Source organism: Okeania sp. SIO1H4, from assembly GCF_010672695.1.
Classification (GTDB): domain Bacteria; phylum Cyanobacteriota; class Cyanobacteriia; order Cyanobacteriales; family Microcoleaceae; genus Okeania; species Okeania hirsuta.
In genome coordinates, this window is record NZ_JAAHGB010000006.1 from 1 (window position 1) to 199,626 (window position 199,626).

A 199,626-nucleotide genomic window follows, 5' to 3' on the forward strand; every position below is an offset into this window, starting at 1 on the left:
TGAGTCGATACAAGGACTTGGAGTTGGATTTAGACTTACTCTTACTCATATCTGCTGAGTGTAGTTTCGTGTACCATCTTGACTTCTTTATTTTTACCCTAAACATCATCTTTTGTGCAACAAAGCCGATTATAATTATAACACTACGTTATATATAGTGTTTCGATCAGAAAAATGCGTAACTCCTGATAAATTAAAGATTCAGTAAAGTTACACATAAATAGTTGACCTTGAGGAAATATTTATGGTATTAAAGAGATTTTTTATGAAAATTATGTAAAGTTGAGCAGGATTTATGCGTGTTTTTTAAAGATTCAGTGAAGTTATGAATAAACCCTTGCTATTTTACTATTTTATTTATAAAATTGAGATAAGAATGTTTTTATAGTCTAGTCAAGCACAAGTATTGAACTTACTGAAAATCAAGTAATTTTATTTGCAAGTGATGGTGATTATTTGCACAAACTAGCCTGATTGGAGAGAAAGAAGGACTATACCGAAAAAAATCTGGTTTTTATGGTATCAGGGGTTTTCACAAGCACCATTGCTTGTTAGTGGTACTTAGACATTTTCTGGCAGAAAAACGGCTTGAAAGTCAGCCTAAACAAGGGAATTACGTCAATGCCCTAAAAATGGCTAAAACCCTTGGTAATAAAGAATTTATACCTTTTTGACGTAAAAACCTCTACCTGTCCATATTTGAGCCTATTTTCCGCTACTATTTTGTGTAAGTCCCATTAGAAAGTGTTATGAATCTTGGAAACAGTATAACCCTGAGTGGGAGGTTATTTTTCTAGAGGAAAACAATTCAAAAGACCATATCACTTTTTCTGTACCGGAAGAAAAATTATGCCAATTCCCTAAAACTAAACAATCTGACCTAGTTAGACTTGAATTACTCTCAAAATATGGAGGGGTTTGGGCTGACGCAACTAGCCTCTGCCGAGTCCCGCTAGACAAATGGTTAGGAGACTATACTCAAGCTGGCTTTTTTGCCTTTATTTACAAAATAAGAGGATACGGATGGATTTTTAATTGGTTTTTCGCTGTAGAAAAGTCTAATCCTATCATTGTAAAAATTAATCAAAAGTTAACTTCTTTTTATCGTGATCATGAGTTTTACCATAGTGGTACAACAATAGAGTTGTCGCTAAATAAAGAGAAAAAATAACTCTAACCTAGACAGAGCAATAATTCTAAGTATTTTTGATATCTCATAGCTACAATCCTTACATAACAAGGCTTTTGGGATTTTTTAAAATTATAAAGCGACAAGTCTAATAGCGAAAAAAAGACTTAAGTTTTTGCAGTTATTTTTTAATAGGAAATATAAAACAACTAGATTTTGGTCTTCATGGATTGTCAGGAAAAATTTTAAAGTTTATCCCTATTTTATTTTTCACTTCATATTTGCTAATTTAATAAATTCAGATCGAGAACTTTTGGAACTATATAAAAAAATGATGAAAAATAACCTTCAACTTAGAGAAAAAGAACAAGACTCTCAAGAGCAAGACAGATTTGGACTAATTATGTTCTGTATTTCCCTGATCTTTCTTGTGTTTGCCTATGGAGTAGCTGTTGGTAAATATAGGGTTTTCCCCTATAAAGTCATTAATAAAGTAACTTCTGTTGCGGAAAAAGGTCTCAAACAATTTCGTGAAGATACCAAAATTGAGCTACCTTGGTATTTAAAGCGTTTGGATAGTCCATACCCACAAGCAATTCTTAATACCAACAAGGCTTACCCAGGTTTAAATTTACTCACCGGTTTTTCAGACAAAAACACCAAACTATTAATACAGATCCTTGACATGGATGGCAATATACTCCATGAATGGGATGCTGACTGGAAAAGAATCCTGCCTAATCTTGAATACCTTCCCGAACGAAAGATTCCTAAATCCAGACCAGGCACGACAATTCATGGAATAGTCATGATGGAAAATGGAGATATTGTGTTCAACTTTTCCGAACTTGGTCTAGTTCGTTTAGATGTAAATGGAGATGTAGTATGGTCGCTACCTTACTCAACTCACCACTCTGTTCACTTACATGATGACGGAAATCTTTGGGTTTCAGGGCAAAAGTTTCATGAAAAAGATGACGTTGAAGCGATTTCTCGTTTTCCGAATCGTAAACCTCCTATTTGGGAATATACAATTATAGAAGTATCCCCAGATGGTAAAATCTTAAATGAGTGGTCAATTCCAGAAATCCTGCGCCAAAACGGTTATTTAGGACTGCTTAACCTAGGAACCCTCAAGAACTGGGAAACAATAGTAGGAGGTGATGCTGATGTACTCCATGCCAATGATGTCAAGCCATTTCCGTCCGATCTTGAGGAAGGTTTCTTTAAGCGTGGGGATATTATGGTCTCTCCAAGAAATATCAATACAGTCTTTGTTTTCAATAAAGAAACTGAAAAGATTAAGTTTGTTAGCACAGGTTTGTTTGTCAGACAACACGATCCCGATTTTATTGACGGTAACACTTTTTCAGTCTTTGATAACAATAACAGTGCGCCAAAATCAGCAAATCCTCAAAGTCGTATCTTGCTTATATCAGCTCCAGAAAATGAAGTGGAGGTCTTTTTTGAAGGTACTAAAGATACGCCTTTTTTTACAGAAGTCTGTGGCAAAAACCAGTGGCTACCCAACGGGAATGTTCTGATTACAGACTGTGTAAATGGTAGAGCATTTGAGGTCAACCGTGAAGGAGAAATTGTCTGGCAATATTATAACTATGTTAATGAAGGAATGGTAGGAATAGTTTCGGAAGTGCAGCGCCTGCCCCTCAAATATGAACAAATTTTTCGCAAGGACAAATAAGCTAAAATCATTTCAAGTAGTTTTTAACAAGTAGAAACCCTAACTCAATTTGGATATAAAAAAAATGAAACAGGTATTGACATTTGTAGAGTTATTTCTGGCCTCCCTATTTCTTGTTCTCACGATCTCCCACCCTGCCATGGCCTATGTGGGACCAGGAGCTGGTCTCGCCGCCATTGGTGCTTTTTTTGCCCTTGTTGCAGGTATTATTGCAGCTTTGTTTGGCTTTTTGTGGTATCCCATTAAGCGACTTCTACGGAAACGTAAGCAATCTAAAGAAGAAGAAAATGATCGTCAAAAAGAGGAGGCACAATGAGCCACTGGATAGGTGCTACTTTATTTGTTGTTGGTTTCCTCATATTAGTCCAAAGTTTCCAGCTAGTTGAAAAGAGTAAAAAGACAACTGCCATGGGGGGTCGTTCTTTGGATATAATTCGTTCTTCTCAGCTCAGTGAAGAGGAAAAAGAATCCTTACTACAAAAAAATGCTAAAGATTTGTTTGGATTATTTTTTATTCTTGCTTTTGGTGGAATAGTATCTGTTATCCTACCTCTTGGACTACTATGGTTAGCTGAAAAGTTGGGTTGGCTATCTCTAGATGCTGTATTTAAAACCCTTCTTTCGCCAGTCTTTTTGATTCTCAGCACTATCCTAGCTGTAGTAGTGTTGTTTGTTAAACCTTCTCAGACCCAAAAAACTTGGCAACAATCTAATGGTGAAGCATCAAGTCAGGTTCAAGCTAGTAATTTTTCTGGACTTGATCGAGCATTGTACTATCTGGCATTTAATACTTCTACTGCTCAGATAGCATTGGCAGATATGGAAGATTCCATGTTTGCCAAAGAACTATCCTCTTGTCGCATTGAGCGACCAGTTTTTATCACTGCACTTCCGCGAGCAGGAACAACTTTATTGCTTGAATGTTTTGATAGTACGCCAGAGTTTGCGACTCATTGTTATCGGGATATGCCATTTGTATTAATTCCTTGCCTATGGGATCGTTTCTCAAAATCTTTTCAGAAGAATATTGAGTCCCAAGAAAGGGCACATGGTGATGGGATGCAAGTCACCCCAGATAGTCCAGAAGCATTAGAAGAAGTAGTATGGAAAACATTCTGGAAGCGACATTATCACAAAGATCGTATTATTCCTTGGGAGAATGAAACAGATCGAGAATTTGAGGATTTTTTCCGCAGTCATATGCGTAAGATTATCATGCTGCGCAAGCAAGTAGATGCAGATGGGGTGCGTTATGTTTCAAAAAATAACCTCAATATTGCCCGAACAAAGCTGCTGAATCAACTATTTCCTGATTCAATTATGATAATTCCTTTCAGAGATCCATTCAATCATACTGCCTCGTTATTAAAGCAGCATCGTAACTTTCTTCGTATTCATCAAGAAGATAGCTTTGCCTCAGACTATATGCGAGCAATTGGTCACTATGATTTTGGAAAAAATCTCTGTCCTGTTGACTTCGATAGTTGGTTTGAGAAAAGGGAGTCGAAAGAGGCTGATTCTCTTGCTTTTTGGTTAGAGTATTGGGTTGCTAGTTACAGACATCTTTTAGCACAGAGAAGTAATTTTCTGAATTTTCTTAACTACGATGCTTTCTGTGAAAATCCTGAACATGGGTTGAGGATATTAGCGGAGGTCGTAGATAGTTCTCATCCAGAAACATTAATGGCATCAGCAACTAGTATACACCATCCACGACCCAAGGATATTGATACCAGTATGGTATCTAGTTCGCTCTTAGAAGAAGTAAATCTTATTTACGAACAGTTGAAAGAGAAATCTCTGAACTAGAACTTGATATCTAGACTTGATATACACCCTATTCCATGTAAGTTTGGTACAGCGATTCTAGTAGATTTGCTCAACAAGAATGAAAACTTAATTCCATACTTCAAAAACTATTTAAAAAGCTAGTGCCACTGTACCTCATAAACCTGGAATGTGCTGTAAATAATTACGAGGTTGCTGAATTAGGCTATGAATTTGTGACAGTAGAATCTTGAGTGCCTTTACTGGTTTTCCCATGCTTAAGAAGCTCTGTAATAGCTACACAGATAAAATTCCATGATAATTGAAATTATTTAGGGGTCACGATCATTTTACCATTTCCACACTTTCTTGATATACTGTTTACAAATCAGCTATTAGATTATGTGTCTAACCAGAATAGCTCTCTGTTGACTATTTCTTGAAGTTCAGTAATATCTTCTCGAAAAACCTCATTGAGAGACTTTCTTAAGGTAAGAGGTAAAGATGGAATTGCCCCACTATTCCATTTCTTCAAAGTTTTAATCAGTTTCTGATACACAGAGTTAGGTAATACTTTCTTTAAAAAAGACTTCAGTGGATTAGATGTAGATAAAAATTGATGAATTAACTTATTTTTTGGCAAATATCCTTGATTCTTTTGCCGTTCAATATTAGGGACAAAAGAATCATCTACCCCTAGATATTGATAGACTTCTTTGATAACTTCTAGGGGGTTTTGGCGAAAATCATCATAAAAAAGAATTTTGAGTTGCTCGGGTTCAAAATAATTTAAGTATCGTTTAATCTGTTGCGAATACATTCCTACTTTGGTATAGTGCCAATCCCAACCCCAGTTATTACTTATTCTTTCTGCTTCTCGTTCAAGAGCTTCTTCTAAAGATAAAGGTTCCAATAAATGTCGAATATTCATCACATAATGTGAATAAAGACGATCTACAGGATGACGCAACATAACTATCATTTTAACATCAGGAATATACTTTTTGATATTTTCTGGTGCTTTAGGAAAATAGAGATAGCGTACAGATGCTTCTCCGATCGCCATCTCATTAGAAACTTTATCAAATAGAGTTTGATAGCTTTCCCAATCTGTAATTGTATTTTGGTACAAACGTTTCAGCAAAACTTCAGGAGATTCTGGCCCTGAATAGGGAGGTAATTTTGCTCCTTCAAACACAAAAAAATTAGGTTCTTTAGGATTGGACATAAACACCTGGGGATGCTGCTTCAGATAATTCCATAGAGAGCTAGTCCCTGATTTTGCAGCACCTAGAAGGATAAAGTTGGGAAGTGTCATTAAACTTAACCTACACAATTGAACTCTTGATTATTAAACCTTTTAATTGGTCTTAATGTCTATAATTACTCTGCTCGAGCTACAAACACCCTTTTAAATAATACTATTTAATCATTAAGTTTAGCCTAAGTTTTATACCCCAAACCAGCGAGAGTATCTCCTGCAAATTCTTCCCACAGGGCAACGTCTTCTGCTGAAAGTCGAGTCTGCCATTCTCTAATAGAACCTTGGCGAATATGTTTACCTTCTCCTTTATTTTCTACTTTACTAATATCTTTTGCATCAATAATATTATCAATTAAAGCTCGATCGTAGTCTAAACCAATAAAATAAAAAATTTTGCTCAGTTCTTCTTGCAGATTCGGTGCGGAGGTTTTCATAACGAACTGAGTAGATGCGATCGCTTATTTCTAGGTCTGCTTTAGCTTTTTCTCTTGTCTCAATTGCTTTTTTCCATATTTTAGCGACAGTTATTGTACTTTGTTTTGCCCAACGTGTAGTTTTTGCTCTTCCTTGGTAAGAAACACAAACATCTCGCCCATCTCTAATAATCTCTATGCTTTTAGCTTCTGGAAACTGCCGTAAAATGACATCAATATAACGTAAATTTTGTGGTTTTTTTTCTAGCAAAATCTGCTTTTCAGAACCTCCATTATTTTCAAAAAAGCGATCGAACATTAATTGGTTTAAAGTTCTAACTTTTATTAAGTCATCTTCCGAACCTGAGCCAACTTTTGCTATTAATTGTTCTAGCTCCGCATAACTGACTAGATTATAAAGCCCAATGTTTTCTTGACATTTTTGATATATCTTATACTTGTTTAAAATACCTTGCCATAAATCTTCTGAATTAAATCCAAATAACAAAGGCTTCAAACCATAAGACATTAGTATCCATTTGGCTGAATTCAATCTTTTTTTGAACTTCTGATTTTTTAAATAAGTAAAGTTGTTGTAAGTTATAGAATAAGCATGACTTTCATTTGGAACTGTTAGAACATCAGAATGACTACCAATCATTCTCTTCAACCAACTTGTACCAGAACGAGGACAACCTACTACAAATAATTTACGGTATACCATAGTAACTTAGTTCTGATTACTAATGTTTAGGAATTACATCTTAATAATTATACTACACAAATTATAAATCAGATATGAGAATTTGACCATTTCTTAAAAGTCTAGAATATAGTGCTGATCATATTATATTGATAATATATTTTTTTCTTTCTTCCTTCCCTGTTCCCTATTCTCTAAAATCAGACAATATTTCGCAATTAAAATAAGATTGCTATATCTATTTAAAATGACTATAATAATTATCAATAATTACAAAAATTATCAACGGATATAAAGAAACTATTATGAATTTTTTTGATAAATTAATAACCAGTATAGAACAGAATCAAACTTTACTTTATCTGGAGTTAGACCCAGACTTAGAAAGTTTGCCTAAGGAGACAGATCGTCAAAATATTCCCAACAAATATTTATTTGATAATCCTCCAGAAAAAGACAATCAAGAATTAATTCAATATTGGTGGGAGTGGCTCCATTTTTTAATAACTCAAACCCAAAAATATGTATGTGCTTATAAATTTTCTTTAGGCTATTATCAATCTTTGGGCATACCAGGTTTAGAACTACTTCAGCAAACCATAAAAACTATTCCTGCTGAAATTCCAATTATTTTAGATGCGAAACACGGCGACCTCAATACAAGTACAGTATTTGCTAGGACTATTTTTCAAGATTTACAAGTAGATGCTTGTACAATTTCACCTTACACTGGTCTTGATTTAGTTGCACCTTTTTTACTTTATCCAGGCAAAACAGTATTCCTACTTTGTGCTACAGCAAATTCTTCTGCAGCAGTGTTACAAGAATACCCAAATCAAGGGCAACCTCTTTATCTCAAATTAGTAGAAGAAGCTCAAAGATGGGCAACTCCCGAACAGCTAGGTTTAGAAGTAGGAGTAATGCCAGATATTCTAGCTAGAATCAGAAAAATTGCTCCCGAAAGATTAATACTAATTCAGGGAGATATAGCGGAAGAAAATGATATTGCTAATCCTGAAGAATTAGCTCAACTTTTAGCTGCTGGTTTGAATATTAATGGTGAAGGATTATTATTACCAATCCCACCAAAATTATTTGGTACAGCAAATCCTAATCAAGAAATTGAAACCTTAAGAAATAGGATTAATGAACAACGTCTACAGGTAGTTGAAGGTAGTCCTACCTGTGAATTGTGGTTGCCAGATGTTTGTTTTTTAAAGCATGAACCACACCGGGATTTAATCTTACAACTTTACGATATTGGATGTATTATTTTTGGCGACCATGTACAAGCATCGGGGGCGACTTTTCCTTATTATATAGACTTACGAAAAATCATTTCTATTCCTCAAATATTCCATAAAATTGTCACTGCTTATGCAGAAATTCTCAAAGATTTAGAATTTGATAGAATTGCAGGTATTCCTTATGGTTCATTGCCCACTGCCACAGGTTTAGCTTTGCGTCTAGAACGTCCGATGATATTTCCTCGGAAAGAGGTAAAAGCTCATGGTACTGGTCGATTAATTGAAGGGCATTTTCAATCAGGGGAAAAAATTGTTGTTGTGGATGATATTATGATTAGCGGTAATAGTGTAATGGAGGGAGTAGATAAACTTAAATCAGTGGGATTGCAAGTAGAAGATATTGTTGTTTTTATTGACCATGAACGGGGAGTAAAAGATAAGTTACAAGAAAATGGATATAGGAGTTATTCAGTATTGACTTTGACAGAAATTGCTCAAACTTTATATGAGTCTAGTAAGATTAATTCTGAGCAATTTTATATCCTGAAAAATCATCATTAAAATATAGGAAATATTTTAGATAATTACAATGAAAAAGTTTTTTTTGACAATATTTATTAGTAGTTTTTTATCTGTCTTTAATCTACAAATTAAACCGGCTATAGCTAATAGAATTACCAATGCTGATTATGAAAACTTAAAAATTGGCATGACCTATCAAGAAGTCAAACAAATCTTGGGAAGAGAAGGTGAAATTTATACAAAATATAATAGTCCGACAATTGACGAATTTGGCGTAGCGTATCGCTGGTTAAATAATGATAATACAGGTATAGTTGCCATATTTAATTCAGAGAATAAACTGATTAAATTATCTGCTCAAAATTTGAACGCGACTAACTTTGGAGTTAATCGAGAACCTCCTGTAGTTACCAGTACAGATTTTGAAAATATTAAAGTTGGGATGACTTATGATGAAGTGAGAGAAATTATTGGTAGTGAAGGAATAAAACAACCAACAAGAGATAATCCTTTAACTAATTCTAATACTGTTACATATAATTGGGTGAATCCTGATGGTACAAGCATGAGTATAATTTTTGATTCTAATCAGAAAGTGGTTACTATTCGGACTAAAAATATGAATACTTATAATTTTGGTAATCCTTTCTGGAATCAACCCAAACCAGTTTATTCAATTACGCGACAAAAATATGAAAAATTGCAGCTAGGAATGACATACCGAGAAATAAGAAATATTCTTGGAGCAGAGGGAGAAATAGACCCCGAATTTGACTCAGAAGCTTTTGTACAATCAAGAGAAGCAAGAGAAATGCAAATTAATAATACTCTTGGTAGACAACAAGAAGTTACATCAGATGAATCACAAGCAGAAAATCAAATTAAGGGTGCTTATGAATGGAAAAATCCTGATGATACAGGCATAAAAATAGTCTTTAATATGCAAGACCAAGCAGTTGCTATATATACTTCTGGTTTAGATGTAGGACTTCCTTACAAATAGACACGGGGACGCGGAGACACGGAGACACCGGGATGGAGGCTTTTAATTTATTATTAAAAGTGGACTTTTCACCGAAAAATTATTGTGGTTTAAAGCCTCCCCTTTTAAGGGGATAATAAAGAAAATTTTTCCTTTGAGTCAATCCTCTTCTTTTAAAGGAGAGGTAATTATTAATTATTAATTTTTGAACAGATTTATATAGCGTTTTCAAATGAGATGTCAAACAAGAGCTAGTTATTTACTAACAGTAAAAAGTTCGGCAAACCTTCTTACCTGTTGCCTGTTGCCTGTTGCCTGTTGCCTAAAAGCAACCATGTTTTTTACGCAACTCAAATGAAATTACTATATATGTATGAAAATCAAGAATGGCTCGGTTTAATGATTGGAAATACCCGGTTACACTGGGGGTATTTTGTGGGTGCAATACTTCAGAAAACCTGGGATATAGACCGGATTCACAAATGGGAAATTGAGGAAAATATTAATGTGGAAATAGTAGTCAGAAAACTACTAAAAAATACATTAGAAACTCAGAATATAAAGTTAAATCATCAGATGCCTTTATTAATAGCATCAGTAGTTCCTCAACAAACAGTACTTTGGGAAACTTATCCTTGGTCTGATATGATTACTTTAGAAAAACTCCCACTACAAGGACTTTATCCTACTTTGGGAATAGATAGAGCTTTAGCAGTTTTGGGTGCAGGCACAAAGTTAGGTTGGCCTGTGCTAGTCATAGATGCTGGTACTGCAATTACTTTTACTGGTGCTGATGTCCAAAAAAAAATAGTGGGGGGGTCTATTTTACCAGGGTTAAGGTTGCAATTATCATCTTTGATAGCAGGAACAGCTATGTTACCTTTGGTCGATATACCGATAGAGTTACCTCCACGGTGGGCAAAAGAAACAGCAACAGCCATTCAAAGTGGGATAATATATACAGTATTAGCAGGTATAAAAGATTATATCGTCGCCTGGCGAGAAGAATTTCCTGAAGGACAAATAGTGCTGACAGGAGGCGATCGCATCTTATTATTAACTCATTTGACAAAACTTTTTCCTGAGTTAGGTGCAACTATCATTGATGCACCGGAAGTAATTTTTTGGGGTATAGCAAAAATTTGGCATCAAATATACTAACTTAAGATCTGAATAAGATCTGAAAATGTGGCGTTGCTGAAGAGCGTGTATGATATTAATCTTAATTACTTAGGAGTCAACCCACCCCTAACCTCTTCCAGGAGGGGAAGTTACCGAGTCAGGAGGGAACAAAGAAGAAGAAACAGGAGTAGAAGGAGAAAGTTTTTTGCTCGCCCTCTTATCCGGAGATGATATCTATCATACCTCAAATCAGCAACGCCGAAAATGTAAAAATAAATATAAGTAATTTGCTGAATAATACTATGTCTGAATAATTAAGTATAATAAAAATGTTCTATTGAAGCGATGTTGAAGGAATATCCCAAATTTCTGCTCCGTTTCCAGTGTTCGACCTTGAACTTACACCTACGACTTACCACCTAAGAAATTTATTATAACTAATTATTCAGACATAATATAACAGCTTATTGTAAAATAATTTATCAGGTAATATTGCCCTTACTTTCTCAATAGCAGGAGAATATTTTAGTCCACTTATCAAATCAAAGGAATAAACAAAAGATGACAAGTTCGGAAACCCTTGATTCTCAGTTAAACATCAAAGCCGATAATTATAAATCTCCACCATCGATCCCTGGTATCTTATCATTTTTGAGAATACTTGAATATCTATCTTTTGCAACTACTATTGGCTCAGGAATTAGTGTTTATTTCTTTCGAGAGCTGATTCAATTGCCGATAGTTTTAGTAGTTTCTATTGCTTTGTTTATTTTTTTGTATCTCCTAAATCGGCAATTACAAATCAACTACACTAAAACAATCAAGGATTCTGATTTACTAAAAAAAGCAACCTTATACGGTAATGTTTTACAACTAGAAAATTCTCCAGAAAATATTCAGATAACTCAAGAAGTAGAAAAAGCTTTACGTTATACTCAAGAGTTAATAGACGATTACAAAAAGACCAGGCAAAAAGCTAGAAATATCTACTATATTTTGCAGTTAGGCACAATAGTTTTTTCGGGAGTTACCCCCATTTTAGTCCTTGTTGATAAATTAGAAACTGGTCAGGCTTGGTTAAAATGGTTACCTGTAATTTGTCCAGCGATCGCTTCTATAGTTGCTAGTGTTGTAACTTCATTTCCTTTCCAAGAAAATTGGATTTCTGCTAATCGAGTTGTGGAACTCTTAGAAGCAGAACAGGAGAAATTTATCTTAGGTGCAAATGTATCTTATAGAATTTATGATGTAGAAGATACAACTGAACGTGGCAAAAAAGCTAGAAATTCTATAGCTAATTTTATTACCAAGGTAAATACTATTCATCTCAAACAAGTAGAAGGACAGGAATCACCACAACAAGAAGATAAAAAGGAAGAAAAAAACAACTTATCTGCTGAACAACCAAAATCCTTGTCAAAGAATACCTGAAAAATATAGTTTTGAGAATTAAGGGAGGAAACAAAAACCTCCCTGAAAAATAGCAACTAAATTTATATTAATGAATATGTTATTAAATAGACCTTCTATATTTACCAGTTTAACTATTTGTTTATTAATGTCAGTCAGCGCTTGTGCAAATAATCCCTCAAGTAAAGAGCTAGAAAAAGTTTTTGCAGCAGACCCCAAGTTAAAAAATAACCCTCCTTTTAACCAATTAATTCAAATCCCTACTCAAAACACCCAGCAACCCGAACAACCAACACAAATTCCGGCTGATTTTCCCTCAGAAATCTCTCCATATCCCAACTCCCAATTAATTGAAAAATCCGAACAAGAGCAAAAAACAGTTTGGAGTAGTTCAGACCCTACTAACGTAGTCCAAAATTTCTATCAAAAAGAATTTCGAGACAAAAATTGGGAAATTATTAGCGAACCTACCGAAGAGGGTAGTGGATCTCTGGTGGCAGAAAAAAATGATTTGCAGGTAGAGGTATCCCTCAAACCTAGCCAAACTCCAGGAATAGCAACAGAATATGAGATAGACTATCAATCCAAGAATGAAGAAACTGCCAATATACCCTCGCCTCCACCCGTCCCAGTTTCTCCATCAACTATCCAGCTAGAAACTCAGCCATCTCCCAATTTCACAGCATCACCCCAAGCATTACCTATTCCTGAGCCATCTCCAACTGCATCATTACCGACACCTTTGCCCACTCCTGGAGTAGCCGCGTTACCGACTCCTACAACATTTCCTCCCAATAGCATCCCTCCAGTGCCGCTCCCCACTTCTACAGAGTCCCCTGTCTTAAAAAAAGCTCTCAGAGATGTGCCTTCAGGATTACGTCAATATGTCGCAGATTTGTCCAAACTGGGAGTATTTCAGCAGCCACAACCCCAAAATCAAGATAATCCAGATACTACTACTCTTTTAGTCGATCCTCAGAATATTGTCACTAGGCGGGAATATGTTCGGTGGTTGGTAAATACTAATAATAAGATTTTTACTAATAATTCTGCTAAACAAATCCGATTAGCACTGCTCAATGAAACACCAATTTTTGAAGATGTCCCGAAAACTGACCCAGACTTTGCGGTAATTCAAGGTTTGGCAGAAGCTGGTTTAATTCCTAGTCCTTTGTCTGGAGATACTAATGTCGTTAAATTTCGTCCAAATGATTTTTTAACCCGTGAGGATTTGATTCTTTGGAAAGTACCTCTAGATTTTCGCAAGGCATTGCCAGAGGCAACAATAGAAAAAGTTAAAGAAGCTTGGGATTTTCAAGATGCTTCTAGGATTGACCCTGCTGCTTTGAGAGCTGTATTGGCAGATGCTCAGAATGATTTTTCTAATATTAGGCGGGTTTTTGGTTATACGAAATTATTTAGGCCAGATAAAACAGTGAGTAGGGCTGAAGCTGCTGCTGTTTTATGGTATTTTGGAGATGCAAAAGAAGGGATATCGGCTCAGATGGCTTTACCACAAAGCCACAATCTTCAGTAGTCAAGATGGCCAAACTGTTTAGCGAAAATTTTTTTTTCATACCCCTTGACATTTATTTAGGAATTCGTTAACTTAGTAAGAGTGAAAAGAAACAAACAAGCCCCCATCGTCTAGAGGCCTAGGACACCTCCCTTTCACGGAGGCGACAGGGATTCGAATTCCCTTGGGGGTATAATAAATTAAGGATAGCAGAAATATTAATTCTGTTATTTTTTGTTTTTTTGGGGAAAATAGTCATAGTCAAGGTCAATATTAGGCGAAGAAGGAAGAAGAAGAAATCTGGCGTTCCCTGAGTTTTAAACTTTTGATATATCCTAACCTTTCCTTAGATTGCTATATCAGTTAGCGTTTTCTATCAGAAGCTATCAGTACCTCCTGCAATAGGGAGGCAAGAAGATGTATAATTTTCTTCTTTATCCCCTTATACCCCACATTCCGCACGACAAACATACTACAGTACCTTTTTCCACGAAGATGGTGGAACACAGATTCTAATATTAAGAATTATAGTCAATAGTTAATGTAGTATGTATTTATACTTAAACCTTGCTCGTAATGCCTATCATGTAAAAATCTGAGCAATAAATACCTGACACTACAAGCTAGACCTGCGGAATGTCGGTTATACCAAATTCAAAAAAGGTAGTTACATCTTAACTGGAGTTTAGACTAATTACAGCGGGCCGAACACTTGCCGAGGGAGAAGAGTGAGATAGTTGAACCTAGGCTGAAACTATTTCTGTATCAGCATTGCAACAACTTTTAAGTTAATTATCCAGAGCTTTTGCTATGGGTTAATTGTCCCATGGCAAGACTTTTTGAAGAGTTTGAATAACCTACTCCTCACCCAAACTCCCTCAAAAATACAAATCATAAAAAGCATCGAGAAAATTCACATCCCTGATATTACCCAAGGGTAGTGAGTTCCAAGTCTTCATTGCTTCTGGGTAGATTATTTGAAGATTCCAAAATTTAGTCTAAACTCCAGTCTTAATCTATATTTTTGGCCTTAAATAGAAAATTTTCTCACTTTTATAATTCAAATAATCACTTATTAAACAGTAAGGACTCGTGTAAAAATAACCATTACAGTTTTTTTGATGGAAGCTGTATTTCACAATTTATCCCAGATAAAATTTGTACAACTTATTCTTACATGGCTCCTAAGTTAAATTGATAGTAATTAAAAAATAAGTTATCATCTTCAATTAACTAAAAAAAATATGACATTTTGTCATAGATAAATATTATATAAAAGTAGTTGTAATGTCTGAAATGTAGTGCTATTATCTCCTCGTTAATTTACTGAAATTTAGGCATTAATAATATGATATTCAAAAACTTGAAAGCTATAGGAATTGGTTGTTGTGCGACTTTAGCTATACTATTTGTTGGTAATGAGCAAGCTAAGGCAGCAACAATTACTTATGATTCTGAAATATATGATAATTCCAATCCCAACACTTGTACTTCTCCATTGAGTGCGGGTAAATGTTTCATGGAAAATGGATTTAATGTAGCAGCATTTTCAGCACAGGAAATAGGCAGTCCATCAGCTTATTTTAGTGATACTTCACATTTTCATGCTCGCCAGAATTATGAAGCTCAACATTTTACTAATGAATTCGGACTTTTAGGTTCATTTATCACTTTAAAAAATGGTGGCATCTTCTCTTTAAAAAGTTTAGATTATCAATTGCGGAAGAATGAAAATGCAATTACTGGTTATACAACAGATGATACTAAAATCTTAATTTCCACAACATTTGACCCAACAATGCAAGTTGCCGGTCAATTTACAGAATATTCCATTGGTAACGATATATCCTTGCCTTTTGAAACTCTATCAATAGATGGTTTTGAAAATATTACTCAAATTTATATTGCTAGTTCTGGTGATGTAAATTTTGATAATATAATGTTAACTCCTGTTCCCGAACCTACTTCAATATTAGGTTTATTAGCTTTCGCGGCATTCGGCGCTACTTCTATGTTTAAGCACCAAGATAATTGAAGAAGTTTGTAGGTTGTAGGTTGTAGGTTCAATCTTAAATTGGAGTTGATATAAAATCCGGTATCATCGGCATTATTAAGTATTAAAGAATGGTTTTCCGACCGTTTCCCCCTACTAACGATGCTGGTAGTAAAGGAAATTATATCATTCCAGTTAAACATTAATCTCTCTTTACTCTTTCCTCTTCCCTGCTGTCCAGAATAGGTTTTGTGCCTCATTAAGTTGGAAATTGCTGTAATATGATACCTCAATAAACTTGTCTTCACCGCAGATGAGGTGTAGGGTTTTCAACAAGAGTTGTTCCACAATAGTGCTATGGAAAAATCTACTTCCTAATACTTAAAATTAAAAACGCCAGGGCAGGTTAGCGACGATAATATTAATGATTAGATGGTCTATTTTTTTGCGATCGAATAATCCAGAAACTAATGGATAGAGCAATAATAGCAAATCCTAATCCGATTAAATCTTCTCCTGTTTTTTTATCAAGATCAAAGATAATAATTTTCCTAGCTACAGCAATTAAAGAAGTAGCAATTACTAACTCTACTTGAAAGACGTGCTTGCGGAGATAAGCTGTAACATTTTCTAAAATTTCTAGGGCAATTAAAATATTTAAAAATAGTCCAAATATTTCAAATAATGTATCTTTAAACAAAGGATAAGATGTAAAAAAAAGTTGTTTAGAGATAACAACTATTACGTCAAAGACAGCAAAAATAATTACAGCTATCAATGCTAAAGATAGAATTTTAGATACTATGACCTCTATACTTTCAACTAATCCTAGAAAAATATCATCTTTTTCAGGAAGAAAAATATTCTTGAGAGTTTTAAGGAAATTCTTCATTTTTATATTTAGTTATACTATTTGAATCAATATTCTACTCTCTATTCCCTATGCCTGATAATTACAGTTTTGTAACATTCTTTAATCTAATTGGTATTAGGGACTTGAGTTCGGATTCGGAAACTGAGAGAATGTTATTTTTTGTTTTTAACTTTTTGAGTGTGCAACAGTCTATTTTCCTTCTGTTGTTTCAATGTCATTAACATTGTTTTGACTAGCAGCAATAATCAAAGAACTTACTCCAACAAAAGCTATTATTCCCACCAAGGTAGCGATTGATAAATTTTTGATTAAAGGAGATAATTCGGAGGTATTAGGTACTCCTGAATCTTGTTCTGGTAAACGATCGGAATTGGATAGCATATTTTAACTCTAGATTTTAGTTTTGCCTAATTAGAATAAGATTATATCAAGTTGGTAATTAGTTATAGCAATCTTATTTGAGTTGTGAGATATTGTAGATTTTTAGGGAACAGGGAACAGGGAACAGGGAACAGGGAATGGGAAACACAGAAGCAATAAAATTTTCACATCTGATATCAAATCCGTTTAATTGGACATAAAAAAATTCTTCAACCGTCATAACTACGCTCATCTTTGTGATTCTCTCTCCTCCTGACTCGGTCCTTCTGACTCCTGACTCCTCCTTATATCATGTCCGGTAGCATGGGTATTGTATAGCAAAGGTAGGCAACAGCTCATCTGGCAACAGCTCATCTGGCAACAAGCAGGAAGGCAATTGAGCAAGAAAAAAACTTAAATTTCCTGTAGATATCCACGCTAACTTTTACACAAACGATACCAACGGACATGATATTACTTAACTAATCTATAACTGTTTAACCGGATTTGATATGATTTCTGATTGCTATACATAGCAGTCGAAGGAAAGGGTACGGACAGATCAAAAGCTTAAAACTCAGACAATGCCAGATTACTCCTTCTTTCTTCTGCTATAAAAAAATCGGCATTGCTAAGGGGCGGTATGAATATAAGTGGGGTGGGTATCCTGCCAAGGAGTGAAAATATCAGGAACGGAAAAATATCAGGAACGGGAAAATATCAGGAACAGGCAAGATGCCCATTCTACAAAACTATTAAAATCCCAAGCGCATTTATGCAACGCCAAAAAACTATATCTTCCTCTCCTAGAAAAATTGAGCTACTATAGCACTACGGATTTAGGTTAGGACACTACTAAACCCTAAAACTTAGTCCGAGATTACTTTTGTACGGGTGAACGGCCTAAAGCTTGCGCATAACTATCGTTAACGCCCCTACTGACTTTTGACTTCTAACTTGCGCGTAGCGCTATATCGCCACTTTCGCTATCCCCTATTCCGTAGTTTTGAGAGTAATGGGTAAAGAGATAGAAACTGCAGTACCTTGATTTTTTCCAGCACTTTCTAGAGTAATATTACCTCCCATCAATTCCATCAAACTACGAGAAATTGATAATCCCAAACCACAACCACTATATGCACGAGTAGTCGAACCATCTACCATTGCAAAAGATTGAAATAGTTTATACTGTTCGCTTGGTTCTACCCCAATTCCTGTATCTTTAATAGTTACTACAACAATGGGTACTTGATCTATATCATAAGTATTAATACTTGGTTTAATCTGAACATCAATAGTAATACTACCAGTTTCAGTAAATTTAATTGCATTATCAAGAATATTTAAGAATACTTGCTTTAGCTTTTTGGGGTCAGCTTCTACAAATATGGATTTAGAGAGATTAGATTTATAGAGTTGCAGATTTTTTTGTTGAATTATAGATTGCTGAGAATCAATTATTTCATTTAAACAATCATACAAATTTACTAAATTTTTATTGACCGGAAGTTTGCCTTCCTTAATTTGCACCAAATCTAAAAGTTCATTAATTAAATTCAGTAAATGAATAGCAGATTTATCAGCTTGATGTAATAATTCAGTTTCTTCTTCTTGGCTATCACAAAAGCCATCAAGGATTAATTTTATAGAACAAATAATACTATTAAGTGGAGTCCTCAGTTCATGGGAAATATTTTTCATAAATTCATCCTTGAACTGGTCTGCCTCTTGTAAAGCTGTATTTTTGTTCTCTAATTCAACAAATGATTTTTTTAACTGTTCCGTCATTTGATTAAATCCTTGAGCTAATATTGCTAGTTCTTCAATGGGGACTTCTTTTACTCTTTGTTCCCATTTTCCAATAGATATAGAAGTTGCTGCTTGCTTTAAATTTTTGACTGGTTTAATAATCAATTCACAACTGAATAAACCAAAAATAATTGCTATTATTAATGCGATGAAACATAGAGCAATAGTAATTCGAGTATTGCCATGAATACGTTCTGTAAAATCTGCTTCGGGAATTACTACCAAAATCAACCAATCTAAACCATATTGATCGTTAAAAGGTACGACTTGTAAAAATTGTTGTTGACCATCAATATCAAAGTTAAGTAATAAATTGCTTTGGATTTGATTGAGATCCTCAAACCTGTCTTTCAGGTGTTTACTTGCAGAATTAACTAAAATATCGTTACTGTTGGAAGCATCTATTAATTTTAAATCCCCATTGTCTTGAATAAAAGGTTCAGAAGTGGCGGAACTAGTGATTAATTGTCCATAACGATTTAAAATGAAAGCTTCCCCAGATTTACTAATCTTCAAGCGTTTGAGAAAGTCATGCAGTTCAGAGAAGGTGAGAGTAGCAGTGACCAAGGCGATCGCATTATCATCATTATCAATTACTGGTTGAGTCGCCATAATTTCTACTCTTTGATCAATGAGCGATCTAAACATCTCACCCCAACCTGCTTTACCTGTAGCGATACCATCTTGATACCATGGTCGTATATGGGGGTCGTACTCCGGAACTACTTTTGTGAGATTAGTCCGCACCCCTTGAGCGTTGGTAGCATATTCCTGAAGTTCTCCTTTTGTCGATTCGTCTGTAATGATGATATTAAATCTATTATTATCTTGGCGACTGACTGCGATCATTGTTCCTGATGTAGATGTAATACCAATGACACCAATGGAATCAAAAGACTGAATTTGTTGCCATAAATGACGCTCCACATCATTAATTTCTTGAATATTAAGTTGATTAAGACGAATAGCATTTACATTTAGTTGATTAACCAAATGGGGAGTCTCTAAAAAAATATTCAGTTTCTGCTGAATACGAGCTGTAATTTCGTTTTGTAACTGATTAGCTAGGTCGTTGATAGCGCGCTTACCATTGGTAAATGAAAGATATCCCACTAATCCTACTGTTGCTATAATTTGCAGCACAAATGGGACAATGACTACGACTCGTAGGGGGAGTTTTGGTGGGGATTGATAAAACAGAGGGTTTAATGGTAACTTTGGCATGGTAGCGATCGCTAATTTTTTCCTACTTACATTTCAATTATACAGATATAATTTGCTCAAGTTTTTGATTATTTTTGATTCCAGATTGTAATTCCTTGCCAGTTCGTAGGTGTGCCCTCTGATAAAAAATTATTCACTCGTTGTAAATAAATTTCTGTGACTTTATCATTTGGATTTACTGTTAATACTTTTTGGAAATATTTCTTTGCCATGGTAAATTCTTGTTGTTGATAATGTAAAACTCCTTGAGCAAAATTTGACTTAACCTGTCTTTTTAAGTTTAGCAAAGATTCGGTTTCTCCATCCATAACTTCATAAATTTTAATGGGATGATTCCGCCCTTTCACCTGGACTCGATCTAAAAATCTAATTTGATATTGATTTGCATCTACTAAATTATTAAATACTGCTTCACTAATAATGATAGAAACGCCATAAAATTTTGTTAATCCTTCTAAACGAGCAGCTAAGTTTACATTATCTGAAAAAGCATCACCTTGGATTCTTGCTTGTTCTCCCACCATACCTACCATCATTTGTCCAAAGTGAATGCCGATGCCAATTGAAATAGGTTTATAACTCTGATTTTTCCTAATAATATTGTATTCTACAACTTCTTTTATTTTGGCAATACCTGCCTTGACAGCATCATCTGCTCCATTAGGAAATACAGCCATCATTCCATCTCCTAAATATTTTACTATAAATCCATAATTATCTCTAACTTTTGGACTGACACGCCCTAAATATGAATTAACAAAGTTAAAGTTTTCTTGGGGTGTCATTGTTTCTGAAAGAGCGGTAAAAGACCGAATATCAGAAAACATTACTGCCATTTCTTTACTTACATGATTGCCTAATTCTACATCAATTATAGAGTCTTTTTTGAGGAATTTCATAAACTCGTCAGGCACAAAACGACTATAAGAACTGTTGATTTGAGATAGTCTCAAATGAGTTTTAAGTCTGGCAATTAGTTCATTTTTAGAAATAGGTTTAGTCAGATAATCATTAGCACCTACATTCAATCCTTCTACTAAATCGTAAACTTGATTTTTAGCAGTCAACATCAGAATTGGTAACTCACTAGGTAAGAAATTTTGTCGCAATTTTTGTGTAACTTCATAGCCAGTCATTTTTGGCATCATTACATCTAATAAAATTAGATCTGGCTGACAACCTTGTTCAATTATTTTCAAAGCTTCTATACCATTCATTGCTTGAACTATGGCATAATTTTGGAGGGATAAAATATTGACGAGTACCTGTAAGTTTACTGGTTCATCATCGACAATCATAATTTGAAATCTTTGGACGGTTTCTAGTGGTTTGATTGTATTATTTTTTGACTCTTCTTGAATAAGAATCTCTTCTTCTTTTTGTTCAGTTATAGCTATATTATTAGCATCTGTAAATCTTGATATATTGGAATTGTTACTAATAGCAATTTCTGTAGATATTGGCAGAGTAAAAGTAAATTGAGAACCTATTTCAATTTGAGATTTCACCCAAATTTTTCCTCCGTGCAATTCCACCAGTTTTTTAGTAACTGCTAAACCTAAACCAGTACCTCCATATTGACGAGCTGTGGAACCATCATCTTGTTCAAATGATTCAAATATTCTGTATAGTTTATCTTCTGCAATACCAATACCAGTATCAGAAATAGTAATTGCTAATTGTTGGTTTTTGAGAATTGGATGCTGACTATTGAACTGGGAATTTTCTTGTTGATTAATAATCTCTACCGATATCTCTACTTTCCCAGTATCTGTAAATTTAATCCCATTACCAATCAGGTTATATAAAATTTGATGCAGGCGATTTTCATCAGCATAAACTGGAGGTAAATCAACAGGAATAGAATTAACTAATTCTAAAGTTTTAGTACCTATTAAAGATTGACAAAGAGTAACAACTACTTCTGTTATTTCTCTGATTCCTACAGGTTTTAACTGCAACTCCAGATTTTGATGTTTCAGTTTAGCAAAATCAAGAATATCATTGACTAAATCTGTAAGTCGATGACCACTTTGAGCAATCATTAATAAATTTTTTTGCTGTATTTCCGATAATTCTCCTGTTGCTCCATCTAACATTGATTCAGCAATTCCAATCATTCCATTCAGAGGAGTACGAAGTTCGTGAGAAGTATTTGCTAAAAATTCATCTTTAAGTTTATCTAATCTTTGTAAGTCATCATTTTTCGCTTGTAGAGTAGTAAATGATTCTTGTAATTGTACAGCCATTGTATTAAATGAATGGGCTAATTCTCCTAGTTCATCAGAGTGTTTAATATCTACTTTTTGTTGCCAATTTCCTTGAGTAAAATCCCTAGCTGCTTTATTTAAGCTGATAATTGGTTGAATCACCCATCTAGAAGTTAAAATTCCACCAAGTATTGCTAATCCTAAAGCTGCTAACCATAATAAAATTGTATTGCGTCTTTGAATATTAATTTCTTCCATAAAATCTGCTTCTGGAACTACTACTACAATAATCCAGTCAATACCTAAACCATATTTTACAGGTTTGATTTCTAGGAAGTGACGTTGATTATTAAACTTAAAACTTAGCTGTTGACTTTGATTGATTTTAGTCAGGCCAAAGAAGGTTTTCTGTAAGTATTGAGCTGAAGCTTGAATTACAGGTACATTGCTTTCTAAAGCTGGCAGTCGTTGTAAATTTTGTTCATTACCTGGAGTCATAAATAGCTCTTCTGAAATGGATGTAGCCACTATTAATCCAGAACGTTCGACAATAAATACTTTTCCGGATTTACCTATCTTTAGCTTAGTTAAAAATTGACTGATTTTATCAAGAGTTAAATCTACACTAAGTACACCTTTACGAATACCTTTTTCATCATAATAAGGTAATCCATTAGAAATGCCAAAATTATCTCCATCTATCCAAGGATAAATTTTAGTCCAGGTAGGATTTCCCGCTTCGATAACAGCTTGATACCAAGGTCTATTCCTCGGATCGTATGGAAAACTTTCAATTCGTGGTTGGATAATATTTCCCTGTCGATCAAGAGTATATTGTTCTAGATTTCCTGCTGTTAAATAATCGCTAATTCCTAATTGTAAACTTTGATCCTCTAATCTAATTAACCATACTACTTCTCCTTCGGTAGAGCCAAAACTAATACTACTAATATTTGGAAATAGTTGCATTTGTTTAAATAAATATTGTTGCCAATCCCAGAGTTTTTCTGCATCTAAATTATTGATACGAATAGCATCTCTATTAACTTGATTAATTAAAGGAGGAATTTTTAGATAGCTTTCTAAATGTTCATCAACACGGGTTGTCACTCCATTGAGTAACTGACTAGCAACATTATTGACCGCCTTTTGTCCATTGCGTAACGAGAGCCATCCGGTCAAACCTACAGCAAACATAATTTGCAGCACAATAGGTAATACAAAAACTTTACGTAGAGAAGCTTTTCGATATTTATTCTTATTTGAACTATCTAAATATTGAGTAGGCATAAGTAAATTAATTATGGTATTACTATGATTTTTAAATTGTCGAAAAAAAATTAAAATACTATACTTACCATAGCAAATTTTAAATTAATTTGATACATTTATGGATGATTTAATTGAATTGCCTTTAATCATTTTGAAGAAGGAAGAACCAAGAAGCAAGAAGCAAGAATAAAAAAGTAGATGGGGTGGGTTTGTAGACAGGAAGTGGCAGGTCGTTAACTATGCCCAACCAATTGTAGACACCGCAAGTGACGGTGGGGTATTAAACCCATAAAGAAAAAGATAAATATGAATTTATAACTCTAGTTATAGCTTCTTCCATTTTCCATCTTCCCTATTCCTTAAAGTTTAATATTTATCTTGAATTTCAGTATGATTCGCTTCCAGCAAGTAAGTACAGTGTTGAGAGATTTAATCAAGTTAAAAAATTAAATATCAAGGTTGTTTATGCCCCTAAAACTAATCATGGAATTTAATTTTTGACTTTTGGCTTGGTAAATGGGTATGATGAAATTATTAGTTGTTGGTAAAAAAGAGGAAAAATGCGAATACTGATTATGGGTGGGACTCGATTTATTGGAGTCTATTTAACTAAAATTCTAGTTGAACAAGGACATGAAGTGGTACTATTTAACCGTGGTAATAAACCAAGTCCAGTTCCAGAAGTTAAAGAAATTCATGGCGATCGCACGGATGCTACTCAACTCAAAGAAAAATTAGCGCCAGAAAAATTTGATGCTATTTTTGACAATAACGGACGAAAATTAACTGATACAAAACCTTTAGCTGAAATCTTCAAAGACCAGGTACAACATTTCATTTATATGAGTTCTGCGGGGGTTTATTTAAAGTCTGACCAAATGCCTCATATTGAGGGAGATGCTGTAGATCCAAAAAGCCGTCATTTAGGAAAATATGAAACAGAAACAGAATTAACAAATCAAGGTTTACCCTGGACTTCAATTCGTCCTACTTATATTTATGGACCACAAAACTATAACGATCTAGAAGCATGGTTTTTTGACAGAATTGTACGCGATCGCCCGATTCCTATTCCGGGAAATGGACTCCACATTACTCAATTAGGTCATGTCAAAGATTTGGCAATGGCAATGGCAAATGTATTAGGAAATAATCAAGCAATTGGTCAAATTTATAATGTTTCTGGAGAGCGTTATGTCACTTTTGATGGTTTAGCTCGCGCTTGTGCTGAAGCTGCTGGAAAATCTCCTGATTCTATTAAGTTAGTACATTACGACCCGAAGCAATTTGACTTTGGAAAAAAGAAAGCTTTTCCATTACGAGTTCAACATTTTTTTGCCAGTGTAAATAAGGTGATGCGGGAATTAAATTGGCAGCCAAAGTTTGATTTAGTTTCTGGGTTAAAAGATTCATTTGAAAATGATTTTATCGCCTCCGGTCGTGACAAAGTAGAGGTAGATTTTTCAGTTGATGATGAAATTTTGAAGGTGTAATATCATGTCCGGTTGAATAGTTATAAATAACAAGGTAGGAGTCAAGAGTCAGGAGAGAAGAGGGGAAAAAGAAAGTATAAAAAGGAAAAAGTTTTTTTATCACTAATTATCCGGACATAATATAATGTCAAATTTGGTAGTATCGGTATAAAAAAGTATAGAAACCGGGTTTATTAAATGCCCCACCATACTAACATCTACTTCCCATAAACCCGGTTTCTTATAATACTCTAAGCGCAAGTAGATTTTGATATAAGTTTGAGGTAGTCAGCAGTGGGAGATTTGTAGTAACAAAACAATTTTGTACGTTAAGACTAAAATTTTTACTCGGAAAGTATCTGAGAAATAAGATTTTGGATGTATAGTGCTACGTGCAAGTCAGAAATTAGAATTGAGAAGTTATCCATGACAACTGATAACTGAAATGACTGAGTTATATCATGTCCGGTAGCATCGGTCTTGTATAGCAAAGGTAAGGAAGAAGGAAGAAGGAAGAAGGAAGAAGAAAGAGGGAAGAGGAAAGAAGGCTACCCTCGCAAGAAAAAACCATCATTTCCTGTAGATATTCACCCTTGGGTTTACACAAACGATATAAACGGACATGATATTACGGAAAAATTAAGGTATAAAGCTTCTTCATTCATGGAGAAAAAGCGATCGTTAGCGTAGCTTCCCGTAGGGTGGGATGGCGAGGTTTCCCGCTCTTAGAGATCTGCTGCCTCTTGCAGAGGAGCTTTCCTATCGGAATGCTGCGCAAACGCTAGCGCTAACGCCATATCCAATCGACCAAGAGAAGAACAAAATCCTTTGAGTCAATCCTCTTCTTTCTAAGAAGAGGTAATTATTAATTATTAATTGTTGAAGGAGCAGCTAACATTTTAAGAAAAATAGTGACACAGCTAGGTCTGGACTTAGCCAAGGTGGATAGGAAAGTGTTGAAACTGCCACTCTTTAACTAAAAAATATTGGTGCGACTCGTTAGCTTAAAAGCTAGCTTTTTATAATCCAAGGTGTTTTAACCCCTGGAGAATTCAATTGCATAACCTTATCTCAGTCTAGAAGTATTTTTGTTAAGATAGCAAAACAAGATCTAAATTGATTTTGTCTATTGAATTATGTCCCAAGACTTTTCTTTTCAAAGTCTGTGCGGTTATTCCTTTAAAGGTCTTGACCTCGCAGGTGCAGACTTTTCACACTCAGATATTCAAGGAACGGATTTCAGCAACGCCCTTTTGTGTGATGCCAACTTTAGTCATGCTAACGCTGGAGTGCAACTTCATTATCGCCTAGGTTTAGTTATCATATCGCTACTTTTATCTGCAATTTCTGGATTGACTGCTGTACTAACGGCTGTCTTTACTGGTTATTTACTCTTTCCTTACTCTATTAGTTCAGACAATTTTTTAGCTTCTGTAATTGTCCTATTGATATTTGTCCTTTTTTTAATTATCGCTATCCGTAAAGGATTACAGGCAGCTTTTGGAACTGTATTGATAGCAGGATCTTTACTTGGGACAATAATGGGAACTATGACGGGGACTGTAGCAGGTGTGGCAGCAGGAGCAGTGACAGCGACTTTGACTGTCGCAATTGTAGCGGTAATGACTGCTGTTTTAACCACAGTTTTGGCTATGGCAGGAACTATAGCAGGTCTAGTAGCAGGAGTAGTGGCGATCGCTGTTAATCTAGCAGGGGCCAGAGTAGGGGCGACGATTGGTACCAATGCGGCTACCTTTGATGCGGATATCATCAGGCGCTAGGAAATTGAAATAGTCTTGGATTTGCATTATTGCTTATTAAAAAATTACGGCATAATCTCAAAAAATTGACAATGCTTAGGTCGAAATAGCTGAAAGTCTCTTTGAACCAAAGTCAAGACTTTCGTGATTTCCAAACATTCTGCTGCAAGGTACTGATAACTGATAACTGATAACTGAATAAAACCATCCTGATTTTTCCCTAATTTCTCCTTGTAAAATTTCCTCAGAATTAGTTGCTAAATCTGGGGAAGCAGCAAATAAACCAATTAAAGGTTCGGTTTCTAAGTTCTTATTTTGATTGCTAAATTCTAGATCGGGTTGGGATTGATAATTAGCAGATTTTGTTTGCTCTTTCATTTGAGCTATGATTTTTTCCATTAGCCATATTTTCTCATCTAAGGATAAGTTATTAATGGCATTTTCTAGCTGAAGCAATTTAGATGAAACCATTATGATTTTTGTGATTATAGAAAATAAATTACATCATACGGTTATAATTATAACACAATACGCTTTCCTTTCTCTGCAAAAGAATAGCGATCGCCTGAATATCTTCCGAACAAGCGATCGCTGATTCCTGATACTTTCGGGCAGGCAGAATACTCACCCTACTTAATTATTGGTGCATAAAAGGTTCATGGTTGTCATTGCGAGGCGATAATATTAGAGAGTTAACCTCAATCTGAAAGAGTCAAGCTAGCCGTAGGCGAAGCCTTCTCGCAGAGTAGCAATCTCGTAGATCCCTGAGATTGCTTCCTTCCACTCCGTTCCAGTCGCAATGACTTGGGTATAGTAATTATCGGGATTTGATATTAGAGCTAGAAAATCCAGAGGAGCTACCATTCTCGTAGTTATGCACAATTGACTGATGATGGTTTGACGGAATGGCATCCGGCTTTTCTAGAATTGGCCACAACGTTAGAGGAATGTGCCAAACGGTATCGGGACTTTTGTAAGCGGTACACTCCTAAAAAGAAAAAAACAACTCCCCGCCGTAATTGGGGGAATTGCTTTCTGGACAAAATGACTAAGGGTTTTCAGGCCAAACCAAAGGGTAGGGAAGGGGTTCCTGGACAACTGAAGTTAGACCTAGAGGGGTATCAGGAGGTGTACCAGGTAGACCCGTTGGGAAGTTGGTTTGGCTCAAAGGCTGCTCATACATTCATTACAGCAAATGGGGCTGCGATGATGGTTTAACGAGTTGGGTGATGCTAACATCAGCATGTGCTATCCTTTTAGATCAATCATTATTTATTTTTTTTATCTACCTCCAATTTCAATTTATCGTCTTTAATTTTCCACTTCCATTCATATTTACTAACATCATCCTCTATACTCTCCCAACATTGATCCACTATCCTCCCCAACCAATAAAGACCTTTTCGTTGATCTCCTTCTACCCAACCATCTGTCTCAATTTCGATTGTGTCCTTATCCTGGTCTATCTCTAATCTCTCATAACATGCAGTAAGTTGCGATTCAACTATACATTTTTCCCAATGGATAGCCACTTCTTCCCGATCAGCATAAGCTGGGAGAGCAGTAGTCAACAGTAACAAACAAGTAGCCAAAACAGTAACAACTAACTTTTTCATCTTCAATAAATCTTCTTTTACTAAACCGAAGCATAGCTTATTTTTTTTTTTTTTGTCAATGGCTTTACTGTACCAATGAGTAAGTCTCAATCTAAGTCCAAGTCCATCTAAAGTCTAAGTCCAAATCTCAGTACCGGGATCTAATGGATTTGGTAAAACCCATTGTTCAGCAGTATTCAGCTCCAGAATATAGTCCTGGGATTCTGGTTCATAAGGTTCTCCATTAATATAATAATTAATAAACCTCCTCCCGATGCTCTGGAAAAACTAACCTTTCGTGGTACATTCAAGGAACCTTCGCCAGAACTCTTAATCTCGCGATCGCTAATCTGTTGTTCGCTCAACAAATTGATAATGGATAATGATGAAAATTTTAAACTTTGAGTAACAAGCAAACTTTCTGAATCCAAAAAGCTTTGGTAGGGTGCGTTAATGAAATGTAACGCACCACCTATTATGTCTTTGGTGCGTTACGCTGACGCTAACACACCCTACTGGACTAGGGATTTATATTTTTTCACACCGTCTCCGCCGCCGTAGTCTGCACTGCAGGTTGCGGCTGGAACTGGAACATAGAATAAACCACATTCCGACGAATATCCGTCATCATATCCAAAAACAACTCATAACCCTCACTCTTATACTCAATCAACGGATCTTTCTGACCATAACCCCGCAAACCAACCGACTCCCGCAACGCATCCATCTGCTGCAAATGCTCCCGCCACAAAGTATCAATTTGCTGCAAAATAAAGAAACGTTCCGCATCCCGCATCAAACCACCACGAATCTGATTCACCTGCGCTTCCTTAATATCATAAGCATTCCTCACCTGCTCGTGCATAAAAGTCTTAATATCATCCATCGACAAATCAAATAACTGTTCCGGAGTTAAATCTGCCAACAGATACACAAACTCCTTCACCTTACTTACCAACTTATCTAACTCCCACTCTTCCGAAGGCAACTCAGGATTAATATACGCTTCCACAATATCATCCATAGTTTGCTCCGCATACTTAATCACCTGTTCCTTCAAATCCCTACCTTCCAATACCCGTCGGCGTTCCGCATAAATTGCCCGACGTTGATTATTCATCACCTCATCATACTCAAACACCTGCTTCCGCATATCATAATAATATGTTTCCACCTTCTTCTGGGCGCCTTCCAACGAACGAGTCAACAACCCAGATTCAATTGGCATATCTTCCTCAACCCCAAACGCTTGCATCATTCCAGCAACACGATCGCCACCAAAAATCCGTAATAAGTTATCGTCCAAACTCAAGAAAAATCTCGTCGAACCAGGGTCTCCTTGTCGTCCCGCTCTACCCCGCAACTGATTATCAATACGCCTTGACTCGTGACGCTCAGTACCAATAACGTGCAACCCACCCAGACTGATCACATTATCATGTTCCTTATCTGTATAGCCTTCATATTCTTTGCGAATCAAATTGTACACTTCCCGTAACTTTTGAATTACCGGGTCTTGAGTAGGAGCTTTTTCCGCAGCTACTGCCACTTTATCTTCCACCACCAACTCAGGTAGCGCTCTCTCTCCCCACTCTTGCACCGCAAAACTTACTGTCTCCTTCAACATCTTTTCAGTTTGTGGCGACAACTTAACTGGAAAAATTTCAGGCGATACTTTCCAGGTTTTCACCTTCTTCTGTTCGCCAAAACCTTTAGCTGAATTTTGCTTTTTAGCTCCTTGTACCCGCATCATACTCATACCATCGTCTTCTTCCGGTTTAACAACCCTCGGCATCAGATACTCCCGTAATTTCAACCTTGCCATATACTCAGCATTTCCGCCCAAAATAATATCAGTACCCCGGCCTGCCATATTAGTAGCAATAGTAACTGTACCCTTACCCCCTGCTTGCGCCACAATTTCTGACTCTCGCTCCACATTTTCTGGTTTAGCATTCAGCAGTTGGTGGGGAATTTTCAGTTGAGCAAGTAACCTAGAAAGTAACTCTGATTTTTCCACACTGGTTGTACCGACCAAAACTGGGCGACCTGCTGTGTGCATTTCCGCACATTCATTAGCGATCGCTTGCCATTTCCCTTTCTCTGTTTTATAAACCACATCTGATAAATCTGCTCTACCAGTTGGTCTATTAGTCGGAACAATAGTCACTTGTAGATTATAAATCTTCTCAAATTCCGTTTCCTCTGTTTTTGCCGTTCCCGTCATCCCCGATAATTTGGGATAAAGTAAGAAGAAATTTTGATAAGTAATAGTTGCCAATGTTTGAGTTTCTGGCTGAATATCCACCCTTTCTTTCGCCTCGATCGCCTGATGCAAACCATCACTCCAACGTCGTCCAGGCATTACCCTACCAGTAAATTCATCAACAATAACTACTTCTTCATCACGAACAATATAGTTAACATCTTTGATAAATAATTCTTTTGCCTTCAAAGCATTAAATATAAAATGTGCCCAAGGATCTTCCGGGTTATATAAATCTTGTACTCCCAATAACTCTTCTGCTTGAGCAAAACCCTCATCGCTCAATAACACATTACGAGCTTTTTCATCTACTTCATAATGTTCTTTTTCTTTATCCAAAGCTGCTGCAATTTCTGCTGCTTTAATATATTTTTCACTCGGTCTTTCTACCTGCCCAGAAATAATCAGAGGAGTCCGTGCTTCATCTACTAATACAGAGTCAACTTCGTCAATAGTGCAAAAATTAAATGGACGTTGTACTACCTCATCCATGCTAGTTGCCATATTATCGCGCAAGTAGTCAAATCCGACTTCACTGTTAGTAGCATAAGTAATATCGCAGGCATAATTTTTTTTCCGTTCTTCTGGATTCATTCCCTGTTGAATTAACCCTACGGTTAAACCCAGAAACCTATGCACTTGTCCCATCCATTCCGCATCCCGTCTAGCTAAGTAGTCGTTAACCGTAATTACATGGACACCTTTACCTGCGAGGCCATTTAAGTATGCTGGTAGGGTAGCTACAAGGGTTTTACCCTCTCCTGTTTTCATTTCTGCGATTTGGCCTTGATGTAAAATAATGCCCCCCAAAAGTTGGACATCAAAGTGTCGCATACCTAGCACTCGCTTTCCTGCTTCTCGGACTACAGCAAAAGCTTCCGGTAGAATTTCTTCTAATATTTCTTTTTCTTCGTCCTTAGACGTTGCTTTTTCTAGAGCTTGTCTAAATTCTCCTGTTTTTGCCCTTAGCTGTTCATCTGAAAGTTGTTGAATATCTTCTTCGAGAATATTAATCTCTGTCACCCAAGGTTGAAATTTCTTGAGTTTGCGTGCGTTGGGGTCTCCGAGAAGTTTTTTGAACATAGTTGTTATTTAAGTTAAATTCCATTGATTAATTGCCAAAATGGTTATTTAGATACCATTTTTTATGAATTTTGTCAATATACCTCTGATCTGAGTTTAGTCAGTTTAGAACTATTTGGTTGTTAAAAAATAGGTATCAATTATTTTATCAAAAATTCACTGGTCTAAAACCATGGCCAATTGGGGATAGGTGTTACAATCACAAAAACTAGGGGTGTCGGTAAGCTTTGTTCACCGACACCCCAACATTACTTAAGGCGATAATTAGCAGGAGTATGAGTATTGAGACTCAAAATATTCAGGTAATTTCCCCGCCACTTGTCTATTCTCAGTGTATTATATTTGAAGTACAGAATGTAGATTCTGAGTCAGAGTCATGGCACAAGACAATTCTACTCGAATCAAGTTTTGAGGAGTTTGGGAATACTGGAAAACTTAAAGGATCTGGTACACCCTCTTTAAGACAAACCGAACTAGCAGAGTGAATTTATTGTTTAGAGGAATCTTTTTTCATCTCAATTGCGAGACTTACTCTTATCTTGTATATGAGAATAATCGCTTAAATTTCTTCGCCTTTAGCTTTCTTTTTTTCTTTGAATTTTTCCATATTTCCGGTCCTGGTCCTAATACTTCTTTCTGTGGTGTATCTTCTAAGAAGCTCCTTTGACTTATTAATTCTAAAGCTAGACTAGCATAAGAAATGCCATTTAGTAACAACGGTTTATCAGTGTCTGGATAATATGAATAACGCATAAATGCACGAATCGCCTTATTTCTCAACTCTTCTTCTTCAATAAAGCAGATGATAGGAACAAGCTCAGAATATTTAATGACTGTCCATGTCTTGTAAGAGTTCAAAGACATCATCCATCCAATAGGATTTGTTATTGCCGATCCAAGACCACCGTAGTATTCCAACTCCATATCCATTTTACTAGACATATTTTGACTAGCCTTTATCTCTCCTTCTGATTTACCTTCCCCTTCACTTCCAGCACCGAAGAGATTTAGGCTAGATGCAAAGGAAGATTTAAAGGATGCAAATTGTTGGGAATTAGAATCAATCTTTGAATTTACCTCACTTTGCGCACATATCTTACCCCCGAGCGTAAATTTCAATGGCACAAAGTAACCATATTCGTTCAAAAGATAATTTAATTCTACAAAGCTATAGAACTCATCATCTCCTGTTAAAGCGTCCTTAACCTTCTTATAAAACTTAGAGTTAAATTTAATATTTTCCCAGTCTACAGATAGAATCACTTTTGGTATTGTATACTCTGCAAGAAGGTAGGTCTTACTTTTTGCACTTAGTTCGCTCTCTCCAGAAAATTCACCTTCTAAATCTGAATCTAAACCACCAAATAAACTGAGTTCTTGATTACTACTTCCCTCTGAAACAAATTTTCCTACTTGATGAGCTACAAATTTTGTTTTGGCATCTACTGTGAAGAATCCCTTTTTTCTGGGTACGATCCAATTAGGATGATAAGTTTTTTCAGGTTTAGGAAAAGGTTTAGTTTCAGGTTTAGGAGGAGGAGTACTTTCCTCATCAGGAATATCATGCTCCCAATAAATAGCTTCCTTGAATGCTTTTGATATAACCCAATCTTCATCCTGAGACTGAATTTTGCTAACAGTAAGAGCCTTTTTTAATTGCAATCTTCTGTATAAATCTACCTTCTGATCGTCAATTAAATCTTGGAAAAAATGTTTAATTACTCCAGGTGTAATTTGTTCAACTGATTGAGCTGCTGCCAATTGAAATTGAGTTGCTGTAGGTTGAATAACTTCTGCAAGTACTTGTTGAAGAAATTTAATAATTTCTCCTGGTAGTGCAGCTGTTGCAGGTTGGATAAGTTCAAGTAATTTTTGAAGGAATTGAATAATTTGCTCTGGTGTAATTGGTCCTGGATCTGGTGTTGTATCTTTGTCTTGGTCTGTATTTGTTGCTAGTGCTGCCATAGAGTCAGATGGAGGTGAATTTAATTTAGTCTGATCGTCTTGTGTCATTTTAGATTTTTCTCCTTAATAATTCTGTCGATACAAATATGATGAATTTAGTTCAATTAATACTAATCATCAAATGAATTACGTCTCAAAAGTCAAATTGGCGAGTTATTGTGCAGAACTTTGCAAATCACATATATCTGTGATATCTTCGCCTTCTTTGAGTACATAGAAAAACATATGGATAGAGCCATTGGTGATCAAATTTAATTTGTCCCTATCCTCTATTATGTTACTGATAATTGTAGATTGTTGCTGTGAATTAGAATTTCTGAGCCTGACCGGAGAAAGTCCTGGACGATATTTATAATTATCTTTTTCATAGCCATAAATAGGCCATGTGACAATATTAACCAAGTGGTTTCTTAGAACATTGCTATTTATCTGGTTATCCAAGTACTGAAAATCTCTAACTCTAATAGGATCTCCTTCATATTGGTATTTATCGACTGTGACTTCTAATTTTTCCTGGCTTTCCTCATCACCTTTATTAACAGCATAGAGTCTATTGACTATGCTGTTTTCTGTTGTAAATATTTTAAAACCATATCCACAAGGACCGTTCGATCTAATAGTAAATGAAATATACGAACCTTCGTATAAGAAGACCACGTAATCAAAGTACCATGTATTTTCTCCTTCCTGGTCAAGTTTAACTAGGATAGGCTGTTTGTCTGTACCACATTCATTGGCACTTAGCTCCTCATTCAAAGAAACCTTTACTTCTAAGTCGCGATCTTCAAAGAAATCGTATTTAGTGCCTTTTAGTAATTTTTCATCACTCATTGTACCTATTCTCCTTTTTTGAATTCCTTAAACGATAACTGATACCAATTACATAAATTGGGATCTCTTGTGCGACTAAGTATTACTTCAGCTTCACTAAAATTACCACCCATGCCTGTATGAATAATTACACAAGAGTGGTCAAAATTATAGGTAAAAGCTTGTCTTTATATATATCTCAAACAGATAATATTCTTTATTTTTATAGATGTCAATATCCTACATTCCTTACTGCAAAATGTAGTATCTAGGGACACTTCAATAATTTAATAATTAATAGATAACTCTTCTATAATAGGAGAATTGTCTGTTTTTTTTCTCCATGAACGTAGAGGCTTTATAACTTAAATATTTAGGTAAAACTTTTGAATATTTATATTTATTAATCTTATAACAAAAAAGATATATAATGTTAGATAGATTTGCCTTGAGGTAGTTTTTTTTATTGTTTTTAAACTTATCTTCCTACTACTTCCATTAGTTTTAAATTTTGACTTAAATGTTATCAAAATAACTGGGTCTAAAACCATACCTTGATTGGCGAAATGTTTTTGGAGGGTTGCTCAAAATTCCTCTTACAAAAACAATTTCTAACTTCTAACTTTTGACTTTTGACTTTATTCAGGCCATTCTGCATTTAGAGTCCGAAAGTCAAATTTTGCAGCGCTAGGATGACAAGAAACACAACCCTTGATATTCACATTTTGAGGAAATTCTACTCTGGGATGAAGCGCTTTGAAATAACGAGAACTAGAAATTCTGTAAGGTATTCTTTCCTCTTGCTGTGATTTGACACGAGAAGATACTTGTAGGTAATTCCAAATAAGTTGACGAGGTGGATCTATAAGAGTAGGGAGTTGTATACCGTAATGTTGATAATCCTCTAGAATTACTTTCCAACTTTCTGTGGGAAGGACTTGAGGTGGTACTGGAATATGACAAGTAGTACAATTGTCTAAATATAATGACAGTCCTAATTGGTGACGTTTGGGAACCACATCAACATTACTCATTAGTTGAGGCTCAATTTGTGAAATAGTTGTTGCAGTAGAAATTTTTGCCATAACCAAACCACAACTTGCACTCCATAAAAATATCAGTAGTAAAAGTAAAAAAAGAAATGGTCGTCGTCTACCTTTATTTCTGAGATTAGATATTGGCATTAATATAATTTCTGTGCTAGTATTTCATTATTTTTTGCTACTTTAACTAGCTATCAGCCATTAGGCTAAAAAGGTAGTACATAGATAATGTTATCTAAAAGCTTGGGTTGTTCATTCCCTGTCCATTCCGGAATGCTCCGCTTTCCGCGCAAAGCTGACCGCTGAACTGCTGAGGTGTTAAACGCTTTCTAAAGAATTGGAATTGTCATACCTTCTTTTGCTACCAACCCATTGGGAAATACTGACTGGAGAGCAACTTGAATTTCATCCAATAAATTATCATGATGAGAAGGGTCATGTTGAAACATAACTATTTGTTTGACTCCTGCTTTTTTTGCTATTTCCACACCTACTTCCCAAGTAGAATGTCCCCAACCAATTTTAGGAGATTCAGGATTATAGTATTCTTCGTTTGTGTAAGTAGCATCATAAATCAGCAAATCAGCTTTACGAGCTAGATGAAGTACATTTTCATCAAAACGATCTTCATAATGTTCTGTATCTGGACAATAAACTACACTTTTACCCTGCCAACAAACTCGATATCCAATAGCAAAATTTGGATGATTTAGAGGAGCTGTTTCAATCTCAATATCATCATCAATTTTAATTACATCTCCAGTGCTAAAGTCATAAAACTTCATCTCAGAACCCATAACCTGTAAAGGAATAGGAAAGTTAGGATTTACCATTTGATCGGATAAACATTCCTTAATTGTAGTCCCGTCAGGTGCGATTGCCCCATGTATGTGAAACTTATTGACAGGCATAAATGCAGGAACAAAAAATGGAAATCCTTGAATATGGTCCCAGTGAGTATGACTAAAGAACATATATGCTTCCACTGGCATTTGCTTCATTAGGTTTAAACCCAATACTCTTAAACCTGTGCCTCCATCAAAAATCAAACGTTTTTCCCCTAAGCGCATTTCTACACAGGAGGTATTACCACCATAGCGAACTGTACTACTACCAGGGGTAGGTATACTACCTCGTACACCCCAGAATTCAACTACAAACTTAGTTTGCAAGGAGGCTGACTGAGTATCTATCTCCTCAGATTGTGATATTGGGGCTGACGGCTCTGAAGACTGCATATTTCTGTGTTTCAGACTTGCGGTTAATACGAATCTGTTAAGAATTTCTTAACTGTCAATTGAGATTATTCTAGCAAAATCAGGTACTAATAATTGCTAGTATATCTTTAAAAAGATAATTTAGTTTAGTATAGAAAGCTATACTTTAAATCTAAAAATTTTTATTGTTTAGTTTGAAAGAGCTTATAGTTAAGTCTTGATATATCTTAGGCTTTAGTAAAACCTCTGTATAACTAAACTATTTTAAATAGCGAGTTAGTAAATAAATATTTATTCAAAAAATTATAACTTTTCAATTTGGAGAACTAGGGGTTTATAAGTCAGTTAATTTTGATAATTTAACCAAAAACAAATATAAGCATTCAGCGGTCAGCTATGAGCTATTGATTTTGAGTCCCCGTAAAAGCAACCTTTGAAATTGAGAAATAATAAAATTTACTGTCAAACTCTCCTGACTAAACCTTAGAACTAATTATTCATTACTAATTGCTGTTAACGTAGTCCTGACCCAGGGAATAACTGACTGCTAATAGCTGTTTACGCAGCATTCCGCAGGAAATGCTTACAAACAAATACTAAAAACCTGTCGAAACGTTATAATTGTTTTTCCCTGTTGTTGTCCCTTAGGTAAAAATCTGATAAATTTATACTTTAAGAAAATCACAAACTCTTATCAAAATCATCAGTGTGAAGTCAAAATAATTGTTATGAAATATGAGGAATTGTCAATTCCAAAATAGGAAAAATTAGATTTGGTTCAACTTAAAGACAAAGTATTAACATCAGGGTCATTTCATTCTAGATTTTGACAATGAATTTATTGATTTTCAGACAGCGAAGATACATTTCCTAAACCTGTAACGTGGTTTAGTCAATACATAAAATGGCACAGTGTTAGAATGAAACAGCGCTGGTATTAACATGGCTTTCCGTTCATGTTTCAGTCTCTAGGCTCAAACATATTCTTAGAGTATAAAAAATGGCACAGGATATAGCAAACTATTATACTATAAACTAGGAGAAAGATCAACTAGCAACATTGATGCACGATCTTGCTAAATATTTTTCTCCCCTATTATTACAAATTTCTAAGTCAGAGGGTTTAGAAATAGATTTAGTATCAGAAGTCTCTTCTCATTTGCTTCATGCTAATGTAAGTGAATTGTGGCAAAAAAAGAGTTTGGTATCAAGGATCAGGAGATTTTAGCATCATTGAAGAAGGAGACAGGAGACAGGAGACAGGAGACAGGAGGAAAATTACATGGGGATAGTCAACGAAGGGCCGCTCCGCGTCTACGCTCCCCCAAGTAATGCGTGAATACCCCCGTTGACGGTGGGGTATTAAAGCCACAAAGAAAATGATAACTAATTATACATGAGGAGAGCCAGCTATGAATCAGCTAAGTTGCATAATTTTCCTCGCAGATACTTTAGAACCAGGTAAAGGTGACAATGCAGAGTCACAGCATTTGAGACAACTTAGTAAGGAAAATCTCTTCCAAGCAGTTTGGTTAATCTGCGATTATACTATAAAGCACTTGCTAGGGACTAATTGTTTGATTCACCCAAAAATTATATTAACAAGAAATTGGTTCCTGAAAAAGGCCAAAAAACCCGAGGATGAACAAAAAATGAAGCAGCAATAAAATCAATCAGATTATGACTAATACAAAGGCTAAAAATTAGTCAACAGAAATATCCAATACAATAAATATATATAAGGAAAAGGAAACAGATAATTTAATGTCAAATTACCCCCATATTCAGTCCTTGTCAACCGAATTAAGTCAGACAAATTCAGAATCCGATGGAACCTTAGAATTGACATCGACAATAGTTAACGCAGCATTAGACCGTAAAGGAGATAACATTGTTGTGATTAAAGTATCAGAAGTATCTTATTTAGCAGACTACTTCGTAATTATCACAGGTTACTCTAATGTTCAAGTCAGAGCTATATCTCAGGCGATCGCCCAAAAGGTAGAACAAGATAGAGAACTTTATCCTCTAGGAGTAGAAGGCCAAAACGAAAGTTCTTGGATATTAATGGATTATGGTGATGTCATAGTCCACATATTGAAGCCCGAAGAACGAGAATTCTACAATTTAGAAGCATTTTGGAGTCATGCAGAAAAAGTAGATACTTTATCATTGCTCAATTAGGATCAGGCTGTCAATATGAACTACCTCTTTACTGGCATAAAATATAAGTGAGGAAAAATTGATTTATGACTAGACAGATAATATCTAGCTCTCCAGTTCCCCTAGAACAACAACCAGTCAACGAATATGAAGAACTCAAAAATTCCTGGTTGTTTTGTTGGGTAACATTAGAAAGACTTCAGTATATAAAGAAGTTAGTCTGGGTTTGGCTCTGGAGTTGGTTAGTATCAGGCCCAGTAGCAGCAGCAAGTTTTTTTCCAGAGAAATATCCGATCGAGTTTTTACTGAGTGGGTCAGCAGGTGCAAGCTTTATTCTAATTTTGGTATTATTGCGACTTTATTTAGGTTGGAATTATATACGATCACGTCTTGCTAGTACTACTGTTTTTTATGAAGAGTCTGGTTGGTATGATGGGCAAACATGGCTGAAAACACAAGAAGAAATTACAAAAGATAAGTTAATAGTTAACTATCAAGTTCAGCCACTTATCAAAAGATTACACAAAACTTTTTATAGTTTGCTATTAATAATTTGTCTCGGTGGAATAATCTGGGTTTCGATCTAAAATTAACCCAAAATAGTTACAAAAAATCATAGTAATTTTGATTTAGGTAGTCAAGTAATTACAGTTATTTTTACCTGACTCATTCTCAGATTATATGCTTAACTATTTTTCTAAAATATCTGCTACATTACACTATTCTATACAATAATCTCATACGGAATTGTACTTAAATAGTTTATATTTAGAAACTATTTGTAAACAAAAGATTAAGTAGGGTATGTGACGGCACGCTTACCACTGATGGAATAATGCTCGGTTTTACACCTCACGCACCGGGTGCTGTGGGATGGTGCGTTAGTTTCACGTAACGCACCCTACGTGATTTAATATTCATTTAACAAAGACTCTCTTCAGACGATTATCTTAGCTGACATGACTAAAAATACTCGTACTTTTAAGGAAGAAATATTGATGAGCATAACTTAGTTTAGTATAAGAGAATCAGTTGAGACTTATTAAGATTAAATTGATAGATAGTCTTCAAAAATACAGTTAAATTAATGTACTTGATGAATACTCAACTTGCCCAAAACAATAAATAAAAATGACAAGGGGAAAAAGAACACAAACTTCGCAACTAGAAGTCAGACTACTCCGAGAAGGTATCCTTGAATCAATTCACCAAGTTCAGGCCACTGTGTGCGACCATAGAGGTCGGGTTTTGTCCGTGGCCGGAGGTGCAGATACTGCCACATTTGTCCGTTCAGCTCTCAAACCATTTCAAGCTTTAGCAGTTACTACTACAGGCACCCTAGAACGTTATGACTTAACTGACTTAGACTTGGCCATTATCTGTAGTTCCCATCAAGGTACAATAGAGCAAGCAAGACAGGTATTTAACGTTTTATGGCGTTGTGATATTGACCCATCAAAACTCCAATGTCCAACTCCTGCCAATAAAAATAGTCCTTTGCAATATAACTGTTCTGGTAAGCATGCAGGTATGCTGGCTGTTTGTCAGCAAAGAAATTGGCCGATGGAGTCTTACCTGCAAATGAAGCATCCAGTTCAACAGTTGATTATTAGCAAAGTAGCTGAGTTACTGGCAATGCCCGCAGCAGAATTTATTGGCGCTCGTGATGACTGTGGTGCTCCAACTTATCTCCTGCAACTGAGTCAAATGGCAACTTTATACGCTAAACTGGCTTCAGGTGATAGTTTGGATCTAGAACGAATTGTCAGGGCGATGACCTATCATCCAGAAATGGTAGGGGGAGAAGGAAGTTTTGATACAGAGTTGATGCGCTTGACGGCAGGAGAAATTGTTAGTAAGTCTGGGGCCGAAGGAGTGCAATGTATTGGTCGGGTAGGTGAAGGGATGGGTTTGGCCATTAAAGTTAATGATGGTGCTAAACGAGCGAAATATGCAGTGGCTATTCATTTGTTAACTCAGATGGGTTGGATCAGTCCAACTATTGCTGAGACTCTAGGGGAAAACTATATGTCTCTCAGTAATGTCAAGCGTTTGGAAGTAATTGGAGAAATGTGTATGGTATAGTTCAACAATTAATAATTAATAATTAATAATTAATAATTAATTATTACCTCTCCTTGAAAACGGATTGGATTGACTAATAATGAAAATTTTTTCTTGTTTCTCCTTTATGAGGAGAGGCTTTAAACCTTAATTATTTGGTGATTGGACAGCCCTGAAAAAAATTTTGAAAATATTTTGAGTAAGGGGTTGCAATTTTGATGAGGTTATGGTTATATTAATAAAAGACGACGCGGGATAGAGCAGTCTGGTAGCTCGTCGGGCTCAAGTTATAAGGTAAGACAAACAAAACAAGCACATATAGACGCCGCTAGTCACTAAGCTTGAAGTTATACCTTGTAAGGGGCGGCATACGAAGAAATTTGTATGTGATTACTTGTCAAATTCGGGGAAACCGTTAGCGGGGTAATCCCGAGCCAAGCTCCGAATTAAAGGAGAAGGTGTAGAGACTGGTTGGCAAGTACCCTAGCAGTTCTAGTTTGATAGAAGCTGAGGGTAAAGGGACAGTCCAGACTACAAACTAATTCTGATAGTTTCAGAATTAAGGCAGTGAAAGCTGTGGTGGTAAGCATAACCCGAAGGTCGGTGGTTCAAATCCGCCTCCCGCCATAAAAATAAATAATCTAAAAGAAAGTCTGGTAAATCTTAAAATTTATCAGGCTTTTTTGATTTTCGGTCTCAATACTTTTCCTCAGGAGTCAGGAGTCAGGAGTCAGGAGTCAGGAGTCAGGAGTCAGGAGGGAAGAAAGAAGGAAAAGGAATAGGAAGAGGAGGAAAAGGAGAAAGTTTTTTGGTCGTGTCAGGGGAACGGAGTTCTATGGCGCTCTTATCCAGACATGATATAAAAGGCAAAAAGCAATATAAATGCAGTTTCAACCTACTAAAGAAGTTGGGTTTATGAAGAACAGACCATAGCGTTGCATATTTGAGGGATGAAAGGGTGTGGGGAGTGTGGAGGACGTTATATATTTGCCCATTGGAATTATAGTAGCTCGTCTAGACTAAGAATTATGGGTAAAAACTCAACCCTCGATCCTCCCTTACCAAGGAGGGGAATAACTCATAAGGGTAGGTTGTTTAACCCACATTTTCAAGCAAAACTTGCTAATAGTTTGAGAAAAAGAGGAAGTAAAAGATGGGTTACCTTTTTTTGCAAAGATTCATTCCTTAGTCCAGCAATGCTTATACCATACAGCAGTTTTCATTTCGGTAGACCACAGTAGGGGTGTTAACGTAGTTGTGCGCTAGCTAATGGCCATTAGCCCCTACAGGTTTTTGGTCCCTACAGGTTTTTGATTATGGCGATGTGGTTCATCAATCAATAACAGCGTTGTAAGTATAGCGATTTCCAAAAAGCGTGAGGTACAAAATTTTAGGTTTTACAACAGGGAAGAAAGATAAAAGTTTACCTAACTCAACCTAGCACCTACTCAAAAAGTTCAATATAGCAAAATTTTATGAATTTGGTAGAAAATGATAAATTGGAAATATTTTAGATTAATTATCGGTACTGTATTTTTCTTGATTTTGCCTCCATCTCTAGTAACAGAGAAAATAGAGAAAGTACAGATATATTCAAAAGCAGTTGCAGAAGAGACTAAAAAATATAGCGATCGCCTGACTCAAGAAAACCTACAAACTCAAGCACAGGAACTTGATAAGAAAGCTAAACAAAAACTTGAAAATGGGGAATTAAAAACGGCCTTAGAAACTTTGCAGCAACTCCTAGATATTCATACTCAACAGGGCGTTCGCGATAGCGGAACGGAGTTCTATCGCCTTAATATCAGCAGCACCCTCTACAGTATGGCCAGCATCGATCGACAACTGCAGCAGTATCAGAAAGCTTTAGAAAATTATCAGCAAGCTTTGGAAATTCGTCAACAGTTAGGCGATACAGAGCAAATTGCTGTCATCCTACATAATATTGGTACAGTTTATTCTCACCTAAGTCAATATCCCCAAGCATTAGCATCATTCAATAAAGCACTGAAAATGCGTAGGCAACTGCGCGATACTACTGCTATTAGTAGCACTTTAAATAAAATAGGTGTTATCTACGATCGCCAAGGTAAATATCCAAAAGCTATAGAGTTTTATGAAGAAGCTTTAGAAATGGCTAAAAAGGAAAAGGATAATGTCAATCTTACTGCAATTTTAAGTAATCTTGGCTTAGTTAATTCAAGGTTAGGTCGCTATAAACAAGCTATAGATTTTTATCAGAAAGTTTTACAGAATAATCCCCAAAACAAAGCTAAGGTTTTAACATATATTGGAGCAATTTATCGCCACTTAGAAGAGTTTTCTAAGGCTTTAAAGTTTTATCAACAAGCTTTAGAAGTTTATGAAGAAAATCAAGACCGTTTAAATATAGCAATAACTATAGATAATATAGGTGTAATTTATCGAGAACAGGAAAAATATTCCCAAGCATTAGAATCCCATCAACAAGCATTAGTTATTTGGGAAGAGTTAGGCGATCGGGAAGGTAAATCTGCCTCTGTTCATAATATTGGTATAGTGTATCGAGAGTCCGGTCAGTATTCTGAATCTCTAGAATTTTTGACTCATACTTTAATTCTCGATCGACAACTTGAAAACCAAAATAGAGAAAGAATTACCCTTGCTGATATAGGAAAATTATTAGCAAAAAATGATCGACCAGAATTAGCAATAATATTTTATAAACAATCAATTAATATTACAGAAAAAATCCGCAAAGATTTACAGGTTTTACCAGTAGAGGAACAAAAGGATTATTTAGACGGTACTGTTACTGACATTTATCGGGATTTAGCTGATTTATTGCTCGAGCAAAAAAGAGCCATAGAATCGCATCAAATTCTTGATTTGTTGAAAGTACAAGAAGTATTTGAGTATATGGGAGGTATCAAAGCTGATGATAAATCCAATGAAGTTATTATGCTTAAACTGGAAAATATTTTTATAGAAAAATATACTAATTTCTTAGATAACATAGGCACAACTGACGAGAAAAATCAGAATATTTCATTAGAAAAATTAGTTGCTATTCACGATTTCATTCGTAGTGATGAAATAACAGAGGTTAGCTCAGAAATAAAGAAGCAATCTAAGAGTCAAAAACTTACCCCTGAAATGTTAGTTTTGTTACAGTCTGAACTAAAAGAACATAACAAAGAAAATGCAGTAGTCTTATATCCCTTAATTTTAGAAGATCGCCTGGAATTAATTTTAGTTACTGCTAATTCTCCCCCAGTTCATCATACAGTGTTAGTTAATCAGGAAGAATTTGAACGAGTGCTTTTGACATTTAAAGTAGGATTAATTGATAGACGAAAAGTTAATAATATCTTTGATTCTAGAGTTGCTAAAGCTGGATTAAAACTTTATAATTGGTTAATTAAGCCAATAGAAAATGACCTAAAAATTAATAGAGTTAAAACTATTATTTATGCACCAGATGGGAAGCTCCGTTATATTCCTTTAGCAGCTTTATATGATGGAGAAAAATGGCTGACAGAGAGGTTTAAAATCAATCATATTACTGCTGCAAGTATTATGGATTTAACTCCAAGGAGAAATAGAAATATCCGAATTTTGGCAGGTGCTTTAACTGAAGGAAATTATAACTTTGCAATTGGCAAAAGACAGTTTGAGTTTGAAGGTTTGCCTTTTGCAAAAGTAGAGGTAGAAAAGCTAGCTAGTATATTTCCTCAAACCAAGAAATTATTAGGAGATGATTTTACTAAACAATTTATGGAATTAAGGATGGGTAGTCATAGCTTAATACATTTTGCTACTCATTCTGCTTTTGTTAATGGCAGTCCAGAAGATTCTTTTATATTATATGGAGATGGGGAACTAGCTAGTTTACGAGAAGTAGAAAAGTGGAATTTATATGGTGTAGAATTAGTGGTTTTGAGCGCTTGTGAAACTGGTAAAGGAAAACTACTAGGAGATGGTTCAGAAATTCTAGGTTTTGGTTATCAAATGCAAGTTGCGGGTGCGGCAGCAAGTTTAGCAACTTTATGGCAAGTAGATGATCGGGGTACTTCTGAATTTATGAATGATTTTTATACAGCTTTAAAGAGTGGTAAAAATCAGGCTGGGTCTATACAAAAAGCACAAATTGCGATGATTAAAAGTGAGTTTAATCATCCTTATTATTGGGCACCATTTATTTTAATTGGTAATGGTTTTTGAAGTAAGCATAAGGTTGAAGTATTATCAGTTATATCATGTCTGGATAATCAGTGATAAAAAAACTTTATTCCTTCTAACCTTTTGTTTCCTTCTGCCTTCTGACTTCTGCCTTTTTTATTATCGATAGGTTGGGTAGAACAATAGTTTTAGCGGAGCTTATCAGTTAGGATAAAACCAACATTGTTAATGTTAGCAACCTAAAGTGAATTATATCAAATTGGCTGTCATACAGGCAAGTTTCGTAGAGAAACCCGGTTTCTGGGTAAATTCTGGTTTATTTAATCAACTATATTTACGAACACTTCTTGCCTACTTTCTGCTTCAACGCCAGTCAGGAGGATAAAGACTATCAACATTAGGCATTTCATCAATCTTTTGTAGCAAATCTCCTAATTTTGGATATTTTTTCTCTATAGGTAAGATGTCTATGTTTAATTTACTTACATCTTCCTGAGCTGCTAATTTTTCGACAAATTTAAAAATAGGATAAATGGCAATATCCGCAGCAGATAATCGATTGCCTGCCAACCAATTTTTATCTGCTAAAACCTCATCATTGAGTATGGTAAATTCTGCTTTTAATTTCTGGAAATTTTCAACAACTTCCTTCTCTTTTTCTGCTAAACCTCCAAAGAAAATTGGAGGGATAAGCTGAAGTAAAGAAGGCACAATTACATTTTCAACTTCACATACCTGTTGCCAAATTATTGCTTTCTCTTGGCTAGTATTGCCAAAAAGTTGCCACTCAGGATAGAGAGAATCTAAATATACTAAAATTGCTATAGATTCACGCACAAATAATTCCCCATGTTTTAGTAATGGCACTTTACCACGAGGATTTAAAGCTAGATAATCGGGTTGTTTATGTTCTCCTGTTGATGGGTCTAAATAATGAGAGACATAATCAACATTATGAATTACTAAGGCCAGGTGTACTCGCCAAGCAAAAAGACTACCTTGAAAGCAAAAAAGTTCTATTGTTGGATTCATTTTCTTGAATATTATTCCTCATTTTAACGAAGTCAGAAGTTGTTTTTGTAACGGAGATTTGAGCAAGTCTCCAAAAACATTTTGCCAATCAAGGCGGGGTTTTTAGACCCAATTATTTTGATAAAGAATAAATTATGGCAAAAATTTAGCCTAGTATAACCAAATTAACTCGAACATATCCTTTAATTGAGATAATGTCAAGAGCCAGTATTTATAAATTAGCGATATTCCGCAGAAAAGAGGGAGTAGGTAGTAGGCAGTAGGGGAAATAATTGATAATTTCTGTGTGAATGATGACGAGCGCGTTCAAGGGAAAACTAAAAGTAATATCATGTCCGGTTGAACAGTTATAAATAACGACGGAGGAGTCAGAACTCAGGAGTCAGTAGAAAAAACGAATTTTGTACCTTACCAGTATAGGAATTGCTATATCAAATTAAACTTTAACCCAAATCTTTTCCTACGATTTAAGTATTTAATACCAAATTCAAAAAAGGTAGTTACATCTTAGTTTGTGATTTATTCCTACAATAAAAAAATATGGCGTTGCTGAATAGCGTGTATGATATTAACCTTAATTACTTAGGAGTCAGGAGTCAGGAGTCAGGAGTCAGGAGGGAAGAAAGAAGAAGAAAGAGGAATAGAAGGAGAGGCGTTGCATATTTGTAGGATGAATTGTATGCTTGGACAAAAAAGAAGTATTAAGGATGAAATTTACCTGTTTAAAAAATATTCATCCCTTGATTCAGCAACGCCAAAAATATAAATCCCATAAATTCTAACAATTCAACCTTTTTTCCTCTTTAATATTTCTGTTTTTCTTTCCCTCCATACCTATTCCCTATTCCCTGTTCCCTGTGCCGTGACTGTAGCAATATTTTATGAAATTGGTGTCAGGAGTTAGAGCAAAACTACAGACAAGTATTTTATTATAATTAATTGAATCACCACAATCAAAAATACAGTCAACTATCTAGATTGAAAATTTTTTACACTATACCAATAAACAACACTTAACCTAAACATAAACAAAACTTAAATTAGAACCTATAAAATCCCATTACGGTTATGAGTCTAATTAATTTCAAGGGTTTCTAGTTTATGCCAAATCCAATCCGCTTTGCCACCTTCAACGCATCTCTAAACCGCAACGAAGAAGGTCAATTAATCACAGATATTTCTACAGAACAAAACGAACAAGGAAAGACAGTAGCAAAAATTATTCAAAGAGTCAATCCTGATGTTTTATTAGTTAATGAATTTGACTTTGACTCAGAAGGAACTGCTGCCCAATTATTCCGAGATAACTATTTAGAAGTAAGTCAAAATGGAGTAAATCCTGTAGAATATCCTTTCGTATATTTTGATCCTTCTAATACAGGTATTTCTTCTGGTTTTGACCTAGATAATAATGAGGAAATAGTCACAACACCGGGTGAATTTGGTTATGGGAATGATGCTTTTGGTTTTGGCAATTTTCCCGGTCAATTCGGAATGGTTTTATATTCAAAATATCCTATTGTTGAAGAGGAAGTAAGAACTTTTCAAAACTTTCTCTGGAAAGATATGCCAGGTGCATTATTACCGGATAATCTGGATACACCGGAACCTAATGATTGGTATTCGGAGGAAGAATTAGAGGTATTTCGTCTTTCTTCTAAGAGTCATTGGGATGTGCCGATAAATGTGAATGGGGAAATAATTCATGTTTTAGTTAGTCATCCTACTCCACCAGTTTTTGATGGGGAGGAAGATAGAAATGGCAGAAGAAATCACGATGAAATTCGGTTTTGGGCAGATTATGTTACTCCTGGAGAAGGAGATTATATTTATGATGATGCCGGAAATTTTGGTGGTTTAGCAGCTGGTAATTCTTTTGTTATTATGGGAGACCAAAATGCTGACCCAGTTGATGGAGATAGTTTCAATAATGCTATTAATCAATTATTAGAAAATCCTCTGGTGAATACTTCAGTAACTCCTGGTAGTAATGGGGGAATTGATGCTACAAACCGTCAAGGGGAAGAAAGTGCAAATCATGGAGGCAACCCTGCTTTTGATACGGCAGATTTTAATGATGCGCCTGGTACTTCTGGAAATTTACGAGTTGATTATGTTTTGCCTTCAATAGACCAAGAAATAGTTGATGCTGCTGTTTTTTGGCCGGAGGAAAATGACTCTTTATTTGACTTAGTGGGAGACTTTCCTTTTCCTAGTTCAGACCATCGTTTGGTTTGGGCAGATGTGACTAATGAAAATCGTAAAACTGTCACAAATATTGAGTTTATTGGGGGGGTAGAATTTGAGACTGGGTTGGATTTTCAAGGTACAGAAGTAGGTGGTATTTCTGGTATTAGTTATGATAAAGGTTCGGGAATTTATTATGCTATTTCTGATGACCGGAGTCAGAATAATGATGCCCGTTTTTATACTGTTGATATTGATTGGAGTGATGGGAGTCTTGATGATGGAGATGTTGAATTTATAGATTTTACTACTCTATTAAATAATAATGGAGTACCATTTCCTGAAAATGGTGTTGACCCGGAAGGAATTGCTTTTAATGGTGAGAATTTATTCATATCTTCGGAAGGAAATGTTAATGAGGGTATCGACCCATTTGTTAATCAATTTTCTTTAGGAGGAGAACAATTAAATGAGTTGACAATTCCAGATAAATTTTTACCTAATAATGATGGTACTCAAGGCATCAGAAATAATCAGGCATTTGAGAGTTTAACAATTACTCCTGACAAACGTTTTCTCTACACAGCAACAGAAAGTGCTTTAGTACAAGATGGCGAACGTCCTACTCTGGAAAATGACAGTGCTTCTCGGATTATTAAATATGATTTAGAAACCGGGGAAGCTATTAAAGAATTTCTCTATTTTGTTGACCCTATTCCTGTTGCTCCAGACCCAGAAGATGGTTTTGCTGATAATGGCTTAGTTGAATTACTTGCCCTTGATAATAGCGATACTTTATTAGCTTTGGAAAGGTCTTTTGCTGTTGGAGTTGGTAATAATATCCGTCTCTACGAAGTTCAGTTACAAAATACAACTAATATCCAAGATTTTGACGGTTTAATTAATCCAGATGACCCCGATGGAGCGTTATTTGATGTTGATGCTGTAGCAGAAAAACGACTATTACTAGATTTTGCAGATTTAGGCATTACTTTAGATAATGATGAGGGGATGACATTCGGACCTGTTTTGCCAGATGGGTCTCAATCTTTAGTGGTAGTTAGTGATAATAATTTTAATGATGTAACTCCTCAAGTTACTCAATTTTTAGGTTTCTCCCTAGATATTGATAGTATTCCTGCTGTTTCTCCTACTGTTGAAACTCCAGACACGAACAGAATTGAAACAGGTATTGATTCAGATGATCCAGCAATTTATGTTCATCCTAATAACCCCAACCAAAGTTTAGTTATTAGTACATTAAAAGATGCTGGTTTAGAAGTTTACGATTTAAACGGTGAAGTTTTACAAGAAATTTCTCCTGATACTCCTGGGGATATTCGTTATAACAATGTCGATATTGTTTATAACTTCCAAATAGGAGATAAAACGGTTGACTTGGCAGTAGCAACTGACCGAGAAAATGATACTTTAGCAATTTGGAGTATTGACCCTCAAACTCGTCAACTTACTAATATTACTGCTGCTAATCTTAGCGACCCCGCAGCTTCAATTTTTGGCATAGATGATGGGGAACAAACAGCTTATGGTTTAGCAACTTATACTAATCCTAATACTGGGGAAACTTACGCTTATGTTAGTCAGCGAGATGGCGACCAAATTGCTCAATTAGAGTTAACAAGTAACGAAGATGGAACGGTAAGTGCCACAGAAGTTCGTCGTCTAGATGTACCTATTCCAGAAGGTGGAGAACTGGATGATGCTCAAGTTGAAGGAATGGTAGTAGACCAAGAATTAGGATTCCTTTATGCTGGTCAAGAAAACTTCGGAATTTGGAAATTTGATGCAGAAGTTGATGGTAGTAATGAAAGAACTTTAGTTGATGAAGTTGGTGAAAATATTGAAGCGGATGTAGAAGGTTTAACTATTTATTATGCTGAGAATGGTAATGGTTATTTACTAGCTTCTAGTCAGGGAGATAATACTTTTGCTGTTTATGAACGGGAAGGAGATAATGAATATATTGGTAACTTCTTTGTAGGAGATTTTGCCAATATTGATGGAGCGGAAGAATCTGATGGTGCAGATGTAATTAACGTACCTTTAGGTAACAATTTCCCCAACGGTTTATTAGTAATTCAAGACGGAGCAAATGAACCAGAAGCAGTTCTACAAGATCCAGAAGATGGAGAAATTCAAAACTTCAATACCAACTTTAAATTTATCCCCTGGGAAAATGTTGCTAATGCTTTTGAAGAACCTCTGGAAATTGACAGTTTCAGTTATAACCCTCGGCAAATAAATGTCAATATCCCGACAGTAAGTATTAACGTTGAACCGGAAACTGTTAGTGAAAACGCAGGTCAATATACCCTAACTTTCAATTTAAGTGAAGCTGCTCCAGCAGGAGGTTTACAGGTAATTTGGTCAGAAACAGATGCTGATGATGCTTTTGGCGATATTGAATTTCCTCCTGAGTTAACCAATGCTTCTAACCTAGAACAACTCCAAGCAGCAGGGGATGAACTCTCACGTTCCGCTATTACTGTTGACGAAGGGGCAACTACGGCAACAGTTACCTGGACAACTATTCCGGATGAGGAGTCGGAAGGAGAAGAAACTACAACTATTGAGTTGATAGAAACAGAAGACTATGTAGTTGATGCAGAAAACCAAGTTGCTCAAGTCACTATTGTTGATGCAGTTGCTCAAGAAATTTTTGGTACTCCAGAAGATGAACCTCTCAACGGCAACTTTGGAGATGATACCATCACAGGTCTAGCAGGAGATGACACTCTTGTTGGTGGTGGTGGTGACGACTCAATTATTGGCAGTCGTGGTAATGATTCCCTCTATGGTCAGGATGGCGATGATGTTTTAGAAGGTCGTCTTGGTTTTGACCATCTCTTTGGAGGGGATGGGGACGATGAGATGAATGGTGGTCAAGGACGCGATCGCCTCAATGGTGGAAGTGGAAACGACACTCTATCTGGTGGTGCTAGTATTGACCGTTTTATCTTTGCCACAAATCAGGAATTTGATGCTGATGATATTGGTGTGGATGAAATTACTGATTTTGTTGTCGGTCAAGATAAAATTCTGTTGGATCGAACTACATTTACTGCCATTAACAGTATCGCAACAGAATTTACCACTGTTACCAGTAATAATGCTGCTGCAACTTCTGAAGCAGTTATTGTTTACAACAGTAATAATGGTGCTTTATTCTACAACCCTAATGGTAATGCTGGTGGTTTTGGTGATGGCGCTCAGTTCGCCACTTTGAGTAATGGAGCATTGCTTGAAGTTGAAGACTTTATTATTAGAGGGTAATATACCCCCCTGCTGCCTTTGAAAGGGGGGAGAAGTAGGGTATCTTAGCGGAGTGTAACGCACCGAAATATTAAGGATAGGCAGTGCATTACATTTCATTAATACGCCCTACTGGAGTTATGTTATAGTATTTGCTTGTAGGAGTTTGGTTTTCAAATCTCATTTGGGTTTGGGGACTGAATGCCTACAATTTTTTTTTCACGAATTATTTCTGATATAGAATCTGGTGTGCGATTCGTCATTGCGACGATAGGAAAAAATCTCAAGGTTTTAGGAGATTGCTTCCTTCCACGGAGTGACCGTCGCAATGACTTGGATATACTAATTATCTGAATTTTATATGATGACTATATGAAAACTTCTATTTTATAACTGATGAAAATTAAACGTTTAGAAATTAATTGTTTTAGAGGAATAAAGAATTTAACTATTGATTTTGTTACTACAGAACCTACTGTATTTATTGGAATTAATGGAGTAGGGAAATCTAGTATTTTAGATTGTATAGCAATTCTCTTTTCTTGGCTTTTATCTAGAATTCAGTATGAACCAAAAAGGACAATACAGGATTTAGCTTTAGATGATTTTATAGATAAATCAAAAGGAAGACGTTTTAGCGAAGAGGATATTAAAAATGGATATGAAACAACTGACTGTGAAATTATCTTTTCAATTGATGGTTTAGAAAATCAAATAGGTTTAGCTCAAAACAACGGTGGAGGTTGGGGAATATCTATAAAATCACCATCAATAGTAGATGATATTCGTACTAAATTGAAAAATAATTCTCAACTTGATATTCCTCTAATTGTTTACTATCCTGTTAATCGTTCTGTACTTAGTGTACCTTTAGAAATTGAAGTTGAAGACTACTCTTTCAAACAAGTTGATGGTTATGAACAAGCACTTGATGGAATACAAATTAATTTTGATAGCTTTTTCAAATGGTTTAGAGTAATAGAAGAAACCGAAAATGAAGAACTTCGAGATGATATAAAATATCGCGATCGCCAACTTGAAGCAGTCAGAAAATCTATCTATTCTATATTAGGAAAAAATGACTTTTCTGATATTAGAGTCCGTCGCAAACCTTACCCAAGAATGACAATAAAAAAACAAGACCAAGAACTTGATATTCAACAACTATCTGATGGAGAAAAAAGCTTATTAACATTAGTAGGTGACTTAGCCAGACGTTTAGCAATAGCTAATCCAAGTTTAGGCGATCCCTTAAAAGCAAATAGTGTGGTATTAATAGATGAAATTGAACAACATTTACATCCTGCTTGGCAGCGTGAAGTAATTCCTAAACTAACAGAAACATTTCCTAACTGTCAATTTATTATTACTACTCATTCCCCACAAGTTATCAGTCAAATCAAACCGAATAGCGTTTATATTTTAGAAAAAATAGATGATAATATTGTTGTCAAACATCCTTCTAGTTCGTTCGGTAGAGATAGTAATCGTATTTTAGAAGACTTGATGAAAGTTTCCGAACGTCCACAACAAATCAAGGAAAAATTGATGGAATTATTTCGATTAATAGATAGTGGAAATCTTGAGTCAGCTAGACAACTACGGCTAGAAATTGAGAAAGAAATAGGTACTGATGAACCAGAATTTGTCAGAGCAGATATATTGATGCGTCGGCGGGAGATTTTGAATAAGTGAAGTATATAAAAAAGGGTGATGAACCTGAAGATTTAGCAAAATTTAAAGCGTCTGCCAATGAAGATTGGCAACCTACTTATAATGATTTAAGGAGCAAAGAAAAAACTAATATTCATCAAAAATTACTTGAGGAACAGGGTTATATTTGTTGTTACTGTGGCATGGAAATTGATAAGGAAAATAGTCATATAGAACACCTCAAACCCCGTAGCATTTTTTCAGAAGAGCAGCTAAATTATAATAATTTATTAGCATCGTGCCAACGTGAAAGAGAAAAAAAAGAACCTCCCCATTGTGGTGTCAAAAAAGCAGATTGGTATGAAGAAAAGTTGATGGTTTCCCCTTTAGAACCTAACTGTGGTGATTTTTTTCGCTATACTGGTTCTGGAGAAATTTTACCCACTAATGTTTTAGATAAAAAAGAAAAAGAAATTGCTCTGAAAACAATTGATAAATTAGGATTAGATATTGATAAGTTGAATGCAATGCGTAAAGCAGCAATTGATGGTATATTAGAAGTTGTAGAAAATCTTGAAAAATCAGAATTCAAGGAATTACTAGATAGTTTTGATAAATTGGATAATCAAGGTAAGTACATCCCTTTTTGTCCAGTAATTACTTACATTATTCAAGAATATTTTCTTGGAGAAAAATGAACTGAAATTTTAAGAATTTAGGGCATCTTGAAAGAAGTGATCGCTCCAGTTTTACAAGACTTTTCAGATTGATAAACCATTATACCTCCAATATGATTTGGGAGTTGTTTGATATAGCGCTGTGCGCAGGCAACAGGAGGAATAAATTGCTGATAATATAAGACTTTTAGCTATTGGACAGTTCCTGTCATTTGTAAATATTGTATCGCAGGAAAGCGGGGAGTAGGGGAGATGGGGAGTGCCAAGTATTCCTCTTTGCTGTAAACATTACGGGAGTAGCAGTTATTCCTCTTCTCTCTTTCTTCTTCCTTCTCGGCCATGTTTGTTACGAGAACAGTGGGAGCATCTTGCTCCCGTGCCAGATATTCCTCTTTGCTGTAAACATTACGGGAGCAGCAGTTATTACTTCTTCCTTTTTCCTTCTTCCTTCTTCCTTCTTACTTCTTCCCTCTTCCTTCTTCCTTCTGCTATATAATCTAAACAATTCCCACTATTTAACTTGCAAAAATGACAACTGAATCTCAACAACTTAATTCTAATTCTTTTCTAATTTCTCCAGCTATTCCTGAGAATTTTTCGGCAAAAAATTCTCCTTTGAAATTAGGAATTCTCGCCTCTGGGAATGGTAGTAATTTTGAGGCTATTATGGAGGCAATAAATAATCAAAAATTAAATGCTCAAGTTCAGGTAATGATTTATAATAATCCTGGAGCAAAGGTTAAAACAAGAGCAGAAAAATGGGGCGTGCCGACAATATTATTAAATCATCGAGAATACAAAAATAGAGAAAAATTTGACGGCAAAATTGTTGAAACTCTACAAGAATATGATGTAGAGTGGGTAATTATGGCGGGTTGGATGCGAATTGTTACTAAGGTTTTAATAGATGCTTTTCCTAATCAAGTTATCAATATTCATCCCAGTTTATTACCTAGTTTTCGAGGTATTAAAGCTATCGAACAAGCATTAGAAGCTGGAGTAAAAATAACTGGTTGTACGGTACATTTAGTAGATGTAGAAGTAGATAATGGTCCAATTTTAATGCAGGCGGCTGTACCAATTTTGCCTGACGATACACCAGAAACTTTGCACGAAAGAGTTCAAATACAAGAACATCAAATTATTGTGGGAGCTATTACTCTTGCTGCATCAACTTAGAAGGCAGAGGGCAGGAGGCAGAGGGCAGGAGGCAGGAGGGAAATAAAGCTTCAAAAGGAAGGCAGAGGGCAGAAGGCAGAACAATGTTTTTCCCACTATTCCCTGACAGGAGTGCGGTACCAAATGCGTCTGTCGCACCTCGCGGGGTCGCGCCGCTATTCCCTGTTCCCTGTTCCCTGTTCCCTATTCCCTGGTTAAAAATTCTGCATCTAGTTCTGGAAGGGAGGGATTAATTCTAATACCAGAAGCAATTTCAAAACCTGCCGGTGTGGTAAGTCGAGGTTCAATTAAACAATACCAATGTACTTGTGGTTCTTCTGCTTTATAACGAGCAGCAGTGTTAATTACATAATTATAATCTGGGTCGTTTAATTTTTCTGATAATTTGGTGAGAATATTTTTGAGAATTAATGCAAAATCTGATTTTTCTTGGTCTGAAATACTACCAAAATCACCTTGATGTTCTTTTGGCATAATCCAGATTTCAAAAGGTGCTTTAGCAGCAAAGGGAATAAAAGCTAAAAAAGATGAATTTTCCTCAATTACTCGCGTTTTATTTTGTTTTTCAAATGCTAATATATCACAGTATAAACAGCTCCCAAATTCATCATAATATCTTTGAGCTTCCTCTTCTTGCCAACGTCGATGTTGGGGAACAATGCTAGTAGCAATAATTTGAGAATGGGGATGACGTAAAGAAGCTCCTGCTCTTTTACCATGATTTCTAAATATAATGACCATCATACTTTCATCTATTTCCATAAGTTCGATGTAACGTTGATGGTAAGTATCAATTATAATCTCTACTTCTTGGATAGACATTGTAGGAATATCTTTGCTATGGTCGGCATTTTCAATAATTACTTCATGTCTACCATAACCAGGCATGGTCAGATAAATTCCTTCTAATTTTCGATCGGTATTTCCTTCAGGAGTTAAAGCGGGAAATTTATTAGGAATAACGCGCACTTGCCAGTTAGTATTTTCTGGGTTTTGTTTCTCTAATAAAATACCTCCTAGACGCTCTTCATTACCAGTACAAAAAGGGCAGTCTGGAGAGTGACTTTCTACTTTTTCCTGTACTATATTTTCTTGTTGAAAATCCTGGGGACGTTTGCCTCGGTTTGGCGCATAAATAACCCATTCTCTTGTGGTTTTGTTGAGCCGAATATGACTTTTGTTCATATTATTTAGCAATCTTATTTGAGTTATGAGATATTATAGATTTTAGGGAACAGGGAACAGGGAACAGGGAACAGGGAATAACGAATACCAAAGCAATAAAATTATCACAAATGATTTAGGACTGCTATTTTTATAGACGGAGTGGTCGGTCGTTGACTATTCATAAGCAATTTTCCCTTCTTCCTCCCCCCTTTCAAAGGGGGGCAAGGGGGGATGCCTTCTGCCTTCTGCCTTCATTTTTCTGGTAAATTTAGCTGAGAGTAAAATTCTCTAGAATATTTAGCTTGTTGCCAGTTATTAGCAGATTTAATCTGTAATGGATTCAACCCTTTTACTTTTTGTAGGTTGGTATCTTGTAGATTAGCATCGTGAAAGTTTGCTCCTTGTAAATTTGCTTCTTGTAAGTTTGCTCCTTTCAAATTTGCACTTTGAAAGTTAGCGTTTTTCAGATAACAACCTTGCAGATTTGCTCCTTTTAAATTTGCTTCTTGTAAGTCAACACCTTGAAGATTTCCTAGTATATAAGCTCCCTCCAAATTCGCTTTTTGTAAATTTGCTTCTAAGAGATTAACTCCCTCCATATCGGCATTTTTTAGATTTGCTGAACTAAAATTTGCTTTTTGAAGTTGAGTTAAAAGAAAGAAAGTATCTTGAAGATTTGCTCCCCAGAGAAAAGCTCCTTGTAATTGAGTTAATTCAAATTTACCTCCTCGAAGGTTGGCTTCTAAAAGTTTTGCTCCTTGAAGATTTGCTTCTTTAAAATCTACATCTACTAAATTAACTTGGTCTAAATTGGTTTTAGGTAAAGATAAACCTTTTAAACAAACACCTCCTTTTACAAGTTCTTCTAGCGCTTTGATTCTAGCATAGCTAATTTGTAATCCTTGGGCAGAGTCAATTACCTGCCAAGCTTGATAATGGGATTTCTTTTTTCCCCACCTAATGTAAATAACTAATGCTGTGACAATGCTAATATTTTCAATAGTTCCTAGAATTTGCGAGTCTTCAAGGGATTCTAGAAAAACTTTACCCCACTGTGTTTTTTGTTCTATGGTGTTTTCAATATAAATAATTCCTAAAATTAAGAAAATAACAGTGAGTAAAATAGTAGCAATTTCTAATAAACTATAGATAAATCTCAGCGTACTTCTGAGTAATCTTGCGAATTTCCGCTGATTGCTTAGTGAGGATAAATATTTTTTGATCGAAAGCATATTTGCAGGACTATAACTAGGGTTTTATTAGGATCAAATAAATACATTTGAGGCACTTATAATCATGGTATTTTCGTTATATAAACAATAATATCTTATTCAGACAGTACATTGTCAAGAGCTGAGTTGAAGAAGGAAGAAGCCAGAAGGAAGAAGTAGATTGGGACTCAAACTCCAACCAATTGTAGACGGTGTATTAAACCCATAAAGAAAAAGATAATGATTTATCAAAATTGTCTTATACCAATTGGATTGAGAAAATTTACAAAAAAGTAGGTATGGGGAATAGGTGAGAGAGAAAAAAGGTCTGAAAAAAATGGAATAAAAAAGATTTAATTTTGACAATTGCTGCCTGGTTTAATTTAGTAAATATAGCAGTCGAAGGAAAGGGCGCAGGTATATCAAAAGCTTAAAACTCAGACAACGCAAGATTGTTCCTTCTCTCCTAGATAACTAATCGCCTAGATAACTAAACCTTTCTTTTTTCTGCTATACATTATTTATAGACTAACTACAGGATAAAATGGTGAAAATCTAGTATTTTTCAACAAATTCATAGATTTAATATCATGTCCGGTTGAATACTTATAAATAAATTAGTAGGGAGTAGGTAGTAGGGAGAAAAAAGAGATTTGCTCTGCAAGTGAAAGGATAGTTTTTTTCATAACTAATTATCAGGACATGATATAAATTTGGGATTTTATAGTTTGGCTTCACAGTCGATAGCTAAAATATTTCCGATACAATTCACATAGAGGCATGACTAAATTACCTTGAAACTTTACTAATCCCATACTGCGTAATTTGAATCCTTCTTTTGTGCCTATAGGTATAGGGTAATTTATCGTAATAATTTGTTTAATTACTGTTAATAATTCTGGATTTTCTTCAAGATTATTTAAGTGGCGGCGTAGGTGGTCACAATAGGGACTTTCTTCTGTCGGAGCGACCTGTAATAGCTTTTCTAAAGTCATTCTTCCCCGGGCAATTTGATAGAGAGCTTGACGTACTAAATAAGGATGTCCTCCTACCATTGCCATTAATTCTTTTATCTGTTCTGAAGACCATTCTAGATGATGTAATTTGACTAAATTTTCTACTTCTTCCCAGTTGAGTTCTCGTAACTCTATGGGCAAACCTACATTAAAAGGTGACTGATTAATATTTAGAGGAATATATACTTCTTTTGAATGTACAATTACTAACCTTAGTTTTTGCCAAACTGCTTCATTTTTACCACGTTCATGCCAAGTCCTGAGCAAAGCAAAAAAGGAAGTAGCAATTTCTGGATGTTGAAAAACTTGGTCTACTTCATCTAACCCTAAAACTAAAGGAGTTGAAATTTCTGATAGTAGATATCTTTGAAAATAATTTGTACATTTATTTTTACTTCCTAATACTCCTTGCCAATATTCAGACAGTTTTTCTTCTAGATTCAATTCATCAGTAATACTGGCACAAAACCATTTTAAAAATAAATCAAGATTAGTCAAAAATTCCTCATCTGCTGACTGAAAATTTAAACAAGCTTTGCAATATCCTTGCTGTTCAGCATAATTCAAAATTCTACTCATTAAAGAAGTTTTTCCCATCTGTCTAGGTGCTTTAACTCGAATCAAAGCTCCCGGATTCATAATAGTTTCATAACACTCTGACTCTATGGGCGATCGCTCTACATAAAAGGGAGAATTAAGTGCTACTTGACCAGAAGGAGTATCCAATAATAACTCTTTTTCCTTCGTCTTTTTTTGTTGTTCAGAAGTCAAGTGATTAGATTTTTCTTTCTCCCTTCTTCCTTCTTCCTTCTTCCTTCTTCCTTCTTCCTCCTTCCTTCTTTCTTCTTCAACTTGTGAATTACCTGGTAGTGTCACACCAAAATTAATAGGTGGCGAGATAATCATTGTTTTTGCTTTTTCCTGCTGAATCCTTAATTCAGTTAATTCTAATCTAACTTTCTGGAGAGACTTCTCTAAATCTTCTAGAGTCAATTTATCTCCTGATAATTGTTGATTAATTATTCCTAAAAAATCGCATTCAAAAATTTCTTTCACTATTTGATTATCGCGCATTTCTTGCATGAAATTAACAGCTACTAAGTTTAATAAACCTCCCACATCTCTTTGCAGCTTTTCTAAGTATCCATCTGGTTCATCTCCCTGGAGTAAAACCAGAATAAAACTTTGGCATAAATTCTTAATTTCATCTACAGGAGGTAAAGGAATTAACAAACAACTAATATCTTCAGGAAAATTTGTAACATATTTTGTTTGATTGATTTTTTTAAATTCACTTCTCAACTTAGATATTTTACGATTCACCCAACCCAAATTTTTTCGTTTTTGCTCAGAATGAAATGGTGAATATTGAAGTATTGTCGGAAAAGAACCTCCAATCTGATTTCTATATTCAATAGCAATTTTTTCTTGTGCCTTTAATAGCGACATACTAACAGTTTTGTAAAGCTCACAATTCACAGAAGTGCTATTTTGCTGAAGGCGGTCTACAAAAAAATCTAGACAACTTTGAAAAATACTAAAATCGCAATTTTTATGCTGACAAATCAAACCAATAGTTATCTTTAATAAAATCCAATTTAATATTCCAGAAATCGGTTCAATATTACCCTGTAATGCTCGTAAAGCTACAGCAGCATCCGAGTAACGCTGTTTCCAATTAACCCTAACCATTTTTGTTAGAAAATTAGCTAACTTTTCACTGATATTAGGAACTAATTTTTGCAAGTCTATCTCACCTAGTTCATCTTGGATAAAATTCCTGGGTGTAACTCCTGTCAAAGCTTGAATTGCAGTAATACCCACAGCATAAATATCACTAGCAAATTGTGGTCTTCCTTGTGCTTGTTCCACAGGCATATAACCAGGAGTACCTACTGCAATTGTACTACTAGATTTTCCCTGAGAATTAACTACAATATTACTTACTTCTTTAACTGCACCAAAGTCAATTAACATTAATTTTTGGTCGCGGTCTCGCCGCATAATATTCCCTGGTTTAATATCTCGATGAATTACCTCATCTTGATGTACAAAAGCTAAAACTTCTAAAATTTCTGACAAAAAATTTAGCACTTTAGCTTCATTCCAAGGCTGACTCATTTCTGTGCTTAAATCGTGACCTATTATCAGTTCTTGAACTAGATAAAAATCTTGATTATGCTCAAAATAAGCATACAAAGTAGGAATTTTATCGTATCTACTAAGTCGGTTAAGAATTTGACCTTCTTGCTCGAATAATCTTTGGACTTGTTGATGTTTAATTGTTGGTTTTAGCCGTTTAACAACACGCTGAGGTTTGGGATTTGCTGGTATATCTATATCTTCAGCAATATAAGTTTCTCCAAACCCACCCCCACAACCTAATTGTTCTACAATTTTGTAATGTTGCCTGAGAGTTTGACCAATTAAAGAATTATTTTCAGACATTTTTAGTTCACAATCTTGAAGGAAATTACTTCATCATTTACTATCTTATCATTAGCTCAAAGAGAGAAAATATATTCTGTAATATCATTTTTAAATTTAATGCTATTCATCAATTTAGAGACTGTTTGTTAAAGGAATATTAAATCCAGACGTAGTGCAGCGACACAGCTAAAAATTTAGGCCTTTATAGAACGAAGTGTTAGTGTAGTTCATCCGCAGGATAAACTCAACAAAGCTTTATAACATTACTTTTGAGAAATGGCATTATATCAAATCCGGTTAAACAGCCATAGAATGGTTAAGTTAGGAGTCCTCAGGAGTCAGGAGACAGGAGTCAGGAGGAGAAAGAATTACAAAGATGAGGGTAGTTATGACGATTGAAGATTTTTTTTATGTCCAATTAAACGGATTTGATATTAGTTATAATATAGCAGTTCCCAAGAAACGTGAGGTACAATTAAGTACGGGATCGCTAATCATAAAATCAACCCCATTACTGATGAAAGCTTGTTCTATCAACTGCGTACAAAATCAGTATAAAATCTTATGATTGTCCGGGCGTTTATATACTAAATCTAAATCTATTTTATGATTACCAATATTTTCAGATAAAATGGATAAAAAAGAAAACGAGTTACCAATAATTAAGCCAACAATTAAGGTGAGAAAGGAATTTCAAGAAAAACAAAAGAATTTGATCAGTAAAAACGCTATATAATCAATGTTTTCCCAGAAAAAGAATCAAAAAGAAAATGATTTACCAACAATTAACAATTAAGGTAAAAAAAGAAGCTCAAAAAAAACGGATGAATATGAAGAATTTTCTGGAAATTATCGGTAAAATTGCTATATTTGTGGTGATTTTACCAATTTTATTGCCTATATATGTATTCTACACTATATTAATTGTATTCTTTTTAATTCCATTTTTGATTTTTTATAGTATAATGCTGATTAAATCATATCATAAAAGATAGCATCTTTGAAAAAAGAATCTTACGAATAATAAGGGCAATTAAAATACTAGGACTTACAAATGAACGCTATTGGTAGGGTATGCTAGCGGTAGCCTAACTGAGCAACACCCTACATCTATTGTCAGTGCCTAAGTCCTGATACTTTATCATTTTCTTTGTGGGTTTAATACCCCACCGTCTACACGGTGTTCAAAATTACTTGGGGGAGCGAATCCCCATGTAATTTTTCTCCTGTCTCCTGTCTCCTGTCTCCTGTCTCCTTCTTCAAAGGAGATGTCTCTTGGACTAAAAAGATAAATTCAGACCTCAAAACTGCTATTAAAGCCATTCATTTGACTTCAGCGATAAAACACGCCCTAACTTCTGATCGAGAAATTTTCTGTTTCTAACAATGGAGTATTTATCAAAGTTGCAAATTGACCGCCACTGCCAAAACCAGGTGTGTCACCATCAGGGTTATAGAACAAATTACCATTATTCTCATTGTAAACAATAACAGCATCAGCAGTTACCGCATCCCCATCGCTAGCAACGGTAACAAATTCACTGTCAATGCTAAAACCTTCTCCCGGTTCACTGTTGATAGCAGTGAAAGTTCCAAGGTCTAACAGAATAATATCTCCCTGGGTAGTGGAGAAGTCGGTAATTGTGTCTACACCCATATCGTTAGAATCAAATGGTTGATTTGTGTTAAAGATAAAGCGGTCGATACCACCGCCTCCTGTGAGTACATCGTTTCCTGCTCCACCATTGAGGCGATCGCGACCAATACCTCCTTCTAAAGTATCTTCCCCTGGGCCACCCAACAAAATATCGTTACCGGGGCGACCTATTAACAGGTCATTGCCAGACTTACCAAATACTTTATCATTACCACGACCAGCATTGAGATTATCGTTACCACCACGACCATCAATCACATCATCCCCACCAGAACTAGCAATATTATCACTTTCTTCAGTACCCACTAACCTGTCATCGCTTCTGGTTGGAGATAAACCTAAGTCAAGAGCAAAAGCAAAGAATTGAGTTTCTTGAGCAGGGTCGAAATCGTTATCGCTAACTACAATTAAAGATTGACGACCATCGGGTAAAACGGGACCTAGAGCTAAACCTTCAAAATCATCCAGACCATCAAAATTAGTATCAATGTCGTTAAAATCTACCAGCAGTTCTTTCTCTGCAACGACAATATCTTGACCGACCAAACTATCGAAGTCACTGACATCGGTAGCATTTTGAGCTGATGCTAGATAAAGTTTGTTTTGGTTTAAACCATTGTCATCAAAATATCTTTCTAAAGCTAAGAAAGTTCCTGAATTATCTAATGCTACTAACTCTGCAAGACTGTTAGTACGGTCTACGCTATCAGGAGTGCCAGCAGGAGCATTAGCATTATCAGTTTCGTAAACAAATTCAGCGGTTGGTTCCCCTGTAGCTAGATCGTATTGAATAATTCTTGCTAAACTGGTTTGGTCGATACCAGCAGCAGGTCCGTCTTGGAAGAGAGCATTTTCTATTCCGGTATAGAGGAAGCGCTCTTGAGGATCGATAGTTAAACTTTCAAAAGCTAAATTATTCCGAATACCACTGCTGTTATCGGCGGTAGGCAGGAATTTTTGAGGTATTTCTAGTTCGTTTAATTGTTCTCCTGTTAAAGCAAATTCATTAACAAAAGGATTGACTAATTCTTCTGTATTGCCTTCCGAAGAAATGAATACAGTTCCTTCACTGGTTAAAACAATACCTTCGGGGTCTAGACTTTCTTCCTCAAAAACATCTTCGTTTTCATCCAACAGAGTAGTTACTTCTGCAACGCTAACATCTAGACCATTACCACCATTGAGATTAATGTCTAAGGTGTAGTAACGACCAGGGTTAACATTGCTGCGGTCATCAGAAATAGCGTAATAAACTCCGTTGTCAGCGTCATAAGTTAAACCAGAAAACCCACCTACTTCCGTGCTTTCAAAATCGAAGGCAGCAGGAATACTACTTTCACCAATAAATTCAATACTTCTGACTTCTGCACGTTCTGCTTCTGGGTTGAAAATTGGTTCTGGATCTGGTAACCCATTTATTCCTAGTCGTGGATCTAGGTCAAGAGGTTCGTCTAGTTGAACTAAGATAATTTCATTATTATCTAATTCTGGGGGTCGTCCTGTAGCAAAATCGCCGAAAGGATAGTTATTGTCTACAGAAACTAGAATTGTTTCCTCGTCAAATACTAATACATCCTCAATACTGGTAATAGGAAGAGTAAAGTTATTGCTGCCATTGCCATCAAGGTCATTAGGATCGTCAATATCTAACAAGTCAACTAATTCAGTTTTGGAGACGAAACCATTCTCATCTACTTGGGAAATATCAATGAGAAAGAGTTTCTTGAAGAAAGCTTCATCCGCTTGAAAATCGTCCCTTTCAATGGCAATAAACTGAGTATCATTGACAGGAGTTAAATCTCCAAGTTGGAAAGTTGGAGTATCGCCAGGATCATCTAGAGGATATAATCCTACTATTTCGTCGCCGTAAGTTCCAGTCTCAATATCGTATTCATAAATTCGTAGAGAATTTTCTGGGTCGCCATCTACTGGCGCTTCTAAAATTGGATAAAGTGTAGTTCCGTCTGGACTGTAACCAATACCCTCAAAACCGCGAGAACCTCGTAAATTTGCTAGAGCATCCCCTGCTTCTACATCAGGATTTTGAGGTGCTCTTACTTCATCAGCGAAAAAGCGATCTAACACTTCCTCAATAGTTTCTGGGAAGTCACCAATTAAACCATCTACACCTAAATTGATTAAGTCCTCTACTTCTTGTGTCGGAGTTTGTACAGTACCATCTGGGTTTAAAGTAAGATAGCGTTCCTCATCCCGTAGAGTATATACATTAACTAGCAATTCTGCATCATGTGCAAAATCAATTAGAGGAAAAACTTCCCCTGTTAACTGGGTCCTAATTTCAGCGTTACCATCTTCGTCACCATCGACAGGTTCATCCAAACCTTCCGGCAGTAAAATGGTATTTTTCCAAGGGTTAACAGCTTCAGCGTAGGTTGCCATGAACTCATAAAATTCAGGCAATTTTAACAGATCGCCGTATCCTGTTTCTTCATTCAGCTCGATAATATCAACCAAGTCGCCGTAAACTTCACGAGCATCATCCTCAGTAAAATCAGGATCGCTAAAGTTGTTAATTAGATCGTAAGGGAAGGAAAATCCTGGATTAAAGTTTTCTGTCGCTGCTCCAGTAAGTTGATGCAGAGGAACGTCAATTCCTGCATCTGGCATTATTTCCTGATCTAAACTAATTAGAGGTGCAATTTCAAAAGTTTGAATAATGTTTTGTTCTGGATCTGTAAAATCTTCTGCCACCAAAACATCTACTGTAGCTTCTTCTATATTCAAACCAATGCTATCGAAGTAGCTATTATGTTTGAGTTCGTGAACAATACCAACTTGCTCACCTGTTTCTGCTGTAAAATCCTCAACTAACTGAATTACTTCAGCCATCGTGGGAATTTCAAACAAGTCATCAAACTCATCGCTACGTTCCTCCCGAGGTTGTCGAGCGCGTAGGGTTTTGATTTCTTCTAGGGTAAAGTCTTCTGCAAATAAACCTTCATATTCAACTCCGTCAATAGTTTTAGTCGTTTCGCGAGCTGCAAAATCAGGGTTCTCATCAAGAATATCCAGAATATTTGTAGTGTTATTGAGCAATGGTTCGTGACGAACGATGGGTACTCCATCTGAGGTCATCACATAGTCCGTTTCAATAAAATCTGCACCCTGTTCTAAAGCTAAACGGAAACCTTCTAAAGTATGTTCTGGTCGAGGACCGCTAGCGCCACGATGACCGATATTAATAGGGATTTGCCCGTTAAGAGTATTTAGTCGAGGAATATTAGGAGTGGCAATAGGAGCTTCTAATAAAACTCCATTACTATCAAAGTGTAATAGATAGGGACCGTATTCGTCTCCTACCCACAAATCGCCGTTTTCATCAATAACTAATGCTTCGGTATCAAAATCTGTACCTGTTAAAGGTCTTTCAGGATCGTTTTCGTTAAGAATTTCAAAAGGTACTAGATTGTTAGGATCGCGAAGGGTGATAAAATCTTCTAGCTCAACACTACCGTCACCCCCTTCAATACCAGTAAAATTGGGATTAACTTTGTAGATTCTAGCTAGAGTATCAGAATTGCCACCAAAAAGACTATCTACTATGAACCAGTAGCTATTAGTGTCAGCAAACTGTACCCCACTCCATCCACCTACAGGTTGACCAGGAAAAGGCCCAGTACGAGTGGTGTCTACATCTGCGCCTGATTCTGGTCCATCAGCAAATGTATCAGCGGGTAAAGATGCAAATCCTATGAGAGTTTGTACCATCTAGACTAACTATCTCCAGATAAAAATAATTGGTTGTTTATTATGGAAAAAGCAGTTAGCTTTCACTCCTTCTTACATAAGTTCTTACCTGGAGATGGTTAAGTCAAAGTAAATAAAGATTTAAGTTTAAATTAAATTTGAATAATTGCTAAGTTAAGAAAGATACTCAAATTTGAAGAAGTAGTCAGTAGGAGCAAGAATGTGGTTAATGAGTATTCTCATCCTATAAACCCCATTAGCACCGAGAGTGACAGTGGGGTATTATATCAAATCCGGTAGCATCGGTATAATTAGATAGTTAATCTAGGAGTCAGGAGTCAGGAGGGAAGAGAATGCGCGAAACATTTGCTCTTGGATGAAGATGAAAATTTTTTTTATACCGAACCCGAGCGGATTTGATATTAAACCCATAAGGGAAAATATAAAAAAGTAATTTTCTGAGGTACTAAAATTGCTGGATAAAATGAGCTATAACAGGGTTTTTAGTAATAAAAAATAGGGCGTTGCACAATCAGGAATGATGAAATCCAAAAGTAGATATTTTTGGATAATTCTTTCCTCAATATATGTACAGTTTCAAATCTATTATCATTCTTTAATGTGCAACCCCAAAAATAGAATGGATTCGTGAGGGTTATGATGATGCTATGGATTTATATCATAGACTTGTCGCTTTATCACTTAAAAAAATCCCAAAAACTTTGTTCTGTAAGGATTGTAGCTATTGGCAACCAAAAAGTATGGGAATTATTGCTCTGCCTAGGTTGGAACGATTTTTTCCCTCTATTTAGCGACAACTCTAATAAATAGCATTTGAAGGTTTGATTAAGACATTTTCAAATTCTCATACCTTTGTCAAACTATGAATTTTCCTTTTTACTATAAAATATCATCAAGAAAATTATGTTTTTTATTCCTGCTGCAATATTTATGAACGATCGCCGTTACTTTTTAAAATTTCTAGGTCTGGGTTTATTGACAACTCAACTCGCTGCGATAAATAAGCGATCGCTCCGGGTTGCCTCACCAATATCCCCCCAACCTATCCTCAAACCACCCCGCCTTCAAATTGGTGACACTGTAGCAGTAGTTAGTCCTGCCACCATGATTGATAAACATCAACTCAAATACGTCAATTTGGTTTTAGGGCAACAAAAATTAAAAGTAAAAGTTGCCACCCACGTTCTCGATAGATATGGATATTTAGCAGGTAAAGATATAGACCGCGCTGCGGATATTAATGCTATGTTTGCGGATGACGAGGTCAAAGCATTGGTAACAACCACAGGTGGTTGGGGTAGTAGTCGCATTTTGCCATTATTAGACTATAACTTAATTCGGAAAAATCCTAAAATTATCATTGGTTACAGTGATATTACTGCTCTGTTATTGGCGATATATGCTCGCAGTGGTCTGGTGACATTTCACGGTCCCTTTGGTACATCTCCCTGGAATAAATTTTCTGTTGGTTATCTCAAAGGCATCCTGTTTGAAGGAAAAGCGATGACCTTGCAACCTCCCACGAATATTGTGGAAACTATTACAGGTGGAAAAGCACGGGGGCAACTGGTGGGGGGGAACTTGTCTGTGTTAACAGCGATGGTGGGGTCTAATTTTTTGCCAGACTGGCGAGGGAAAATTTTGTTTGTGGAGGAGATAAGAGAGGATGTTTATCGGGTAGACCGGATGTTGACTCATTTAAGTTTAGCTGGCATTTTGCAGCAGTTGGAGGGTTTTGTTTTTGCGCAATGTACTAGATGTCTGGATGAGGAAGATGATTTTCCCACGTTAACTTTATGGCAGGTTTTGTTAGATCATATTCGACCTTTGGAAATTCCTGCTTGGTATGGCACAATGATCGGTCATATTCGGGATAAATTTACAGTTCCATTAGGAGTAGAGGTGGAGATAGATAGCGATCGAGGTACAATTAAAATGTTAGAAACTGCTGTGGTTTAGGGTAAATAAATGCTTGAAAACTTTTATAGGAGTCAGGAGGGAAGAGAATTTCTTGGGACTTAGGCAGAAACAGAGTTTATCGAAAAAATTTAGTGATTGAAAACAATTAGGGCAATAAACCCGGTTTCTTGTTTTCGTGCATCAGTCCTATTTATAACGGAAAAAGACGATCGCTCATAGTAGATTTGCTTTTATTAGCGATCGCCTTCTGCATTTGAAAATTATACATTTCCATTGGCTTTGTTGCACAAAAGATGATGTTTAGGGTAAAAATAAAGAAGTCAAGATGGTACACGAAACTACACTCAGCAGATATGAGTAAGAGTAAGTCTAAATCCAACTCCAAGTCCTTGTATCGACTCANACAATCACAAAAAAGGTGAGATGAAATAGGCATATCTTTACCTGAAAATAATTTTGCTGGAAGGATCGATCACAACAAGATATACCCAAAACAGTTTGGGTAGCTACCATAGAAGTAGAAACCAAAGGTTTAACTGGTCCTAGAACTATTGCGATCGTCATCAATCATAGTTATATATCTCAAGGGACTGAAATTGATGATTTAATCACACATAAACAATATAAAAGTGTGACCGGAGAATGGATGGATACTTACAACCTTTTGTGAGAGAAACTATATTGAAAAGTTTGATCGGGAAGCTCAGGGATGGTTGGGTTGAAAAGAAGATCAACTCACAGCTCAAACCAGTATGATGCGTCATTTGATCTGAGTGTTTGTTGCCTATACTTTCATTGTTTACCAACAATTAATGGCAGGCTTGAGAAAGGGTGATTCTCGCCAAGCTGTGACAAATTTTACAGAGACATTAGAAGTATTTGTGAGTGGTGTTTCCTACAAATTTTTTTGCTGGTGACAACAGAATCAAGAAATATTTTGCTCAACATCAAGCTGACTTGGGGGTAATCTGGGGGTAGACTCAGGTATAACTCGCTCTAATTATAGAATAGAGCTAAATCTATTTTACTTTTTTACAAAAGTCCAGGTAACGCTGCGCGACATGTTTGCGGAGCATGACAAACGGAAAAAGCGGAGCTTCCCGAAGGGTGGGATGGCGATCTTCGGAGCGGGTCTGTAAGAACGGGTCTCCTCGCCATATCCAATCGACCAAGAGAAAAGAAAAAATTTTCCTTTTAGTCAATCCTCTTCTTTTCAAAGAGAGGTAATTGTTAATTATTAATTATTAATTATTAATTATTAATTGTTGAAGACCTAATAAATGATATTGAAACTATTCATTCTGTACGTTGCTAATCCGACAGCTTCCCTACCTGACTCCTAAGAAATAAACTAGCTATTTGTAGCTAAGATTTATAAAATTCGTATTATTATCTAAAAGTCTAGGATATTTCAAAATTCAAATAAAATTGTTATAGTGGTTGCAAATTTCATCTGATTTATGAACTAATTCAAGAAAGAATAAGGTTTTAGTTATCTAGAAAAATCTGCCAATAGCACAGTCAAGACATCCGGAGCTTCAATATTGTAGAAAATAAGAAGCGACTAGTGCAGGATGGCGGAAATAACTGACCAGTTAAAAAATCCTAAAAGCCTTACCAATCAATACTTTTGACTTTTGACTTTTGACTTTTGACTTCCGCGTAGCGGCACTAGAATAGTCAACCCATCTTTAATTCAAGCATTTAAAGCATTTTAACTGTATTCTTGTAAGTATCTTTTGCTAGCATTATTCAATCAATAAAACATTATGCTTAAAGATTTATTATAACTGAATATCCACAGTAAATTCAAGAAGTCAGGAACCAGAAGTGTGTTTGCGCAGCATTCAGACCGAAAGTCAGAAGTTAAAATTAGTGGGAGATTGTTACTTACCACTAATTTTCAACCGCTAAAATAAAATTTATAGCGGGGGTTGCGTTACCCTATTTATCCGTCTAGAAATAGAGATATTATTACCGAAATTATCACGGGGAAAAACTTCTGACTTGGTGACTTCCTATTTCTGACTTTCCGTTTGTCATGCTGCACAAACGAGGGCAGGGATAATGTTAGTATTTTAATAAACTATTAACTGGTGATATAATCATACTGAATTAACAAAAATTAGAGATTTAATCAGAAATAAATTATGAGCAAAACTCCCCGAATAAACATTCCTTTAGCAGTCAGAAAATATGTATTCGAGCGCGACCGCTACCATTGTAAAAGTTGTGGTAAAACTACTAGAGAAACACAACTTACTATAGACCATATTATCCCCCTAGCTAGTGGTGGTAGTAATGATATTAGTAACCTACAAACCCTCTGTAGTAAATGTAATCAAAAAAAGAAACATAACTTTGACCCACGATTCCAACGGAACTTCAGTAACTAAAGCCAAAAAAAATTATTCCATCCCCGAAAAATCTCAATTTTTGAGTAAAATTGAACCGGATTAAATCAGGATAAATATATGGTAAATTCAAAAAGAATTAACTTTCTTAAAAGTAAGTTGTACTCTCTAATAAGTAGAATGTCTGATATAGACCTAGAAAGAGGTTGGGAATATTTACAAACACTTTATTATGATAGCTTCATGCTACAAGCTATTCAACAATCTAAAACAACTCATAAACCAGGAGATATATTAACCAAAGAAGAAGCCATACAAATATTGTATTTTGACCGAGAAGATAGTCAAACTAAAAATAACCAATAATAATAAATTAAGATATAGAAAAAACCATATTATTGTGAACCTAGAAGTGCGTTATGCTCGGTCTTTTGTCCAAGACCTAAAAACTTTAGAAACTGCTGCCTACAAAAAAATATATGATTTTGTTTTTCTCAAATTCAGTCAAATAAATTACTTACAAGAACTACCAGAATTAAGACAACTTGGAACCAGTGCTATTTTCTACAGATTTACTGTGGACAAATACCTGATTGGTATAGAAGTAACAGGTCAAATTCTTAAATTTATCCGTATTTTACCAAAGCCACAAATTTAATATTCTAAACTATAGATACCAGACTAAAAAAAACAAAAAATACAGTAATTTTTATGGACTCAAAAGCACTCTGGCAACGCTATATTAACTGGCTTTATTACCATGAAGGATTAAAATTTTATGTTGATATAAGTCGCATTAAATTTGACGATTCTTTTCTAGAAACAATCAAGCCAAAATTTGAAAAAGCTTTCCAAGATATAGAGCAATTAGAAAAAGGTGCGATCGCCAACCCAGACGAAAACCGGATGGTTGGCCACTACTGGCTGAGATCCCCAGAACTTGCGCCCACCCCCGAAATCAAACAAGAAATTGTCCAAACTATCGAACAGATAGAGACTTTTGCCAAGAAAGTCCATAGTGGAGAAATCAAACCTCCCAATGCCCCCAAATTTACAGATATTCTGTCCATTGGTATCGGTGGTTCAGCTCTCGGTCCTCAATTTGTGGCCGAAGCCCTTAGTCCAAATGACCCACCAATGCAAATACATTTCATCGACAATACCGATCCTGCAGGTATCGACCGCGTACTCTACAAACTCAAAGACCGCCTCAAAAGTACCCTAGTCATAGTCATCTCCAAGTCAGGGGGTACGCCAGAACCTCGCAACGGTATGATGGAAGTCAAAGCAGCTTATGATGCTCAAAATCTAGACTTTGCTCCCCACGCCGTCGCAACTACCACCCCCGATAGTAAACTAGGTAAAATTGCCAAATCTGAAGGATGGCTAAATATTACCCCCATGGCAGACTGGGTAGGGGGACGTACTTCTGAATTATCCTCCGTTGGTTTACTACCAGCAGCATTGCAAGGAATTGATATCCAGGCCATGCTAGACGGGGCAAAAGAAATGGACATAGCCACTCGCAAACATGATATTAAAGGCAACCCCTCCGCTTTATTAGCTTTGAGTTGGTATGCCGTAGGTAACGGACGAGGGGAAAAAGATATGGTAGTTCTCCCCTACAAAGACAGTCTGCTAATGTTCAGCCGTTATTTACAGCAGTTGGTCATGGAATCTTTAGGCAAAGAAAAAGACCTAGATGGTAATATAGTCAACCAAGGTATTGCAGTTTATGGTAATAAAGGTTCCACAGACCAACACGCTTATGTACAACAGTTGCGTGATGGTGTACCTAATTTCTTTCTTACCTTTATCGAAGTTCTAGAAGACCGTCAAGGTATTTCTCCCGAAGTAGAACCTGGAGTAACTTCTGGTGACTACTTATCTGGTTTTCTACAAGGTACTAGACAAGCACTTTATGAAAATCAGCGAGATTCTATTACAGTTACAATACCCAAAGTTAATCCTAAAAATGTAGGGGCCTTAATTGCTCTTTATGAGAGAGCTGTTAGTTTTTATGGCTCTCTAGTTAATATTAATGCCTATCACCAACCAGGAGTAGAAGCAGGTAAAAAAGCTGCGGCCACAGTGCTAGAGTTACAACAACAGGTAGTAAATGTCCTCAAGCAAGAGGTTTCTCCCCTATCTTTAGAAGAAATTGCCCAAAAAGTAGGTGCTGATGACAAAATAGAAATCATCTATAAGATTTTGCGCCATTTGGCAGCTAACCAACAGAATATTGTTTTTCATGGAAATCTTGGGCAACCAGTTAATTTAGCTGTAAGCTATCAGTAGTATTAAGTATTATAGGTATTAATTTGGCCTAGAGCATTCGGGTTGGTTATTGGACTCATCCAGATTGTGCAGCAACAGATATAGTTTTTACTCATGGACCAGAGAATATAGTAACTCAAGGACTATGGGGCCCGGAAATAGCCTGTAAAGTAAGTTTGTGGGTGCTTTCTGACCTAAGATAATAAGTTGCGTTGGACAGCAACCCACATAATTATAATCTTGGGAAGTCTACGCGTACATCCAGGTTCAGCACCATGAGAATGTCACTAGGAGATAACTTCACAAGCATAAAAATTTAGTTACTAATAGTCTAGGTATTTCCCTACTCCCAATGTTAATTTACTTCCCTATTCCCATTAAACAATGCCCTTAACAATTCTCGTAGTTGATGATGATTTGGGAACTCGTTTATGTGTTGGTGATTACATAGAGATTTCTGGTTACTCGGTAGTCAAAGCTGAAAATGGTCAACAAGCTTTGGATTTATTAGAGAAATCTCGGCCACACCTGATGATTACTGATATTGCTATGCCAGAAATAAATGGTTATGACCTGGTACGACAAGTTCGATCGCGTCCCATTTTTCGTTTATTGCCTGTGATTTTTTTAACTGCCCATACAAGTACAGAAGAACGAGTAAAAGGCTATAATTTGGGGTGTGATATTTACTTACCAAAACCTTTTGAATTACCAGAGTTAGGAGCAATAGTTCGGTCTTTGTTGGAGCGGTCTGCTCTTATTGCCCAAATTTCACCCATATTTAACCAATATTCTCAGACAGAAAAGCTATCTAAATCACATTATTCAGAAGCAGTATCTCAGTCAGTTATTGCCAATTCTAAGATTAGTTTGACTGAGCGAGAACAACAAGTTTTGAGTCTTTTAGTTAATGGTCTTTCTAATGTTCAGATTGGCGACCGCCTACATTTAAGCCATAGAACTATTGAAAAATATGTCAGCAGTTTATTTAGAAAAACCAATACTAATAATCGAGCTGAATTAGTTCGTTTTACTATGGAAAATTACTTGACTAATTAGGGTTTGCTGAAAAAGTATTTCAGTAGAAGTAGGAGACAGGAGACAGGAAAAATGGTAATTAAGAGGAGGTAGAAGTAAGAATTGTAAGAATGATTTTTATGCCCAACTATGCGCCTAAAATACCCTCCATGCATGAGTATGAAGAGCTGATTTCCAGGCATTTTTTTCAACCTAAAACAGCTAAAACCTTTATATATAAATGCTTTTAGATTTAATCAGCAGATCAATAATTAATTTTAAATTTAGTTAGTTTGAGTTGATTTTTTGCCAAAAATTTAGACTAATTCAGCATTCATAGACCGCTATTTTTTTTGATTAATAATATACTCTAAAAGTCCCTCACAAGCATCTAAAAGTATTTCAATCACATGGTCAAATCCATCCTGACCACCATAATAGGGATCGGGAACTTCCTGCACATCAAAATACCTACAAAAGCCACACATTAATTTGACTTTATCCTGATACTTACCAGCAGTATCTAAGCGCAGTACATCCCGATAATTATCCTTATCCATTGTTAAGATTAAGTCAAAATTATCAAAATCTTCTACTTGAAATTTACGAGCTGCACCTTTAAGGGTAATTCCTCGCATCTTAGCTGCATAAGTCATCCTAGAATCAGGTGGACTACCTATATGATAGCCTCCTGTACCAGCAGAATCACAAACTATACGACCGCTCAAATTAGCTTTTTCTATCAGATGATTCATAATATTTTCTGCTGATGGAGAACGGCAGATATTACCAAGACAAACAAATAATAATTTATATTCCATAAATTAATCAAAAATAGGTAATCTTGAAGAAGGAAAAAGGAAAAAGCAAGAAGGAAGAAGGAAGAGGATAAGAAAGTTTTTTATCGCTAATATCAAGCCTCATTAATTAATCATAAAAATTCATCTAAATGATTGAAATAATTACTTTAGCAGTAGTCTTCTGAAAGAAAAAATTTTGTTTCAAGCCTCCCTTTTTAAGAGTATAAAAAGCGGTCGTTAGCGCAGCTTCCCGAAGGGTGGCATGGGGAGGAGACCCGCTCTTGCAGAGCCGCTCCGCTAACGCCATATCCAATCGACCAAGAGAAAGAGAATATTCCTTATGTTTTAAATAAGGTTTTCCTACGGAATGCTGCGCAAACAGCTAGAGATACTGAAGTCCGAAGTTCCTCCGGAGGAGACTAACTGAAATGACAATTTTATAAATATGATTAAGACTAGGATACAGGTTAGTTATTAGTCTACGATACATTGGTTCTTAACTTAAACCTGCCCTAGCTATTAAGACTTAAATTATCAAAATAATTGGGTCGCGTAACCCCGCCTTTTAAGGCAAAATGTTTTTGTAGGCTTGCTCAAATACCCGTTACAAAAACAACTTCTGATTTCTGACTTCTGACTTCTGACTTCTGACTTTATGAAAGTCCAGGTATATTTAAACCACCTGTCAAATCTTCCATGCGCTCGCGCATAGTAGCAGTAGACTTACTATAAGCGTCTTGCATTGCTACTGTCACCAATTCAGAAATTACTTCTGCCCCTTCTCCTAGTGCATCAGGTGAAATTTCTACTCGCCGTGGTTCTTGGTTTCCACTCAAAAAAACCTTGACTAAACCACCACCTGCTACCCCTTCAACCTCTAATTTATCGAGATCTTCTTGAAGTTGTTTAGCTCCTTCTTGAACCTGTTGAGCTTTTTTAAAAGCCTCTGTTAGTTCTTTCATTTTACCTAACCCGAAGTTAAAGCCTTTTCCTGATTGTGACATAATTATTACTCTTCTATGGTAAGTCTTATTTGTTATTTGTTTGTTGCCATTAAATTATTAGGTCTCTAATAATTTATGCAGCACATATTTTAATTCTTCTAGATTCTCAATATATTTATACAGAATCTAGTTAGATTTTGTGCTTTAGTAGGAGCGGATAAAAATGCGCACCTACCTTAATATATAATATCATGGCATCTTTACATAAAAATCATAACACTGCAATATATTTTTAGTACCTAATTAAATTAATAATTTGACGAACCTGCTATTTCCAGACCTAATTTATTCAAGATTTCCCAATACCATAAATTGGCAATAATATTAGTTAAAAGCTGTTTGTAGACCATAGAATGCCTAAAATATAGTAATTAATTCAGAAGGTGGGGAATCTGAAAACTATGCCAATTTTAGTGACTATTACTAATAGAAACCTGATAGTAATTTACTTGTAGTTATAAATCTGAATAATTAACAGAAAAACTCTGTATCTAAAGTTGATTTATCCATTTTATGTACCTAATTTGTACTTAACTAGACTGTTTAACTAGCAAGAAGCACAAGTTTAGTATACTGGTATTAGAAAGTTGCTGCCCCTAGTTACTTTATCCATTTTGTGTACCTAATTTGTACTTGACTAGATTGTTTAACTAGCAAGAAGCACCCGTTTAGTATACTGACATTAGAAAGTTAGTGCTCCTGAAAAATCTCCGATCATTTTTACCTCTGGTTTTAATAAAAAAGACCATTGCTTTTCCACCTGTTCTTGAACATGATATATCAATTGGAAAATATCGTTAGCTGTAGCTCCCCCACAATTAAGAATAAAGTTTGCATGACGGTGAGCTACCTGGGCCATACCTATTTGATAACCCTTAAGACCAGTTTGTTCAATTAACCAACCAGCAGCTTGTGGCCCAGGATTGCGAAAAACACTACCACAACTAGGTAAATGATAAGGTTGGCTAGTCTTACGCTTGTTAAAATTTTCAGAAGTGATAGCTGTCACTAAAGCAGGATTTTCCCCTGGTTGTAACTGAAAAGTAGCTTTAGCCACCAAAATAGACTTACCTTGTAGCCTAGAATGGCGATAGCTGTATTCCAAATCTTGAGGAGACAGAATTTCTATCCGACCATCAGGCAACATAACATGGGCATTAACTAATATATCAGCTATACATTTTCCTTGTGCCCCAGCATTCATTACCACAGCACCACCAACAGTACCAGGGATACCGACAACCCACTCCAAACCTTGCCAACCCATTCTAGCTGCCTTCCAAGCAATGCGTGGTAATGATTCACCAGCACCTACAGTGAGAAGACCTGTTTCCTGTTCAAAGTTAATGTAACGGAGGTTACGACTACTAATAACTAATCCTGGTAAACCACTATCACTCACTAACATATTGGAACCTCCTCCTAGCAAAGTAATTGGTAGTCCTTCAGAGTGAGCAAACTGAAAACTTGCTTGTAATTGATCTAATTTTTTTGGTGTGACATACCATTCAGCAGGTCCTCCAACTCGGAAAGAAGTCAGAGGAGCTAAAGGAACATTAGACCTAATTACACAATCTGTTCCCAGTAGTGGAATAGGTTTATATTGTGGCTTTTGAGCTGAACTAGCTATGTTATAAGGGAGAGTCATTGTCATAACTAATACTTGAATTATCGTAATTTTAAAGATATTGTTTAAGAGTTAGCTAACTCAACTGAATGTTCCTCTATATAAGCTGTTTCAATAGATACAACCTGATAGTGAGGTTTTTGATAATATGCCATAACCTCTGGAATAATTTTATTGAGGTTGCCAGCACCGAGAAATATTGCCAAATCTCCTGGTCTTAAGACTTCATTTAAAAATTTACTTACTGATTCTAAAGATGGTTGATAATAAACCTGTTGATGATAACCAGAAATTGCTTCCGCTACTTGTTGGCCAGTAATTTTACCCAATGGCGATTCTCCTGCACTGTAGATATCAGTAACAATTACCATATCAGCATCATTAAATGATTTAGCAAACTCTGAAACAAAAGCTTGAGTACGACTATGACGATGAGGTTGGAATATAGCAACAACTCTTTGGATCGGCGATGAGTTATTTTGTTTTGTCAAAGATAAACTTGTTGTAGATATGTGAGATTTTGTAGTCACTTTTTGACTGTTTTTTCGTAAGCGAGCTGCAGCTAAAGTTGCGCTAACTTCACTAGGATGATGAGCATAGTCATCAATAAATACAATACCATTGCACTCTCCGCGATTTTCAAATCGACGATGAGCGCCTTCAAATTTAGCGATCGCCATAGCAATAGCAGGAAATTCTAAACCTAGTAACCTGCCTACTGCTACAGCAGCTAAAGCATTACTTAAGTTATGTTTACCCAATAACCCCAACTGTAACTCTCCCAGAATTTGGCCCCGCTCCCAAACACGAGCTAAGGTAACATGAGATTGATAATCTACACAATCGACTGTATAATCTGCATTACTATCTGAGTCAAGGCTATAGCTAATAGTTGGCTGGAGGAAGTTTTTCACTGTAGAACAGTCTATACAACCTACCAAAGTTTGACAATTTTCTTTAAATACTTTAAAAGTCTCAACCACCTGATCTAAACTTTCATAATGATCTGGATGGTCTAATTCGATATTTGTTACTACACCAATGTGTGCAGATAATTTAATCAGAGAGCCATCTGATTCATCTGCTTCTGCGACTAGATAAGGACTGTTACCTAAACGAGCATTACCTTCCCAAGCATCTACTTCTCCACCAATAACAATAGTGGGGTCTAAACCAGTTTCTAGAAGCATAAATCCGATGAGACTGCTAGTTGTAGTTTTGCCATGAGTTCCTGCTACAGCGATGCTTTGATATTCTTGAATTAGAGCTGCTAATAGATCCGAGCGATGTAAAATGGGACATCCTAGTGAAATTGCAGCTTTATACTCAGAGTTAGTTTGATTAATTGCTGTTGAACAAATTACTTGTGGCAGCTCCGAAATTTCTTGGTTATCCTCCATTCTACCATTGCGCTTTTCCCTCTTTAATGCTTCTGCATTTAGACGGAGATCGATGGGAGGTAAATTTAAGTTTAAGTCGTTTGACGGAGATAAATTTTTCTCTTGAGAAATTTGTTGAAATAGTTCTAAATTTTTAGCATCTTGATCCCAAAATATATGGGTTCCTATTGCTTGCAAACGCTTTGTTATATGGCTTGATTTTAGATCCGATCCATAAGTTGGTAAATTGCGTTTGGCTAAAATGTAAGCCAAAGCTGACATTCCGATGCCTCCAATACCAATAAAATGAAACGGCCTACCACTGAAATCTACATATATAGACATTAATTACTCCTTATACACCACACTGTGCCCATAACACGCGATATCATACCAGGATTTTTTTTTTTTAGATAGAGTCTAGCAGTAATTTACCAAAAATACTGGTTAGTTTAGTTAATCAGCTCTATTACTTGCAATGAGTTTGTTTTCTATCAAATCTTTACCCACTGGCCAGTCTTTTTCCGGATATACCTCGAAAAATTAATCAAGGATAAATTATCAGGATTTTTTACAAAAGAATAAGTATTTATAGAACCTAACTAGACAAAATCAATTATGAATTATCATTCACAGTTTAGATTGCTATTCAAGCATTAGTTGTTAGTCAGTAACTTGTTGTCCAATAACTAATGGGTTGCTAATTCTGACTTACTTAAATTGAGCAAACAAAATTTGTTATGAATAACTTACTATAAAACTATTTAACAAAAGTTTTTTATTCGCTTCTATATCTTCTTACTACTTAAACTGTCCCAGGATTGATTAGTGGAGCAGAAAAATTTTTCTACTTCAATGTAGACTTTTGACTTTTATAATTTTGACTTTTGACAAAAAATCCTCACAAGTTCTATACCCCATCCACATAGGTTCCTTTATACAACAAGCTGTGAACAAAAACTTAAATTTAATGCCATAGCTAACTCGATTAATGGCAGGGATCGTAATTAACCTACAAAAAAATTACCAAATTACCATTTTGCTGTATGATAATGGTCAAGATTAATTTTCTTTTAAGCTCTCCTTATCTAAAATTCATATCACTTCTGAAAAAGTTAGGGATCTGAGATGAAGGTAAGGTAGAGTTTAAGCCTGAAATCAATATCTGGAACTACCAAAAAGCACCCAGTGGGGCAGCACGGGGCTTGGCTCAATTAAATAGCAGTCAGCAGTCAGCAGTCAGCAGTCAGCAGTCAGCATTAGGAGTTTTTTTTATGCCCTAGTCGAGGATTTCAACCCCGACTCAACCATCCGGCGCATTATTTGCCGGAGTATAAACCCAAGGTCAAAAAGCTGATAGCTGTTTGCGGAGCATTCCGGTACGGAAAATGCTGAAGCGCTGATAGCTAGTTAACACTGAAACTGGATTAATTCAGTATTTAAAACTGTCAAAAACTTTAATTATACATGATTATTGCTGTTGTTAGGAGGTAAAAAGTGATTAGAGTTGCTATAAATGGTTTTGGACGGATTGGACGAAATTTTTTACGTTGCTGGCTCACTCGTACAGATAGCCAACTTGATGTTATTGCTATCAATGATACTTCCGACCCCAAAACCAATGCTCATCTACTAAAGTACGATTCAATGTTGGGCACATTAAAGGGTGTGGATATTAGTACGGATGAAAATTCCATCACAGTTAATGGTAAAACAATTAAGTGTGTATCTGACCGTAATCCTTTAAATTTACCATGGGCAGACTGGAATATCGATCTAATTATAGAGGCTACAGGTGTATTTGTGACTGAGGAAGGAGCCTCAAAGCATTTACAAGCTGGAGCAAAAAAGGTTTTAATTACTGCTCCTGGTAAGGGTGGAAAAGTTGGTACTTTCGTGGTAGGTGTTAACCATCAAGATTATGAGCATGATGATTATGATATTGTCAGCAATGCTAGTTGTACAACCAACTGTCTAGCTCCAGTGGTCAAAGTGATAAATGACAATTTTGGCATTATTAAAGGTACAATGACCACAACTCATAGTTACACTGGCGACCAACGTATTTTGGATGCTAGTCACAGAGATGTACGGCGGGCTAGAGCAGCGGCTGTAAATATTGTGCCAACTTCTACAGGTGCAGCTAAAGCAGTGGCTCTGGTAATTCCAGAAATGAAAGGTAAGTTAAATGGTATTGCTATGCGGGTACCTACTCCTAACGTTTCTGTAGTAGACCTTGTAGCTCAAGTTGAGAAAAATACTTTTACTGAACAAGTTAACGAAGTTATACAAGAAGCTGCTAATGGACCAATGAAGGGTATCATTGAATACTGCGATTTGCCTTTGGTTTCTTGTGATTTTCGTGGTCATGATTCATCTTCTATTGTAGATGCTAGTCTGACAATGGTTATGGATGGCGATATGGTGAAAGTTATTGCTTGGTATGATAATGAATGGGGTTATAGTCAGCGTGTTGTAGACTTGGCTGAAGTTGTCGCACAGAAGTGGCCTGCTTAGTGTGTCTGAGTTTTCACTCTCTGGCAATTGAATTAAAAACCCAAGATAAATAATTTTTTCAAAAATGTTGAAATGCTTGGCTAAGTGTAAGTTGCTCGTTTGGGTAAATTCCTTGGCTATCTATTAATAAGATGTCGGTGTCGTCTGTGGTTGTACCTACTATGGCTGCACCGACTCCAATTTTTTTGACTAATTCTTGGCCACAAATTGGAGGTAAGCATAATACTAGCTCGAAATCTTCTCCTCCATAGAGTGCCCACTTTAATGCTTGTTCGGGTGAGACAAGTTTAGTTAAAGAAGAAGGAATGGGAATTTGATTGCGATCGATCTTAGCTCCGACCTGAGATGCTTGACACATCTGAACGATCGCATCTGCTAGCCCATCACTACTGTCCATTCCTCCTACTAAGACCGAGTTTTGGTTCTTCTCTACACTATTAGAACTATTTAAAGATAAGCAATTCCATAAATTTGTTAAAAGATCGAGCCTTGGTCGAGGACGTTGATGATCTAAAATTAGGGAAGAACGTTCTGCTTCTGTGAGAAATTCACCTAGTTCTGGATGCAGTAATAATTCTAACCCTGCTTTTGATGCTCCATGTACTCCAGTAACAACGATCGCATTTTGGGGTTGGCAATTTGAACGAAGAATAGTCTGTGAAGGTTCAATTTGTCCGAAAGCAGTAATTGAGATAGTACGGATAGGCGATCGCACAATATCTCCACCGACTATAGGAGTATTATATGGTTGTAGACATTCAGAAATTCCTTGGTAAAGTTTTTCAACCCAAGTAACGGGAGTATCGCCAGTGAGACCGAGTGCGATCGTAATACCAATAGGGAATGCACCCATTGCTGCGAGGTCGGATAAGTTGGCAGCAGCGCTACGCCAACCGACATCTTCAGGGGAAGTGGTGCGATCGCTAAAATGTACTCCATCAACGAGTGTATCTGTTGTAACTACTAATGATTTGTGGGGTTGAATTGGCACAATAGCAGCATCATCCCCAACAACTTCTGTGGGGCAAAAACGGTGTAATACCTTTAAAAGTCCTTGTTCACTAATATCTTTAACTGTGGTCATGACAATCTATACTATACTGCAGTTATATTTAGAATTCAAACCTACATATCTAATTACTTTTGAAAGTCTAAAATTTCTCAATTATTTGTTTTTATATCATGCTTGGATAATTACTGATCGAAAAATACTTTGTTTTTAGCTATAGGAGAATATGTATTCAGTAATTATCTGCAAACTTACTCTTTAAATCATCAGTATCATCAGTATCTGTAGTTAATTTACAAGTTTTACCTAAATCAAGGTTGTCAAGAATAAAGAGAGGATCTAAGTCTATTTCTCCAGAATTGAGAAATAGTAAAATAAAGTGTATTAAATCTATAGTTATTTATCTAAATTTCTAGAAACTAAAAGTTAGATTAAACAATAAGTTTTGCTCCCTCTATCTGAAAATAGATTTCAGATAGCAATTTTGAATTATTAGCTTCTATTGCCTTTTCCCAGAATATTTTGTAAGTAACATAAAAAGGCTTTATATCAGCTACTTATATACTTTCAATCATGTGCATAATTTTGATAGTAATTATACACTATATTCTTCAAAAAATATAATCATTCAAAAGTTTTTTTTCTCGATGAAAAATCAATATTACTTTGATATATTTGTGCTTTTTTTGTTAGAATATGAATTATTAAGGAGATTGATTAGTTTGAAAAATAGCTGAATTTAAACTGATTTTTGTAACTCACTAAAAAGAATGATTGATAAAAATTAAAAAACAACATTAATTTTTGTGTCAAAAAATCAAGATAAATCAATAAAAAGAATGACTATTGACAAAAAACAAAGATAAATATTAGCAAAAAAACAGTGTTGTAAGTTACATTTTTTTTAGTATAAATAATAAATGATAGTTTATAGTACAAACTAAAAGATGACTTCTTAATATTACTTTAATAAGTTTCCCGATCTAATGAAACCTAGAATAATAGTCTGTGGCTTGGGTCGTACCGGCTACAAAGTATTCCGTTTATTAAGACAGCAGGGTGCAACAGTTGTAGGTATAAGCGATCGCCCACTCCGTGGAGAGGGTACAGAGATTATTGTCGGCAACTTTCGTTCAGCATCTACCTTATTAGCAGCAGGCATTCAAAGCGCTCATACTCTGGTTTTAGCAGGGAAAGATGAGTCTGTTAATTTGGCCGTCTTAATGTTAGCAAGAATTCTCAATCCGAAAATTCGGATTATCAATCGCCTATTTAATACAAGTTTGGGCGATCGCTTAGACCACACTCTAACCGATCATACAACAATGAGTGTGTCAGCTTTAGCAGCTCCAGTGTTTGCTTTTGCAGCTTTAGGAAATCATGCTATTGGCCAGTTACACATATACAATCAGACCTGGCCAATGCGAGAAGAATTAATCGGCCATAATCATCCTTGGAAAGGTCGTAAACTGAGTTCTTTGTGGGACGACCGCTCTCTAATGTTGATCTACTATATACCAGTGGCAGATCCAATAGATTTAGTCTCTGCTGTAGTAGAAGAGCGGGAGTTACAGGTAGGAGATCGTCTGATTCTTTCTAGCAAACCAAAGCTGCGAACTCGCAGACAAAATTTAGTTTATTACTTATTCAAAATATTTGGCAGACTCAGGCAATTTCAGCGACACAGTAAATCAGCAGTAATTCTCAACTTGGCTCTTTTAGTAACTGTGTTATTCTGCACTATTACTTATATTAGTATAAATCTGAATAACAGCTTTGTTGATTCTCTCTATTTTACAGTTGGGATGATTACGGGAGCAGGGGGAAATGAAAAAATAGCCGAACAAGCACCAGGCAGTATCAAAATATTTACTTCGATAATGATGCTTGTGGGAACGGCGATCGTTGGTATTTGTTATGCGCTCCTGAATGATTTTGTATTAGGTACTCGCTTCCAAGAGTATTGGGATGCTGCCCGCATACCACTAAAACAACATTACATTATTTGTGGGTTTGGTGGCATTGGTTTACATATTGCCGAGCAACTGATTGGTAGTGGGTATGAAGTAGTAGTGGTAGAGCGTAACCCTAGCTGTAGATTTCTCAGTACTGCCAGGTCTATGAAAATTCCTGTAATTGAGGGAGATGCAAGTTTATCTACGACTCTAGAAGTTGCCAATATTGAAAAAGCTGAAGCACTTTTAGCTGTAACTGGTAATGATATTGTTAATTTAGAAATTGCTCTGAGTGCCAAGGGACTTGTTCCTAAAATCACAGTTGTGGTGAGAAGTCAAGACCCGCACTTAGCTCTAATGGTGCAACAGGTTTTTGAGTTTGAGTCTGTACTTAGTCCCACAGAATTAGCTTCCCCTGCTTTTGCAGCAGCAGCTATCGGCGGTAGAATTCTTGGTAATGGGATTACAACAGATAGTTTGTGGGTAGCGTTAGCCACTTTAATTACACCGGGACATCCTTTTTGTGGAAAAATTGTTCAACAAGCAGCTAGCAGTGCTGATTTTGTACCTTTGTATATAGAAAGCAACGGTAAAGAAATTCATGGTTGGGAATTGCTAAATGCGACTCTGAATTCTGGTGATGTTTTGTACTTAACGATGCCAGCTAATAGATTAGACCAACTCTGGAGAGATGCACCTATACAACTAATAAGTAATGCTGTTAAATAGTTTAATTCTCCACCGAATAGATTGGGAGGTTTGCAAATATGTCATTTTTATTCTCCTGGGTTTTAACTCAGGAGTTTTCAACTTTTCGTAATTAATTAAGTGGGTAGGAAAAATTATAGCGCTGTGCGCAGGCAACAGCTCCGGAAAGCAACAGCTCCGGAGCCGTACTGGGTTAGTCGTTCTCCAAAAGAATTCTACGATCTGTTAGTCCAACATCAGGTGACTGTCCTGAATCAAACTCCATCTGCATTCACTCAACTAATTGAAGTCGATCAAGACTATAGTGTTGATGCTCTCAAACTACGATATGTCATCTTCGGGGGGGAAGTTCTACAGATAAAAACTCTTGTCCCCTGGTTTGAGCGGCATGGCGATCGATTCCCTCAGTTAATCAATATGTATGGTATCACGGAGACAACAGTCCATGTAACATACAAAATCTTAAGCACAGACAACATAGAACAGGTCAGTAGTCCAATTGGAAAAGCTTTAGGCGATCTGAAAATTTATATCCTTGATCGTGATTTACAACCAGTACCCATAGGAGTAACAGGAGAACTACATATTGGTGGTGCAGGTTTAGCACGAGGATATCTAAACAGACCAGAATTAACAGCAGAAAGATTCATACCTAACCCTTTCGATCTTCACAACTCTAAACTATATAAGACAGGAGACTTAGGTAGATATTTACCCGATGGCAATATAGAATTTATCGGTCGCATCGACAACCAGGTAAAAGTGCGAGGATACCGTATTGAAACAGGAGAAATAGAATCGACTCTCACTCAACATCCCAGTGTTAAACAAGCAGTAGTATTAGCAACAGAAGATAACTCTGGTAATAAAAGTCTAGTCGCTTATCTAGTGCTAGAAAGTGAAACTCCAGAAGGATCGCAGACAGAAGCAATAGGAAAATTGAAACAGTATCTGAAACAGCGGTTGCCGCAGTATATGATACCAAGCGGGTTTGTAGTGTTGCCGCAACTGCCACTGACTCCTAACGGTAAGGTAGATCGTAAGGCATTACCTATACCGGATAATATCAGTAGTGTATCAACGGAGTATGTTGCTCCTGAAACAGAGACACAGAAAGCATTAGCAGAGATTTGGCAAGAAGTGTTGGGAATAGAACAGGTGGGAATGCATGATAACTTCTTTGACCTCGGTGGTCATTCTCTGTTAGCAGTGCGTCTCATGGCTGAGATTGAGAAAGAATTTGGCCAAAATATATCTTTAGCAGCCCTTTTCCAAGGTCCTACCCTAGAAAAATTAGCCATTCTACTGCGCCAAAGCGGGGACGCGGGGACGCCTATAAGAGAAATTCAACCCAAAATTTCGCTCACTCAAAAAACTGATACTCACTCTTGGTCTCCCTTAGTTGCTATTCAACCCCAAGGAAACCACCCACCGTTCTTCTGTATGCCTGGTTCCGGTGGCAATGTGGTCTACTTCCACCAACTTGCCCGTCATCTGGGAAACGAGCAACCCTTTTACGCTTTGCAACCTCCATCCTTAGATGGGGTATCAGAACCCTTTAGTAGTCTTGAAGAGGTAGCTGCCTACTACCTCCAAGCCATCCAAACCCTTCAACCCTCTAGTCCGTACTTCCTCGGCGGTCATTCCTTTGGGGGTCTAGTTACTTTTGAAATGGCACAACAGCTACAACAGAAGGGAGAAACAGTCGCCCTACTCGCCCTATTTGACTTTCCCGCCCCACTTCAAGGTACCACCCCAAAACAGCTAGATTGGGATGATACCCGATGGTTGTCCAATATTGCCCATATGCTAGAAATTTTATCTGGGAAAAATTTCGACATTTCTTATGAAACCCTCAAACCTTTAACTCCTGAAGCACAATTAAACTATCTCAAACGGCAGATGGAAATCGTCAGTTTATTGCCACCTAACTCAGGAATTGAACGAGTGCGTGGGATTGTCCAAACTATTAAAGCTGAGGAATTGGCTTTTATGAGTTATCTCCCACAAAGAAGCTATCAAGGTGCGATTACCCTGTTCCGTACAAGTAAAGTTGATCGGGATGAATTGGGAATGCTTGGTGACATTCCCACAGATACAACTTGGGGATGGAACCAGTTTTCTAGTCAACCTGTAGAGGTTCATGTGGTTCCTGGAAATCATATTACCATGTTGAGTGAACCTCACGTAATGGTATTAGCTGAAAAACTTAAATTTTGTCTAGCTAAAGCATGGAAAACTGAATTATAAGGGATTTATCAAAGCAAGATTTATTGATTACCGTTGCTGATTATGGGTATGATTATGCCGTTCTGAGAAACCTATGATTATCTATAGATAGCCATTTGGTATCTTTGCAAAGTGGCAACAGTTGTCATTGCGACCGAAGGGAAGCAATCTCATGGTCAAACGAGATTGTTTCCTTCCACTCCGTTCCAGTCGCAATGACGAATGCAGTGACTAATTACCCGGATTTTATATAGCGCTGTGCGCAGGCAACAGGCAACAGGAGGAATAAAAGACCGATAGTATAATATCATGTCCGGTAGCATCGGTCTTGTATAGCAAAGGTAAGGAAGAAGGAAGAAGGAAGAAGAAAGAGGGAAGAGGGAAGAAGGCTACCCTCGCAAGAAAAAACCATCATTTCCTGTAGATATTCACCCTTGGGTTTACACAAACGATATAAACGGACATGATATAAGACTTTTAGCTATTGGACAGTTCTTGTAATTTGTAAATATGCCAGCGCACATTGCTATAATAATGCAATTAAGGGGATTTGATATAAACAGGACTTACGCAAACAGGGAAATTATACACCATTTGTAGGGATTAACGGCCGTTAATCCCTACAAATTTAGTTAATCTGGTAAGAAGACAAATTGATATTATTAGGACTTATATCATGTCCGGATAATCAGTTATAAAAAAAACTTTCTCCCTTCTAACCTTTTCTTTCCCTCTGCCTTCTGCCTTCTGCCTCCTGCCTCTTCAATCACATATTTGCTTCAGTAAATCATAAAATGGCTGCCAATTATCCTCTACTGTAATGGATTCCCATACTGATTCAATTATAGGTCGAATTAAACTTTGTTGAGGATTATATTGCTTCAACCTTTCTGCCATTGCTTTTAATTCATCATTAGAATAAGTCTGTAATAAATGATAATAATATTGTCGCCACGACTCCATTAATTCTGATTGTTCAAAATCAGCAAAAATTTGATTAACATCATCACGCCAATCTGGAGAAAATTCTTTTCTCAATCCTAAAAAGAAATCGTGATAGCCAACCTGAGAACTTTCCAGCAGTTTAATAGTTAGCTGAAGTAACTTTTCTGCATCTGTTTCTGGCAAATGTTCAAACCCTAACCTATTAATCATTAATCGCCTATATTCAAGCAGATAAACATCATCAAACTCATCTAAACTCGCCCTCATATTTTCTCGGTCAATAACTGCAGCTAATGCGTCTTGAAGTAAGTGTAAATTTGACTTACAAACTAACGGTTGATGACTGTAACGATAAAGACCAGAATAATCAAAATAAGCTGCTGTAAATTTGGGGTCATAAGTGGGAATAAAAGCATAAGGACCATAATCAAAACTTTCCCCAGTAATTGACATATTATCAGTATTTAATACACCATGACAAAATCCCGCAGCCATCCATTGAGCCACTAATTTCGCAACTCTTTTTACTAATTCTGAGTAGAATAAAGAATAGTGATCGCTCTGTTCTTTTAATTCAGAATAATAATAATCAATTACATGATCTAATAGCTTTTTAGTTAAGTCGGGACGTTTGAAATAATACAACCTTTCAAAGGTACCAAACCGGACATGAGAACTACTAAAACGTACCATCACCGATGAACGAGTAGGAGAAGGTTCATCTCCACGCCATAACCCCTCCCCAGTTTCAATCAAACTCAAACATCGAGAAGTACGAACCCCATGACGATGTAACATTTCGGCGGCTAATACCTCTCTGACCCCACCTTTTAGAGTCAGTCTGCCATCCGCACTGCGAGAATAAGGTGTTCTACCGGAACCCTTTGTGCCAAAATCATATAATTCACCATTTACCCCACGCACTTGACCATAAAGAAAACCCCTACCATCTCCTAAATAAGGATTATATTCACCAAATTGATAACCGTGATAACGTAGAGCTAAAAAAGGTCCGACACAATGAAATTTACCAAAAGCTTCAATAAAATGCTCATCCTTAACATCTTCAGGAGTTAGTCCTATTTTAGGGAGCAATTTATCATTACGAAACCGCAAAATATGTTGGGGAAATTCAGCAGCAAGTACTTCATCATAATAGTCACCACCTAAAGCTTGGATGGCAGGTTCATAGTTGAGCGAAAGGAGAGGATTAGACATTGTTTTCTAAGTCAAAAGTAATATCATAAGTTAAATCCAGGAGATTATGAGTTAAACATTTTTTTATTATTTTTCAATACATTCACTTCTGCTCAAATCTATTCTGTAATTAAAATTGTACAAACATGATTATATTATATGAAGGAAATGACAAGATGGAAGAAGGCTATCTTCTCAGAGGCTGTTTGTAAAGAATTATGAAGTGTTTTTGGCCTTTGTTAATCTTTTAACTATTGTGCTATTGTGGGGGTTCGAGGGAGCTATAAGTCCCGCGTTATGGCTTCCCAGTTCTAAGCTCTGTATCAAAAAGACAAAACTTGAGAACTTATGCAAATAAGCGATGTGTATTAAACTGATGCCTACAAGAGCAGTTTGTTAAACGTCACCGTACGAAAAAAACTGTAGAAAATTGCAGTTGTTAAATTCTTGATATTGGATTAACCAATATAGGCTGTACGGCACAGCTCACTATTCCCTCGGCAGTAAAGCACTCTGGGAATTTCTTTCTGATAATTTGAAGACTACCATTGATATCCGCATTAATCACTTTACCAGTTCCACTTCTAAACAAACCACGTTTGACTCGTTTTCCCACATAATTTTCCTGCTGACATGGCAATTCTAGGTCAAGTGCAGAAGTAATACTAGTGTAACTTTCTTCTGTATCCATAACTTTGATACCAGCTAGTTGACATTTATAAGTTATCTGTTGAATTAGCTTTGAGTGGGGTATTTGGGTAAAGTTTTGATTGTTTTTTTTACCGATGTTTGCACCCTGTTTCCAGTTATCATTTTGGCCGATGACTACAATACCAATTCTGTTAGTGACTAAATAATTCACCACTAATTTACTGGTGTTATGCAGATAATTCTCGACAAAACGATTTCGGCGGTAGGTTAACGCTTCAATCTTACGGCTAGTTTTTCTGTTGCCTTTGAGATGACTTTGGTACTTAGCTTTACGCTTATTATATAGTTGATTGACGCTTTTTAGTGGCTTCCCGTTAATCAGCATAGGTTTAACACCGGGCTTGTTTGTAGATAGAGCTACTAATCTGTCAATCCCTAAGTCTATTCCGGCTACATATGTTGAGTGTATTTGTGGCTGAAGAGTTTTTTCATACAGTACTTCAATTATATAGCAGCTCGTAGCAGGTACTATCCTGACTTCGATTACAGTTTCCACAACTACAGGTATTTTGATTTCACTCATGGATAAGTGACAAATACCATCTTTTAGAGGGGCTTTATAGACTGATTCCTTTGAATATATAACTACATTTCTACCTTGAGTTTTATTCTTATACTTTGGTATTTTGGGTTTACCTAAAAACTTCCCTGGATGTTTTGACCATTCTTTGATTGCCTGAAAATAACCACGCCAAGTGGCAACCAAGCATTTGATTATTTGTTTTGATACTTTAGTTGGTAATGATCTATAGGCATCACTCTCTTTGGTTGCATGGTATAGTTTGGTTAAATCCAGACTATGACCAGTAGAGAAAAAATGCTGACGACAGTAATAATTAGCCAAATTATACAAGTTTTTTGACTTAAAGGCTAACTCATCACACACTCGCCAAAAGTTATGTGTTCGGTTAATAATATGTCTGTCAACAAGTCGCATTCATGCAGAATTATTTCATTTTTTTAGTTACCTGTTTAATATTAACACACATTTGTTACAAATACCAACTATTTTATACAATTTTCATTCAACAGTTAATCACCCCGATCCTAATTCCCCCAGTTTTCAATATTCAGTTATATCAAATCCGTTTAATTCGGTATAAAAAAATGTTCCATCTTCAACCATTACCAAATATTTCTCGATAATTCCCCTCCACCGGAGGGGTTAGGGGTGGGTCCCCACACTCCCCACCATAATAATCTAATTACACCGATGCTACCGGATTTGATATTATATCATGCCCGAAGGCAATCGTTTGTGTAAACCCAAGGGTGAGTATATACAGGAAATTTAAGTTTTTTTTTCTTGCTATTAAACCTTCCTGTCTGTTTCCCGTTCCTTACCTTTGCTATACAATACCGATGCTACCGGACATGATATTACTTGTTTGTTGTCTGATAAAAATGTTTATGGCTTCTTTACCACCAGTTCTAGAGCGATTAAATAACTCTCCAACCTCGGAATTAATTCTTGGGTTGCAATATAAAGCTAAAATTGATTCTGTACATCCTCTCTGTGCCAGGACTAATTTTGAACAACTTGATTCCTGTTTTTTAGGAGTGAGTCTTGAGAATAGTAATTTTCAACCAGCAAAGGTTAAGGCCATGGTTGAATGGATTTCCCGGAGGTTTTCCCATTGTCTAGTCTTGGTGGGAGACAGCATTCACCGTATCAATATAGAACTGAAGCGATCGCTAGACCAAGAAACTGCACTGGTTGAAGCTTTAGAAATTGGTCGTGCTTTCGTTCGGGAACAGGAACATATTTTTAAGGCATTTGGAGAGCAGACTAAATTTACCTTCGAGACTTGCAGTCAAATTCAGACCTGGGATGATTATGCACACTTTCACCAATATCTCCAGATATATTTTAAAAGCAATGCTAAATTCCGCTCGTCAGTTGAAGCATTTAGTCGCAACTATCAGATTAGGCGATATTCAAACCAGAGCGATACCTTGCTCGAGCAGCGCATTCGCCGATCCTGTGACTACTTCTTAGAGGAATTTGCTATTTTCGCCTGTCTTCAAAAGCGTGGGTTTTCGGTCATGGTATACCCAGGAACATTCAGCACCCTAACTGAGATTGTCAACGGAGATTATCCAGATATTTTGGAAGAGATTAAGCAATTAATAATAGTATCTCTCCATTTTAAGAAGCGCTAACTATGCATAAGTAGGGTTTGCTGAAAAAGTCTTATGGGTAAGGCAAGGAGACAGGAGACAGGAGTCAACCCACCCCTAACCCCTCCCCTCCTGGGAGGGGAAGTCAGGATAAATGGGAATTAATAGAGGAGGTTGGAGGAGGAATTGTCCCTTGATTTTTCCGCCTTTGTCTGCTCAAAATGCTAACTTTTTGAGCTTGAGCAACCGACAAGCTTGCACTTTTTTCGCTCCAAAAAGTCTAAATCCTTTATCTGTAAATACTTTGAGGGTTAATCAGCAAGCCCTAAGTAGCCACTTAACTTTGATATAATCCTGAAAATCTATCTTGTAGTCTAGCGAGGAACCAGTACTATGACCAATTCAGAACGACCAGAAAATGCTCTCACAAGGACGCCAATGCCACTCTGGCTGCATCTCTGGGGGCGAGTAAACAGATGGGGGGAACGCCTGCTTGGCACTTTTTGGCTATTTCGATATTTTAGCTCTCCTTTCCCCGGCGTACTTGCCCATCATTTTGGCCCAAATCTTTTCCAAGACCACGGAAATGCCTTTCGCCAAGCAACTGTCGATAGAGGAGAATCAGCATCAAACTATTTTCGCACTTCAGGTATTAGTGCTTGTGCTGAGGCAAACGGGGGCATTTGCTCTTTCCGATTTAATGGACAGATTGCCATTTACCAAAACACGAATGTTCCCCTCACGAGAGACCAGGTTCTAGCACCATCTACAGACCCGGTCAGTGGGCTATTCGGTGATTTTGTCGGCACTCTGCCAAACGACCATCCCCTTCGCCCAGGGAAGCGAGCTGCAGTGGAGAGATCCCTTGGCAATCTAAATTTCATCGCCAAGCTTGAGCCAACTGTGAGAAAACACGCTGTGGACTACCTCAAAAGTGTGGCGAGTCAAGAAATGCCTCTCGACGACTTTGCACTTTTCCTTGTCGCCCATGTAGACAGCTTCGTTCCCGGAATACTTGACCTGACTCAAACGCCCCTGACAACTTATTTGGCATCAACAGAGTATGGTCGAGTGACGCGGGACTTCATAGATATTGCCTCGGAGGCGATCGGTAAGGTCAACCCTGCGGCTATGAGCGACTTTGAAACCATTATTCCGTTTGTTCGCCAGCTTCTGACAGACAACTTTGAAGCCTTGGAAGCAGCTCCTGACTCGAACCTGATCCGGCGGCACTTTGCTCTCTGGGAGCGATCGCTAACAATCCCAGAAATTGAGAATCTCGACCCCGCCAAGTTGAAGGAACTCGGTGCTATCATCGTGGCAACTTACGAAACTACTGCCTTGAGTATGTTGTGGCTCCTTGCTTTTTTGGAAACCTCGCCCGATATTAAAGCAAGCGTTGTTACCGAGGCTCGTTCTGGTGGTAATGAGGAAAAACTATCCTTCATCAATAAAGTTGTACTAGAGGCATTACGCTTAGGTGGTAGCAACCCCACAGCATTATGGCGTCGCACGACTACCCCTTTTGTTCTTCAGCATCAGGGGCGTTCGGTCACAGTTCCGCAGGGCACTATGATGTGGCTCGATCGTCAGCAGGCGAACTCCGATCCGTCGATATTCCCTAATCCGAACCTATTCGACCCAACAAATATAGATGCCATCTTAAAATCTAATCGCGAAAACCTCAATTCGGTACTTGCACGCGATCGCTATGAGATCAATTCCTTCAGCATGACCAACTCTCAGGGAAACCCTCGCAAGTGCCCTGGAAGAATCTTCTCGGTACAGATGCAGTCTATTCTGTTATCGGAGCTTTACAGTCGCTACGAAGTTTCAGCTCAAGGCATTGACCTACAGTTAAAGCACTATAAGACTATGCCCCGACCTGCACAACCAGGAACAATTGTCATCGAACCTCTAGCTGAATAAAGTTTGATATAAAATCAGGTTGAACACTTATTAGACTTGTCGCTTTATAACTATAAAAAACTGCTAAACCCTTATCATGTAAGGATTTTAGCAATTTCCAGTGCAAAACGTATGGAATTACTACTGTGTCTTAATTTGAGCGATTTTTTCTATCTATTTAGCGACAACTCTATTATATAAGCGGATTTGATCTCATCCAAAAATTTCAATAACTATAACGTTACAGTTTAGGATATGATCCCTCATTAGTGAAAAAATCAGAAAACATTACCGCGATTAACCCGGTTTCTGCTTATATAACTGGATTCTATATCATATCAAATCCGGTAGCATTAGTATAATTCAGTAGTGAGGAATAATAAGTCGAAATTCTAGGAATGAGCAACATTTTTTCCCTACTGACGATAGGAATTATATTACTCCGAAGCCAACGGATTTGATCTCATCCAAAAATTTCAATAACTATAACGTTACAGTTTAGGGTATGATCCCTCATTAGTGAAAAAATCAGAAAACATTACCGTGGTAAACCAGGTTTCTGCCTAATATAAAATCAGGTTGAACACTTATTATATAACCGGATTCTATATGAGAGGATTTGGATTTACTTGTTGGACAAGTAGCTTCAAGTCCTCTCTCGCTATTACAGATATGCAATCGCTATAGATATAAGGCAGAATTAAGCTTTTGTTTCAAATAAAGCAATGCGCAGTCGATCTGCTGTATCTTCCATTTCGGCAACCGACTCTAGACTAACAACCACCTTGCTGTCAACGCCTAAAATTTCTGCCGCTTTAGCCACCGCCGCTTTTTCTTTTTCATGGTAGAACCCATCAGCTCGACTCATTTTGATCGCTTGGTACAATAGGGAGTGGCGAAAATTAAGTGGAAAATTAAATTTTATTTGACTCAATAGCTCTTCAAGGTTAGCATTTTTCCAATCGAATTTGCGGAGGATTTCAATATACTCTTGAAATGCTTCCGAGTCTACTGCCACCATTTCCTGTTCGTCAATATACCACTGAAATTCTGCTTCTGCCAGTTGTCCATCCGCTCCAGCGATCGCCAATAACGCGCAACCACAATTGACTCCTACCTCAAAATCAATTAAAGATTGAGCGGCGATGCCATATTTATGTTGAGCATATTTGCTCAGTGCGACAGTTTTTCCACTGCTCATATTTTCCTCCTTTTATTCTTGGTTTTGAGCAGTTCTAATTTTATATCATTACGTCTTGTTTAGGACAATAAATTTGGGTTGTCATGGAACAGGGAATAGGGAACAGAAAAATGTCCGCCGTTGGTGAAGCGCGTGTATGATATTAATCTTAATTATTTAGGAGTCAGGAGTCAGGAGGAGAGAGAATTACAAAGATGAGCGTAGTTATGACGATTGAAGAATTTTTTTATGTCCAATAAAACGGATTTGATATGATGCACAACCAGATTAACAAAGGCAAAAAAACTTCATAATTCTTTACCGAATAATTAAGGTTTAAAGCCTCTCCTTTAAAGGAGAAAAAAGCGGTCGTTAGCGGAGCTTCCCGAAGGGTGAGATGGCGATCTTCGGAGCGGGTCTGTAAGAACGGGTTTCCTCGCCATATCCAATCGACCAAGAGAAGACAAATTTTTCCTTTGAGTCAATCCTCTTCTTTTTAAGGAGAGGTAATTATTAATTATTAATTATTAATTATTAATTGTTGAAAAACAGCCTCTCAGGAATTTTCATCTCTATATTATTAGACATCTCCAGAAATTAACGAAGTCAGAAGTCAGAAGTCAGAAGTTATTTTTGTAACGAGGATTTGAGCTCCGCTCCAAAAATATTTCGCCTTAAAAGGCGGGGTGGCGCGACCCAATTATTTTGATAAATAAACCTTTTAATTAGAGCAGGCTAAGGATACGAAAAATTCACCCTAAAAAATCCTTTTTCGTGCCTTTTTCGTAAAAATATCTTACCTGTTGCCTGTTGCCTGTTGCCTGTTGCCTACTCCTACAAAAAATCTATATATTTTTCGCAGAGGTCTATTATTGAAGATACTGTAATAGTTGATGATTTGCTCGAAATTATTGCCAATATATTTTCCTTCTTCCTAATTCCTTATTCAGAATTTCTTAGCTGTTTGTGCAACTGGATCAAATTCAAACCTTTCAGAAGATTTTGTTTCACCATAAATATTAAAAGTAAATGTAGGTTCATCTCCGATTACTTCTATATTATGAATAGCATTAGAAGTGAAACTAATTAAGTCTCCTGGTTGTAATATTTTTTCTCCAACTCTTTCAATTTTATATTTATTTTCTGGGTCAGGATTACGTTTCCAAAAAGTATTTTTTTCCTGGCCTTTTAATACTGCTACTATTCCCCAGGTACCATGATTATGAATTGTTGAAATTGTACCTGGCATGAACTTTACTGTTTGTACTGTTAAGGGAAATCCTAACTCATCGTATAATAAAATAACCGAAGTTCCTGTTTTTTCGCAAGGTTCTGGTTCTTGACTTTGCAGCCAGTATGAATTAGTAATAAATTGTCTAACTAAAAGTCGAATTTTCTGTAGAGAACTCGCTTCATCTGTGGCATCTTTTAGAGTATCTTCTAGTTCTGTTAAGAATCTATACAATCGATAATTTTCTCTTAATAATTTCCATTCATTCACAGTTTCACAAGGTTGACATTGACCGTCTTCAGTCAAAAACCAATCTCGGTTTTTCATCTTGTTTCTCCTCTGGTATTGCTGATACTTTAGTTAACTATAAGTTGTGAGAATTTACTAAAAATACTTATATATTATATAGCTACAGTTAATACTAGAATTGTAAGAAAATATGAAATTTTCTCTAGTAAGTTGAATTTTACGTTCGTAGAAGAAAAATTGAGATTTTACTGTGATAGATTTTACAAATTTTCTAAATAAATTGTTTAAATTTATAACTGGCGATCGCGAAGTATTATGTAGATGCACCAGCATATTTCATATCAGTGAGGTACTTCTGTTGCGGGCAAGATGCCCGCACTACAAAGACTTTATCATTAATATTTGTACCTCATATACTTACAATCTGCTGTAAGTAAATAAAATTTCAACCCTTGCTAGAAACTTTTGAGTGAGGATAATTTTAATACAGTTCTAATTTACCTATTTCTTGCACTTCTCCAGAAAGAGATTGGCGTACTGATACTGTTAAATTAGCTTTACAATGAGGACAATTTAGTGTTTGACTACTTTCTACCCACTCATAATCATTATCAGTGGGTGGAAGTATAAAAGAAAAAGATAGGGATGGCAGTTTAAATTTCTTCTTGCAGTTTGGGCGTTTTCTAGCAGTATTTTTATTTTTTTGTCGCCATTTTATTTTTTTTTAGTGAGGGAACAAGGAATAGGAAATAAAATAGACTTTTGTGTTTGAGTAGTTAATCTAAAAATAATTTTTTCTGCCTATTTAAGCTGACAATCAAATATATAATTAATTTGGCTTGAATACTTAGAAAATTTTGTTTGAGTAGTTCAATCTAAGCTATTAATTCTATACGTTGTCCTACCGACAGCTTTCCTACCTGACTCCTAATTAACTATCTAATTATACCAATGCTACCAGATTTGATCTTATAGCAGTCGAAGGAAAGGAAGCGGACAGATCGACAACTTAAAACTTAGACAACGTCATTTCAGTTATCAGTTATCAGTTATCAGTACCTCTCGCTGTTTGCGCAGCATGACCTAGGAAAGCAAGAGGCTTGAAATACAGAATTATCTTTTTTTTTATCACCTTAAAAGGGGAGGCTTTAGACCACAATTTTTCGGTAAGATTTTTCTTTCTTCCTTCTTCCTTCTTCCTTCTGCTATGTTGCAGAAAATTTTGACAAAAAATAGTAGGGATATTGTATGCAACATCCCTACTGTAAACTAACTAAAAGTAATAGTTTGAAACCAAGCTAAAAGCTAAAAGCTAATTGCTGATAGCTATATTATTTGAAGATACCGGAAACTGATAATACTTCAGACTCAGGCATCTTGGGGAATAATGGTCCTTTTGCAAAGAGTTGAGGATTAGCTTTAGCAAAAGTGTATGATTGACGAACCTGACTATTTACTGCCACTGTCTTCGCATCGTACATCCGAGTTGCCATTTTAGGATATAAACCAATACCAATAATCAAAACCAAGAAACAAGCAGCGATCGCTACTTCTCGTGGTCTGGCATCAGTATAGATGGCATTGGCAGGTAACACACAGTTAGTACCGTAACAAACTGCTTCATCTAAAACTTCATTTTCATAAGGAGTATCTTTGAGGATACAAGCAGGTGCTTTACCAGTGCTGTAGAACATTTGACGCAACATGGAAAGCAGATAAATAGGTGTCAAAATCAAACCAACTGCTGCGAGAAAAACTGTTACAGTGCGGAAAGTCGAACTATAAACGTCGCTGCTAGTCACTCCGACGAATACCATCAGTTCGCTAGCAAACCCACTCATTCCAGGAAGTGCTAAGGATGCCATGGCACTAACTGTAAATAGAGCAAATACTTTTGGCATCACTTGACCTAGACCACCCATTTCTTCCAACTTCAGAGTGTGGAGGCGATCGTAAGTTATACCCGCGAGGAAGAATAACACCGCAGCAATTAAACCGTGGGAAATCATCTGTAGTAAAGCACCACTCACACCCAAGTCAGTGAAGGAAGCAATACCTAACAAAACAAACCCCATGTGAGCTACAGATGAATAAGCCAAACGGCGCTTCATATTAGACTGTCCGAAAGAATTCAACCCGCCGTAAACAATATTAACAACACCCAAAATTGCCAGAATAGGAGCAAAGTAAACATGAGCATCAGAGAGCATTTCTAAGTTGAGGCGAATTAATCCATATCCACCCATTTTGAGCAATACACCTGCCAGAACCATTGATACAGGTGAAGAAGCTTCGCCGTGAGCATCAGGTAGCCATGTATGTAGAGGGAAAATGGCCAATTTGACTCCAAAAGCGATTAATAATCCTGCGTAAAGTAGAAGCTCTAAGGTCAGTGGATAATCTTTCAGACCTAGTTCCACCATGTCGAAGGTAATATTGCCGCCACCGTATAGGGCCATTCCTAAGGCTGCCACTAGAATAAATATGGAAGCTGCTGCTGTGTAGAGCAAGAATTTTGTTGCAGCGTAGCGACGCTTTTGGCCACCCCAGATGGAAATGAGCAGGTAGACAGGAACTAGCTCTAGTTCCCACATAATAAACAGTAACATCATGTCTTGGGCTACGAATACTCCTATCTGGGCGGAGTATAGCAGCAGCATTAGAAAGTAAAAAAGACGTGGTTTGTAGTCTACTTGCCACGCCGAGAATATTGAGAGTGTTGTTACCAGGCCAGCTAAAAGTACCAGTGGCATAGATAAACCGTCTACTGATACTGCCCAACTTAGACCTATCTGAGGGAGCCAGGCATATTTTTCTACGAGTTGAAAAGCTGAGTCGCTGGCATTGTAGCTATTCCAGAAGGCGTAGCACATCAGTGCAAAATCTATAATTCCTACACCAAGGGCGTACCATCTCATGGTTTTTCCGTTTTTATCGGGGATGACGGGAATGAGTAGGGCGGCCAGAAGTGGCAGTAGGACGATTGTGGTCAGCCAGGGAAATTGAGTTGCCATAACAGTGAGAACAAATACTTACCTTTGGTCAATTCTATATTACTAAACTTTGTAAACCTTTGTAAATAAATATTGAAAAAAATATTAATATTTATATCTAATCACAACATAAGTTTAACTTATGATTGAAGCAGGAGTCAGGAGTCAGGAGTCAGGAGTCAGGATTTTAGGAGTAGTTAGGAGTCAGGATTTTAGGAGTAGTTAGGAGCAGAAATAAATTAAGGTATAAGAAGGGAAAAAAAAGAAAGTTTTTTGTTTGCGTCAGCACGCGCGGAGTTTGCTCGTGTTATTGAGCGGATATAATATAAAGTTTTGATAGTGATATAGAACACTTATTCAGGTAATACAATCTGAATAATAGACATCTCCAAAAATACAAAATAAAATCAATTACCGTACATAAATTATCAGTTCTTTCCCCCTATCCCCTGTTCCCTGTTCCCTGTTCCCTGTTCCCTGTTCCCTCCTATTAATAATTTTGATGTCAGGATTTTCTACTAAAAAACTACTATCAACCGCATTACTTGTGGATTTTGTGGCGATCGCTGCTGTTATCTTCCGGGCAATACTACTGGATAAAGGACCATATCGATATTTTGATGAGGGGTCTTTGATTAATTGGTTATCGGGTATTCAGTTATTAATTATTGCTGGAATTAACTGGAAAATTTATCGTTTAAGAATTGGCAGAAAAGAGGTATCTCAGTCTGGAAAGAATTATCAAATACTTTGGCAGTTTTTGACTTTTGGTTTTGTGTTTTGCGCTGTGGATGAACTAATTCAAATCCATGAAAGGTTAGATAAATTTATTCATTGGATCTTTCAAATTCAGGAAACTGCTTTGACTGATAGTATTGACGATTTAATTATTGTGATTTACGGGATTATTGGGTTGTTGGTAATTTACTATTTTCGTCAGGAGTTTTATCAATATCGAGAGGCTTTTAGTTATTTTAAGATTGCTTTGATTTTAGCTTGTTGTTCCATTGCACTTGATTTTTTGACTCAAGGTCAAGAAACATCAAATTTGTTGAATGAAACTCAAGAAATGCAAAGGGAATGGCTCAGGAGTATAGAGGAAATATTTAAAGTTTTTGCTGAAGTATTTTTGATTGCTACTTTTTATAAATGTTTGAGAATTGCTAAAAGATTGAAGAAGGTGGTAGGTGTTAAATCTTAGGTCTGAAGTTAAATATTGCTTGCTGGTGATTTAACAAAGGTATTCTCAAATTAATTGGTTGGATGAACAACCTAACATAGTTCAATAACTAACAATTACTTGTCCTTAACACTATAGGTTTTAGGTTGTAGATGTTATACCAAATATCAAAAGTATTGCTACATATCCTTGAGACTAGGGAGTAGGGAGTAGGGTTCAAAAACATAAGATATTTTGGCTTAATGCCAATAATCATTACAAAAATTATTGAACCACTATTATTACTTAATAACTGAAGTCCCATCGGGAGTATAGCATTATTTTTGGGAATTGGTGTTAGGTTTTAGGTGTTAGGTTTTAGGTCTGAAGTTAAATCTTGCTTGCTGGGGATACAACAAAGGTATTCTCAAATTAATTTGTTGTATGAACAGCCTCAAATAGTTCAATAATTAACAATTACCTCTTCTTAAAACTATAGGATTAACTAAAAGATTTTTTTTCTTTTTTATGCTTGCTACAATAAAGTTTTATATACAGCACATTCCACTTTGGTGAGGTACACCTATCACGGGCAAGATGTCCGCACTTGAATTCATTCAATTGTTAATCTCTGTACTTCATATACTTGGAATCTGCTGTAAAATCTATATAGTTATCGCACTCTCTACTTCCATTCAATGCAGAGATAAAATGCCGGAATTTCCCCAGATAATTCCCACTCTAATCCTTCCTTTTTCATTTATTCCTCTTTTCTTATGACTCCTGACTTATACGATAACTAATATGTACTCAAAAAAATAGATATTTCAAGAGTGTCATTTCAGTTATCAGTTATCAGTTATACCAAATCTCACGCATTATTGCTACATATCCTTGAGAGTAGGGAGTAGGGAGTAGGGTTAAAAGAGATAAGATATCTTGGTTTAATGCCGATAATCTTTATAAACATTACTAAACGATTATTATTACTTAATAACTGAAGTTCATCGGAAGTATAGCATTAATGCATGGAAATTGGTATTATCAGTTATCAGTTAGCCTCCTATGGTCGAAACTTAGTTAACAGTACCTCTGCAATAAGGAGGCTTGAAATATGGAATATTCTCTTTTTTTTATCCCCTTAAAAGGGGAGACTTTAGACCACAATTTTTCGGTAAAAACTATCCGCATTTAGTTAACTAGCTATCAGCTATTAGCTATTAGCCTAAAATTTGTTAATGGTATCTGTTTGCGGAGCATTCCGGACCGAAACGCTTTTTAAGGAGTTAATAATAAACTTCCATCCGCCGGAAAATTTTCTGGATTTTTTTGATTAAAGCGCCAATATTGCTGATAATTGTTCAAAAAATTTTGCCCTAAAATTCCATCAACTTCTAATAATTTCAATACAGGGGAAGATAAAATCACTGTTTCTAAATTTGTGAGTTGATAATTTCCCATTTTCACTTTAGCTAAAGAGGCATATTCTGCCATTTCTATTCCACAAAAACCTTGCACTCGAATTTCCTGTCTCTCAGCAGCAGAAATATTTAACTGATTAGCTAATTTTTGAGAAATAAAAATACTTTCTGCCCCCGTATCTAACATAAAAATAAACGGACCTTTGCCATTAATTTCTACCTCAGCTAACACCACACCTAACTTCGCTTTAAGTGGAATAGCATCATCAATATTTGTAGTAGGTATTGGAGTAGGAGGCAATAATTTTAATTCTTGAGTTTGAGGATGAATTTCTACATCAAAATTACTCAAAATATCCATTCCTAAAACTCCTGATAATCCATCTGGCATGATAGTAGTAGTAAATTCTAAAACTGTTAACCCTTCTACTTTGACATTATCAATTTTTAACACGGGTAAACGATGCAAATTAGCTTTCATCTCTGGGCATTCATCTCCCGCTACTGCATAGGTTAAAAGTTCTTGCGGTACTGGTTTTCCCGTTAAACCTAATTCTTTTACAGTTTCTGTGGCAATAATGGAAGTAGAAGCACCAGTATCTAATAAGAAATTACCCGATCTTTTTCCCAGAGTTGCTGTTAAAGTAAAAGCTTTTCCTCCTGTTAAAAATTGAAAAGGGATAGTTGCTTTACCTGTGACTTTTGGGCGGGGTAAATTTAAACCTTCTAATTCTACAATAGCTCCAATTTTTCTGTATTTATAAATAGTATTTTCGACAATTTCAGGACTTACACAAAGTTCTCTATTGTCTCCTATATTTTGTTTAGGTATGTTGCCATATACCCTATTGTATTTCTGATTGGCTATAGCTAAATTTTGCGAAAAAATAATAGGTTTTGATATAACTAAATGGTGGATAAAAATTGGGCAACTAATAGAGCTGAAAATAATAGCTATAATACTCCAAAATTTGTTCATAATTGTTAATTAGGGCTTGCTGATTAAATCTAAAAGCATTGATATATAAAGACAAGTACCTTTTTGGGGTCGAATTGCAGTGCCCCTGTTTCAGTCTAAAACGCTCAAAAAGCTAGTATTTTGGACGATTATGGCAGAACAATCTTGGGACAATTCTTACCGAAGAATTAATAATTAAATAATTAAATAATTCAGGTTTAAAACCTCCCCTTTCAAGGGGAAAAAAATCAATTTTTTCCTTTTATTCAATCCTCTTCCTTTTAGGGAGAGGTAATTATCAATTATCCATTATCCATTATCAATTATTGAACCCCTACCTCCTCGCTCATTCCCCGTTCTTCCTGTCTCCTGTCTCCTGTCTCCTGTCTCCTGTCTCCTACCCCTACCCCTACCCCTACTCAAAGACTAGTGAAGCGCAAACCCTAATTAATCTGGCGATCGCTTTCTAAAGTATCTAACAAGGTCTTGAGTATGAGATAAGTTGAAGTTGCTCCTGGGTCTTGATGACCGATGCTGCGATCGCCCAAATAACTTGCTCTTCCTTTCTTGGCTAACATCGGAATCGTATTTTTCATTCCCTGTTCAGCAGCATCTACAGCTTGTTTCAAGCTCTCCACTAAACTACAACCATTTTCCGCTGCTTCTGTAAAAGTATCTGCTGCAGGTGACAAAGCATCTAACATGGTTTTGTCTCCCAAGTTAGCTTTACCTCGCTGCACTACTCCCTCAACTGCTGCTACCAATATTTTAGCCATATCTTCTGTTGTTATTTCCGACTTCCCCGCTACTACAGCACTTATTCGCAAAAATAAAGTGCCATATAGAGGTCCGCTAGCACCACCTATAGAAGAGATTAAAGTCATACTCACAGTTTTCAAAATACTGCCGATATCTTTATTAGCAACAGTGGGTAGTTGAGTTACGACTTTCTGAAAGCCACGATTCATATTAATGCCATGGTCAGCGTCACCAATAATGGCATCTAATTCTGTGAGATAATTTTTATTTTCTTGTAATACTGTTGCTACTGCTTGTAGCCATTGGATAATTTGCTCTTTGTTTACCATAGTTAAGAAAAAGTTTTGACAAGGTATAAGTTTATCTTAAATCTATGAGTCCAGACATATCAAGAAAACTCTCAACAATTAATAATTAGGGTTTGCGCTTCACTAGTCTTTTAGTAGGGGTAGGAGACAGCTATACTGGAGACAGGAGAAACGGGGAATGATATAGAATTCGGTTATATAGTATATGTTGATCAGGACTTACGCAAAGACACTATATATAGCGTATAGCAAGTAGAGTGATCGCTATTTAAATTTTAATGCGATCCCCCTAAATTTTCTAACCAAAACTCAACTTTTAACAAGTTAAATAAGTGTGATTTTGATTGAAGGATATTTCAGTTCAGAGAATAGATACTTAGATAATAATTGATGCTTAAGCTTATAAATAGTTCGACCAATAATAGTTGCCAATTTCTTCAAATAATTCCAAGCTAACATAGCACAAGCAATATGATTTCTTTGGATTTGATTCAAAGGACATTGACAACGCTCCAGTCCTGTTAATTGTTTAATTCTGGAGTGAAATTCTTCTATTTTCCATCGAGTTTGGATTTCAAACTCTACGTCATCATTACAGGATTGATTCAGGTCGTTAGTAGCAATATATTCTGTTCTATTTGTGGAAACAGTAACCCAGAATAATTTGACTTTTTTATCTCTAGGGAAACCTTTAACTTTAATAATTTTTCCTGATACTAATTCCCACTCATTCCATGTTAAATATTCCAGGTTTTGATATTTTTTTATACCTCCGGTATCGTCTACTAAACGATTCCTTTTTAACGGACAATAGTAAATTTTACCTAAATTATCTACTAAGGCCATAAGTCTTTGGGTTGCATACCAGCTATCCATTAATACTGTTTTTACTGGTATTTTCTTCTTTTTTACTACATCAACCATCATTTATTCTACATGATCTATTTTACTCTTTTCATCACTCTCTGGAGCATATATACGATAATCTATAATCCAGAATCGAACTAGATTGAGGATTAAAATATAGGCAGTTAACTATTCCTATTCCACGTTGGCGTAGCCTTGCGGAGCGCAAACTACCCTATGTTCATTACCGCTATACTGACGTCGAACAAGTTCAATACGCACGGGAATATTTTTTATTGATAACTGTATCATCAAAAATTAAATAACCATCTTCAGTAGTTATAATTTTCTCCTGCACATTTTGCCACAAAATTTCTGCTCCTAAATCAAGATTTTTTTTCAGGACGGTTAATTTGATCATGGCTAACTTCTTCGAGATGGTCAGCAAGATTTGTCAGAGTATAATTTTTCTGGCTACTTATTAAATACTGACAATATTTTAAATAATTAAAATTCATCTTAAATATATTGATAAATAATTATTGGGCACACTAAATTAGTATACCCAATAATATCAAGTTACTTGAGTTAAGCTTTTTAAATTTTTAGATTTTTTTCAAGCGATCGCTAAATAGATCAACCTTTAGTGATAACGCTATATGCAGTTTATTTGCATAATTACTGACTATATATAGTGTCTTTGTGTAAGTCCTGATTATGATACTTGTTTTGAGGCGATCGCTTAACCTATTATAGCGTTAGCGGAGCTTTGCGTCAGCAATCGCTCTACTTACTATACGCTATATATAGTGTCTTTGCGTAAGTCCTGTTGATAATTTCTTAAATTACTTCAAGCCTTTAATCTCCCCCACTCCCCTACTCCCCCACTCCCTCACTTCCCCACTCCCCCACTCCCTCACTTCCCCACTCCCAACTATAAAATAACTAGCCCTAGTTGACCAACAATATACTCTTTCACCGACTTCGCTCCATCTAATTGCAACACATCACGAGCGATCGCTTCTACCTGAGACCCATTTAACTGAGAAATCACTTTCTTGACCGTAGATATTGCTGGTGGAGCTACACTCAACTCATCCACTCCCAACCCTAACAAAATCGGTACTGCTAATGGACTCGATGCCAACTGACCACAAACACTCACCGAAATGCTAGCCTGATGGGCAGCAATGACAGTTTGCTGAATCATCCGCAATACCGCAGGTTCAAAACCATCGGCAAGATGAGCAACTTTTGAGTTAGTGCGGTCAGCCGCCATTACATATTGACTTAAATCATTTGTACCAATACTGAAAAAATCTACTTCCTGCGCCAACTGGTCAGCCATCATCGCTGCTGCTGGTACTTCTATCATAATTCCCACTTTTATATTCCCCACACCAGGAAAAGAGGGAAGTTCTAGAAGTGAGTGCTCAACTTCTGTCAAAATCTCCCTAGCCGCGCGTACTTCTTGCACAGATGTCACCATTGGGAACATCACCTTAATATTATGTCCGTGACTTACCCGCAAAATTGCCCGTAACTGACTCCTCAAAATTTCTGGATTATCTAAACTTTCTCGAATACCACGGCATCCCAAAACAGGATTTGCTTCTGACTCCTGCTTAATATAGGGAAGTACTTTGTCGCCACCAATATCTAGGGTGCGGATAGTGAGAGGGCGAGTTCCCAGAATTTCAGCGATCGCCCGATAAGTTTCATATTCTTCTGCTTCTGTTGGCGCTGTGTTGCGTTCGAGATAAAGAAATTCAGTCCGCAATAAACCCACTCCTTCGGCACCTCGCTCCAGAGCCAATTTTGTATCTGCTACCCCCAGAATATTTGCCATCAAGGGAATTTTTTTGCCATCTTGAGTAATTGCCTCTTGGGGCTGTTGAAATGTACTGGAAGTGTGCGCTTGTTTTGCTTGTAACTCCTGCAACTGTGCCTGATTCGGTTCGAGCCAAATTTCACCTGTTTCCCCATCTAAGGCAATTTGAGACCCTGGGGTTAATGACAATAACTGACTGCCTACTCCCACCACCATCGGAATACCCAACATATTTGCAATCAGCGTACTATGGGCGGTAACACTGCCAGCGCTAGTACAGATACCCAAGACTAAATTTGGTTGCAGTTGGGTTGCTTGGGAGGGGGTTAAGTCTGGAGCTACCAAAATACCAGGTTTTGACAAATTTAGAGTTCTTCTACTCCTACCTGTCAGTAGTTGTAGCACTCGTCCTCCCACATCCTTGATATCTATGGCACGCGCTTGCAAGTAGGGGTCTTCTAATTTTTGGTAAGTGGCTATCATTTCCTCAATAGCTGTTTTCCATGCTACTGCTGCACAGCGATTTTGTGCAAAAATGAGCTGATGTACTTGCTCTAACAGGGTGGGGTCTTCTATATATAATTGGTGTGCTTGAAAAATATCGGTTTGATTATTATCACTTTTATTTTGGTCAGATAGACTGTCAATTATTCTCTGAATTTCCTGTTTAGCAGTTTGCAACATTAACTGTAGGTATTGCCACTCTGCCTCGGAATTTTCTACAGGATAGTCTTCAACTTCTTCTAGAATTTCTGCTCGATCATGCACTACATTTCCAATGGCAATTCCTGGAGATGCTGGAGTTCCTACTAATTTATTATTTGCATCTGCTTTGGTTAATATTCTTGGTGTTTTCTTGACTATTACTTCGGCTTCATCGAAATTGTTTGTTATTAATTCTTGTATTTCTTTTAAAGCATCAACAGCTTTATTGCCCGTGGCTTCTATTTCTATTTCATCCCCTTTTTTTACTGCTAATTTCATAACTTGATTAATGCTTTTAGCATTGACTATATGACTATTTTTAGTCAAATTTTGCAGAGTAATTTTAGCAGAAAAATTATTAGCTATGACTACTAACTTAGCAGCAGGTCGAGCATGAATCCCCTGGGAATTTTTGACCGTAATTTTGATTTTTTCTGACGGTGTTTCGTCATCTTTATTTTGAGTATTTTCAATATTTATTGGGATAGCTTCATCAACATTAAGCTGAGAACTTTTAGTCATTAAAGCTCCATTTGCTTCAGCTATTACCTGTTGAATATTGGCTCCCAAAGAAGCTTGAATTATTGCAGCGATCGCTCCCTCTATCAAAGGTGCAGGACAGATTTTAATATGATTTTTTTGGGCTGGGGGGAGTAATTCTATGGCCATTTCAGCACTCATTATGGCACTGCCTAAGTCCATGAATATTACAACTCCTGCATCAGTATAAACAGATTCTATAGCCTCTTGTACTTTCAGAACATCAGTGCCAAAAGGATTTTCTGGGTCATCTATTCCGGCAGCGATCGCTATTGGTACTCGTTCTTGGGTCATTTGTTTTGCTAGTTCTGCCACAGCTTCGGCTAATTTTGCACTGTGGGATACAAGTACAATTCCTACCTTACTTTCTGAAGAAACTGTCATTTTGTTTCAATTTCTGATATTACTACTTGAGATACTAATATTACCAATTGATAGTTGACAATTGACAATGGCTTTGTTGCATGAAAGTAGCGTTCTTAACATCCATTCCGCAGCTATATCGCTGTGTTTGGCGATTATTGATGTTCTATTTATCAAAATAACATGGGTCGCGCAACCCCGCCTTGACTGGCGCAATATTTTTGGAGAGTTGCTCAAATTCCCTTTACAAAAATAACTTCTGACTTCTGACTTCTGACTTCTGACTTCGTTAACTATTGTCCAATAGTTATGACTCTACAGAGAAAGCGATCGCTGTGTTTCGGGATGATTGATGTTCTATTCATCTATTGTCCAATAGTTATGACTCTACAGAGAAAGCGATCGCTGTGTTTCGGGATGATTGATGTTCTATTCATCTATTGTCCAATAGTTATGACTCTACAGAGAAAGCGATCGCTGTATTTGGGGATGATTGATGTTCTATTTATCTATTGTCCAATAGTTATGACTCTACAGAGAAAGCGATCGCTGTATTTGGGGATGATTGATGTTCTATTTATCTATTGTCCAATAGTTATGACTCTGCTGATTAAACCTCAAAGCTTTTACAGGTAAAAGTTTCAGCCTTTTTATGTCAAACATTGATGTTCTATTTATCTATTGTCCAATAGTTACAGCAGTTTCCGCACTAATTATCCGGACATGATATAAGGGCGCCATTCGGAGCTTTGCGTTAGCAAATGCCATTCGCCCCTACTGTGGTCTACTCAAATGAAAACCGCTGTAAATATTTGGGCAGAACAATCTTGGGACAATTCTTACTCCTACCTCTTCGCTTATTCCCACTTCTCCTGACTCGGTCCTTCCCCTCCTGGGAGGGGGAGGGGCGAGGGGTGGGTTGTCTCCTACCCCAGCAAAAAGATTTTCCATACGCAAACCCTAAATACCCCATCGTAATGCCGGAGTTTTCACAGGCGCATCCCAGAATTTAATAAACTCATCATCCAATTTCAACAAAGTAATAGAACAACCTTGCATTTCTAGGGAAGTAATATAAGGTCCGATAAAATTACGGACAATGTGTAGTCCTTTTTGTTCGCAAATTTCTACTAATTTACGATAAATAATATATAACTCAGAAATAGGAGTACCACCCATACTATTAACAAAAGCCAGGATGCGATCGCCAGACTCAAATGGTTGGTCCCTCGACTCCACTTCCTGCCATTCTCCTTTATCCTCATCCCACTCCCGTAGTATCCGACTATAACCTACATCTTCAATAATAGATACAGCCAACATTTCCGCAATTTCATCGGCAGATTTCATAGACATTCGTTCTCGCCCTGGCTCCCCATGAATGCCAATACCAAATTCAATTTCGTTATTACCTAACTCAAAAGTGGGGCTACCTTTACCAGGTGTTGTACATGATGTCAATGCCATTCCCATACTGCGTCCGTTAAGATTGATTTTCCGGCAAAGGTTTGCTATTTGCTTCAAGTCATAACCAGCTTCAGCAGCAGCACCACATATTTTTTCTGCTAACACTGTGGTCCCGACACCTCGCCGCCCTTGAGTAAAGAGACTATCTTTAACGGCGACATCATCATCTATTAATATATTCAAGACTCGGATATTTTCTGAGAAAGCAAGTTCAGCTGCCATCTCGAAATTCATCACATCGCCACTATAATTTTTGACAATATTGAGAACACCTGCACCTGAGTTGACGACTTTAGCAGCTTCTAACATTTGGTCGGGAGTGGGAGAGGTAAAAATTTCACCAGGACAAGCAGCGTCTAACATTCCCATCCCCACAAAACCTCCGTGCATTGGTTCGTGACCGCTCCCACCACCGGAGATGATGGCAACTTTATTTTTTATCAGTGCATCAGCGCGGTAGATAAAGTGGGGATCGAAGTTGACTTTAATTAGATCGGGGTGGGCGATCGCCATACCTTGAAGGCTTTCCCGAACTAGATCGTTGGGGTTATTAATCAATTTTTTCATGGAACTTTTCTCAATTGGTTATTGTACTTATATTATCAGGACTTACGCACCAAGCGACATATCTAGTAGGGGGGAATGGCATTTGCCCTCTACAGATAGCGTTTTATCTAATAATTTGCGTAAGTCCTGATTATAAAAATATCTGGTTGGGTAATTGACTGCATTAGTTCCAACATAATTATGCACTTGCATAAGTCCCGATCTGTAATATTATCCTAATAACTTTGGTATTAGTTTTTTGGCCGTTGGTGAAAAGAGGTATTATATTATGTCCGGATAAGAGCGCGATAGAACTCCGTTCCGTCTACGTGGCAAAAAAACTTTCTCCTTCTACTCGGGGTTTCTTCTTCTTTATTCCCTCCTGACTCTTGAGTTCTGACTCCTGACTCCTGACTCCTAAAGAATTAAGATTAATATCATACACGCGCTTTACCAACGCTGTTTTTTGTTAATATTTTATAGATAAATGGATGCAATTATTATCGTCGAACATAATCCAGACTGGAAATTTATGTTTCAGCAAGAAGCTACACACATTCGTGAAGTTTTAGGAGAATCTCTTATTCATCGTATCGAACATTTTGGCAGCACAGCAGTACCAGGTTTAGCAGCAAAACCTATTATTGATTTATTGATTGAAGTATCTTCACTTGAGGAACCAAAACAAATAGCTATTCCTCAGTTAAAACTCTTGGGATATGAATATTGGTTTGATAATTCCGATCCAGAGCGGATGTTTTTTGTCAAAGGTCTACCACCTAACAGTCCACGCACTCATCATGTTCATATCGTCGAAGCAGACAGTATATTATGGGAGTGTTTAATATTTCGAGACTATCTTTGTCAGCATCCAGATGAAGCAGCACGCTATGCAAAATTAAAACGTAATCTTGCTCAACGCTTTTCGATCGCTCGAAAAGCATACACAACAGGAAAAACGGATTATATTAAGTCTGTCATGGAAAAAGCACGACTTCAGTAATAAAAATTTTCACATATAGAGAGCGATCGCTTAACAAATTCAATCTTTATATATCCAGAGATTATACTCAAAATTATTGAAAAATGTAATGAACATAACAGAATTACCACAAAAATATAATGTGCCTAAACATTGCGAAATCTTAATGCCAAATCCTGTAGACATTGGCTAGGGTAGTTTCAACCCACCCACTTAACCTACCTTCTTCTGTTTAACAGTCATGCTACAAGAACTAGCAATTGAAACTCGTGGCCTTACCAAACAATTTGATCGCCATATAGCAGTCAACGACCTCCATTTACAAGTAGCTACTGGGGAAGTTTATGGACTGATTGGACCTAATGGGGCAGGCAAAACCACCCTATTAAGAATGTTAGCTACTGCCGAAGAACCCACAATAGGGGAAATATATATCAGTGGAGAACGCCTACTGCGTGACCATACCAACCCCACCCTGAAACAACGCCTCGGTTTTTTGCCAGACGACTTTCCGGTATATGACGACCTAACTTTGTGGGATTATCTTGACTATTTTGCCAGACTTTACAATTTGCGGGAACCTTACCGTTCACGCCGACTTTTTACTGTCTTGGAATTGGTCGAATTGGTGAATAAACGGAATAGTATGATTTCTACTCTATCCCGGGGTATGAAACAACGTCTGAGTTTAGGCAGAACTATTATTCACGAACCCCTGCTACTATTATTAGATGAACCTGTTTCTGGTTTAGACCCCATTGCCAGAATGCAGTTTCGGGAAATTATCAAAGCATTGCAAGAAGCAGGCATGACAATAGTCATTTCTTCCCATGTTCTCAGTGACTTGGCAGACCTTTGCTCTTCTATAGGAATAATGGAATTAGGTTATTTGGTAGAAAGTGCTTCTCTCAAAGAACTTTATCAACGTCTTAGTACTCAGCAAATCTCGATTTCTGTTATGAGTGGGTTATCAGACTTGATTGCGGAAATTAAAAATTCTCCCTGGGTGGAAGCTTGGGAAGTTTTGCCAGATAGTCAGCAAGTACAAGTTCAATTTTCCGGAACTCCCGAAGATGCTGCTAGTTTGTTGCGATCGCTCATTCTTGCTAATATCCCAGTCACAAATTTCCATTGTACTCAAGAAGACCTAGAAGAAATTTTTCTCAAACTCGGACATCAGCAAGCAAATTAAGACTTACCCAGGAAGAACCCAGAAACCCGGTTTCTACGGTAAACCATTATTTTTAACAATAGACATTTAGGAGAAACCGGGTTTCTTTGAGTAAATCCTGTTAATTTCAAAATTTTTGGAGTTATAACTTATGTTATCTAAACCATTCGTCAATTTATTCAATTGGAACCCTCAATTATTCCGAGAAATAAAAGGTCGTCTCAAAACCAGAAATGTAGTGATCGCCATCTCTTTATCTCTCCTGTGCCAATTCATAGTAATGACGTATTATCTACGAAGACTTCCACAAGAATACGGTAGATATGTTACCAGTGATAGTCAATATTGTGTCGAAGTAGGAAAATATTGTACAGATATTGAGTGGTCTAGTTGGTGGTTAGATATCTTCAACAATTTGAGTTTGATTTTGCTTCCTTTAATGTTAATTGGCGGTGTCTATATGTTAGTAGGATATCTAGCAAAAGAACAACGTCTTGGTACTCTCAATTTTATTCGTCTTAGTCCTAAATCTAGTCAGAAAATTTTGCTCGGCAAACTATTAGGAGTGCCAATTTTAATTTACCTAGCAGTAGTTATTTTCTTGCCTCTACATTTGTGGGCAAATATATCGTCTGGTTTGTCTTTATCTTGGTTTTTTGTATTTTATGGAGTTTTAATAATAGTTTGTTGTTTTTTCTACAATACCTCACTACTTTTTGCGTTTTTAGTAGGTTGTCAAGCTTGGTTAGCTGCTGCCATAACAGGCATATTTTTCTATCTTCTAATAGCTGCTATTGATGAAGGGTATAGTGATGAGATTAACGCCCTTATTGGTACTCATGAAAGAAATGTTCTACTAATAAGAATTGGTGTGATAATTACTTTAAGAATTGGTCATATGATTATTTCAGCTCTAATTTTGGGAAGCTACTGGAGTTGGCAAGCTGTAAATCGTCGTTACAGAAATCCTAATGCTACAGCTATTAATAAAAAACAAAGCTATTGCTTAATGGGATGTTTCCAAGTCTATCTAATGCTATGTTTCTTACTACACAATATTGACTATAAATCAACTGACGTTTTACAAGAATCGCTGGCTTTATTCTGTACTCTTAATTTGTTGTGGTTTTTATTAGTAATTGCTATGTTGTCACCTCAACGACAAAGTGTAGAAGATTGGGCAAGATATAGACATGAACAAGTTAATAATGATCAAACTGCAATTGTCAAAGGATTATCTATTAGCTTAAAACAAGATTTAATTTGGAGTGAAAAAAGTCCAGCTTTAGTAGCAATAGGAATTAATCTAGTTATTACTGCTGTAATTTGGATTGCCTGGATTTTATTTTGGCAGCAAAATAACACGATCAAACTATCAGCTATTTTGATATTAATTTTGAGCTTTAGCTTAATCTTAATTTATGCAGCGGTCGCTCAATTTATATTGCTAACAAAAGTCAAAAAGCCTACTATTTGGGCTACAGGAATAGTAAGTGGTTTTATTTTTCTACAACCTTTGGCACTAACGTTAATGTCAATTAACCCTGATATTTATCCTGATTTGTGGTTGTTCTCTGCTTTTCCTTCGTTTGCTCTCAACAATTCTTTAGCTATTACACCAATTTTAATAGCAATTATTGGTCAGTGGACTGTCTTAATATCAGTAACTTTACTACTAATCCGAAAAATCAAAAAATTAGGTGCATCTGATTATCAGAAATTACTAATAGGTCAAAAAGATTGAAGAATTCACCAGACAAAATTTCTTACAGTCAGAAAATTTCTTAGAGTCATAAAAATTATTAGGAACTCAATAACTGAATAATATTGAAGTCTGTTTAAGGTAGGCATTCAGCTATTAGCAGTCAGCTCCTAGCTTTAATGAATGAAGCAAGAGTTCTTTTAACTTCTACTACATTTTCAACCATATATTTGAGTTGTCAACTCATATAATTTATGGGCATAAATTATAGATGTATCTTAGAAGCTGATTGCTGATAGCTGACTGCTGAATGCTTACTGTTTAAGTAATTAATAACGACTTAGAAAAAAAATTAATCTGAGGCCGATTCCATTATCAAAACACATAGAAAGTAAAATACACTTTTTCCTGGGAAGCAATTTTTCTGAAACTCGGACATCAGCAAGCAAATTAATTTTATAATCTTTGGAGTTATAACTTATGTTATCTAAACCATTAGACAATTTATTCAATTGGAATCCTCAATTATTCCGAGAAATTAAAGGTCGCCTCAAAACTAGAAATGTAGCGATCGCCATCTCAGCATCTCTCCTCTGCCAATTCATAGTAATGATGTTTTTCCTAGAAAGACTTCCACAAACTTATGGTACAGATGTTGCTCGCCATAATCCATATTGTGTCGAAGTAGGACGATATTGTACAGGTATTGATTGGTCTAATTGGTGGGTAGATATCTTCAGCACTTTGAATATAATTTTGCTGACTTTAATGTTAACTGGTGGTGTCTATATGTTATTAGCAGACCTAGCAAAAGAACAACGTCTTGGTACTCTCAATTTTATTCGTCTTAGTCCTCAATCTAGTCAGAAAATTTTGCTCGGCAAACTATTAGGAGTACCAATTTTAATTTACCTAGCAGGAGCTATTTTTTTACCTCTACATTTGTGGGCAAATATATCATCTGGTTTACCTTTATCTTGGTTTTTTGTATTTTATGGAATTTTAATAAAAGTTTGTTGTTTTTTCTACAATACGTCAATACTTTTTGTGTTTTTAGGAGTTACTCAAGCTTGGTTAGCTGCTGCCATAACAGCCATATTTTTGTACCCTTTTCTAACCATTATTCAACCATATACTTATGATTATGCAGTTCGTGCCCATTTTCCTGATTTTCTACTAAGAACTGGTGCGATGATTATATCAGGTGTAATTTTGGGAAGCTATTGGATTTGGCAAGCTGTAAATCGGCGTTACAGAAATCCTAATCGTACAGTTATTAGCAAAAAACAAAGTTATTGGTTAATGGGATGTTCCCAAGTCTATCTGCTACTGTTTTTGTTAGCGATAGGTATTACTGACGATTTACACAATTCACCGGTTTTATTCTGTACTCTTAATTTGTTTTGGTTTTTATTAGTAATTGCTATGTTGTCACCTCAACGACAGAGCATACAAGATTGGGCAAGATATAGACATCAACAAGTCAATAATGATGAAACTACAATTATCAAAGGATCGGCTATTAGTTTAAAAGAAGATTTAATTTGGAGTGAAAAAAGTCCACCTTTAGTAGCAATGGGAATTAATGTAGTTATTACTGCTGTAATTTTGATTTCCTGGATTTTATTTTGGCAAGATAATACGATTAAACTACCAGTTATTTTGACCTTAATTTTGAGCTTAAATTTAATCTTAATTTATGCAGCGATCGCTCAATTTATATTGCTAATGAAAATCAAAAATCCTGCTATTTGGGCAATAGGGATACTAGGTGGTTTGATTTTTTTACAACCTTTGGCACTAATTTTGTTAATGTCAATTACACCCGAGGGTTCCCCTGATTTGTGGTTATTCTCTACTTTCCCTTGGTTTTCTATTGGCGAAGGTTTTTTAGCTATCACACCAATGTTAATAGCAATTATTAGTCAGTGGAGCGTCTTAATATTAGTAACTTTCCTACTAACTAGAAAAATTCAAACATTAGGTGCATCCGATTCTCAGAAATTATTGACAGGTCAAAAAAATTGAAGAATTCACCATGGAAAATTTCTTATTGGAGTGATAAATTATGTTATCTAAACCATTAAACAATTTATTTAACTGGAATCCTCAATTATTCCGAGAAATAAAAGGTCGCCTCAAAGTAAAAAATGTAGCGATCGCCATCTCAGCATCTCTCCTGTGTCAATTCATAGTAATGATGTTTTTTCTAGGAAAACTTCCACAAGAATACGGTAAAGGTGTTGTTCTCTATAACCGATATTGTGTAAGAGTAGAAGTAGAAAAAAATATATATTGTACTGCTATTGACTGGTCATATTGGTGGCTAGATATATTCAAAGCTTTAAGTTGGATATTTTTGGCTGTAATATTAATTGGCGGTGTTTATATGTTAGTAGCGGACCTGGCCAAAGAAAAACGTCTTGGTACTCTCAATTTTATTCGCCTTAGTCCTCAATCTATCCAGAAAATTTTGCTTGGCAAACTATTAGGAGTACCAATTTTAATTTACCTAGCAATCGCTATTTCTTTGCCTTTACATTTGTGGGCTAATATTTCATCTGGTTTGTCTTTATCTTGGTTATTTGGATTTTATGGAGTTTTAATTACAGTTTGTTATTTTCTCTACAATGCCTCACTACTTTTGGCCTTTTTAGGAGTTACTCAAGCTTGGTTAATTGCAACAATAACCGGAGTATTTTTGTTTCCTATTATCAGTATAATTCAATCATATACTGATGAGTCTTACGCTCTTATTGGTACTGATGGAATAAGAGATTTACTAATAGTAAGTGCCATAATTATTTTAGGTATTGGTGGCTAGATATATTCAAAGCTTTAAGTTGGATATTTTTGGCTGTAATATTAATTGGCGGTGTCTATATGTTAGTAGCGGACCTGGCCAAAGAAAAACGTCTTGGTACTCTCAATTTTATTCGCCTTAGTCCTCAATCTAGCCAGAAAATTTTGCTTGGCAAACTATTAGGAGTACCAATTTTAATTTACCTAGCATTAGTTTTGGGAAGCTACTGGATTTGGAAAGCTGTAAATCGTCGTTACCGAAATCCTAATGCCACAATTATTAGTAAAGAACAAAGCTATTGGTTAATGGGATGTTTCCATTTTTATCTACTGCCATTGTTCTTATTAATAAATATTGGCAATGATGAAAAATCAAGCTACATTTTATGAAATTCACTGATTTTCTTCTGCACTATTAACTTATTCTGGTTTTTGTTAGTCATTGCTTTGTTATCACCTCAAAGACAAAGTGTGCAAGATTGGGCAAGATACAGACATCAACAAATTAATAATGATGAAACTACAATTGTTAAAGGTGTAGCTATTAGTTTAAAACAAGAGTTAATTTGGGGTGAAAAAAGTCCAGCTTTAGTGGCGATCGGAATTAACCTAGTTATTACTGGTTTAATTTGGAGTTCATGGATTTTACTTTGGCATGACAATGAAATTAAATTACGAGCTATTTTAACTTTAATTATGAGCCTAAATTTAATTTTAATTTATGCAGCGATCGTTCAACTTGTATTGTTGATGAAAGTCAAAAAACCTGCTATTTGCGCAGTAGGAATATTAGGTAGTTTAATTTATTTGCCACCTATTGCTTTATTATTACTGTCAATTTCACCTGATAATCACTCAAATTTATGGCTATTTTCAACTTTTCCTTGGCTCTCCATTGACTTAAATTATCCAGCGATCGCATCAATGTTAATTGCAATTATTGGTCAGTGGAGTGTCTTGACATTAGTAACTTTACAACTGACCAAAAAAATCAGAAAATTAGGTACATCTAATTCTCAAAAATTACTGACTTAAATATTTAGCTTTGCGGAAGTCAACAGTTCAAAAAATAGTAAAAGTAATACGGCTTCACGGAAATCAAAAGTCGTAGGGGCGAATGGTATTCACCCTCACTATATGTAGAGTCTCTGCGTAAGTCCTGCTTTATTTGATTGGAGTAATTAATTATGCCATCTAAACCATTAGTCAATTTATTGAATTGGAACCCGCAGTTATTCAGAGAAATTAAAGGTCGCCTCAAAGTAAAAAATGTAGCGATCGCCGAGAGTGCCACTGAATTGAAACACTGAGGATAACTTCTGGCTTTTACCTGACTCTAGCAATAGAATAGATAAATTCAAAAAACTCCAACGTTATAGTTTTGGAGCTATTTTTTCTATTATACAATAGTTTTGAAATTTCTGAGACACCCACAAAAGCGATCGCCGAGAGTGCCACTGAATTGAAGCACTGAGGATAACTTCTGGCTTTTACCTGACTCTAGCAATAGAATAGATAACAGGACTTACGCAAATTCTTAGACAATACGCTATCTGTAGGGGGGCGAATGCCATTCGCCCCTACTAGATACGGCGCTTGGTGCGTAAGTCCTGGATAAATTCAAAAAACTCCAACGTTATAGTTTTGGAGCTATTTTTTCTATTGTACAATAGTTTTGAGATTTCTGAGGCACCCACAAAAGCGATCGCCGAGAGTGCCACTCAATTGAAACACTGAGGATAATTTCTGGCTTTTACCTGACTCTGGCAATAGAATAGCTCAATTAAAAAAAACTCCAACGTTGTAGTTTTGGAGCTATTTTTTCTATTGTACAATAGTTTTGAGATTTCTGAGGCACCCACAAAAGCGATCGCCGAGAGTGCCACTCAATTGAAACACTGAGGATAATTTCTGGCTTTTACCTGACTCTGGCAATAGAATAGCTCAATTAAAAAAAACTCCAACGTTGTAGTTTTGGAGCTATTTTTTCTATTGTACAATAGTTTTGAGATTTTTGAGCCACCCACAAAAGCGATCGCCTCAGTATTTCAATAATTTGAATATTTTGTCAAAATTAATTATTGTGCAAATAAATTATTAGCTTGTTCTTGAACTTTATCTTCAAACTCAGGTTGAGTAATGACACCATTTTTCAAGTCTTCAAAAAGAGTTGATAAAATCTGGTCTTGCTCCTGTAATTTGAGTTTAAATGTAGCATCAAAATCAGCTTCAGTAATTGTACCTTCTTTCAAGTCTTGACTCATATCTCTCAGAAAAGACCTTTGTTTTTTCTTCAGGGAACGAAACACCCAAGGTGGAATAAATTCTGATTGAGATTCTTGCCATATTCCACGTTGATTTATCTGAGCATCCGCTTCTGCTAATAACAACATTATTGCAGTGTCTCTTGGACATTCGCTAATATAATCATAATAAATTCGACTCAAGCCTTCCTGGACTAAAATGTATTGTACAAAAGTACCATCTAATAAATAAACTTCACCAAAACAACGTGGCGATCGCCCTGGTCGTTTTTCTTCTCCAGTAACTTTAACTTTGACTTTATTACCACTTTTTTCAACTAATTCTTGGAGTCGCTCTTTGCCTTTTTCTCCCCATTCAAATTGACTACGATATATTTGATTTTCATTTTTACGATTCATTTTTTCCACCTGTGAATCTCCCCATCCTTTAGAAGTTTCTGGAGTATCAATATAAACGAAACGTACAGTCATTTCCTGGTTATCTTCATCAGAAATAACATCAAAAGTATCGGCATCTGATACTTTTTTGACAGTGTAAGTTTTTAGGGTCTCAAAATATGATGGAGTAGGTAGTTTAACTTGACCCAGACGAGTTAAGATATTGTTGATTATTTCTTTCATCAATAATTAAAAATTGCTAGCTGTCTACTAATAATACTAGAAAAAATAGAGAAGTTATGTAAGTGAAGTCTCTCCCGTTAAATCTCGCGATTATAACGGGAGCTTCTAAAACAAAGATAATTGAACCCAAGTTTCAAAAGTTTCTTGCTTTGCTGGCGCAACGCTACGCGAACATAGGCTGACCAACGTCTAAGCCTCCACAAGCAGACAAGATGATACCCACCTCGTTTAATGCTCTATTTAATATGTTAACTGCTGCATTCTCATCTCTATCTAAAACTGTTTTACATTTAGGACAAGAATGAGTTCTAACTGACAAAGTTTTAGGTACTTTATGACCACAATTTGAACAATTTTGTGATGTATTATGAGGAGTGACTTTGACTACATGAACACCGCGTTTGACCGCCACTGCATTCAATTTTTCAATGAAAGCACCCCAGGCTACATCATAGATTGATTTTGATAATTTGCTATTTCTGGCTAAACCTTTAATGTTAAGGTTTTCAACTGCAATTAAATCATACTCTTTAACTAATTTATGGGCAGTTTTGTAATGAAATTCTTCTCTTTGTCTAGCAATATGTTGATGTAATTTAGCTATTCTATTTTGAGCCTTTTTCCAGTTATTAGAACCAATTTCTTTTCTAGCTGCTTTACTTTGTTTTCTAGCTAAATTAGATTGAGATTTTCTATAAAAATTAGGAACAGAAACAGTGTCTCCAGTATTGGTCGTCAGAAACTCTTTGAGGCCGACATCAATACCCACAGCAGTTTTTATATTCTCTGTAGGAATTAGATTAGGAACTGACTTATCTTCCAAGCTAAAACTAACATAATAGCCATCAGCTTTTTTGGTTATAGTTGCAGTTTTGATCGTAAACCCATCTGGAATATGTCTATGAACTATTACTGGAATAGCACCAAACCTGCTAATAATAATTTGCTTGCCATCAAATTTAACTGCTGCTTTAGGATGATTAACTCTACTAAAACAAAATGACCTTAATTTGCCAGACTTCTTGAATCTTGGTCTACCAAATCTCTTGCCTGTTTGATCTGGAACTAACCAACGTTTCCAGGCTTTATCCAACCTTTGTAAGTTAATTTGTTGAACTTCAGAATAGATGTCTTTGTATTCTGGAAAGAGAATTTTTGTTTGTTTAAGTGCTGATTGTTGAAAATAATAATCAGGCTTGCCAGGAATCTCGCCGATAGGACATGATACTATTGAGCATCGGTCTAATTGACACCTAGTTCTATTTAACCAGTCTAGTCTTTGACCATTAGCGTAATTCCAATGCCTCCTGAGCAACTCTAGCCAATAGTCAATTTTTGCTGACTGTTCAGAAGTGGGCTTGATTTTATAGCAATAAGTAATTATCATATTTTGATCATTTTCTTTGTGGGTTTAATACCCCACCGTCTACACGGTGTTCAAAATTACTTGGGGGAGCGAATCCCCATGTAATTTTCCTCCTGTCTCCTGTCTCCTGTCTCCTGTCTCCTTCTTCAATTTACATTTACTGCTATGTTATGTCAAGCAACTATAATAAAGGTTTTAGGTCTGTTTATTCTCTTACTGTTCATATCGTATTTGTCACCAAGTACCGAAGAAAAGTAATTACCTCTGAAATGCTGCAGCAGTTAAATAAAATATTTGATCAAACCTGTCAAAAGTGGGAGTGTGAATTAGTAGAGTTTAATGGTGAAGTTGACCATGTACATTTGTTAATCACATTTAACCCAAAAGTTCAACTGAGCAAATTTATAGCCAATCTCAAGACTGTTTCGAGTAGGTTGATCCGGAGAGACTTTGCTGATTACCTAGCTAGGTTTTACAGGAAACCTGTACTGTGGACGGGTTCTTATTTTGTTGCTAGCTGCGGAGGTGTAACTATTGAGCAATTAAAGCAATATGTTGAACATCAATCGACACCTACATAACCTTGTTGTCGGCAATTCCCCTCCCGTTAAATCTCGCAATTATAACGGGAGACCCCGAGACCGTATCAAGTTGGTATTGAATCGATATTTCGGATATAGAAATGTATGGCAAACAAGGGCCTAAATAATTAATAATTAATAATTAATTGTTGAAGAGTCCTAATACAATTTGACCACAGGTAAACCTGTTTTGGGAATACTGGTCAGAAAACCTTGTCTTATGGAGTCTAATTTATAAGAGCAAATTAAACTCAATATACTCAGTAAGACTGGTAGCAAAATAATTTTTACTGACAGATTAATTGCGATTAAAAATAAAGCTAAAATTGCTAAAACTGCTGTAAAATTTTGACAAAAATCTTTGATTTTGTCTATCAAAATTAGAGATTGCCGACAACTAGGGCAATACTTTGTATGTCTGTGCCAGCGATCGTATAATTGTTCATCATTTAATTCTAGAAAAGGTGTTTCTGTGACTCCTTGCCATTCAGGTTTCCCCCCCGCAAATTCATCTAACCATTTGCGAAAAGTAACTATACCAACATCAGCTAATGAAGGCATGAAATAGGATTTTTGCCAAGTTTTATTCTCTGTTGATTCGTTAATAGTTTGGGAGTGCATCATTGATAAATCTTGGTTACTTAACTTATAGCTAGATGAATGTTTTAATCCTGTTTGTAAATACTTTGGTAGTAGTTCAAACCACAAGTTACGTTTTTGGGGAGCGGCATCAAAAATAAACTTACTAATCTGTTTACAATAACCTGGTTTTGTCGGGACAAAATATAATATAAACAAAGCAGATTTGCCGTTATTAAATTCATATACTGTTGTATTATAACAGGGCGGAATAAATTTACGCGTAGCATCCATATCTTTGTTAAAAACATTATAACCAGAATGTTTTAAGGTAAAACCATCTTCAGCAGAAATTTCTCCGAATACTTTAAAACGTTGCATAGGAATAGCTCTTTCTGGAGAAAAACCTGCAATTCCTTCATGCAAAAATTGGGCGTGAGAAGGGTCAAAACTACTTTCAACAGAGACAGTATAACCAACAGGAACTTCTGACATAAACCAATCTGTTGAAGAGATATCAACTTTATCTTCTGGCATCACAGCAGGCTGTTTTAAAATAGAATCTTCAACAGCAGTAGAACTATTATCTGGCCATACCCAAAGTAATCCTTGTGACACTTGAGTAGGATATATAGTTACTTGCGATCGCTTACTATTACAAGCTGTTTCTAGAGCTTTTTCTTCACTCAACATTGGAATATTTGTACATTTACCTGTTCCATCAAAACACCAACCATGATGCCGACACATTAGGTCTCCATTCTTATCAATACTTCCTAAAGATAACTGTGCTAATTTATGGGGGCAAATATCATCCATTGCTATCCATTTTTCCTGTTTATCCTGCCAAATTACTAACTTTTTACCAAGTAAAGTTATTGGGGTTGGATGAGAGGGGTCTAGATAATTTATGGGAGTTACTGGATACCATTGTTTAGTCCAAGAAAATTTAGTCATAATGAAATTAATTAATGTATTATACAAGGCGTGATAAATCTTTGCTACAAATATTTAGGTTACTGCTTAGTAGTCAGGAGACAGGAGTCAGGAGTCAGAATGAATAGGGTACCATTTCTTATGTAGTAATTTATCTTTTTCGTCCAATAGATATTTCCTACAAATTATTTTAATACTGCTTATTATTTGTAACATTCTTTTTTCACGCTTGGTATTAACTAGCTATTAGCTTTTGGATAATTGATAATATCAAATCCGGTTAAACAGCCATAGAATGGTTAAGTCTTTAGAATTCAGAATTTCCTACGGAATGCTCCGCAAACAGAATTCAGGAGAAGAAAAAATTAGAAAGATGAGCGTAGTTATGACAATTGGATATTTTTTTTATGTCCAATTAAGCGGATTTGATATAATTGATAATTAATCCATTTTCAAATAATTATCCATTGTTCATTATCCATTATCAATATAATGATGTAATCATATTTTACCACTTAATGACAGTTAAAATATTACTTTTGACTTTTGACTTTTGAATTTTAACTTGAAAATTTGACTTTTGACTTTTGAATTTTAACTTGAAAATCACAGTAAATTTCTTACTTTTGACTTTTGAATTTTGAATTTTGACTTGAAAATTTGACTTTTGACCTTTGACTTGAAAATTAATGTTTACCAATTTTTTCATCAAAAAACCAGTATTTGCCTCGGTCTGTTCCCTGCTAATTATCCTAATCGGATTAGTAGGTTACACCCGTCTACCAGTGCAAGAATTTCCGACTATTGAACCTCCAGTAGTTAGCGTGCGAACCACCTACTCAGGAGCTAACCCAGAAGTAGTAGAAACAGAAGTAACAGAAATTCTCGAAGCAGAAATTAACGGTGTCGAAGGAGTCAAAACTCTGACCTCCAGCACCAGAGAAGGTTCAAGTTCCATAAATGTTCAATTTGGGCTAGGTCGCGACTTAGAAGAAGCAGCTCAAGACGTTCGTAGTCGAGTTTCCCGTGCTATGAGAAGACTTCCCGATGAAGTTGATGCGCCAGTAGTTTCTAAACGCAGTAGCGATGATGAACGGATTATTTGGCTTGCTTTAACTGGGGAAAAATACTCGTCCTTAGAGTTAAGCAACTATGCTGATAAATTCATCAAAAATGTCTTAGAAACTGTTAACGGAGTGGGCAGTATTTTGATCGGTGGCGAACGTCGCTACGCTATGCGACTATGGTTAGACCCCCAAAAAATGGCTGCTCGAAATATTACAGCATTAGATGTAGAACAAGCACTCAGAGAACAAAACGTAGAAATTCCCAGTGGCAGAATAGAAGGAAAATCAACCGAATACCCAATTCGGACTTTTGGTCGCCTACAAACTACAGAAGAATATCAAAACCTAATCATCAGACGAAATGATGATAATTCCCTCACCAGACTAAGAGAAATTGGTAGAGCAGAAATTGGAGCAGAGAGCGATCGCACCCTTGCTCGTTATAATGGTAAACCAGCAGTAGGTCTTGGTATCAGTAAATTATCCGGGGCAAATATCATAGAAGTTGCCAACGGAGTTAAAACTAGGATGGAAGAATTATCCAAAGATTTCCCGGAAGGAATGGAATATTACATCAGTGTTGACTACTCAACATTTGTAGAAGTAGCTATCAAAGAAGTTTGGAAAAGCTTATTTTTAGCAATTTGTTTAGTTGTCTTAGTTATCTATGCGTTTCTGAGAGACTGGAGAGCAACCCTCATACCCACCATCACCATTCCCGTTTCTCTCATTGGTGCTTTTGGGGTAATGTATTTCATGGGATTTTCCATCAACACCCTCACCCTATTTGCCCTCACACTATCAACAGGTTTAGTAGTAGATGACACCATTGTTGTCTTAGAAAATATAGTTCGATATATTCAAGAAGAAGGCAAAACACCCATGCAAGCAGCCATCTTAGGAGTAGGAGAAGTAGTATTTGCCGTCATTGCCACCACAGTTGTATTAATTGCCGTATTCTTACCAGTCGCATTTTCTGGAGGTTCTTCAGGGCAAGTATTTAATGAATTTGCTCTAACTATTGCAGTCTCAGTCGTATTATCCACCTTCGTTGCTTTGACTTTAGCACCAACCTTATCAGGGCGAATCTTAAAAAGACATCAACCAAAAGAACATCAAAACTTCCTTTCCCGCGTAGTTGCTACTCCCCTAGATTTATTTGATTATGCTCTAAGTCGCATCTCAGCCATGTATGATTGGTCATTGCGTCTGTTGATGAGAATGAAACCATTAGTAATTTTAGGATTTGTCCTATCTTTCTGGTTAATCTTTTGGTTATATCAACAACTCCCCCAAGGATTTTTACCCACAGAAGACCGGGGGCGAGTATTTGTATCCGTGTCTGCACCAGAAGGTGTAAGTGTTCAATATACTGATAACGTCATGCGTCAAGTAGAAGATAAACTCTCTCAAATACCTGAAATGAGAGGTTATTTCAGTATTGTTGGATTTGGTCGTTCTGCCCAAGCAAACCGAGCTTTTGCTTTCACCAACCTCAAACCATGGTCGGAACGCAAGAAACCAGAGGAAGCACAACAAGAAATTGTTAAACGGTTGTTTGGAGCATTTGCTCCCATTACTGATGGACGAGTCTTTCCCATTAACCCCGGTTCATTGCCTGGAACTGGTCGCACTCAACCAGTACAGTTTGTGTTGCAGGGAAATGATTTAGAAGAACTAGCGCGAGTCTCTGAAGAATTTACTAATGAAGCGCAACAGTTACCCCAGTTGAATAATATTGATACAGATTTGAAGATTAATAAACCGGAGATCTCCGTAGAAATTGACCGCGCTCAGGCATCTAATTTAGGTGTGTCGGTGGAGGATATTGCCAGAACATTGCAAATTATGATGGGAGGGGAAGATATTACTAACTTTACCCAAGGAAATCAACGTTATGATGTAATTGTGCGAGCTGAGGAACAGTTTCGTAATAGTTTACAAAATATTGATGATTTGTATGTACGGACTGAGTCAGGAGTAATGATACCTTTGAGTAATGTGGTGAAGGTAAGTACGACAACCACTCCTCCTCAGATTAATCACTTTAATCGATTTCGTTCGGCAACTATTCAAGGAAGTCCTGCTCCAGGAGTAAGTCTGGGTGAGGCGTTACAAGCGTTGGACGATTTGGCAGACCGGATTTTACCTGCTGATATGCGAACCGACCTCCAGGGTGAGTCGTCACAGTTTCGAGATGCGGGTCAAGCGACGATGCTTCTTTTTGCCTTGGCAATGATCTTTATTTTCTTGACATTGGCAGCTCAGTTTGAGAGTTATATTGACCCGGTGGTGATTTTGTTGGCAGTACCGTTATCTTTGTTGGGTGCTTTTGGAGCGTTGTGGTTGGCGCAGTTGGAAGTGAATGTTTATAGTCGAATTGGGTTGATTATGTTGATTGGTTTGGCAACGAAAAACTCGATTTTGATTGTGGAATTTGCTAATCAATTGTTGGCAGATGGTATGTCTATTACTAAAGCTGCGGTTGAAGCATCCCGTTTGCGGTTTCGTCCAATTTTAATGACGGCGTTTTCTACCATTTTCGGGGTAATGCCATTAGCTTTTGCTTCTGGTGCAGGTGCTGCTAGTCGGGTTTCAATTGGAATGTCGGTTATGGGTGGTATGTTGGTTTCTACAATTTTGAGTTTATATGTAGTGCCGATATTTTATGTGATGGCGAAAGGTTTACAGTCACGTTTATTTCATAAATCTGCTGAAGAGTTGGCAGGTGGTTATGATATCAATGGTTTTTCTAATGGTAATGGTAATGGTAATGGTAATGGTTATACTAACGGAAATGGTAATGGTAATGGTAATGGTAAGGCAAGTTATGTTAAGGATGGTGTGAAAGAAGTGAAAAAATAGGCGTTTAGTTATTAGAGTTTTGTGGAATGGGTATCTTGCCCGTTCCTGATATTTTCAGGTAGGTAGGATATCCACCCCACTTATATTCACCCCACTTCGGAGATTAAAATCTCCAACTTGTTTTCATCCATCGGCTGAAGTCTGATAGCTTTCAACTGCCAAATTCAAGGTAATGGTATTAGTATCTAATTATTTTTTCACGGTATAGCCAGTGGGAGCATCTTGCTCCCGCCCTAATTCTTCCCGATCTCTACCTACCATTACTATGCAAGACTACCTTTTTTTCTAACTCCTGTCTCCTGTCTCCTGTCTCCTGTCTCCTGTCTCCTACCCCTACTACCGAGTGGCAAATAATCTACTCGCGTGAGGTTCTCCAGGCAAATCTTCAACAATTGCACCTTGCTGTTGCAACTGTTTCTTCATCTCTGCAGATAGTCCAATACCAAGAGAAAATCGAGTCTCCTTCACATCAACCCCATTCATCTTAGTCTTCTTGAGGTCGGCACCACTTAAATTAGCATGACTCAAATTTGTATCAATTAAAATTGCTTTCTGTAAATTAGCGCGACTCATATCAGCATAACTGAGATTAGCATAACTCAAAATGGCCCCACTCAAGTCAGCAGCACTCAAATCTGCCCCACTCAAATCTGCCCCACTCAAATCTGCACGAGTCAGGTTCGCTCCACTCAGATTCGCCCCACTCAGATTCGCACAATACAAATTAGCACCAATCAAAGTAGCATTGTACAAATTAGCACCAATTAAATTTGCTCTAAATAAATTAGCCCGGAATAAATTAGCACGAAACAAACTCACACCAGCTAAATTCACATTACTAAGCTCAGATCGAAATAAATCAATATCCCGAAAATTTCTTTCTCCGGAGGCATAACGTGCCAAAAATTCTTCAATTTTCATAATTTTATCTTAAAATTTTCTTGATGTTTTCATCTAAAACTTTAAATTTAGATGTGTTTCTCTTCTCTGTAAGTTTTAAATACATAAAGACAAGAAACTTATATAGCAGAAGGAAGAAGGAAGAAAGAAGAAGGAAGAAGGCTTTAGTTATCTAGGAGAGAAGACTTTAGTTATCTAGGAGAAAAGAAAAATCTTACGTTATCTGAGTTTTCAGCTTTCGATCTGTTCTAACTTTTCCTTCAACTGCCATATTAATTATCTTGGACTTTTTTTTAAATGTTAGGTGATTTTTATAACAATATTTTACAAAAGTTATATTTGCTTGATATATACCAATAAAAGTTTAAATTTTATTAAAAAAGTTTATCGATACAAATACAAGAATTTATGTACATCTAAGTTGCACTTTTTATAATTTTAAATCAACCTCTATATAGCAATCCTATATCATTAGTAAAAAATCAAAAAATAGATCGAAAATCTGAAACTATCAGACCTTTTCCCTCCCCCTAATTTCCTTTTTACTGAATAATTAAGGTTTAAAGCCTTTCCCTTAAAGGAGAAAAAATAAAAAATTTTCGGCGTTGCTGAATTGAAGTATGAATGCGCGATTGTTTGGTTCTGGTCAAGCCCCCTAAATCCCCCATTCAACAAAAAGCGCAGCATCCTCTGGTTTCCCCCTTTCCAAGGGGGACTTTTAGAGTTTTATTCCCCCCCAAAATTGGGGGGTTAGGGGGGCTTGCATCATACCCATAATCAGCAACGCCAAATTTTCCTTTTAGTCAATCCTATCCGTTTTCAAGGAGAGGTAATTATTAATTATTAATTATTAATTGTTGAACAAAAAGCCTATATATAATGAAAAATATTCTATTTTTGAGAAAAAATTAGTGACTACTACACCTCTAAATCCTACTTCAACTCAACAACCAGATACTCTCGGCAGATTTGGCCAGTTTGGCGGTAAATATGTCCCCGAAACATTAATGCCTGCCTTATTTGAGCTAGAAGCGGCCTACAAAAAATACAGTCAAGAACCCGCTTTCCAAAAAGAACTCCAACAACTTCTGCGAGACTATGTAGGTCGCCCTAGTCCTCTTTATTTTGCCGAACGTCTCACAATTCACTATGCCAAACCTGATGGTACTGGTCCACAAATTTACCTCAAACGGGAAGACCTCAACCACACTGGTGCCCACAAAATCAACAATGCTTTAGCTCAAGCTCTATTAGCTCTGAAAATGGGTAAAAAACGTGTCATTGCGGAAACAGGTGCTGGTCAACATGGTGTCGCCACTGCCACAGTTTGCGCTCGGTTTGGATTGGAATGTATCATCTATATGGGCGTTCACGATATGGAACGTCAATCTCTCAATGTATTCAGAATGCGACTAATGGGAGCGGAGGTACGACCAGTGGAAGCTGGCACCGGCACTCTAAAAGATGCAACATCAGAAGCTATTCGAGATTGGGTAACAAACGTGGAGACTACCCACTATATTCTTGGTTCTGTTGCAGGTCCTCACCCATACCCGATGATGGTACGAGACTTTCATGCTGTTATCGGTCAAGAAACCCGCACTCAATGTTTGGAAAAGTGGGGCGGTTTGCCTGACATTTTGATTGCTTGCGTTGGTGGTGGTTCTAATGCAATGGGTTTATTCCATGAGTTTATGAATGAGTCGTCAGTCCGAATGATCGGTGTAGAAGCTGGTGGTGAGGGAGTTGAGACTAATAAACACGCTGCTACTCTGACTCTTGGTCGTGTTGGTGTGTTGCATGGAGCTATGAGTTATTTGTTACAGGATAAGGAAGGTCAGATAATTGAACCTCATTCTATCAGTGCAGGTTTAGATTATCCTGGTGTCGGACCCGAACATAGTTTTTTGAAGGATAGTGGTAGAGCTGAATATTATAGTGTGACTGATAATGAGGCAGTGGCTGCTTTTCAACGTTTGTCTCAGTTGGAAGGTATTATTCCAGCACTGGAAACTGCTCATGCGATCGCTTATTTGGAAACTCTCTGTCCACAGTTAAATGGTAGTCCGCGTATTGTGTTTAACTGTTCTGGACGTGGGGATAAGGATGTGCAGACAGTGGCTAAGTTTTTGGAGGGGTAATTAATTTGTAAATAATTAATTTGTCGGGTGCGTTAGACGGCTAAAATTTAGACTGTGAAAGGAATTTAACAATCCGTCATAACGCACCGTTTTAGATATGTCAATTCAGTAAAGTTGAAAAATGTTCAGTAATTAATATTAATCATCAAAATACTATAGTTTGTCTACTTTATAAATACTAATTACCTTTCTTTGTTGTCTCCTTTTTTGCTTGATTAATAATTGCATCACAAATATAGTTGCATATTCCTTTAATATTCCACGAGTATTTCCCATCATTACCTGGTAACTCTACCTCAAGTTTTTCTAACGGCATTTTAAATTCTTTTTCGAGTGCCATTTGCAATTCCATTAATACCAATTTAAATTTTATATTATCTAGCTTATCGAAACTGAAAATTGTCTCTAGTTTAACTCTTTCTATATTTATTTTCAACTCCTGACTAATTACTTTTTTAACTCTTTCTAAAATTATACTTCTAAGTTTATTGGGTTTTTTTTCAGCATTTTTTCTCATTAACTTTAATGCTATTTCTGCAAACTTATATTCTTCAATGCTTTCTATTCTCTGACTATTTATTAACTGTTTTTCCATTTGATCGTAGAACTGAATCAAGTAGGATTTGATCATTTCTTTTTTGTGCCCTACAGGAATACTACCAATATTTTCTCCATACTTTTTTTCAATCTCAATTTCTTCTGAAGAAACATAATATTTAGGAACTGAATTTTCGAGGAAAAACATTAAATATGGATCTTGTTGATTGTTTTTGGTTTTAACTTGACTCAACAAAACTATTTCTAGTTTATCTAGGTGAGTAAATGCAATTCTTATGTTAGACGGCGAATTAAATTTTTTGCAGTAAACAAGATTGATTTTATCTAACTCTAATTTTAACTTTTAACTTAATAATTTAACAATCATTTTTTTGAGAATAATCAAGTAAAATAAATCTCCAACTGTGGTAGAAAGCATATTATCTTGCATCTCCAATGGAAATTCTTTTTTCAGTGCTTTGACTAGAGGAGTATTAGAAAAGTTAGTCTCAGTTGTTAATCCCAAATCATTGATAATATAACTATCTAAAGTTACTTTATCTAAGCTGACTTTTAAGTATTTACTAATCATATTTTGAAGTTTCATAAATTCTGGAAGCTGACTTTTATCCCTGCCAGACTTTTCTAGTGCTATCTCTATAGTTTTAATTCTTTCCGCTTCAACTATGCGGTTTTTTTTCTCAATTTTTCTCCGTATTTCTGATTCAATTCGGAATCTTTATTCCTGATATTTTCTATGTTTTTCTGCTTCAAGTACCTTTACTTTTCTGATTGTTTTTTCTTGAAGATATTGATTAATAAATCCTTCGGCAATTTCAGCAAATTCTGATTCAGAAATACTTTTTCTTGTCTGACTATTTCTAGGCTTATCTCTTATTTCGTCATAACCATAAATTACGGATTGTTTTGCTTGATTTTTTTCAGCATAAACCGTATATTTAGGATTTCCTTTTTCTAACAAAATCAACAAATATTGATACTTTTGATTATTCTTAGTTTGGAGTTGATTTAACAAAATTATTTCTAGTTGGTCTGGGCGATTAAATATCTTGATATTTTGCTGAGATGGTAAATTAAATTTTTTCTTTTTCCGATAAACCAGATTATAGTTAGAAATATTTTCTCTGATTTGAGTAATTTTCCTGGGCATTTTTTCTAGGGGTTTAAAATGATTAAAAACTTAGCCGTTCAAATTGTACCATTTTGGATTTCTATAATAAATATTTTGTAGTGATCGCCAAATTTTACCTTTTTCATCATCATTAATCAGAGGGCGTACTAATTATCTGATATTTACTTCTGTGTACGGAGATTCCATACCTCTAAAGTAGGGATGTTCCATGAAATGTCCCTGCTCATAAAATGTAGAAAAGTTGTTGATAAATGGTATTATATTTATTGTTAATACAATATAATTTTTCATAAACGATATTATTATGCCAGCTACACCAGAAAGTATCCACGCTTTTCTTAACTATTGTCGAGAATATATTAGTGGTACAAAAAGAAGTGATGGTTGGTTATTTCTAAATATATTTTTTCAAGCATTCAGATATGAAGGTTTAAAAGAAGTAGGTGCTAAATGTGAAGAGGTAGTTCCTGATGGTAGTCGCAAGGGAAAAACAGGATTTGCCGATTTATTTTGGCCTCGTAAAATCCCACTTTAGAACAAGTTATTAATGTGGCAAATGTAGCCGTAGAATTAATAAAAGAAAGTGGAGTTTAAAGAAGTTGCACATAGCAGAGAGTAGATTAACGAATGAATCATAAATATTTAAAACAAACTTTCTGGAGTCTGGCAATATTGTTGAGTAGTTGTAATTATCAACAAGTTATTAAAAATTTGCCAGAAATGCCAGAAATTCAAAATTCTAGACAAACTCCTATCTCCAGACCAAGAGTAGCAATTTCACCTGATGTTAATGGGTTAGAAAAAACTGTATTTGCTCAAATAAATCAATACAGAAAATCTAAAAACTTACCACCTCTCCAGTGGGATAATACTATTGCTCAACAATCTAGAATTCATGCTCAACAAATGGCTAATGGAAAAACAACTTTTAGCCATGATGGTTTTAAGGAAAGAGTACAAGTAATTAGTCAACAAGTTCAACTCCAAAGTGCAGCAGAAAATCTAGCTAATAATTTTGGTTATAATAATCCTGGAGAACAAGCTGTTGAAGGTTGGATAGATAGTCCTGGTCATCATAAAAATATGGTAGGTGACTATAATTTAAGTGGTATTGGTATTGCTCAAAATTCTGAAGGAACATATTTCTTTAATCAAATTTTTATTAAAACTAGGTAAGCATTTCCTACGGAATGCTGCGCAAACAGCGGTCAGCTATCAGCTATCAGCTTTATTACCTTTAGTGGAGAATTTAAGCTTGCTGTTCTTGTGCTTCAATTCTTTGTTTAAAAATGTTGTAGAAGTTAAGCAAATGCTTGCTTCATTCATTAAAAAGCTGAATGCGAGCGCATTCCGCAGGAAGAGCTGACCGCTAATAGCTAAATGCTTACTAATGAATATTACATTCTTAGTGAAATTATGATTACAGGTTTAGATGAAATTTATTAATACGAAAAGGTGCGCTAATAACGCACCATGATTAACATTAACCTGCTTTGACTAACTGTTTTTTCTCTGAAGATACTATAGGCGCACTTAAAGCTTCTTCCAGTTCAGCACGACCTAATTTTTCTTCTAAAATATTCATTACTTCACGACCAAAATCATTAGAATTTCTTTGCCAAGCTTCTAAACAAACTTCTCCAAAAAATGCACCTAAAGGTTCTGGATTCCATAATAACTTTCTGGCAGTCCAAGGCATTAAACTCATAGGATCATATCCTGGTTTGAGAACTTCATTTTTCAGGGCATAATCTTCTAAATGAGTATGAGGTTGTAACCCAATAAAAAAGATAGCAGGTTCTACTTTTTCTGCTCCAAAAATTTTCTCTAATTCTCGGTGATAAGCAATAGTTTGTCGAATCGTTTCATAAGTTTCATCTATTACATTAAATGAGTAATTCACCGAAACTAAATCATTAAAACCAGCAGCTTTTAAATCTCGACAATTTTCCAATACTACCCGCAAGTTATAACCCATTCGCATTTTGCGAACCAGTTCCTGGGAACCACTGGTAATGCCAATTTCAAAATAATTCATCCCAGTCTTTGCCATGAGGTCGCACAACTCGGGAGTGAGGTTATCAGCACGAATATATGCCGCCCAGTGAATATCATCCATACCTGCATCAAGGATTTTTTGCAATAATTCAACCGCATCATCCATAAACCTACGAGCAGGAATAAACTGAGCATCAGTAAACCAGAAGTTACGAATACCGCGATCGTATAGTTGCTTCATTTCTGCAACAACTTCATCCGCAGGGTTGATCCGGACTTGTTTACCCTCAATAACTGTATAAACACAGTAACAACAGTTATGAGGACAACCACGTTTAGTTTGTACCCCTATATAGAAATCTTGGTCTTGTAAGTAGTATACAAATTCTGGCCAAATACTATTAATATAGTCGTAGTTACAGGCAGTTTTTTCCACAGGAGCAGGTTTTTCGTGAATCAAGCGATCGCGTGGTGATGTTTCTCCTACCACATAGCATCGTTGATCGTTAAAATCTTCTGCTCGAAGAAGTCTTTCTAACAATACCTCTCCTTCTCCTACAGATACAATAGTACCAGTGGGTAGACTACGACCTAATTGTTCATAAAATACACTTACTGCTCCACCACCAACCACTGCACGAGTTTCAGGTCGATAATTTCTCGCCCTTTTGAGACCTTGTTTTATTAGTCCTACATTGCGCCAGAGTTCTGTATAATAGGAAACAGCTAACCGCAAACCTCCTATTGCACCTCTAAATTTAATCAGAGGGTTTTTCGCATAGTAAAACTCGAAAGCATTTTGCAGAGGGTTTCCTCCACGACCTCCTACAGGTGCATATATCTGAATATCTCGCCAGGAAAACACTAATAGATTTGGTTTAAACTCATCAATACAATCATTGAGAGCTGTTTTATAGTCCAGAGGAGGTACTGCCCCAAGGTCAAATATTCGTTGTTCTACTTCTGGTAAGTACTTGTGGACATGATCTGATAGATAAACAACTCCGATGGGAAAAATCGGATTACAAGGAAGACGAACATAAAGAACTTTATTTTCCATAATCAATGTTTCTTATCACATATATAACTTTTTGTAAGTATTTTTTTGAAGAAAGATAACAAATATGGTGGACTTATTTAATTTTAGTATTTATTTTCTTAAAATTTTGATACACAATCTTAATAATCGTAAAATATAGGTGTTGCTGATTTTAAGTATGAAATTTCTAAGAATGTAAGTTTTGATACAAAAATTCAAGGGTGCAAATCATCACCTAATTTCCCTAAAACCGATACCCGACTATATAGAGCTACATTCATTCCTAAGTATAAGAAGCTTTAATTAAACAAAAAGCTGAAAATTTGGAATAATCTTAAGATTTTATTCAGATTTATATGGGCCATGTGATGCTAATATTGTTAGTCAGTATTCAAGATTACAACTGATTGGGATCGGTTGATGTTAACTTGTAGATATAACTAAAACTTGTTTAAAGTAAAAACTTTTCAATAGACTATGACACAAATTCTTGATCCCTTACCATCTAACAGTTCAAATCAAATTCTTTGCTGCTACGTTAATGCAACAAGTCAAATCCAAATTGCGAGAATTAGTAATATACCAAATTGGTATTTTGAGAGGGTTGTATTTCCAGGGCAGCGTTTAGTTTTTGAATCTGTTATGGGCGCTTCTATGGAAATTCATACAGGCATGATGGCAAGTTCTATATTATCTGATACAATACCATGTGATCGCCTACAAATAAATCAAGGCCCTTATTCCTCTATTTCTAAAACTGAACAGGGTATATCAAAATTAGTTAGTTTACCTCAAAGACGGAAAACCCCTGCAAAACCAGCAGCAGTTTTAAGTGCAGTGGATTAATTTAATTTAGAAGTGTCGAGGATATATCAACTGAGTCACAATTATTCCATCAGAAAAAAGTTGATGTCCTAGATAATTAATACTCCCAACTAATGCAGTTATTTTGTGTTTTTGTATTCAAAGGGATGTTAGAGAGGAAATGGGTTTATACCTGTTTCCTCTAAAGTTTTTAATGAACAAATAATAAGTCTCTTAAATTAAAAATATTTAGTTAAGAAAAAATGTCTCAAAATCAAGACTCAGAAATTTTTGTATTTAGAATTTCTCCTCTGATTAAAATAACCCTTTTAAGTTTGTATGTGGCATTGACTATACCTCTACCTTTTCTATCTCAAGTCACAAATGCGCCAGTACCTCCTATGATTTTAGGAGCGGGACTAGCACTAGGAGCAGTAGCATTATACGCAGCTTTAACAGAACGAGTAATTATTGATGACCAGGGAATTCAGGTATCCTATCCAGTCTGGGTGCCAGACCTGTTTCGCAAAGGTTGGTATTTGCCTTGGGCAGAAATAAAAGCTCTCAAACCTCGGACTACAGGTCAGGGAGGTTTAGTATATTACTTTGTAAGTAATTCTGAAAAAGGTTATTTGTTGCCCATGCGAATAGTGGGTTTTGCCAAGTTGGTGAGAATAGTTGAGGCCAAGACAGGTATAGATACAACTGATGTACGTCCTTTATCGCAGCCTTGGATGTATTTGATTTTATTCGGTTGTACGATATTGTTACTATTAGTAGATGCCTGGACTATTTCCAACGCGATCGCTATTTCTTCTTGAAGAAGGAAGAAGGAAGAAGGAAGAAGGAAGAACCGAAGGACTAAAGGACTAAAAAAGTGTATGGGGAAGTATTCTATATAGAAGAAGCAAGAGGGAAGAAGGAAGAAGGAAGAACCGAAGGACTAAAAAAGTGTATGGGGAAGTATTCTACATAGAAGAAGCAAGAGGGAAGAAGGAAGAAGGAAGAACCGAATTTTTGTTTCTAGGTATCTTTATCACCCCATCACCCCATCACCCCATCAGTGTGAGGTATTAAACTTATGAAGAAAAAGATAAAAAATGGGACAGCAGCAGCGTCAACTATATTTAGACCGAGTAAGTTTGACCGCTCCAGTTAGCTCTAAGTATTTACTGAAAGATATTTCTTTTGCTGTAGAAAAAGGCGCTAGAGTTGCTATAGTAGGTACTTCTGGAGCAGGGAAAACATCTCTATTGCGATTATTAAATCGATTAAATTCCCCTACTTCTGGTTCTATATATTTGGATAACCAGGAGTATAGCAAGATTCCTGTTACTCAATTACGACAACAAGTGACAATGGTTTTACAGGAATCAAAACTTTTAGGAATGTCTGTAGCAGAAGCGATCGCTTATCCTTTAAAACTCAGAGGAATAAGGCCACCTGAAATTCAGCAAAGATGTGAATATTGGATACAGCAGTTGCATATTCCTCCCGACTGGTTATCCAGGTCAGAATTACAACTTTCAGTGGGGCAAAAACAGTTAGTAGCGATCGCTCGTGCTGCTGTAATTCAACCTAAAATTCTATTATTGGACGAACCGACCTCATCTCTAGATGTTGGTACAGCAGATCTAGTTATAGGGGTATTGAAAACGTTAACAGAAAGTCAAGTAACGGTGATTATGGTTAACCATCAAATAGATTTAGCTCAACAGTTTTGCACACAATTGTTACATCTAGAGCAAGGAGAATTAATTGAAGACTCTCCTAGTAGTAAAGTTGATTGGGTTAAGTTACGCCATAGTATTATTCAGGCACAAAGACAAAGACAAGAAACTGAAGAATGGAGCTAGTATAATAGACTTGTCGCTAAATAAAGGGAAAAAATCACTCTAACCTAGACAGAGCAGTAATTCCCAGCATTTTTGCCATCCAATAGCTACAATCCTTACAGAACAAGGTTTTTGGGCATTTTTTAAGTTATAAAACCACTAGTCTAATATTAAGCAGGTGTAACTTTTTGAGGTTGTCTATAGCTCTGATAATTCTGTTCCCATGTATTTATAGTTAAGATTTCTCGATTGAACCTATATCCTACATTCCTAACTGTCTGAATTAGACTAGGTTGGCGAGGGTCAATTTCGATTTTTTTTCGCAGAGATAGTACATGGGTGTCTATGGTACGAGGATTATCTATAGAGTCTGGCCATGCTCTGTGTAGTAATTGTGAGCGAGTTAGGGGTATTCCCCCTGATTGAGCTAAGACATAAAGGAGACTAAATTCTTGTGGAGTTAAATCAATTAAACTGCCGTTCAATTTAACTCTACGATGTACTAAATCAATAATCAAGTCACCATAATCTAGACTTATAGGTGGGCTACAACTAATGCTCCTCTGCCGACGTAGTAGTGCTTCTACTCTGGCCATAAATTCTTGCATACCAAAAGGTTTGGTGAGATAGTCATCTGCTCCAGATTTTAATCCTGCGACAATATCTGCTTCAGTTGTTTGCGAGGAGAGCATAAAAATTAAGGACTTTTGCTGTTGCTGAACCCACTGACAAAATTCGAGACTATTTCCATCAGGTAGGTCAGCTTCCATAATTACTAGATTTGGGCAATGACTATGTATTAATTGCTTGGCATGATCAATATTCGCTGACTGATGTACAGAGTGGTTTGTTTGCTGCAAATGCCAACCAAGCAGCGATCGCAAACGCGGATTTCCTTCTAAAATTAGAATACAAGCAGCTCCCACTTAATTCCTAATGGCTTTTCCTATAATTAGCTACTACTAAGTTAACATAAAGTCTAGTAAGAGTTTTGTAACATAGGTCACTGCTTAGATATTTCCTCTGCAAAACTAACAGTGATTATTTTTGAGCGACTTCCCACAAGTATACTTTAATCAAAACTAATCAACTTTTACTTCCTTGCGGTAAAACCTCCTACTTAATTTTTCTCGGTTGATTACTACTTCTTTCTTCTGACTTCTTCTCAATGTGCGATGAATCAATTGTCAATTAATTATTGGCCTTACAGCTATCAAAATCTAGTCTATATCAACAGTGTTCCAGGCAAAATTTTCCCTAATTCCTAATATTTTGCACGACCAAAATCAAAGTTATCTAGTGTATTCAACATTTCACTATATCACATATTTTATTTTTTTTCCAACTCAATATTTTTGAATTTATTTTGAAAATTAGCGGAAACTACAATAAATCTATTGTAGAAATAAGATGGACTGGTAATCAATAGATTTATAAGTCTACTAAAGAGTTGAGAGGGTTGAGGAAATTGTTTTAAAATAAAAGCAGCAAAAATAATAGTCAAGAAAATGTTCAGCTATAAGTGTTCCTGTAATGTGTAATACCAACTTTATAGTTAATTAACACTAATCTAAAAAAAACACTAGAAGTTGCACTAAAAATCAAATTACATTAACCTAAAGACTAGGTTTTAACTGAAAATATAACCATTAATTCTGAGAATAAAAAGGTCATGTTAACCGACGCTCTAACAATTCGCCACTATCAAAAACTCACTGACGCCCTCGTCGAAATGTGGAACCGTGGTTACCGCTATGAGGAGATGCGTATATATTTAGATGGCTACCTAGCATCTTTGAGAATCTCAAAAGCGATCGAACCATTTTTAATTAATAGATTGGAGGAAGAAACAACTCGCTACATATACGACCCTTCAAATTTTGAAATGCCAGCATTACAAACTGAAACTGAAGTAGATTATTACTAAATTAAAGTAGTTGTAATTAAAAAATGAAGGGTATTGAATAACGCCCTTCATTCTTTTTTTTAATAGTTTTAGATTGACAAATACAGAGTGTCTAAGAGGCTAAAGCAATTGCTACCTTTTGCTCTAGTTCTTCTTTATTCTTATTGAACATTTCAATTATCACATCAGAGCCACCGATAAATTCGCCACTAATGTAAACCTGGGGAATTGTTGGCCAGCTAGAATATTCCTTAATTCCTTGACGAATTTCTGGATCTTCTAACACATCAAAAGTTTCATAGGTAGCTCCTAAAATATTCAATATTTGTACAACATTGTTAGAGAAACCACACTGGGGCATCAACTTATTACCCTTCATAAAAACCATAATTTTATTCTTAGTAACTAAGTCATCAATTCTGGCTTTCAATTCTGGAGTTAGAGTCATAGCTATTTCCTCAAATAGAAGATGTTCATCTAAGCATTCAGCATTTAGCTGATACCAACCTATTGCTGATATCTTTACCTTAACTAAATAGCCGAGTGCTGTTTGATTTATAGATACTATTAACTTGCCTGATATATTGAGGCAAATTATCAAAGTTAATCAATTATGGCTAATATAACCAAATAATCCTGTCTGCGTTGTAACTCAAAAGCAAAAATTAAGAAGTTTGTCCCACAGCTTCCCACTCTTGAGGAGTATAAGTTTTTAAAGCCAAAGCATGGATAGCTTCAGACGCCATAGGTTCTTGTACAGCAGCATAAACCATTTGATGTTGTTTAACTCGAGTTTTTCCTTCAAACTGAGACGAAACAACAGTCGCTTGTAAGTGGTCGCCACCGCCGGTTAAATCTTGGACTTGTACTTGAGCATCTGGCAACTCAGCTTTAATCATTGATTCAACTTCTTCTAAATTCATTGTTCTTCCACTGTAAAGTTACTGTTATTCTACATATAGCAGGGAACAAGGAACAGGCAACAGGCAACAGTAGGAAAAGTATTTCTGTGTCTTACGGTTCATCATTAACATAAGTAAAACACTAACTCGTTCCTTGCTATATTAATTAAGAGACTGGGATGAGTTAGGAGGTTGGTTCTCTCCAGAGGATCTAGGATAGGGAATATCAACAAATCCTAATTCTAGTAATTGTTGGTAGGCTTTTTTTCCTAGATCGCGAGTGGGTTGCTGAGAGCTAATAATTTGAACAAGTAATGGTACTGCTAATTCAGGTTGGTTTTGCGCCCGGTGGACTAAAGCTAATTGATAAGTGGCCTGGTCTCTCATTTGAGCAGTGTCCAATGCCTTAGTACGTTGGTCATCTGCCAGACGATTATCTATACCAGAAAAACTAGCAGCTAATTGACTATAGAAATTAGAAAGTTGATTAAATATTTGACGAGCTTCTTGAAGTTTCTGACTAGCTAAATTATAATTCTCTGAGGTAATGGCATTGTCAGCTTCACTCATTAAACGTTGTCCTCCCTGAAGACTGAGAAGACTATTTTGTTCATTTAAAGGACGAACATTTTCGGGTTGTGTGGGTTGTATTGGAACTGGAGAAGAAGGAAGGTTTTGTGGATCTGTAGAGTTTTCTGGTGAAACTTGAATCGGAATTTCTTGCTCTGCGGAATTTTCAGATTGAGCATTAAGTGGTTGTTGTAAAAGAATGAAAGCTGCCGTAATTAGGAGAGTAAAGCCGAATTTGGAGCGAATTAAAGGAATAGGTTGAGTAAATATCATAATTATTTAGTGAGTTCGTATAAATAAAAAACTATCATAAATGTTGAAAGAGGACTCCCGTTATAGTCGCGATATTTAACGGTGAAAGTGTCAATTTTTAGATATACTATAACTTTTTCAAAAATATATGGTTTTGAAGAGGGTTGTAGGTTTTAGGTTTTAGGTTAATTTTTCCATCTTATAGAGAATTAAAAAGTGTTTCGGTCTGGAAATGCTGTTTGCGGAGCATTCCGGTACGGAAAATGCTGATAGTTAGTTAAACTCTAATGAATTGTGGACACCGCAGGTAACGATAATATATTGTTATATTATCGTTATCTTTTCCTTTATGGATTTAATACCTCAATGTCTACACGGTGTCTACAAGTTTTTTGGGTTTTATCCACTTTTTCCTTCTTGCTTCTTGCTTCTTCCTTCTTCAAAAGAATGGTGGTAGTTGCCATAATTGGGGTTGAAATTCTGTTAAGGAATTAAGAATTTGATGGGCGGAATAAAATAAGGTTTTATCCATATCAGGATCGGGTACAACTACTACGGACATTCCTGCAGCTAAGGCAGCTTCCATTCCTGCTAAAGAGTCTTCAAATACTAAACAATTTTTGGGAGAAGCATCTAATCTTTTGGCAGCTATTAAGAAAATATCTGGTGCTGGTTTTCCATGTTTAAGATTAGGGTCATCTCCTACAACAATATGATTAAATAATTGGAACCATTCTTGATGATTTTTTGTTTTTAAATTAAATGGTTCTTTGGAAGAACTGGTAGCTACAGCTTGAGGTATTTTATTTTGATATAAATGTTGGGTAAGATGAACTGCACCTGGCATTGGTTTTGATTCAGGAAAGCGTTGATATGTGAGGGTATTTCTTTGTTGAAGATAATCTTCGGGAGTGACAGGTAGTTCTAATAATTCTACAATTGCTTTGGCAGAATCAATTGATTTTCTACCAGTAATTTTACACTTAGTTTGTTTATCAAAAATTTTGCCATAACGGCTGGTAACTTCTAAGTTTACCTGAGCATGAATTGATTCTGTATCTAGAAGTAAACCGTCTAAGTCATAAATAACATGAGTGATTTTTGGGAAATTATTCATCGTTTTTTTTATAGTTATAATTAATTTTTTATACCGTTTGTATGAGTTTTTACTATAAATATTTAGGGTATTTTTAGTAGTAAGTAGTCAGGAGAAATAAAATCTATTCTTTTAGTCAAATAGATATTAAAACAATTTATGCCAAATTCATAAAAAGTTGTAGACAATAATATTTTAATTGTACGCTCTTTATCAAGAGCAGTTCTATTTTAATTATCTTATTATTAAAGGTGGTTGATTTATTCTCAATCAGTCATAATTAATTGTGATAATTACTTAATTTTGTAATTTTGAACAATTAATCTAGGATAATATAACCGAAAAAATATTATATTATTTTTTTGCTCCGATTTACTACCTGTTAATAACTAAATTTATTAACTTATATCAAGGGTAGTTTTCCTGTTTGAAATTGATAGGAAAATTGATGACTAATAAATTGTCAATATTACTAAATTAGTAAGCATTTCCTGCGGAATGCTGCGCAAACAGCTCTTAGGAGTCAGCGCTTCCCTGCGGGATGCTATGCAAACAGCAAATAATTAATAATTCTTTCTAAGGCTGAATGAGCGTAAGGATTCAGGTCCTATGGAAAAGCCTATAAATCTTGATAGATAAGCATTTCCGGCAATTATCTCCCAAATTATATTCTCAATTAGAAATGGCTACAAACCTTTATTTTCGTCATTATTGAGAATGAGACTATTAAATTGCTGAGTTAGTCATTTTCAGAGTTCTCTCTATAACTGGGTTTGAGATACCTGAATCCTTACGAATGAGCGTACATTGGCAGTAACTTTTAATTCTCTATCAATTTTTCAATTGCTTTTACCGAATAATTAATAATTAAATAATTAAATAATTAAACAATTTTAGGGTAAAAGCCTCCCCTTTCAAGGGGAAAAAAGCGGTCGAGGGATGGCGAGGTTTCCTCGCCATATCTAATCGACCAAGAGAATAAATTTTTTCCTTATTGGTCAATCCTCTCCCTAAAAGCTATGATTTATAAACATCTTTCTTGACATAAAAATTGACTTTTAGAGACAAGTTATGTGTGAGTGTTTCAGAGGCTTTTTCTTCAAAAATCATGTATTGAAAAGTACATTTTTTTTGAGGACTTAAGTAGTTTTGCCAAGCTTTATTGACTGCTTCTCCCTTCTCCCCTACTCCCTACTCCCCTGCTCCCCACAAGGTTTTCAGAAGTTCCTTATCAGGGATAGCCCTAAAAGGGAGAGGTAATTGTCCATTATCCATTTCAATTATCCATTAATAAACTCCTCCTCTAATCAATAACTAATGGCTGTTTGCGCAGCATTCCGAAGGAAATGCTTACCTAAATTATCATAGTTTTATCTTTTTCTTTTGGGTTTAATAACGCGCCATCTACAGGATGTTTACAATTGGTTGGGGTTTGAGTCCCTATCCACTTTTTACTTCTTCCTTCTTTCTTCTTTCTTCTTCTTTCTTCCTTCTTCCTTCTTCAAGAATTATCTGAGTAAAGTGTTTTAAATCTGGAGTTTTAAAACCAACAACTTTAGCTTGGTCATCCCAAATTCTTAGTTTTACTGCATCTTTTGCATAGGGTTGATGAATAAATTGAGCAGCAGCATCAGAAGAAAATATTCCTCCTTGTAATTCTAAACTTTGTTGAGAAGCTGGTGATAAACTTGAAAAATAGTTAGGTTTTGTTGCACAAAGATAACGTTTTGCTTCAACATGAAGGCGAATTGGTTCTGTTACAGCTTCTCCAAATAAATGTTTTAAATATTTGATACTACGATATTCATGATGGTCGTTAATACCTTTGTTTGCAGCATCTTCTCCTAAGTCGTGAATTAGATGTCCTAAGTCGTGAAATAAGCAAGCCACAATTAGTTCATTATTAGCTTTTGCTGTTTTTGCTAAAGTAGCACATTGGAGAGCGTGTTCTAGTTGACTAATAGATTCTTGATTATATTGAATATGACCTTTTGAGGAAAGAATTTGAATGATTGTTTTTATATCGGGTTTCATTTTCATTGTGTATTTATAAGTGATAAAAAATAATGCCAAATATCAAAAGTATTGCTACATATCTTTGAGGGTTAGGGAGTAGGGAGTAGGGTTCAAAGAAATAAGATATTTTGGTTTAATACCGGGAATCGTTACAAACATTACTTAACAATTATTATTACTTAATAACTGAATTTTTTATGAAGTATAGCATTATTTTTGGGAATTAGTATAATTAGTTGTTAGGGGTTAATTAAAACAGATTTACTCTTGACTTTATAATTCTAGTCAATGAAATTTTACCGTTATTTGATGGTGTTTTTTAGGGTTATCTATTTCAGTGAAATTATGACTTTTTTAACCATTAACTAGATTTTTTGACTAGGGTGAAAATTTACCATAGCAACCTTCATACTAAGTTTTGAAATTTTGTTAAGGGGAATTAGCCCACAAATTTTTACAGCCTAAAATACTTGATTGATTTTACATTTAATTTTGGCAAAATTTCCGTGAAGTAAGACTTAAAAAAATCCTCCCTTCTGTAAAATCAACAGTTTAAGCAACACGACGGCCATTAACGATCGCTGAAGTTAAATGGGGGACTATACCATCATCATGTACCGTAATTAAATCGGCACGTTTGCCAACTTCTAAACTTCCTCTATCGTGAGATAAATTAATAGTTTTAGCTGGATTAATTGTAACTAATTTCATAGCTTCATATAAAGGTTTACCAATTTTATGACTAATAATAAAAATAGATTGTAATAGACTCCGAGGTACATAATCTGAAGAAATTACATCTACTAAATTTTGCTCTACCAATTCCATTGCAGATACATTTCCAGAATGAGAACCTCCTAATACTAAATTCGGCGCTCCCATCAATACTTGTAATCCAGAATTATGAGCTTCTTTTGCCGCTTCTAAAGTAGTTGGAAATTCTGCTAAAACTGCCCCATTCTCTAAAGCTTCTTGCACATGACTTATTGTTGCATCATCGTGAGAAGCTAGGGAAATTCCATTTTGTTTTGCTAATTCAACTAATGCTTGACGATTTTTAGGAGCATATTGTTGTTGAGTTTCCTGACGATGGGCAATAAATTTATTCATTTCTGTTTCGCTAATTCCATACTTACCCATGTAATATTCTTTATATTTTTCCACACTCACAAATTGTCTTTGACCAGGAGTATGATCCATCAAAGACATGAGAGAAAGAAACGGATTATTTGCATATTTTTCTGCAGCAGTAAATATATCTTCAAAGGAAATTTCACAACGTAAATGTAGCCGATGATCTGTCAGAAGTCTACCTGTTTTTTGCCCCTCAAAAATAGCTTCAATCATTTCACCAAAACGCTTAACTCGAACAGAATTAGGTTTAATATCTCCAATGGCGATCGCGTCACAAACTGTTGTAATTCCAGAAGTAATTAAGTCTCGGTCGTGGTAAGATACTGCTGCTGCTAAAGGCCATTTTACAGCAGGGCGAGGAGACATACATTTTTCTAGGTTATCTGTATGAAGTTCTATCAGTCCAGGCATTAAATATTCTCTTTGACCATCTTGACCAATATTAACTATTCCTGGCTGAATTTCGGCTATTTTTCCATCACGAACTATGAGAGTACCAATAGTTTCTTGGTCTGGTAACTGTAGGCGATAGTTTGTGTAAATTTGTTCGTTCATATTTATTTAATCAACAGTTAATCTTAAATTAACCAATTGGAATTTTTAGTTTCTCTATAGTAACCTCTATTTCTGTTAAAATACAGGAGCAGTTTTGAAAGATTGATTTATATGATAGTACATATAGTTTTATTTAAGTGGCATCCAGATACTTCAGCAGAAACTATTACCTCGGTTATGTCTGCTTTAAAAGGAATGAAAGAGAAAGTGCCGGAAATAATTGATATATCTTGTGGGAATAATTTCTCGGAGCTTTCTCAAGGTTTTCAAAATGGTTTAGTAGTGCAATTTAAGGATCAAGTTGCTCTTGATGCTTATGCAAAAAATGCCTATCATCAAGAAATTATTAAGACTTTGATTAAGCCAATTTTGGCAGATAAAATTACTATTGATTATGAAGTTTAACTATTGTAAGCATTTCCTGCGGAATGCTGCGCAAACAGCTAGCTCGCAGTCAGCTTTTAGCTGTTTCATAAATAATGAATATACACTGCTAAGGTCAAGGTTAGTTTTTTTTACAATACTTTGAATTATCCTTAAATATCTCAATACTAATTCCTGCTATAAAAAGCAATGAATTAATAGCTTATAGCTGACCGCTGAATGCTTACTAACTATTTTCATTATTTCGAGGGAAGATCAATAAAAGTATGACAAAAGCCAAAAGGCTCATTAAGGCTAATTATTGATATTCTATGGTTTCTAATTTTTCATAAGCTCTAACTTTACTTTTGCGATAAAATACAAAACTTTCAACCTTCTCATTTTTTTCTTTTTCTAGATGTTGTTTTTAATAAAAACTACCCCATAGTCAAAAAATGATACTGTTCAATGAAAAATGTTTTAAATTCACTATTTTGGCTGGAAAATTGTTTAAGTTTCATTGTAAGTATTCAGCTATTAGCTGTCAGTTCGAGCGCAATAAAACTTTCCTATGAAGGAAGTGTTTAAATGAATATAGACTTTAACCTCAAAGGAACCTGTTTTTGTAAGATTTAATTATCACTGGATTCTGACTTAATAATACCCCTTAATATCTAAGCATTCAGCCATAAGCAGTTAGCTCTCAGCTTTTTAATTAATAAAGCAGCCATCTGCTTAATTTCATAATACATTTTCAACTAATTATTGGAAATATCTCAATTACTTTTTCCTCCTTTAAAGGTAATAAAAAAAGCTGATAGCTGATGGCTGATAGCTGAATGCTTACCTGAATATAGGGTTTAATAAAGCTCAAAAGCAATAGTTGATGACTCATAGCTGACGGCTGAATGCTTAGGTTTCATTAAACATCTCCAAAAATCAAAAATAAAATCAATTATCGTACATAAATTATCAATTATTTCCCCCTACTCTGTACGGACGTTTCATGCAAAATTCCTACTTCCTACTCCCTATTTTATGGAGATATCTATTAACTAAATTCCAAACATAATTTCCCTGGTACAAAGTCTTCTTTTTACTTCTTCATCATGGAAAATGCCGATTAAACCACACCCATTAACTAGGCGTTTTTCTAAAAGTTCAATTACTACTTGACGATTGACAGAATCTAGAGCTGATGTTGGTTCATCTAATAATAAAATTGGATAATCAACTGTTAAGCTTCTGGCGAGATTAATTCGTTGTTTTTCACCTCCAGAAAAAGTAGTAGGAGAAAGATGCCAAAGACGTTTTGGTAAATTCAATAGATCGAATAATTCTGCCACTTTTTGATAGGCTACTTTTGGCTCAGTTCCTAATTCTAATAAAGGTTCTGCTGCTACTTCTAAAGCTGCCACACGAGGAATTACTCGTAAAAATTGGCTAACATAACCAATAGTATTTTTTCGTACTTCTAATATTTGATGGGGTGCTAATTTAGGAAGATCGACCCAGGTAGATTTATGTTTGATTAAAACCGAACCTTTATCGACTCGATAGTTACCGTAAAGGCAACGCATAAATGTAGATTTTCCCGAACCAGACTTACCAGATAAAGCAATACATTCTCCTGCTGTTAAACTGAGAGAAATATTTTTTAAGACTGATAATTTTACTCCGCCTTGGTTGTGTAAAGTAAAGCTTTTTTCTAATGCTTCTGCTTTTAATAATAAAGAGTTTTCTGGGAAAGTATTTTCTGGCTGATTATTTGCTGTTAGTAGTTGAATAGTCATTTCAGTTATCAATTATTAGTTATCAGTTATCAGTACATCTTGCTGTTTGCGCAGCATTCCGTAGGAAAGCAAGAGGATTGAAATCTAGAATATTCTGTTTTCTCATCCCTTGAAAAAGGGAAGCTATTAACCATAATTTTTCGGTCATAAATCATTTTTCATATTTGAGTACTGTAAGATGTTGATAGTGATTTTTTTTTTGTTTCTCGTAAGTTGGGTAAAACCAAAAAATATGGCAAATATAGCAATAGTTAAAAGTCAAATTATTGCGATGGCTGAAACTAGAAAATTTGATAATTATTTACCTAATATTTAACTATTGTATAGGTTTTGGCGAGATAATTTATCCTCTTAACGAAACCTATCATTATGATAATTTTTGCCTAATTATTTTGCTTGTATTTTGAGTAGTCGATAAATTTCGACCACACTATTTTCTAGCTGATGATTAGTTATTAAGGTTTGAGTAGTCATCAATAATTTCTTATCTCTAAGTCAGGTGAGATACTAATGCTGAAAAATTTGCTTCTCACCATGTTGGGTCAACGCAAAAAAGGTTAGATAATTTGATAATTCCTTAGTCAATATTCAACTACTGTATAGTTGTTTTTGATTGTCATATTGCTGAAACAAGCAAAGGGATGAGAATTTCTTCCTAATTTTTTTGCTTGTGCTTTGAGTAGTCGAGAAGTTTCGACCACACTATTTTCTAGTTGATGATTAGTTGTTAGTAGTTGAGTAGTCATCAATAATTTTTCATATTTGAGTACCGTGAAATGCTGATGCTGAAAAATTTGTTTCCCGTAGGTTGGGTCAACTCAAAAGATTTGACAAATATAGCAATAGGTAACAGTCAAAATTTGGCAGAAGTCAGGAATAGGCAAAAGAAAAATGTACGTCAGACAAACCAGGACAAAAAAAGATGTAATTTTGACTTTTGTCATAATTTTTTTTCCCTCGCTCTTTCTTCCTTAATATTATGTCCGTTGGCGCGCGTTTGTGTAAACCAAAGCGTGAATATATACAGGAAATTAAAGTTTTTTTCTTGCTCTTAAACCTTCCTACCTTTTCCCTTTTCCCTCTTCCCTCTTCCTTCTTCCTTCTTCCTTACCTTCACGCTTACAATACTGATGCTGCCGGACATGATATAACTCATGGAATTAATGTTGAACTAACTAATTGTTGAGTATAAGAATGTTGAGGGTCATCTAATACTTGATCAGTCAAACCAGACTCAACAATTTGCCCATTTTTCATTACTAATAAACGGTGAGCAAGTAATCTAATCACCCCTAAATCATGGGTAACTAAAATAACACTTAAACTGAGATTTCGCACCAGAGAACGAATTAAATCTAATAAACGAGCTTGTACCGAAACATCTAAACCTCCAGTAGGTTCATCCATTAATATTAACCTCGGTTTTGTGACTAAAACACGAGCTAATTGTAAACGTTGTTGCATCCCTCCAGAAAACATTTTTGGTAAGTCATCTATTCTATTAATATCTATTTCTACTTGCCTTAACCAATAAGCTGCTTCTTCCCGAATTTTTCCATAATTTTTTACTCCTATATTCATTAAACGTTCGCCAATATTTGCTCCAGCAGTTACATTCATTCGTAAACCATCACGAGGATTTTGTTGAACAAATCCCCATTCATTTCGCATTAATAAACGACGACGAGTTTCTGATAGTTTTGGGAGTGTTAATACTTCTCCGCTAGAGGTAGTATAGGTGATATTTCCGCCTTCAATTGGTATGTTTCCTACAATAGCATTTAATAAAGTAGATTTGCCTGAACCTGATTCTCCTACTATTCCTAAAACTTGGGCAGTATAGAGATTGAAAGAAACACAGTCACAAGCTTTTATATTCCTATAAAACTTACTCAATTTTTCAACATTTAATAATGGTTCCATAATCCACCATGATGTAGTTTTAATTTAGCTTTTATGTAAGCATTTCCTCCGGAATGCTGCGCAAACAGCAGTCAGCTATCGGTTGTCAGCTTTATTACCTTTAATGGACAATTTAAGCCCGTTGTTCTTGTGCTTCAATTCTTAGTTTAAAAATGTAGTAGAAGTAAAGCAAATACTTGGTTCATTTATTTTTATTGCGCTTGAGCTGACCACTAATAGCTGAATGCTTACATTTTAACACTGTCCTTAAGGAGAGAGTCTTTTTGCGCTATAGCTGACAGTTAATAGCTGAATGCTTACCTTTTATTTATTTAATTCTCTTCCTTTTAGAGAAAGGTAATTATCAATTATCAATTCTTGAAACGGTGCTTACCGAATAATTAATAATTAATAATTGTTAATTAAATAATTCAGCTTTATTCGTCTCCTCTTTCAAGGGGAAAAAAAGTGCTAGGATATTTCCTTATATTCAATTCCGTAACGGTTAAAACCCGAGGTAATTATCCATTATCCATTAATGAAAATTGGTTGGGGTTATCAGACAGGAAGTGCTGTATTAAAGACTATGCTCATCCACTTTTTCCTTCTTCCTTTTTCCTTCTTCCTTCTTCAAGTTGTTTTTGCCGTTGATTACAATAATCTGTATCAGAACAGACCCACATTTTATTTCCTAGATCGTCTATCAGAATTTCATCCAAAAAACTTTCTGTAGAACCGCAAAACTCACAAGCTTTATCCCATTTTTCTACAGTAAAAGGATAATCTTCAAAATCTAAACTTTTCACCTGAGTATAAGGAGGTATTGCATAAATTCGCTTCTCTCTTCCCGCGCCAAAAAGTTGTAAAGCAGGTAAATAATTCATTTTAGGATTATCAAATCGTGGGATAGGAGTCGGACTCATTATATAACGGTCATTTACCATTACTGGATAATCATGGGTCGTAGCAAAATCTCCTAATCTCGTAATATCCTCATACAATTTTACATACATTGCTCCATAATCTTCTAAAGCGTGCATTTTTCTAGTTTCTCTTTCAGAGGGTTCTAACCATCTCAATGGTTCCGGGATAGGCACTTGATAAACAATAATTTGACCTTCCTGAAGTGGAGTTTCTGGAATCCGATGGCGGGTTTGAATAATTGTTGCTTCTGTAGTTTTTTCTGTTGTTTCTATTCCACAAACTTTCACAAAAAAGCGACGAATATTCACTGCATTTGTTGTATCATCTGCTCCTTGGTCAATTACTTTTAAAATGTCTTTTTTTCCAATGATTGAAGCTGTAACTTGAATGCCACCCGTACCCCATCCATAAGACATTGGCATTTCTCTGGAACCGAAAGGTATTTGATGACCAGGAATGGCGACTGCTTTGAGTAAAGCACGGCGAATAGAACGTTTTGTTTGTTCGTCTAAATAAGCAAAGTTAAAATCATTTTCTGGTGAGTTATTTACTTTGCCATTTGAGCTTTTTAGATTTTGGTTATTTAACATATAGGGAATTTAAATTAATAGGGAATAGGGAATAGGGAATAGGCAACAGGCAACAGGCAACAGGCAACAGAAATTCGTAGCAAACATTTATCAAACTGTTATTAGGAGTCAGGAGTCAGGAGTCAGAATAAATAACTTAAATATCAGGTGGTGGTGTATTGTAATGGTCGTGCATTGTCATTATTTTTATTACAAGAACAGTGGGAGCATCTTGCTCCTGTGCCAGGTATTCCTTTCTGTTATTTGCTATATCTATAACCCACATTTTAATACTAGGGAATAAAATTAGGTAATTAATTTTGCCTAAGCAATTAATTGTTAATTATTCATTATCATTTTCTTTGTGGGTTTAATACCCCACCGTCTACACGGTGTTCAAAATTACTTGGGGTTAGAATCCCCATGTAATTTTCCTCCTGTCTCCTGTCTCCTGTCTCCTGTCTCCTTCTTCAATCATTATTCATTATTCATTGTTGACTACCTACCACCTAATACCAAGAGTGAAAAAAGAATTCTTAACTTAGACGACACTTAAATTATCAACTAATTAATACTAGGGAGTCAAATTAGGTAATTAATTTTGCCTCAGCAATTAATTGTTAATTATTCATTGTTAATTATTCATTATTCATTATTAAATGTGTTCCTTCCGCAGCTTTCTAATTAAATTTATTTCTGCTTGAAAATCAATATAGTGAGGTAATTTTGAATGCTGTACAAACCCTTGAGCTTGAACATTATCTGAGTGATACAAAACAAACTCCGGGTCTTGAGCAGGTCCTTGTATTTCCTCCCCCAATTCTTTAGCTTGCATAGCACGGTCCACTAACGCCATTGACATTGCTTTTCGTTCGTTATAGCCAAAAGTTAAACCGTAACCACGGGTAAGTTGTGGTGCTGCTTCCTTACTACCTGTAAACATATTTACATTTTCAGCTTCAGTAATAGTAATCTCAGCGATCGCTATTTCAAAACCCAATTCTTCTGGACAAATAACAACTTCTACTTCTCCCATTTTTATTTCTCCGGCGAAGGGATGGGTACGACCATAACCCCTCTGAGTTGAATACCCTAAACTAAGTAAAAAACCCTCATCTGCACGAGCTAAATTTTGTAATCTCGCGTCTCTCTCTGCGGGTAATTTTAGAGGTTTTCTTGTTAAGTCATAAGGTTGTTTATCATCCTCTATTTTTTCCTCATAAACTAATCCTTCTTTCTCTAAAATATTCATTACTCTAGGAAAGTTTTCATCTAAGTTTAAATTTTGGCTTTGAGGAGCAGTATAGTTATTTCCTTCCGCAGCTAATTTAAAGTCTAATAGTCGATGAATATAATCAAAAGTTGGTCCTAAATATTGACCTCCGGGAATATCTTTAAATATTGCAGAAATTCGCCGTCGAATCTTCATTTTGATAGTATCCAATGGTTGACTATAATAAAGTCTTGGTAAAGTAGTTCGATATGCTCTTAATAAAAATATTGCTTCAACTAAATCCCCCCATGATTGTTTAATTGCTAAAGCAGCTAGGTCTCGATCATATAGGGCACCTTCGCACATAACTCTATCAACTGCGAGGGTAAGTTGTTGTTTAATTTGCTCTAAACTTAGTTCAGAAATATTGGGGTCTCCCCGCCGTAAAGCTTGCAATAGTGCTTCAGCATTTTTGATTGCTTCTTCTCCACCTTTTACTGCTACATAAGCCATATTTTTTTACCTCAATTTTTGTAAGCATTCAGCTGTCAGCCATCAGCTATTACTTTTAGTTTACGATAAAAGCTTTTATCGTAAAAAGCTTTATTAATTGTCTTACTACAACAGTTGCCTCCCTTGCCCTTAAAGTCTATTTTCATTTAAATACTGTCTTTAAGGAGAGAGTCTTGTTGCGCTGGAATTGACAGTTAGTAACTTAAATTTTACCAAATTTTTCTCTTAGTTTGCAGTTTTTTTTATAAGCATTCAGCGGTCAGCATTCAGGACTTCAGCTATCAGCTTCATTACCTTTAATTGACAATTAAAGCTAGTAGTTCTTGTGCTTCAATTTTCTAGTTTAAAATGTAGTATAACTTAAGCGAATACTTGCTTCATTCGTTAAAGATATAGCGTTTCTCAGTAAGTGTGAGATACACTCTTATCTTTACTTTACTGTTGCCTGTTGCCTGTTGCCTAAAGCCTAGAGTTTTGTACCTCACCAGTATGGGAATTGCTATATCAGAGCTAACTCCTAATAGCTGTTTACCGAAGAATTAATTATTAATTATTAATTATTAATTATTAAATAATTCTGGTTTAAAGCCTCCCCTTTTAAGGGGAAAAAGCGGTCGTTAGCGTAGCTTCCCGAAGGGTGGGATGGCGATCTTCGGAGCGGGTCTGCAAGAACGGGTCTCCTCGCTGTCCTCCAATCGATCAAGAGAAAAGAAATAATATTTCCTTATATTCAATTCCGTAACGGTTTTAACCAGAGGTAATTATCAATTATCCATTATAAATTATCAATTAATTAAGCAGCATTCCGCAGGAAATACTTACGTTTTTACTAATCTACTTTTAGTTGTTCTTGGTAAACCAATAACTGTATTTTGAGCAAAGAAAAATATATCTACTCCTAAAGGATAATTATTAAAGTTAACTTCCCATTCTGACCAGAAAAATTCCGGTAATTTCGGAATTGAAATTGCTATTTCTTCTAAAATTCCCGGTCCGGTTAATATTACTTTATCACCTGATTCTAAATTCGCTCCTTGCACAAATAAAGTAGTTGAATTTTCTGGTTCTTCTGCTGTTCCATGATGAAAATTTGATAGGTTGGGAATAGTTTGAATATTCTTAATTACAGCAAAGTCAGCAATTTGAGAATTTTCGGTAAAATGACAACCTGTGTGAAACAATAACCAAGCTTTTACATCTTGATGAAAATCTGAACTTAACCATACTTTTGTTTCCAAATCTAACATTGTCAAACAGGCAGCAGCACAAGCTATATTCAAGTCAGATGGTGGTGTTAATTTAGCATCTATTTTTTGCTGCTTTCCTGGATAAGATAAGGCATTTAGTAGATGGGTAAAAGTTCTTTGAGAATCATGTACAATATCAGGCAATCCTGGTAGTTTAGTAATCATAAAAAAAGCTTTGAAGCTAACAAGTACCTGTGACAATTAGTTGATTGATTTATTATTAGAAATATAGCGTTTATCAGCCTAATGAGGTACACTTATCTTTATTGTTCTTCTATTCCCTGTTCCCTTTTCCCTCTCTTGGTGCGCGTTCCCTCTCTTGGTCAGCATTCCCTCTCTTGGTCGGCATTCCCTTGCGACTGGCATCGTCGCGGGGTCTGACCGCTTGTGTCTGTCGCCGACGCGGGGTCGCACCGCTGTTTCCTAAAACTAACGAATTGGCGTTGCTGAGTGGTAATAATTTTGAGATTAACTTTGGGCGCAAAACATCAGTTTTTCAATTTTACCTTCAGCTAATAGACATCTCCAAGAATCAAAAATCAATATCTATATCCCAAAGGAATTATCAATTCTTTACCCCTATAGCAAAGCTGCCTACTCCCTACTCCCTATGGGTGGAGTAGATGTCTAATTATCATTACATTTAAGCAACGCCAACGAATTTTGTACCTCACGCTTCTTGGGAATTGCTATAACACTAATAATACACCTCACACAAAAATTGATTAATCCCCTCTGGCAATAGTAAAAAAATTAACTTTCGTAGCTTCTGTTTGTAGTTGTTCAATTTCCTTTTGGTGATTAACTTCTGCTTCAATAAATTCAAGAACGACAGACTTTACAACATCATGCCATTCAGGCAGTTGCATTAAACCATCGCACAAAGCAGCAAGTTCAGCATGACGATGCGATCGCCCTGCCACATAACCAAAACCCATAACATCCTCTATCTTGACTGCACAACGAGTAATAGTTATTTCCCCTAGATTAAATATTTGTCCCGTTCCACCAGCGCGGCCTCGTACCATTGTCAGACCTATTTCTGGTGGCCTTATAAAGTTGTATGCAGGCAATTTGCCTATCTCTGCAACTTTTGTCTCTAACTGCTTCAAATTAGATTTAGCTAAGGTTTTTATCCATCCCTGTCGCATTTCTGTTTGAATGTCCATAGATTGGTTTTCTAGTCCAATTAACCAGAGCAATATTTGTATATACAAATTCCAATATATACAATATATAATAGATATATACCTTTTATTCAAAAAAAACTAACTGCTACATTGCGGTTGTCATAATGGTCAAAATATTAGTATTCAATTATCGAGTAAACGCCCATTTCTCAAAGTAATATCTGGCAATTTAGGGGGTGGGGGTGATCTCTATGACTAATATCAATTCACTTTAAAGATGTCACAAATAGTTTCAAACCCAATATCTGAAATAATTTCCTGAAATTACTGTGGCATCAAAGTTTGGAGTCTATAAAATTTAACTTTTAACTTTTGATTTTTGACTGTCTTGAGTGCGTCTTACATCCTGAGGGTGCCTCAGAATTTCGCACTCGCTTTTGACTTCCGTGAAACGGTATAAGAGTCAATCTTCCAACTCAATTATCAATTCTCTGGAACTCATGACTTTTTGCAGATAACTGGCCAAGTTAGGCATATTTTTTTCTAATTCTGGAAAAAACTCAAAACTTTGTTCAATACCATTAGTATATTTAACTGTAAGAGTGAATTTTATTGATTTACTCATACTCCTGTGCCTATTGCCCTTGATAATTGTTGGCTGCTCCACAATATTTATCTAAACTAGAAAAATATTAAACATAAATATATCTAAATATATTCAAGATGCCATGAGCCGTGAAGTATTACCAGTTTATACTCGAATTGCTGAAGAATTACGCCAAAATATTCATCAAGGAATTTATAAAGTAGGAGATAAGTTACCAACTGAAGCTCAACTGAGCGAATATTTTTCTGTTAACCGTCATACATTGCGTAGGGCGATCGCCATTCTCAAAACTGAAGGGTTAGTGAGAGTCGATCGAGGTCGTGGGACTTTTGTTGTTGGTAGACCCATTAAGTATTTTATAGGTAAAAGGGTACGCTATAATCAAACTCTTATTGCCCAAGGCCAAAAGCCTAGTTTTAGATTACTGCAAATGGTTGAAATACCTGCCGATGCTTCTATTGCTCAAGGATTAGAAGTAGAAGTAGGTACTCCTGTAGCTTTAATTGAACGTTTAGCATTTGCAGACGATCAACCTATTAATATTTCTAGTAGTCATTTTCCTTTAGATCGTTTTCCAGGAATTGTAGAGGAGGAAGCAATTGAATTTTTGCGAGAGAAAGGTTCAATTTCTAAGTTGTTAAGGGAAAAATATAATAGCGATCATATTCGTCGTACAACTCATGTTTATGCTCGTATAGTCAGACATGAAGATACTTCTCTGTTGGAAGTTCCTCTGAATCATCCTATTTTGTTAGCAGAGTCAATCAATGTCAATCAGGATGGCAATATTATTGAATATGGGGTGACTAGATTTAGAGGCGATCGGATGGAGTTAGTCTTTGAAAATGAATGAGCTTGAATATTTAAGATTGTTGAGAAAAACCTGAATCTTTCTTGATTTTTTCCAGCTGTTCCCATAGTTCCTGAATTTGCAGATAAGCAGATGTTGTTGAAATTTTTCCTGATGTTTGTAAACCACTGATATAATTTATTTTATGAGAAAATTCTTGTAATTTCGCATTGAAATTGATATTTGCTGGAGTTGCTTGTCCGTAATAGGGACTTTGTGGATATAGAAATTCATCCTTTTTCATTTCAGCTTTTCCTGAGTTTATTTCAAAAATTTTAAGTTTGTTTTTTATCTTAATATAAAGTATATTATATAAATTTTTATTTGCCAATGTTTAAAGTCTGTAATTTTAGTTAATAACTATTAACTTTTTGTCAAATAAATATACTTCTTTAATCCAATAAACACGATCTGGTAGTATACGAAGATTTGAAGATTGCCAATTTAGTTAAAAACCATCATTTAGCTAAGTCAATATCTGATGCAAGTTGATATCAATTTACAAAATGGCTTGAGTATTACCCTAAGTTACACGGGATTGTTTGTGTAGCAGTACCTCCCCATTTCACATCTCAAGAATGTTCAAATTGTGGTCGAACGGTAAAAAAATCATTGTCTGTTAGAACTCATAAATGCTTACATTGCGGTTATATATGTAGATAGAGACCATAACGCAGCAAGAAATATTCTAGCTAAAGGGATGGAGATGTTGGGAGTGATATTTAACAGTACCGAGGGGCACTCGGAAACTGGGGACAAAATCCCAAACGCTACAGGAGAGTTTGACCGCTGGATTGATAATAGCAATATTGTTAATGTAAGTCATTTCAATGAATGTAGAATCATCTTAGATGAGAATCCCGCATCATAATCTTAGATTTGATGCCGGGAGTATGTCAATTTTTGAGATTTAAGTAGACGGACATACATAATTAGTCATATCATGTCCGCACTTTATAGTTTGTGTAAACCCAAGGGTGAATATCTACAAAAAATTTAAGTTTTTTGGACTTTTAAGTCTTCTGTTCTAGATAACTAAAGCCTTCTTCCCTCTTCCTTAAAAATCTGGTTTTTAATCATGGAAAAGAAGAGCTGTAAAAAATCATATTTTAGGAAAATTTTATACCACTCCTCTATGAATTATCAATATTCAAGTAAACTTGATATAATTACCTAATTAAATATTTTTCCGGTCTGAATTATTTTCAGGGTCTGTACCTATTCCTAAATTTTTCTTAGAATTTTTCAACTGTTTCCAAAGTTCTTTGATTTGCTCGTAAGCTTCTTCAGGAGAAATTTTTCCACCAGTTTCTAAACCGCAAATTATACTTACTCGTTGAGCAAATTCTTGCAGATTTGAATTAAATACTAAGTTTTCTGGGGTAAAATCACCTTGATATCGACTGTGAGGATACAAAAAATCATCATCAATTGCCATAGTTTTTTCCTGATAAATATCCTAAAAGGGAACAGGGAACAGGAAATATAAGAATATTCCTACAAGTATACCTGACTATCCTCAAAAGTGCTGTAATTTCTATTCTCTATTGTTGATATCAAATCCGCTTAATTCGGCATAAAAAAATGTTCCATCTCCCCACACTCCCCACACTCCCCATCTAAATTACACTGATGCTACCGAAGAGGATAATACCTAGCTAAAAATTTCTCAGCATCAGAGCGATCGCTCACCACACCATCCAAAGTTGCAGTCAAAATATCGTCCAAAATCAACTTAAACTCACGCCCCGGTTTATATCCCATTTCCTTCAAATCATTTCCATTCAAAACAGGTTTAACATTTGCCCACTGAGTCAAATATTGCCAAACCCTACGTCGCACCCAACGCTCACATTGTACCGCAATCAAAATCAACATCGGCAAGTCGTACTTCCGCAACAACCACACCACCTGACTCGGACTATTACATTCTGGCAAACTCTCCATAACCTTACCCTTTGCCAACTCCAACTGCTCCAGTCGTTTCACACTATCCACAGGCAACTGTAAATTTTTTCCCACCAAACCCCGGTATTCAGACTCCAAATAAGCAATCAAAACCTCCAACCGCATTTGCCAATGAGATAAACTTTTCTGGGCATCAAAACGTTGCAAACACCTATCCATCAAACATACCTGCTGCCACAACTTCCGGTCTAACTCCAAAGTGCGATGAATACAACGCAACGCTCCCAAATTTCCCAATAACTTTAAAGCAGGTTTCCAATAATTAGCTTGCAAAATATATTTCAACTCACTTTTGAGTCGAGTTTCCAAAGCAGGCACCCTTCTATTTTTTTCCGCCTTCCCAATATTTTGGCGGTGATATACCCCACTATTAATAGCGTAACGAATATACTCTTCTGTTTTTGCTTCAATTTCAAATCCTAATCTCACCGCAAACCGCACCGCTCGATAAATACGAGTAGGGTCTTCAATAAAACTGTTGGCGTGTAACACCCGCATTTGCTTCGCCTGCAAATCTGATAACCCACCAAAAAAATCAAGCAATTCACCAGCACGAGGTCCAGTCAGTCGTGCTGCCAAAGCATTAATAGTAAAATCTCGGCGATACAAGTCTTGACGAATTGAACTTGCTTCAACTTCTGGGTTAGCTGCTGGATAGGGATAAAATTCTGTGCGAGCAGTAGCAATATCTATCCACAGAGAGTCTAACACAAGGTCGTTATGCCAAAGTAGGGCAGCAGTTTGAAATTGACCGTGAACTTCTAAACGTGCTGTGGGGTAAATTTTTTGCAGTGCTTTTGCCAACTCTACCGCAGGAGCTTTTTCTGTTTTCTCAGAGTGACAACCATCTACAACTAAATCAATATCTGTCAACAGTAGAGTCTCATCAAATTTTGATAATAATAAATCTCGCACCCCTCCACCAATTAGATATAGTTGCCAACCTCGTTTTTCTGCCAACTCAGCAACACGGGTGAGTAGTTGCCAAAGTTGAGGTGCAATACGTTCTTGTAAAAGTTCGGCAATTGATTTACAAGTTTCACCAGGTATACAACCAAGTTGTTCGTTTTGAGGGCGTTGTTGTTGATGCAATTCTCGTAAAACGTCGGTACGAGTAACTATTCCGACTAAACGGTTATTTTCCAATACAGGCAACCGTCCAATATCGTAAGTAACCATCAATTCTTCAATTTCTTGGAGGGTGGTTTTTGGGGAAATAGTTTTGAGTTGTGGTGTCATGTAACCTTTGACTGGAGCATGACTAAAACCATGGTGGAGGGCGATGTCAATATCTCGCCGAGTAATAATTCCAACTAATTCTCTGGATGAGTCTACTACTGATAAACCAGAATGACCGTAACGTAATAGTATGCGATGAGCTTCTTCTATGGATGTCTCAGGAGGAATGGTGCGAACTGGAGATGACATCAAATCTCTGGCGGTGGGAGGTTGAGGAATTTGATTTTTGAGTTGGTCTACGAGTTTTTCCAGGGTTGCTTCAGGGTTACTGTCTCGGAGAGTAACTGCTGCTGCTCGGAGATGACCACCACCACCGAGAGGTTGTAATAGTTCGCTGAGGTTAGTATCTGGGATACGCGATCGCCCGATAATACTTAAGCTTTTTTCTGTTGTGTCTTTGAAGGAGTGGGTATGACCTAGGAGGAGAGCATCTATTTCTGTAAGGTCAATTAAACTAGAAGCTAAACTGGATAAACCGGGAATATATTCATCAGTGTGTAATAGTATCCACCCTATCTGATAATTTCTCACGGTGGAGCGTTGGATATTTTCCAGAGCTATTTTCAATAAATCTTGCAGTTGGGGAGATAAACCAGGTTCAGCATATTCGGAAATTACGGGTAAACTAGCGCCTTGCTGCATTAACCATGCTAAAGCTACTGCATCTCTTGGTGTTGTGTGGTCGAAGGTTAGGGAACCAGTATCAGCGTGGATACCAAGGGCCATAATTGTTGCTTCTGCTGGAGTTAAGACAGGGGTAGAATTGTTTTGGAGAGTCTGGAGTTTTTCTGCGATGAGGGTTGTGGTTGCTCCCACTGCTTCTATATAAGTTTGGGTAGCTGGAATATCGGTTTGAATTTCACAGTGATGGTCATAGATGATAATTTCTGATAGGTGGGGTAAGTCTAACCATTGGGCAGTTTTTCCCAGTCGGGAGCGTGTTTGAGTATCAACTATATATATGGAGCGGATTTGTTTTGGGTTGACGGAGCGACGTTCGATGATGGCAAATTCGTCTCGATGGAGGGCAAGGAATTGTTTGACGGTGGGGTGACAACCGCCAGTTAGTACGAGGCGACTACCTGGGTGGAGGTGGGTTAGTCCGACGGCGGCGCCGAGGGCGTCGAAGTCTGCGGTTGTGTGGCATAAGATTATGTTCATTTCATATTAAGTCGAAAGTCAAAAGTCAAAAGTCAAAAGTCAGAGTTTATGGGAAGTCAAAATTCAAGAATTTAGAATTTAGAATTTAGAATTTAGAATTACCTCTTCTTATAAATTAAGAGGATTGGTTAAAAGGATTTTTTTTCTTCTCTTGGTCTCATGGATATGGCGAGGAGACCCGCTCTTGACAGAGCCGCTCCGCTAACGCCATCCCATCCTACGGAATGCTCCGCAAACGACCGCTTTTTCTCCATGAATGGAGAGGCTTTATACCTGAATTTTTTGGTAATATTTTATAGGCTTAAAAATTTTAGGATAACATAAATAATTAAGTCATCTAAAGATTACTAAAGGTAACTGATTTATTATAGCTAATTAACGAGACTTGATATTATTTCTATAGGATGAGATTGTTGAAGAAATTCACAGAATTTGTGAAGAGTATTCTCGTTCATTTAATTATGATTTGAAACCCATATTTGCTGATTTACAAAAGCAGCAAGCGGAAAGTACCAGGGAAGTTGTGAATTTATCTCGAAAACCAGATATAACAAAACGTTGGAGGAGAAAAAAATTTATGATTTCTCAACCCCAAGATTATCCAAAAATGACCCCTGAAGAATATCTAGAATGGGAAGCTAAACAGGAATTTCGCCATGAATATGTAGACGGTGAAGTTTTAGCTATGACTGGAGGAAGTCTTCCTCATAATGATATTGCTCTTAATTTCTACCGTTCTCTATATCCCCATCTCCGTCAAAGAGGTTGTCGAGTTAATGTGTCTGATGCTAAAGTTAAAGATGCTAAAAATAATCGTTATTTCTATCCAGATTTAGTTATTAGTTGTAATGCTGAGGATTTAAAATCTCGTGACTTTATTAAACATCCTAAAGTCATTGTTGAGGTGCTTTCCCCTAGTACAGGAAAATACGATCGCGGTGATAAGTTGAAATATTATCGTCAATTTCCTAGTTTGCAAGAATATGTTTTGGTAGATTCAGAATCAATATTTGTAGAAATTTATCAACGTGGGGAGGGGAAAATGTGGAATTATTGTGGGTATACAGAAGGTGAGTCTATTACATTAGAGAGTATTGAATTTAGTTCTGCTATTGAAGTTTTGTACGAAGGAGTTAATTTTGAAGTTCCAGAAAAAACAGAGCAAGCGTAGGTTGGGTTGAGGAACGAAACCCAACTTTACCAAAATAAAGCGCGTGTTGGGTTTATCCTAACGGATAAGCTCCGCTAACATTGAGGTAGTCGATGGGATTGAATTTTTAGATATAGAATAATTTAACCCTCGTACTCTACAAGTAAAGCAATACCAGCTGATATTTTATCCATAACTTCACTAGAACAAACACCTATTTTCTTAACTAACCTTTGCAAATCCATTCCTCTTATTTGCAATAAATCAACAGTAGAAACTTTGCTTAAATTATTTTCTAAATCCGGTTCAATTTTAATGTGTCAACTATCATTATTAAAATAATTTTTCCAATCAGTAATAGGTGCAATTAACTTAATTGGTAATCTACCAATACCATCGGAACTAATGATAATCGCCGCACGAATCTTTCTAATTTCTGCTCCGATAGTTGGGTCGAAATTTGTTAGCCAAATATCTCCCCGTTTGGGTAAATTATTATTCCTCATATAATTCATCCCAAGTTTGCAAATCTTCCCATTCTCTATCTTGCTGATAATATTCGCACATTTTTTCGGCTTGCTTTGCCAAAATTTTTCGTCTTTCTTCTAATGGTAATTTAATTAAATAACGGGTATCTTTTTCATCTATTTCTTGGAGGTAAGTATTGAACAATTTTTCTTTTAACTCCTGACTCTCTTTTAGAAAAATTCCTAACTCCTGAGCAATAGACAAACCTTGCTTATAAAAATCATGTGCCAACTTATCATCATGTAACTTATGATAAAGTTCGGCTAAATTATAAAGAGTTATAACTTCTTTCGGACGACTGCCAATTTGGCGATAAATATCTAATGCTTGTTGTAAAAGTTCCAGTGCTTCTATATTTTGCTGAAGTTCTATCAAAGTAGCACCTAAATTACATAAAGCAGTTGCTTTCATCCCAAGAGCATCAATTTTTTTCAGCAATTTGCAACTGTTGACGATGGTAATCTAATGCTTTGTGATAATCTTTGAGAGCAAAGTAAACATTTCCTAAATTTCCCATTGCTGCACCTTGACTTTTAGGACTTCTAATTTGTTTTGCAATACTCAAATTTTGTTGGTGGTACTCCAGAGCTAAATTGTATTTACCCAAGCGATGAAAAACATTACCTAAACTTCCAGACGCAGCTCCTATATTTGACAAATCACCTGTTTGTTTAGCAATATCTAAAGCTTTCTGATGACAACTAATTGCTCGAGCATAATTTTTTTGAGAAGAATAAATAGTTCCTAAATTATTCAATATCATTCCTTCATTATCTAGGTCCTTAATTTCCTGTGCAATTTTCAAACCTTGGTGATAATAATCGAGTGCCTGATGATATTTTCCTAGAGCATTATAAGCATTAGCTAAATTTCCCAAACTATGACCTTCTTCAGCTAGATTACCAACAGAACGTGCAACATCTAAACTGAGGTTATAATAGTTAATTGCTTGCTCATAATCTCCCATTGAATAATAAGCATTACCTAAATGTCTCAATGGTAAACCTTCCCTACTCCGCTGTTTCATTTCCTTAACAATATCTAGGTGTTGTTTGTGATAATCAATCGCTTTTTTATATTTACCTGATAAGGCATAAACAATTCCTAAACCTCCTAGCGCCATCCCTTCATTACCACTATCTTCTATCTTTCTGGCAATTACTAACTGTTGTTGATGATATTTAATAGCTTTCTGATATTCTCCTAAAGATTTGTAAGCTGTAGCTAAACCCCCTAACGTTCTTCCCACTCCCAGAGGGTCTTCATTTTCTTTTATAATAGTTAAATGTTGCTGATAAGAATCAATAGCTTTTTGATATTTTCCCATAGAAATATAAACACTACCTAAATTAGAAAAAGCTCTTCCTTGACCTAAGCGATCGCTTCTTTCTTGAGCAATTACTAAATGTTTTTGGTGATATTCAATAGCTTTTTGATATTCTCCTAAAGAATAGTGAACGTTACCTAAACTTCCTGATGCTGCTCCCTCTTGAAAGCGATCGCCCTTTCTGCTTCTATTGCTGCGGGAGAATTTCCAGCACCAGTCTCCACAATACCTACTTCCCACTGTTGACCATCAATAGAAAATTTACCCCTTTCATAAATTGTCCCATTAGGGTGAATATCCTCCCCCAAGTCACTCAGATAAGCGCGTACTGCCATATATTCGATACGAATTGCTGTTAAAATAACCGCACAAGCCATACCTTTACCTATTAATTGAGCTGCTTTGTATTATGGCTAATTTATTTTTAAATGTGTAAAAATCAAACTGCTTTTCAATAAATTTAAACTCCTTTCTAATACTATTCAATTACTTCTATTACCAACTTATTACAGAAAAAAATTTCTATGAACGACCAAAAACCCATACTTCAAATTTTTCTACTCGAATACCAAAAATTGAAAGAAGAACAACTCAAACGTATTGCCTTCCGAGACCAAATCATTTATCTAACACTAGGAATATTTGGCGGAATACTCTCTTTTGCTCTATCAAATAAAACTAATTTTTATGCCCTCTTAGTTATTCCTTGGGTTTGCCTAATGGGACTTACATAAAATAAAGGCAGAAAATAGGGTCAGATATAGATGGGTAGAGGTTTTCACGTCGAAAAGGCATAAATCCTGAGTTACTAAGGGTTCTAGCCATTTTTAAGGCTTTGACGTAATTCCCTTGTCTAGACTGACTTTGACGCATTTTTCCTACCAAAAAATGTCTAAGTACCACTAATTCTCGGTTGGACTTATGTAGTTAATGACGAAAAAATCTCTGCTCTGGGAAAATATATTCGATTAACTCTCACCGAAAAAATCAAAGCACAAATAGATGATTCAGATATCGAATCTATCTTTGGCTGGGAGATTGCTCATAGAAGTGACGAAAGAAGAAAAAGGCGGAAAATACAGCAATTAATTATTGATGAAATTACTTTTGTATTCTCTGGTTTAGTAGCTTTATTTGCTTTCTGGTCTCTAGGTACAAATTTTCCTTTGGTGATTCATATATTTTGTATTATTGAGCTTATTCTATTAGTAGTTTTAGGCATAGAAATTATCATTTATGCCGATCTAGCTAAAGGTCGGTAAATAATTAACAATTAATAATTAACAATTATTATCGCTGTTGGTAATAGCTATAGCGAGGTTTATAGTCATTTAAAAAAAGAAGAACATAAGGTAATGCCTTTAGTTTTTGAACTACCCGAATCCGATAACAAACTTGATGGCTACCTGATATTTTATCGAATCTCAGGGAATAATTAGTTTTGACAGTTAAAACGCGATTCAAAAATTGCTATATATTAGTTACAAACCTATTTTTTTCAGGAGAAATTATGAGCGATATTAGCGTCGAATAATTGGCAGCAATTTTAGAGGAAGATGATAAGTGGCTGACCGAAAATTACAACAAACTTATCCAACAGTATCCAGGACAAATGGTGGCTATTAATGATGGTAAAATAGTTGCTGTGGGAAGAGAAGTAAGAGACTATTGTGCCACCCGACAAAATGCAGTTTTGGTAGGGAAATTACTAATAAACGTACCCCATCCCGACGATTTAGAACCATTTTTAATTTAAGCAAAGGGCGCTAATTTGATGGCAATTATTAGATTTAACTACAAACTGATCAACGCTACTTTTCAACCTATAATTACTCTTGGTGTTCTTCTAAAAAATGCCTGGATACGGGTAGATTTTTACGTCGATTCAGGAGCAAATTATAGTGTGGTTAGTTCTAAAGTTGCGGAGGAATTTGAGTTTAATTATCTAGCTGGCGATCGCGTCAATTTACAAGTAGGAGATGGGGGTCTGATTCCAGTTTATTTACACGATTTGGAAATACAATTAGGCAGGGAAAGATTTACTTGCCCTATTGGATTTTTCCATCACTTAGGCGTATCTTTTAACGTTTTAGGAAAGCAGGGAATTTTTGACAAGTTTAAAATCTGTTTTCTAGAATCTCAGGGAATAATTAGTTTTGAAAGTTGAAAGGTAACGAAGTAAGTTAAAAAATTTCAAGCTATTTGTAGTTATTCTGAGGAAAGATTTACTAATTTGTTTTTAGTCGCTTTTAGGATAGTAAGGTCTGTTGACTTTAACGACACTTTTGACTGCTCCATCAAAGTAATAAAAAAGGCAAAATTTTATATTATATCTCTGAAATGACCTACCTACATCAAAAATTAACCACTAAAATTAAGATTATCGTTGCACAGTATGTGGCTAAGAAAAAATTGGTTAGGATATAAACTGATGATGAATCTTAGACAGCGAAAATATTTTTCCAACCGTTCTCTGTTCCCTGTTCTCTGTTCCCTGCTGTATGATATTCTAATTTTTTATAGGATGAGTTTGTTGTTATACCAGGAGAAAAGATGTTAACATTCTTGTTTCAATTTGTACTACTTTTATTAGTAGTCTTATCTTTTGTTTTAGTAGTTGGCGTACCTGTTGCCTATGCTTCTCCCCAAATCTGGAGTCAAGGCAAACCTTTGATCTTTATTGGTTCTGGTTTGTGGTTAGCACTGGTAATTGCAGTGGGTGTTTTGAACTTTTTGGTGGTTTAGGCCAACAATTTTGATTTAAAATTGATAGAATCAGACAGTTCTATTGGGCAATACCTAGAGAAAACATGGTGTAAGAGGCAAGAGATAGCAAGTTAGTCCTTGTTGCTACTTGACTCTTACTAACCTCTATACTAAAAGTTATTAGCTTTGATCTAAAAAATTTAACTAAAAAAGAATTCTAATATGACAGTTTTCGAGGGAACATTTACTCAAACTGAATCCTTACGCTTTGCTATTGTGATTGGTCGCTTCAATGACTTAATTACTGGCAAATTAATTGAGGGTTGTCAAGATTGTTTGAAACGCCACGGTGTAGATCCAAACCCAGAGGGTACTCAAGTAGATTATGTTTGGGTCCCTGGTAGTTTTGAGATTCCTCTAGTCGCCCGTCAATTGGCCATGAACGGTAGCTACGATGCAGTAATTTGTTTAGGAGCTGTAATTAAAGGCCAAACACCTCATTTTGATTATGTAGCTGCTGAAGTATCTAAAGGAATTGCCGCGGCAGCATTTCAAACGGGAGTACCAGTAATTTTTGGCATTGTAACTACAGATACTATGCAACAAGCTCTAGAGAGAGCTGGCATTAAAAGCAATAAAGGTTGGGAATATGCCATGAATGCTCTTGAAATGGCTAGTTTGATGCGTCAAATGAGAGGTGGTATAAACTCCTCATCTAATAATCGTAGTATTACTGGTACAACACAAGTTTTACCTATAACTTCCAACAATTTAGTAGAGTCTGATGTATCTCCAGAAGCATAGACCAAGCGATCAACAATTATTTATCGGAAAAAATCTACTGGAGGGTTGACAAATAAAATTATTTGTGAAATTATAGATATATAGTTACAAACCGCGGGTATAGCTCAGTGGTAGAGCGCAACCTTGCCAAGGTTGATGTCGCGCGTTCGAATCGCGTTACCCGCTTAATTAAATAGCAGTTAGGAATCAACGGTCACCAGTCAGCATTAAGACTTTTTTTTACGTTGAGTCGGGGATTTCAACCCCTACTTAACAATCAGGCTTTTAGAAGCCGGGGATTTAACCCAAGGTCAAAAAGCTGTTAACGTTACCGTTAGCGAAGCTCCTGCGGAGGAGGCAAGAGGTAGTTCCTCCGCAGGAGGCTAGCTGAAATGCTGATAGCTGATAGCTAGTTAAGGTTGAAACTTTTGCCTAATAAAGCTTAAATTTATAGCATTATCTATGACTTTATTTGACCTATGAAATAGTTCAAATAACGGAATCTCAATAATCAAACTTCTTCCTTGTTCCTTGTTTCCTCTTGCTTGTGATGTAAGTTAGAATTGGCATAATAGACCTATGCTGAGAATCAGATTGTCTTTTTTCTGTCAACGCTTTCGCTTCTACGATTACTTTGCGACCTCAAAAAGCTCTGAAAATTGATTTGAATGGAGAGTACCCCTGTCCATGTCGGCGTAAGGGCCACTTAATTCCAATAACCCTGACAGATGCCTTTGGCTGTAATCGCTGTCAGCAAATATTTGTGGTCAATGAAAATGGCCATACTATTGAACAACTCTCCACTCACTACCCATACAAACTAGCTTGGCGATGGACAGGCAAACATTGGAATCGTGCCTATTCTAATTGGAGGGCACATTATTTACCAATAGCTCTAGTAATGATTTTAGTTCCATTAGTGATTTGGCTACCTCTGGCCTTAAACTCTCCTGGTTCTAATATAATTATTTGGGCACTGGTGGCAGTGGTTTTGGCTATGCTTCCTGCCTTGATTGTTTGGCTTGCTTACAGACGTTAAACTGAGTGGGGGAGTAGGGGAGTGGGGGAGTGGTCATTTCAGTTATCAGTTATCAGTTATCAGTACTTCTGCAATAAGGAGGCTTGATATAAGGAATATTCTCTTTTTTTTATCCCCTTAAAAGGGGAGGTTTTAGACCACAATTTCTCGATAAACATAAGAGTAATTGGTAGTTCTGCTCGCGTAATGGTATACAGGAAAAAGGAATACCCGTCATGGGAGCAAGATGCTCCCACTGTTCTCGTAACAAAAATAATGACAATACACGACCATTACAATGCACCACCACCTAGTAATTAACATGAACTGACTAATAATTATCTATCGAAAAGGTTATTATTTGCTGTGTTAATTATTTAATAATTTAAGTGTCAACTAATTTTCTTAAGCAGGGGAGTAGGGGAGTAGGGAATGGTGGGAAATTTCAGACATTTTCAATAGAATTAAGAAGAGTATTTTTACAGCATATTCTAAATATATAAAGTACAGATATTAACAATTAAATGTTTATAGGCATCTTGCCCGCGATGGTTGTACCTCACTAAAATGGAATCTGCTATATTACCGGGACTTTGATATTTTTTAGGTAAAAAATAGCTTCAAACTCAACGGTAGCAAGGAAAATACGTTGCTCAGGCTAAAAATGGCTCAAACCTAGTGCAGGATGGCGAAAATAACTGACCAGTTACAAAATCCTAAAATAATTACAAATCAATACTTTTGAGTTTTAACTTTTGACTGTCTTGAGTGCGTCTTACATTCTGGAGGGGCTGTGTGCGGAATTACTTCCGCACTTTATACGCCCCGTAGGAAACCTCAGAATTACGCACTTGCTTTTAACTTCCGCGTAGTGGCACTAGATATATCAAGGAATAGGCTATTTTGACGTTAAAGCATGATACAGCAAGGGTTTAAAACTATTTTTAAGGCATTTTTTGCTAAAGTCCCGTTACTAATTAATGAGACCTAATACCACTCAGCAAAACGAGGATAAATTTAGGTATTAAAATAGAAAATTACCCTATATGAAAAACATCATATAGGGTGAAAAAATTAATTTAGGACTACTATTATTAAATAGCTATTTTGTTGCTAATTTCACATTAGTGGCTAAACCTAAAGCTTGTAATAATTGAATCATCATCCAAGTCGTATCAATTTCCCACCATTGCAAACCATGACGTGCAGAATACTGAAAAGCATGATGGTTATTGTGCCAACCTTCACCATAAGTTAATACGGCCACCCACCAACAGTTAGTAGAAGAATCACCAGCATCATAGGTACGATAACCAAATTTATGAGTGGCACTATTAACTAACCAAGTGCAGTGAAAAACAGCAACTATTCTGAAGAAAATACCCCAAACTACAAAAGGTAGACCTCCTATAAAGAAAAGTAAAATGCCAAAAGCAAACTGAATGGGAATAAAGTTATTTTGCAAAAATTTATAAACAGGATCGTCTGCTATATCTTTGGTATAGCGAGGAACTTCCGATCTGATTGGTAGATGATGAAGCATCCAACCCATGTGACTCCACCAAAACCCACGATGGGAGTCATGGGGATCTTGTTCATTATCTGAATGTAGGTGATGAATACGGTGTAAACCTACCCAGTCACAAACTCCTCCTTGACAGGCAAGTGTACCGCAAAAAACTAAGAAGTATTCTAGCCACTTGGGAGTTTGAAAGCTCCGGTGTGTCACCATACGATGAAAGCCTAATGTAATACCTAGACCACCTGTAATCCAATGTAATAATAAGGCTAGGCCAACTGCAGTCCAACTAAAGTTACTGGGAAGCAGGGCAAACAAGGCTCCAATATGCAGGAATGCCATAAAGCCTATTATGCTCCAATCAGGGGAAAATTTTTCTGATGTTGTTGAAATTGTCATGAAAATCTCTAAAGTTAATAACTAAATAGCTCCTTTGGAGCTAGCTTAATCAAAGCAAGTTTATGTGTTCGTATAGGATATGGAAAATATTTTAATAATAACTACTTAATCTATTAATCAGAAGCAGAAATTTAAAAAATATTCTTAGTACCAAAATCCAGTTTTTTGTTAAGTGTTTAAGTTTAAATTCCTAACTAATAATACAGGATAATTATTCTTAAACCAAGGTACTATAAATATAGTCAATAAATATAGTAAATTCTCTAAGTTTTGGTGATTGAATCTGAAAATTTGATTAATAAAAAAAGTCAATTACTATCTTGAAAATCAAGCAAAATACTGCTTTGTTTATTGAGTTTTTTGACTTCAAATTTGTTATGGCTTTTTGATGAAACTTTTTTCAAACAAAAGCACAGCCTGCATATCTAAATTAATTCTTTGTTGACAAAGGAATTTTAGATTTTATGGTGAATTTGATTATTAACAAAAATTTACACTTTGTATAGCATACCACAAATACAACAAATTAAATATGAATAGCACTACTTATCTACAAACAGCAGAACAGGACCTATTTCCCATATTTTCCGATATTGATAGCTTAGTCAAGCAAAATCTCAGACGAGTTCTAGATGCTTTTCGCGAACATCGGGTAGGTGTCCATCATTTTGCAGGAGTTACTGGTTATGGCCATGACGATTTAGGGCGGGAAACTTTGGACAAGGTTTTTGCTCAGGTGATGGGGGCTGAGGCAGCAGCGGTAAGAGTCCAATTTGTTTCTGGAACTCATGCGATCGCCTGTGCTTTGTTTGGCACTCTTAGGCCAGGGGATGAAATGTTGTCTGTGGTTGGTTCTCCTTACGATACTTTGGAGGAGGTTATTGGTCTGAGGGAGGAGGGTCAAGGTTCTCTGAAAGATTTTGGCGTTAGTTATCGGGAATTGCCGTTAACTGAGACTGGTGCAATAGACTGGCGAGGGTTGGAGTCTGCTATTACTGAGAAGACTCGTCTGGCTTTGATTCAACGTTCTTGTGGTTATTCTTGGCGAGCTAGTTTGTCTATTGCAGATATTGAGAAAATTGTCAAGATAGTTAAGGAACAAAATCCTCAGACAGTTTGTTTTGTGGACAACTGTTATGGGGAGTTTATTGAAGACCGGGAACCTCTTGTGGTGGGAGCTGATTTGGTGGCGGGGTCTTTGATTAAAAATCCTGGTGGTACTATAGTTCCGGCAGGTGGGTATGTAGCGGGTAGAGCAGATTTGGTGGAAGCTGCTGCTTGTCGGTTAACTGCTCCTGGTATTGGTAGTAGTGGTGGGGCGACTTTTGAGCAGAATAGGTTGTTGTTTCAAGGTTTATTTTTGGCGCCTCAAATGGTGGGGGAGGCGATGAAGGGTAATCATTTGACGGCTTATGTTTTTGATAAGTTGGGTTATCCTGTTAATCCTCTTCCTTTTGAAAAACGACGGGATGTTATTCAGGGGATAAGGTTGGGTTCCCCGGAGAAGTTAATTTCTTTTTGTCGAGCTATTCAGCAATATTCGCCTGTGGGGTCTTATTTAGATCCGGTACCGGCACCGATGCCTGGGTATGAAAGTCAGTTGGTTATGGCAGGTGGCACTTTTATTGATGGGGCGACTTCAGAATTTTCGGCAGATGGTCCTTTGAGGGAACCTTATGTGGTGTTTTGTCAGGGGGGGACTCATTGGACTCATGTGGCGATCGCTCTGGAGGCGGCTATTGAGGCGGTAGGGTTTGGTATGGAAGTCAAAAGTCAAAAGTCAAAAGTCAAAAGTTAGAATTTTTTAATTATGAAATTTTTCCTTTTATTGCGGATAGAGCAATAGTAGTTTCATTTGCTGAAGCTCTCGGAGGGTGGAGGATGGAATTTTTCCTTTTATTGCGGATAGAGCAATAGTGGTTTCATTTACTTAAGCTCCTGGTGCTGGAGGATAAGATTTTCTCTTTTATTGCGGATAGAGCAATAGTGGTTTTATTTGCTGAAGCTCCCGGAGCTGGAGGGTAAAAATTTTTCCTTTTACTGCGTATAGAGCAATAGTGGTTTCATTTGCTGAAGCTCTCGGAGGGTGGAGGATGGAATTTTTCCTTTTATTGCGGATAGAGCAATAGTGGTTTCATTTGCTGAAGCTCCCGGAGCTGGAGGGTAAAAATTTTTCCTTTTACTGCGTATAGAGCAATAGTCTGTTTCATTTACTGAAGCTTCCGGAGCTGGATGATGAAATTTTTCCTTCTATTGCGTATAGAGCAATAGTGGTTTCATTTGCTGAAGCTCCCGGAGCTGGAGGGTAAAAATTTTTCCTTCTATTGCGTATAGAGCAATAGTCTGTTTCATTTACTGAAGCTTCCGGAGCTGGATGATGAAATTTTTCCTTTTACTGCGTATATAGCAATAGTAGTTTCATTTACTGAAGCTTCCGGAGCTGGATGATGAAATTTTTCCTTTTACTGCGTATATAGCAATAGTCTGTTTTATTTGCTGAAGCTCCCGGAGGTGGATGGTGAGATTTTTTCTTTTATTGCGTCAACTTGATGTGCGTAATGTGGTATACAAATTGCGGTTGCCGATCTAAATTCATGTCCCAAAAAATGTGTGGGGATTTATGGGACGAGCCAGATAAACCTGTATTAAGCTACGTTCTCCAGACCTAGGGGCACATTCTGGGAGCTTTTTGAGAGGGTTTATGGTTGCCAGGTGTATCCAAATGAATATTGTAAATTGCACAGGACTTAGGCATTACCGCCATATATGGTGTATGTATGGTCATTATGCCAGAAATTACCACTACAATTAGTGCAGTTGCGTAAGTCCTGTTGCATATGAAGAAGTAGCCCTCAGCATTTTTTAGACTAATAAGTTATAAAAAAAATATAAAGAATCAAATAAAAAAGTTATTCCTGCTTTCACGAGAACCTACTTTTCAAAACAAGCACAAAATATTAGGGAGCATTACATAATGTTAGATTGCATTGTAATTGGAGCAGGCCCTGGTGGTCTGGTAACTACTAAAGAATTACTTGAGCAAGGCGTCAATGAGGTTGTTTGCTTGGAGCAAACAGAAAATTTGGGAGGCGTTTTTGCCAACACATACGACAATTTAGTGCTAACTTCCTCTTGCACCTATAGTATGTTTTCCGACTTTTGGATGGGTGATGGACAACAGCACCGATTCTGGACGAAGCAGGAAGCGCTTGACTATTGGAAAAGATATGCGAAACATTTTGGCGTTTTTGACAAAATTCGGTTCAATAGATCGAGATATTTGGCAACTACAACTGTCCAAAGGAGAAAAAGTAATTGAGAGAAAAATTTTTCTAAAAGGTAAGATTAGCAGTCGTAATTATATTTATGCAGAATCAATTCTGGCTTTAGAAAGACTAGAAGAAAACTTTAGAAAAGAATTGCTAGAAACTCAAACTCCCATCGGCAAAGTTTGGCGACAACAAAGGATTGAAACTTTTAAAGAAATTGTCGAAACAGGTAAAAAACCAGTGGGAGAACTATCTAAATATTTTTCAGTACCACCAGAATCAAATCTGTTGTTTAGAAGTTATTGCGTACTTACTAATGGGAAATCTGTGATGATGATTACCGAACATTTCCCCGAAAGCTACTTTTTGGAGGATTAATAGGCATTAAAAAGCATAATAATTTCACTATTTACTTAAAACCAATTCCGCTACTAAAGGTAAATGATCTGAACCTGTAGTTGGCAAAACTTCAGCAGACATAGAAACCCAATGATTTGAATACCAAATATAGTCAATTCTAAACAGAGGATAATCTAATTTCCAGGTAGAATTGGGAATTAAAAAATCCAGACGCCAACCCGCAGGCCAAGTTAAACCAAAACCCATTCCTGATACTCGAAAAGAATCATTTAATACTTGTGTTAAATAATAGTAGTCCTGAGATTGTTCGCTCATATTAAAATCACCCGCCACAATAACTGGCAAACTTTCTTTTTTTAGTCGTTCTATTAAGTCTTGAATTTCTAGCGATCGCTCATCAAATTCATAAACTGGAATTGTCAAAAAAGGTAAAATTTTCCGAAGTCGAATCCAAGGAGAAATTGTTTGAATATTGTAGACAACTATTAGCTGTTGCTTAATTTTAATAAGAGCGCGTTGTTGAACTTCTGAATGACTTGCTAAGTGTAGATTTTCCTGAAATTCTATAGGATATCTGCTGAGAATTGCTGCTCTATAACCTTTAATATCATCTGAGGTTTGATAAGGATATTCAGCTTTTAATTTAGGAAAGGATTTTGTAATATGATTTCTGGTAATTTCTTGTAAAAATACGATATCTGGTTTTTCTCGTTTTATTATTTCTACTAGAGTTTCGGTTTCAGTCTTATGCCAACTATTATTTAAGGAGAAAATTTTCAGAGGTTGAGTATTTGCTGCGGAAATAGTTTGAGGAGAAAAATATTGTGTATGTAACCAACCAATAAGCAGCAGACAAGCAATAGATGAAACTATCAAAAACCAACGTTTTTTGATAATTAAAAATGCCGGGAGTGGCAGAATTAATATTGGGAAAAAAATCAAAGGGATAAAATTTCCAATTAAAGCTATTAGCCAGAATTTATCCCATAATATTAGTCGGAGTATCAAGTAAATTAAAATTAATCCTGAATAACTATAGACAAACAATTTGGTAATTATTTGTAAAAGTAAGAAGAGATTCATTTGCCCATTGCCTCCAAACCTATTTACAAAAAAAGTAAGATTTGAGTTTTTTTTCTTCTTTCTTCCTTCTTTCTTCTTCCTTCTTTAAAAATCAGTTTTCCCTTCTTCCTTCTTCCTTATTTCCTCTTCCTTCTTTAAAACAGCTTCCCTAAAACCTAGCACTAGCAAAATATTAGATAGTGTTAGAAATACTTCTGCACTACCATGTAACCAATCAATATTTGCTAAGGCTTCACTATAAACTTGTTTAGCATAAATTCCAGCGGGAATAGTTACGCCTACAAATACTAAAGTGCCATAAAATCCAATTAAGGCTAAACGGGGTGTTTTGCCTGAACGAGTGAGAAACCAAAGAAAGCCTAAATAAGGAAATAGAGAAAGAGCAAATAGAGTATCTTTAGAAATCATATTTTTAGGAGTATAAAAAATTTTGTTGTAGTAAGTAGCTAGTAGTCCATAGTTAAAGCTCTGTATTCAAAATACATTATATTCAGTATTCAAAATACTCTGAATATATATTTTCAAAACTATAACGTTATAGATATCTAGTCTGGAGCGCTCAAAAATATCTCACTGCTGAGTTGATTTAATTTTTCAAAAAAAGATAGTAGGTACTCTGGAGTTCAGTATTCAAAATACTCTGAATATACAGACTTAAAACTATAACGTTATAGATATCTAGTCTGGAGTGCTGAAAAATATCTCACTTCTGAGTTGATTTAATTTTTCAAAAAAAGATAGTCGGTACTTTGGAGTAAGTATTCAAAATACTCTGAATATATATTTTCAAAACTATAACGTTATAGATTATTAGTCTGGAGCGCTCAAAAATATCTCACTTCTGAGTTGATTTAATTTTTCAAAAAAAGATAGTCGGTACTCTGGAGTTAAGTATTCAAAATACTCTGAATATACAGACTTAAAACTATAACGTTATAGATATCTAGTCTGGAGTGCTGAAAAATATCTCACTTCTGAGTTGATTTAATTTTTCAAAAAAAGATAGTCGGTACTCTGGAGTTAAGTATTCAAAATACTCTGAATATACAGACTTAAAACTATAACGTTATAGATATCTAGTCTGGAGTGCTGAAAAATATCTCACTTCTGAGTTGATTTAATTTTTCAAAAAAAGATAGTCGGTACTCTGGAGTTAAGTATTCAAAATACTCTGAATATACAGACTTAAAACTATAACGTTATAGATATATAGTCTGGAGTGCGCAAAAATAGCTAACTTCTGAATATATGTAATTTGTCAAAAAATCATAGTCTCTAGTCTAAAGTCAGGGTTGAGTGTTTCAAATACTCTGAATATATATTTTCAAAACTATAACGTTACAGATATATAATCTGAAGGGCTGAAAAATCACTCACTTCTGAATATATGTAATTTGTCAAAAAGTCATAGTCTCTAGTCTAGATTCAGTTCTCAGTATTCTAAAGACTCTCTCAAAACTATAACGTTATAGATTATCTGGTGTGGAGTGCTGAAAAATCACTCACTTCTGAATATATGTAATTTGTCAAAAAATCATAGTCTCTAGTCTAGATTCAGTTCTCAGTATTCTAAAGACTCTCTCAAAACTATAACGTTACAGATATATAGTCTGAAGGACTGAAAAATCACTCACTTCTGAATATATGTAATTTGTCAAAAAATCATAGTCTCTAGTCTAGATTCAGTGTCGTACCGAAAAATTAACTCTCGCTACCTTCTTCTTGCTTTTTACTATTAGAAAATATCAACCAAGCAGCAGCTAATAGAGTAAAATTTCCCAACAAAGTCATTGAAGCTTGAAGAGTAACCAACCATTCTAAATTTGGGTCATTATCAAAATAATGCCAAGTACAGGCACACATCGCACTGACCAATGCAGGTAACATGGCAAAAGACAAACCATACCAGGCACGGTTATTAGTGACATTGCCATAGAGAGAAATAAACCAAATGGCAGCTATCCATTCAATAACGCTAGAAATATGAATAATCCAAGTAGGAATTGATAAAGCGTGCATATCTAAAAAATCTGAAAATTTAAGTATCAACTTTGGTGTTATATAAGGTTATATCAAAAGAATAAACTACTCAGACAAATGCGAGCAATTTTGTGTGGTTACTACGGAAAAGGTAATAGTGGAGATGAGGCATTATTAGCATCTTTGTTGCAGATGTTGCCCGATAATATTCAACCTTATGTTTTGTCTGGCAACCCTATCGAAACTCAAAAACAATACCAGGTCGAAGCGGGCGATCGCCTCAATACTTTTACTATTCTCCAGGCCATGAAACGTTCGGATGTATTTATCTGGGGGGGTGGAAGTCTGATTCAAGATGCTACCAGTATTGCTAGTCCTTTTTATTATGCCGGACTAATGGGAATTGCTCAAAAAATGGGCTTAAAAACAATTGCCTGGGCACAGGGTATTGGTCCTTTACATCATCAAAGTACCCAATTTTTGGCAAAGCAATGTTTTAAAGGTTGTACTGCGGTTAGTGTCAGGGATGCCAATTCGGCAAAAATAGTTGCCAAGTGGGAGATTCCTTTTACTTTAGCTCCTGACCCAGTTTGGGCTTTGGAAAGTTCCTCTGTCCCTGGTCTTTGGGATTTACCTGCGCCAAGAGTAGCGGTCAGTTTGAGACCTCACCCACAACTTACTCCGGCACGTTTAGCAATTTTAACTCAGGCTTTGGTTTCTTTTCAAAAGGCAACTAAAGCGTTTATTTTGTTGTTGCCTTTTCAACCGATAAAGGATTTAAAAATTGCTGAATCTATTCATCAAAAATTGCCTAATCATAGCAAGATTTTAACTATAGAAGACCCTAGAGTTTTGAAGGGAGTTTTTCGGGGTGTGGAAATGGTAATAGGTATGCGTTTTCACAGTTTAATTATGGGTTCTGCGGAGGAATGTCGTTGTTTTGCTATTAGTTACGACCCGAAAGTTAGTCAGTTAATGACTGAGTTGGAAATGCCTGGATGGGAATTAGCTGAATTGCCGGAAGATGCAAATTTAATTAGTAAGATGTGGATTGAAAATTATGCGAATGGGAATGCTTTGTTTCCAGAAAGGATAGATTTTTTGAGAGAGCGATCACTAATTCATCAAGAGGTATTATCTTCAATTAATAATTAATAATTAATAATTAATAATTGTAAGCATTCAGCAGTCAGCTATCAGCTATCAGCTATCAACCTTATTAATTTTAGTAGAAAATTTAAGCTTGCTGTTCTTGTGCTTCAATTCTTTGTTTAAAAATGTCGTATAAGTTAAGCAAATGCTTGGTTCATTTATTAAAAAGTTGTTTGCGCAGCACTCCGCACCGAAGAGCTGACCGCGAGCTAGCTGAATACTTACTAATAATTAGGGCTTGCTGATTAAATATTAAAACATTGACATACAAAGGTTTTAGCCTTTTTGTTGCGAAAAAAGTGTCAATTTTTAGCTCCGAATTGCGCAAAATACTAACATTTTGAGCAGACAAGGGCAGAAAAATTGAGCGACAATTCTTTCGGCTTCTTTCCCTATAATTCCCATTAATTCTGACTCCTGAATCCTGACTCCTCCCCTCACTTATAAGACTTTTTCAGCAAACCCTAAGTAGATAGAAGTCGTGCATTTTCAAGTCTGAATTATGATTCTTGATTTATCATTTTATTTTGTTTAGTAAATAGAACGTTAAATACATGGGATGTTTGATAATACTTACCGATAGGTAACTTAACTAGCTGATTAATTTCGTCTGAGGTAATTAAATAAGTTTCATATTTTAAGGATTCCATAAATTCTCTCAATTCTGTTTCATTAGTTCCCATTTGTTGTAATCCAAATTTATTAATTTCACAAATAATATAGGGAACATCATATTGATAAAGTGTATTTACTGCTCCTTTAATTACATCAAGCTCTGCTCCTTCAGTATCAATTTTAATCATTTTGATGTGACTAATATCTTTTTGCTGACTTAAAATATCATCAAGTGTAGATTGTTGAATATTTTGCATTGTTTGATTATCCAAACTTTTTTGATTGAATGGATGTTTACCGACATCCCACAAAGCATGACCGCCATCATTATCTTGATTAAAAAATAGTTGTGTTTGTTTCGTTTCTGAGCCAACAGCAAGATTAAATAAGCTAATATTGTTTAGATTGTTGAGACTAATATTCTCTAAGATTTTTTGATAATTTGATAATTCTGGTTCAAAAGCAAAAACTTTACCTTCAATGCCTACTATTTTTGCAGCTAAAATAGAATAATATCCAATATGAGCGCCAATATCAATAAAACAGTCACCATTTTGTAGAAATTTGCGAATTAATTGGAAGATTTCAGATTCATAAGCTCGCGCTTTTTGAAAAGAGTCAAGCATCAATTTTTGAGTAAATTTATGAGAATTTAGGGAGAGCTTTATTTCTTGCTGTTCAGAATTTAGATTGCGATTGGATATTGAGAATTTTGGTAGAATTTTATGAAGTTATAGTCGAACTATTTTTCCTCTGAATCATTGCCCAATATATATCTGGACCTACAGGCACATTAAATTGAATATCTAATACTTGTAAAACTTCAAACCCTGTTCTTTTAATTAAATCTAGCCACATCGTTTTTCCCAATACACTGTAGTGGTTTTTATTAGTTTGATGTTTGCAACTTGTATCAGGAGCAGGTACTTCTAAATATAGATAACCTTCGGGTTTAATAACTCTATAAATTTCCTGCAAAGTAAAATATGGAAAAATACTATGTTCTAAACAATGTCTGCACCAAACAAAATCAAAATAGTTATCTGCAAATTCTAGAAAAGATTGATCCATTTCATAAACTTGATAACCTTTTTGTTGGCAAATAGCTACATCTTCACTATTTAGAGTAATTCCAGTTGGTAAAAAACCATGTTTTTTAAATATTTCTAAAGCGACACCTTGACCACAACCAATATCTAATATTTTGGCTGCTGGTGGTAAAAATATTTGCTTTAGACATACATCAAACATTTGCTTAGTTATTTGATTATGAAGTTTGGTTGGAGGTTCGGGATAAGTATCATTTTTAATTTTTTCTAGAAAGTTCTCAATTTTTTTTATTTGTGATGGATTTAGTTTCATAATATATAGGCATTCAACAATTAATAATAATTAATAATTAATAATTAGGGCTTGCTGATTAATTATTAAAGTATTGAGATATAAAGGTTTGAGCATTTTTAAGGTCGAAAAAAGTGTGTCTTTTTGAGTTGAAAACGCTCAAAAAGCTAGTATTTTGGGCTGAATATGGCAGAAAAATCATTCTTACAATTGTTACTCAATCCAATAGACCAAGAGAAGAAATAATATTTCCTTATATTCAATTCTATAACGGTTTTAACCAGAGGTAATTATCAATTATCCATTATCCATTATTCATTAATGAACTACTCCCTATCTGAATTAGTGGTAAAAATTTACATCATTATCGTATAATTAGGGCTTACTGATTAAATCTAAAAGTATTGACATATAAAGACAAGTGCCTTTTTGGGGTCGGAAAAAGTACTCGGTATCACGTCTAAAACGCTCAAAAAGGAGCGTATTTTAGGCTCATAGTTGGGCAGAGAAATCAAGAGACAATTACTTTTACTCCTGCCTCCTCGCTCATTCCCATTTCTCCCCTCCACCGGAGGGGTTAGGGGTGGGTTGTCTCCTGTCTCCTGTCTCCTACCCCGGCAAAAAGACTTGATTCAGCAAACCTTAATTATAACGCAAAAATAGAGGTGTAAATTTTGGCAAGAGTCAGAGTAAGACAGCACGTTAATCCTTTCTCTAATAAATATCAAGAGTCAGTAACTCTACCAAATTTTAGTAATATTTATTCTGATTTAAATAAACCATTACATTTAGATATTGGTTGTGGTCGGGGTAAATTTTTATGGCAGATGGCACAGACAGAACCTGAGTGGAATTTTCTGGGTTTAGAAATTCGGGAACCATTAGTTATAGAGGCTAATAATTTGCTAAATGAACAGGGTTTTAATAATTTGCACTATTTATTTTGTAATGCCAATATCTCTCTGGAAAAAATATTACAATCTTTGCGAGAAGGAACATTACAAAGAGTCTCAATTTTATTTCCCGATCCTTGGTTTAAGAGACGTCATCAAATACGCAGAGTTGTGCAACCAAAATTAGTCGAAGATTTAGCAAATTATTTAACAGTTGGAGGAAAAGTTTTTCTCCATTCTGATGTAGAGAAAGTGGCAAGAGAAATGTGTAACCGCTTCTCTGCTCATAGTTCATTTTCTCGAAGTTCTGATGATTGGTTAACTGAAAATATTTTGCCAGTATTATCAGAAAGAGAAATTGTTACTTTAGCTAAAGATAAACCTGTGTATAGAGCTTTATTTGAGAAGGTCGTATTTGGTAGGTCGTAGGTGTTAGATTTAACCTTTAATTGGTGGGAAGATAATATAGAACTACTAGATGATTCGTGGAAACTTTCCTCTTCTATCGAGACTTTAGAAAAAAATAGATTAAAAATAATCTCAAAACCTTATACAGCAATTTTTTTACCTTTAATTAAAAGATTTTTTGATATATTTAGGTTTTCCTAGTCATGCTACGCAAACAGCTATTTTTAGCTTTTTAAAGCATTTCTTGTGCTACTACTGGGTTGGAAAGAATTTTTGGTGAAAAATATCAAAGTACCACTATTTTCCCTTGATTGATAACTTAGTTTATAGTGTTTTTATCTGGGATGTGGAAGCCAAGTGCCATGAAAAAGGTATGGAGGGAATATTCAACAATTAATAATTAACAATTAATAATTAATAATTATCTATTCTTATAAAGAAGAGGATTGGCTAAAAGGATTTTTTTTCTTCTCTTGGTCTATTGGATATGGCGAGGAGACCAGCTAACGCCATCCCACCCTACGGGAAGCTCCGAAGATCGACCGTTTTTTTATCCATGAATGGAGAGGGTTTATACCTTAATTTTTCGGTAAAGGAGGGAAAACAACATTAAATAGTAACAAACACCAGGATATACAGGATATAAGAAACTCAAAACAGCGCTTTTTTTATTAGAAAAAACCTCAATTTATATTTATATCTCAAATAAAAACACTATATAAGTATTCAAAATAACTTGATATTAATATTAGTCATTTATTTGGTAGTTTATATCAAGCACGCTCTAATAATATGACAAATAACTAATAAAATTTGGGAAACTAATTTCCTGATATTCGCAACCTAAAACTTAGCGCCTAAAATCTAATATTATCTTTTCTGTGGTAGGTTTAATACCCCACCGTCAACGGGGGTGCTTAAAATTGTTTGAGGTTTGTAGACGCGGAGTGGCGTGTCGAAGACTATCCATAAGCAATTTTCCCTTCTGCCTTCTGCCTTCTGCCTTCTGCCTTTTCCCTTCTTCAAATCCAAGAACGAAACCACATCCTCATCTGCCAATTTTGCGGAGATATAGGTAATCCCAAATAAATAGGCATCCAAAAAACAAAAGCAAATAAAATGATAAAAATAACTGTAACTCCTATTGCTCTGAGATGAACTTGTCTATTATTTAACCACTTATCAAGCCACCAAGCAAGTGCCAAAATAGCAAACACAGCAGCACCCATATAATGATAGATAAAAGTACAACGAGTCACTTTTGACCAAGGTAAAAAATTGGCAAACCAATTTAATAATAAATATAGTAAAAACCACATTTCTGAGGCAGGAATAAATTTCACTTTTGGCTTAATGAAAATTTTATTACGTCTAGCTTTTCGTTTTTTTTCCCAATCCCAGATGCAGTTAATTAATATTAACACTAAAGATAAAATTGCTACTGCTGATAACCACCAAAGAGCGGGATTTCCCATAGCATGAACATCATAAATTAGCGGATTAACTTTTGGATTTCCAATATCTGAAGGTAATGGTGGTAAAGAAGCTTCAGGTTGATCTAATAAGCCTGTATTTTTATAGAAATAAACCACAGGTCTGAGCATCAATGGCCAAGTAAACCATTGAGCACAATAAGGATGAGTATCTGGTCCACTACCAATTCTTTGATGATAGCTGAAAATTTGTTTTTGCATTTCCCAAAATCCATATTTCGGATTGAGAATAATGTGAGGAATCCAGAGTAAACTGTAGGTTATGATGGGAATAAAAAATAAGTTTAAAGTAAATTTCAGCAGATTTAGTCGAGCTAAATTTCGCAAAGGAGATATAAAATTAGACTTTTTTGGGGGGGCTAAAAATTCAATGACCCAGGCAAATATCCAGAGTAGATAAATACTGAGTAAAAATCCTAAACCATTCCATTTTATCGCAGCACTTGCACCAAAATTTATTCCGGCTAAAGCCAACCAAATTTTTTGTTTCAATTGCCAATCTTGCAAAGCAATAATTAAGCAGAACTGACCTAATAATCCAAAAATTACTAGATAAATATTATTCAGTGCGTAGCGGGATTCAACTAAAAATAATCCATCCAAAGCAATTAGTAAAGCTGCAATAAAACCATAACTTTGGCGCCTAGTTAATTGATAAGCGATCGCTCCTACTACTACTGGAATAAATGAACCAGTTAAAGCATTTATCCATCGATAAGTCCAAGGAGCTAAAGTAGAACCTGTTTCATTATTCACTATTTCTTGTCCGAAGGGCAGATGAGAGCCTATCCAAATACTAATAGCAATAATATATTGACTAAGTGGAGGGTGGGCATTAAAAAAATCAGTTTTAGTTAAGTAGTTATTGGCAAATTTAGCATAATAAACCTCGTCAAAAACGAGAGTATTAAAACGACCTATTTGCCAGAATCTGAGCATGATTGAAAATATAAATATGCTCGCCATGCCAACAATAAACCATCTAGATAATTTACGAGATATTAGTTGCATAAATAGAATAAATTTTAGAGTGTTTTTATTTTAGTATAAAGACATAAAAAACAGCCCTAAAGTGCGAACAAATAGGGCTGTTGTTGTATAAATTAATAATACGATACATTCTTTTACTGAAAATGTCAAGTATTTGTCAGTGAGCTAACCCTAAAATAATTTTCTTGATTCAGATATTAATAACTTTTATACCTGCTCAACTGAAAAAAATTAAGTAATCATAAAAATCACATTAAAGAAGGAAGAAGGAAGAAGGAAAAAGGAAAAAGTGAATGGGGACTCAAACCCCAACCAATTGTAAACACTGTGTAGACGGTGAGGTATTAAACCCAAAAGAAAAAGATAAATAACAGTATTTTAGATATCTATCCTCATTATAAAAATAAGTAAAAAAATTGAAATTTCAGGGTATTTAGAATTCAAAAATTATGATTTTCCGTAATCAGAGATAATTTGCTTGGAGATGAAAAGTAAATTTATATAGCGCTAGGCATTAAGAGACTGTTTGTAAAGTTTTGTAATGTACAATGATTGAGCTTTAAACTGTAACAACTTGGTGATTTATACCAGATTTTATAGGCTGAAATACCCAATTTTTCAGGGGTAAAAACACTTCATAATTCTTGACAAACAACCTCTAAGTCGTTTGATATTCCTCTGTATGCCTATTGCCATAAGAAAGCTGTTGCCTTTTCCTACCATAATGCTGTACAAACAACCCAGATTTATTGTCAAACGCCAAAGAAGATAGTGCTATATTAGGAGTTAATTTCATCGTAAGTTTTGCGGTTTAAAGTGATACATTGACCTTCATTCTATCTATTTAACCCATAGTATGGCATTGCAGAATCTAGAAGTAACTAGAAATAAAAGTCAAACTATTAGCAATTACTAAATTTTTAGGAAAATGGAACAAACAACAGAACTATATAGCCCTTTAAATGAACTAGAATCTCCTCTCAACTATAATTTTGTTGTCGGAGAACAACCTAATATTCCCTTAGATAAATTTTCAGCTTCTGATGAGGGTATCAAGTTACTTTCTTTGTTAAATGTTGAAGAGGATACTGATGGTATTGTACTAAAAAGTAATATCGATTTTGACAATTCATTTGATGGCTTCAGAAATTCAACTGACCAAAGCTCTACAGGTGAGAAAGAAGTAATTGTAGGTCGGTTTGAACAAGAAGATTTTAAAGACTTGGGAACAGAAAAGGCCGATTTGTTAACAGGTTTACCCAAAGAAGAATCTTCTGAGAATTCATCAGAAAAACCCACTGATGTTACTTTACCCAAAGAAGAGAAAACATCTGTAGATGATGATGGAGAACAATCTGAAACAGATGTCATAAATATTCCACCAGAAGGAAAGTTCATAGAGACACCAAGTAGTATTGCTTCATTAGAACCAGAAGAGAAAGTATCGCCAGAGGTGTTAGAAGCGATCGCTAATGGTGAGGCCCAAGAACTTTTAGTCTCATTAGACAGCAGTGAAATTGATGCACTGGTAGAAGCTCGAATGGTGGAGGAAGGTTTAGAGGCAGGTAGCGACGAAATCTTAGAATACAAAGCAGAATTGCTGGCAGAACTAAAAAAAGAAGAGGTATTCTCTGATTTACCAGAAGGATTTGAAATTATAGATGATTATGGTAATTTGCCAATTTCCTTTGTCCGGTTTGAGTCAGAAGAACCTCTGCTAGAACTGTTAGAAAATGATGACGTTTTAGGAGCAGCAGTTCCGGAAGTAGATGAAACATTTCTACAAGAAAGTCTACCCATCATCAATCAACCAGAAGCAGAAGCAGCAGGATATACAGGGGAAGGTACAACTGTTGCAGTTCTTGATACAGGCGCTAATCCAAATGCTCCTGGTCTTGAGGATCGAATAGTATTTGCTCAAGACTTTGGCAATGATGATGGTCAAGATGACAACGATGGCCATGGAACGAATGTTAGCGCCATTGTTGCTGGAGTTGCACCAGGGACTAATATTGCAGCATTAGATGTTTTTGATACCTTTAATGAACAGGGGAAATCAACATCAAGGGTATCAAACCAGATCGCTGCGATTAACTGGGTGATTGATAACAGAAACACTTACAATATTGAAGCCATCAATATGAGTCTTGGTGGGGGAAAATTTACAGAACCACTCTCTGATGATAGCTCTGCTAGAGGTTTAGCTATTGAAGCAGCCAAATCAGCAGGTATCCTCACCATCGTTGCATCTGGAAATAATCGCTACACAGATGGAATTGGAAGACCTGCTGCTTATGAAAGTGCGGTATCAGTTGGTGCAACGTATGACTACACAGGTAGCTATGGGGATATCGACTTAGACGTTGTACCAGATCGAGTGGCAGTGTTTTCCAACAGTGCCCAGTTTCTAGACATACTAGCACCTGGAGCATTTATAAATGCAGGAGGATTCAACGTTCCTGGAACTTCAATGGCAGCACCCCACGTTGCTGGAGCAGTTGCGGTCTTAAGTGAAGCCTTCCCCAATGAAAGTCCAGACCAAATTCTGCAACGGATGCTTAATTCTGGCGACCCCATTACAGACCACCGCAACGGAATTACTAAACCCAGACTTAATCTAGGTGCTGCATTAGAGATAGAATCTGCTCGACTTGACAACGATAATTTTCTAGATAGCGAAATCCTGTCTGGTACATCAGACAGCGACTCTGGTACAAATGTTAATGCTACCGAACAATCTGGAGAACCAAATCACGCTGATGTTGGTGGAGGTAACTCTCTTTGGTGGAGTTGGACAGCTCCTACTTCTGGGGAAGTGACAGTCAATACTTTCGGTAGTGACTTTGATACTGTATTAGCTGCATATATAGGTGCTTCAGTTTCAAACTTGACTGAAGTTGATAGCAACGACGATAGTGGAAGTAGTCGCCAAAGCGAAATTGTCTTCGATGCCGTAGGGGGAACCACATATCATTTTGCGGTAGATGGATATTTGGAAGCTACAGGCAATATTGCTATTGACCTCTCACTAGAAACAATAGGGGTAGAAAACGATAATTTATCTGACAGTATATCCTTAAGTGGTTCATCTGCTAGCGCTACTGGCAACAATATTAATGCCACCATAGAATCGGGAGAACCAAATCATGCTGAAAACTCTGGCGGTAGTTCCGTTTGGTGGGATTGGACTGCACCTTCATCTGGTACAGTCACTATCGGAACTGATGGTAGTAATTTTGATACTATATTAGGAATTTATACAGGTGATTCTGTGTCAAACCTGACTGAAGTTGCCAGTGACGATGATGGAGGTGAGGGAGTACAAAGTCTGGTGACTTTTGAAGTTGTTGGAGGAACAAATTATAAAATTGCAGTTGATGGATTTTCTGGTTCTGAGGGTAATATCGTTTTAGATATAGAACTAGCAACATCACAGATCTCTTCACAGATATCTAACAATGATTTTGCCAACAGTGCTACCCTCAGTGGTACTTCCGATAACGCAACTACCAGTAGCATCAACGCTTCCAAAGAACTTGGAGAACCAAATCATGCTGGAAATGATGGTGGTAGTTCCCTATGGTGGAATTGGACAGCACCAAGTTCAGGATTAGTAACTATTGATACCTTTGGCAGCGATTTCGACACCATTTTAGCCGCCTACACAGGTTCATCAGTCTCCAACTTAACTGAGATTGCTAGCAATGACGATAGTAGTGGTTTGCAAAGCCAAATTGCTTTCCAAGCAGTAGCAGGAACTAACTATCAAATTGCAGTGGATGGATTTAGTGGAGCAGCAGGTAATGTTGAGTTGGCTTTGTTTTTGGAGGCTGATACCCTAGCAAACGATGATTTTGCTGACAGGATTTCTTTAAGCGGTTCACAGATTAATGAAACAGCTACCAATGAGAACGCAACTGTAGAGTTAGAAGAACCTCTTCATGCAGGAAATGATGGCGGTGCATCCCTGTGGTGGAGTTGGACAGCTCCTAATGATGGTACTTTAACCGTCAATACTGGCGGTAGTGATTTTGATACAATACTAGCAGCGTATACAGGTTCTTCCCTCTCTAACTTAACTGAGATTGACAGTAATGATGATAGTGTAAATTATGGTCTCCAGAGCGAGATTCTCTTTGATGTAGTTGAAGGTGAAACCTACAACATAGCAGTGGATGGATTCAATGGTGACTTTGGTAATATTAACCTCGAACTAATTCTCTCTACCTTTGAAAACCAAATCGATCTATCTAGTGATGTCTTTGAAGTAACTCCGCAACAAGTTAGTCCTGGTGATTCTATTGATATTGACTTTTCTGTAGACAATACTGGCAGCGATGATGCTACTGGTTTCTGGGTAGACTTCTTCTTATCCGAGGATGCTAATATTGACGCACAGGAAGACTATCTGCTTGGTTTTACCTGGATAGAAAGTTTGCCTGGTAACAGTAATAGCGGAGTGCTAAGTGAAAGTTTTTCCCTACCTACTATAGACGGTTTTTCTTGGGATGAGGACGCAGATTATCAGATTGGTATGCTCGTTGACAGTTTTGATGCTGTTGCGGAGACTGACGAATCGAATAATACAGATACTGAAACTATATCGATATCTACAACGTCATCAGAACCATCTTACACAAGCACCCCAGTCAGAATTAATGGGGTATATGAACCCATTGCAGGTGACTTTAATGGAGACAACAATACTGATATTCTCTGGTATCGACCAGGACCAGGCCAGGATTTCATTTGGTTCTTCAACTCTGACGGCTCTTTTGAGAGCAGTCGCTTCACGGTCAATGGTACTTACACGCCGATAGTTGGAGATTTTAACGGTGATTCCACCTCAGATATTCTCTGGTATCGACCAGGGTCAGGCCAGGATTTCATCTGGTTCTTTGATAAGGATGGAAATCGTACCAGCAGTAGGTTTACAGTTAACGGTACTTACACCCCAGTAGCGGGAGATTTTGATGGCAGTGGCACCACAGATGTTCTCTGGTATCGACCAGGTACAGGTCAAGACTTTTTATGGTCTTTCAATTCTGACGGTACTTTTGAGAGTAATAGGTTCACAGTTAATGGTACTTACACCCCAGTAGCGGGAGACTTTGATGCTAGTGGTACCACAGATGTTCTCTGGTATCGACCAGGTACAGGTCAAGACTTTTTATGGTCTTTCAATTCCGACGGTACTTTTGACAGCAATAGGTTTACAGTTAATGGTACTTATACCCCAATAGCTGGAGACTTTGATGCTAGTGGTACCACAGATGTTCTCTGGTATCGACCAGGTACAGGTCAAGACTTTTTATGGTCTTTCAATTCCGACGGTACTTTTGACAGCAATAGGTTTACAGTTAATGGTACTTATACCCCAATAGCTGGAGACTTTAACGGCAATCTCTTCTCTGATATTCTCTGGTATCGACCAGGTACAGGTCAAGACTTTTTATGGTCTTTTCAATAGATCAGGACTTACGCATGAGGTACGAAAAACTAGGACTTGAGATTGCTTTCCGTTCCGGACTGCTCCGCAAACCCTTTCGGTCCCAATGACGGAAATACCTTGAGGAACGTAAGTCCTATAGAACCCCTAAACGGATCTATTTAAAAATAGAGAAGGAGATGGGGAGATGGGGAGATGAGAGTATTTTTCTACCTGCAAGGGAAGCTACCAGGTTTGCTATTGGGCGACGCGGGGTCTCATCCGCTTTTTCCCCATTCTCGTTCCTGAATTTCCACAACTTCCTCAGGCTGAGGACGGAAGCCAAAAGCACATACCGCGTCCAAAGATACGATCGGGGGTTCTATAGATACAAATAGATAGACTACAGTGGCCAAAGCATTATCCTACTGTCTGCTCTCTACTGCCTACTGCCTACTCCCGCGCACCAAAAGAATTTTGTAGCCTACTTAAATGAAAAGCACTGTAACTGAGTCCGTGGTCTCAACCTTGACTTGGTGAGTAATATAATTTCTATCGTCTGTGGGGGTAAACGGCCGTTTGCCCCTACAATTTTAGGTAGTATAGCAGTCCTATTTTATTTGTGTATAAAAATCTTACCGCTTTTAGGGAACAGGGAACAGCGGTGCGACCCCGCGTCGGCGTCAGACGCAAGCGGTCAGACCCCGCGACGATGCCAGTCGCAAGGGAATGCTGACCAAGAGAGGGAACGCGCACCAAGAGAGGGAACAGGGGACAGGTAGAAGTTTCAGTTTTTTTATCTACTTTTTGATTTGTCACAACTTATTTAGGATTGCTATAGTGCATTGTAATGGTATAGAGCATCTTGCTCCCGTTCTAATATCATATCAAATCCGCTTAATTCGGAAAAAAAATGTTTCATCTGAGCGCCAGAGCGCAAATCTTTCTAAATTATTTTCCCTCTTGACTCCGGAGGACTGACTCCTAATTAATGATCTCATATCATGTCTGGTAGCATCGGTATTGTAAGCGTGAAGGTAAGGAAGAAGGAAGAGGCAAGAAGGCTGAAAAGCTTGAAAAAAACGTAAATTTCCTGTAGATATTCACCCTTGGTTTTACACAAACGCGCCCCAGCGGAAATGATATCAAATAAGGTAAGCAAGAAGCAAGAAGCAAGAGGGAAGAAGGCTGAAAAGCTTGAAAAAACGTAAATTTCCTGTAGATATTCACCCTTGGTTTTACACAAACGCGCCCCAGCGGAAATGATATCAAATCCGGTTAAACAGTTATAGATTGCTTAAGTCTTGAGGAGTCAACCCACCCCTAACCCAACCCAGGAGGGGGAGGACCGAGTCAGGAGGAGAGAGAATCACAAAGATGAGCGTAGTTATGACGATTGAAGATTTTTTTTATGTCTAATTAAACGGATTTGATCTGATATTATTATACCAATGCTACCGGATTTGATCTCATGTCTGTTTGAATACCCACAATAAAAAATTGGTGGTGGTGCATAGTAATGGTAGAGAGTGTGTGGGCAGATGGGGACCAACCCCTAACCCCGACCGTGGAGGGGAATTTGGGGAGATGGGGGGGATGGGGAGTATGGGAGAAATTAAAAAATATATATCTTCACCAAAACCCATGCAGGACTACCAAAAAATTTAGGGAATAGGTAATAGACATTAGTATTAAGCTATACCTCACTATCCTCAAAAGTGCTGTAATTGTCAATAGTGCGAGCAAGATGCTCACACTATTGACAGTTATTAAATTATATCATACAATTCTATATAAAAAATTGTTAAATAAAATTAAAATTATTGTCTACAAAAAATGTAGATTCATCATAACTAAATCATTAAGATAGTGTCTATAATTCATAGAGATTTGCTCGGGAGGTAGAGATACAACAGATTCAGTGGTATATGAGGTACAAATATTAACGATACTCGCTCTGAAACATTATCTATAAAATTTTTAATAAAAATCAATAAATTATGTCTGTAGAAAATCAAGAATATAAAAAAAAATTAGCAACAGCGATCGCTCGTATTCCAACATCCCTAGACCGAGAAACTATTTTCAAAATTACGATTACAGAAATACGACAGTTAATAAATGCAGACCGAGTAGCATTGCTTCGCTTCTATCCTCAGTTAAATTGGCAAGGAGAATTTATTTGTGAAGATGTAGCAGATGATTGGAATTCCATTTTAGGGGTGAGGGTAAAACATTGGCTTTTTGGGAAAGAATTAGCTGCATACAATAAAGAAGGATACATTGAGACTATAACGGATATTGAGCAAGCAACATTAAGTGAATCAGAGGGCAAAATTTGCCAAGAGTTTCAGGTACAAGCTCATTTGGTAGTTCCCATACTCAAAGTAGATAACACCAAAAATGCTACAACATTAACTCAATCTGAACTGTGGGGATTACTTTGTATACATCAATGTAGCAGACCTCGGCAATGGCAAGATGTGGAGATTGAACTTGCTCATAAAATGGCTCAAAATCTAGGAGTAGTAATCAAAAATACAGACCTTCTAGAAGCAGCACATTACCAAGTACAACAACAAAAAGCCTTAGCTAGAGTAATTAAGAGAATTCGTAGCCCACTAGATTTAGAAGAAATTTTTAAGATTACTGCCACAGAAGTACGTCAACTACTCAAAGCTGACCGCGTGGGAGTGTTTCGTTTTTATCCAGAAAGAGACTGGGAAGGAGAATTTGTTTCTGAAGATGTAGGATTAGAGTGGAATTCAGCATTAGCAGTTAAAGTATATGACCACTGTTTTGGGGAACAATTCGCTGTTCATTATCAAGAAGGTAGAATACAAGCAGTGGCAGACATTTATCAAGCAGGATTAAGTGATTGCCATGCAGAAATTTTGGGGCGATTTCAAGTGCGCGCCAATCTAGTTGTGCCTCTACTCAAAGGTGCAGATACAGAAATATTACCCGAACTTTGGGGTTTGCTGTGCATTCATCAATGCAGTGGGCCTCGTCATTGGCAAGACTACGAAATAGAATTTGTCCAACAAATAGCCGATCATTTTGGTGTAGCGCTACAACAAGATGATGCTCTCAGACAAGTTGAAAAACAGGCAGCACAACTAGCTATAAGTAAAGAAAAAGAAAAGTTAGCCGAACGCCAGAAAATTGTAGGTAATTTATTCGACAAAATTCGCCTATCCCTAGAAATTGAGACAATTTTTGCCACTGCAACCCAAGAAGTCAGAAAACTACTGCAAGCAGATCGAGTAGTAATATATAAGTTTTTACCTGACTTTAGTGGGGAATTTGTTGCCGAATCTTTTGCAGAAAGATGGACTCCCCTAGTGGGAGTTCAGCCCATAATTAAAGATACTTTTTTAGAACAAAATCAGGGGGGGCGGTATGCAAACAATGAAACTTTCGCCGTTGACGATATTTATCAGGTGGGTCATGATCAGTGTTATGTTCAACTTTTAGAACAATTTGAAGCCAGAGCTTATGCACTTGTGCCAATTTTACCTGGAGAAAAACTTTGGGGTTTGCTGGCAACTTTTCAAAATTCGGCTCCTCGTCATTGGCAAAAGGATGAAGTAGACTTGCTAGCTCAAATAGCTGCTCAGTTGGGATTTGCTCTCCAACAAGCTGAGTATTTTCAGAAAGTTCAGGAGCAGTCGGTACAACTAGCAAAAGCAGCAGAGCAGGAAAAATCAGCAGAAAGGCAAAAAACTCTAGTAGCAATTGTTGATAAAATTCGTCGGTCTTTTGATCTTAAGACAATTTTTCAAACAACTACCCAACAAGTACAAAAATTACTGGATGCAGACAGAGTTACTATCTACCGCTTTCATGCTGATTGGAGTGGGGAGTTTGTAGCTGAGTCAGTAGCTAAAGGTTGGAATTCTTTAATACAGGAGCAAAAGGAAAATCCCGAAATCAACAAAAATGTTAGTAGATGTTCCGTCCAAAATTTGGCAAATCCCCATACTGATACCTATTTGCAGGAAACTAATGGCGGGCATTTTAATAAAGGATTAGTTTATCGTATCTGCAACGATATCTATAATGCAGGTTTTAGTGACTGTTACATTGAGGTATTAGAGTATTATCAAGCCAGGTCTTATGGGATTATTGCGATTTATCTGGGAGAAAAACTTTGGGGTTTGCTGGCAGCTTATCAAAATTCTGGTCCCCGTTATTGGCAAAAGGATGAAGTTGAGTTGCTAGTTCAAATAGGAACTCAATTAGGGGTAGCTCTACAACAAGCTCAGTATGTTCAGAAGGTTCAGGAGCAGTCAGTACAACTAGCAGCAAGAGCTGCAGCAATGGAAAAATCAGCAGAACGCCAAAAAACTCTGGCTGCAATTGTTGATAAAATTCGTCGGTCTCTTGATCTTGAGACAATTTTTCAAACAACTACCCAACAAGTACAAAAATTACTGGATGCAGACAGAGTTATTATCTACCGCTTTCATGCTGATTGGAGTGGGGAGTTTGTCGCTGAATCAGTAGCTGAGGGTTGGGAGAAGTTAATACAGGAGCAAACGGAAAATTCCAAAATCTCCGCAAATGTTAATCTATGCTCCATTAGAGATTTGCCAAATTATGTGAATGATACCTATTTGCAAGAAAACAAAGGCGAAAATTTTGCCCAAAAAGTTTATTGTATCTGCAACGATATTTATAATGCAGGTTTTAGTGACTGTTACATTGAGGTATTAGAGTTTTATCAAGCAAGAGCTTATGCTATCGTAGCTATTTATCAGGGAGAAAAACTTTGGGGTTTGCTGGCAGCTTATCAAAATTCGGCTCCTCGTGAGTGGGAAGCAGCAGAGGTAGAATTATTGGCTCAAATTGGCGGTCAGTTGGGAGTCGCACTACAACAAGCTCAGTATTTCAAACAAGTTCAAGCTCAAGCAGCAGAATTGGAAAAAGCCACAGAACGACAAAAGGGACTGTCAATTACCATTGATAGAATTAGGCAATCTCTGGATATTAATACAATTTTTCAGACGACTACTCAAGAGGTACGACAGTTACTAGAAGTTGAGAGAGTGGCTATTTATCGTTTTTACCCAAACTGGAGTGGGGAGTTTGTGGCAGATTCGATGATTGATGAATGGACTCCTATTGTTCAGACTCCTTTAGCAATTAATCCTGTAATCAGTAAACTGACTAATGCCAGTAAACTTCCCAGAAATGAAACTTTTGTGCCAATTTTGCAGGGAGAAAAACTTTGGGGGTTATTGGTTGCTTATCAAAATTCTAGTCCTCGTTATTGGCAAGATGAAGAAATTAATTTGTTAGCACAGGTGGGAGTGCAGTTAGGTATTGCTTTACAACAAGCTGAATTACTGGAAAAAACCCGTACCCAAACTGAAGAATTAACAAAAACTCTGCGGGAGTTAAAACAAACTCAACTGCAGATGATTCAGGCTGAAAAAATGGCTAGTTTAGGGCAGTTAGTAGCAGGAATTGCCCATGAAATTAATAATCCTGTAAATTTTATTTTTGGCAATCTAATTCATGTCGATGAGTATGCACAAAGTTTGCTCACTTTGATGAAATTATATCATCAACATTATCTTGACCCTGTTCCAGAAATTAAAGATTTTTCAGAAGATATTGACTTGGAATTTATTATTAAAGATTTGCCTAAGATGATAAATTCTATGAAAATGGGAGCTGAAAGAATTCGTCAATTAGTATTATCATTAAGAACATTTTCTCGCCTTGATGAGTCTAAAAGGAAAGAAGTAGATATCCATACAGGAATTGATAGTACCCTGTTAATTTTGCAACATAGATTGAAACTTAAATCAGAACTTCCTCAGATTACAATTGTTAAAAATTATGGGGATTTACCTTTAGTTCCGTGTTATGCAGCTCCAATTAATCAGGTATTTATGAACCTGCTTAGTAATGCTATCGATGCATTAGAAGAAAAACTGGAAACAGATCAACTTTTTATTCCTACTATTACGATTACTACAGAAATTAATCTAGATAATCCAGACACAGTTTTAATTAAAATTTATGATAATGGTTTGGGAATTACTCAAGAGGTAAAAGGTAAAATATTTGACCTGTTTTTTACTACTAAAGAGGTAGGAAAAGGAACTGGTTTAGGGCTTTCTATTAGTTATGAAATTATAGTACAAAAACATAGAGGTCAAATATTCTGTAATTCTCAACTAGGTCAAGGAACTGAATTTATTATTCAAATTCCAATTAATCAGGAGTCAGGAGTCAGAAGTCAGGAGTCAGGAGAAATATAAGGATTTGAATAGCATGAATTTTTAAATTCGTATTCAATAAAGTATCTATATTCAAATGAACTAATACCAGTTTTATATGAGGTTGCATACAATGATGAAATTCATTAAATTGATCTATATTTATCTACGCTTACCGGCGGTCAATTATACTTGAAATATTATTCTATAGCAGTTTCATTTCAATTTGGTATAACTTAGCAATTATATAATTTCTAGTAGCATCGGAGCGTGTATAAAATAAGGTGGCAATGAGAAAAAAACCTTTCCTACCGAATGCTACGCAAACAGCATAGCTGCCTTCCTTCCAGCAAAATCTAATTACTCAACCGGACATGATATTACTGTATAATCAGATTTTAGATGAGACAGGAATTACGCATAACCACCACATAAAGTAGGGGTTAACGGCCGTTAACCCGTACATGGCCAACCCCTACAAATGGTGTATAATTTCGTCTTTTGCGTAAGTCCTATGAAAATAAAGTTAATAGTTTTCTGAATATTCTGATTATGACTCAATCAAATGATGGTGGAACAGTCGAACAGTTTGTCAATACAGTAATGGGGGTAAAAACTGAGTCGAAAAATCAATCTATCCCCAAACAAATAGTTTCTACAAAAGAGCTAGATATCAAAGCACTTTTAATGTATAAATTAGGAACTATTGTACAAATAGGAATTATTCTTCTAGCCTTCTGGGGAATGGAAAAATTGGTGACTTTAGTTAATAATTATTCTTCTTTTCCTAATTGGTTAAATACCGTACTTGCAGGAATGTTTTTTACCTTATTAAGTATTCGTTCGCGAATTTTTTCCCCATTAGATAATACTCGTTCTCGTCAGACTTATGATAGTATAGTCAGACCTAAATGGGCACCTCCACCTTTAGCTTTTCCCATAGTATGGATGACAATTGCAGTCTTACGAGTTATCTCTTCGTTATTAGTTTGGCAGGAGATGAACCAACAATTTTTAGTGCTTCCTTTAATAACTTTTGCAGTACATCTTGCTTTGGGAGATACTTGGAATACAATATTTACTGTAGAACGTAGGTTAGGTGCTGCTGTTCCCGTCGTAATTTTAGGTCCTTGGTTATCTGCTTTAATAGTTACTATATTTTACTGGCAAATTAATCCCACAGCAGGAATGATTTTAGCCCCTTCTTGTGTATGGTTAACTGTGGCGGCTATATTAGTATTTAGGATTTGGCAATTGAATGGAAAAGAACCACTATATCCACTTAAATAGACAATTATATCATCTCCGGTTGAATAGTTATAAATAGGGTTTGCGCTTCACTAGTCTTTTAGTAGGGGTAGAAGACTACCAGGAGGGGGAGACAGGAGACAGGAGACAGGAGACAGGAGACAGGAGACAGGAGACAGGAGACAACCCACCCCTCGCCCCTCCCCCTCCCAGGAGGGGAGAAATGGGAATGAGCGAGGAGGTAGGATTCAACAATTAATAATTAATTATTAATTATTAATTATTAATTATTACCTCTCCTTGAAAAGAAGAGGATTGACTAAAAGGAAAAATTTTTTTCTTTTTTCCCCTGAAAAGGGGAGGATTTTAACCTGAATTAATAATTAATAATATCATGTCCGGTAGCATCGGTATTGTATAGCAAAGGTAGGGAACAGGGAACAGGGAACAGGGAACAGGGAACAGGGAACAGGCAAGAATACTTAAGGGCAATAAAAAACTTAAATTTCCTGTAGATATTCACCCTTGGGTTTACACAAACGATACCAGCGGACATGATATAATTATACCAATTTCCATGCATTAATGCTATACTTTCGATGAACTTCAGTTATTAAGTAATAATAATCGTTTAGTAATGTTTATAACGATTATCGATATTAAACAAAGATATATTTCTCTTTTCACCCTACTCCCTACTCCATACTGTCAAAGAGATGTAGCAATAATGCGTGAAATTTAGTATTATTAATTATTCGGTAATTATGAAGTTAAAAATTGATCAGCAAATTGATGCTTTATATTTTCGCCTTGATGAATCTCAAATTATTGAGTCGGAGGAGGTACTGATAACTGATAACTGATAACTGATAACTGAATTTTGAATATTCTACAATTTGAAAATTAATAATTTATGAAAAATGAATAGAGAACAAGTTTTGTTAGATATAGCAATGAGCGCTGGTATATTTACAAATTGCAGGAGGGGCTAAATAGCTAAAAGTCTTATATTATCAGCAATTTATTCCCCCTTCCGGAGCTGTTGCTTTCCGGAGCTGTTGCCTGCGCACAGCGCTATAAGTGGCGGAGTTTACCTGTGGAAAAACAGCAGGAAGTATTAGATTTGGTCGAACAATTTTATAGACAAAATCTGGATATAAATCAGGAAAATATTTATCAACCTAAAACGGAAATGGGTAAAAAATTATGGCAAATTCGTTCTCAAGCACTTGCCAAACAACCTAAGTTACTAACTTGGGATGAAGTTGAGGTCGAAATTAGCGATCGCCGAGGTGAAAGAGAGTGACTTTTACCAAAACTTAGGCTTTGTTGCATGAAAGTAGCGTTCTTAACATCCATTGCGTAGCTTAATTGCTCTGTTTGGCGGTTATTGATGTTCTATTTACTATTGTCCAATAGTTATTGTTCTGCAATAAGAGCGATCGCTCTGTTTCGTGATTATTGATGTTCTATTTACTATTGTCCAATAGTTAGGGCTGACCGCTCAATTTTCAAAACTTTTACCTGTAAAGGTTTCAGCCTTTTTATTTCCAAGATTAAAGAGAGTAACTTTTACCAAAACTTAGGCTTTGTTGCATGAAAGTAGCGTTCTTAACATCCATTGTGTAGCTTAATTGCTCTGTTTGGCGGTTATTGATGTTCTATTTACTATTGTCCAATAGTTATTGTTCTGCAATAAGAGCGATCGCTCTGTTTCGTGATTATTGATGTTCTATTTACTATTGTCCAATAGTTAGGGCTGACCGCTCAATTTTCAAAACTTTTACCTGTAAAGGTTTCAGCCTTTTTATTTCCAAGATTAAAGAGAGTAACTTTTACCAAAACTTAGGCTTTGTTGCATGAAAGTAGCGTTCTTAACATCCATTG

160 protein-coding genes, 2 tRNA genes and 3 pseudogenes are annotated in these 199,626 nt (G+C 36.2%); 82 read left to right on the plus strand and 83 right to left on the minus strand.

Going from position 1 to position 199,626, the window contains the following annotated elements; genetic code table 11:
* Nucleotides 1–736 precede the first annotated feature (736 nt).
* The 4 genes from F6K06_RS33780 to F6K06_RS04385 all read left to right on the plus strand — a co-directional run bounded on the left by F6K06_RS33780 (nt 737) and on the right by F6K06_RS04385 (nt 4,640).
* Nucleotides 737–1,171, plus strand: coding sequence for a capsular polysaccharide synthesis protein (locus F6K06_RS33780; protein WP_353734845.1), 435 nt, complete (start codon nt 737–739; stop codon nt 1,169–1,171).
* Between the two features lie 289 nt (nt 1,172–1,460).
* The gene (locus F6K06_RS04375; protein WP_124146558.1) at nt 1,461–2,831 is read left to right on the plus strand and encodes an arylsulfotransferase family protein; all 1,371 of its coding nucleotides are present in this window, start codon (nt 1,461–1,463) and stop codon (nt 2,829–2,831) included.
* 64 nt (nt 2,832–2,895) lie between these two features.
* The gene (locus tag F6K06_RS04380; protein WP_287240656.1) at nt 2,896–3,147 is read left to right on the plus strand and encodes a hypothetical protein; all 252 of its coding nucleotides are present in this window, start codon (nt 2,896–2,898) and stop codon (nt 3,145–3,147) included.
* Complete coding sequence (locus F6K06_RS04385; RefSeq protein ID WP_287240654.1) at nt 3,144–4,640, plus strand: sulfotransferase; 1,497 nt, start codon at nt 3,144–3,146, stop codon at nt 4,638–4,640. Before F6K06_RS04380 ends, F6K06_RS04385 begins: the two co-directional genes overlap by 4 nt.
* 358 nt (nt 4,641–4,998) lie before the next feature.
* On the opposite strand, the gene F6K06_RS04390 is transcribed toward F6K06_RS04385, so the two are convergent.
* From F6K06_RS04390 to F6K06_RS04400, 3 genes are all read right to left on the minus strand, one after another.
* Nucleotides 4,999–5,916 (minus strand): sulfotransferase, encoded by a 918-nt coding sequence (locus F6K06_RS04390; RefSeq protein ID WP_124146556.1) that lies wholly within the window; start codon nt 5,914–5,916, stop codon nt 4,999–5,001.
* 125 nt (nt 5,917–6,041) lie between these two features.
* The gene (locus F6K06_RS04395) at nt 6,042–6,296 is read right to left on the minus strand and encodes a hypothetical protein (protein WP_124146555.1); all 255 of its coding nucleotides are present in this window, start codon (nt 6,294–6,296) and stop codon (nt 6,042–6,044) included.
* Nucleotides 6,211–6,999: a sulfotransferase gene (locus tag F6K06_RS04400; RefSeq protein ID WP_124146554.1), complete on the minus strand. Its 789-nt coding sequence runs from the start codon at nt 6,997–6,999 to the stop codon at nt 6,211–6,213. The genes F6K06_RS04395 and F6K06_RS04400 overlap by 86 nt, the downstream gene beginning before the upstream one ends.
* A 284-nt stretch (nt 7,000–7,283) precedes the next feature.
* On the opposite strand from F6K06_RS04400, the gene F6K06_RS04405 reads away from it, so the two are divergent.
* The 7 genes from F6K06_RS04405 (at nt 7,284) to F6K06_RS04435 (ending at nt 15,812) form a co-directional block, all read left to right on the plus strand.
* Entirely contained in the window at nt 7,284–8,786 is a 1,503-nt protein-coding gene (locus F6K06_RS04405; RefSeq protein WP_124146553.1) for a bifunctional orotidine-5'-phosphate decarboxylase/orotate phosphoribosyltransferase, read from the plus strand.
* Between the two features lie 28 nt (nt 8,787–8,814).
* A complete protein-coding gene (locus tag F6K06_RS04410; protein WP_124146552.1) occupies nt 8,815–9,750 on the plus strand; it encodes a hypothetical protein in 936 nt (311 codons plus the stop codon).
* Nucleotides 9,751–10,083: 333 nt separating this feature from the next.
* Nucleotides 10,084–10,890: a pantothenate kinase gene (locus F6K06_RS04415; RefSeq protein WP_240039120.1), complete on the plus strand. Its 807-nt coding sequence runs from the start codon at nt 10,084–10,086 to the stop codon at nt 10,888–10,890.
* A gap of 522 nt (nt 10,891–11,412) precedes the next feature.
* A complete protein-coding gene (locus F6K06_RS04420) occupies nt 11,413–12,282 on the plus strand; it encodes a DUF4231 domain-containing protein (protein ID WP_287240648.1) in 870 nt (289 codons plus the stop codon).
* 76 nt (nt 12,283–12,358) lie between these two features.
* Nucleotides 12,359–13,798 (plus strand): S-layer homology domain-containing protein, encoded by a 1,440-nt coding sequence (locus F6K06_RS04425; protein ID WP_124146564.1) that lies wholly within the window; start codon nt 12,359–12,361, stop codon nt 13,796–13,798.
* A 99-nt stretch (nt 13,799–13,897) separates the two neighbouring features.
* A tRNA-Glu gene (locus F6K06_RS04430) sits at nt 13,898–13,970 on the plus strand.
* A gap of 1,155 nt (nt 13,971–15,125) precedes the next feature.
* Entirely contained in the window at nt 15,126–15,812 is a 687-nt protein-coding gene (locus F6K06_RS04435; RefSeq protein ID WP_124146550.1) for a PEP-CTERM sorting domain-containing protein, read from the plus strand.
* Nucleotides 15,813–16,191: 379 nt separating this feature from the next.
* Here F6K06_RS04435 and F6K06_RS04440 read toward each other — a convergent pair whose 3' ends face one another.
* The 4 genes from F6K06_RS04440 to F6K06_RS04455 all read right to left on the minus strand — a co-directional run bounded on the left by F6K06_RS04440 (nt 16,192) and on the right by F6K06_RS04455 (nt 23,537).
* Nucleotides 16,192–16,662 carry a phosphate-starvation-inducible PsiE family protein gene (locus tag F6K06_RS04440; RefSeq protein ID WP_124146549.1) on the minus strand — a complete coding sequence of 157 codons (471 nt, stop codon included), beginning with the start codon at nt 16,660–16,662 and terminating at the stop codon, nt 16,192–16,194.
* Between the two features lie 171 nt (nt 16,663–16,833).
* Nucleotides 16,834–17,025, minus strand: a complete 192-nt coding sequence (locus F6K06_RS04445) for a hypothetical protein (RefSeq protein WP_124146548.1) — start codon at nt 17,023–17,025, stop codon at nt 16,834–16,836.
* A gap of 972 nt (nt 17,026–17,997) precedes the next feature.
* On the minus strand, nt 17,998–20,037 hold the full coding sequence (locus F6K06_RS04450) for a sensor histidine kinase (RefSeq protein ID WP_287240643.1): 2,040 nt from the start codon (nt 20,035–20,037) through the stop codon (nt 17,998–18,000).
* A 68-nt stretch (nt 20,038–20,105) separates the two neighbouring features.
* Nucleotides 20,106–23,537 carry a response regulator gene (locus tag F6K06_RS04455; RefSeq protein WP_287240640.1) on the minus strand — a complete coding sequence of 1,144 codons (3,432 nt, stop codon included), beginning with the start codon at nt 23,535–23,537 and terminating at the stop codon, nt 20,106–20,108.
* A 542-nt stretch (nt 23,538–24,079) separates the two neighbouring features.
* Here F6K06_RS04455 and F6K06_RS04460 point away from each other — a divergent pair.
* From F6K06_RS04460 to F6K06_RS04470, 3 genes are all read left to right on the plus strand, one after another.
* Nucleotides 24,080–25,012, plus strand: coding sequence for an NAD-dependent epimerase/dehydratase family protein (locus F6K06_RS04460; protein WP_124146544.1), 933 nt, complete (start codon nt 24,080–24,082; stop codon nt 25,010–25,012).
* Between the two features lie 459 nt (nt 25,013–25,471).
* Nucleotides 25,472–25,681 carry a hypothetical protein gene (locus tag F6K06_RS04465; RefSeq protein ID WP_124146543.1) on the plus strand — a complete coding sequence of 70 codons (210 nt, stop codon included), beginning with the start codon at nt 25,472–25,474 and terminating at the stop codon, nt 25,679–25,681.
* Nucleotides 25,682–26,127: 446 nt separating this feature from the next.
* Entirely contained in the window at nt 26,128–26,772 is a 645-nt protein-coding gene (locus tag F6K06_RS04470; RefSeq protein ID WP_124146542.1) for a pentapeptide repeat-containing protein, read from the plus strand.
* A 75-nt stretch (nt 26,773–26,847) separates the two neighbouring features.
* Here the strand turns inward: F6K06_RS04470 and F6K06_RS04475 are convergent, their stop codons facing one another.
* From F6K06_RS04475 to F6K06_RS04485, 3 genes are all read right to left on the minus strand, one after another.
* Nucleotides 26,848–27,222 carry a hypothetical protein gene (locus F6K06_RS04475; RefSeq protein WP_161564656.1) on the minus strand — a complete coding sequence of 125 codons (375 nt, stop codon included), beginning with the start codon at nt 27,220–27,222 and terminating at the stop codon, nt 26,848–26,850.
* A 28-nt stretch (nt 27,223–27,250) separates the two neighbouring features.
* Entirely contained in the window at nt 27,251–27,379 is a 129-nt protein-coding gene (locus tag F6K06_RS04480) for a hypothetical protein (protein ID WP_282433625.1), read from the minus strand.
* Between the two features lie 89 nt (nt 27,380–27,468).
* The gene (locus F6K06_RS04485) at nt 27,469–27,663 is read right to left on the minus strand and encodes a hypothetical protein (protein ID WP_124154690.1); all 195 of its coding nucleotides are present in this window, start codon (nt 27,661–27,663) and stop codon (nt 27,469–27,471) included.
* 132 nt (nt 27,664–27,795) lie between these two features.
* On the opposite strand from F6K06_RS04485, the gene F6K06_RS04490 reads away from it, so the two are divergent.
* Entirely contained in the window at nt 27,796–27,969 is a 174-nt protein-coding gene (locus F6K06_RS04490) for a hypothetical protein (RefSeq protein WP_161564982.1), read from the plus strand.
* A gap of 50 nt (nt 27,970–28,019) precedes the next feature.
* Here the strand turns inward: F6K06_RS04490 and F6K06_RS04495 are convergent, their stop codons facing one another.
* Nucleotides 28,020–28,367, minus strand: a complete 348-nt coding sequence (locus tag F6K06_RS04495) for a hypothetical protein (RefSeq protein ID WP_287244120.1) — start codon at nt 28,365–28,367, stop codon at nt 28,020–28,022.
* Nucleotides 28,368–28,884: 517 nt separating this feature from the next.
* Nucleotides 28,885–31,695 (minus strand): preprotein translocase subunit SecA, encoded by a 2,811-nt coding sequence (gene secA, locus F6K06_RS04500; RefSeq protein WP_287244123.1) that lies wholly within the window; start codon nt 31,693–31,695, stop codon nt 28,885–28,887.
* 275 nt (nt 31,696–31,970) lie between these two features.
* Here secA and F6K06_RS04505 point away from each other — a divergent pair, with 275 nt between their 5' ends.
* Nucleotides 31,971–32,180, plus strand: a complete 210-nt coding sequence (locus F6K06_RS04505; protein WP_287244126.1) for a hypothetical protein — start codon at nt 31,971–31,973, stop codon at nt 32,178–32,180.
* A 49-nt stretch (nt 32,181–32,229) separates the two neighbouring features.
* On the opposite strand, the gene F6K06_RS04510 is transcribed toward F6K06_RS04505, so the two are convergent.
* The 4 genes from F6K06_RS04510 to F6K06_RS04525 form a co-directional block, all read right to left on the minus strand.
* Nucleotides 32,230–33,708, minus strand: coding sequence for an MAC/perforin domain-containing protein (locus F6K06_RS04510; RefSeq protein ID WP_287244127.1), 1,479 nt, complete (start codon nt 33,706–33,708; stop codon nt 32,230–32,232).
* A gap of 105 nt (nt 33,709–33,813) precedes the next feature.
* Entirely contained in the window at nt 33,814–34,491 is a 678-nt protein-coding gene (locus tag F6K06_RS04515) for a hypothetical protein (RefSeq protein ID WP_287244130.1), read from the minus strand.
* Nucleotides 34,492–35,108: 617 nt separating this feature from the next.
* A complete protein-coding gene (locus F6K06_RS04520; RefSeq protein ID WP_124145050.1) occupies nt 35,109–35,654 on the minus strand; it encodes a diheme cytochrome C in 546 nt (181 codons plus the stop codon).
* Between the two features lie 188 nt (nt 35,655–35,842).
* Complete coding sequence (locus F6K06_RS04525) at nt 35,843–36,751, minus strand: MBL fold metallo-hydrolase (protein WP_124145051.1); 909 nt, start codon at nt 36,749–36,751, stop codon at nt 35,843–35,845.
* Between the two features lie 1,164 nt (nt 36,752–37,915).
* On the opposite strand from F6K06_RS04525, the gene F6K06_RS04530 reads away from it, so the two are divergent.
* The 6 genes from F6K06_RS04530 to F6K06_RS04555 all read left to right on the plus strand — a co-directional run bounded on the left by F6K06_RS04530 (nt 37,916) and on the right by F6K06_RS04555 (nt 45,160).
* Nucleotides 37,916–38,062 (plus strand): hypothetical protein, encoded by a 147-nt coding sequence (locus tag F6K06_RS04530; protein ID WP_161564527.1) that lies wholly within the window; start codon nt 37,916–37,918, stop codon nt 38,060–38,062.
* Nucleotides 38,063–38,142: 80 nt separating this feature from the next.
* Nucleotides 38,143–38,397, plus strand: a complete 255-nt coding sequence (locus tag F6K06_RS04535) for a hypothetical protein (protein WP_287308814.1) — start codon at nt 38,143–38,145, stop codon at nt 38,395–38,397.
* A gap of 97 nt (nt 38,398–38,494) precedes the next feature.
* Nucleotides 38,495–38,914, plus strand: a complete 420-nt coding sequence (gene rsfS / locus F6K06_RS04540) for a ribosome silencing factor (protein ID WP_124145053.1) — start codon at nt 38,495–38,497, stop codon at nt 38,912–38,914.
* Nucleotides 38,915–38,979: 65 nt separating this feature from the next.
* The gene (locus F6K06_RS04545; protein WP_124154684.1) at nt 38,980–39,480 is read left to right on the plus strand and encodes a CGLD27 family protein; all 501 of its coding nucleotides are present in this window, start codon (nt 38,980–38,982) and stop codon (nt 39,478–39,480) included.
* A gap of 544 nt (nt 39,481–40,024) precedes the next feature.
* Nucleotides 40,025–40,978 carry an asparaginase gene (locus F6K06_RS04550; RefSeq protein ID WP_124145055.1) on the plus strand — a complete coding sequence of 318 codons (954 nt, stop codon included), beginning with the start codon at nt 40,025–40,027 and terminating at the stop codon, nt 40,976–40,978.
* A 1,470-nt stretch (nt 40,979–42,448) separates the two neighbouring features.
* The gene (locus F6K06_RS04555; RefSeq protein WP_287244140.1) at nt 42,449–45,160 is read left to right on the plus strand and encodes a tetratricopeptide repeat protein; all 2,712 of its coding nucleotides are present in this window, start codon (nt 42,449–42,451) and stop codon (nt 45,158–45,160) included.
* A gap of 321 nt (nt 45,161–45,481) precedes the next feature.
* Here F6K06_RS04555 and F6K06_RS04560 read toward each other — a convergent pair whose 3' ends face one another.
* Nucleotides 45,482–46,150 carry a glutathione S-transferase family protein gene (locus F6K06_RS04560; protein ID WP_287244143.1) on the minus strand — a complete coding sequence of 223 codons (669 nt, stop codon included), beginning with the start codon at nt 46,148–46,150 and terminating at the stop codon, nt 45,482–45,484.
* A 540-nt stretch (nt 46,151–46,690) separates the two neighbouring features.
* On the opposite strand from F6K06_RS04560, the gene F6K06_RS04565 reads away from it, so the two are divergent.
* The 4 genes from F6K06_RS04565 to F6K06_RS04580 all read left to right on the plus strand — a co-directional run bounded on the left by F6K06_RS04565 (nt 46,691) and on the right by F6K06_RS04580 (nt 53,961).
* Nucleotides 46,691–46,819: a hypothetical protein gene (locus F6K06_RS04565; RefSeq protein WP_287308813.1), complete on the plus strand. Its 129-nt coding sequence runs from the start codon at nt 46,691–46,693 to the stop codon at nt 46,817–46,819.
* Between the two features lie 432 nt (nt 46,820–47,251).
* Nucleotides 47,252–51,631 carry a phytase gene (locus tag F6K06_RS04570; RefSeq protein WP_161564981.1) on the plus strand — a complete coding sequence of 1,460 codons (4,380 nt, stop codon included), beginning with the start codon at nt 47,252–47,254 and terminating at the stop codon, nt 51,629–51,631.
* Nucleotides 51,632–52,006: 375 nt separating this feature from the next.
* The gene (locus F6K06_RS04575; RefSeq protein WP_124154683.1) at nt 52,007–53,305 is read left to right on the plus strand and encodes an AAA family ATPase; all 1,299 of its coding nucleotides are present in this window, start codon (nt 52,007–52,009) and stop codon (nt 53,303–53,305) included.
* Nucleotides 53,302–53,961: a retron system putative HNH endonuclease gene (locus tag F6K06_RS04580; RefSeq protein ID WP_124154682.1), complete on the plus strand. Its 660-nt coding sequence runs from the start codon at nt 53,302–53,304 to the stop codon at nt 53,959–53,961. Before F6K06_RS04575 ends, F6K06_RS04580 begins: the two co-directional genes overlap by 4 nt.
* Nucleotides 53,962–54,286: 325 nt before the next feature.
* On the opposite strand, the gene F6K06_RS04585 is transcribed toward F6K06_RS04580, so the two are convergent.
* Complete coding sequence (locus F6K06_RS04585; RefSeq protein WP_161564980.1) at nt 54,287–54,445, minus strand: hypothetical protein; 159 nt, start codon at nt 54,443–54,445, stop codon at nt 54,287–54,289.
* 23 nt (nt 54,446–54,468) lie between these two features.
* Between F6K06_RS04585 and purN the strand changes: the two genes are divergently transcribed.
* Entirely contained in the window at nt 54,469–55,119 is a 651-nt protein-coding gene (gene purN / locus F6K06_RS04590) for a phosphoribosylglycinamide formyltransferase (protein ID WP_287244146.1), read from the plus strand.
* Between the two features lie 183 nt (nt 55,120–55,302).
* Here purN and galT read toward each other — a convergent pair whose 3' ends face one another.
* The 3 genes from galT to F6K06_RS04605 all read right to left on the minus strand — a co-directional run bounded on the left by galT (nt 55,303) and on the right by F6K06_RS04605 (nt 60,961).
* A complete protein-coding gene (gene galT, locus F6K06_RS04595; RefSeq protein WP_353734844.1) occupies nt 55,303–56,316 on the minus strand; it encodes a galactose-1-phosphate uridylyltransferase in 1,014 nt (337 codons plus the stop codon).
* Nucleotides 56,317–56,537: 221 nt separating this feature from the next.
* Nucleotides 56,538–57,518, minus strand: coding sequence for a pentapeptide repeat-containing protein (locus F6K06_RS04600; RefSeq protein WP_124145061.1), 981 nt, complete (start codon nt 57,516–57,518; stop codon nt 56,538–56,540).
* 713 nt (nt 57,519–58,231) lie between these two features.
* Nucleotides 58,232–60,961, minus strand: coding sequence for an AAA-like domain-containing protein (locus F6K06_RS04605; protein WP_124154678.1), 2,730 nt, complete (start codon nt 60,959–60,961; stop codon nt 58,232–58,234).
* A gap of 258 nt (nt 60,962–61,219) precedes the next feature.
* Here F6K06_RS04605 and F6K06_RS04610 point away from each other — a divergent pair, with 258 nt between their 5' ends.
* Nucleotides 61,220–61,342, plus strand: a complete 123-nt coding sequence (locus F6K06_RS04610; RefSeq protein WP_275670378.1) for a hypothetical protein — start codon at nt 61,220–61,222, stop codon at nt 61,340–61,342.
* A 774-nt stretch (nt 61,343–62,116) separates the two neighbouring features.
* On the opposite strand, the gene F6K06_RS04615 is transcribed toward F6K06_RS04610, so the two are convergent.
* Nucleotides 62,117–62,266: a hypothetical protein gene (locus F6K06_RS04615; RefSeq protein WP_287244830.1), complete on the minus strand. Its 150-nt coding sequence runs from the start codon at nt 62,264–62,266 to the stop codon at nt 62,117–62,119.
* A 28-nt stretch (nt 62,267–62,294) separates the two neighbouring features.
* On the minus strand, nt 62,295–66,329 hold the full coding sequence (locus F6K06_RS04620; protein WP_124154874.1) for an esterase-like activity of phytase family protein: 4,035 nt from the start codon (nt 66,327–66,329) through the stop codon (nt 62,295–62,297).
* Nucleotides 66,330–67,232: 903 nt separating this feature from the next.
* Here F6K06_RS04620 and F6K06_RS04625 point away from each other — a divergent pair.
* The 6 genes from F6K06_RS04625 (at nt 67,233) to F6K06_RS04650 (ending at nt 73,939) form a co-directional block, all read left to right on the plus strand.
* Complete coding sequence (locus F6K06_RS04625; protein WP_240038880.1) at nt 67,233–68,288, plus strand: LD-carboxypeptidase; 1,056 nt, start codon at nt 67,233–67,235, stop codon at nt 68,286–68,288.
* A gap of 2,111 nt (nt 68,289–70,399) precedes the next feature.
* Nucleotides 70,400–70,645, plus strand: coding sequence for an HNH endonuclease (locus F6K06_RS04630; protein WP_124143559.1), 246 nt, complete (start codon nt 70,400–70,402; stop codon nt 70,643–70,645).
* A 78-nt stretch (nt 70,646–70,723) separates the two neighbouring features.
* Nucleotides 70,724–70,969 carry a hypothetical protein gene (locus F6K06_RS04635; RefSeq protein ID WP_240038792.1) on the plus strand — a complete coding sequence of 82 codons (246 nt, stop codon included), beginning with the start codon at nt 70,724–70,726 and terminating at the stop codon, nt 70,967–70,969.
* A gap of 34 nt (nt 70,970–71,003) precedes the next feature.
* On the plus strand, nt 71,004–71,261 hold the full coding sequence (locus F6K06_RS04640; protein ID WP_124143560.1) for a cytotoxic translational repressor of toxin-antitoxin stability system: 258 nt from the start codon (nt 71,004–71,006) through the stop codon (nt 71,259–71,261).
* Between the two features lie 53 nt (nt 71,262–71,314).
* A complete protein-coding gene (locus F6K06_RS04645; RefSeq protein ID WP_124143561.1) occupies nt 71,315–72,901 on the plus strand; it encodes a glucose-6-phosphate isomerase in 1,587 nt (528 codons plus the stop codon).
* 363 nt (nt 72,902–73,264) lie between these two features.
* Nucleotides 73,265–73,939 (plus strand): response regulator transcription factor, encoded by a 675-nt coding sequence (locus F6K06_RS04650; RefSeq protein WP_287243567.1) that lies wholly within the window; start codon nt 73,265–73,267, stop codon nt 73,937–73,939.
* Between the two features lie 302 nt (nt 73,940–74,241).
* Here the strand turns inward: F6K06_RS04650 and F6K06_RS04655 are convergent, their stop codons facing one another.
* The 4 genes from F6K06_RS04655 to murC all read right to left on the minus strand — a co-directional run bounded on the left by F6K06_RS04655 (nt 74,242) and on the right by murC (nt 79,052).
* Entirely contained in the window at nt 74,242–74,718 is a 477-nt protein-coding gene (locus tag F6K06_RS04655; protein WP_124143563.1) for a low molecular weight protein-tyrosine-phosphatase, read from the minus strand.
* Nucleotides 74,719–75,350: 632 nt separating this feature from the next.
* Nucleotides 75,351–75,701, minus strand: coding sequence for a YbaB/EbfC family nucleoid-associated protein (locus tag F6K06_RS04660; RefSeq protein ID WP_124143564.1), 351 nt, complete (start codon nt 75,699–75,701; stop codon nt 75,351–75,353).
* 682 nt (nt 75,702–76,383) lie between these two features.
* Nucleotides 76,384–77,355, minus strand: a complete 972-nt coding sequence (gene murB, locus F6K06_RS04665) for a UDP-N-acetylmuramate dehydrogenase (RefSeq protein WP_124143565.1) — start codon at nt 77,353–77,355, stop codon at nt 76,384–76,386.
* Between the two features lie 38 nt (nt 77,356–77,393).
* A complete protein-coding gene (gene murC, locus F6K06_RS04670; RefSeq protein ID WP_287243566.1) occupies nt 77,394–79,052 on the minus strand; it encodes a UDP-N-acetylmuramate--L-alanine ligase in 1,659 nt (552 codons plus the stop codon).
* A gap of 1,152 nt (nt 79,053–80,204) precedes the next feature.
* Here murC and F6K06_RS04675 point away from each other — a divergent pair.
* On the plus strand, nt 80,205–81,224 hold the full coding sequence (locus tag F6K06_RS04675; RefSeq protein WP_124143567.1) for a type I glyceraldehyde-3-phosphate dehydrogenase: 1,020 nt from the start codon (nt 80,205–80,207) through the stop codon (nt 81,222–81,224).
* Nucleotides 81,225–81,282: 58 nt separating this feature from the next.
* Here the strand turns inward: F6K06_RS04675 and thiL are convergent, their stop codons facing one another.
* Nucleotides 81,283–82,308: a thiamine-phosphate kinase gene (thiL, locus tag F6K06_RS04680; RefSeq protein ID WP_124143568.1), complete on the minus strand. Its 1,026-nt coding sequence runs from the start codon at nt 82,306–82,308 to the stop codon at nt 81,283–81,285.
* Nucleotides 82,309–83,219: 911 nt separating this feature from the next.
* Between thiL and F6K06_RS04685 the strand changes: the two genes are divergently transcribed.
* Nucleotides 83,220–84,917 carry a TrkA family potassium uptake protein gene (locus tag F6K06_RS04685; RefSeq protein ID WP_124143569.1) on the plus strand — a complete coding sequence of 566 codons (1,698 nt, stop codon included), beginning with the start codon at nt 83,220–83,222 and terminating at the stop codon, nt 84,915–84,917.
* A gap of 123 nt (nt 84,918–85,040) precedes the next feature.
* A complete protein-coding gene (locus tag F6K06_RS04690; RefSeq protein ID WP_287243564.1) occupies nt 85,041–87,146 on the plus strand; it encodes a thioesterase domain-containing protein in 2,106 nt (701 codons plus the stop codon).
* Between the two features lie 741 nt (nt 87,147–87,887).
* On the opposite strand, the gene F6K06_RS04695 is transcribed toward F6K06_RS04690, so the two are convergent.
* Together F6K06_RS04695 and F6K06_RS04700 are read right to left on the minus strand one after the other, a co-directional pair.
* On the minus strand, nt 87,888–89,288 hold the full coding sequence (locus tag F6K06_RS04695) for a YdiU family protein (protein WP_124143571.1): 1,401 nt from the start codon (nt 89,286–89,288) through the stop codon (nt 87,888–87,890).
* A gap of 418 nt (nt 89,289–89,706) precedes the next feature.
* Entirely contained in the window at nt 89,707–90,915 is a 1,209-nt protein-coding gene (locus tag F6K06_RS04700) for a transposase (protein WP_287243563.1), read from the minus strand.
* Between the two features lie 437 nt (nt 90,916–91,352).
* On the opposite strand from F6K06_RS04700, the gene F6K06_RS04705 reads away from it, so the two are divergent.
* Together F6K06_RS04705 and F6K06_RS04710 are read left to right on the plus strand one after the other, a co-directional pair.
* Complete coding sequence (locus F6K06_RS04705; RefSeq protein ID WP_161565131.1) at nt 91,353–92,141, plus strand: tRNA-dependent cyclodipeptide synthase; 789 nt, start codon at nt 91,353–91,355, stop codon at nt 92,139–92,141.
* A gap of 351 nt (nt 92,142–92,492) precedes the next feature.
* On the plus strand, nt 92,493–94,028 hold the full coding sequence (locus F6K06_RS04710; RefSeq protein ID WP_124147765.1) for a cytochrome P450: 1,536 nt from the start codon (nt 92,493–92,495) through the stop codon (nt 94,026–94,028).
* Nucleotides 94,029–94,707: 679 nt separating this feature from the next.
* On the opposite strand, the gene F6K06_RS04715 is transcribed toward F6K06_RS04710, so the two are convergent.
* The 3 genes from F6K06_RS04715 to F6K06_RS04725 all read right to left on the minus strand — a co-directional run bounded on the left by F6K06_RS04715 (nt 94,708) and on the right by F6K06_RS04725 (nt 99,681).
* A complete protein-coding gene (locus F6K06_RS04715) occupies nt 94,708–95,208 on the minus strand; it encodes a TerB family tellurite resistance protein (protein WP_287243562.1) in 501 nt (166 codons plus the stop codon).
* Nucleotides 95,209–96,133: 925 nt separating this feature from the next.
* Nucleotides 96,134–96,745 (minus strand): cupin, encoded by a 612-nt coding sequence (locus F6K06_RS04720; protein WP_124147767.1) that lies wholly within the window; start codon nt 96,743–96,745, stop codon nt 96,134–96,136.
* Between the two features lie 1,253 nt (nt 96,746–97,998).
* Complete coding sequence (locus F6K06_RS04725; RefSeq protein WP_287243560.1) at nt 97,999–99,681, minus strand: NAD(P)H-quinone oxidoreductase subunit 4; 1,683 nt, start codon at nt 99,679–99,681, stop codon at nt 97,999–98,001.
* Between the two features lie 478 nt (nt 99,682–100,159).
* Here F6K06_RS04725 and F6K06_RS04730 point away from each other — a divergent pair, with 478 nt between their 5' ends.
* Nucleotides 100,160–100,861 carry a hypothetical protein gene (locus F6K06_RS04730; RefSeq protein ID WP_287323183.1) on the plus strand — a complete coding sequence of 234 codons (702 nt, stop codon included), beginning with the start codon at nt 100,160–100,162 and terminating at the stop codon, nt 100,859–100,861.
* 1,236 nt (nt 100,862–102,097) lie between these two features.
* On the opposite strand, the gene F6K06_RS04735 is transcribed toward F6K06_RS04730, so the two are convergent.
* The 4 genes and pseudogenes from F6K06_RS04735 to ptsP form a co-directional block, all read right to left on the minus strand.
* Nucleotides 102,098–103,219 carry a retropepsin-like aspartic protease gene (locus tag F6K06_RS04735; protein WP_124147770.1) on the minus strand — a complete coding sequence of 374 codons (1,122 nt, stop codon included), beginning with the start codon at nt 103,217–103,219 and terminating at the stop codon, nt 102,098–102,100.
* Between the two features lie 422 nt (nt 103,220–103,641).
* Nucleotides 103,642–104,286: a dihydroxyacetone kinase subunit DhaL gene (gene dhaL / locus F6K06_RS04740; RefSeq protein ID WP_124147771.1), complete on the minus strand. Its 645-nt coding sequence runs from the start codon at nt 104,284–104,286 to the stop codon at nt 103,642–103,644.
* Nucleotides 104,287–104,589: 303 nt separating this feature from the next.
* A pseudogene (locus tag F6K06_RS04745) lies at nt 104,590–105,629 on the minus strand (transposase).
* Nucleotides 105,630–106,045: 416 nt separating this feature from the next.
* Entirely contained in the window at nt 106,046–108,571 is a 2,526-nt protein-coding gene (ptsP, locus tag F6K06_RS04750) for a phosphoenolpyruvate--protein phosphotransferase (protein ID WP_287243556.1), read from the minus strand.
* A gap of 288 nt (nt 108,572–108,859) precedes the next feature.
* On the opposite strand from ptsP, the gene F6K06_RS04755 reads away from it, so the two are divergent.
* Nucleotides 108,860–109,186, plus strand: a complete 327-nt coding sequence (locus F6K06_RS04755) for a hypothetical protein (protein ID WP_287323184.1) — start codon at nt 108,860–108,862, stop codon at nt 109,184–109,186.
* Nucleotides 109,187–109,324: 138 nt separating this feature from the next.
* Here the strand turns inward: F6K06_RS04755 and F6K06_RS04760 are convergent, their stop codons facing one another.
* The 3 genes from F6K06_RS04760 to F6K06_RS04770 all read right to left on the minus strand — a co-directional run bounded on the left by F6K06_RS04760 (nt 109,325) and on the right by F6K06_RS04770 (nt 111,020).
* The gene (locus F6K06_RS04760) at nt 109,325–109,501 is read right to left on the minus strand and encodes a hypothetical protein (RefSeq protein WP_161564362.1); all 177 of its coding nucleotides are present in this window, start codon (nt 109,499–109,501) and stop codon (nt 109,325–109,327) included.
* A 9-nt stretch (nt 109,502–109,510) separates the two neighbouring features.
* Nucleotides 109,511–110,584 carry a dihydroxyacetone kinase subunit DhaK gene (gene dhaK / locus F6K06_RS04765; RefSeq protein ID WP_124143640.1) on the minus strand — a complete coding sequence of 358 codons (1,074 nt, stop codon included), beginning with the start codon at nt 110,582–110,584 and terminating at the stop codon, nt 109,511–109,513.
* A 304-nt stretch (nt 110,585–110,888) separates the two neighbouring features.
* Entirely contained in the window at nt 110,889–111,020 is a 132-nt protein-coding gene (locus F6K06_RS04770; RefSeq protein ID WP_275670297.1) for a hypothetical protein, read from the minus strand.
* A 30-nt stretch (nt 111,021–111,050) separates the two neighbouring features.
* Here F6K06_RS04770 and F6K06_RS04775 point away from each other — a divergent pair, with 30 nt between their 5' ends.
* From F6K06_RS04775 to F6K06_RS04810, 8 genes are all read left to right on the plus strand, one after another.
* Complete coding sequence (locus tag F6K06_RS04775) at nt 111,051–111,566, plus strand: GrpB family protein (protein ID WP_124143639.1); 516 nt, start codon at nt 111,051–111,053, stop codon at nt 111,564–111,566.
* Nucleotides 111,567–111,786: 220 nt separating this feature from the next.
* A complete protein-coding gene (locus F6K06_RS04780) occupies nt 111,787–112,737 on the plus strand; it encodes an ABC transporter ATP-binding protein (protein ID WP_124143638.1) in 951 nt (316 codons plus the stop codon).
* 130 nt (nt 112,738–112,867) lie between these two features.
* Nucleotides 112,868–114,460: a hypothetical protein gene (locus F6K06_RS04785; protein WP_287242687.1), complete on the plus strand. Its 1,593-nt coding sequence runs from the start codon at nt 112,868–112,870 to the stop codon at nt 114,458–114,460.
* Nucleotides 114,461–114,898: 438 nt separating this feature from the next.
* A complete protein-coding gene (locus tag F6K06_RS04790) occupies nt 114,899–116,446 on the plus strand; it encodes a hypothetical protein (protein ID WP_124143636.1) in 1,548 nt (515 codons plus the stop codon).
* Between the two features lie 40 nt (nt 116,447–116,486).
* Nucleotides 116,487–117,242, plus strand: coding sequence for a hypothetical protein (locus tag F6K06_RS04795; RefSeq protein WP_124143635.1), 756 nt, complete (start codon nt 116,487–116,489; stop codon nt 117,240–117,242).
* Nucleotides 117,243–117,301: 59 nt separating this feature from the next.
* Nucleotides 117,302–117,610: a hypothetical protein gene (locus tag F6K06_RS04800; protein ID WP_287289615.1), complete on the plus strand. Its 309-nt coding sequence runs from the start codon at nt 117,302–117,304 to the stop codon at nt 117,608–117,610.
* 42 nt (nt 117,611–117,652) lie between these two features.
* Nucleotides 117,653–118,255, plus strand: coding sequence for a hypothetical protein (locus F6K06_RS04805; protein ID WP_124143633.1), 603 nt, complete (start codon nt 117,653–117,655; stop codon nt 118,253–118,255).
* A gap of 152 nt (nt 118,256–118,407) precedes the next feature.
* The gene (locus F6K06_RS04810) at nt 118,408–118,530 is read left to right on the plus strand and encodes a hypothetical protein (RefSeq protein WP_275670296.1); all 123 of its coding nucleotides are present in this window, start codon (nt 118,408–118,410) and stop codon (nt 118,528–118,530) included.
* 768 nt (nt 118,531–119,298) lie between these two features.
* On the opposite strand, the gene F6K06_RS04815 is transcribed toward F6K06_RS04810, so the two are convergent.
* Complete coding sequence (locus tag F6K06_RS04815) at nt 119,299–120,105, minus strand: thermonuclease family protein (RefSeq protein ID WP_124146769.1); 807 nt, start codon at nt 120,103–120,105, stop codon at nt 119,299–119,301.
* 163 nt (nt 120,106–120,268) lie between these two features.
* Complete coding sequence (locus F6K06_RS04820; RefSeq protein ID WP_124146770.1) at nt 120,269–121,492, minus strand: RNA-guided endonuclease TnpB family protein; 1,224 nt, start codon at nt 121,490–121,492, stop codon at nt 120,269–120,271.
* A gap of 149 nt (nt 121,493–121,641) precedes the next feature.
* Between F6K06_RS04820 and tnpA the strand changes: the two genes are divergently transcribed.
* Complete coding sequence (gene tnpA, locus F6K06_RS04825; protein WP_124154763.1) at nt 121,642–122,052, plus strand: IS200/IS605 family transposase; 411 nt, start codon at nt 121,642–121,644, stop codon at nt 122,050–122,052.
* 159 nt (nt 122,053–122,211) lie between these two features.
* Here tnpA and F6K06_RS04830 read toward each other — a convergent pair whose 3' ends face one another.
* The gene (locus tag F6K06_RS04830; protein WP_287242682.1) at nt 122,212–123,588 is read right to left on the minus strand and encodes a Rieske 2Fe-2S domain-containing protein; all 1,377 of its coding nucleotides are present in this window, start codon (nt 123,586–123,588) and stop codon (nt 122,212–122,214) included.
* 668 nt (nt 123,589–124,256) lie between these two features.
* Here F6K06_RS04830 and F6K06_RS04835 point away from each other — a divergent pair.
* A complete protein-coding gene (locus F6K06_RS04835) occupies nt 124,257–127,499 on the plus strand; it encodes an efflux RND transporter permease subunit (RefSeq protein ID WP_287242681.1) in 3,243 nt (1,080 codons plus the stop codon).
* Nucleotides 127,500–127,762: 263 nt separating this feature from the next.
* On the opposite strand, the gene F6K06_RS04840 is transcribed toward F6K06_RS04835, so the two are convergent.
* Together F6K06_RS04840 and F6K06_RS04845 are read right to left on the minus strand one after the other, a co-directional pair.
* On the minus strand, nt 127,763–127,888 hold the full coding sequence (locus F6K06_RS04840; RefSeq protein ID WP_287287372.1) for a hypothetical protein: 126 nt from the start codon (nt 127,886–127,888) through the stop codon (nt 127,763–127,765).
* Nucleotides 127,836–128,420, minus strand: coding sequence for a pentapeptide repeat-containing protein (locus F6K06_RS04845; RefSeq protein ID WP_124146772.1), 585 nt, complete (start codon nt 128,418–128,420; stop codon nt 127,836–127,838). Before F6K06_RS04845 ends, F6K06_RS04840 begins: the two co-directional genes overlap by 53 nt.
* A gap of 890 nt (nt 128,421–129,310) precedes the next feature.
* Here F6K06_RS04845 and trpB point away from each other — a divergent pair.
* Nucleotides 129,311–130,540, plus strand: coding sequence for a tryptophan synthase subunit beta (gene trpB / locus F6K06_RS04850; RefSeq protein WP_287242679.1), 1,230 nt, complete (start codon nt 129,311–129,313; stop codon nt 130,538–130,540).
* A 178-nt stretch (nt 130,541–130,718) separates the two neighbouring features.
* Here the strand turns inward: trpB and F6K06_RS04855 are convergent, their stop codons facing one another.
* The 3 genes from F6K06_RS04855 to F6K06_RS04865 form a co-directional block, all read right to left on the minus strand.
* Nucleotides 130,719–131,330 carry an acyl carrier protein gene (locus F6K06_RS04855; protein WP_124146774.1) on the minus strand — a complete coding sequence of 204 codons (612 nt, stop codon included), beginning with the start codon at nt 131,328–131,330 and terminating at the stop codon, nt 130,719–130,721.
* Between the two features lie 111 nt (nt 131,331–131,441).
* Complete coding sequence (locus F6K06_RS04860; RefSeq protein WP_124146775.1) at nt 131,442–131,684, minus strand: hypothetical protein; 243 nt, start codon at nt 131,682–131,684, stop codon at nt 131,442–131,444.
* Between the two features lie 132 nt (nt 131,685–131,816).
* Complete coding sequence (locus F6K06_RS04865; protein ID WP_124146776.1) at nt 131,817–132,248, minus strand: hypothetical protein; 432 nt, start codon at nt 132,246–132,248, stop codon at nt 131,817–131,819.
* Between the two features lie 286 nt (nt 132,249–132,534).
* Between F6K06_RS04865 and F6K06_RS04870 the strand changes: the two genes are divergently transcribed.
* Nucleotides 132,535–132,765 (plus strand): hypothetical protein, encoded by a 231-nt coding sequence (locus F6K06_RS04870; protein WP_124146777.1) that lies wholly within the window; start codon nt 132,535–132,537, stop codon nt 132,763–132,765.
* Between the two features lie 92 nt (nt 132,766–132,857).
* Entirely contained in the window at nt 132,858–133,406 is a 549-nt protein-coding gene (locus F6K06_RS04875; protein ID WP_287242677.1) for a CAP domain-containing protein, read from the plus strand.
* Between the two features lie 307 nt (nt 133,407–133,713).
* Here F6K06_RS04875 and F6K06_RS04880 read toward each other — a convergent pair whose 3' ends face one another.
* On the minus strand, nt 133,714–135,288 hold the full coding sequence (locus F6K06_RS04880) for a photosystem II high light acclimation radical SAM protein (RefSeq protein WP_124146778.1): 1,575 nt from the start codon (nt 135,286–135,288) through the stop codon (nt 133,714–133,716).
* A 456-nt stretch (nt 135,289–135,744) separates the two neighbouring features.
* Here F6K06_RS04880 and F6K06_RS04885 point away from each other — a divergent pair, with 456 nt between their 5' ends.
* The 4 genes from F6K06_RS04885 (at nt 135,745) to F6K06_RS04900 (ending at nt 137,927) form a co-directional block, all read left to right on the plus strand.
* The gene (locus tag F6K06_RS04885) at nt 135,745–136,113 is read left to right on the plus strand and encodes a DUF1830 domain-containing protein (RefSeq protein WP_124146779.1); all 369 of its coding nucleotides are present in this window, start codon (nt 135,745–135,747) and stop codon (nt 136,111–136,113) included.
* Nucleotides 136,114–136,334: 221 nt separating this feature from the next.
* Nucleotides 136,335–136,892 (plus strand): hypothetical protein, encoded by a 558-nt coding sequence (locus F6K06_RS04890; protein ID WP_124146780.1) that lies wholly within the window; start codon nt 136,335–136,337, stop codon nt 136,890–136,892.
* A 130-nt stretch (nt 136,893–137,022) separates the two neighbouring features.
* On the plus strand, nt 137,023–137,148 hold the full coding sequence (locus tag F6K06_RS04895) for a hypothetical protein (protein WP_275670436.1): 126 nt from the start codon (nt 137,023–137,025) through the stop codon (nt 137,146–137,148).
* A 23-nt stretch (nt 137,149–137,171) separates the two neighbouring features.
* The gene (locus F6K06_RS04900) at nt 137,172–137,927 is read left to right on the plus strand and encodes an ATP-binding cassette domain-containing protein (RefSeq protein ID WP_124146781.1); all 756 of its coding nucleotides are present in this window, start codon (nt 137,172–137,174) and stop codon (nt 137,925–137,927) included.
* A gap of 149 nt (nt 137,928–138,076) precedes the next feature.
* Here F6K06_RS04900 and F6K06_RS04905 read toward each other — a convergent pair whose 3' ends face one another.
* Entirely contained in the window at nt 138,077–138,832 is a 756-nt protein-coding gene (locus F6K06_RS04905) for a response regulator transcription factor (protein ID WP_124146782.1), read from the minus strand.
* 746 nt (nt 138,833–139,578) lie between these two features.
* Here F6K06_RS04905 and F6K06_RS04910 point away from each other — a divergent pair.
* Entirely contained in the window at nt 139,579–139,833 is a 255-nt protein-coding gene (locus F6K06_RS04910; RefSeq protein WP_124146783.1) for a DUF6761 family protein, read from the plus strand.
* A 91-nt stretch (nt 139,834–139,924) separates the two neighbouring features.
* Here F6K06_RS04910 and grxD read toward each other — a convergent pair whose 3' ends face one another.
* The 6 genes from grxD to phnM form a co-directional block, all read right to left on the minus strand.
* Entirely contained in the window at nt 139,925–140,260 is a 336-nt protein-coding gene (gene grxD, locus F6K06_RS04915) for a Grx4 family monothiol glutaredoxin (RefSeq protein WP_124146798.1), read from the minus strand.
* Between the two features lie 217 nt (nt 140,261–140,477).
* Nucleotides 140,478–140,735, minus strand: a complete 258-nt coding sequence (locus F6K06_RS04920) for a BolA family protein (RefSeq protein ID WP_124146784.1) — start codon at nt 140,733–140,735, stop codon at nt 140,478–140,480.
* A 141-nt stretch (nt 140,736–140,876) separates the two neighbouring features.
* Nucleotides 140,877–141,557 (minus strand): hypothetical protein, encoded by a 681-nt coding sequence (locus F6K06_RS04925; protein ID WP_124146785.1) that lies wholly within the window; start codon nt 141,555–141,557, stop codon nt 140,877–140,879.
* A 418-nt stretch (nt 141,558–141,975) separates the two neighbouring features.
* Nucleotides 141,976–142,653 (minus strand): HAD-IA family hydrolase, encoded by a 678-nt coding sequence (locus F6K06_RS04930; RefSeq protein WP_124146786.1) that lies wholly within the window; start codon nt 142,651–142,653, stop codon nt 141,976–141,978.
* Nucleotides 142,654–144,072: 1,419 nt separating this feature from the next.
* The gene (locus tag F6K06_RS04935) at nt 144,073–144,672 is read right to left on the minus strand and encodes a phosphonate degradation HD-domain oxygenase (protein WP_240039134.1); all 600 of its coding nucleotides are present in this window, start codon (nt 144,670–144,672) and stop codon (nt 144,073–144,075) included.
* A gap of 528 nt (nt 144,673–145,200) precedes the next feature.
* On the minus strand, nt 145,201–146,337 hold the full coding sequence (phnM, locus tag F6K06_RS04940) for a phosphonate metabolism protein PhnM (protein WP_124146787.1): 1,137 nt from the start codon (nt 146,335–146,337) through the stop codon (nt 145,201–145,203).
* 111 nt (nt 146,338–146,448) lie between these two features.
* Between phnM and F6K06_RS04945 the strand changes: the two genes are divergently transcribed.
* On the plus strand, nt 146,449–146,742 hold the full coding sequence (locus tag F6K06_RS04945) for a Dabb family protein (protein WP_124146788.1): 294 nt from the start codon (nt 146,449–146,451) through the stop codon (nt 146,740–146,742).
* Between the two features lie 1,013 nt (nt 146,743–147,755).
* Here the strand turns inward: F6K06_RS04945 and phnL are convergent.
* From phnL to F6K06_RS04995, 10 genes are all read right to left on the minus strand, one after another.
* The gene (phnL, locus tag F6K06_RS04950) at nt 147,756–148,493 is read right to left on the minus strand and encodes a phosphonate C-P lyase system protein PhnL (RefSeq protein ID WP_124146789.1); all 738 of its coding nucleotides are present in this window, start codon (nt 148,491–148,493) and stop codon (nt 147,756–147,758) included.
* 581 nt (nt 148,494–149,074) lie between these two features.
* Nucleotides 149,075–149,239 carry a hypothetical protein gene (locus F6K06_RS04955; RefSeq protein ID WP_161564668.1) on the minus strand — a complete coding sequence of 55 codons (165 nt, stop codon included), beginning with the start codon at nt 149,237–149,239 and terminating at the stop codon, nt 149,075–149,077.
* Between the two features lie 406 nt (nt 149,240–149,645).
* Complete coding sequence (gene phnK / locus F6K06_RS04960) at nt 149,646–150,416, minus strand: phosphonate C-P lyase system protein PhnK (protein ID WP_124146790.1); 771 nt, start codon at nt 150,414–150,416, stop codon at nt 149,646–149,648.
* 569 nt (nt 150,417–150,985) lie between these two features.
* Nucleotides 150,986–151,909: an alpha-D-ribose 1-methylphosphonate 5-phosphate C-P-lyase PhnJ gene (locus tag F6K06_RS04965; RefSeq protein ID WP_124146791.1), complete on the minus strand. Its 924-nt coding sequence runs from the start codon at nt 151,907–151,909 to the stop codon at nt 150,986–150,988.
* Nucleotides 151,910–152,045: 136 nt separating this feature from the next.
* A complete protein-coding gene (locus F6K06_RS04970) occupies nt 152,046–152,174 on the minus strand; it encodes a hypothetical protein (protein WP_275670437.1) in 129 nt (42 codons plus the stop codon).
* Between the two features lie 369 nt (nt 152,175–152,543).
* Nucleotides 152,544–153,614, minus strand: coding sequence for a carbon-phosphorus lyase complex subunit PhnI (locus F6K06_RS04975; protein WP_124146792.1), 1,071 nt, complete (start codon nt 153,612–153,614; stop codon nt 152,544–152,546).
* Nucleotides 153,615–154,432: 818 nt separating this feature from the next.
* Entirely contained in the window at nt 154,433–155,026 is a 594-nt protein-coding gene (phnH, locus tag F6K06_RS04980) for a phosphonate C-P lyase system protein PhnH (RefSeq protein WP_124146793.1), read from the minus strand.
* A 109-nt stretch (nt 155,027–155,135) separates the two neighbouring features.
* Nucleotides 155,136–155,345 (minus strand): hypothetical protein, encoded by a 210-nt coding sequence (locus F6K06_RS04985; RefSeq protein ID WP_124146794.1) that lies wholly within the window; start codon nt 155,343–155,345, stop codon nt 155,136–155,138.
* A 241-nt stretch (nt 155,346–155,586) separates the two neighbouring features.
* On the minus strand, nt 155,587–156,030 hold the full coding sequence (phnG, locus tag F6K06_RS04990) for a phosphonate C-P lyase system protein PhnG (protein WP_124146795.1): 444 nt from the start codon (nt 156,028–156,030) through the stop codon (nt 155,587–155,589).
* Nucleotides 156,031–156,454: 424 nt separating this feature from the next.
* Nucleotides 156,455–156,616 (minus strand): hypothetical protein, encoded by a 162-nt coding sequence (locus F6K06_RS04995; RefSeq protein ID WP_287242669.1) that lies wholly within the window; start codon nt 156,614–156,616, stop codon nt 156,455–156,457.
* Between the two features lie 103 nt (nt 156,617–156,719).
* On the opposite strand from F6K06_RS04995, the gene phnF reads away from it, so the two are divergent.
* Complete coding sequence (phnF, locus tag F6K06_RS05000; protein WP_124146938.1) at nt 156,720–157,451, plus strand: phosphonate metabolism transcriptional regulator PhnF; 732 nt, start codon at nt 156,720–156,722, stop codon at nt 157,449–157,451.
* A gap of 10 nt (nt 157,452–157,461) precedes the next feature.
* Here the strand turns inward: phnF and F6K06_RS05005 are convergent, their stop codons facing one another.
* Nucleotides 157,462–157,779: a hypothetical protein gene (locus tag F6K06_RS05005; protein ID WP_338043246.1), complete on the minus strand. Its 318-nt coding sequence runs from the start codon at nt 157,777–157,779 to the stop codon at nt 157,462–157,464.
* Nucleotides 157,780–157,853: 74 nt separating this feature from the next.
* Between F6K06_RS05005 and F6K06_RS05010 the strand changes: the two are divergent.
* Nucleotides 157,854–158,319: pseudogene (locus tag F6K06_RS05010) on the plus strand (RNA-guided endonuclease InsQ/TnpB family protein); the annotation flags it as partial.
* Between the two features lie 306 nt (nt 158,320–158,625).
* Here F6K06_RS05010 and F6K06_RS05015 read toward each other — a convergent pair.
* A complete protein-coding gene (locus F6K06_RS05015) occupies nt 158,626–158,886 on the minus strand; it encodes a hypothetical protein (protein WP_124146937.1) in 261 nt (86 codons plus the stop codon).
* Nucleotides 158,887–159,083: 197 nt separating this feature from the next.
* A complete protein-coding gene (locus F6K06_RS05020; protein ID WP_287242666.1) occupies nt 159,084–161,816 on the minus strand; it encodes a CBS domain-containing protein in 2,733 nt (910 codons plus the stop codon).
* A 466-nt stretch (nt 161,817–162,282) separates the two neighbouring features.
* On the opposite strand from F6K06_RS05020, the gene F6K06_RS05025 reads away from it, so the two are divergent.
* On the plus strand, nt 162,283–162,987 hold the full coding sequence (locus tag F6K06_RS05025) for a Uma2 family endonuclease (protein WP_338043245.1): 705 nt from the start codon (nt 162,283–162,285) through the stop codon (nt 162,985–162,987).
* Between the two features lie 122 nt (nt 162,988–163,109).
* On the opposite strand, the pseudogene F6K06_RS05030 reads toward F6K06_RS05025, so the two are convergent.
* The 4 genes and pseudogenes from F6K06_RS05030 to F6K06_RS05045 form a co-directional block, all read right to left on the minus strand.
* A pseudogene (locus F6K06_RS05030) lies at nt 163,110–163,481 on the minus strand (type II toxin-antitoxin system PemK/MazF family toxin).
* Nucleotides 163,462–163,932: a tetratricopeptide repeat protein gene (locus F6K06_RS05035; protein ID WP_124146935.1), complete on the minus strand. Its 471-nt coding sequence runs from the start codon at nt 163,930–163,932 to the stop codon at nt 163,462–163,464. The pseudogene F6K06_RS05030 and the gene F6K06_RS05035 overlap by 20 nt, the downstream one beginning before the upstream one ends.
* Nucleotides 163,916–165,061 (minus strand): tetratricopeptide repeat protein, encoded by a 1,146-nt coding sequence (locus F6K06_RS05040; protein WP_124146934.1) that lies wholly within the window; start codon nt 165,059–165,061, stop codon nt 163,916–163,918. The genes F6K06_RS05035 and F6K06_RS05040 overlap by 17 nt, the downstream gene beginning before the upstream one ends.
* The gene (locus tag F6K06_RS05045) at nt 164,959–165,198 is read right to left on the minus strand and encodes a hypothetical protein (protein WP_124146933.1); all 240 of its coding nucleotides are present in this window, start codon (nt 165,196–165,198) and stop codon (nt 164,959–164,961) included. Before F6K06_RS05045 ends, F6K06_RS05040 begins: the two co-directional genes overlap by 103 nt.
* 147 nt (nt 165,199–165,345) lie before the next feature.
* Here F6K06_RS05045 and F6K06_RS05050 point away from each other — a divergent pair, with 147 nt between their 5' ends.
* From F6K06_RS05050 to F6K06_RS05080, 7 genes are all read left to right on the plus strand, one after another.
* The gene (locus F6K06_RS05050; protein ID WP_192901190.1) at nt 165,346–165,555 is read left to right on the plus strand and encodes a hypothetical protein; all 210 of its coding nucleotides are present in this window, start codon (nt 165,346–165,348) and stop codon (nt 165,553–165,555) included.
* A gap of 800 nt (nt 165,556–166,355) precedes the next feature.
* Nucleotides 166,356–166,577: a DUF5678 domain-containing protein gene (locus tag F6K06_RS05055; RefSeq protein ID WP_287242643.1), complete on the plus strand. Its 222-nt coding sequence runs from the start codon at nt 166,356–166,358 to the stop codon at nt 166,575–166,577.
* An 18-nt stretch (nt 166,578–166,595) separates the two neighbouring features.
* Nucleotides 166,596–166,988 (plus strand): hypothetical protein, encoded by a 393-nt coding sequence (locus F6K06_RS05060; RefSeq protein ID WP_124146931.1) that lies wholly within the window; start codon nt 166,596–166,598, stop codon nt 166,986–166,988.
* Nucleotides 166,989–167,374: 386 nt separating this feature from the next.
* Nucleotides 167,375–167,566 carry a photosystem II reaction center protein PsbZ gene (psbZ, locus tag F6K06_RS05065; RefSeq protein WP_124146930.1) on the plus strand — a complete coding sequence of 64 codons (192 nt, stop codon included), beginning with the start codon at nt 167,375–167,377 and terminating at the stop codon, nt 167,564–167,566.
* A 183-nt stretch (nt 167,567–167,749) separates the two neighbouring features.
* Nucleotides 167,750–168,331, plus strand: coding sequence for a 6,7-dimethyl-8-ribityllumazine synthase (gene ribH / locus F6K06_RS05070; RefSeq protein ID WP_124146929.1), 582 nt, complete (start codon nt 167,750–167,752; stop codon nt 168,329–168,331).
* A 93-nt stretch (nt 168,332–168,424) separates the two neighbouring features.
* Nucleotides 168,425–168,496: transfer RNA gene (locus tag F6K06_RS05075), tRNA-Gly, on the plus strand.
* A 448-nt stretch (nt 168,497–168,944) separates the two neighbouring features.
* On the plus strand, nt 168,945–169,349 hold the full coding sequence (locus tag F6K06_RS05080; RefSeq protein WP_124146928.1) for a hypothetical protein: 405 nt from the start codon (nt 168,945–168,947) through the stop codon (nt 169,347–169,349).
* Nucleotides 169,350–170,430: 1,081 nt separating this feature from the next.
* Here F6K06_RS05080 and F6K06_RS05085 read toward each other — a convergent pair.
* Nucleotides 170,431–171,246 (minus strand): acyl-CoA desaturase, encoded by an 816-nt coding sequence (locus F6K06_RS05085; RefSeq protein ID WP_287242637.1) that lies wholly within the window; start codon nt 171,244–171,246, stop codon nt 170,431–170,433.
* Nucleotides 171,247–171,778: 532 nt separating this feature from the next.
* Between F6K06_RS05085 and F6K06_RS05090 the strand changes: the two genes are divergently transcribed.
* The 3 genes from F6K06_RS05090 (at nt 171,779) to F6K06_RS05100 (ending at nt 174,893) form a co-directional block, all read left to right on the plus strand.
* A complete protein-coding gene (locus F6K06_RS05090; RefSeq protein WP_287242634.1) occupies nt 171,779–173,044 on the plus strand; it encodes a methionine gamma-lyase family protein in 1,266 nt (421 codons plus the stop codon).
* 1,176 nt (nt 173,045–174,220) lie between these two features.
* Complete coding sequence (locus F6K06_RS05095; RefSeq protein WP_287242631.1) at nt 174,221–174,565, plus strand: NAD(P)-binding protein; 345 nt, start codon at nt 174,221–174,223, stop codon at nt 174,563–174,565.
* Nucleotides 174,456–174,893, plus strand: coding sequence for a chorismate pyruvate-lyase family protein (locus F6K06_RS05100; protein WP_287242628.1), 438 nt, complete (start codon nt 174,456–174,458; stop codon nt 174,891–174,893). The genes F6K06_RS05095 and F6K06_RS05100 overlap by 110 nt, the downstream gene beginning before the upstream one ends.
* Before the next feature lie 27 nt (nt 174,894–174,920).
* On the opposite strand, the gene F6K06_RS05105 is transcribed toward F6K06_RS05100, so the two are convergent.
* The 3 genes from F6K06_RS05105 to F6K06_RS05115 form a co-directional block, all read right to left on the minus strand.
* Nucleotides 174,921–175,958 (minus strand): endonuclease/exonuclease/phosphatase family protein, encoded by a 1,038-nt coding sequence (locus F6K06_RS05105; RefSeq protein WP_124146925.1) that lies wholly within the window; start codon nt 175,956–175,958, stop codon nt 174,921–174,923.
* 84 nt (nt 175,959–176,042) lie between these two features.
* Nucleotides 176,043–176,366 (minus strand): DUF3593 domain-containing protein, encoded by a 324-nt coding sequence (locus F6K06_RS05110; RefSeq protein WP_124146924.1) that lies wholly within the window; start codon nt 176,364–176,366, stop codon nt 176,043–176,045.
* A gap of 1,293 nt (nt 176,367–177,659) precedes the next feature.
* On the minus strand, nt 177,660–177,977 hold the full coding sequence (locus tag F6K06_RS05115; protein WP_287242624.1) for a DUF2499 domain-containing protein: 318 nt from the start codon (nt 177,975–177,977) through the stop codon (nt 177,660–177,662).
* A 78-nt stretch (nt 177,978–178,055) separates the two neighbouring features.
* Between F6K06_RS05115 and csaB the strand changes: the two genes are divergently transcribed.
* Nucleotides 178,056–179,093: a polysaccharide pyruvyl transferase CsaB gene (gene csaB, locus F6K06_RS05120; protein ID WP_287242622.1), complete on the plus strand. Its 1,038-nt coding sequence runs from the start codon at nt 178,056–178,058 to the stop codon at nt 179,091–179,093.
* A 497-nt stretch (nt 179,094–179,590) separates the two neighbouring features.
* On the opposite strand, the gene F6K06_RS05125 is transcribed toward csaB, so the two are convergent.
* Nucleotides 179,591–180,331, minus strand: a complete 741-nt coding sequence (locus F6K06_RS05125; protein WP_124145415.1) for an FkbM family methyltransferase — start codon at nt 180,329–180,331, stop codon at nt 179,591–179,593.
* A 97-nt stretch (nt 180,332–180,428) separates the two neighbouring features.
* On the minus strand, nt 180,429–181,067 hold the full coding sequence (locus F6K06_RS05130) for a bifunctional 2-polyprenyl-6-hydroxyphenol methylase/3-demethylubiquinol 3-O-methyltransferase UbiG (RefSeq protein WP_124145416.1): 639 nt from the start codon (nt 181,065–181,067) through the stop codon (nt 180,429–180,431).
* A gap of 653 nt (nt 181,068–181,720) precedes the next feature.
* Here F6K06_RS05130 and trmB point away from each other — a divergent pair.
* Nucleotides 181,721–182,368 carry a tRNA (guanosine(46)-N7)-methyltransferase TrmB gene (trmB, locus tag F6K06_RS05135; RefSeq protein WP_287242618.1) on the plus strand — a complete coding sequence of 216 codons (648 nt, stop codon included), beginning with the start codon at nt 181,721–181,723 and terminating at the stop codon, nt 182,366–182,368.
* An 849-nt stretch (nt 182,369–183,217) separates the two neighbouring features.
* Here the strand turns inward: trmB and F6K06_RS05140 are convergent.
* From F6K06_RS05140 to F6K06_RS05150, 3 genes are all read right to left on the minus strand, one after another.
* Nucleotides 183,218–183,373, minus strand: a complete 156-nt coding sequence (locus F6K06_RS05140; RefSeq protein ID WP_161565026.1) for a hypothetical protein — start codon at nt 183,371–183,373, stop codon at nt 183,218–183,220.
* Nucleotides 183,370–184,851 carry a dolichyl-phosphate-mannose--protein mannosyltransferase gene (locus F6K06_RS05145; RefSeq protein WP_287242615.1) on the minus strand — a complete coding sequence of 494 codons (1,482 nt, stop codon included), beginning with the start codon at nt 184,849–184,851 and terminating at the stop codon, nt 183,370–183,372. Before F6K06_RS05145 ends, F6K06_RS05140 begins: the two co-directional genes overlap by 4 nt.
* A 637-nt stretch (nt 184,852–185,488) precedes the next feature.
* The gene (locus F6K06_RS05150) at nt 185,489–185,626 is read right to left on the minus strand and encodes a hypothetical protein (RefSeq protein WP_287242613.1); all 138 of its coding nucleotides are present in this window, start codon (nt 185,624–185,626) and stop codon (nt 185,489–185,491) included.
* Nucleotides 185,627–185,758: 132 nt separating this feature from the next.
* On the opposite strand from F6K06_RS05150, the gene F6K06_RS05155 reads away from it, so the two are divergent.
* Nucleotides 185,759–190,300 carry a S8 family serine peptidase gene (locus F6K06_RS05155; RefSeq protein WP_287242611.1) on the plus strand — a complete coding sequence of 1,514 codons (4,542 nt, stop codon included), beginning with the start codon at nt 185,759–185,761 and terminating at the stop codon, nt 190,298–190,300.
* A gap of 236 nt (nt 190,301–190,536) precedes the next feature.
* Here the strand turns inward: F6K06_RS05155 and F6K06_RS05160 are convergent, their stop codons facing one another.
* The gene (locus F6K06_RS05160) at nt 190,537–190,674 is read right to left on the minus strand and encodes a hypothetical protein (protein ID WP_161565027.1); all 138 of its coding nucleotides are present in this window, start codon (nt 190,672–190,674) and stop codon (nt 190,537–190,539) included.
* A 1,063-nt stretch (nt 190,675–191,737) separates the two neighbouring features.
* Here F6K06_RS05160 and F6K06_RS05165 point away from each other — a divergent pair.
* The 6 genes from F6K06_RS05165 to F6K06_RS05190 all read left to right on the plus strand — a co-directional run bounded on the left by F6K06_RS05165 (nt 191,738) and on the right by F6K06_RS05190 (nt 199,045).
* The gene (locus F6K06_RS05165) at nt 191,738–191,926 is read left to right on the plus strand and encodes a hypothetical protein (protein WP_124155111.1); all 189 of its coding nucleotides are present in this window, start codon (nt 191,738–191,740) and stop codon (nt 191,924–191,926) included.
* A 332-nt stretch (nt 191,927–192,258) separates the two neighbouring features.
* The gene (locus F6K06_RS05170) at nt 192,259–196,533 is read left to right on the plus strand and encodes a GAF domain-containing protein (protein WP_124155112.1); all 4,275 of its coding nucleotides are present in this window, start codon (nt 192,259–192,261) and stop codon (nt 196,531–196,533) included.
* A gap of 510 nt (nt 196,534–197,043) precedes the next feature.
* Complete coding sequence (locus F6K06_RS05175) at nt 197,044–197,781, plus strand: TspO/MBR family protein (RefSeq protein ID WP_124145421.1); 738 nt, start codon at nt 197,044–197,046, stop codon at nt 197,779–197,781.
* Between the two features lie 40 nt (nt 197,782–197,821).
* On the plus strand, nt 197,822–197,998 hold the full coding sequence (locus tag F6K06_RS05180; RefSeq protein WP_287240634.1) for a hypothetical protein: 177 nt from the start codon (nt 197,822–197,824) through the stop codon (nt 197,996–197,998).
* A gap of 505 nt (nt 197,999–198,503) precedes the next feature.
* Nucleotides 198,504–198,602 (plus strand): DUF2283 domain-containing protein, encoded by a 99-nt coding sequence (locus F6K06_RS05185; RefSeq protein ID WP_287240632.1) that lies wholly within the window; start codon nt 198,504–198,506, stop codon nt 198,600–198,602.
* Nucleotides 198,603–198,781: 179 nt separating this feature from the next.
* Nucleotides 198,782–199,045 carry a hypothetical protein gene (locus tag F6K06_RS05190; protein ID WP_124155354.1) on the plus strand — a complete coding sequence of 88 codons (264 nt, stop codon included), beginning with the start codon at nt 198,782–198,784 and terminating at the stop codon, nt 199,043–199,045.
* Nucleotides 199,046–199,626 lie beyond the last annotated feature (581 nt).

What these genes read in the sequence shown, in the direction of transcription:
- F6K06_RS04860 (WP_124146775.1), bottom strand. Translation starts at nt 131,684, where the DNA reads ATGAAACTTCAAAATATGATTAGTAAATACTTAAAAGTCAGCTTAGAT.
- F6K06_RS04875 (WP_287242677.1), top strand. Translation starts at nt 132,858, where the DNA reads ATGAATCATAAATATTTAAAACAAACTTTCTGGAGTCTGGCAATATTG.
- F6K06_RS04870 (WP_124146777.1), top strand. Translation starts at nt 132,535, where the DNA reads ATGCCAGCTACACCAGAAAGTATCCACGCTTTTCTTAACTATTGTCGA.
- F6K06_RS04925 (WP_124146785.1), bottom strand. Translation starts at nt 141,557, where the DNA reads ATGATATTTACTCAACCTATTCCTTTAATTCGCTCCAAATTCGGCTTT.
- F6K06_RS04845 (WP_124146772.1), bottom strand. Translation starts at nt 128,420, where the DNA reads ATGAAAATTGAAGAATTTTTGGCACGTTATGCCTCCGGAGAAAGAAAT.
- F6K06_RS05130 (WP_124145416.1), bottom strand. Translation starts at nt 181,067, where the DNA reads ATGAAACTAAATCCATCACAAATAAAAAAAATTGAGAACTTTCTAGAA.
- F6K06_RS04700 (WP_287243563.1), bottom strand. Translation starts at nt 90,915, where the DNA reads ATGCGACTTGTTGACAGACATATTATTAACCGAACACATAACTTTTGG.
- F6K06_RS04630 (WP_124143559.1), top strand. Translation starts at nt 70,400, where the DNA reads ATGAGCAAAACTCCCCGAATAAACATTCCTTTAGCAGTCAGAAAATAT.
- F6K06_RS04520 (WP_124145050.1), bottom strand. Translation starts at nt 35,654, where the DNA reads ATGCCAATATCTAATCTCAGAAATAAAGGTAGACGACGACCATTTCTT.
- csaB (WP_287242622.1), top strand. Translation starts at nt 178,056, where the DNA reads ATGCGAGCAATTTTGTGTGGTTACTACGGAAAAGGTAATAGTGGAGAT.
- F6K06_RS04645 (WP_124143561.1), top strand. Translation starts at nt 71,315, where the DNA reads ATGGACTCAAAAGCACTCTGGCAACGCTATATTAACTGGCTTTATTAC.
- F6K06_RS04425 (WP_124146564.1), top strand. Translation starts at nt 12,359, where the DNA reads ATGTTATTAAATAGACCTTCTATATTTACCAGTTTAACTATTTGTTTA.
- F6K06_RS04965 (WP_124146791.1), bottom strand. Translation starts at nt 151,909, where the DNA reads ATGTTAAATAACCAAAATCTAAAAAGCTCAAATGGCAAAGTAAATAAC.
- F6K06_RS04490 (WP_161564982.1), top strand. Translation starts at nt 27,796, where the DNA reads ATGACTAAGGGTTTTCAGGCCAAACCAAAGGGTAGGGAAGGGGTTCCT.
- F6K06_RS04575 (WP_124154683.1), top strand. Translation starts at nt 52,007, where the DNA reads ATGAAAATTAAACGTTTAGAAATTAATTGTTTTAGAGGAATAAAGAAT.
- F6K06_RS04535 (WP_287308814.1), top strand. Translation starts at nt 38,143, where the DNA reads ATGAATCAGCTAAGTTGCATAATTTTCCTCGCAGATACTTTAGAACCA.
- F6K06_RS04910 (WP_124146783.1), top strand. Translation starts at nt 139,579, where the DNA reads ATGTTAACCGACGCTCTAACAATTCGCCACTATCAAAAACTCACTGAC.
- F6K06_RS04900 (WP_124146781.1), top strand. Translation starts at nt 137,172, where the DNA reads ATGGGACAGCAGCAGCGTCAACTATATTTAGACCGAGTAAGTTTGACC.
- phnL (WP_124146789.1), bottom strand. Translation starts at nt 148,493, where the DNA reads ATGACTATTCAACTACTAACAGCAAATAATCAGCCAGAAAATACTTTC.
- F6K06_RS04495 (WP_287244120.1), bottom strand. Translation starts at nt 28,367, where the DNA reads ATGAAAAAGTTAGTTGTTACTGTTTTGGCTACTTGTTTGTTACTGTTG.
- F6K06_RS04830 (WP_287242682.1), bottom strand. Translation starts at nt 123,588, where the DNA reads ATGACTAAATTTTCTTGGACTAAACAATGGTATCCAGTAACTCCCATA.
- dhaL (WP_124147771.1), bottom strand. Translation starts at nt 104,286, where the DNA reads ATGGTAAACAAAGAGCAAATTATCCAATGGCTACAAGCAGTAGCAACA.
- F6K06_RS05020 (WP_287242666.1), bottom strand. Translation starts at nt 161,816, where the DNA reads ATGAACATAATCTTATGCCACACAACCGCAGACTTCGACGCCCTCGGC.
- F6K06_RS04400 (WP_124146554.1), bottom strand. Translation starts at nt 6,999, where the DNA reads ATGGTATACCGTAAATTATTTGTAGTAGGTTGTCCTCGTTCTGGTACA.
- F6K06_RS05015 (WP_124146937.1), bottom strand. Translation starts at nt 158,886, where the DNA reads ATGGCAATTGATGATGATTTTTTGTATCCTCACAGTCGATATCAAGGT.
- F6K06_RS04705 (WP_161565131.1), top strand. Translation starts at nt 91,353, where the DNA reads ATGATATTACTTGTTTGTTGTCTGATAAAAATGTTTATGGCTTCTTTA.
- F6K06_RS04380 (WP_287240656.1), top strand. Translation starts at nt 2,896, where the DNA reads ATGAAACAGGTATTGACATTTGTAGAGTTATTTCTGGCCTCCCTATTT.
- F6K06_RS04800 (WP_287289615.1), top strand. Translation starts at nt 117,302, where the DNA reads ATGTTAGTAGCGGACCTGGCCAAAGAAAAACGTCTTGGTACTCTCAAT.
- F6K06_RS04725 (WP_287243560.1), bottom strand. Translation starts at nt 99,681, where the DNA reads ATGGCAACTCAATTTCCCTGGCTGACCACAATCGTCCTACTGCCACTT.
- F6K06_RS04605 (WP_124154678.1), bottom strand. Translation starts at nt 60,961, where the DNA reads ATGTCTGAAAATAATTCTTTAATTGGTCAAACTCTCAGGCAACATTAC.
- F6K06_RS04420 (WP_287240648.1), top strand. Translation starts at nt 11,413, where the DNA reads ATGACAAGTTCGGAAACCCTTGATTCTCAGTTAAACATCAAAGCCGAT.
- F6K06_RS04385 (WP_287240654.1), top strand. Translation starts at nt 3,144, where the DNA reads ATGAGCCACTGGATAGGTGCTACTTTATTTGTTGTTGGTTTCCTCATA.
- F6K06_RS04390 (WP_124146556.1), bottom strand. Translation starts at nt 5,916, where the DNA reads ATGACACTTCCCAACTTTATCCTTCTAGGTGCTGCAAAATCAGGGACT.
- F6K06_RS05085 (WP_287242637.1), bottom strand. Translation starts at nt 171,246, where the DNA reads ATGACAATTTCAACAACATCAGAAAAATTTTCCCCTGATTGGAGCATA.
- F6K06_RS04710 (WP_124147765.1), top strand. Translation starts at nt 92,493, where the DNA reads ATGACCAATTCAGAACGACCAGAAAATGCTCTCACAAGGACGCCAATG.
- F6K06_RS04995 (WP_287242669.1), bottom strand. Translation starts at nt 156,616, where the DNA reads ATGAGTAAATCAATAAAATTCACTCTTACAGTTAAATATACTAATGGT.
- F6K06_RS04775 (WP_124143639.1), top strand. Translation starts at nt 111,051, where the DNA reads ATGGATGCAATTATTATCGTCGAACATAATCCAGACTGGAAATTTATG.
- F6K06_RS04545 (WP_124154684.1), top strand. Translation starts at nt 38,980, where the DNA reads ATGACTAGACAGATAATATCTAGCTCTCCAGTTCCCCTAGAACAACAA.
- F6K06_RS04795 (WP_124143635.1), top strand. Translation starts at nt 116,487, where the DNA reads ATGTTATCTAAACCATTAAACAATTTATTTAACTGGAATCCTCAATTA.
- F6K06_RS04560 (WP_287244143.1), bottom strand. Translation starts at nt 46,150, where the DNA reads ATGAATCCAACAATAGAACTTTTTTGCTTTCAAGGTAGTCTTTTTGCT.
- F6K06_RS04600 (WP_124145061.1), bottom strand. Translation starts at nt 57,518, where the DNA reads ATGCTTTCGATCAAAAAATATTTATCCTCACTAAGCAATCAGCGGAAA.
- F6K06_RS05185 (WP_287240632.1), top strand. Translation starts at nt 198,504, where the DNA reads ATGAAGTTAAAAATTGATCAGCAAATTGATGCTTTATATTTTCGCCTT.
- F6K06_RS04635 (WP_240038792.1), top strand. Translation starts at nt 70,724, where the DNA reads ATGGTAAATTCAAAAAGAATTAACTTTCTTAAAAGTAAGTTGTACTCT.
- F6K06_RS04810 (WP_275670296.1), top strand. Translation starts at nt 118,408, where the DNA reads ATGCCATCTAAACCATTAGTCAATTTATTGAATTGGAACCCGCAGTTA.
- F6K06_RS04660 (WP_124143564.1), bottom strand. Translation starts at nt 75,701, where the DNA reads ATGTCACAATCAGGAAAAGGCTTTAACTTCGGGTTAGGTAAAATGAAA.
- F6K06_RS04655 (WP_124143563.1), bottom strand. Translation starts at nt 74,718, where the DNA reads ATGGAATATAAATTATTATTTGTTTGTCTTGGTAATATCTGCCGTTCT.
- F6K06_RS04885 (WP_124146779.1), top strand. Translation starts at nt 135,745, where the DNA reads ATGACACAAATTCTTGATCCCTTACCATCTAACAGTTCAAATCAAATT.
- F6K06_RS04460 (WP_124146544.1), top strand. Translation starts at nt 24,080, where the DNA reads ATGCGAATACTGATTATGGGTGGGACTCGATTTATTGGAGTCTATTTA.
- F6K06_RS04715 (WP_287243562.1), bottom strand. Translation starts at nt 95,208, where the DNA reads ATGAGCAGTGGAAAAACTGTCGCACTGAGCAAATATGCTCAACATAAA.
- F6K06_RS04445 (WP_124146548.1), bottom strand. Translation starts at nt 17,025, where the DNA reads ATGCTATCCAATTCCGATCGTTTACCAGAACAAGATTCAGGAGTACCT.
- F6K06_RS04835 (WP_287242681.1), top strand. Translation starts at nt 124,257, where the DNA reads ATGTTTACCAATTTTTTCATCAAAAAACCAGTATTTGCCTCGGTCTGT.
- F6K06_RS05125 (WP_124145415.1), bottom strand. Translation starts at nt 180,331, where the DNA reads ATGCTTGACTCTTTTCAAAAAGCGCGAGCTTATGAATCTGAAATCTTC.
- tnpA (WP_124154763.1), top strand. Translation starts at nt 121,642, where the DNA reads ATGTCAAGCAACTATAATAAAGGTTTTAGGTCTGTTTATTCTCTTACT.
- murC (WP_287243566.1), bottom strand. Translation starts at nt 79,052, where the DNA reads ATGTCTATATATGTAGATTTCAGTGGTAGGCCGTTTCATTTTATTGGT.
- F6K06_RS04505 (WP_287244126.1), top strand. Translation starts at nt 31,971, where the DNA reads ATGAGTATTGAGACTCAAAATATTCAGGTAATTTCCCCGCCACTTGTC.
- F6K06_RS05115 (WP_287242624.1), bottom strand. Translation starts at nt 177,977, where the DNA reads ATGCACGCTTTATCAATTCCTACTTGGATTATTCATATTTCTAGCGTT.
- F6K06_RS04610 (WP_275670378.1), top strand. Translation starts at nt 61,220, where the DNA reads ATGGCATTATATCAAATCCGGTTAAACAGCCATAGAATGGTTAAGTTA.
- F6K06_RS04625 (WP_240038880.1), top strand. Translation starts at nt 67,233, where the DNA reads ATGTTTTTTATTCCTGCTGCAATATTTATGAACGATCGCCGTTACTTT.
- F6K06_RS05150 (WP_287242613.1), bottom strand. Translation starts at nt 185,626, where the DNA reads ATGAAATTAACTCCTAATATAGCACTATCTTCTTTGGCGTTTGACAAT.
- F6K06_RS04970 (WP_275670437.1), bottom strand. Translation starts at nt 152,174, where the DNA reads ATGTGGGTTATAGATATAGCAAATAACAGAAAGGAATACCTGGCACAG.
- F6K06_RS04735 (WP_124147770.1), bottom strand. Translation starts at nt 103,219, where the DNA reads ATGAACAAATTTTGGAGTATTATAGCTATTATTTTCAGCTCTATTAGT.
- F6K06_RS04760 (WP_161564362.1), bottom strand. Translation starts at nt 109,501, where the DNA reads ATGGAAAATCTTTTTGCTGGGGTAGGAGACAACCCACCCCTCGCCCCT.
- F6K06_RS04975 (WP_124146792.1), bottom strand. Translation starts at nt 153,614, where the DNA reads ATGGCTTATGTAGCAGTAAAAGGTGGAGAAGAAGCAATCAAAAATGCT.
- F6K06_RS04790 (WP_124143636.1), top strand. Translation starts at nt 114,899, where the DNA reads ATGTTATCTAAACCATTAGACAATTTATTCAATTGGAATCCTCAATTA.
- phnF (WP_124146938.1), top strand. Translation starts at nt 156,720, where the DNA reads ATGAGCCGTGAAGTATTACCAGTTTATACTCGAATTGCTGAAGAATTA.
- F6K06_RS05170 (WP_124155112.1), top strand. Translation starts at nt 192,259, where the DNA reads ATGTCTGTAGAAAATCAAGAATATAAAAAAAAATTAGCAACAGCGATC.
- F6K06_RS05145 (WP_287242615.1), bottom strand. Translation starts at nt 184,851, where the DNA reads ATGCAACTAATATCTCGTAAATTATCTAGATGGTTTATTGTTGGCATG.
- phnK (WP_124146790.1), bottom strand. Translation starts at nt 150,416, where the DNA reads ATGGAACCATTATTAAATGTTGAAAAATTGAGTAAGTTTTATAGGAAT.
- F6K06_RS04720 (WP_124147767.1), bottom strand. Translation starts at nt 96,745, where the DNA reads ATGAAAAACCGAGATTGGTTTTTGACTGAAGACGGTCAATGTCAACCT.
- F6K06_RS05090 (WP_287242634.1), top strand. Translation starts at nt 171,779, where the DNA reads ATGAATAGCACTACTTATCTACAAACAGCAGAACAGGACCTATTTCCC.
- F6K06_RS04515 (WP_287244130.1), bottom strand. Translation starts at nt 34,491, where the DNA reads ATGAGTGATGAAAAATTACTAAAAGGCACTAAATACGATTTCTTTGAA.
- F6K06_RS04785 (WP_287242687.1), top strand. Translation starts at nt 112,868, where the DNA reads ATGTTATCTAAACCATTCGTCAATTTATTCAATTGGAACCCTCAATTA.
- F6K06_RS04525 (WP_124145051.1), bottom strand. Translation starts at nt 36,751, where the DNA reads ATGCAGTCTTCAGAGCCGTCAGCCCCAATATCACAATCTGAGGAGATA.
- F6K06_RS04815 (WP_124146769.1), bottom strand. Translation starts at nt 120,105, where the DNA reads ATGAAAGAAATAATCAACAATATCTTAACTCGTCTGGGTCAAGTTAAA.
- F6K06_RS05105 (WP_124146925.1), bottom strand. Translation starts at nt 175,958, where the DNA reads ATGAATCTCTTCTTACTTTTACAAATAATTACCAAATTGTTTGTCTAT.
- F6K06_RS05110 (WP_124146924.1), bottom strand. Translation starts at nt 176,366, where the DNA reads ATGATTTCTAAAGATACTCTATTTGCTCTTTCTCTATTTCCTTATTTA.
- F6K06_RS04395 (WP_124146555.1), bottom strand. Translation starts at nt 6,296, where the DNA reads ATGAAAACCTCCGCACCGAATCTGCAAGAAGAACTGAGCAAAATTTTT.
- F6K06_RS05095 (WP_287242631.1), top strand. Translation starts at nt 174,221, where the DNA reads ATGTTAGATTGCATTGTAATTGGAGCAGGCCCTGGTGGTCTGGTAACT.
- F6K06_RS04685 (WP_124143569.1), top strand. Translation starts at nt 83,220, where the DNA reads ATGAAACCTAGAATAATAGTCTGTGGCTTGGGTCGTACCGGCTACAAA.
- murB (WP_124143565.1), bottom strand. Translation starts at nt 77,355, where the DNA reads ATGACAATGACTCTCCCTTATAACATAGCTAGTTCAGCTCAAAAGCCA.
- phnG (WP_124146795.1), bottom strand. Translation starts at nt 156,030, where the DNA reads ATGGACATTCAAACAGAAATGCGACAGGGATGGATAAAAACCTTAGCT.
- F6K06_RS04615 (WP_287244830.1), bottom strand. Translation starts at nt 62,266, where the DNA reads ATGGCTTTAATAGCAGTTTTGAGGTCTGAATTTATCTTTTTAGTCCAA.
- F6K06_RS04440 (WP_124146549.1), bottom strand. Translation starts at nt 16,662, where the DNA reads ATGAAGAATTTCCTTAAAACTCTCAAGAATATTTTTCTTCCTGAAAAA.
- thiL (WP_124143568.1), bottom strand. Translation starts at nt 82,308, where the DNA reads ATGACCACAGTTAAAGATATTAGTGAACAAGGACTTTTAAAGGTATTA.
- F6K06_RS04930 (WP_124146786.1), bottom strand. Translation starts at nt 142,653, where the DNA reads ATGAATAATTTCCCAAAAATCACTCATGTTATTTATGACTTAGACGGT.
- phnM (WP_124146787.1), bottom strand. Translation starts at nt 146,337, where the DNA reads ATGAACGAACAAATTTACACAAACTATCGCCTACAGTTACCAGACCAA.
- F6K06_RS04565 (WP_287308813.1), top strand. Translation starts at nt 46,691, where the DNA reads ATGGCGTTGCTGAATAGCGTGTATGATATTAACCTTAATTACTTAGGA.
- F6K06_RS04410 (WP_124146552.1), top strand. Translation starts at nt 8,815, where the DNA reads ATGAAAAAGTTTTTTTTGACAATATTTATTAGTAGTTTTTTATCTGTC.
- F6K06_RS04455 (WP_287240640.1), bottom strand. Translation starts at nt 23,537, where the DNA reads ATGCCTACTCAATATTTAGATAGTTCAAATAAGAATAAATATCGAAAA.
- F6K06_RS04450 (WP_287240643.1), bottom strand. Translation starts at nt 20,037, where the DNA reads ATGCCAAAGTTACCATTAAACCCTCTGTTTTATCAATCCCCACCAAAA.
- F6K06_RS04650 (WP_287243567.1), top strand. Translation starts at nt 73,265, where the DNA reads ATGCCCTTAACAATTCTCGTAGTTGATGATGATTTGGGAACTCGTTTA.
- purN (WP_287244146.1), top strand. Translation starts at nt 54,469, where the DNA reads ATGACAACTGAATCTCAACAACTTAATTCTAATTCTTTTCTAATTTCT.
- F6K06_RS04945 (WP_124146788.1), top strand. Translation starts at nt 146,449, where the DNA reads ATGATAGTACATATAGTTTTATTTAAGTGGCATCCAGATACTTCAGCA.
- F6K06_RS04955 (WP_161564668.1), bottom strand. Translation starts at nt 149,239, where the DNA reads ATGACTACTCAACTACTAACAACTAATCATCAACTAGAAAATAGTGTG.
- F6K06_RS04475 (WP_161564656.1), bottom strand. Translation starts at nt 27,222, where the DNA reads ATGGTTTCATCTAAATTGCTTCAGCTAGAAAATGCCATTAATAACTTA.
- F6K06_RS04405 (WP_124146553.1), top strand. Translation starts at nt 7,284, where the DNA reads ATGAATTTTTTTGATAAATTAATAACCAGTATAGAACAGAATCAAACT.
- F6K06_RS04865 (WP_124146776.1), bottom strand. Translation starts at nt 132,248, where the DNA reads ATGCCCAGGAAAATTACTCAAATCAGAGAAAATATTTCTAACTATAAT.
- F6K06_RS05050 (WP_192901190.1), top strand. Translation starts at nt 165,346, where the DNA reads ATGAACGACCAAAAACCCATACTTCAAATTTTTCTACTCGAATACCAA.
- phnH (WP_124146793.1), bottom strand. Translation starts at nt 155,026, where the DNA reads ATGATTACTAAACTACCAGGATTGCCTGATATTGTACATGATTCTCAA.
- F6K06_RS04470 (WP_124146542.1), top strand. Translation starts at nt 26,128, where the DNA reads ATGTCCCAAGACTTTTCTTTTCAAAGTCTGTGCGGTTATTCCTTTAAA.
- F6K06_RS04890 (WP_124146780.1), top strand. Translation starts at nt 136,335, where the DNA reads ATGTCTCAAAATCAAGACTCAGAAATTTTTGTATTTAGAATTTCTCCT.
- F6K06_RS04755 (WP_287323184.1), top strand. Translation starts at nt 108,860, where the DNA reads ATGACTCTACAGAGAAAGCGATCGCTGTGTTTCGGGATGATTGATGTT.
- F6K06_RS04435 (WP_124146550.1), top strand. Translation starts at nt 15,126, where the DNA reads ATGATATTCAAAAACTTGAAAGCTATAGGAATTGGTTGTTGTGCGACT.
- F6K06_RS04415 (WP_240039120.1), top strand. Translation starts at nt 10,084, where the DNA reads ATGAAATTACTATATATGTATGAAAATCAAGAATGGCTCGGTTTAATG.
- F6K06_RS04820 (WP_124146770.1), bottom strand. Translation starts at nt 121,492, where the DNA reads ATGATAATTACTTATTGCTATAAAATCAAGCCCACTTCTGAACAGTCA.
- F6K06_RS04555 (WP_287244140.1), top strand. Translation starts at nt 42,449, where the DNA reads ATGATAAATTGGAAATATTTTAGATTAATTATCGGTACTGTATTTTTC.
- psbZ (WP_124146930.1), top strand. Translation starts at nt 167,375, where the DNA reads ATGTTAACATTCTTGTTTCAATTTGTACTACTTTTATTAGTAGTCTTA.
- F6K06_RS04375 (WP_124146558.1), top strand. Translation starts at nt 1,461, where the DNA reads ATGATGAAAAATAACCTTCAACTTAGAGAAAAAGAACAAGACTCTCAA.
- dhaK (WP_124143640.1), bottom strand. Translation starts at nt 110,584, where the DNA reads ATGAAAAAATTGATTAATAACCCCAACGATCTAGTTCGGGAAAGCCTT.
- secA (WP_287244123.1), bottom strand. Translation starts at nt 31,695, where the DNA reads ATGTTCAAAAAACTTCTCGGAGACCCCAACGCACGCAAACTCAAGAAA.
- F6K06_RS05045 (WP_124146933.1), bottom strand. Translation starts at nt 165,198, where the DNA reads ATGGCTTGTGCGGTTATTTTAACAGCAATTCGTATCGAATATATGGCA.
- F6K06_RS05060 (WP_124146931.1), top strand. Translation starts at nt 166,596, where the DNA reads ATGGCAATTATTAGATTTAACTACAAACTGATCAACGCTACTTTTCAA.
- F6K06_RS04880 (WP_124146778.1), bottom strand. Translation starts at nt 135,288, where the DNA reads ATGGAAAATAAAGTTCTTTATGTTCGTCTTCCTTGTAATCCGATTTTT.
- F6K06_RS04920 (WP_124146784.1), bottom strand. Translation starts at nt 140,735, where the DNA reads ATGAATTTAGAAGAAGTTGAATCAATGATTAAAGCTGAGTTGCCAGAT.
- F6K06_RS04510 (WP_287244127.1), bottom strand. Translation starts at nt 33,708, where the DNA reads ATGACACAAGACGATCAGACTAAATTAAATTCACCTCCATCTGACTCT.
- F6K06_RS04620 (WP_124154874.1), bottom strand. Translation starts at nt 66,329, where the DNA reads ATGGTACAAACTCTCATAGGATTTGCATCTTTACCCGCTGATACATTT.
- F6K06_RS05155 (WP_287242611.1), top strand. Translation starts at nt 185,759, where the DNA reads ATGGAACAAACAACAGAACTATATAGCCCTTTAAATGAACTAGAATCT.
- ribH (WP_124146929.1), top strand. Translation starts at nt 167,750, where the DNA reads ATGACAGTTTTCGAGGGAACATTTACTCAAACTGAATCCTTACGCTTT.
- ptsP (WP_287243556.1), bottom strand. Translation starts at nt 108,571, where the DNA reads ATGACAGTTTCTTCAGAAAGTAAGGTAGGAATTGTACTTGTATCCCAC.
- F6K06_RS05175 (WP_124145421.1), top strand. Translation starts at nt 197,044, where the DNA reads ATGACTCAATCAAATGATGGTGGAACAGTCGAACAGTTTGTCAATACA.
- F6K06_RS04780 (WP_124143638.1), top strand. Translation starts at nt 111,787, where the DNA reads ATGCTACAAGAACTAGCAATTGAAACTCGTGGCCTTACCAAACAATTT.
- F6K06_RS04570 (WP_161564981.1), top strand. Translation starts at nt 47,252, where the DNA reads ATGCCAAATCCAATCCGCTTTGCCACCTTCAACGCATCTCTAAACCGC.
- F6K06_RS04695 (WP_124143571.1), bottom strand. Translation starts at nt 89,288, where the DNA reads ATGTCTAATCCTCTCCTTTCGCTCAACTATGAACCTGCCATCCAAGCT.
- F6K06_RS04550 (WP_124145055.1), top strand. Translation starts at nt 40,025, where the DNA reads ATGACAAGGGGAAAAAGAACACAAACTTCGCAACTAGAAGTCAGACTA.
- F6K06_RS04935 (WP_240039134.1), bottom strand. Translation starts at nt 144,672, where the DNA reads ATGAAAATGAAACCCGATATAAAAACAATCATTCAAATTCTTTCCTCA.
- grxD (WP_124146798.1), bottom strand. Translation starts at nt 140,260, where the DNA reads ATGACTCTAACTCCAGAATTGAAAGCCAGAATTGATGACTTAGTTACT.
- F6K06_RS04485 (WP_124154690.1), bottom strand. Translation starts at nt 27,663, where the DNA reads ATGCCATTCCGTCAAACCATCATCAGTCAATTGTGCATAACTACGAGA.
- rsfS (WP_124145053.1), top strand. Translation starts at nt 38,495, where the DNA reads ATGTCAAATTACCCCCATATTCAGTCCTTGTCAACCGAATTAAGTCAG.